Below are 230,686 nucleotides of genomic sequence, written 5' to 3' on the forward strand. Positions count from 1 at the left end.
GCTTTCAGACAGCTCCTAGCAAACTAGGTACAAGCAGACACAACAAGAAGCCTACAAAACAGTAGCCATCGACAACCACTGGTTTGACTCCGCGTACGCACCGGGTATACCGGCGCCCGCTCACTTAACGATCGGCGAAAAACTTAAGCAATTCAGTTACCAATTGCTCGGGTTGTTCCTCAGGGATATAGTGACCGCTACTAACCATAGTTCCGGTAACGTCCGAAGCAATCTTCTTGAGTTCACCCACGAGGTCAGGCATTGAGCCCTGATCAGCACGAACGGCCAAGACAGGCATCTTTAGCATGCCCTTCTTCGCCAACTGCCGATTCTGCTCAGCAGAAAGAGTCATTGCGCGATAATAGGCAAGCCCCCCTTTCCAACCATTGAGTTTGAACACCCGCAGGTACTCTTCAAAGTCTTCCTGAGAGAAGACCTGAGGATTCGCCGACTTGCGTTGCAGGTACCATTCTAGGTAGATGTGCTCACGGCCTTCCAGAAGCGCCTCTGGCAGATCCGGAATGTTGTGGAACCCACAGTGCCAGGTGCGCCAAGCTGCATCGGCGGCCCATGGCAGGTTGTCAGGCAGGCTGATACCGGGAATGCCACAGTCCAAAATCGCCCACCCCGTCACTGTGTCGCCGTAATTCGCACAATAGGGGTAGCTCACCCAGGCACCGAGATCATGCGAGATAAGGGAGTGTTTCTTCACACCCACCTGATCCAGCATCCCACGCAGCAAACGAGCAATATTGGAGGTATCGCAAGATGCTGGGCGTTCGGAATCGCCTTGGCCTGGGAGGTCGGGGGCGATGACGCGGAAGTGTTTACCCAACGCCGGTAGAACCTTACGCCAGGCGTACCAACTCTGCGGGAAACCGCAGATGAGCACCATCACCTCACCGTCTTCAACGCCACCACTGACGTAGTGCATACGCGTGCCATCGACGGTCACAAAAGCACGCTCGAATCCTTCTACACCGCAATCCGGCCATTCACGCTTGCTAAACATCATGTCCACCCGTGCAAAGATGCTAGTAGAGACTCAATTTGATTAGAATGGATCTCGGGCAGCGGCCAGCCAACCGCCATCCATCACGTACTCACTGCCATGAACGAAGTCCGCCTCATCCCCACCGAGGAACGCTGCGAGTTTCGCGATCTCGCTAGGCTGGCACCAACGCCGGGCAGGGAATTTCTCAAGTGCCGCCAGCATATCGGGCGAGTGAGCGGTCACCGGGTCAGCCATCGCAAGTGGAGTAGCAGTTGCACCAGGGCAGATCGTGTTCACGCGAATGCCACTAGCTCCGTACTCAAATGTCAACTGACGAGTAAGACCAATTACGCCGTGTTTAGAAGCTGTATAAGCAGTACCACCACCAGCAGCACTGAAGCCTGAGGTCGAGGAGGTATTGATAATTGCACCTTTCTTCTGCTTAAGCATTTGAGGAATGACGGCACGCGCCATCAAGAAAGGCCCTGTCAGGTTGACCGCAATGACCTTGTTCCACTCTTCAACGGACACTTCATGCGCCGTAGCGTGCCCATCAAGGATACCGGCATTATTGCAAAGTAGGTCGATACGCCCCCATTTGGCAATGACTGCCTCGACCGCTTCCTTGACACTGGCTGGGTCGCTGACGTCTACACGATAGGCGAAGCCAGATTCAGGATTGGAAATTTTGGAAATCGATTCTTCAGCGGCTTTAAGGTTGATATCGAGAGCGACAACAAGGGCCTGACGGGCAGCAAATTCTTCAACCATTGCCCTCCCCATGCCAGAACCTGCACCAGTAATGATGACTACGCGACCATTGTAATTATTCATAACACACTCTTCTTTAGAAATTGTAACTGTGCATTGATATCTAGCGCCGCCAGATGTCTTCGATAATCAGCCATCCATCTGAACGCGTCCAATCGCCATTCACGATGGTTTTAGATAGGCTTTCCTTATCAGTCACGACGTTGCTACGCCGCGGCCTTGACCATCTCCTCAATGACCTTTTTCGCGTCGCCGAACACCATCATGGTCTTGTCGAGGTAGAACAATTCGTTGTCCAAACCGGCGTAGCCGCTAGCCATTGAACGCTTGTTGACAATGATGGTTTTGGCCTTGAAGGCCTCCAGGATCGGCATGCCAGCAATCGGTGATTTCGGATCGTTCTTTGCCGCTGGATTGACTACATCGTTGGCGCCCAGGACTAGCACAACGTCGGCCTGGCCGAATTCGGAGTTGATGTCGTCCATCTCGAATACCTGGTCGTATGGCACTTCGGCCTCGGCGAGCAGCACATTCATATGCCCAGGCATGCGCCCCGCCACCGGGTGGATCGCGTATTTCACGGTCACACCGCTGTGGGTCAGCTTCTCGGTCAGTTCCTTCAATGCATGCTGGGCCCGTGCCACCGCAAGACCATAGCCAGGAACGATAATCACGCTGTCAGCGTTGCTCAGCAGGAAGGTGGCATCGTCTGCCGAGCCGGACTTCACAGGGCGCTGCTCTTTGGATCCTTGCGTCGCGCCGACATCGGCATCGCCGCCAAAACCGCCAAGAATGACGCTGAAGAACGAACGGTTCATTGCCTTGCACATGATGTACGACAGGATAGCGCCGGACGAACCTACCAAAGAGCCAGCGATGATCAGCATCGAATTGTTCAGTGAGAAGCCGATACCTGCCGCCGCCCAGCCGGAGTAGCTATTGAGCATCGACACGACTACTGGCATGTCCGCCCCTCCGATTGGGATGATCAGAAGCACGCCCAGTACGAAAGCGAGTACCAGCATCAAGATGAAGGCGTCGATCAACCCTGTAGCGCTGTAGATGATGCCTACACCGAAGGTCGTGAACAGAACCAACATGTTGGTTTTGAATTGCCCTTGAAATACAAACGGAGCGCCTTGAAACAGTCGAAATTTGTACTTGCCTGACAGCTTACCAAACGCAATGACCGAGCCCGAGAAGGTGATTGCGCCGATAGCTGCGCCAAGGAACAGCTCTAGCCGGTTACCACCAGGAATCGGATCACCCATGGAAGCAACGATACCCAATGACTGAGGTTCGATTACGCCAGTGATGGCGATGAAAACAGCGGCCAAACCGATCATGCTATGCATGAAGGCGACCAGTTCCGGCATCTTGGTCATCTCAACGCGCTTGGCCATGACCGAACCAGCGGTGCCACCGACTAATAGGCCAACGAGGACGTAACCGATTCCTGTGCTGGCGATCTCTGCGCCAAGCTTGTAGATGAGGCCCACCGTAGTCAGCATGGCTATTCCCATGCCGATCATGCCGAACAGGTTTCCGCGTCGCGACGTGATTGGGTGTGACAGGCCTTTGAGCGCCTGGATAAAGCAAACCGAGGCGACGAGGTAGAGGAGCGTTACCAGATTCATGCTCATGGTTACTTCTGCGCCTCGTTCTTGGTTTTCTTCTTGAACATTTCCAGCATGCGTCGAGTGACCAGGAAGCCACCAAAGACGTTGACCGCAGCCAGCGCCACTGCCAGCGTTCCCATGGTTTTGCCCAGCGGCGTGACGGTAAGTGCGGCGGCCAGCATGGCGCCGACGATGACGATCGCCGAGATGGCGTTCGTTACCGCCATCAAGGGGGTGTGCAGAGCCGGAGTAACGTTCCACACCACGTGGTAGCCGACATAAATGGCCAGCACGAAAATGATCAGGTTATAGATGCCATGGGAAATCAGCATATCTTCCATAGTCGTGCTCCTTAGCCGTTTTTGCGGACAATTTGGCCGTCGCGGCACATCAGGCAGGCCGCGACGATGTCGTCTTCGAGGTTGATCAGCAGCGCGCCGTCCTTGTCGAACAGCAACTTCATGAAGTCCAGCAGGTTGCGCGCATACAGGGCCGAAGCATCGGCGCCCACCTGGGCCGGCAGGTTGGTCGGGCCGACGATGGTCACGCCATTGGTCTGTACCACCTGGTCGGCTACCGTCAGCGGGCAGTTGCCGCCCTGGGCTGCAGCCAGATCGATGACCACCGACCCAGGCTTCATTTCCGCCACAGTACCCTTGTGCAATAGAATCGGCGCCCGACGGCCGGGGATCAATGCTGTAGTGATAACGATGTCGGCTTGCTTGGCTCGGTCATGCACGGCTTGTGCTTGTCGGGCCATCCAGCTGGCCGGCATAGGTCGGGCATAGCCACCGACGCCCTCAGCGCACTCGCGCTCCTCGTCGGTCTCGTAGGGCACGTCAATGAACTTGGCGCCCAGCGACTCAATCTGCTCTTTCACGGCCGGGCGTACGTCGGACGCCTCGATCACCGCCCCCATGCGTTTGGCCGTCGCAATCGCCTGAAGGCCGGCAACGCCTGCGCCTAGGATCAGCACGCGCGCGGCCTTCACTGTACCGGCGGCGGTCATCAGCATGGGCATGAAACGTGGGTAGTAATGAGCAGCTAGCAACACCGCCTTGTAACCAGCGATGTTGGCCTGTGACGACAGTACGTCCAGGCTTTGTGCCCGAGAGGTGCGTGGCGCGGCTTCCAAGGCGAAAGCGGTAATGCCGCGCTCGGCCATCTTGCCAATCAACTCGCTGTTGAAGGGATTGAGCATGCCCACCAATAGACTGCCACTGTTGATCAGGGCCAATTCCTGGTCATTAGGCGCAACCACCTTCAGTACAATTTCTGCACCAAATGCGTCGCTCGCTTTACCTACCGTCGCTCCTGCTGCTTCGAATGCGCTATCAGTGATACAGGAGTTCACGCCGCAGTCTCGCTGGACTACAACTTGATGACCTGCTGCAACCAGGCGCTTGACTGTGTCTGGTGTCACCGCTACACGTGTCTCGCCATGTGCGGTTTCCGACGGTACTCCGATATACAAGGAACTTCTCCGTTTATTATTTGCTCAAAAACTTCATGTAATGAAGAGTAAGGATTAAGCAATCAACTTCTTAATGGTTCGCAACGTTTCGGATGATGGTCGCGGGCGACTTTTCCTCTCCGCTAGGGTTTGCGGCAGCCCTGATGCAGCTGCTCGCTCTATAGCGAAAAGAATCTCCAGATCTACCAGCCCTTCTTCACCGCAGGGTTGAGGCGGTCTACCTTGCTCAATACAGTCTGAGAAGTAAGAAATCTGTCCCGCAAAATGGTCATAATGAGGGAAATTGACGTACTCGTTTTCGTCTCGACTTTTTAACGACATTGACATCGACTGCTCGAAACGGAAGCCCGGATCCATGTTCAAAACGCCTTCAGTACCCACGACACGATAAGTGTCGACTGGATAAGCTCCAAAGCTGCAGTAGAATTGCGCCAGTCGATTTCCAGGGAAGCGTAATGTGACAGCTATCGAGTCATCGATATTAGAGAATCGGAGGTCTTCAGCCCGTCGGCTGCTCATCGCAGAGACGGCGATGGGGTCGGCCGCGAAGATGTGACGGGCAGCGTTAATGCAATAAATGCCGATATCCTGTAGGGGGCCACCCCAATGTTCTATATTTAAGCGATGATTTCCGATGTCACTCTGAAAGCTGAACGTCGCAGACATGAATACCGGATCGCCAATACGGCCATCGCGGATGGCATCCAATGCAGCAATTGTGCCGACGTCATGATGTAACCTGTAACTTGTCATCAGATAGACACCAGATTCTTTCGCCGTAGCAATCATGGCGTCAGCATCCGGCAACGAAGTGGCAATCGGCTTCTCGACCAATGCGTGCTTTCCAGCCTTGGCAGCCTGGATGGCAAACGAGGCATGAAGAGGATTCGGCAACGCGATATACACAGCGTCGACAAGGTCGCTATTCAGAAGCTCATCAAAATCTTCGTAAGCGTATACATGGCTGATACCATGCTGGTCGGCCAATTTCCGGGCACGTTCAGGACTGCCAGAAACAATCGCTGTAATCTGGGAGTTCTCCAACAAAGAAACGGCAGGAATGAATGCGGTCTGAGATATCCAGCCAGCGCCCACTACGGCATATCGAATCACTTTTAGACCCTCGAATAAATGCATAATACCGAGCGGCCGAACCGTTTAGTATTGACGCAACCTAGGTAGTCATATTTATCGGTACAGCAAAGGGCGGGGAGGTATTGCTAGTTCAATAGTACTATCTGTGGATACGCGTGCTGCTAACTGCTCAGCAATCAACGTAGTGATATATCCATCCCACGCAGTAGCACCATGACTCGGAACGCCTGTTGCCACACTGTTAACCCAGCTACGAGTTTGGCCTTGATAAGCAGCGGCGAAACGCGGCACCCAATTTCGAGGAACGTGAGCGCCTCGATGGTACGACTTGTTTACAATCGGAGCTGAAAACTCGGGTAGCGATACAGTACCCTCGTCCCCCACCAACTCAGCGTGCACTTGATAGCCGAACTTGCAATTCATATACAACTCGGTTGACGACATCGCGCCATTTGCTAGGCGCGCAACGATCATCATCGGGTCGCCTTTTTCAGCAACGGTGATCCGTACAGCTTCAAGTTCAGTGCCCAATAGCCAGCGCATCACATCAATTTCATGAACAAAAGCGTTCGTGATGAGCATGTCACCAGTCATCCAGTCCGGGGCGACCGGATTACGATGGAAGTTATGCAGAATTTCAGGTTTGCCAATAGCGTTTGCTTCGAAGAGCCTTTTTAACTCCTCGTACCCTGGATCAAACCTGCGCATGTAACCAACCTGAACATGGGCGCGGCCTTTCAAGCATTCAGCTTCAACGATTTGGTTCGCCTGATCAGCCGTCATAGCTAATGGCTTTTCACACAAAACAGGCTTGCCGGCTTCGATGCATGCTAAGACGAGTTCAGCGTGAGTTGAATCTGGAGATGCAATCAAAACTGCATCAATCTCGTTCGAGTTAATCAAATCGAAAGGATCCGAGTACACGCTAGCGTTGCCAGCTATAGCACGCGCCTTTTCTGGTTCATAGTCACAGACCCCTGCCAAATGCGCATTAGGTGTATGCGTGGAAAGAATCCTTCCATGCTCCTTACCCATCACTCCTGCACCAATCAGTCCAACCGCGACACTCATTTTAGAGTCTCCAGCAGAGGTAAATTTAGCAGTGGCAAAAATGGGCGTGACGAAGGTCACGCCCATTTTGGACTTACTTACATAATCAAGCAGGTTGCTCGATTTCTTCCCACTCGCCGCTTACACCAGAAGTCAAGATGGCATCGGCGATACGCTCGATCTGCAGACCATCGTCAAAGTTAGGCGAAGCCTGACCCTTCTCGGCGATCGCCTTCAGGAAGTTGTACCACTCGATCGATTTGATATCGATATAGCCTTGGCCCATGCCGGCAACAGGCCAGAGCTTGTCACCGAATGGCTGATGAGGGCCCGAGTAAATGGTACGGAAACCGAAAGCATCCTTCGGATCATCTGCGAAAGCAACACGCAGCTCATTAAGACGCTGGTAATCGAAAGCGATAGAGCCTTTGGTGCCAAAGATTTCAAAACCGAGTTGGTTATGGTGGCCCCACGCATTTCGAGTTACCTCGATGGTGCCGTACACACCATTTGCAAACTTGATCATGGTCAGAGCGGCGTCATCCACATCCACCTTGCCACGTTCGCTAGACGCTTGACCTGCTGGGCCGAAGAAACGACCGGCCGGCAGTGGGCGTTCTGGGATGAAGGTTTTGACGATCGAGTTCACCGAGGCGAACTCGCCCACCAGAAGTCGAGCAGCATCGATTACGTGGGTACCGATATCACCCAGGGTGCCCGAGCCAGCCTTGGCCTTATTGAAACGCCAGGACAGCGGCAGCTCAGGATCAGCGCCCCAATCTTGCAGGTAGTAGCCACGGAAGTTCAGGATCTCGCCGATACGGCCTTCCTCGATCAGACGCTTGGCCATCTGCACGGCTGGGGTGTGACGATAGTTGTAAGAAACCATGGTAACAACACCGGTTTTCCGCGCTGCTTCCTGCATGCGCTGAGCTTCTTCAACAGTCATCGACATCGGTTTTTCGCACATCACATGCTTGCCTGCCAGGGCCGCAGCAATGGCGATTTCGGCGTGAGTATCGTTTGGGGTACAGATATCGATGATGTCGATATCTGGACGGTTAACAACATCACGCCAGTCGGTAGCGTATTCGGTGAAACCGTACTGCTTCGCCGCGTTTTGCGCTAGTTCTTCATCGATATCGACAATTACTTTACGCTCGATTTCGACTGGGGCACCGAACAGGATTGGAACAACTGCAGTGGCGATAGAATGGGCTTTGCCCATGAAGCCAGTGCCGATCAGTGCGACATTGTACTTTTTCACGATCCTTACTCCTTTAGGGCTGACCTTTTTGTCTCACCCTGCCTCTGTTAAACCAACCCCAGCTCTCAATCACTAGATGCTGGAAATTTCTTTCTCACCAATAAAACTGTCCTGCGTCCATCTACCCGACAGACGACTCCTAATTCGAATCGATTTTCGCAATCTCTTCACCCAGCGCTACAACAGATCCAACACCAACCAAAACCTTGAGCGTTCCATCCACCCTGGCAGTTACCTGAGTTTCCATCTTCATCGCTTCGACAAGAGCAATAACTTCACCTTTGCCAACAACAGCCCCATCTTCAACAAGCCATTGCTGTAAGGTTCCTGGGATCGGCGAGCTTACCGAACGAAGGTCATCCGACTTCACTACGACCGGAGCATCGTTACGAATATCACTAGTTGAAAACAGTGCAGACGGGACACCGAGACGATGAATTTTTCCGTCAATCTCGATAAGGCATCGAACGAGTTGATTCTCAGAGTAATTCACACGTTCTGCAGGAGGCAGCCCATGAAACTCTGTTTCAATCCAATTCGTGTAGACGCCGAATGGTTCGTGACCATTAAATTTTGGCTCGTCCATCACAGCACGATGGAAGGGAAGCACAGAAGCCACACCTTCGATTTGGAACTCTCCGAGAGCTCGTCGGGCGCGCTTAACTGCTTCTTCACGCGTTTCACCAAACACGATGAGTTTAGCCATCATGGAGTCATACAGGCCAGGAATGGTCGACCCACTCTCTACGCCAGTGTCAAGGCGAACACCTGGGCCAGATGGAGCACGGAATTTCTCAATATGTCCTGGCGTGGGCAAGAAGCCCCGCCCTGGATCCTCAGCATTGATACGAAACTCAAAAGCGTGCCCACGAGCAACCGGAGTCTCCAAGACTGACAACGGCAGCCCGTCAGCAATACGCAGCTGCTCAACCACGATATCGACGCCGGTGGTGACTTCAGTAACAGGGTGCTCAACTTGCAGTCGGGTGTTAACTTCCAGGAACGAGATCGTTCCGTTACGGGACAGCAGAAACTCCACTGTTCCGGCCCCAACATAACCGGCACGGCTGCAGATATCGCGGGCAGCTTTGTGAATGGCGGCGCGCTGCTCCTCAGTGATGAAAGGTGCCGGCGCCTCCTCTACCAATTTCTGATTACGACGTTGCAGAGAGCAGTCACGAGTACCCAGCACCACGGTGTTGCCATGAGTATCGGCAATAACCTGTGCTTCGATATGGCGAGGTTGCTCAAGGAACTGCTCGGCATAACACTCGCCGCGTCCGAAGGCCTCCGTCGCTTCACGTACCGCCGATTCAAACAACTGCCCCACTTCTTCTAGCTTATGGGCGACCTTCATACCACGACCGCCGCCACCGAAAGCCGCTTTGATAGCGAGTGGTAATCCCACCTCTTTGGCAAATGCGACCGCTTCTCGAGCATCTGCCAGCGGGCCAGGAGTGCCCTTCACCAATGGAGCGCCAACTGCTTGGGCAATGTATCGCGCTTCAACCTTGTCACCCAGTGCTCGGATGACCTCAGGAGACGGCCCTACCCAAGCCAGGCCGGCATCCAGCACCGCCTGTGCAAACTCTGCACGCTCAGACAAAAAGCCATAGCCTGGGTGAACTGCATCAGCGCCGGCACGCGTGGCTATATCAACGATCTTTTGGATGTTGAGATAGGTATCCGCTGGACGGCCAGGGCCAAGACCATAGGCTTCGTCTGCAAGTTCAACGTGAAGGGATGAAACATCGGCGTCCGAATAGATGGCAACGGAAGTCACACCATAATCCTTCGCTGCTCGAATAATTCGAATTGCGATTTCGCCTCGGTTGGCGATGAGTAACTTCTTCATCGATCGATTTCCTTTACTTGCGGATCAAAGCCAGCGATTGCGTTAAAGCGGATGCGTGCACCAATCGGGATCTGCGCCGCCAATGAGAGGTGATGCTCGGCTACTACGGCAATTACTGGGTAGCCGCCTGTGAGCGGATGATCAGCGAGGAATAGCACCGGCTGACCGTTGCGGGGAATTTGAATCGACCCGCGCGATGTACCTTCGGACGGGAGCTCGTCAGCACATTCACGGGACAGCGCACTGGCACCATTGAGTCGAACGCCCACGCGGTTAGACTCAGGAGTAACTGTCCAGGCCTGCTCTGTGAACGTACGAATTGCCTCAGGTGTAAACCAGTCAGTACGCGGGCCCATTACAACATCGAGCACGACGACATCGCCGCTTCCCGGCAGCCTGGGTTGCTCCGCTCCGTGCGCACAAACCGAGCCACGCGTGTCATTGGAGGGCAGCAGAACCATGCCTGCACTGATTGGATCCGGCCCTACTTTGGCAAGAGTGTCGGTCGAAGCCGATCCGAGGACTCTTGGTGCAGCGAATCCACCCCGAAGCGCTACATAGCTTCGTACGCCGTGCGCAGGCACGCCGAGTGTCAAGATGTCTCCTGCATCCAAAGCAATTGGAGCGATCGCCGAAGGTACGCTTGTACGGCCATCCGCAGTGGTAATAGTGAGTGGTGATGCAGCGCCAGTTACAGCTACAGTCAAAGGCATCTCGGCCTCGAAAACCGCACCACCATAGGTAACTTCAAGGGCAACAGCTGCGTCAGCATTCCCAAGCAAGTAGTTGGCATGACGCAGCGCCTGACGATCAGCCGCACCCGATTGTGAAACACCCTGGTGAGCATTACCTGCCCGGCCAAAATCCTGGAACAACAACGGTCTATCTGATCTAACAACCCTGAACCCTTTACCGCCTTGGTATGGATTCGAAGCAGGCTTCGTATCAACAGGCTGGATGGTTTTTATGCTATCAACGGCTTCGACGAAGCGAACCCGATCACCTGGCTTCAGCAACGCTGCCGGTTCACGGTTCACATCCCACATAGGAATCGAGGTTGTGCCGAGCAGTTGCCACCCGCCTGGAGTGTCAGATGGATAGACGCCACAGAAACGCCCAGCCAGCGAAACCGAACCTGCTGGGATACGTACGCGAGGGCTATCTCGACGAGGGACTTCCAAGTCAGGATCGTCGCATGTCATGTAGGCAAACCCAGGTGCAAAACCTGTGAATGCAACGGTGAAAGTTGCAGCGCGGTGTCGGCGAATCAGCTCATCTACAGACCATCCCAAGTACCCAGCGGCAAATGCTAGATCCTCACCGTCGTAGATCATGGGTATCTCAACCAGATCCCCAGAGCGGCCCTCACCTGCTTGAGGTCTTAAGGCCAAAATATGGGCATAGAGCTCTTGCGCAGTCGTCACGAATGGATCGAACGAAACATGAAGCGTGACAGCGCCTGGGACTACTTCAAGCACGCCTTCGATATGTGCCGCTTGAAGCGCATCACCAAGAGCGATCGTCGATTCCAAGTCATCCAGTTCTACTATGAAACGATTCGATCCTGCGGGAAGAAACTGCAGCGTCTTGGACATGCGGTCAATCCTCACTCACGGCTGCAAAACTACGCAGCAGCACATTATTTGCCTCGAACGCCTCTCGGAGTGCTTTAGCCGTAAGTACTGCAGCGGGGTTATCACCGTGAACGCAGATGGAATCAGCCTGCAAATGCACCGTGCGGCCATCTACTGCTTCAACGATACCCTCGCGCACTAAACGCAGCATTCGCTGAGTAATCACGTCTGGATCATGAAGCACCGCCCCAGGCAGGCGCCGGTTAACCAACGAGCCGTCACTGTTGTAGGCACGATCAGCGAACGCCTCGCAAACGACGCGCAACCCAGCTTCGCGAGCCTGCTCAACAATCGGCGCGCCTGCCAGCACAAGCAACATGAGCGCTGGGTTCACTGCCTTGATAGCCGCAATTACATCCGCCCCCTGGCGACGATCTTTGGCAATCGTGTTGTAAAGCGCGCCATGAGGTTTGACGTAACTGATGCTGGTACCAGCGGCTTTGGCCAAGCCCTCCAATGCACCGATTTGATAGATCACATCACCTATCAATTCAGAGCTAGAGGGTTCCATGACACGCCGACCAAAACCAACTAAATCACGGTAGCCAACGTGAGCTCCAATGGTGACCCCGCGAGCCACGGCTTCTTTGAGCACCGACAGAATCCCAGCGGGATCACCCGCATGAAAACCGCACGCGATATTCGCACTGGTGACGATGTTCAACATCGATGCATCGTCACCCATAGCCCATGGGCCGAAGCTTTCACCAAGATCACTGTTCAGGTCGATTCTAACCATTACCCTGCGCACTCACTGAAGATCACATTGACCAATTGAAGCAATTACGCCAAATCATACTTTCGAAGAGAAGTCGTCTTGATCAAATGACCATACTTCTCACCAAAGGCTTTCATATTAGCGGTATGCCCGTGCAGCTCTAGAGATTTTTCATCATCCCAGATCTCATAGAACAGGAACTCATCAGCGCTGTCCTGTGCAACATGAAGATCATATTTTACAAAGCCAGGCTCAGTTTTAGCGTACGCAACCAGCTCGAGCAGTGCTTCCTTAAGCTCGGCTCCTTTACCTGGCTGAGATTGAGTCACAGCAACAACATAGAGCTTGCCCATCTTCTTAACTCCTAGAGTTATTATTAAACGATCTCGACCTTAACAGCAGTTTTGATAGAGTTTGCGATGAAGCATCCCTTGTGAGCTCGATGATGCAGGCGCTCCAAGGTTTTATGATCAGGCTGCTTTTCCGAGCTGAACTCGACTCGAGGAGACAAAATAATTTCAGACACCCAGAACCCACCCTCTTCCCGCTTAGCAACTATACCTTTCGCATTGTCGCTGTAGCGAGAAACAACATACCCTTGACCCTCACAAATGGCCAAGAAATACAGCATATGGCAGCTTGCCAGAGCACTGACCAGCAATTGCTCAGGATCAGCCTTTTCTGCAGAGCCCAGGTAATCAGAGGCCGCGGAAGCTGCAACTTTTACCTGATCACTGAATACCACTTCCAGATCTCGACTGTAGGTACCTGGCTTTTCTTTATGATCAGCCGCAACCCAAAGAACTTTTGCAAAATGCTCCGACATCTCAAACACCCCGAAAATTGATACTAAGCGACAGAAAGATCTGGTGAATCTGCAGCGATATCAGTCAGAAGCATATAACCAGGGCGGCGGCAAAAACTGAGTGCAACACCTGACCTTTCCGGTAGGGTGTTGCCATGTCTTATCACGAACTCAGCGTTGAAGAACGCTCCGATATCCAGGTCAGTCTGCTGCGTGGCATGAGCCAGCGCGCCATTGCCCGAATGCTCAACCGCAGCCCCTCAACGATCAGTCGCGAGATCCGTCGCAATCGTGATGCCCGGGGTGAGTACACCACCCAGCATGCCCAACAAGCCATGCGCGATCGTCGATTGCCCTGCCGGCCCCGGCAAAAGCTGGTGCCCGGCAACGAATTGTTCGAGCTGGTCGCCCACCTGCTGCGACAGCGCTTTTCTCCCGAGCAGATTGCCGGCAAGCTGCGAACCATGAAATCCCCAAGCTTCGAAGACGCCTACGTCTGCCGCGAGACGATCTACAACGCGATCTATGCCCTGCCGGTCGGCGAACTGCGCAAGGAGCTGATCATCTGCCTGCGGCAAGGCAAAACCTCCCGCCGTCCGCGTTCTGGCGGCGTAGATCGCCGTGGCCAGATCCCGGACATGGTCAGCATCCATGTGCGTCCGCCGGAGATCGAGGATCGCGTGATGCCGGGACATTGGGAGGGCGACTTGATCAAGGGCAAAGCCAACGCATCGGCCGTGGGTACGCTAGTCGAACGCACCAGCGGCTACCTGATGCTGGTGAAGATGCAAGACGCGACGGCGACCTCGGCCGTGGAAGGCTTCAGTTCGGCGCTGAACCATATGCCGCTGGCGGCCCGCAAGAGCATGACCTACGACCAAGGGCGGGAGATGGCGCGTCACGCGGAAATCACCCAGAAGACCGGGGTGGCAATTTACTTCTGCGACCCGCACAGCCCCTGGCAGCGCGGCAGCAATGAGAACATCAACGGACTGATCCGCCAGTACCTGCCCAAGGGCACGGATCTGTCGGTGTGCAGCCAAGAGCAGTTGGATGCGATTGCCTACGAGTTGAACATCCGACCGCGTAAGCGCTTCGGTTTCAAGTGCCCCATCGAGGTCATGACCGAGCTGATGGCCAAGCATCACGAGGCTCCCGCCTCAATCCAGTAACTGTGTTGCACTCAGCTCCTGCAACCGCCCAGGCTCATGCGTGATGGCGATATCTACACCCGCTTGCTTAATCGCCATTTGTGGGGTCACCCCACACGCCCAGAAGCCCAGGATATCCCCTTCGCGATAAACGGGAGGATCACCAAAATCGGGATGGTCAATGTCCTTGATCCCGATTAGCGCAGGATCACCGATATGCACCGGTGCACCATGGGCAAGGGGGAAACGCTCAGACAGGACGATCGCCTTGATAGTGTCCTTCGGCCGGAAAGCGCGCATCGAAACCACCATCGATCCCTTGAAGGGCCCGTACTCTTCAGTCGGAAGGTTCGTGATGTACATAGGAACATTTCGATTCGCAGTGATGTGCCGAATCTCAATACCCGCGTTTAGGATGGCATTCTCGAAGGAGAACGAGCACCCCAAGGCGAACGTCACGAAGTCGTCCCGCCACAGCTCCGTCAGTGAGTCGACGGTTTCTGTATGAACGCCATTACGGTAAACACGGTATCGCGCAACATCAGTACGGATATCGATATCACCGGCCAATGGCAAGCTTGGGTCTCCCGGTTTTCCCATTGCAACCAAGGGGCAGCTCTTGGGGTTCAGATCGCAGAAAACTTTGAAGTCGTCCGCGAATCGCTTGGGCAGGATCATCAAGTTGGCTTGCATGTAGCCATCAGCGAAACCGCTCGTTGGCACCCGCAGGTTGCCAGCCCGGATCATCTGCCTTACTTCAGCAGCAGACTTCGCCTGCATTTCTTTTATTTGTTCCATTCTGGCACCTACGTGAACGAATCAATTCGCTTACTGAGCTTGCAGTACGTCGACCATCGCTTTTGCGATTTGAACGTCAGCATCTTCCGGCCCGCCTGAGACACCGACGCCGCCGACCACCTCGCCATTGATAGTGACCGGCAGGCCACCACCGAACACCACAAATGGACGTGCGCATGAGCGCTCAAGACCATACAGCTCTTGACCAGGCTGCGTGATCGCCATCCATGTGTCAGTCGACTTGCGCAATGCCGCAGCGGTGTATGCTTTGTTAGTTGCGACCTCAATCGTGCCGAATGCAGCGTCCTCGACTCGGATGAAGCCAACGAGATGGCCGCCAGCATCAACAATCGATAGGCACGAGCGCTGGTCAAGCTCTTTTGCTCGCTTAATGCCGGCTTCAAGTGCTGCCATTGCAAGTTCGTGTTTGATAAACATCCTAACTTCTCCTGTCGACTTAGCTGTAGACGCCACCACAAACATTAATTGCTTGCGCGGTTACGTAAGACGACTCATCAGAGGCCAGGAATACGAACAGCGGCGCCACTTCATCTGCGGTTGCTTGTCGACCGAGAGGGATAAGAGACTTAACAAGCTGCTCCTGCTTTTCTTTTCCGCCGATATAGTCGATCACCGGGCCATTGAACGGAGTATCTACCCAACCTGGACAAACCGCATTGACACGCACCCCATCTTTAGCAAGCTCGATCGCCATAGTCGTAGCCATACCGATGACCGCAGCCTTAGACGACGAATAGCAAGTCAAACCTGGCGCGCCACGCTTGCCAGCCAGAGAGGACATCATGACAACAGAAGACTTCTTCGCTTTCTGCAGGTGCGGCAGAGATTCTTGCACGAAGATAAAGTTTGCTCGGACATTGATATCAAAAACTTTATCCCACGCCTCAGTGGAAAAATGGGAAACATTGCCAGAAAGTTGAATACCAGCATTGAGGCACAATGTATTTATTCCCCCCAGCCAATCCGCAGCCTTGGCTACAACCGCACGAATGTCGGTTTCGCTACTTAGGTCAGCACGGAAAAACTTAACTGTTTTGGGAAACCGCTGTTCAACTTGAGCGCCGCGTTCCGAGTCAATATCCACGATGGCTACTTTTGCGCCTTCCTGAACGAAAGACTCCAAGATGGCGAGCCCAATATTAGCAACGCCACCTGAAAGCAGGACGAGCTTACCCGCCAAACGATCGGTCATATCAACCTCGTTTAATAATTTATTTAGTAAACGCCACCACCCTAAAGATGATGGCGCAAGGAATTACTTCGCCCGGGAAATATTTTCCAGCACAAGCGAATTAACTTCCGAGGCCGCTTCCATCTGAGGCATGTGGCCAACACCACGAATCACATTCAATTTTACTTGAGAAGGAACTTGCGATTCGCTCGGCAGCGGAACGATCTGATCATTCTCACCCCAAATCAGAGCAACGGGGCCTTTGAAATCGGCGACCGTGCCAGCGATCCAATGACGCTGCTGACCGCTCTCATCCACGATGGTGTCGCGAATCGCGGACAGTGCTTCTGGCACACCTTCCAGGCGCTTGAAACGCAGCGTCCCTTCGATCATGTCGTTGCTGATTTTGGAAGGGTCTGCCAGCAGGCGCTCCAAGACTTCCTTGAGAGGTCTACGGCGCTCAGCCGAAATGAAGTCATCAAGGAACGACTTGTTAATCTGCTTGCTAAGGCCAACAGGAGCAATTAGGGACAGCGATGCCACTCGACCTGACTGACGAGCCGCCAGCGCTGCGGCGACCGCACCACCGAATGAGTGGGCGACGATATGCATCCGACCTGGAGCAACAGACTCCAGTACGCGCTCAACTGCACCAACCAGATCGTCAAAGACGTTATTGCCTTGAATAGGCGTGGATGCACCGTGCCCTGGCAGATCGACCGCAACCACACGATGACCTTGCGCGAGCGTATCCTGGTTGAACAACCAAGTGGAAAGGTCACCGCCAAAGCCATGAACAAGCACTACGCTTTCATCGGTCTCGAGGCCCATTGTAAGCACATTCACTACACGACCATCGCCAATATCAACTGCCTTGACGCTTGGCGCGTTCAGGTCTTCTTCAGCCGCTGAATCATCGGCGCTAGCGAAGGAAGCGATAAATGCATCGATGTCAGCATCGCTCACCGAAGCATCAGCAATGACACCAACTAAGGCGCCAACCGGTGCAGTGTCACCAACTTGAACGACAATACGACGAAGGATACCGCTCGCAGCAGACTCTACCGAGTTGGTGGTTTTGGTCGACTCTACTTCAATGATTTCCTGACCACGGGAAACCTCGTCCCCCTCAGCGACCAGCCAATCTGCGACAACACCTTCAGTCATCGTCATCCCCCATTTGGGGATAGTTACAGCATCAATCGACATTGCTCTTACCTCTCGATGATCGACTTGACCGCCTTAACAACCGCATCAGCGTTTGGAACATAGGCGTCTTCCAGGTTTGGCGCATAAGGAACTGGCGTATGTGGCGCAGTGACCATTTTGATGGGCGCACGAAGGGAGTCGAAGCACTTGTCAACCAACATCGCAGAAATATCTGCTGCTATACCGCATCGAGGGTTAGCCTCATCAACGATAACAACTCGACCAATTTCTTCGGTGAACTCGATCAGCGTGTCCTCATCAAGAGGTGACGTTGTACGTGGATCGATTACACAAGCAGAAATGCCATCCGCTTGCAGCTTGCGTGCGGCGTCTTCCGCGACCTTTACCATCCGTCCGATAGCAACAATCATTACATCCTTGCCATCGCGAACGACCTTGGCTTCGCCAAATGGGACTGTATAAGAACCATCAGGTACTTCACCCATGGTGTCATACAACATCTTGTTTTCAAGGAAGATGACTGGATCATCATCTCTAATGGCTTCAAGCAACAGCCCCTTGGCATCATAGGGGTTGGACGGAACTACGACCTTCAAACCTGGGAAGTGAGTGAAAACCGGATAGAACGCTTGGGTGTGCTGCGCTGCAGAGCGAGTACCTGCACCATAGGTTGCGCGAATCACCACAGGGGTTTTGGCACGACCACCGAACATGTACCGGAATTTGGCGATCTGGTTCACGATCTGATCGAGACACACGCCAGAAAAGTCAACAAACATGAGTTCTGCAATTGGACGCATGCCAGTGAGTGCCGCACCCGCTGCAGCACCAATGAATGCAGTTTCACTGATCGGCGTATCGCGAACGCGTTCAGGGCCAAACTCACCAAGCAAGCCACGAGTGACACCAAAAGGGCCACCCCAAGCATCTTTTACGCCATTACCACCAGCACCACCGGTGAGGTCTTCGCCCATCATGATCACTCGTGGATCACGAGCCATCTCGAGATGGAGAGCATCATTCAATGCCTGACGGAAAGAAATTTTAGCCATTGAAGTGCTCCTTACAGATACTTAACGTAAACGTCAGTGGTGAGTGCAGATAGTGGCGGGAACTCCGATGCACGAGCGAACTTCACCGCCTCATCGACAGCAGCATTCACTTCGGCATCAACTACATCAAGCGCACCGGTCTCAACAAGCGACTCAGCAGTGACCTTATTACGGAACTTGATCAAGCAATCCTGTTCCTGGCGCATGCTTTTCTTTTCTTCAGGCGTGCGATAGGTATCTGGATCACCGCTGTAATGACCATAGTATCGAGGAACATGAACATGCAGTAGCGAGGGGCCGCCCCCAGCGCGAGCGCGCTGAATGGCTTCGCCGGCAGCGGTATAAACCTTGAAGACGTCCGTTCCATCTACTTCAACCGATGGAATATCGTAGCCTTCTGCACGACGCACGAAGCTACCAGCCGATACAAACTCATTGGCTGTAGCCTCACCAAATCCGTTGTCTTCAATAACGAAAATGATAGGAAGCATCCAGATCTTTGCCAGGTTAAGGCTCTCTGCCATGGCACCTTCGTTCATGGCACCATCACCTGCGAAAGCGATGGCGACGCGATCGGTCTTCAGTAGCTTTGCACTGAGCGCCGCTCCGCACGTAATTGGTGCACCTCCAGCAACAATCCCGTTAGCGCCCAACATACCTTTGCGAAGGTCTGCAATGTGCTGAGACCCACCCTTACCGCCGCAGGTGCCAGTCACTCGGCCAAAAATCTCAGCCATCATTGCGTCAATTTCACAACCCTTGGCAATGCAATGGCCATGACCGCGGTGGGTGGAGGAGATGTAGTCCTCATCCGAAAGATGCATGCAAACGCCTACAGCGCTAGCCTCTTGACCCGCATAGAGATGCGTATTACCGGGGATGTCCCCGGTGCCCATCTCGACCATAATGCGTTCTTCAAAAACACGAATGGTTTGCATCGTTCTGTATGCTTCGAGCAGTCGCTCGTGGGGCAAATGCAGCGAGAACATTCCACTTCTCCTCATTTGAAAACTGGTTGCTTATTATTTCTTTTGGTGTGGAAACTTTCCGAAAATATCCTTGAAAAGCTCCTGAACCCATCACGCATAGCCTGATTCGAGCGAGCTCCGGGTCACCTGCCTGGTGATATCAATCGTCTCTCGGTTGACTGATAACGTCCAATTGCAATTGCGGATTGTCACAGATAACGTCTTCTTATCGGTCGTGGCTCAGATCGGTTGCAAAAAACGCCTAGAGAAGCTCTCCTTTCCCTCGAATTCTGCTGTAACGTATTAGAGGGAGCAATCTGGAAACCTGTCTAGCACGGACGTTTTAACGCCTCCAACAAGCAAGAGAGATGCGGCATGATCGATCTACGAAGCCTTCAGACCTTCTACGCGGTTGCGCAGCTAGGTGGATTTCACAAAGCAGCGGATAAGCTTCACACCTCGCAGCCGGCAGTGTCGGCGCGCATTGCGCAGCTTGAGAGACAACTCAATGGCCGCTTGTTCGAAAGAGACAAACGCGGTTGTTTTCTGACTGCTCAGGGACGTGAACTACTCTCATACGCAGAGCGCATGATTGCGCTCGAAAGCGAAATGGTCGAAGCAGTAGCAGGTCGAAAAGGACTAAGCGGCAGCGTGAGCCTCGGAGCCTCCGATACCATCGTGCATACATGGCTATCAGACCTCCTAAAACAGCTCAACCTTGAATACCCCGAGATCACCCTAGATGTCGTGGTGGACAGCACAGCGAACATGATTACTGGCCTGGCAGACTGCACATTGGACGTCGCTCTTCTTATGGGCCCTGTGAACATCGGCAACGCTGAAAACCTGCCTCTGTGCAGCTACCCCATGAGCTGGATCAAATCACCCAAACTCGACCTCGGCAACAAGCCCGTGACGCTTGAAGAGATCGCTACTCACCCAGTTATCACTTACGCGCGAAATACCAGGCCGTACTGGCAGCTAAAAGACATGTTTGATCGTAAAGGCCTTCACAAGGTACGACTGTTCTCGAACTCATCGCTTTCGTCGATCGTCAGGATGACCATGGACGGCATAGGAATAGCTGCCATACCTGAACACGCAGTGTTTGATGAGCTCGCCAGCGGTAGGCTCCATACCATTGCCTCAACTCATGAAATGCCCGTCATGTCCTTTACGGCAAGCTTCATCGAACGCGCTGACATGCCCCTCAACAGGATGGTCGCTCAGTTAGCCCAAAAAGTGGCAGCAGAATATTGGCGGGTATAAAAAAACGGAGCCTTGGCTCCGTTTCTTTTGTCAGACTACAGGGTTCCGACCGAGTCGCTCATAGACTTCAGGACGCTTGATCTTGAAGTATCGAGCCAACCCCATGCCAGCAACAAGCACACCGATCAAGCAAAGCAGCATCCAGGTTCGCTCCCCAGGCTCACCGCCGGCTAGCAGGTTGAAATTGTAGGCGACTAATGTTACCAAACCGATAAAGAACACGCCCGAAATCGCCGGAGCCATGAAGGCTTTGACAAAGCTGACACCTTCATGGCGCCCCTTACGGAGATACCAGGTCAGAGCCGAGATGTTGACCACAGCCATAAGAATGATAACCCCTGAGGTTCCAACACCGGAGAGCTGACCATAGAGAAGTTCAGGCTTAGCGCCGATGACGATGAACGGCAGAAGCACACAAAGCACCATCGCAGACACAGCCATAGACGCTGCGAAAGGAGACGAATGCTTCACATGAATGTTGCTCAGGAACTTTGGCAGCGCACCATCGTTGCCCAGATTGAATAGGTATCGCGAAAGCACGTTATGAGTCGAAAGAGCAGAAGCAAAGGCCGACGTGAGCACCAACACAGTCACGATCATCTGGAGACGGACATCGATGTACTTACCAAACGCCAGTGAAAACATAGTGGCAGGCGAGTCGGTCGCCACCTGCTGAACATTGCTTCCGTAAGCGGTGACCAATGCGTAGGCACAGATGGTGTACATCGCACCGATGAAGATGATGGAGCCATAAGTGGCGCGACGGATGGTCTTGTCCGGGTCACGGACTTCATCTCGATACAGCGCGGTAGCTTCAAAACCCATGAAGAACGAAACGGCGAACAGCATCGAGAAAGGGATGTTCACGCCGTCTTTGGAGAGTTCACCAGTGCTGAAGGGAGCAGACGCAGCCATACCCGTGTCACCACCAATACTCAACACTCCGAAGGCAAAGCCTAAGCACACTACGATCTCAGCCAACATAACCCAAAGCAGCACCTTGGCCGAGAGTTCCACATGCAGGTACCCAAGAATACCCACCACCGCCCAGCAGCTCAGGGTGTAGAAATACCAAGGCAAAGCGCTACCGGTTAAGCTTCGATGAAACTCGGCGCAGGAAACGCCAAAGTAGGAAGTAACGCCGGCCAGAAGCACGAAATATGAAACTGCGGCGGTCAACCCCGCACCAAGCCCAGCTGACTTACCCAGGCCGTAAGTAATGAATGAATAGAAATCTCCCGACCTACGAACCACACTATTAAGCGTGACGTACCCTATACCGAACAAAAGCATTACAACAGATACAAGCACGAAGAGAAGCGGACTACCCACACCGCCAAACATTAACGACACAGGGATATAACCCGCCACTGTTGTCAGTGGAGCAGAGAATGCCAGCACCGTCATAGCCAGACTCAGAGCACCCATATTACCTGATAACTTTTTCTGACTGACTGTGGCGCCTGCGACGCTCTCTGAAGCCTCTATACTCATAGCCATTTTTCCTTTCTCCTCGACTCGTAAGCGCAACTTTTGTAAACGGCAGTAGTCATTACACAAGTAAAGCGCCACAATTTTTTGTTATGATGGATACTCGGCTTAGTGCACACAGATGCTGACGAACCACTCGATCAATTCAAGTGTGCCATCCAACATCCCAACATCGTGTTGAGCGTGCTCATCGCGCTGAGAGTTATCCTCGCCCTGCCCTTCGATAACGTCAAATTTTCATTACCTATTGTCTCTGATAAACGATGCTTATCAGCGTGAGCTGAACGTCCTATCAGAACCCTAAGCCCCTCTAGTCGAGCCATCTAACTCACTTTTCAAATAATCACTTTGTCGTTCCGATGCGACTATTGAGACCAGCTCGGCGACCTTGAGGGTGGCCGGGCCGGCATTAGTTAGATGCCACCGGTGGATGATCATGGGCGGTGGAGCTGTCACTGGAAGTATCATCAACTCACCATGAGCAAGGTGCTCCCTCACCAAAACGGCAGGCAGAACCCCAATACCAATACCGTTGCGAATCAATGTGATAAGAGCGGATATCGATGGCGAGCTCGACAGCTGAATAGTCGTCGGATTGATACCGTACTTGAAAGCGAGCTTCTGCACCGTTCGGGCTGCATCATCTGACGGCGTAGTATTGCTCATGGGAGTTAGGATCTGGTGAGCAAAAATGAACGACTCGTCATCAATGCTGATCGCCAAGCCGGACTTGCCTACCCAGCTGGTCGCCAGTGTAAGTAGCTTTTCCGACACTGAGTAAGGGTTTTGGGGCTGCTTGTCGAGCGACAGCACTAAATCAAGCTCACCTTTGTTGAGCTGTTCAAGGAGCTCAGCAGTAAGCCCTACAACCCAGGTCACGTTAACGTTCGGCAGTTCCGTTTTGGTGCGACGCACAAGCTCAGGCAATAGGGTGTAAACGGCAGCTTCGATAAGCCCAACTCGTACCACTCCCCCCATCCCGGACACTTGAGATGCCGCACTAAGGAATTCCTGTAGGGATGAAATTGCGGCTTCCGCATAAGGCAGCAATCGCCTCCCCTCTTCAGTAAGTGAAAGCGTTTTTTTATCAGTGCTGAAAAGCGCTACCCCTAACTGCTCCTCCAGGTTCTTCACTCTCATCGATAGCGCAGATGGCGTGGCATGAAGACGTTCGGCCAACTTTCGCAGGTGTGGTGTACGTGCCAGCTCGACAAATGTCTCAAGAAGCTTGGTATTCATAATCACCTCCAGCCATCTGTTCAGCTTCCCTTAACGCCCATGCACAATTTTTTTTAATTTACAGTCTTTGAATCACGTTCATACACTCTTTTCCAGCGTCAAGGCGAGCGCTGTTGCCACCAAATAAAAAGGTATTTATATGTCCAGTATTGAAAAAGGCGAACGACCGGTTCCTCCCACACTGAAAGACATTCAGGAGGCCGCAGCCCGAATTAAAGATTACGCGGCGCGAACGCCTCTGCTGGAAAACCCCGAGCTCAATGAGCTGTTAGGCGGGCGGTTGCTGTTTAAGCCGGAGGTATTGCAACGCACTGCATCCTTCAAGTTCCGTGGAGCGTGCAACCGCTTGCTTCAACTATCCGCAGAGCAACAGCGCGCAGGTGTGGTCGCGTTCTCGTCAGGCAACCACGCACTTGCAACATCGGCGGTCGGCCGAATCCTGAACATCCCCGCCACGATCATCATGCCGTCAGATGCACCTCAAGCCAAGATCAAAGGTGCACGAGCCAATGGCGCGACCGTCATCCTATACGATCGCCAGAAGGATGACCGTGAAGCCATCGGCGCTGAAATTGCGAACCGCACCGGCGCCACCATGGTTCCACCCTACAACGATCCATTCATCATCGCCGGCCAGGGCACCGTTGGCCTGGAGATCATGGAAGACCTTGAGCATCTGGGCATCAAGGCCGACAGCGTCCTCGCAGCATGCAGTGGCGGCGGCTTGATCGCAGGCGTTGCAACCGCCATACGCGCCAAAAGCGAAAGCACCCAGGTATTCGCCGTTGAACCTGCTGGATTCGATGAGCTCGCTCGGTCGCTGGCAAGCGGGAAACGTGAAAGCAATGCCCCTGGCGCCAAATCGATCTGCGACGCCCTGCAGGTCGTGACTCCAGGCGACCTCACCTTCGACATCAACCAACGGCTACTGGCAGGCAGCCTGGTAGTCACCGATGACGAAGTCCGCAAGGCCATGCGAGTGGCTTACGACAAGCTCAAGCTGATTCTCGAACCAGGTGGAGCTGTAGGCCTAGCCGCAGTGCTTGAAGGTCGTGTCGAAACCCGTGGCCGTACAACCGTGGTCGTGCTGAGCGGCGGCAACGTAGATCCCGCGCTCTACGCAGAAATCATTACTGCACAGTGAGCGTACACCTTCGAACTGAAAAGGGACTGATCATGCTCAAGCCTGATAGCGCTCAATTTCGACGAGTCGCGCAAACCATCGACGACTTCATGAAGATCGACTTCACCGGCGTCGGTCTGATTTCAAACCTGTATGCAGCCTTGCAGAAAAACCAACCAGGTTTCTGCTGCATGGGCGCCGCCGAGCGCCTCGTTGAAGCTGCTAAATCTCATCCTGATCGCCCGATTGCCATCCTGACCGGCTTCCCAGAAGGTGGCGGTGTTCCGGAAACTGACGGCCCCATCGGTGCAGCCCTTCTGGCCCGCGCCATCTTCCTGGGGCTCGGCGTCATGACAGTCATCGTGATTGACGAGGACTGGGTTGAGATGATGATGGCTACCTGCCGGGGTGCTGGCCTGGCCCCACGCCTGTTGCCAGAGTCGGGTAAAGCGGATGCGATTGAATACCTGCGTCCGGTTTACATCAAGCCTGTCTCCAAAGAAAAGGCAGCCTGCCATAAAGCCAGCGATGAGCTTTTGGAAATCACCCAGCCGTCCCTGCTGCTTTCAATTGAACGACCAGGCTGTAACGTCAATGGTCTTTATCACGGCCTGGGTGGTCGCCCACTCGACGGTATGGTCGGTGATCTGGATTACCTCTTCAACAAGGCGAAAAACCAAGGCCTCATGACCTTGGGTATCGGTGACGGCGGTAATGAGCTCGGAATGGGCGTCATTTCCAAAGAACTGCCGACCTTCTCCCCGAAAGCAGTGGACTGCGGAACTCCTGGCCGTGGAGGCGTGGGCGCAGTAACTGCTGCTGAGTGGCTCGTGATTTCGAACATCTCGAACTGGGGTGCCACCGGTATTGTCGCCGCCCTCTCAGCGTTGCTCGAGAACCCAGTGGTGTTCCATGAGCCCGAAATTGAAACCCGCAGCACTGAACTGTGTGTTGCTCACGGTGGTGTTGACGGCATGTTCATGGGCCCGGAGCCAGCTCATGACGGTATCGCGATGCGTGAATACGAAGGGATGGTCAGGGCGCTGCGCGGGAGCGTAATGCGTGCGCTGGGCCATTCGATCAACTGGCAAGGCCATCAAGGCGACTGGAGACAGCTTAAATGAGTTACCGCACTTTTACCGAAGCACTGAAAGAGTTGAACCTGGAACTGCCAGCTACCAACGCTCCTCGTGGCAGCTACGCTCCAGCCATCAAAGCTGGTGATCTGCTGTTCGTCGCCGGGCAGGCTCCACGAGTCAACGGTGAGCTGAAATTCTCTGGCCGTGTTGGGCACGAACTGACCATCGAGCAAGGCCGTGAAGCTGCTCAACTGTGCGCACTGAACGTATTGGGTCACCTCGCACATGCGACTGGCGACGATCCATCCAAGGTAGTGACCGCAGTAAGGCTGGCCGGCGTAGTAAATAGCGCCGAAGATTTCACTGCCCACTCCCAGGTTCTGGATGCTGCTTCGGATCTGATCGCCAAGGTACTGGGTACCGCAGGCCAGCATGCTCGAATCGCCACTGGCGCATCTTCGCTGCCGTCTGGAATGGCAGTTGAGATCGAAGCGATCTTCCAGCTGAAGTGACAAGGTGGGTGGTGGTCTGGGTCATGGCCAGCCCACCACCCTTCCGAGCTTAGTGGCTACAACCAGTAGTCCGGGCGTTGATAGACAGCCTTCAGGTAGTCAATGAAATGCCTCACCTTCGCCGGGAGAAATCTCTGCTGGGGGTAGACAGCCTGGATGTCATAGTCGGGCATAGCAAACTCATCCAGCACCGTGACGAGCTCTCCTGTCTCCAGCTCTTTGTGAATTTCCCATGTTGAGCGCCACCCGATACCCAGCCCTTGCCTCATCCAGGAGAAAAGCAGCTCACCGTCATTACAAGCCATGTTGCCACTGACTCGCATTGCAATCTGCTTCCCGTCTCGCTGGAACGTCCACCCTCGCGGTTGGCCACCCTGTGATGTGAAAGCCAAGCAGTTGTGATTTGACAGATCCTCCAAGCTCGTCGGACGGCCATGTTTGGCGAAGTAATCCGGCGTACCGCACACAACTCGCCGGTTAGAAAAAAGCTTCACGGCAACATAGTTCGGGTCGGTTACCCAGCCAATCCTGATGCTCAGATCGTATCCCTCCCCCACCAAGTCCACGAGGCTATCGGTGAGATTGAAAGACAGCTTGAGGTTCGGAAATTTCTCATGAAAACCAAGTGCGTGAGGAGCTACGTGCACCCGTCCAAAGGCAGCCGGTGCAGATACAAGCAGGTTTCCAGCGACGTGCCTCGCACTGTTGCTGATGCTCGCTTCCATATCATCGAATTCGCGCACCAGGTATTTCGCCCTCTCCAAAAGCTGCTCTCCAAGCTCAGTCAGATGGAGGCCTCGAGTCGAACGATGCATGAGTTTTACGCCCAACCGTTTCTCGAGCGAATCCAAACGGCGACCGAGCATTGCAGCCGTGACACCTTCGCTAACCGCAGCAGCGGCAAAGCTGCCTTTCTGGGCTATTTGAATGAAGCTTTGAAGCTCTGTAAGCCGCGCCATTCGATACCTTTTATATCGACAGAAACTAATTTATGGGGCTTCAAGCCCAATGTTCAGTGATCCAGACTGACGCCCAATACAAAAATATTGTTATTCCGGAGGAAATGCTATGCCTAAGATGAGAGCAATCGATGCAGCCGTTCAGGTCATGCGCCGTGAAGGTGTAGATACCGCATTCGGCATCCCAGGGGCTGCCATCAACCCGTTGTATTCAGCCCTGAGGAAAGTCGGTGGCATCGATCACGTCCTCGCTCGTCACGTCGAAGGCGCTTCGCACATGGCTGAGGGTTACACCCGCGCCAACCCTGGCAACATCGGCGTGTGCATCGGCACCTCCGGCCCTGCCGGCACCGACATGGTCACCGGCCTGTACAGTGCATCGGCCGACTCCATCCCAATTCTGTGCATCACCGGCCAGGCGCCGCGTGCCCGCCTGCACAAGGAAGACTTCCAGGCCGTCGACATCACCAGTATCGTCAAGCCGGTCACCAAGTGGGCCACCACCGTGCTGGAGCCGGGCCAGGTTCCCTACGCGTTCCAGAAGGCCTTCTATGAAATGCGCACCGGACGCCCAGGCCCGGTGCTAATCGACCTGCCGTTCGACGTGCAGATGGCTGAGATCGAATTCGACATCGACGCCTACGAGTCGATGCCGGTGCACAAGCCGTCCGCTACCCGCGTACAGGCCGAGAAAGCCCTGGCCCTGCTCAATGACGCCGAGCGCCCGCTGCTGGTGGCCGGTGGCGGTATCATCAATGCCGACGCCAGCGACAAACTGGTCGAGTTCGCCGAACTGACTGGCGTACCGGTCATCCCGACCCTGATGGGGTGGGGCACCATTCCCGACGACCACGCGCAGATGGTCGGCATGGTCGGTCTGCAGACCTCGCACCGCTACGGCAACGCTACCCTGCTTGAATCTGATTTGGTGTTTGGTATCGGCAATCGCTGGGCCAACCGCCACACCGGTTCTGTCGACGTCTACACAAAAGGCCGCAAGTTCGTGCACGTGGACATCGAGCCCACTCAGATTGGCCGTGTATTTACCCCGGATCTGGGTATCGTTTCCGACGCTGGTAAAGCGCTGGACGTGTTCCTCGAGGTGGCCCGGGAATGGAAAGCCGCTGGCAAGCTGAAATGCCGCCAAGCCTGGTTGGAGAGCTGCCAGCTTCGCAAGGCCACCCTGCAGCGCAAGACACACTTCGACAACGTGCCGGTCAAGCCGCAGCGCGTGTACGAAGAGATGAACCAGGTGTTCGGAAAGGACACCTGCTACATCAGCACCATCGGCCTGTCGCAGATTGCCGGCGCGCAATTCCTGCACGTGTACAAGCCACGCCATTGGATCAACTGTGGCCAGGCCGGCCCTCTTGGCTGGACGATTCCCGCCGCGCTGGGCGTTGTCAAAGCTGATCCAAGCCGGAATGTGGTCGCACTGTCGGGTGACTACGACTTCCAGTTCATGATCGAAGAACTGGCGGTGGGTGCACAGTTCAACCTGCCGTACGTCCACGTTTTGGTGAACAACGCCTACTTGGGCTTGATCCGCCAAGCCCAGCGCGGCTTCGACATGGACTACTGCGTGCAACTGGCGTTCGAGAACATCAACTCGAGCGAGGCCAGCAACTATGGCGTCGATCATGTCGCCGTTGTCGAGGGCTTGGGCTGCAAGGCCCTCCGCGTATCCGAGCCACATGAAATCGCTCCTGCTCTGCGTCAGGCACAACGAATGGCTCGCGAGTACCGCGTACCTGTAGTGGTTGAAGTGATTCTCGAGCGTGTGACCAACATTTCCATGGGCACCGAGATCGATGCAATCAACGAGTTCGAGGAGCTGGCAGTATTCGCTAGCGACGCCCCTACCTCGATTATCCCGCTGAGCAAATCCTGAGAATCTTGAGGGAATCAAAATGCCCCGTTTAGCAGCCAATCTTTCAATGTTGTTCACCGAGCATGATTTTCTTGCTCGCTTCGGTGCCGCCGCCAGTGCTGGCTTCAGCGGTGTTGAATATCTGTTCCCCTACGACTTCACTGCGGAACAGATTTGGCAGCAGCTCGAAAAGCATAACCTCTCTCAAGTGCTCTTCAACCTGCCAGCAGGTAATTGGGCCAATGGTGAGCGCGGCATTGCCTGCCTGCCAGATCGTGTCGAAGAGTTCCAATCAGGCGTAGAAAAGGCCATTGCTTACGCAAAGGTACTGGGCAATCGTCAGATCAATTGCCTGGCAGGAATTGCCCCTGCAGGTGTTGATGCGGAGCTTTTGGAAAAGACCTTCGTCAGCAATCTGAAGTACGCCGCAGACAAGCTGAAAGCTGCCGGAATCCGCCTGGTCATGGAGATGATCAACACCCGTGACATTCCGGGTTTCTATCTCAATACAACCAAGCAGGCCTTGGAGATCCAGGCAAAGGTTGGGAGCGACAACCTGTTCCTGCAGTACGACATCTACCACATGCAGATCATGGAGGGAGACCTGGCCCGCACCATGGAATCCAATCTCCAGCTGATCAATCACATCCAGCTCGCAGACAACCCGGGTCGACACGAACCGGGCACCGGCGAAATCAACTATCGCTTCCTGTTCGAGCACCTGGATCGAATCGGTTATCAAGGTTGGGTGGGGGCGGAGTACAAACCATTGACCACGACCGAAGCGGGTCTGGGCTGGCTCAAAACCCACAATGTGATCTAAGCACCTTAGTGCAAGTGCGATCTCTAAGGGATCGCACACCTAATTGCGGCAAAGCCGCAATCCGTAAGGAGTGAATCATGGCTAAAGTTGGCTTCATCGGCACAGGCATCATGGGTCGCCCCATGGCCTTGAACCTGCAGAAAGCAGGTCACCAAGTCTACGTTTCGACCCACCACAGCTCAGCACCAGATGACCTTGTCAACGCAGGTGCGATCAGCCTGGCTAACCCCAAAGAGGTTGCCCAGGAGACTGAAGTCATCATTGTGATGGTGCCAGACACCCCTCAAGTAGAGAGCGTTCTGTTTGGGGAAAATGGCGTTGCAGCAGGCATCGGCCCAAACAAGATCGTCATCGATATGAGCTCGATCTCGCCGACCGCCACCAAAGTGTTTGCAGAGAAGATTAATGCCACAGGTGCGAGCTACCTCGATGCACCGGTGTCTGGTGGTGAAGTGGGAGCCAAAGCCGGCACACTCAGCATCATGGTGGGCGGTTCTCAGGCAGCATTCGACCGTGCTTACCCTCTGTTCGAAGTGATGGGCAAAAACATCAATCGCGTGGGCGCCAATGGCGACGGCCAAACCGCCAAGGTGGCCAACCAGATCATCGTTGCTCTGAACATCCAGGCGGTCAGCGAAGCGCTGCTGTTCGCGTCCAAGAACGGAGCTGACCCAGCCAAGGTTCGCGAGGCGCTCATGGGTGGCTTCGCTTCCTCGAAGATTCTTGAGGTTCACGCAGAGCGCATGATAAAGGGAACCTTCGACCCAGGCTTCCGCATCAACCTGCACCAGAAAGATCTGAATCTAGCTCTGCTGGGCGCTAAGGAACTTGGGCTGAACCTGCCAAATACGTCGAACGCACAGCAGGTGTTTAGTACCTGTGTCGCCCTGGGGGGCGGTGAGTGGGATCATTCCGCGTTGATCAAAGGCTTGGAGCATATGGCGAATTTCTCGATTCGCGATAAGCGCTAAGGGACAGCTAGGCTGGGTAGTAGTCCGCGCTACTGCCTAGCCTAGCGACCTAATTTTCTTTCCATCTCCCCTTCTCCAAACCCTCCTCACTACATCGCCGACACTTCCAGTCGCCTTACGGCCCATCTGTCAGTGCCATCCCTCAAATCGCATCGTCGCTCGTACCAATCTTTGCTCTTCATCCTCGATATCTCGAAGACTGTCTCGAACACCATGAATGTGGTCGCGCGCAGCTCGCTGAGCCTGCTCGGGAAGCTGCTCCATCACCGCGTGATAAAGCCGTGAATGCTGCCTATCAATCTGACGCTTTTGCGCAGGACGACAGTAGAGATTGTTGACGGACGCGAAGACCGTACTCAGGGTTAGCTCGCTTAAGCCTTGCAGTGTGTGAACGAGGACGGGGTTGTGAGAGGCTTCACTGATGGATCTATGAAAAGCGTGATCTAGCCTAGCTTGTTCCTTCGCATCATGATGCTGAGGATCTGAATGCGCGGAGAGCATCTCTTCGTAACACTTACGAATCAGCAACCGATCGACATCCGTGGCCCTGAGCGCAGCAAGCCTTGCAGATTCACCTTCGAGCAAGGCTCTCACCTCGAGCAGATCGTAAAGGGTTCTTCGTTGAGAGCTAAAGAGATACATCATCGGCTGGGTGGCTTCGGTATTGGAAAGATCCGCCACGAACGAGCCACGGCCATGCTCGGTGTCGATAATCCCTCTACCACGAAGAATCCTGAGTCCTTCGCGAAGCGCTGAGCGTGAGCAGCCCATTTTGGCCATCAGACGTCGCTCAGAGGGTAGCGCCTGGCCAACCTTGATCACACCATCGACGATCAACCGCTCAATGCGTTCGGCTACCTGGTCAGCGACTTGGGTTTTTTCTTGTTTGCCCGAGTGCGAATTTTCCATCAAGACTCCTGAGGACTGGTACGACCAGCCGTAAATTGCAGGATGACGCGGCTTATTTTATCCCCCGCATGACCTGAGCCATAGGAACTTCGTTATCGAAGTCCTAAAAACTGGTCGTACCAGAGCGCGTGGTCGTCGACATGATGGAAACACCCGCTCAGTGTTGGATTCGCCCCTGGCTCCTGCCAGACGTAATCTATTTGAGACAGGGGCAAAGCACACAAGAATAAAAGCCTAACGCGAGAGCGCGATGAACATTCTCCATGATGAGCGTGTCGATGGTGCATTGCCCAACGTCGACAAAGACCACGTGTTAAATCAGCTATCAACCGCGATACCTGATCTTGAAATTCTGTCTTCCCCAGAAGAGCTCAGACCCTACGAATGCGATGGCCTGTCAGCCTATCGGGTCATGCCTCTGCTGGTCGTAATCCCGACCAGAATCGACCAAGTGCAAACCATCCTGAGAACCTGCTTTGAGCTCCGCGTCCCCGTGGTAGCTCGTGGCGCTGGGACAGGCCTGTCAGGTGGAGCTTTGCCTCACGAACGCGGCATTCTCCTCGTGATGGCAAGATTCAACCAGATCATTGAGGTGAATCCGCATGGTCGGTTTGCGAAGGTTCAGCCAGGCGTTCGCAACCTGGCTATCTCTCAAGCAGCAGCACCATTTGGCTTGTACTACGCGCCCGATCCGTCATCACAGATTGCGTGTTCCATCGGAGGGAACGTAGCTGAAAACGCAGGCGGTGTGCATTGCCTGAAATACGGACTGACTGTTAACAACATCCTGAAGGTCGACATCCTCACGATCGAGGGAGAGGCGATTACGCTGGGTAGCGATGCATTAGATTGCCCTGGTCTCGACCTGCTAGCCCTCTTCACAGGTTCTGAAGGAATGCTAGGCGTCATCACGGAAGTGACGGTTAAGCTTCTTCCGAAACCTCAGGTCGCGCGAGTACTACTTGCAAGCTTCGACTCAGTCAAAAAGGCAGGAGCAGCAGTCGCAGACATCATCGCCGCCGGCATCATCCCAGGTGGACTGGAGATGATGGACAACCTCTCTATTCGGGCAAGCGAGGACTTCATTCATGCAGGCTATCCCGTTGACGCCGCAGCCATGTTGCTTTGCGAGCTAGACGGCGTTGAAGAAGATGTGCAGGAAGATTGCGACCGAGTAAAAACACTACTGGAGCTAGCGGGAGCGACTGAAGTCCGAGTTGCACGCGATGAGGCAGAGCGCACGCGTTTTTGGGCCGGTAGGAAGAATGCCTTCCCTGCAGTGGGGCGTATCTCTCCCGACTACTACTGCATGGACGGCACTATTCCGCGTCGACAGCTCCCACGTGTACTCAACGGGATTGAGGAGCTGTCCAACGAGTACGGTCTACGAGTGGCCAACGTATTCCATGCGGGCGACGGAAACATGCATCCGCTGATCCTCTTCGATGCCAACCAGGAAGGCGAGCAGGAGCGAGCCGAAGCGCTCGGAGGAAAAATCCTTGAGCTCTGCGTTGAGGTGGGCGGGAGCATCACAGGCGAGCATGGCGTTGGACGAGAAAAAATCAACCAAATGTGCGCCCAGTTCAATGGTGACGAAATCACCCTGATGCACGCAGTGAAACATGCCTTCGATCAACACAATTTGCTCAATCCAGGAAAGAACATCCCAACACTCAATCGATGTGCTGAGTTCGGCTCAATGCACATCCACCACGGCAACCTGCCCTTTCCTGAGTTGGAGCGATTCTGATGCAATACGATCACGACAACAGCGCGGATCTGCTTGAGCAGGTCAACTACGCGCTAAACGAAGACATCCCCCTTCGCATCCAGGGCAGCAACAGCAAGCATATGCTGGGCGGCCATGTCTCAGGCGAAGTCTTGGACACACGCATTCATCGCGGCATCGTCAATTACGATCCGACCGAACTGGTCATCACAGCCCGCGCAGGCACGTCACTGTGGGAAATTGAAGCAGCACTGGATCACGCCGGTCAGATGCTTCCATTCGAGCCGCCACATTTCGGGCCTGAGGCGACAGTCGGCGGCATGGTGGCATCCGGGCTGTCGGGCCCACGTCGCCCTTGGGCCGGCGCAGTGAGAGATTACGTACTCGGTGTTCAAGTGATCATCGGCAACGGCAAACTCTTACGCTTCGGCGGTGAGGTCATGAAGAACGTCGCAGGGTATGACCTCTCCAGATTGATGGCAGGGAGCTTTGGCAGTCTTGGCGTCATCACCGAAGTCTCACTGAAAGTGCTGCCTAAACCTCGGGCATCTGCCAGTTTATCGCTGGAGATGGATCCCGCCCAAGCTCTGGCAAACCTGGCTCGATGGGGCCAGCAGCCTATCCCAATCAGCGCCGCATGCCATGATGGTACGCAGCTGCACCTACGTGTAGAAGGTGGAGACGGCTCTGTTAAATCGGCGCTAAGCATGCTCGGAGGTGAGCCCCTCGAAAATGACTTTTGGAGAGACCTACGCGAACACAACATTGATTTCTTTAAAAGCGAAGAACCGTTGTGGCGGGTATCTGTACCAAGCAATGTCTCCCCATACATGCTCCCCGGCAAGCAAATTCTTGATTGGGGAGGATGCCAACGCTGGCTCAAACTTTCTGAAAGCGCAGAGGAAATTCGTGAAGTTGTAGAGCACTTAGGTGGTCATGCAACTTGCTACTCCCAAAGCGAGTCATCCCTGCATCCGGTTTCCAAGGTACTGATGAAGTACCAGAAAATCCTGAAGAACCAGTTCGATCCTCAGAACATTTTCAACCCTGGCCGTATCAGTTCGGAGGCGTAAGGCATCATATGCAAACTTTACTTAGCCAAGATGCCAAGAACCTGCCAAGAGCTGAAGAGGCTGAAAAAATCCTGCGCTCCTGTGTGCATTGTGGTTTTTGCACAGCAACATGTCCGACCTATCAATTATTGGGTGATGAGCTTGACGGGCCGCGAGGTCGTATCTATCTCATCAAGCAAGTACTAGAAGGCAACGAGGTAACCGCTAAGACCCAAGCGCACCTGGATCGATGTTTGTCATGTCGAAACTGCGAAACGACCTGTCCCTCTGGTGTGCAATACCATAATCTGCTTGATATCGGTCGTAGCGTTGTGGAGGCCGAAGTACCACGACCTATCCTTGAGCAAGCTTTACGTGCGGGCATCCGTACAGTGATCCCCCGCCCAGCAATGTTCAAGGCCTTATGCTCGACAGGGATGGTGCTCAGACCATTGCTGCCCAAAGCATTGAAGCGCAAGATGCCTCTCTTACCCCCCCCCCCAAAACAACGACCTCGCGTACGTCACGAACGCAAGGTTTTGATATTGGAAGGCTGCGTTCAACCAACGCTATCACCGAACACAAATGCAGCCGCCGCCAGGGTGCTTGATAGACTGGATATCTCGGTTATTAACGCCACACAAGCAGGGTGCTGTGGTGCTGTTGACTATCACCTAAATGCTCAAGAAAAAGGTCTTGAACGGGCCAAAAGAAACATCGATGCATGGTGGCCCGCAATACAGAATGGGGTTGAAGCAATTGTTCAAACGGCGAGCGGATGCGGGGCATTCGTGCGTGACTACGGCCACTTGTTGGAGGGCGATGCCCTCTATGCAGAAAAAGCACGGATCGTAAGCTCTCTTGCCAAGGATCTTGCTGAGATCATTCGGGCGGAACCGATAGAAAGCTTGAAAATTAGCGCAAGCCAGCGCATCGCGTTCCACTGCCCTTGCACCCTTCAACATGCACAAAAATTGGGAGGCGCAGTGGAAGATATCCTCACCCGCGTGGGCTTCACAATGACAACTGTTCCAGATGGCCATCTATGCTGTGGGTCTGCGGGTACGTATTCGATCACACAACCCGAGATATCTATTCAGTTGCGCGATCAGAAACTCAAGGCATTGGAAAGTGGAAATCCCGACCAAATCGTCACAGCGAATATCGGCTGCCAAACCCACTTAAGTGGCGCCAGTAAAAAAACAGTAAAACATTGGATTGAGATCATCGAAGAAGGACTGAATCCAGAATCAATCACTCAAAAAATCAAGCCGGAGGAAATGTTCCCGCCTTTTAGCTAAACACACACAAGCAATGCAAGCCAAGAAAGCGGAATTAGTCACTGACGCCTTCAATCTTGGCTTGCACTAAGACTCGCAACAACAACCACTTGATAAAATTACATTATCAGCACTGAACAACAATGAAGTTCAATAGTAAATCCTGTACCTCTTTAAGACTGTGCACCCATGTGATAATTTTCGCCCGAGTCGAGGTCACAGGCACAAAACCCACAAAAGCCTTGAACACGCTTACCCAATCTTAGCCAGCTTTGAGCGCCTAAAACCAAACCGTACTCGTGGAGTTTTACCTCTGCAGTGCGGCTTTGTTCGTTACCTTGTGAGGTGTGTGCTTTGTCGATCTTCAGAAATCAAAAGGCCCTTGTAGAACTCGCCCTGATCCTTGGCGTGTTTTCGTTGTGTACGGGCGAATTCGCGGTAATGGGGTTGCTCTCTAACCTTTCCGCAGCTTTCACCATGCCCGAAACATCCGTCGCGCACCTGATCAGCGCTTACGCGCTGGGCGTGGTCATCGGTGCACCCATCATGGTATTTGTTGGCGTCTACCTAAAGAAACAGCATTTGATCCTGTTCCTGCTCGGGATCTACACCGTTTCAAACGCGCTCAGCCTGCTTGCACCGAACTACGAAACACTCTTGCTTTCACGCCTGATCGCGGGCTTCCCTCACGCTGCATACTTTGGCGTTGCCGCGACCATTGCTGCCTCGATGGCACCGTTTAACAAACGAGGAAAAGCGGTCAGTCGTATTTTGCTCGGCGTCACTGCAGCCATTTTGCTTGGAGCACCAGGGGCGACATACCTGGGCCAGGCGCTCGGCTGGCGCTGGGTATTTGGCAGCATCACTGTCTTGAGCGTTCTGAGCTTGGTCTTGCTCTACCGCCACGCCCCTAACGTGGAGAATGAAGCTCGGATGGATTTCAAGGCGGAGATCGCATCGTTCAAGAGCACCCAGGTATGGCTGGCTCTGGCTATTGGGGCCATCGGCTTCTCGGGCATGTTCGGGGTCTACAGCTACCTTGCACCAACCGTCCTGCATGTCACCGGACTCAGTGAAAACTGGATTGCGCCGATGCTTGCGGTCTTTGGCATCGGAACCATGATCGGCAACCTTGCCGGTGGCTGGCTATACGATAAATACAAATTCCTCGCTGTAAACCAAGTGATGATCTTCAGTGTTGTCGCACTGTTTGCATTCCCTTTGCTATCGAAGTCGATGACAGGGATCACGTTTGGCGCGCTAATGTTGGGCTGCATGGTGGCACTCACTCCCGCCCTTCAAATGAGACTCATGGATGTCAGCAAACACGGTCAATCGTTGGTTGCTGCTTCGAACCATGCCGCCCTCAATTTTGCAAACGCGCTTGGCCCATGGATCTGTGGGCTCGCCATCAACGCCGGCTGGGGTTGGACTTCGACAGGCTACGTTGGTGCAGCAATGGCACTTGCAGGATGTCTGATTTACGGGGTCGCCAGGATACTTGAGAAAAGGTCAACTGAAGCAGGGTAATAACCTGGGGATCACGAGTCATGATCTGAGGTGCAAGTCGACCAAGGCCGAGATCTCATCGGCCTTGCTGCATCCCAAATCATGATCACCTCCAGACAGGATATGCAGCTCTGACACAGGTATTAATGAGGCAAGCTTGCGTCCAACTGCCACCGGGCTGTATGGGTCTTGGTCACCCCAAAGCAGTAAGGTTCGAGCGCGAAGACGACTGATTTCCTCACTGAGATCAGATGAGAAACGTGTAAACCAGTCAGGAAAAAAATACTGCCCCGCGAAATCAGCTCGCCAGTCCCGAGCACCAAAAGCGCTCATGTCCAGCCCCCCGGATGTGACTGCTAGTACCAAGTGAGAGACCAGGCCTGGACGTGCATTGGCGGCTTGTACTGCAACCACACCACCCATGGATTGAGCGATCAGTGCGGTGGGTCTATCGATCAGTGATACAACTCTTTCGACGACATCAGAAAGCCCCTGAATTCCTGGGGCATCGGGCACGCCTCCAAATCCCGGATACCCCAAAAAAATCTGCTTTACTGGACACTCCAGTGCGTCAGCCAAGGGTTGCCAGAACTCAACTCGTCCCGATGCCCCTGGCAAAAAAATCAGCTGCTCAATTCCGGACATTTCTCACCTTTCCACTACTCCATGTGTTGGGCCGCCTGTCCACATCCTAGGCGCATATAACGAGCTGGCCGCAAATATTGAAGGCTCTATCGTAGCTTAAATTATCGGATCACATAAAAGAAACCAGGGATTGGAATGTCCGCACCCTGGCAAAATGTGAGTAAAGCGCAGTGTCTACTTCATGCATGGCCATAACATCCGTGATCCAGTGCATGAGGCGCACTGATGATAGTCGAATGAAGCGTGATAGAGTGTACCATTTTGACCCACCTACCGGGAAATTTTAACTAAGCCTGCTTAAGCTTCCAAGCACAACCTAACAGCCGAGAGCGCAATCCAAGAAAAATCTAAGCATTCACAAGGATCTTAATAAAAAAGCATAGCAATTCTCCGCCGACCAATTAACAGAGAGGTTGCTATGCAAAGAGGGTGAACATGCAAAAAAATAGCGAACAGACCAACACGCCATCAACCGCACTAGAACCATAGACGGGCGGCAACTAAACCCTGCCATCAGGATAGACGGCAGCACATCCCATTCACAATCAAAGACTAAGACCACAGAATACAAATCAACAAAATTCAATAACTTACTGCGCAGTCACACCACCATCAACAACCAGCTCGGCACCCGTCATGTATGAAGACTTGTCCGACAGAAGAAACGCTACAGCCTCAGATACTTCAGACGCTTGGCCAACACGCTTCAAAATACTTGCATTGACCAATAATTTTTCAGCCTCCGCATCCTCAAGATATTTCGCCACCATCGGTGTTTCGATTGTACCAGGATGAACCGAGTTCACTCGAATGCCGTAACCTGCATAATCCACGGCGACTGCCTTAGTAAAAAGCCGGACTGCCCCTTTTGTTGCACAATAGGCACTCAACCCAGGCAAATTAGCAACAACACCGGAAATGGAAGAAATATTTACAATGACTCCAGCTTTTGAAAGCTTGAGCGCTGGCAGCGCATGCTGGCATCCAAAAAAGGTACCTTTAATATTCACATCGATTATTAAATCGAGTTCTTGCGCAGTAATTTCTTCGACAGACTTAGACAGCACAACACCCGCGTTATTCACTAGACCATCAAGCCTGCCATAGTCAGCGATTACTTTTTCGATCAGCGACCGCCAGCTAGACGAGCAGGAAACATCCAGTTCATAAAATACAGCGCAACCGCCAGATACATTGATGATTTCTGCCACTTCATGTCCAGCTGGATCAAGGTCTGCCAGCACTACAACCGCACCATAAGCCGCACAGATACGTGCATGGGAAGCCCCCATACCCTTCGAAGCACCAGTAATAAGCACAATTTTATTATTTAACATTTGTATTGCCCCGGCATCCAATCAGGAGGGTGACGCTTGAAGGAGGCGCGCTGATCTACCAGCGCGCCTCCTTCAGAGGTCAGCTGACAACGTCAGGCAGTTGCTCACCAGTCAAGGCACGGCGTGCTCGATCAATCGCGCCATCCTGAAGCGCACCGATCGAGGTAGTGGATCGCCAGGCGATATGCGGAGTGATGATCAAGTTTGGTGCTCCACGCAGAGGGTTATCTTGCGGCAACGGCTCTTTTGCAAACACGTCCAGAGCCGCCCCTGCGATCTCGCCAGTGCGCAGTGCATGTGCCAATGCGGGTTCATCAATCAGGCCGCCACGCGAGACATTCACAATGACGGCGTTCTTTCGCATGCGCTTGAGAACGTCGGTCGAAATCATATCGCGCGTATCTGCATTGAGCGGCAGGTGCAACGAGACCACATCAGATTGCTCCAGGATGTCCTTCAGCGACGCCTGCTCGAAATCGTCAAACTTCGCGAACGGATCATACGCTTTCACCTTTACGCCCAAAGCAGCCCACCACTTGGCAGTCAGACGCCCGATACGCCCCATGCCAACGATACCAACCTCAAGGTTGGCGAACTTCGGTGTGTCGTAAGCAATAGTCCCTGCCCAACCGTTGTTCTCGATAGACGCTTGCCCATGGGGCAGACGACGAGACAGAGCGACCCCCATTGCTAGAGCATGGGCCGCAACTTCCTCCGAGGAAGCGTCTGGGACGATCGTGACCGGTACGCCGACCTTGGCAGCTGCTTTGACATCAATATTGTCATAACCGATGCCGTAGCGAACCACCGCCTTGCAACGCGTCATTTGAGCAAACTCGGTTTCGGTTACTTTGCCGTAGGGCGTAACCATGACGACTTCTGCATCCGCCATTCCAGCAGTAAATGCTTGTTGGTCAGCAGCAGCGACGAGTTTCATGCCAAACTCTTCGGCAAGTTTCTGCTCCCGTTCAAGATGTGGAAACTGGTGAGGAGCAATCAAAAGAGTGCCACGGCTAGACATAATCTACACCTATACTTAAACAATTAACCATTAGAAAGCTCCTCCCTGAGTCCATCTCAGGGAGGATGACAAGAAATTTCAGTCCACTCGACGCCCGATCCGCTCGTAGATTGCAGAACCACGCACCTGAAGAAAAATCGCAAGAATCACACCTACTCCAATTGACACATAGGTCATCGCAACCAGTGACCAGAGAACAGCAGGTGGCGCGTCAATCAAAAGTTCAATATTACGAGTAGCAGTAACAAGTACCGCTCCGATACCAATCGCAGCGATCAGGGGAGCCACAAAGGTTTTCCAGAAACAACTCGCTTGATCCTTTCTGCGGAAGAAAATCAATACCGCCACAGAGGTCAAGAACAACAACTGGAGCATTCCGTAGAACGCGATACCACCTGCTGCTCCATAAAGCGCAGTCTCCTTGGTTCCGGTCAGAACCAGAACAATAATTGCGACGAGAATTACACCACCCACAACTACCGCTGAAATATAAGGCGAGCCGTGTTTCGGATGCACTGCCGCCAGTGCTCGCGGGAAAATACCGTCCACACTCAAGGAGTGAGTGTATCGAGACAGAATATTTTGCAGTGACAGGGACGACGCAAACATACTGGTCAACAACAGCACGCCCACGATCTGGTTAGCCATGGCACCAAAATAACGCAGCAACGCATCTGGCATCATACCGGCGGGGTTAGCCTGAGCATTTGCTACCGCATTGGACGCACCAGCCGAAATGATCAGCGCGTACGACGAGATAGCGTAGAAGATCCCCAGGAACAGGATGGCGAGATAGGTTGCTCGCGGAATCGTATTAGAAGGATCACGCACTTCATCCCGGTAGATCGCTGTGGCTTCAAAGCCGTTGAACAGGCCGACACAGAACAGCAGAAGCAGACCAACCTTCGGCGCTATCAGGCTGGCTGGAGCCCAAGGCTCGAAAGTATGCCCCTCTGGGCCACCGTTAAAGAGAACAACAGTATCGAACACCACAATGGCAATGATTTCGAGCACCAGAAGCCGAGAAAGTAGCTTCGCCGAGAACTCTACGTTGAAATAACTCATGATCCAGACGACCGTTAGCATCACGATCGACCACACCCACCACGGTGTCACGCTAACTATGGAGAAGCTTGCAAGGAGGTTATTCACCGCCAAACCAGCCAACACAATTGCTGAAACGATGTTGAAACTGTAGGTAATTAGCGCAAGGAACGACGCGCCCAGTCCAATTTTTTTGCCCAGCCCTTCGGTGATGTAGGTATAGAACGCACCAGGACGCGGTACTCGGCGCGTCATATTGGTGAAGCCCAGTGCGAATAGAATCATAAGAACGGTGGCACCGAGGAATGCGATCGGGACACCAATACCGTAGCTGATGTTGTAGGACAGATAGCCGAATACCACCCCTAGCGGGGCGCTGAAGGCCAACACCGTGAATACGAGATCAAGGGTACCCATGTTGCCCTTGAGTTTGAAATCAGTTCGCGGTGCGTCCGTCACCTCAGAAGACAACTCCCCTGTCTGTTGTGGATGGTTCAGCACTGAGCTCATTTTCATTTACCTGTGAGAGTTTTTGTCACTTCGCCTTAAGACGGAGCGTTTTTATGGCAGGAAAACTGTTCAGGGAGGCCCATGTCGCACGCAGGCCTATGACTTATTTTTCTTCATCCTGAAGGCTTTACGAGAGCAGCATTCTCGCTAGCCTAGAAACTCTCTCGATCACTTGTTAGAGAGAGTGAGCTAGTTTCAGGCCAGGTGGAAGCCCTTCTTCCACCTGGTGTCAGGGTTACTCCCCGAGCAGCGATCCCAGCGCGGCTACGGTTTTTCGGCTTTGCTGACGAGCGAACTGCTGGACATACCACTTGCCCAGGGCCTGCTTGCCAGTGGAGCCGCTCGCTTTCCAGCCACCGAAGGCTTGTGCAACTGGCCACCAGCCGGTGGTTGCATGCCCAGGAACGTTCACGTTCACACAGCCTGCTTCAATCTCACGCAGGAAGGTGCGTGCTTCTTCGATGTCGCCGGTGTAGATACCAGCAGTGAGACCCATCGAGGTTGCGTTCGCAGCAGCCAATGCGGATTCAAAGTCTGGCACCACGCTGATCGATACCAGCGGCAGGAAGTACTCAGTGACCGCAAGCTCATGATCGACTGGAACGCCCGATATCACGGTAGCGTCAGCGAAATAGCCATCGAGATTCAGAACCTCACCGCCGTCAACGCGGAAACCACTTTTCTTCGCCTGCGCCACGACTTTCTCGAAGCGCTGCACGGCGCGACGCTCAACCAGGGGGCCACCGAAGCTGCCTTCTTCGATAGGGTCAGCAATCTTCAACTTCGCACGACGCTCTGCTACAAGCTCAACCAGTCGGTCGTAGGCTTTCGGAGTAGCAATCACGCGAGACAACGCACTGCACTTCTGACCGACCAAATCAAACGCCGAGAACACGATACCGTCGGCTGCCACTTCCAGGTCTGCAGTATCGGTAACGATGACGGGGTTCTTACCGCCCATCTCTGCAATGACTGGACGCGGGTAAGCACCGTTACTGAACTGACGGATTATTTCCTGGCCAACCGACACCGAACCGGTGAAGGACATGCCATCGACATTGCTGGCCACCAGAGCTCGCCCAGGCTCGTCTGCACCGTGAATGATGTTTACCAGACCAACCGGCAAGTCCATAGCCGCACACATTTCGTAGACCGCATGGCAAGACCATGGGCCATGGTGACTGGATTTGATCACCATGCCGTTACCGGCAATGATCGCAGCGATCGTTGGGCCGGCGGCTTGTACGATGGGGTAGTTGAACGGTGTGATGAAGCCGAACACACCATACGGGCGAAGCACCGAGGCGTTAGCAAGACCGGACAGATCATCCTCGCGCTCATCTTCGAATGCGCCTGGCTGGCTCGCGTACTGAACGTAGTACTTGAGCATTTCCAGGACTTCCAGAGGCTCTGCACGTGCACCGGATTGCGTTTTGCCGATTTCAACCGCTACTCGAACAGTCCAGTCATCTACCTTGCTTTGAACGTAGTCGTAGGCCTTGATCACACGAGCAAGACGCTCATGCAAAGGGACTTTCACCCACTCACGTTGTGCTTCACGACTCTTTTGAACAGCGAGGTTTACGAGATCAGCCGGCGCGTCGTAGCAACCAGAGACGATGACCGACGGATGGGCTGGATCTTCCCGCTGAATCAGATCGCCATGATAGTACTCTTTACCAGCAATCACGTGCGGAACGATCACAGGTCGGCGCTGACGTTGGGCCAATACGGCTTCAGCAAAATCTATATGGTTAGCAGTAGACATCTTATTCCTCGTACCAGTCAGGTGACACTCGGTCGAGTGCTCGCTTCGTGGACTAGGCTAACCTCGGACGCTTATTGCAACTGTGCCAACCTGATACACGCCCTCAAGTCATTGTTATTGCAAGTGCATTTGGGCTCCCCTATCCCTCACTTCTTCTGACTGAGCAGACAAACAAACGCTGCTAGTCGCTCCCACTGCCTTATTAAAAAGCAATGCCATTCCCTCTCCTCACTTGTCCCAAGTCGGCACAGTTTGACCTCCGATCTCGGGGATAGGCTAAGCCCACGATGACGACCCAATAGGTCATTCTTCCCGGAGACAGGCGCAACATGGCGATCGAAAACAAAAGCGACCAAGCTCGCAACGTGACTGAGGATCCACACATCCGTCGTGGCACGAAGGGTTTCCCTCTTCTCCCTGGCGGCTTTGGGCGATCCACTTACTACACTGGCGCACCTACTCCTTATGCCGTTCGCGGTGAAGGCTATAAGGTATGGGACGACCGGGGACGTGAGTTGATCGATGCCAACAACAACTTCACCACCTTGATCCACGGCAATGCGCACCCACAGCTGGTTGAAGCTGCCACCCGCGCAATCAAATCCGGCAGCTGCTGGGGCATTCCGAACACCCATGAATGGGATCACGCGGAACTGTTGCTTGCCCGCCTGCCTGGCCTTGACCAAGTGCGCTACAGCAACTCCGGTACCGAAGCTGTCATGACCGCTGTACGCGTTGCTCGTGGCGCTACTGGGCGCGACGGCGTGATCATGATGAAAAATGGTTACCACGGTTCGTCCGACCTGGCTCTTAGCACCGGTGGCCCGCAATACCGTCGCGGGATCCCTGAAGGCGTCACCAAAGATGTGACCCTGATCGACCTGAACGACCTGGCTGCGCTAGAGGAAGCAGTATCCTCGAAGCCGAGCTACTACGCAGCGATCATCATTGACGTGCTGCCAAACCGCGCAGGCCTGATCCCTGCTGAGCAGCAATTCGTTCGTGGTGCCCGTGATCTTGCCACGCGTTACGGCATTGCTCTGATCATTGACGAAGTCATCAGCTTCCGCCTTGGCTACAACGGCGCCTGTGCCGAATACGGCGTAACTCCAGACCTGCTGACCACCGGTAAATTGATTGGTGGCGGCTTCCCGGTCGGTGCTTTCGCGGGCCGCGAAGAGCTGATGCGCCACCTTGACCCACTGGGCCCGAACCCGCTGCCACAGGCAGGCACCTTCTCGGGCAACCCGGTCAGCATGGCTGCAGGTGCGGAATCTCTGCGACTGCTGACCCCGGAAGTCATCACCACGATGAACACCCTGGGCGACAACGCGCGCTTGTCGATCGCTCAGCGCGTAGCGTCCGTAGGCTGGGAAGTGCGTGGCAAAGGCTCGCTGCTTCGTCCATTCCCGAAAGCTGCCGGCGCATACACCACCGAGGTGCAACACAAACTTTGGTGGGCCGCCTATGAGCGTGGCGTCCTGCTCTCCCCGGCCAACCTGGTAGCACTTTCGTCGCCAATGACGATGCAAGTTGTAGCTGATATGGCCGAACGATTGACCGATGCAATTATCGCCGTAGCCAACGCCGATTAATCAATTTCGTCGAAAACCAGCCTTCTATTGGGCTGACTACGGTGGGTAGAACTTTCAATACGTCTTACACACGCATTGCTAATCACTGTTCTTAAATCACAAATACAACTTTGTTGGAGGTTCTCATGGATATCGGTATGTTTTTGGTGCCATTCCGTCTGCCACAAACTAGCCTGAAAGATGGTTATGACTGGGATATGCAAGTCATCCGCTGGGCTGATGAGTTTGGTCTGTCGGAAGTATGGGTTGCCGAACACAGCACTATGCGCTGGGAGCCTGTATGCAGCCCGGAACTTTACCTGGCAGCCGCACTGGCCCAAACCAAGCAGATCAAGCTGTGCACCGGCGCTAACGTCCCGGCGCACCACAACCCGGTCGCTCTGGCTCACCGCCTGATGCAGCTCGATCACATGTGCCAAGGCCGTCTGATCGTTGGCCTGGGTGCTGGCGCCTATCCGTCCGACCATAAAATTCACGGGAACTCCAATCCGCCTGAAAAGATGGCTGAAGCCGTGGACATCATGCGTAAGATCTGGGAAACAAAGGGCCCCTTCAAGTACGAAGGCAAGTACTGGCAGTTTGAAATCCCTGAGTACGACCCAGTACAACAGGGCCCATTCTTCGAACCGTTCCAACAGCCTGGCCCACCCCTGGCCATGGCGGGTCTCAGCCCAGCCTCCCGCACCCTCACTGAGGCCGGTCGCAACGGCTACCTGCCAATGAGCTTCAACGTGGGTCGTGAATACCTGGCCGGTCACTGGTACCGCTACATGCAGGGCGCCGAAGCCGCAGGCCATCAGGCCGACCGCAACCAATGGCGCGTAGCGCACAACATTCTGGTTGCCGACACCGATGAAGAAGCAATCGACCTGGCCGTCAATGGCGCCATGGGCCAAACCTACCGCGAGTGGCTGCTGCCAGGCTACGAGCGAGGCGGCTTCCTGCCAGTGATGGTGCCTGAGCTGGGCAAAGTCACCGCTGCTGATATCGACATCGAGTACCTTGCTCGTGAGAAGTGGCTGGTCGGCTCCCCTGACACCGTGATCAAGAAGCTGCAACGCGATCTCGACGCATCGGGCGGCTTCGGCACTCTGATCCACTTCGCGTTTGACTACCTGGATCAACGTGAACAGTACCGCCGTCACTTCGAACTGCTGGGTACTGAAGTCATCCCACGCATCAAAGGTCTTAAGCACAAGACCGAGACCTTGGCTGAGCTCAAGCGCCCTGCCGACGTTAAAGACTAAGCACTAAGGCTAACCGGATGATTGGGATCGATCATCCGGAAAGGCTTTATCCGTGGCTAAGCCATCTCGCGGGCGCTGCGTTGAAACCGATACCGATCCAGACCAGCACTCTCGAGAACGTGGACGTGTGATTTAGGCCACCACCGCAATCTATTCGATAGGCAGAACAATGAAACTCGTCAGCTACGAAAATCAAGGCAAGCTCCAGCCTGGTCTCCTCATCAACGATCAGGTATTTGATACCGCCAAACTGCTTTCTGCCATTGGCGAGAAAAACGTCACCGATCTGACCAACCGCAAGCTTCTGGAAAGCTGGCAGGGCAAACTTGCGAACCTTGAAGACTCGCTGATCAGCGCTGCGAAAGCTCGTCCTGATACCTCGGTTGGCACCCTTGCGCAGGTGCGCCTGGGCCCACCGCTGCATGATTCCCACAAAGTACTGTGCGTCGGCCTCAACTACCGTGATCACGTTGCAGAAACTGGTCGCAAACTGCCGACCGCACCCGACATTTTCTGCAAGTTCAATACCTCGCTCATTGGCCCAACAGACGATATCGCCTGCTCGAAACTGACCCCCAACCTCGACTTCGAAGGCGAACTGGCCATCGTCATCGGCAAGTCATGCCGCAACGTGCCAGCTGAGGATGCCCTGAACTACGTCGCGGGCCTGACCGTGTTCAACGACACCTCCGCTCGTGACCTGCAGCTGCGAGGCACTCAGTGGACGCCGGGTAAAGCCATCGATGGCTCAACCCCATGCGGCCCGGCTTTGGTGACTTTGAACGAAATCAGCAATCCGCAGAACCTGGACATTCAGACTCGCGTCAATGGCAACGTGATGCAGTCGTCGAACACCAGCTATCAGATCTTCACCATCGCTGATGTTGTAGCCTTCGTCTCGACATTCCTTGAGCTATCCCCTGGCGACATCATCGCCACCGGCACTCCAGAAGGCATCGGCAGCAAGCGCACGCCTCCGGTTTGGCTGCAACCTGGTGATGTGGTCGAGATCGAGATCAGTGAAGTTGGCAAACTGCGCAACGTCGTTCGCTAACTCGCTTACGCTCGATGAGAGCCCAAGCTTAAGCTTGGGCTTTTTGCTTTGAAACCGGAAAAGTTGACAGGTGTAGATGGCAAAAATTTGGGAGCATATGCCCCCAAATTTTTTCAACTCGCGCTGGCCATTGTTCACCCGTACAGCCACGCCCCTCATTTTTTGACGTAGTTATACACACTGCGCGCAATGTTGGAAAAGTGCGAACTTTTCTCTAACAACTCCATAAAGAACGTCTGATCGAAGGGTTCCTCAGGATAGAGTGCCACCCGTGGATCCTCGTACTCACGTACGTACCCTACACTGGCCCCACCCATTTCATACCCAATCAAACGCTGTAAGTCTGCAGGGAATGTCTTTGCCACTTCCAGCGGAATGGAGAGATATTGGTTTTCCTCCTGCCGCACCCAGCCCACACAATAATCGATATTGAGTGCACGACGACTGGCTCGCGACTTGTTCTCACCGCCACCATGAATCGTTTTGCCCGTATACACCAAAACAGATCCTTTTTTCATTTCTGCTGCAAGGGTGTCGGCCTGGGTGAAACCAAGAGGAAGCAAATTGTGTTTGTGACTACCAGGAATAACACGGGTGGCGCCGTTTTCTTCCGTGAAGTCATCCAAAGCCCAGATGGTGCTGACTTCAATATGAAAATTCACCGGAAAGTGATCGTACCAATCCCAAGCACCTTCGTCTCTATGAAGGAATTGGGCTTTTTGGCCAGGGTCAATGCAAATAACCTGCGTCAGATTCAACTGCACCGCTGAAGCGTTCCTACCTAGGAATTGCCTTGTCGCCCCGAGCACGGTTGGATGCATCACCATGGCGTGAGACGCCCAGGCACGGGCAGGCACAGCGCCGCAACGGCGAGTGAGCGTGCCAACCGCATTGTTCTCGCCTTCCGGGGTGCGCTCCAGATAGGGCTGAATTTGGTCATTTACAGCATCAATAACCTCATCACTGACTGCATTATCAATGATGCAGTATCCATCTGAGTCAAGGCAGGCAATGACCTCTTCGATGGAACAGTTGCTTGGGAGATGGATCAAGGACATATACCCTCCAAAAAAACCAAAAACACTGACTTTCACATTGAAAGCTCTCAGGCACGCTATCGAATTATGAAACCAGGCACATCAACCTTAAGGATGAGTACCTAACAATCGCTTCGAAAACGGTGGCATGCATTGTGCTAAAGGCTTGGAGAGCGCTTGACTGCTCACCCAGCAGCTTGATCTGCACCATGAAATGGCGAGAATAAAAACCACGCTATATTTTTGTGCACCGAAACACGAGGCGCTATTATGTATACCACAGAGTTAAGCAGCAAATGTCATGACTATGCGAGGAACACTACCGCCTTCCTGAAAAACACGACCGGTTGTTCAGCAGTGGTGTTCACCTGGTATCAAGGCGATTCAAGCCAGCCACCCCATTTCCAACTGGGTGCAGATGAACGCATGATTGCCGAGTATTATGATACCTACTACGAAGCCGACCCGCTCCGCGCCGACCGTCTTATTCAGAGCGAGACTTATTACGAGACGCTGTCTAATGCGAGAGAGAGACATGATCAGAACTTACTGGAGAGATACTACCCCTTCCTTCGAAAATACAAAATCCAGGAGGAGCTCGACTTGTTGTTTTGTGCGGGCGGAACTCCGGTTGCGTCAGCTGCATTACTTATGCAAAACAGAAAAACAGAAAGCCTACGAAATGGTGACCTACAGGAAGTGCACAGATACTTGCAGTATACTTTCTCAATACTGCCAGCGGTTAGGCTAATTGAGCTCAACACCGAATTGGAAAGCCGTTACAAACTTACCCCAAAAGAGCGTGCAGTCGCTGAACTCTTAGTCGCAGGCGAGTCGAACAAGTCCATAGCGGCGCTACTGGGTATGGAGCTACCAACGACCAAAACCCATGTGCTACACATTTTCGAAAAACTACAAGTAGAAAGCAGGGCAAAAATGATATCCCTTTTGGCGGGCATCCGCTAGACGCTACGCTGCCCAAACGCCCCTTGATGAGCCCTAGCAGGAGCCTTTACCCCAGATCCCTCTAATACCTTTGGTTGATGCGCACCGGTGACAGATCAGAGATAGTCGTGAAACGGCATGATGAGGCGCTAAAAAATATTACAAGTAAGCGACCCACTTCACATGCAGAAACTGCCGCCCGACGTCTATTACCTATGGTGATGCAATGAAAAACTTAGACGAGGCAGCAAAGCCTTCGCGCGCCTCCAGCAGTGATTGCTCTGAATTTGCTCCAGGCACACAGGCTCTGAAGGGAAAAATGAGCGGATGGGCGCTTCTTTTCTCAGTACTTGCATTTGCAGCCCCCGTCACCTCAGTAAGTAGCTTAATACCCTTCGTGATTCAAGGCGGGGGGATTGGAGCGCCACTGTTGATCTTGGCAGCCACCGGTTTGATGCTAGCCTTCAGTATCGGCTTCGTTACCATGTCAAAACACGTAACGAAACCCGGGGCATTTTATGCCTATGTCGCTGAAGCGTGCGGCATTAAGATTGGACAAGGAACAGCATTCGTTGCTGTCTTCGCTTATTTCACGCTTGGTTTTTGCACTATCGCATTAGTCGGCCCTGTTATTTCGAACTTCCTATCTGATGTTTTCAAGCTCACTAATGTACCTTGGTACGTAGGGAGCTTTATTGCTTTTGGCATAACCGGAACACTAGCCTACCTGCGCATCGATCTCTCCGCTAAAGTACTGACCCTGGTCATGTTTGCAGAGATAGGCGTCGTGCTTCTATTTAATTTGATAGTACCTATATCGACTGACAGCCAGCACCTATCCTTCGCGCCGCTTTCACCCACGCATTTTCTTGACGGCAACTTCACCGTAGCGTTCCTGTACAGCATCATAATATTCATCGGTTTCGAATCCACGGCTGTCTATCGAGACGAAGTAAAAAACCCCGAAAGATCGATACCTATCGTTACTTACTGCGCCGTGCTCTTCATTGGAATTTTCTACGCCTTCAGCGCCTGGATGACAATCACAGCTTACGGTATCGACTATGTCATGGCAGTTGCTGACAAGGACGCTGCCAGTCTATTCATGAACGCCATGGCTAACTACTTGGGCAAAACCAGCGTAGACATCACGCGAGGCATCCTGATTATTTCCGCCATCGCTTGCCTGCTTTCAGCGCACAATGCTCTCGCACGGTACATACATTCGCTCAGTCGCAACGGTGCGATTCCACCGACATTCTCTAAAATCCATCCAAAACATAAATCACCATACATTGCCAGCTTTACGTGCACCCTTGGGTGGGGCGTGGCCACTTTAGCCTTCATCAATTCAGATCCCAATGTACTCTATGCCAGAGTTGGCGGCGTGGGCACCTATGCAATGCTTATCTTAATGTCACTGACCGCCATTGCAGTATTGTATTTCTTTCTTCGACGAAAACAGTTTGGTTTCAAGATCACGGTTTGCCCTCTGGTCGCCGTGGCCGGAATTTTGAGCTTCACCGTGCTTACCACAATAGATTTCCACTACCTCACGGGTGGCGAACCCGGCTCTGGAGTATGGCTACAGCTGATTATCGTCGTCATGTTTGCCTATGGTTACCTTTCAGCATCGCTGAAGCCACAGCCAGCCCTGATGATGACATCTGACTAACAGACGAATTCATCTTACTCGTTTAATTGAGAACGAACGCCTCGACTGCCCATGACAAGCGCTTGAGGCGTTACTATTCAGCGTGATTACTCCACCCAATTACCCAACCACATCTCATCCATACTCCCCTTGGGAATAGACCGGGCGATTGATCTTGTGTTTAATCCGCCGAAAGCAGCCCAATAAAAAAGGCCACCCTACTGGGCAGCCTTATAGATACATGAGTCTACATTCAGCATTTTACGCCGATATCGAAGCCTCGGCTGGTATAAGAGTCAATCTTCCTATAGAGAGTCGATCGACCAATCCGAAGGATCTCAGCCGCCCGTAAACGGTTACCGCCGGCCTCGACTAAGGCTTCACGGATCTGATCCAGCTCAGCCTTCTGCAGTCGGCTCAGTCGGCTTCTCGCCAAGGCGCGACGGTGCAACTCGGTCAAGTCTTCGACTTTGACCTCACCGCCAGAAGCCTTGAGGGCCGCAGACTCCACCACCTCTTTCAATTGGCGGACATTTCCAGGCCACTCAGCTCCAACCAGGAGCTCCATCAGCCGTGCACCAGCGCGCCGTTTTTGCGGCAGCTGGCTAAGGAAATGCTCGACAAGCAGGGGGATATCCTCCCGACGAGTCCTCAACGGCGGCATTTGAATCTCAATGCCTTGCATACTTGAGATCAGTGGCAGCAGTTCATCTGTCACCTTTCTAGCTGTCATCACGATGCGTGGCTGGGCCTTGGAAGAGATCAAGTCGGCTAACTGGTCACGGAAGATTGCCGGCAAGCTCTCCACCTCATGCAGAATCAGCGCTGAGCCCTGATTCAGCTCATCGTCGATCTTCTGGAGATCCAATGGATTATCCAGACTTACTGCACTGCATTCGTAGGTCGAGATATCACTGGACAACTGGCCAGCTACTGCCTCCGCCAACAATCGCTTGCCGGTTCCGGCCTCTCCAACGATGTAGGCAGGGATTTCGCGGCTAGCAGCGGTAGCAGCACCTTCAACAGAACGCTTGAAAGTGGAGCTCTTACCAACGATATGCTCGAAGTATTCCTTGCTAGCGGAGGCCCTTGGCACTACTACCCGCGCGCGGGACTCAACCTTGCGTAGCCGGATTACCGAGCCCGCATCACTGTCGCCGGCGGATACAGGACGCACCTGGAGATGAAGGGTTCTGTCTGGGCCGCAGCAGATTTCACGCTCCATCGGACGGTCTGAAGCCTGAACCTCCTGAGCATACCCAGCCAAAACGGCATAGTCGCTCTGGTCAAGCAACTGCATGGCACCACGGCTGGCAATCGTCGTACGACCGTCCATCGCCACAACTGCTTCAGATCCACGCTTGCGCACCTCACGGAGGTACTCAGCAAGCAAGGACTGCTCCTTGGCTGCCAGGCGAGCAGCGAGCGCACTGGTAATCTCAGAAGCAGCGCCTTGTAGAATCAGCATGATCGAGCGGGGATCCATACCGACAACCAGGCGCTCTGGGAACGCAAGGCTCAGCACGCCTCTGATTGAACGTCGCAGCGGGTCTCGAATTGGCACCGAGGTGCAATACATGTCCTGGAGTGCATCATTAAAATGCTCAGCCCCCCAGACCTGTACAGCACCACCCTCCTCGATCGCAGTGCCTTCGGAGTTGGTGCCGACCTGATCTTCCGACATGCAGCCCCCCAAGATTGGGAAGCATTTTTCTGCACGCCGAACCATCTGGGGATCGCCACGAAAATCTGCGATCGTTCCCATTGAATCGGAAAGTGTAACAATGCCCTGAGAATCTATGCACAGACGCTCGAGCTCAGTAAGGATAGGGCTGGCGGAACGTAGAATTTGCTCGTCGATCTGAGGCTTGGCAATGAGATCCATCGCTTTCTGTGCCGGGCTCACCTGGCAGAGAACACTACGTTGCCATGAGCGGGCAATCACTGGCCTCAATGCGGACAGATCGGTATTGCGTGGGTCATCGAGAAACTGTTCTCGGAGTGAGATGATGGCAGATTTGCTGAGTGAACCTGCAGCAATTTCATGCTGTCTAGTTGTATTCGTTTGGTTCATGTCGATCCTCCACCCGGACAGGGTAGTAAGGCATAGCGGGCACATCGCACGCATGATCTGGCGCTGACAGCGAGCAAAGCTACGCAGCAGAGCGACAGTGACGGAATATCCGTTCTGCAACCTTACGTCAATTAGCAGAGCGTGCAGTCCGTCCGATGACCCTCCGCGCAGGGAGGCTCATCGAGGTTTGGAGCGTTAACCTTTAGCCGAGGCGAGCCCTGAAGGGCCCGCGCAACAAGCTGTTCGCAAATTACTGAGCGGTGTAACCACCATCGATGTAGAGCTCGGTACCAGTGACATAGCTGGACTCGTCACAGGCCAGGAACAGTACGCCGTAGCTGACTTCTTCAGAGCGAGCAGCACGCTTCATAGGCGTAGCGGCCACAAACGCTTTGACCGACTCTTCGCCTTCTTCTTCAGCCATAGGAGTGAGTACTTGGCCAGGGCAGACGGCGTTTACACGGATGTTGTCCACGACATACTCCATGGCTGCGGCCTTCGTCATCATGCGTACCGCCCCCTTGGAAGCCTGGTAGGAGAACGCGCCCGGGCCCGCGACGGCAGCATTGATAGAGCTGATGTTCACAATCGAGCCTCCGCCTGCACGGCGCATCGCTGGGACTGTGTGCTTGATGCCAAGGAAGACACCCTGCTGGTTGATAGAAATCAGCTTGTTCCAGGCACTCAAATCCTCTTGATCGGCGGGCTTCATGGTGCCGACGATGCCTGCGTTATTGACCAGAATATCGACTCGGCCCCAGCGACGCTCAGCTTCCGCAACTGCAGTGACCCAATCTGTTTCAGAGGTGACATCCATGTGTACGTAGTGAACATCATGGCCAGCATCACGCAGCTGTTGAGCTACCGCAGTACCAGCGGCATCAAGAACGTCAGTCATAAGGACTTTTGCACCTTCCGCTGCGAACAGACGGGTATGGGCTTCACCCTGACCACGTGCTGCACCAGTGATGATGGTGACTTTACCCAATACTCGATTCATTGCTTAACCTCGTCATTTTTGTTGGCTGGTGCCGTTTCTAAACCTACAGGGCCACATTAGCGTTGTGCAGCTCGCGTTACTGTGCCATTTAGGCACAGCACTGACCTGGTGCGAGACCACCATGCCGAGCACCAAAAAATGCCTCAAAAAGCATCCTTTTGGCCATACCCAACACTCCACAAATGAGTACTTTATTTATAGAAATCAGTTAGTTACGACTCCTATTACAGACATCAAACCCTGAAGTGATCCATGAGCCGCATCTGCTCCGCGGTGAGTGCGTTCAACTGTCCTGTCATTTGAGCCGATTGAGTAGCTTGGTTGGTCAGGGATTCAGTAACCGTCCTGATGTTGGCTACGTTGCGGTTCACCTCCTCCGCCACGGCACCCTGCTCCTCCGCTGCGCTCGCGATCTGCAAATTCATGCTCGTAATGACTGAAACCGCCTGTCCGATACGCTCCAACGCTGTGAGTGCTTCCTGAATGCTACGCGCATTGTCTTGAGCCTTTCCCTGACTGTTGTGCATCAGCGTAACAACGCTGCGCGTGTGACTTTGGATCTGCTCTACAACGTGACGTATCTCTTCGACGGAATCCTGAGTCCTGCGTGCCAGGGCCCTGACCTCATCTGCAACAACCGCAAATCCTCGGCCACTTTCTCCTGCCCTGGCAGCTTCGATAGCAGCATTCAAGGCCAAGAGATTGGTTTGCTCGGCAATTCCCCGTATCACATCGAGAACCGATCCGATCTGCTCGCTGCTGACGGCAAGTTCTTCGACCTGGATGACAGCCCGACTGACCTCCTCACAGAGATTGGCGATCTCTTCAGTGCTCTGCTGAATGATAGTCATGCCATCCTGAGCAGCCTCATCAGCGCCCTGCGCAGCGGTAGCAGCACTGGAAGCGTTACTGGCAACATCTTGGGCTGTTGCACTCATTTCATTTGAGGCAGTAGCGACCTGGTCGATCTCACGAAACTGGATTTGCATTCCCTCACTGGTGTCGCGCGCGATTGTCGATGACCGATCAGCCGTCTCTCGCGTCTCGATGATGCTCTGCTTGATTCGAGCAACGGTGGGCTGCAACTTATCCAGGAAGCGGTTGAACCAACCTGCCAGCTCACCTAGCTCATCGTGCTTTGAATATCCCAACCTACGCGTCAGATCACCATCCCCGGTAGCAATATCCTTGAGCATCTCCGCCACTGCATTGATCGGGCGAATCACGCCTGACGCAGTCAGCCATATCATCACCAAGCCAACGAGCGCAGCGGCAATTCCAACCAGAAGCGTGTCCCTCACGCCTTTTGATTGAGCTTCGTCTAATTGGCGCTGCATCGCCAGGGAGTCTTCCAGCAGGGCGTGGCGGGGCACGCCTAAAATGACATACCAAGGATCTGTCGACTCGGTCAGACGAACTGGGAAGACGGCTCGCACCTCGTCCTCGACCTCCTCTACACTTGGGGTGCTATGCGTAGATCTGCTATGCGCTTTACCTGCCTGCTCTAACCCAATGGCGGAAGGGTTCGCACTGTTCGCTGCCACAACCCCGTCATTGGAAGTAATGACGATATAACTTCGACCTTTGAAAAGCTCAGAAGCGCTTTTTTGAACGCCAGCCTGCAGCGCGGCCAAGGACAGATCCACCCCCACCACCGCAACGACAACACCATTAACCACGACCGGCATAGATAGCGATGTCAGCAACGCGGTCTCGCCATTCACGGTGTCCTTGAACGGAGGCTGGAGACATATGGATCGGGTTGTCTTGGGACACAGATACCAATTATTGTACGGAACACCACTGGCATTTAGGTCACCTCGCCCGAAGTCGGCCTCAGGAATTACCGAGTTGACCGAAGCTCCTCCGTACCTACTCCACTGAGAAGTGAAACGCCCTTTGTCGTTTCCGCTGTGTTTCTGATCGTTTCGGAAATTCGCATCTTGCCCATCCAGGCTATTGGGCTCAAAAACAATCCAGAGCCCCTGTAAACCTAGGGAAGCATTACGCTCATACAGTTTTTTCAAGGTCTGATTGAGAAGCTCACGTTGTGCTGCGGCGTCACCACCATGCTGCTCCCACCCCTCTCGCTGGGCCGTTACCTGGTCTGTGATAGAAGTGAGCAACATCAAGCTCTGTCCAAAGTGCCCGTCCAGAGACACAGCCTGCTCGCTGGCCTCAGACAGGAGCAAGCTCTTTGCATTCGCGATCATAATCTGCTCGCTTGACTGTGCGATCAGTAAGTTATTTCTCCCTGATATGTGGATATTCATGGATACCACAGCACCGACGATACCCAACAGGCAAAGACCCGCGAGGGCAACGATTTTAACGCGAATGGAAACAGTTTTGAGGGACATATCAGACCTAGTGACGGCAATCGAAAGGACGTTTTAATCACAGCCGCGCCGTCTTCAAACGGGCCAAAGCCTTGAAAGAACGTCTTTTAGCGCAAAAACTGAAGACTTCACCTTGAAAACTTCCAAGGCCGTACTGGCGGCCTCCATTCCTTTTAAAAATAACGCTTCAGCATCAAGGGGGCGATGATTGCTGTCAGTGCGAGCCGACGATTCGAAGATCAACGGCACTATCAACACGTCGGTATCTACACTTACTTTCGTCAGGCCTTCGAAAACACTTTTCACAAGGTGTTCCTGGTGCCAAGCCGCCTGTTCATTAACCAGCGCACAAGCAACAATGGCTTTGTAGCGACCTGTTTTGGCAAGCATCATTGCAACATATGGGATCGTAAATACATCCGAGATACCAAAGCAATCGACATGCTCTCTCTGAATCATCTCACAAAAGCCCTCATAGGACTCTTGCGTCAATTCCTTACTAGCTCCGGCCCTTAAAAAGGCATATCCGCCATTTCTCACGAGTCCAGCTCCTATTTATTCTTATGCGGGAATTCAAGTAGCCGGAAGCCCCAAAATGATTCGCTATACGGCAGTCCTGCTCGCTACTCGCATTCCCTAACCAAGGGTCTACGACAGGGCCAAGTCTTGCTCACACGTACAGCGCCGAACTGTCCCAGCTTGGGTCATTTTTTCCGCATGGCGGACACGCTGGGGCTGATGAGGACGTCGTACCTGGTTAACGAGCGTCTCCCCCTCCTCCCCAGTGCTCAAACCCGCTGATCACAGGCTTTTCCATGGGTTGGCTCAACTTGGGACAGTTCGCATGCACGCTAGTGAGAGAACCTGAGATCAGAGACAAGCCGCTCCCAAACGCAGCTATCTCAGATTGACGAATGCTTCGGCCGGGACATCGCTCCCTCCACCGAACCGGTTAACTGCCATAGGGCAGCAAGAAAACTCAAAGAAGAATGTGATTTCAGGCGGATTGATTGCGCTACGGCTGCGGAGCAAATCAAACCAGCCAAGTCTGCGGAGGTGAAAAATGTCTGTTGTAGAAAAGATTACCCAGGTGAGTGACGTGGTCGACAAGAATCTGTTCTTGCAAGCGATGTCGATCCTCCCCGGTGCCGTCTCCTTGGTCACCACGGGTCAAGGTGACAAGCGAATGGGGCTTACCGTTTCGGCACTCTGCAGCCTGTCTGCAGAACCGCCTTCGCTTATCGTATGCGTCAATAAAAACGCCAGCGCACACGACGAGCTACTCGCTCAAGGAACCTTTGGTGTAAATGTGCTCAAGCCACAGCAGACCGAATTCGCCACGTTATTCACCCAGCGAGGCGTTGACCGTTTCGCGAGTTCTGAGTGGGTGACGCGCGCCACCGGGGCTCCGCTTCTGAGCAGCGCTCTGATTGCCTTTGATTGCAAGCTAGAACGCGCTATTGATGGTTTTTCCCACACCATCCTCATCGGCACCATCTCCGACATCGTGATGACTCCAGATGAGCCGGCCGAGTGCTTGGTATGGCATCAACGCCGTTACCGCACCTCCGCTGAGATTGCTTGATAGATCAACATGCACCGGGCGCCCCCAGAGCGTCCGGTGATCAAAATCGTTCGGGATGTACAAGCGATAGGCAAACGTGTCCTGTTCCGTGATGGAAACGCTCGCGCCCAACAAAGGATTCCTCAACTCACCGCAGTCGGGGAATGCGTACAACAAGAGAGATGAGGTAAACAAAATGGTCGCCACTCGTTACGCTTTCATCAAAGCTGGCTGGCACAGCGACATCGTCGATCGTGCCTTGGAAGGTTTCTGTGAAGTCATCCCCGCCGATCAAATTGATGTGTTCGACGTTCCAGGGGCATTCGAAATGCCGCTGATGGCGCAGGAGCTCGCTTTGACTGGCCGTTATGCCGCCATCGCGGCAGCCGCGCTGGTGGTCGATGGCGGTATCTATCGTCATGACTTCGTTGCTCAGGCGGTGGTTGATGGGTTGATGCGCGTAGGTCTGGACACTCGGGTTCCAGTGCTTTCAGTCTCCCTCACGCCGCATCACTTCCAAGAAACCGATCATCACCGTGGCATTTTCAGCGCTCATTTCGTTGAGAAGGGCCGCGAGGCAGCTAATGCCGCACTCAAAATCACTGCTATCAGAAGTCAGGCGCTCGCCAAGCCACAACGCAAGTTGCAGTCGGCTAGCTAACGACCTACCTCGCTCAGAAGATCCATAGCCCTAAAAACTCCGCCTCTCCTGTGTACCTTGCCAATCTACGTAGAGGCCCTCAAAACCTCGGCAGCCAAAAGGAATAAAATGTCGATTCAGGTAGCCGTTCCTGCCACCCCCGATAAGCGCGCAGTTACCAAGATTCTTGGAGCTATGGCTCTGGGCGGCTTTGCCATAGGGACTGGTGAGTTTTCGGTCATGGGTCTCATGCCTAACATCGCAACTGACTTGGCATTGACTGAGCCGGAAGTTGGGTACGCTATCAGCGCCTATGCCGCAGGCGTAGTGGTTGGGGCTCCCGCGCTGGCAATTCTTGGCGCTAAGCTACGACGCAAAAACCTACTCATGCTACTGATGGCGCTTTATACGATCGGTAACGTGGCCAGCGCTCTGGCTCCAACCTTCGCAAGCATGGTGGCGTTCCGATTCATTAGTGGCATACCTCATGGCACCTACTTCGGCATCGCGGCGGTAGTCGCTTCGCAAGCCGTGCCGATTGACGAGCGGGCAAGCGCTGTATCGAAAATGATGCTGGGACTGACGCTAGCTATGCTCTTGGGCAATCCTCTAGCGACAGTCCTCGGGCAGTACTTTGGATGGCGCTCAGCATTCTTAGTAGTTGGACTGATAGCCTTGTGCACGATTGGAATGATTTGGAGGTTTATCGCTCACCCTCACCATGAAGTCGCGAGCAATCCTGCCAAAGAAATCAAAGCATTTTCCCAGTCCCAGGTTTGGTTTGCGCTGGCAATCGCGGCCATTGGATTTTCGGGCATGTTCTGCGTGTTCAGCTACCTAGCACCCACCATGCTCCAGATCACCATGGTTTCCCCTCAATGGATTCCTTTTGGCCTCGCAGCATTCGGGCTCGGTGGAATCATCGGCAATATCGTCGGCGGCAAGCTAGCGGATGCACTGCAATTCCGTGCAGTAGGATATGTGCTGGTTTGGTCTGTCGTGGTGATGCTGCTCTTTACTGTAGCTGCGAGCTCAATCTGGTCTGTGCTCCTCGGCTCTATGCTTGTGGGCACCATGATCGCCTTGACATCCCCACTCCAGATCAGATTGATGGATATTGCTCATGAAGCTCCTAGCCTGGCGGCAGCGTCGAACCATGCCGCATTGAATCTGGCCAATGCTCTGGGCCCTTGGCTCGGGGGGATGGCTATTACAGCCGGTATGGGTTGGACGATTACAGGCTACATCGGTGCAGCCACAGCCTTAGTGGGGCTGGGAATCTATTTGCTAGCTCGACGCTTGGAATTGAAGAGCTGAAAGCACAGTCTTCTACACGCCCTGTCTGCCCGAGCTGCTGTAAATATTACTGCAACAAGAGGCCAAACTCATGGAAAAGCATAGCGAAAACTGCAGTCGGCCAGCTGAACGCTACCGGCCCTGGCCATACAGAGTGTATCCCGTACGGCCCTATGGGAAATCCCGCTACACCAAGCACGCATCAAGTTATAATAATACGCTGAGCCAATTTTAAAGTGTATGCGACAGCTCCATCCAAGTCCGCCTCGCTCCCACTCCAAGACCACCAAGAATTAATAGAGTCAATTAGCTTACGCAAAGCTCTTGCCTCCAGCATTGATCCTTTCGCCCCCAAATCCTGGGCGATAGCAAAGTACATATAATCACAAAAGCTTTCCCAATCCTCGACTTCTCTCCGTAAGTCCTCAGGAAGGGTTTTCGCGATACGATCGGTTGCAACAAGTGCATCCCAGATGTCATTTTCGGGGCACTGCAGTTGCTGCCGAACGTGGAAGCCAATGAGAGACGACCAATAGGCGCCTGGTGTCCGACACTCAGCAAGCGCTCTTTTGAGTGCATGAGCGAAACTATTGTAATGCCAACGCATCGCAGCCGCGACAATTTGCTCACGCCCTTCAGGGAAGTGGAAATACATAGTCGGGGGCTTCACTCCAGCTGCTGCTGCCAGGCTGCGCATCGAAACATTTGCGATTCCCTCGCGAGTCGCTACAAGCAGGAACGATTCCAAAATCACCTGCTTGCCACGAGTCAACCCACTCCAGTCAAATGTGTCTAAATACTGCTCAAGGCGAACCAACATTGCCGTAGTGTTCTCGGATCCGGACATACTCTCGCAACCATCCATATAAAGCTCAAAATATGAATTACATAGCATATCACCCGCACAGCGTTGAACACTAAATTTTCTTGCAAAAAAATGGGTGGGAAATACCCACCCAAACGCCGAGCGATTAGCTCAGCTATGACTTCTACCAAGCTTCTCAAAAACATGTGGCTTGGCCACCCGATAGTAGCAGGCCAAACCCATACCCACTATTTGTACAACAGCAAGACTGTATAGCATCCAGGTTCTCTGCCCTGGTTCCCCACCCACAAGCAATTCAAAATTTTTGGCAACCAAAAAAACCAGGACAATAAAGAACACAGAAGAAACAGCTGGAGCCAATAGCGACTTAGTCCAACTCGCCCCCTCAAACCTCCCTTTGGTGAAAAACCAAGCCAAGGCGGAGAAATTGACAAAGGTCAGCAAAAATATGACGCCCGATGTGCCAACACCCGAGAGCTGACCATAGAGGATTTCCGGCTTAACTCCCAGCAAAATGAAAGGCATAAGTACAGCAAGAACCAAAAACGAGACGGTGATAGATGCTTTGTACGGAGACGCGTACCTCGGATGCACCTGTCTAAGAAACCCTGGCAACGCTCCATCAGTTCCCAAGTTATAGAGATAGCGAGAAAGCACATTATGAATTGAAAGAATACATGCGAATGCAGAAACGAGAATAAGACCTGAAACCAAAATTCGATATCGGCCACCTACAAACTTTTCGAAAGCAGATGAAAACATAGTTGCTGGAGAAGCAGATGCCACTTCCTGAGCACTCGAGCCGTAGGCCATGATCAATGCATAAGCGCAAACAGTGTAAATCAGCCCGATAAATACAATAGCTCCGTAGGTGGCCAATGGAATCGTTTGATCTGGCAGCCTAACTTCGTCGCGGAATAACGCCGTAGCTTCAAACCCCATGAAGAACGATACAACAAAGAGCATCGCAAATGGCAAATTCACATTCGACTTCGACAGTTCGCCAGGAGTGAACGGGACATCAGCCCCCAAAGAAGATACTCCTCCAGCGCCAAAAACACCAAACACAAAAAGCAGACAAACGACTATTTCAGCAACCATTACCCAAGTCAGAACTTTTGCTGACAGTTCGACATTCAAATAACCAAGAACACCTACCGCCAGCCAGCAGCCCAAAGAGTACCAGTACCATGGTAAAGCGTAACCAGAGATCTCCTTATGGAAATCAGCACATGAAACGCCAAAATAGGCCGCTACGCCAGTCAAGATAACGAAGTAGGACGCTGCCGCCATCAAGCCCGCCCCTAAACCAGCCTCCTTCCCTAGCCCGTAACTGATGAAGGAATAAAAATCACCCGGACGTTTGACAGCAGTATTTAGAGTCACGTAGCCAATCCCGAAAATCAGAATCATTGCTGTGACAAGTATAAAGGCCAAAGGACTAGCAACCCCACCAAAAGACAAGGCCACTGGAATGTAACCAGAGACCGTTGTAAGAGGTGCTGAGAATGCCAGCACAGTAAGAGCCAAACTGAATGCACCCATTTGACCTGTAAGCTTTGCATGCCCTGAGGAAGAAGTATGCTCTTCGACCTTGGCCTCCGCAGTACTCGCCATGCTTTAGTCTCCTGTGAGAACTGTCGTTAACATTTTCGGCAGAGGTGGGTTTCTAAGACTTTCTTATTTTCAATGTAGATTGGAGTAAATCTCAGCTACCAGGATCGACGCAGCCTGCTTAACGTATCGACCAACGTAGCTCTTACCCTTGCACGCATATATAAACAGATATTTCATAAGCCCCTCAAATACCCAATTAGACAGCTCAAGTCGACGCCTAACGCTACCATCTGTGCGCAAGGGTAAGAACCAACCTTTTAAAATGAGTTTTAATTATCTATTAAAAATCAACGGAAGCGTCAAGTAATTCCGAATGCGATCATCGTGCAAGGTGACCGGTTCCTCAGCCAACTCTATGCTGGAGTAATTTTCAGCAATCACATTCAGCGAGGCTTCAATTTCTGCCCTACTGATTACCTGACCAGCACAAGCGTGAACTCCAATACCGAAAGAGACATGCTGGCTCGCCTCTTGAGGGCGCGTGTGATCGAATTGGTTTGGTCGTTTGAACACTGCCTCGTCGCGATTAACTGCCGCAGTCATAAATCGAATACAAGAACCTGCAGGTATTTTCACACCTCGAATTTCTACTTCTTCAGTAGGGTAACGCGTGAATGACTGCTCCGGTGGATTCAATCGAATGAACTCGTTGATCATAGCCTGCCGAGACTCTGGCTCATTCCGATAAAGATCGAAAAGATGAGGTTCTCTGGCGAAATGCTCCAAAATCGACGCCAGAACATAAGCCGGATTTGGCGCACCTGAAAAATAGAAAAGCACCAGAGTCTGAATCACTTCCTCAGGACTCATGTCCCCGGACGCCTCCAGAGCCAACATCGCGTCCAGCAAACCATCACCTGGATTTTTTTTCTTCTCCTCAATCATGGCTTGACACTTGGAGAACAGCCAATCGAACCCTTCGCGTGCCCGATCCTTATCCGCCTGAGTTGCGGCTGGAGTCTGCATACCCACAATTTTAAGGGCATTGAGAGTAGCAATCTCGATGTCGTCTTCAGCAATACCTAGAACTCGGCACATCGTGATATGGGTCGGGACAACACAGATATGGTGATGTGCTTCAATGTATCCGTCAGCCTCAATTAGCTTCAGCGCTTCTCGAGTTACGTCCGTAGTATGTTTTACCCACTCTTTGACAAGCTTGGGTGTAAACCACTTATTTGTATGCCTACGAAGCGAGGTATGCTTGGGCGGATCGTAAAATAGTATGGTATCCAGAAACACGTGCCAATGGTGAGGCTTAACCCATTCGGGCTCTACCATACTCATAGCTGGGTGCCTCACAAACTCGATGTAATCATCGTATCGCGAGACGATATAAGTGCGCTCATTTTCTTTGTAGATTGGGTACTCTCGCTGCAAACGAGCGTACCAAGGATAAGGATTACGGCGAAAATCAGGATTTGCCCAAGGTAAAACTTCATGAGTAATGTTCACTTTTCTTTCCTACTCTTACTTATAGACCTTGTCAATCCAGGCTTGCGCCACGGACGTAACTGATTTTCCACTTGCCGCATCGTGCCGTCCCGTCTCACCCACCTGGCTTGCCCCCAGATCGATTAGCTTTGCAACCACAACATCAATCGCATTGTTAAACTTAGCGTAAGTGCTATCACCCAACCCAAAGGCGTAGAAGTCCACATTGCTCAAATCAGGTTGTGCCGCTACCAAGTCAGCAAAAAATGGCGCGGTGGTTTCGGGCAGCTCTCCCTCACCGTAGGTGGAGGTGACAACTAACAGTTCAGTTACGGCAGAGAGCTCATCTGCGGAAACATCTTCCATAGACTTCACCTCAGCCACCACACCACGCAAACTAAGCGATGATGCAATATCATCTGCCGCCATCTCGGCATTTCCACTTTCAGTACCAAAAACCACCAGAACATCAGACATTTTCTTACCTTTTAGGATCAAGAAACTTGGATAACAACTTCTTTAACCTTTGATGCACTATCAAAGGCATCGTCACCGCCCGCCACCCTGAGCATTCCACTAACATCAGTAATTTTTTTCCTGCATCGGCCTTGGCTCGCAGATCTCACTTCGTATTGATCAATCCGACGCCATCCTTGATGTTTAACAACACCGAGGGGTAACTCATGAGCAATTGAAGTAAGGCCAAGTTTCCTCGCCCCCAATAGCCCGGATTCGTAGTCCACTACAATCTGATCCGCAACTGCTTTAGCATCTTTTCTATTTTCAGCAACAGTGCCTTTAGGGCCTCGCTTGAGCCAGCCTACACGATAAATGTTCATGCCCGTCAAATCCTCAGGCGGAATCGTAGACTGATTTTTCTTCCCATTATTGAAACCGATGGCAGTCACCACAGTTTCAAATTCCATTTTACGCCCTACTCCTGTAAGCCGATCCACGATCGTCAATTTCGCCAAACCATTTTCTTCATCAACTTCCTTTGGAACCGAATTAAACATCAAGTTGACTAGCAAGCTAGATTTGCAGTCTGTACTTGCTGGCTCGGGGACAGACTGGAGTAGCTTTGCTACATAGCCTTGTTCGTGTGCCCCAACACCATGAACTCGAATACTCAGCCCTGGAAGACTTAGCAACTCAGCCATCATTGAAACATCACACTTTGCATCAGATGCACTTGATCTACTAATGAGGGTCAGAGACTCAACTCCCTGCGTATTCAGGGCTAGTCGAATCTCATCCGCGATATCTGAGCCAAGGAGATCGAAGTCCGTTTTTGCAACCATCCGAAGCACATCAACCGCAACATTCCCGCTGCCGATAACCGCGACATTTTTCCCGAGTTCCCTAACGGTGCCGTCCATAGCTTTAGGGAGATTAACTCTTGGATGCCCGTTCAACGCCTTAAGTACGCACCCAGCACCTACAACCGGCGCGAGAGGGTTAACAGGGATATCTAGAGAAGCATCATGATTCAGCCCAGTGGCCAGGACGACGATGTCGAAAGATTCGGTTAGTTTCGTATAGGCGATGTCTCGTCCAATGGTCACGTTCCCGCAGAACTCAACCCCACCTTTTTCGAACATACGCTCAAATTGCTGGATGACGGCCTTGCTGCCTTGATGATCTGCAGCAACCCCATAGCGTACCAAACCATAAGGTACGGGCAGGGCCTCAAAGATCGTGATCTGAGCCCCGTCCCATTTCTTCTGAAGGAACTGTGCAACGTAGCAGCCAGATGGGCCGCTTCCGACGATCGCTATGGTTGGAAACCTGGCTGACATGGTTGCTCCCCCTAAATTTCTGGCACCTCGGATGCCCGATTTATCAATCTACCTGGAAACCCGAAACCGCTCGAACATTCGTTCGGTTTTTAGAGATAAAGCAATACCTATGCCAACAAGGTCTATGCCGCCTTGTCTGCAAGCGTAGATGGTAGGCTGGGGTGATTTAGCCCCATATTCGGGCAAAATCACGTTTGGCAGTTCGGTTTTGGTGCAGGATTTTTCAGCGGTTCGCTGGGTGCTAGCGGGAGGTATGCAGGGTATGGAAGACCGGCACATATTGCTTTCTTTAGCGTGGTGGTTTTCCCAAGTCCTTGGCTTGAATAGCAGACAAGACTGACTGAACGAAGTGACCAGTCGATACATTCAGGACAGCGGCTATGACCCGCACACACTTGGCCACTTAACCTACAAGCGTTGGAGGCTTTGGGCGAGCGGGCATAGCAATTCCACGGAGATGGCTTAGCCCTCATGCTCCTGCGCGCCCAAACGCAGAGCCTGACTACAAACCTGGATTTTCTGGCTTTCGGCTACGAACGGCGACTGTATCCATTCAGTTTTAGTGGGCCGTGGAAGAGTTTTTTTATGCGCGCTTAGCTGCGCATACGCAGTCAATACAACCAAATAGAGACATCAAGTACGTCATGTCTTGGAGAAGACGCTACTGACTGTCCTTCATTTCAGCAGCTCACGTGGGTGAATGTACCATTTGTCTTAGCACCAGAATCCCACCCTTGACATATTCCCGAGCGGACTCATCGACCAAACGCCCATCGGATAGCTTGCTGTGGACAGTGCCGATCACTATTTGCGGATAGCGGGCCAAGTCAGCAGTAATGGCCCACAGAGTCTCATTCAACTGCTGCTGCGCTCGCACACCACCTGTAAACGCTGGCGAGGCAGTGAATGTCAGAACCGGCTTGGCTGCCAACACTGACTTGCCATGTGGTCTCGACAACCAATCCAGCGCATTCTTCAATACGCCTGAGATGCCATGGTTGTATTCAGGCGATCCGATGATTACGCCGTCCGCTGCGTTTACAACTTGCCTAAGCTCAAGCACAGCAGCTGGCGTCGCATCCCCATCCTGATCCTCGTTGTACGGCGGTATTTCATGCAACCTGAACAGCGCCAGGTGCGTATCTGACGGCAGAAGCTCTTGCGCCATGGTACGCAGTATCTGCTCATGCGCGGATTGCTTTCGGAGGCTCCCGCACAGCCCAACGAACTGGTAAAGCTTCATACTCACTCCTTGTTTCAACGCCTGTTGATCAAGCGTGTCTGGGCAAGACGACTAGCGTGCAGTAGCCGCTGCCCCCACCATGAAAAAGAGTGCCTTAGCTGGCTTCTCGGAGTGATTCCGCCAGGCGTGACGGGTACCTTGCTGGATAATCACATCACCCGCGCGCAGGAGGCGCTGCTCACCGTTGTCGAGCTCCAGCCACAACTCACCTTCAAGCAAGATGCCATAATCCAAAGTCGGCGAGCGGTGCATCGCAGGATCCTCTGCCTCGAAAACATCGATGAGCCCCGGCATGGACTCACGCATTTCGGCTAGTGCACGCTCGGGATTCCTCGGTGCCGCCATGACCGTGTCTGGAGGTAAGCTGACCATCAAAAGCGACGTGCCGCCAGGCCCTGGAATAAGCGAGCCGCCCGCAGTGGTCAGATCTGCGTCACGTTCACTTCCCGGTTGCGTCGCCCACAACTGGGCAATGCCGTAGCCCGGTAAGTCTTGGAAGTTTTTTGCACGGGGTGCATCAGCATCGGAGAGGAAAACTGAGCGACCGTGCTCATCGTGTCCCGTTACGACTCTTCGTACTTGCATTCAAAGCTCTCCAACATCCAGCGCAGGGAAGACTGGATGGTGCTAGGCCGCACACCACCCAGCGGGATGATTCAAGGACAGATGACGTAGTTGCCAAAGCCACCGTTGCGGTTTTCGATTCCGCTGATGGCATCATTTACTTGGTCAAGTGCGAAAACGCTGTGCTCGAAGAAGGACAAGTCAAGTGCGCCGGACTCCACCATATCCGCCATGGCCTGGCCTTGTCCTGTGGTGAACCAGGCAGACCCGCTAACCTGAATGTCGTTATCCATGAGCCAGTGCAAATCCAACGGGACAGGCCCCGCCACCGCACCAATGTTGACCAGGTGGCCGCCACGGTGAAGACCGTTAAGTGCGTCGATGAGGCTTTCTGCAGGAGCACCAGGGCCAAGGGCATCGATCACGACATCCAACCCTTCCCCCTGAGTCACCTCGTTTACCCACTGCGCAGTGCTGCCTTTACCTAATGTGTGAATCTGGATTCGCCCAGGTGCAGCGAGGTCTTTTACGCGCTGGAACAGCGATTCGTTCCTCGCGGTACCAAGAATACGCCGTACACCCATCGCCAACGCCAGCGCCACGGCACCGAGGCCAAGCGTGCCACTGATTCCGTTGATCAGAATGGTACTGCTCGGCCCCACATTGGCTTTGAGCAAGGCCCGATAGGCTGTCCCCAGATATCCAAGTCGCGCCGCAGTTTCGAACGCCATATTGTCGGGAATTTTGACCAGGCTGTATTGCGGTGCGGGCATGAACTCACACAACCCGCCATAGGGGTAGTCCTCGAACATCCTCGGACTACGCGCAGTGAAACCAAAGTAACCGTTGAAGGTGTACGCGGTGCACCCGGTGGAGTTGCCCGCGCGGCAGGCACGGCACGATCCACAATAGCGAGCTGGGTTCACATAGACACGATCACCAGGTTTGAAGTCATAGACCTGTTCACCCACCGTCTCAACGATGCCTGTCGGATCCAGACCAAAAATGGCCGGCAACTGTGGCAGGGGCAGATGAGGAAACCACGTTTTCCAGTTGGTCAGGATGTTATGCAAGTTCGGTACGATGCCGCAGGCTTTGACTCGAACCAGCACCTCTGTCGGACGGATTGAGGGAACCGGAACCTGCTCGATCTGCATAGGTTTGCCACCCTCATACATCCGTGCGGCACGCATCATCTTTGTCGTCATCATGTACTCCAGCTCTTGTTATTGTTTTTGCAGCTCGCCCTCACGGGTGTGTGGACGATGGATACTTGCGATCAGCGAAGCCCGTCTTCGCCTCTGACATCCGAAGCCGCCAGGCCACCCAGGCGGGCATGAATCCGCCCTCCCGTTGCCATTGCCAGGCTGAACGCAATTTCGTTTCGGCGCGGGCCGTCCCAAAGAGTTACCTCGGCGACACCAAAGTGACTACGCACATAAGCGGCATGAATATGACCTAGAGGCATCATGAGCCGGCATCCCGGGCCTCCTATGGTTTTTGCCGCAGGAACGATGGCTTTGGGTTCACCCAACAAAGCCCGCATAGCCCAACCGCCGGCCTCATGCCAGACCGCACCATGCTCAAGCTCCCCATCTTCTCCCACGATGGCGGCTTTGCCGTACGCCTGAACCTTGTCCGCGCCACCCAGTGCGTCGACCAGGCGTTGTGAAAGATCTGTTCCCAAACCACGCAGCTCGGCCATGAAAGGCAACAGATCTTCCTCATAGCGCCCAGCGTAAGGGTTCTCGATGACCGCCGTGGCCACAGCGACTCTCAAAGGTTCAACTGCCACAGGGCCTCGCTCATGGAGGACATCTTCGATATCCAGCTTGATCTTGCGGACTTTCACCAATGCCATTGCTAGCTCTCCTACTGGACGCCGGAAATAATTTTTGTTGGCGTGTTTGCATTATGCACCTTGCGCTTTATTGTGCAAGAAATTATGTTTTATGCACAAAACAACAGAGAGGTCACACCATGAAGCTCGTTTCCTTCCACCTCAACAACCGGCCCGGGTACGGTGCTGTCGTTGGCGATCGAGTCGTAGACCTGAGCAGTTACTTCAAGGACGTCCCGGATTTGGCGAGCCTGATCGCCGCCCCAGGCAAGCTTGAGCAGGCCAAAAAACTGGCCGCGGCCTCAGACGGCGAGCTTGTGCTTGCTGACCTGACACTGAGCCCAGTCATTCCATCCCCGGGCAAGATCATCTGCGTGGGCATCAATTACGTAGCCCATGCAGAAGAAGCGGGACGTAAAGTCGGACAGCACCCCGTAATCTTCCAACGCTTTGCCGAGACCCTGCAGGCACATGACGCTCCCCTGGTGCGCCCAAAAGTGTCGGATGAGTTCGACTTCGAAGCAGAACTGGCCGTAGTCATTGGCAAGGGGGGATCTCACATCGCACCGGAAAACGCGATGGAGCATGTCGCGGGATACACCTGCTTCAATGACGCCAGCGTGCGTGATTGGCAGTTCCACACCCACCAATACGGAATGGGCAAAACGTTCCGCTTTACTGGCGCCCTCGGCCCATGGCTGGTAACCGCCGACGAAATTGCCGATTACCGCGATATGCAGATTCGCGGCATCCTCAACGGGGAGCAGATGCAGGAGGGGAAGCTGTCCGAATTAGCTTTTGACATTCCGCATCTCATTTCCTATGTCTCCCAGGCCTTGGACTGGAACCCTGGCGACATTTTGGCTACTGGGACTCCGAGTGGTATTGGTTTCAAGCGAAACCCGCCGATTTTCCTCAAGCCAGGCGATATCTTTGAAGTGACTATCAGCCAGATCGGCACCTTGCGTAATCCAGTCATCGACGAAGCCTGAGCCCCCATCCTCAAACAATCACAACATCAGGAAAACGCCCATGGCCACCCTGCCCCGCATCAACTTCACCCACACCGGTACATTTTGCAGCGATCTGGACAATATGGTTGAGTTCTACTGCAGCAAGCTGGGCTTTGTCGTGAGTGACAAAGGCGTTGCTTCTACCGGCCATCGCTTGTTCTTCATGACACAGAATCCAGAGGTGCATCACCAATTGGTGCTCTTCGATGGCAAGCCAACCAACCTGCCATTCAACCCGATCAACCAACTGTCCTTCCTTCTGGATACGCTCGATGACCTCAAGGCGTTCTACGTATTCGCCAAGGAAAATGGCTTGGGTCCAATCGATCAGGTTGACCACGGCAATGCCTGGTCGATGTATTTCAAGGATCCGGAGGGCAACCCGATCGAGATGTATGTGGACGCCCCTTTCTACACCAATCAGCCCTGCCGCGAGCCTCTGGATCTGGAGCAAAGTACCGAGCAAATTCTCGCCACGACTGAAGCCATGTGCAGAAGGCGGCCAGGCTTCCAAACCCGTGAGCAATGGATGGAGTCGACCCGCCAACGTATCGCGCAGCAACGCGTGAGCTGGTGAGAGGCCATCGTGCGACCAGAAACGGTCGCACACCATTTCGGGTAGACGCCATTCAGAAACATCACGTTGACGGCGCCTGGTGCGAGAGTCCGTCAGCCGCTGGAAAACTATCCCTACTGAATGGGCAATCAGGGTGGTTTCTCACGCGCAAGGAAATACCCAGGATTGAAGCCACAGCTTGGTCACACAACAAGAAAGATGGAGAACATCTATGGAATATGACCTGATTATCGTCGGGTTAGGCCCGGTCGGCGTCACTGCTGCCAACCTTGCCGGTCAATGGGGATTGCGGACACTGGTTCTCGACAAGAGTGAATCCGTGTACCAAAACCCACGTGCGATGGGACTTGATCACGAGGCTATGCGCACCTTTGACAATATTGGTCTTGCTGATTCGGTTGCCGAGCATGTGATGCCTTATCGCGCCTCTCATTACCTGAATGCCGACGCGAAGTTGATCAAACACATCGACGCCTCCAAGCCCCCTTTTCTGTTGGGCTGGGCACCCAACTACGTATTTTCGCAGCCCCCATTGGAACGTGCTCTGCGCGCAAACCTTGACTCGCTGCCCCAGGTAGATGTGCTCTTGGGCCGAGAAGTCCTCAACGTCGAATCGACAGAAACAGGCGTATCGATCAGCTACCGCGATGCCACCGGATCAATAGGCCGAGCAAGCGCCAAGTACCTTCTGGCGTGCGATGGAGGCACCAGCCCGATTCGCACGAATCTTGGGCTTAACATGGAGGATCTGGCGTTCGACGAGCCTTGGCTGGTTGTCGACGTGATCCTGAGTGAAGGTGCTGGCAGCGCCCTTCCCGAGACCAATGTTCAATACTGTGAGACTGAACGCCCCAGCACCTTCGTAGTCGGGCCAGGTCGACACCGGCGCTGGGAGTTCATGATTAACGGAGACGAATCCCCGACCGAGATCATCCGTCCGGAATCCATTCAACGTTTGATCTCACGCTGGCTTCCTGCAGATGACTACCAGATCTGGCGAGCTTCTACCTACCGGTTCCATGCACTCATTCTTGAGCGCTGGAGGGTCGGCAATATCTTCTTCCTCGGTGACGCCGCTCACATGACGCCCCCCTTCCTCGCCCAAGGCATGTGCCAAGGTTTGCGTGATGCTATGAACCTGATCTGGAAACTGGCATTCGTACAACGTGGAATCGCATCGCCCCAGCTACTCGATAGCTACCAGACCGAACGCGCGCCGCATGTAAAACGAACGACTGAAGTCGCCAAGGAGTTCGGGCAGACGATCTGCGAGCGCGACCCGGTTCGTGCCGCCGAACGAGATAAACGATTGCTTGCCGCTGTGCAGGTATCCCCTGGGGGCACCATCCGCCAATCGCTGATACCGAGCCTTGAAAGTGGCTTCATCGGTTTGCACAAGGTCGCTGGGGTGCTCTTCCCGCAACCGAAGGTCACGACCGCTGAGCAGCAGGAAGACCTGCTGGATCGCTTTACCGGACAGAGCATTCGCCTGGTGATTGCCGACGGGTTTACTGCAACAGAGGCCTTGCTTGCAGCGTTTGACGATGCTTTACGCGGGGTTCAGTTGCCCACCAGCGTCGTGCAATTAAGTGCAACCCCGATGGCAAACTATCAGTATCGAGAACACAACGGCTTGCTAAAGGCCTGGTTACAAGAGCACGGATGCCAGGTGGTTCTGGTACGCCCTGATCACTACGTTTACGGGGGGGCCTCAACCCTGGATGAAGCCGTGCACCTTATTCAGGATTGTTTTGGCAGGTTGCGCAGCTGAGGCGGATCAAGCGGTTGGTCAGCCGACCGCTTTTTCGGCTTGAGTTGAGGCAAACCCGAGGACTCCCCCCCCGTGCATTTGAGGGAGCCCCTTGGGGTTACTGCAGTGTCGAATGCTGTTGACGAAGCACGTCCGTGACATGCTTGAGCGTTCCGCCAATGTGGTTACCGAGCAGCTCGACAGAAGCGTCTATATCGCGTGACAGCACCGCATCGACCAATTGCTGATGCTCATCACCCTTATGCCGCTCGACACTCCGATGCAGAGCCGAAAACCGACGATAACGTTCGGCCTGGTCGAACAGCGAATCAATCAGCCGCAACATCATGTCCGATGGGCAGGCCGAAAAGAGCGAAAAGTGAAATGCCTTGTGACGCTCTGACCAATCATCATCAAGGGCTACTGAAACGCTTCCAAGACGCTTTTCCACGACCTTGAGTCGATGGAAGGCACCGAGAACATCAGCTTCCCAAGCATCATCGCCATGACGAATAGCCTCGGCGAGCGCCTCACATTCCAGCAGACGCCGCAGTTGGGTGATCTGCTGGAAATCTTCGACGGACAGACGCGCAACACGAAATCCTTTGTTCTCGCTCGCTTCGACAATGCCTTCCTGAGCTAGCCGGTTCAGCGCCTCTCGAATCGGAGAGCTGCTCAATCCATAGCTCTGGGACAGTTCGGCCACCTTGAGCTTTTCGCCTGGTGCTAACTCACAACAGATGATCGATTTCTTCATCTGCTGCAGGGCGACCTCAATCAGGGATCCGCCTTGTTGATTTTGCATTTCACGGTTTCCATGGATGTTGCATGCTTTGTGATTTTATGCACAAAAAAATGTTTGTGCAAATTGCGCCGCTGACAAAAGCAAAACACCGCCCTTCACGTCCCCGCCGACTGAACCTGGCCTTCCGCTTGGGTCGCACGCTCTGGAAGCGCCTGATGTTTGTCGACGACCTACGCACCTCCAAACAGAAAGCGCTCGCCCCCCCTGGGCAATCCTGAAGCGATCACCAATCCAGCGTCCTTGCACAGTTGCCGGTCTGACGAGAAGACCGATTTCAGCAAGCTTCTTCTAGCCGAATCGTTCGCCGGATTGGCATTGCGGTGAAGGCCATCGCTTTTTTCCTTGACTTCCTCTTGGTCGCCAACCTATTTTTGTGCACAAAGCATCACATAACGCAAAATAACAACAACAATGCACAAACCGAGAGGCTAAAAATGCATAGCCGACAAACCCTCGATTTCAACGAAATCAGCACGTTGCTTGATGCAGCTATTGCTGAAGCGACCCGCCACGACTGGAAGGTTTCTGTAGCGGTCGTCGATGACGGCGGACACCTGGTGGCTTTTCGCAGGTTGGCCGGAGCAACGGCCTCGTCAGCTCAAATCGCCATTGATAAAGCCCGCAGCGCCGCGCTTACCCAGCGCCCTACCCGGTTCTTCGCCGAGATGTTGAACAGTGGCGTGGCCGGCACTGCCTCTTTGGCCGGAGTGATCCCAATGATCGGTGGCCTTCCGCTTCTACAGCGTGGTCAATGCCTCGGCGGCATAGCCGCCAGCGGCGTGAAGGCCCAGTTCGATGAACAGATTGCCGCTGCCGGCACGAAAGCGATTGGCTGTTTGGAGCACCCCAGCACCGGATCTAAGGAGAGCCAATAGCGCTGCCAAGCACAGCATCCGTCTCTACGGATGGAGCCCCCTGTAATAACAACAAGAATGCAGAAGAGGTATCCATGAACACCAAGCAACGCCGTCCTACTACACCGCTTCTTGCCCGCCATGGCGCCAAGGCCAGCACGCTCAGCATCGCCTTGGCATTGTGTTCGGCAGAGGTCATGGCTTTCCAGTTCGACACCGGAGTCGAGGGCCTCAAAACCAGCTGGGACAACACCATCAAGTACAGCAATGCCTGGCGCCTGAACGAGCGCGCCGACAACGTGATGGCGTCCTCACCGAACCCGAACAAGGATGACGGCGACCGCAACTTCAGCACCGGGTTGATCTCGAACCGCTTCGACCTGCTGTCCGAGCTTGATATCAAGTATGGCGATGTCGGTGCTCGGCTCAGCGGTGCTGCCTGGTACGACACGGTCTACAACGAAAACAACGACAACAACTCGCCCGCCACCGCCAACCCAGTGAGCGTTGACTACAACGAATTCACGGACAAGACCCGCGACCTGCATGGCCGGGATGCCGAGGTTCTTGACGCGTTCGTGTATGGCGCACGAGACATTGGCTCGACACGCCTGTCGGCACGGCTGGGGCAGTTCAACCAGATTTATGGTGAAAGCCTGTTCTTCGGCGCTAACGGCATCGCCAATGCACAGAGCACTGTTGACCTCGTCAAGCTGCAATCGGTGCCTGGCTCACAGTTCAAGGAAATCCTCCTTCCCACCGAGCAGTTCTCCTTCAACTGGCAGCTCACCGACACCGTCAGCGTCGGGGCTTACTATCAGTTCGAATGGAACAAAACGCGCCTGCCAGGTTCGGGGAGCTACTTCAGTGCAGGTGACTTTGTAGGGGAAGGCGCCGAGCGTGTGTTCTTTGCCGGTGGGCCTCTGCTACATGGCCACGACATTGATGCCAAAGACTCTGGCCAGTTCGGCGCCCAGATCCGCTTTGCCCTCGACGACTGGGAGTTCGGCCTGTACGCGGCGCGCTACCACGACAAGACGCCTATCTGGTATTTCCGTCCGACCTTCCTCGGCGGTGACGGCACCTTCGTCAATGTCTATCCCGAAGACATAAAGGTTTATGGCGCCAGTTTCAGTACCCTCGTAGGGGAAGCCAACGTCGCGGGTGAAATCTCCATGCGTGTCGACACCCCTCTTGCCCCGAATGGCGGAGTGGTGGTCACCGGCGACATGACCGCAGACAACAACAGCAATCCGCTCTACCCCATCGGCGACTCGCTCCATGCCCAATTGTCGATGGTCAACGTATACGGCGGCTCGGCGCTGTGGGACGGCGCGTCTCTGGTAGGCGAAGTTGCCTTTAACCGTCGTCTCAAGGTGAAGAAGAACGCTCAGAACCTCGATCCGAACACCACTCGCGACGCCTACTCCCTGCGCTTCACCTTTGAGCCCCAGTACTTCCAAGTGATACCTGGCGTCGATGTGCAAATGCCCATCACCGTTGGTTACACGCCGTATGGTCGCTCCTCGGTCACCCCCCAAGCGTTCTCTCCAGAACATGGCGGCGACATCACGCTCGCGCTCAAGGCCGACTACCAGAAGCAATGGTATGCGTCCCTCAGCTACACCAATTTCTTTGGCGATGGCGGCCCCATCATCGGCCCGGACAACAACTACTCCTTCGAGCAAACCCTGAAGGACAGGGACTTCATTGCCTTCTCGATCCAGCGCACCTTCTGATCTCCGGAGAACAATAAAATGAAAAGACACGCTCTGTTGATGACCGCCCTTGCTGCCAGCCTTGCAGTCAGCCACGTACTCGCCGCTGTCTCGCCCCAAGAGGCCGAAACACTGAAAAGCTCGCTCACTCCGCTGGGGGCAGAACGGGCGGGCAATGCCGATGGAAGCATCCCTGCCTGGAATGGCGGCCTCACCAAGGAAGTCTCGGGCGCGAAGTTCGGCGATGTAACAGCCGATCCGTTCCCGGGCGAGAAACCCGTACTGCGCATCACCGCAGCCAATGCCGGCCAATACGCCAATAAGCTCAGTGAAGGCACCCAGGCTTTGCTGAAGAAGTATCCGAATAGCTTCTTCCTGGATGTCTACCCGACGCACCGCACCGCCGCAGCCCCACAGTGGGTCTATGACAACACCCAGGCCAACGCCACGCGTTGCCAACTGACAGAGAACGGCCTGTCGGTGAAAGGCTGCTACGGCGGCATCCCGTTCCCGATTCCGAAATCCGGCAGCGAGCTGATCTGGAACTTCCTCCTGCGTGTCGAGGCCGAGTCCATCGAGATGGGCTACCGCAACACCATCGGCAATGCGGACGGTTCGCGCACGATGGCCAGTCGAGGCGTTGAGAACTGGCAATACCCCTACTACTACAAGGATGGCAACGCGGACAAATGGTCTGGGCAGTATGTGCTGCTGCGTTTTCTCACCAATGAACCACCATTCAAAGCCGGTGAATCACTGGTCACTCATGACAGCATCAACGCCGCCAGCCCACGGGACGCTTGGCAGTATCTGGTCGGCCAGCGCCGTGTTCGACGTGCGCCAACGGTAGGTTATGACACCCCGGACTTCGTGGCCTCTGGTGCCAACTACTTTGACGAGGTGCATGGCTTCATCGGCCACCCGGATCGTTACGAGTGGAAGCTGATTGGCAAGAAAGAAATGTACATCCCGTACAACCTCAACAATTTCCACTCGCTCAAGCCAGATGAAGTGAACACCAAGGACGTCCTCAACCCCGAAAAAATGCGTTGGGAGCTGCACCGCGTATGGGAGGTTGAAGCCACCGTCGCGCCTGGTAAGCGTCATGCCGTGCCGAAGCGTCGGTTCTTTATCGATGAGGACAGCTGGACGATCGCCTTGGCCGACGGCTACGACGCTCAAGGCAAGCTCTGGCGCGTCAATCAGGCACTGCCATTCGTGGTGCCATCCATCCCCGCCGTCGTGGTCAAACCGGTCGTGATCTACAACCTGCAGGCCGGCACCTACAGCGTGGTGCAAGGGCTCAATGGAGAGCGCTATTCGGTCGTGCCGCGCAAGGCCGAAAACTTCTTCACCGGCAACGCGGTTGCATCTGATTCCGCACGCTGATCCCAGGCCTTAAGGGCGGGCGAATCGAGCCCGCCTTTCTTCGAGGTATCCTTCGATGCAACGAATATTGATTGGCGGGCTTGCCCTGACCCTGAGCCTTGGCATGACGGGCGTCAGCGTGGCGGATGAATCGGTGCTGACCGAACCGTTACAACAGTCATCGCTGCACAGTGCATTAGCCCAACGCTCCTTGATGCTTGATGTCACTCATGCGGGCAATGCGTTGGTGGCTGTCGGCGAGCGTGGTTTCGTCCTTCGCTCCGAAGATGGAGGGCAGTCTTGGCAGCAGGTCGATACACCCGTCAGCGTCACTCTTACCCGTGTGGTTTTTCCGACTCCCGAGCAAGGTTGGGCCGTAGGTCACGCGGGCGTTGTGCTTCACACCGGTGATGGGGGGCGCAGCTGGAAGCTGCAACTGGAGGGGCGGCAGGCATCCCAATTGGTCGTAGAGGCCGCTCAAAAGCGGTTTGAGCTTGAGCCAAACGCGCTCAATGAAAAGCGCGCTTCCAGCGCACGCAGCCTGCTCGAAGACGGCCCTGACAAGCCCTTCCTGGATGTGCACTTTTTCGACGATGCGCACGGTATTGTCGTGGGTGCCTACGGCTTGGCATTCGCCACCGACAATGGCGGGAACAGCTGGCACCCCATCGACCAACGCCTCGAAAACCCTGGCGCTATGCACTTGTATGGCATCCAGCAGATCGATGACAAGCTGTTCATCGTCGGCGAACAAGGTTTGCTGCTGCGCTCGAGCGATCAAGGCGCCACGTTTGAAACGCTGACCTCTCCTGCCACCGGCACGTTGTTCGGCTTAGTCCCTACGGGCCAGCACGGCCTGCTCGCATTCGGCCTTCGCGGCAAGAGCTATTTTTCCAACGATGCCGGTGACAGCTGGCAACCCGTTGCCAACCCAAGCCCCATAACCATCACCGCCGGAACGCTCCTCAGCGATGGGAGCACGTTGCTGGTCGACGAGTCTGGTCGGCTCTTGACGAGCAAAGATCCGAAACACGGCTTTACCGCTATCACGCTTCCGGAGCCGAGCTATCTCACAGGATTAATTGAGCTAGGCGCTGGCAAACTCGTACTGAGCAGTGCACGTGGCGTGTCGCGCATTAACCTTGATGAGCTGAATCGGAGCGCCACTCGTGAACAGTAAAGTAACCGCCCCACAGTCCGGTGCAGAAAACGCGATTGCGCTTTTTGATCCTCGCTCAGGAAGCTTGCCCGAGCGATTGCTGTTCCGGTACCGCCGGATGATCGTCTTGCTCTGCCTGCTGGTAAGCGCCAGCCTTGCCTGGCAAGCGCAGCACCTGCGTTTAAGCGCTGCGTTCGAGAGCATGATCCCGATCGATCATCCCTATATTCAAAACTACTTCCAATTCCGCGGGCAGCTCGGTGAAGGCGGCAATACGCTACGAATCGCTGTGAAAAGCAACGACGGCTCCATCTACAACGCCGCTTACCTGGAATCACTGAAGCAGCTTAACGACGAGCTCTTCCTGCTGACGGGGGTAGATCGCCCCTACATGAAGTCGCTGTGGACGCCGGCCACTCGATGGATTGGGGTCACTGAAGAGGGGTTCGACGGCGGCCCCGTCATTCCGGAAAACTATGACGGGTCGGCGACAAGTATCGAGCAGGTGCGACAGAACGTTGAGCGCTCTGGTGAGATCGGCAGACTGGTAGCGCCGAACTTGCAATCGAGCGTCATTATCCTCCCACTTCAGGATGCGGCCACTGCAGGTTCCGATAGCGCCTTGGACTATCGAGCCCTCTCCCAGCAACTCGACAAGCTGCGCGAAAAATACAGCAACGAACACACCAGCATCGCCATCACCGGCTTTGCCAAAGTGGTGGGCGACCTCATGGATGGCCTGGCACTGATGCAGTTGTTCTTCGCCGGCACCCTGATCATCTGTGCCTTGGTGCTCTATTGGTATACCCGCTGCCTGCGCAGCACCCTGCTGGTACTGCTGTGCTCGGTGATTGCCGTCGTGTGGTTGCTCGGCCTGTTAGCCTCACTGGGCTACAACCTGGATCCCTACTCGATTCTGGTGCCATTCCTGATCTTTGCCATCGGTCTGTCCCATGGCGCGCAAAAAATGAACGGCATCATGCAGGACATCGGTCGTGGTGCAGACAAACTCACTGCGGCGCGCCTGACTTTCCGCAGGCTGTTCCTGACCGGTGCAATGGCGTTGCTGGCTGACGCGGTCGGCTTTGCCGTGTTGATGATCATCAATATCCCGGTCATCCAGGATCTGGCGGTTACCGCCACTATCGGTGTGCTTGTGCTGGTTCTGACCAACCTTGTATTGCTACCTGTGCTGCTCTCCTACACAGGTGTGAGCAAGACTGCTGCACGCCGCGAGGCAGAGTCGGAACAAAAGGCACACGATCAACGGGAAGCCCGGCATTCGCTGTGGAGTTTTTTGGATCGTTTCACCCGTCCAGGTCGTTGGAGTAATGGCGCACTGATCATCGCAAGTGCGCTGGCAGCCACGGGCTTTGCCGTCAGCCTGCACCTCAAGGTCGGTGATCTTGATCCAGGTGCGCCGGAGCTGCGTGCGGAGTCTCGCTACAACCAGGACAATGCCTTCATGGTCAGCAACTATGCGGCGAGCAGCGATAAGTACGTCGTCATGGTCAAGACACCACAGTACTACTGCGCCAACTACGAAACCCTGGTCAAAGTCGATGCGCTTGAGGCCCGATTGCAGCAGCTCCCTGGAGTCGTCTCGACATCTTCCCTGGCAGCACTGAGTAAACAGGCCGCAGCCGGGATGAACGAGGGCAGCCTCACCTGGTACGAAATCCCCCGCAACCAGGGCTTGCTTAACGCCATCATCACGCGGGCCCCACGAGAGCTGTTCAATCAGAACTGTGACCTTCTGACCATCAACGTGTTCCTCGCCGACCACAAAGCCGACACCCTCACCCGCGTAGTCAACACAGTCGAAGCATTCGCAGCGGCGAACAACAGTGAGAGCCTTCAGTTCATGTCGGCAGCCGGCAACGCGGGGATTGAAGCCGCAACCAACATCGTCGTGAAGAAAGCGAACTTGCAAATGCTGGTGATGGTTTACGCGGCGGTGACCATCCTCTGTTTCATCACCTTCCGCTCATGGCGCGCAGTGGTCTGCACCGTTCTCCCTCTGATGCTCACCTCTATCCTGTGTGAAGCGCTGATGGTTGGCCTAGGGATCGGCCTGAAGGTCGCAACCCTTCCTGTGATCGCCTTGGGCGTGGGGATTGGCGTCGACTATTCGCTATACATTCTTAGCGTAACGCTAGCCAATCTTCGGACAGGCCAGTCCTTGTCCCGGGCTTACTACCTGGCCTTGTTGTCTACCGGCAAAGTGGTGATCTTGACCGGTGTAACGCTCGGCATCGCAGTGGCCACCTGGGCGTTTTCTCCCATCAAATTCCAAGCGGACATGGGCATCCTGCTGGCCTTCATGTTCATCTGGAACATGCTTGGAGCGCTCATCCTTACCCCCGCGTTGGCCAGGCTTTTCCTTCCAAAACATCACATCCATCCACTGTCCGACCGCATACAGGCAGCACGCTGATCAGCAAGGACAAATGCACTCCGCCGACCCGCTTCAGAGCAGGTCGGTGTGATACAGCCGCATCCTAGCCGCCTCTCAAGAGTAGAAGACCCGATTGGCGTCCATTAATCAGGCCTTCGATCATGTTGACGACGAGGCCTGACCGACATAAGCACACCCTATGTTGTCGAACATGCGAAACAGGGCTTATGCGTCGAGAGAGTTAGAGGCACAGGCGGCGGCCTACCGCAAAGCAAGCGACCGCAAGTAACGTATTTTTGGGGAGCCTTCAGGCTCACTCCTCACCGTTGGCTAACAACATGCAGGTCTACCTATGACTAATCACTAAGACCCGTGAGCAGACCGTTAACGCGCTTCGCCTGCTGTATGACAACCTCACACAGTGGCTAACCATCCCTCGGGGTACGACGCGACACAGTAGCGGATGCCCCTGCCTTTGCCGAAGCCTGCAAGAACACAAAAAACTGTCTACAAAGCACACTCCAGCACTGCCATTGCTCTTGAGGCACGCAGGCAGGCCGACGATATTCAGCGAATCATCATCTTGTCATTTATATGAATGACATCGTACATCACGGATGAAAAATGATAGCAGGCTACCAAATTTGATACAAAATATTTTGTCGCGGCTTGTCAATGACACGATTGTCGCAGGGCGGCCTGAAGAGCAGACGCCGGCTTGCGCAGAACCAAGCCGACGCCTGACACGGCCCTAACCGCGGGTCAGTCCTGCCCTGCTCCACGCCCCGTCCACCAGGCGTTCGATACCCAGCGGGTTGGCGTCTTTGAGCGCATCCGGCAACCACGCATCCGGGTAGTTCTGGTAACACACCGGGCGCAGGAAACGGTCGATCGCCAAGCTCCCTACCGAGGTGCCGCGGGCGTCCGACGTGGCCGGGTAAGGCCCTCCGTGAACCATTGCATCGCACACTTCCACACCGGTCGGGTAACCGTTGAGCAACAAGCGGCCGGCCTTGCGTTCAAGCTCGGGAACCAGCATGGCGAATCGGCTCAGGTCGCCCGGCTCGGCAATCAAGGTGGCGGTCAGTTGCCCATGCAGCGCGCGCAGTACCTGAAGCAACGCGTGCTCATCCGCAACCTCGACCACAATGGTGCAAGGGCCGAACACCTCTTCCTGCAGCAGCTCGTTGCCGGCAAGCAACAACTCGGCATCGGCCTGGAACAGCTGCGGTTGTGCCTGCTGGCCCTGTTGCGGGCTGCCGGCCAGGTGGCGAATGCCCGCTTGGGCTTGCAGCGCCGCCACACCCTTGGCGTAGCTTTGCAGGGTGCCAGCATTGAGCATGGTTTGCGCCGGTTGGTCGGCCATACGCGCCGCGAACTGCTCGACAAAGTGCGAGAACACCGGCCCACGCAGACCAATGATCAGCCCTGGGTTGGTACAGAACTGCCCGCAGCCCTGCACCACCGATGCGGTCAATTCCGTCGCGATGGCATCACCCCGCTGCTCGAGCGCTGCAGGCAACAGCAGCACCGGGTTGATGCTGCTCATTTCGGCGAACACGGGAATTGGCTGCGCTCGCGCCGCCGCCATGTCGCACAGGGCGCGGCCACCTTTGAGCGACCCGGTGAAACCCACCGCCTGGATGGCGGGGTGTTTGACCAACTGCTCGCCCACGCCACCGCCATAGATCATGTTGAAGGTGCCATTGGGCATGCCCGTGCGCTGGGCGGCACGCACGATGGCATCGGCGACCATTTCGGCCGTGGCCATATGACCCGAGTGCGCCTTGAACACCACCGGGCAACCGGCCGCCAGTGCGGCTGCCGTGTCGCCACCGGCGGTCGAGAACGCCAGCGGGAAATTGCTGGCACCGAACACCGCCACCGGTCCTACGCCGATGCGGCATTGCCGCAGGTCAACGCGTGGCAGTGGCTGGCGCTCGGGCTGGGCGCGGTCGATACGCGCACCCAGCCAGTCGCCGCGGCGCAGCACCTGGGCGAACAGGCGCATCTGCCCGCTGGTACGTGCCCGCTCGCCTTTGATGCGCACTTCAGGCAGCGCGGTTTCACGGCAGACCAGGGCGACGAAGGTGTCATCCAGCAGATCGATTTCTTCGGCAATGGCATCCAGAAACGCGGCGCGGCGCTCGGGCGACAGGCTGCGGTAGGTAACGAACGCGGCCTCTGCCGCCTGCGCAGCCGCTTCCACTTCAGCAGGAGTGGCCTGGGTAAAACGGTACGGCAGCGCTTCGCCCGTGCGCGCATCGAAGCTTTGCAGCACCACGGAGCCCGCCGCGCTACGGGCGCCGGCAATGTAGTTGTAACCAAGCAAATTAGGCATGACGACCTCTTGAGCCTCAGAGAATGGCGACAGACCCCGGCACCAATGGTGCGTGCTGCGCGACGATGCCGTTGCGCAGGGGGGCTCCGAATTCAGTGACGGCGATCTCGAAGGTATCGCCCGGTGCGGCCTTGATGCCGTCGGCGAATGACAAGGTGGCAGTGCCGAAGTAATGCACATGGACATCGCCCGGGCGCAGGAACTGGCCGTACTTGAAGTGGTGGAACTCCAGGTTTTCCAGGCTGTGGCACATGTTCTGCTCACCCGACAGGAACTCACGCTCCCACAGCACTTCGCCATTGCGCAGGATGCGGCTGCGCCCTTCCAGATGGGCCGGCAGCTCGCCCACGCGCAGCTCTGGGCCATAGGCGCAGGCGCGCAACTTGGAATGAGCCAGGTACAGGTAATTGCGCCGCTCCATCACATGGTCGGAGTACTCGTTGCCCAGGGCATAGCCCAGGCGATAGGGCACACCGTCTTCGCCGATGACATACAGGCCCACCAGCTCCGGCTCTTCACCGGCATCTTCGGCGAAGGCCGGCAGCGGCAGGTCGGCACCGGGGCGCACGACGATGCTGCCGTCACCCTTGTAGAACCATTCCGGCTGCGCCCCGACCTCGCCGGCCTGCGGCTTGCCACCCTCAAGGCCCCACTTGAAGACGCGCATGGTGTCGGTCAAGGCCGCTTCGTCCTGATCGCCCTGCTGGTGCATCTTGTCGCGGGTCGCCGCACTGCCCAGGTGGGTCAGGCCTGTTCCGCTGACCAGGCAGTGGGCCGGGTCTTCGTGGTCCAGTGGCGGCAGCACCCTGCCCGCCTCCAGCAACCCGGCGTACTCCGGGCCGGCCTCGGTGCCGCGGGCCAGTACTTCCTGCACCAGGCCATGGCCGGCGCGAATTGCCGCCAGGGCCAGCTCACGGGTGCTGACAGTGCCAAGCACCGTGTGTACCTGAGCGCCTTCCACCACCCCGACCCGTCGCTGGCCAGCCACGTCTTCGAATTGAATCAACCGCATGTGTCGTTCTCCTTGCCAGGCCGGGCACCACCGCGCGGTGGTGCCCCGCGCACTCATTCGATGATGTTGAAGTCCTTGAGGTATTCCTCGGAGATCTCAAGGCCCAGGCCCGGCAGGTTGTCATCCAGCTGGATGTAGCCATTCACCGGTTGCGGCTCGCCCTTGAACACGTAGTAGAACAACTCGTTGCCGACCTCGACGTCGAACACCGGGAAGAACTCGGCCATCGGCGACGCGGTGCTGGCCATGGTCAGGTGATAGTTGTGCATCTGGCCGGCATGGGGGATGACCGGCACCGACCAGGCCTCGGCCATGGCGTTGATCTTGCGTGCGGCGGTGATGCCACCGACACGGTTGGTGTCGTACTGGATCACGTCCACCGCTCGGCGCTCCAGCAGGTCCTTGAAACCATGCCCGGTGAATTCGTGCTCGCCGCCGGAGATCGGCATGATGCCCATCTTCTTCAGCTCGATATAACCTTCGATGTCATCGGCAATCACCGGCTCTTCCAGCCAGCGCGGCTCGAACTCGGCGAGTTTTGGCAGCATCCGGCGGGCGTACTCCAGGGTCCAGCCCATGTAGCACTCGAGCATGATGTCGACATCCGGGCCAGCCAGCTCACGCAGTGCACGGACCTGCTCGATGTTGCGGCGCATGCCGGCCGGGCCGTCCTTGGGGCCATAGCCGAAGCGCATCTTCAGTGCGGTGAAACCTTGGTTGAGGTAGCCCTGGGCTTCTTCCAGGAACAGGTCGAGGTTGTCGTTGGCGTACAGCTTGGAGGCGTAGGTCCAGATCTTTTCCTTGGTGCGCCCGCCCAGCAGCTTGAACACCGGCTTGTTCACCGCCTTGCCCATGATGTCCCAGATCGCCAGGTCGACCGCCGAGATGGCCGCCATGCCGATGCCCTTGCGCCCCCAGGCATGGGTGCGGCGGTACATTTTCTGCCAGATGTACTCGTTGTCGAAGGGGTCTTCGCCAATGCAGATCGGCGCCAGGTACAGGTCGATGATTTCCTTGGCCACCCGCGGTGCCAGGGCGCAGTTGCCGATGCCGACGATGCCGGTGTCGGTCTCGATCTCGACCACCAGCCAGCCGTGGAAGCGGAACGAGCCCATGGCATCGCCACGTTCGAACAGGATGTCGCTGGCGTTGGTGCAAAAATGCGCCTGGGGCGGTACGACCTTGCCTTTCCATTCGAAGACGCGGGTACGGACAGATTTGATTTTCATGCTTGAAGTTCCTCTCACTGCAATGTGTTGATCAGCCAACCTGCGCAGGTTCCAGCGCGGTGGGCGTGGTTCGGGAAGACTTGAGTCGGGACAACAACCAGGCGCCCAGCACACCCACCACGGCCAGGGCGAACATGCCAGCGCGCGGGTCGGCGAACAGGGTTTCGGTGAGGGTCTTGAGGTTCGGCGCGACGAAGCCGCCGAGGTTGCCCAAGGAGTTGATCAGGGCGATGCCACTGGCTGCGGCGGCGCCGCTCAGGTAACCGGTGGGCAAGGTCCAGAACAGCGGCTGCACGGCGACGAAACCGGCAGCAGCGAAACAGAACGCCAGCACCACCAGGGCCAGGCTGCCAGCCAGTGCCGAGGCCGCGATGCCCAGCGCGGCCATCGCCAGCATGGCCACCGCCAGCTGACGGTGCAGCCCGGTGCGGTCGGCGTAGCGCGTCACCAGGCGGGTCACCACCAGGGCACAGGTCCAAGGGATGGCGGTATAGAGGCCGACATTCAGGCCCACCTGGCCATCGAGGAAGCTGGCGATGCGCGTCGGCAGGTAGAACACCACGCCGTACACACTCATCTGCACGGTGAAGTACACCAGGCAGAACTTCATCACCTGGCCGTTGCGCAGCGCACCGAGGAAGCCATGGGGGCCCTGGGCCTGCTTCTGCGCATCTTCCGCGGCGATCTGGCCTTCCAGCGCCTGTTTCTGCGCATCGCTCAGCCAACGGGCATGGCGTGGGCGGTCAACCAGGTAGAAGTAGGCGGCGATACCCACCAGCGAAGCCAGCAGCCCTTCGACGACGAACAGCCACTGCCAGTTGCGCAGGCCGAACACGTCATGGAACTCCAGCAACCAGCCCGACAACGGGCCACCCAACACCAGCGCCAGTGGCAGGCCGAAGTAGAACAGGCCCAGCGCCTGGGCGCGGCTGCGTGCCGGGAACCAGTAGGTGAGGTAGAGGATGATGCCGGGGAAGAAGCCCGCTTCGGCGATGCCCAGCAAGAAGCGCAGCACGTAGAAGGTGGTGGCGTTGTCGGCGAACATCATCGCCGAGCTGACCAGGCCCCAGGTAACCATGATCCGGCACAGCCAGACGCGGGCGCCCAGGCGGTGCAGCATGAGGTTGCTGGGTACTTCGAAGCAGGCGTAGCCAATGAAGAAGATGCTTGCGCCGAACGCGAAGGCGGCGTCGCTCAAGCCCGTGTCGGCCTGCAGGAAGGCACGGGCGTAACCGACGTTGGCGCGGTCGATGAAGGCCAGGACGTACATCAGAATCAGGAAGGGCAGTAGCCGCGCGCGGCTGGTGGAAATGGCCGAAGCCAAAGAGCTGGCGTGATCGCTCATGGAGGTTTCCCCGTTTTTGCCTTGATCGCCCGGTGAAGCGTTGGGGCGGGCTTTTTGTTGTTGGTGTAGGGGCGACTTTAGAGGGGGGCGGCTCGGGTGGATAATCACTTATGCGTATCCATCGATAGCCTGGGGTAATACCTTTTGCTGCTTCGTTGGCTCTGGAGTTATCGCCTGGGCATGGCATTCAAGGGGCCTGTACGGGCCCTATCGCCGGCAAGCCGGCTCCTACATGGACCGCGTCGGCCTTAAGATCACTGCAATACATGTGGGAGTCGGCTTGCCGGCGATGAGGCCATCGAATCGCTTACAACAACTTCAGCGTGTAAGTCAGGATCAGCCGGTTCTCATCCACATCGGCCACATGGTTGGAACGCACCGCCGCATTGCGCCAGCGCACGCCCAGATTCTTCAGCGGCCCATCCTGAATCACGTAGGTGATATCCAGGTCGCGCTCCCAGGCCTGGCCGTCGTTACCGCCAGCAACCTGAGCATGGTCGCCGCTGGCATAGCGGGCCATCAGCGCCAGGCCTGGAATGCCCAGAGCGACGAAATCGTAGTCGTAGCGCGCCTGCCAGGAGCGCTCCCCTGCCGTGGTGAAGTTGCGCACCTGGATGTCGTTGATCAAGGGCGTGCTGGTGCCAGCGATGTAGATCATGCCGTCGTCGCCATACATGCGCTGGTACCCCGCGCCAAAGGTATGTCCGCCGCGTTTGGCACTGACGAAGCTGGTGAAAGCACGGTTGTCCAGGTCGCCCAGGTCGGCGCTACCCTCCTCCTCGGTGGTAAACAACCCGACATTGGCGCCCAGGGTCCAGTCCCCCACCTTCTGCTTGTGGCTGACGCTGTAGTAGGTCTGCCGGTAGATGTCCTGCAGTCGGGCCTGCCACAGCCCTACCTGGGTACGCTCGGCATTGAAGCGATAGTCACCGCCCAGGTAGTCGAAGCGGTCGGCGAACACGCCGCCTCGGCCGTCCACCGACAGGTCCTCATGGTCGGTGGAGTTACGCTGGCTCAGCGAACGCATCTGCCCGGCCTGCAGGGTCAGGCCGACAATTTCTTTCGAGCTGAGCATGCCGCCCTGGAACGTCTGCGGCAGCAGGCGCCCGTCGTTGCGCAGCAGTATCGGCAACTCGGGCATCAGCTCGCCGACCTTGAGTTCGGTCTTCGAAAACCGCAGTTTGGGTGCCAGACCCACCCGCGAGAACTCATCCGCGGCCCGTCCATCGGCGTGCCGAGGCAGCAGCCCTGAGCCGCTGCGCTCCGGGCTGCTGTCGAGCTTCACGCCCAACTGGCCAAGCAGGTCGACCCCCACACCCAACGGCCCGGCGGTATAGCCCGAGTTGGCTTGCAGGAGAAAACCCTGGGCCCACTCTTCCTGCTTCGATTGCGCGGCACCGGGCTGGCGGAAATCGCGATTGAAGTACAGGTTGCGCAGGCCAAGGGTGACGCTGGCGTCGTCGACAAACCCCTCGGCATTGGCCATTTGCGGCAGGCAGGCCAGCAGCAGCGGCGTCATGGCGCTGGCGGTCAGCAGGTGGGAAAAGGCTTTTGTCATTGTTGTTTTTCCTTTTTGCAGGGTTATGCGAGCCATGGAGCCAATAGGCTCCAGGCGCGGTTGAAAGCAGGAAGAAGCGGCCCCGGACGAGGCCGCCAGGCACTCAGCGGGCGTTGCGCCCCATGCGGCAGGCAATCTCGAAGGCTTGCCGGGTTGCACCGACATTGGCCTTGCCCTGGCCCGCGATGTCGAACGCAGTGCCGTGGGCCGGGGTGGTAATCGGAATCGGCAAGCCGCCCTGTACGGTGACGCCACGGGAGAAGCCCATCAGCTTGATGGCGATCTGGCCCTGGTCGTGATACATGGTCACCACCGCATCGAAGGCCTGGGCATCGCCCTGCACTTTCAGGAAGATGGTGTCACCTGGGTAAGGGCCGTCGGCATCGATCCCACGCTCACGGGCCACCTGCACCGCCGGGCCGATGATGTCCAGTTCTTCGCGGCCAAAGCTGCCGTTGTCACCGTTGTGCGGGTTCAGGCCGCACACACCGATGCGTGGACGCTCAAGGCCGCTGCGCTTGAGCGCGGTGTCGATCAGGCCGATGGCTTCGAGCACCCGCGCCTGGCTGAGCATGCCCGGCACCTCGGCCAGGGCCACGTGGGAGGTGACCCGCGAGGTCCACAGGGCATCGAGCACGTTGAACTCGCAGAACGGGCCAGTGAAGTTCAAGCGTTCGGCAAACCAGTGCAGCTCGTCGCTGTGGCCCATGCCGGCCATGTGCAACGAGGTCTTGTTCAACGGGCCGAACAGGATGGCGTCGGTCTTGCCCGACTGGGTGAGTTCCAGTGCCACGGCCAGGGTGTCGAGGCTGTAGCGCCCGCCAATCACGCTGGCTTCGCTGCGAGGGAAGTCGCCCTCGGCGGCGCCGCGATAGGGGAACAGCAACGGCGTGTCGTCGGCAAAATCCAGCTCGTCGAGCGTGGCGATGCGCCGATAGGGGAATTCGCAGCCAGCAATCTGCATGCCGCGGCGCATTTCCTGTTCGTCGGCGATCAGCACCACCTGCGCCTTGCCCCGCACCTCGGGTTCGGCCAGCAGGCGGGCGATCAGCTCGGGGCCGATACCGGCCGGGTCACCGAGTACCATGGCCAGGCGTGGGAGGGGTTGCTTGCTCATGCGGGGGTCCTCATGTCGGGCGACACCTGGGCATGGCGCAGGGTGTCGGGCACGGTGCGGTAGATGCGCCGCGCGTTACGGTAGAAAAGCTGTTCCTGGGCCGCATGCGGCAGGTCGGCGACAATGCGTTTGAAGCCGCCATAGATGTCGTCGAAGCTGCCGCACAGGCCATCGACCGGGAAGTTGCTGGCAAACATCGCCCGCTCGCTGCCGAACAGGTCGATGACCTGGCGCACGATCCAGGCATTGTCCTCGGCACGCCACGGCCTGCCGGCCTGGCCGATGCCGGAGATTTTCACCACGGCGTTCTCGCACTGGGCGAATCGCGCCATCGCCGCCTGCCAGTCGGCCAGGCCCTGGGCACTACGGTCCGACGGCAGCCCGGCGTGGTTGAGAATCAGCAAGGTGCCCGGAAAGTCCTGCGCCAAGCGGGCCGCCTCATCGAGGTTCCACCAAGGTGTCTGCAAGTCGAAGTGCAGGCCATGGCGCCCCAATTCGGCATAACCCTGGCGCCACTGCACATCACTCATCAGGCTGTGTGAGCGCCCCACCTCGTCGGGCCGGGTCGGGCCGCCCGGTTTGTGGCGCACGCTGCGAACCCGCTGGAAGCCCGCTTGGGCCGCCAGTACCTCGGCGGCATCCGGGGCATCAAGCCAGGCCTGGGCCACCACGGCGTTGGGCGCACCGTAACGCGCCGCCAGCTCATGGATGAAACGGGTTTCGCCCACCGGGTCGCGCGGGTCCCATTCGGTCTCCACGTACACCGTCTCGACCACCTGATGCCGGCCGGCATCGGCGAAATAGTCCTCGGGGAAATAACGGCGCTTGATGGCGCTGTAGTCACCGTAGCGGAACGGGATGTTCTCACTGCCCGACAGCCACGGGTGGGGGTTGTTCACGGGGTCCCAGAAATGATGATGGGCATCGACGATTGGCCCGTCGTAGATCTCAGCCATGGTTTACCTCAGTCTTGTCCAGCGCGATCAACAATGTGCCGACGATGAACAGCGCCGAGCACAGGGCAAAGAAGCCAAGCACTGCCGGGTAGCCACCCAGGTGCTGCAGCAGCACACCGACCAGAATCGGCACGACAATGCCGCCCAGGCTGCCGGCCATGTTCATCACCCCGCCGATCAGCCCCACCCGCGACGGGGCGGCCAGCAGCGCGGGGAAGCTCCAGTACAGGCTGCCCCACATCAGGAAGAAGGCGGTCAGCGACAGCAACGCCACCGCCGCATAGGCATTAGCAAGGCCAGGCAACAGCAGGAATGCGCACAGCGCCACCAGCCCCGAGACCGTCAGCAGGCCCTTGGCCGCCAGACCACGGCGCACGCCCTTGCGGATCAAGGTGTCGCAAAGGAAGCCACCGACCAGCGACCCCACCGCGCCGCACAGGAAGATGATGAACGTGGCGGCGCCGATGCCCTTGATATCGAAGCCACGGGCATGGGCCAGGTAGCTCGGCCCCCAGGTCAACAGGCCGAAAAACACCATCGCCCAGCTGGCGCGGCCCAGCAGGATGCCGGTCAGCGAGCGTGGTGCGATGCCAAGGCCCTTGGCCGATTGCCGCGCGGCTTCGGCCACCGGCACGGCACGGCCGTCGTTGATTTTCTCAAGCTCGGCGGCGTTGACCGCGGCATGCTCGGCGGGGTTGTCACGCAGGTAATGCCAGGCCAGCCAGGCCATGGCCAGGGTGGCGAGGCCGGCAACGAAGAAGGCGATGCGCCAAGAGCCGAGCACCGCGATCAAATAGGCGATGATCAGCCCGCCCAGCGCCGCCCCCAGCGGCCCGCCGCAATCCATCAGCACGGCGCCACGGCTGCGTTCGCTGGCACCCAGCCACAACGAATTGAGCTTGCCGCCCGAGGGGAACAACGGCGCCTCCGCCGCACCCAGGGCAACCCGGGCGAACATCAGCGACAAGCCGCCGGTGGCGAAGGCCGCCAGGGTCTGGAAGGCCCCCCACAGGCCGGTCGACCAGCCAATCACCCGACGCGGGCCGAAGCGGTCGATCAGCCAGCCGCCGGGAATCTGCAACAAGGCGTAGGCCCAGAAGAAACTGCTGAGGATCAAACCCTGCATGCTGGGCGAAAGCTCGAACTCCGCGGCAATGGTGGGCATGGCGATGGACAACGAGACACGGTCGATCAGGTTGATCACCGTCAGGGCAAAGATGATGGCGAAGATGCGCCAGCGCACGTTGCTGGCCTTCAGCGCGACGGTATGGTCGGCTGAGTGCCCCGCGTGCAGCACAGGGGGATGTGCCTGAGCCATGGGAGGTACCTCTGCTTGTTATTGTTGTGATCCGGTGATGTCCGGTAGCGCCACTATGGCCACGGAAACGATAACCGTCTAATCAAAGCTGCTCATACAGCCATTGCCTGGGGTTATCGCTCAGGTATAACCCTGGGCTATCGATGTATGCGTAACTTTGAGTAGACGCTTATCGGTTCCCTTCGCACACTTCGGTGACCCATAACAAAGACAACAAAGAGGTCACCCATGCGAAACGCCTACGCGCGTCATCTTTCGTCGTTCCTGGCCGGCTGCAGCTTGCTCTGCGCCACCGCCCTGCCCGCCCTCGCCGACACCTGGAAACCCGAGAAGAACGTCGAGATCGTCGTCGCCGGTGGCCCGGGCGGCGGCACCGATCAGCTGGCTCGACTGATCCAGCAAGCGATCAGCCAGCATCACCTGCTGGACGTCAACACCGTGGTCCTCAACAAAGGTGGCGGCAACGGTGCCGAAGCCTTCCTCGACATGAAGCTGGCACAGGGCGATGCGCACAAGCTGGTGATCGGCACCAACAACGTGTACCTGCTGCCGCTGGTGGCGAAGCTGGGCTACCAATGGACCGACCTGACCCCGGTGGCCGCTGTCGCCGAGGACGATTTCATCCTCTGGACCTACCAGGATGCCCCATGGAACGACGCCGCCGCGTTCAAGGGCGCACTGGCCGGCAATGCCGGCAAGATGCGCTTCGGCGGCAGCCAGTCCAAGGACGTCGACCAGACCCTGGCCTTGCTGATTGGCCAGCAGGTCGGCAGCAAGCTCACCTACATTCCCTTCAAGAGCGGCAGCGAGGCCTCGATCCAGCTGGCCGGCAAACACATCGCCGCCAACCTCAACAACCCTGCCGAAAGCCTCAGCCAGTGGCGCGGTGGCCAGGTTCGGCCGCTGTGCGTGTTCAGCCGCGAGCGCATGATCTACCGCGAAAAGGTCGCCGCAGAACAGTCCTGGGCCGACATCCCCACCTGCCATGAACAGGGCCTGGCCATCGAGCAATACCGGTTCCCGCGCACCGTGTTCCTGCCTGGCGCAATCAGCGACGAGCAGCGCGCGTTCTATGTCGATCTGCTGCGCAAGGTCAGCCAGACCCCCGAGTTCAAGGCCTACATCGAGCGCTCGGCGCTGGCCCCGACCTTCCTCGAAGGCCAGGCGTTGGTGAGTTATATCGAGCAGGACCGTGAGCGGGTGATCCCGCTGTTCAAGGACGCCGGCTGGCTGCGCCAGTGACTGCCGCGAGGGAAAACACCATGTCCACCACTGCAGATACGCCGCTGGTTGCCACCCGCTGGGTGGAAATCGGCCTGGCCCTGTTCACCGCCGCACTGGGCGGCACGTTGATGTACGGCAGCCTGGCCATCGGCATCGGCTGGGGCGATGCCGGCCCGGAAGCGGGCTACTTCCCGTTCTATATCGGCCTGCTGCTCAGTGCCGCCAGCGTCGGCAACCTGCTGCTGGCCCTGGTGCGACGCCAGGCCATGGCCGAAGCCTTCGTCGGGCGCCAGGCGTTTCGCCAGGTGCTGGCCGTGTTCGTGCCGATTGCCCTGTACGTGGCCGCCATGCCCTTCACCGGCATCTACCTGGCCTCGGTGCTGTTCATCGCCTGGTTCATGTGGCGTGCGCGCAAGGCCGGCCAGGGCCACCGCTGGCTGACCATCGCGGTGGTCTCCTGTGGCGCGGCACTGGCCAGTTACCTGATCTTCGCCCTGTGGTTCAAGGTGCCGCTGCAGGCCGGCGTGCTGGGTGACCTGGCGAGCTACCTGGGAGGGCTGCGGCCATGAGTGAAATCGACTCGTTGATGCAGGGCATGAGCCTGATCCTCACCGCCCACCACCTGGGCTTGATGGTGGTTGGCGTGCTGCTGGGCATTCTGGTCGGCGTGCTGCCGGGGCTGGGTGCGCCCAATGGCGTTGCCCTGCTGTTGCCCCTGACTTTCACCATGGAGCCGGTGTCGGCGATCATCCTGCTGTCGTGCATGTACTGGGGGGCCTTGTTCGGCGGGTCGATCACCTCGATCCTGTTCAACATCCCCGGCGAGCCTTCATCGGTGGCGACCACCTTCGACGGCTACCCGATGGCCCGCAACGGCCAGGCCGGCGAGGCCCTGACAGCTGCCTTCACCTCGGCGCTGCTCGGTGCCCTGGTAGGCGTACTGCTGCTCACCTTCCTGTCCACCCACATCGCCAAGTTCGCCATGGAGTTCAGCTCGCCGGAGTTCTTCGCGGTCTACCTGCTGGCGTTCTGCACCTTCATCGGCCTGAGCAAGAACCCGCCGTTGAAGACAGTGGTGGCGATGATGATCGGTTTCGGCATGGCGGCGGTCGGCATGGACACCGTCTCCGGCGAGCTGCGCCTGACCTTCGAGCAACCCTGGCTGCTGTCGGGGCTGAGCTTCGAGGTTGCGGTGATCGGCCTGTTCGGCATCGGCGAAATCCTCTGCACCGTGGAGGAAGGCCTGGTGTTTCGCGGCGAACGGGCACGCATCACGCCGATGGTGATCCTGCGTACCTGGGCCAAGTTGCCGCGCTACTGGCTGACCTGGTTGCGCAGCGCGCTGGTCGGCTGCTGGATGGGCGTGACCCCTGGCGGGCCAACCGCTGCGTCGTTCATGAGCTACAGCCTGGCCCGGCGCTTCTCGAAGAACCGCGAGCGCTTCGGCAGTGGCGAAGTGGAAGGTGTGATCGCTCCGGAAACCGCCGACCACAGCGCCGGCACCAGCGCGCTGCTGCCGATGCTGACCCTGGGTATTCCCGGCTCGGCAACGGCGGCGGTGATGCTCGGTGGGCTGATGATCTGGGGCCTGCATCCTGGGCCAACCTTGTTCGTCGAGCAGCACGACTTCGTCTGGGGCCTGATCGCCAGCATGTACCTGGGCAACGTCGTCAGCCTGATCGTGGTGTTGGCCACGGTGCCGCTGTTCGCCTCGATCCTGCGCATTCCGTTCTCGATCATTGCGCCGATCATCATCATGGTCTGCGCCATCGGCGCCTACTCGGTGCACAACTCTATGACCGACGTCGGCCTGATGCTGGTGTTCGGCGCCCTGGGTTATCTGTTCAAGAAGCTCGGCTACCCGATTGCCCCGCTGGTGCTGGCTGCCGTGCTGGGTGACAAGGCCGAGGATGCGTTCCGCCAGTCGATGCTGTTCTCCGACGGGCAGTTGTCGATTTTCTGGTCCAACCCGCTGGTGGGCAGCCTGACCTGCGCGGCCCTGGTGATGCTGTTCTGGCCGCTGCTGGCCAAAGGTGTCGCGGGCCTGCGCAGCGTGCTCGGGCGCAAGCCGGCACGCCACATCGCCTGACCCCAACGCCGTGCGGAGGGTATCCCGCCGCACGGCTGGCGCCCTCCTCCGTTTCTTGTCAATCTTGGGTCCCCCCATGACCATGAGCCAGACCATGTCCCGCATCCCCGACGCCAACATCATCCACAGCCGCCTGCGCTTGCGGCAACTGCGCCTGATGCTGGCACTGGATGAATTGGGATCGTTGCGCCGCGCCGCCGAAGAGATCGGCATGACCCAACCCGCCGCCACCAAGATGCTGCACGAAGCCGAAGACCTGCTCGGGGTCGAGCTGTTCGAGCGCTTGGCCCGCGGCATGCGCCCCACGCCGTTCGGCGAGACGCTGATCTACTATGCGCGGATGATCTTCGCCGAGCTGTCGGGCATGCGTGAGGAAATGGTCGCCCTGGAGTCCGGCAACCTGGGCCGGGTCACCATCGGCGCCATTCCGGCGTTGGCCTCCGGGCTGCTGACCCGCACCATCGCCACCCTGAAGCAAAGCCACCCGCGCCTGTCGATGAGCCTGCAGGTCGACACCAGCGATGTGCTGGTGCAAGCCCTTCAACAAGACCAGCTGGATGTGGTGCTGGGGCGCATCCCCAGCAATGCGCGTACTGATGACTTGCAGTTCGACAGCCTGGGCGAAGAAGAACTGTGCGTGATCACCGGCGCCCAGCACCCGTTGGCCAAAGCGAAGAAACTCGTCTGGACCGAGTTGCAGGACATGACCTGGGTGCTGCAGCAGCACCCAAGCCCGATGCGCACCATCGTCAACCAGGCGTTCCATAATGCCCGAATCGACCTGCCCAGCAGCATCGTCGAGACCACCTCGATCATGACCTTGCTGTCTCTGTTGCAGCAGACCGACATGATCGGCATCACACCGCGTTCGGTGGTCGATGACTACCCGGGGCGTCACTTGCTGGCGGTATTACCCATTCAACTTGAGCCGCGGCTGCCGCCGTATGGCCTGATTACCCGACGCAACCGCGTGCATTCGTCGGCGATGCAGACGTTCATGGCAGCGGTGCATGCGGAGCAGGAACGGTCGGTGTGAGCGACGATACTGTTCACTCGGCCTTGGGCAATTGCCCCTTCAGGAAGGTCATCAAGGCCTGTGCCGCAGGCGACAGGCTCCGCCCTTTTCGTGCCAGCATCCCGATGCGCCGCTCCACCTTGGGTTCGGCCAGCGGCAGAAAGGCGAGTTTCTTGTTCTCCTGGGGAAACGCCAGGTAAGGCAAGGTACTGACCCCTACGCCCTGCTCCAACATCGCGATCAGCGAAATCATGTTGGAGACGAACAGCCGGCTGTGCTCCAGCAAGCCCTCTGCGTCAGTGCCTTCAAGCAGCCGTGAAGTACCATTGCGGATCATCGGCATACCCTGCAACTGCGGCCAGTGCAGCGCCGCGCCCTGCTGCACCAGCGGATGATCGACGCGGCACACCACGCCCACCTGGTCATTGAGCATTGGCCAGAACTCGACCTGCTCGTCGGCCACCCACAGGCTGCTGATGGCAAAGTCCACCTGCCCCTGCGCCAACAGTTGCTGGACGCTCTCTGCCGTGCCGTCCTGGATACTCACTTGCACGTTCGGGTGTTCGGCCACGAAACGCGCCAGCGGTTCAGGCAGCAACCGGCTGGCCACCGAAGGCACGGTGGCAATGCTGACCTGACCGATTTCATGCCGGGCCAGCATAGTGGTCTCGCGGGAAATACGGTCGTGATGCTCGACCAGGCCTCGGAACAACGGCAGGCAATGCTCGCCGAACGGCGTCAGCTCGACCCGCCCGCCGCCCTTCTCCACCAGCGCCTGGCCCAGTTTCTGTTCCAGCTCACGCACCGCCAGCGACACCGCCGGCTGGGTACGACAGGCCTGGCGGGCCGCAGCGTGGAAGCTCTTGAGTTCGGCAACCAGCACGAAGTAGCGCAGTTGGGTGATCTTCAACTCGGGCAACATGGTTAGCGTTCCTTATCAAAGCATTTTTTTTATTAATTTTATTTTGCACCATATTGCTAGCAAGATGACAGCCAGGCAATCAGAGGCTTCATCCATGTCACTCAATACCTACAAGAACTACATCGATGGCCAGTGGTGCGAAGGTCACGCCACGGTCGCCAACCACAGCCCCTCGGACACCCGCGACCTGATCGGCAACTACCACCAGGCCAGCGCCGAGCAGACCCGCCAGGCCATCCAGGCCGCCCGTGCCGCGCAACCGCGTTGGGCCAGCACTGGCCTTGAGGCGCGCCAGCAAGTGCTGATGGCCATCGGTGACGAGCTGATCGCCCGCAAGGAAGAACTCGGCCAGTTGCTCTCGCGTGAAGAAGGCAAACCCTTGGCCGAAGGCATCGGCGAAGTCGCCCGCAGCGGCCAGTTCTTCCACTACTACGCCGCCGAAGTGCTGCGCCAGATGGGCGAAACCGCTGCCTCCGTGCGCCCCGGCATCGACATCGAAGTGCATCGCGAACCGGTGGGTGTGGTGGGTATCGTCACACCTTGGAACTTCCCCATGGCCACTGCTGCGTGGAAGATCGCCCCGGCCCTGGCCTTCGGCAACGCCGTGGTGTTCAAACCGGCCAACCTGGTGCCGGCCAGCGCCTGGGCACTGACCGAAATCATCAGCCGCCAAGGCCTGCCCAACGGCACCTTCAACCTGGTAATGGGCAGCGGCGCCAGCGTCGGCGAAACCCTGGTGAACTCGGCCGAGATCGACGCCCTGACCTTTACCGGCTCACTGGCCACCGGCCGTCAGGTGGCGGTCGCCACCGCAGGCAATCTGGTGCGCTGCCAGCTGGAGATGGGCAGCAAGAATGCCCTGGTGGTGATGGACGACGCCGACCTCGACCTGGCCGTGGAGTGCGCACTCAATGGCGCTTTCTTCGGCACCGGCCAGAAGTGCACCGCGTCTTCTCGGCTGATCGTCTGCGACGCCATTCATGACCGCTTCGTCGAAGCCTTGCGCCTGCGCATGCGCCAGCTCAAGGTCGGCCATGCCCTGGAACCCGGCGTGCAGATCGGCCCGGTGGCCGAGGCCCGCCAGCTGGAGCAGAACCTCGAGTACCTGCGCCTGGCCCAGGCCGAAGGCGCCACCCTGGTCGAGGGCGGCGAACGCTTGCAGCTTGAAACCGACGGTTTCTACATGCGCCCGGCACTGTTCATCGACAGCCGCAACGACATGCGCATCAACCGCGAGGAAGTGTTCGGGCCAATCGCCTGCGTGATCCGCGTGAGCGACTTCGAAGAGGCACTGGCGACGCTCAACGACACTCAGTACGGCCTCACCGCCGGCATCATCACCCAGTCCCTGCGCCACGCCAGCGAGTTCAAGCGCCGTGCCCAGACCGGCTGCGTGATGGTCAACCTGCCCACCGCCGGCACCGATTACCACGTGCCGTTCGGCGGCCGCAAAGCCTCCAGCTTCGGCCCTCGGGAACAGGGGCAGTACGCCCGCGATTTCTACACCGTGGTCAAGACCACCTACGTGCGGCCTTGAAGGAGTGCGCGCCATGCAAGACTTACTGATGATCGATGGCTTGCAGTACTCCAACTGGAGCCCGGAAATCTTCCAGCAGATGCAGGCTGGGGGCCTGAGCGCGGTGCACGCCACCATCGCCTACCACGAGAACGCCCGCGAGACCCTCTCGCGTCTCGGCGAATGGAACCGCCGCTTCGAGACCTGGCCGCAGTTTATCCGTCCGGTGCGTTCGGCCAGCGATATCCGCCTGGCCCAGGAAGAAGGCCGGGTGGGGATTTTCTTCGGTTTCCAGAACTGCTCGCCGATCGAAGATGACATCGCCCTGGTGGAAGTGTTCCGCCAGCTGGGTGTGTTCGTCATGCAGCTCACCTATAACAACCAGAGCCTGCTGGCCAGCGGTTGCTACGAACAGGAAGACAATGGCATCAGCCGTTTCGGCCGTCAGGTGATTGCCGAGATGAACCGGGTGGGCATGCTCATCGACATGTCCCACAGCGCCGAGCGCAGCACCCTGGAAGCCATCGAGCTGTCCACACGGCCGGTGATCGTTTCGCACGCCAACCCGTCGAGTTTCCATGCCGCCAAGCGCAACAAGTCCGACGCGGTGCTGCGTGGCATCGCCGAGTCCGGCGGGCTGCTGGGTTTCAGCACCTACCCCTTCCACCTCAAAGGGGCCTCGGAGTGCAGCCTGGAGAGCTTCTGCGACATGGTCGCGCGCACTGCCGACCTGATGGGCGTCGAACACATCGGCATCGGCACCGACCTGTGCCAGGCGCAGCCGCTGTCGGTACTGGAGTGGATGCGCAACGGCCGCTGGAGCAAAGACAAAGACTATGGCGAAGGCAGCAAGGACAACGCCAACTGGCCGGCACCGCTGCAGTGGTTCCGCGACAGCCGCGACTTCCCCAACATCGCCCAGGGCCTGCGCGCTCGCGGCTTTGCCGAAGACGATGTACGCAAGATCATGGGACTGAACTGGTTGCGCCTGCTGGAGACCGCCACCCCGGCGCAGGCCTGACACTTTCCTGCACGGACAGCATGAACAATAACAACAATCGCAGGTTCCGGAGGCTTCATGAAAAACCCAACCACCCTGCAGGCTGAAGGCCAGGCCATGGGCCTGCCGCTGGCGCGGGACATCGACTGGCCGCTGTTCGTGATCAGCGGCGGTTTCCTCGGCGCGTTCCTGGTTGCCGCCCTGGTCGACATCGACGCGGTGTCGGCGCTGGTCAACACCCTGTTCGCCTGGTCAACCAAGGCCTTTGGCCTGTACTGGCAAGTCCTGATGCTGGCGACCTTCGTGGTGAGCCTGGCCATCGGTTTCTCGAAATGCGGCCGGGTGCGCCTCGGCGGCGTGACGCAGCGCCCGGACATCAGCACCTTCAACTGGATCGCGGTGATCATGTGCGCGCTGCTGGCCGGGGGTGGTGCCTTCTGGGCCGCCGCCGAGCCCTTGATGCACTTCGCCAGCCCACCGCCGTTCTTCGCCGGCGTGCAGCCACACAGCGAAGCCGCAGCCACCGCAGCCCTGGCGCAGTCCTTCGTGCACTGGGGGTTCCTGGCCTGGGCGGTGCTCGGCAGCCTGTTGGCCATCGTGCTGATGCACCTGCACTACGACAAGGGCCTGCCCCTGGCCCCGCGTACTCTGCTCTACCCGCTGTTCGGTGAACGCGCCCTCAAGGGGCCGATCGGCACCCTGGCCGACGCCACCTCGATCATCGCGGTGGTCGCCGGCACCATCGGCCCGATCGGTTTCCTCGGCCTGCAGATCAGCAGCGCCCTGCATGCGGTATGGGGCCTGCCCAACGACCTGGTCACCCAGTCGCTGACCATCGTCCTGGTCACCCTGATGTACACCGTCTCCTGCCTGGTGGGCCTCAAGGGCATCCGCTTCGTTAGCGAGATCAACGTCTGGCTGATGCTTGGCCTGGCACTGTTCATGGTGGTGTTCGGGCCGACCCTGTTCATTCTCGGCGGCTTCCCGTCGGCCTTCGCCCTGCATGTGGAGCACTTCATCCCGCTGGCGATGTTCCGCGCCGACCCCAAGTGGCTGGACTGGTGGACGGTGTTCTACTGGGGCTGGTTCATCGGCTATGCGCCCATGGTCGCGCTGTATGTCGCCCGCATCTCGCGTGGCCGCACCATTCGCGAGATCATCATGACGCTGTCGATCATCGCGCCGCTGGTGACCATGTTCTGGTTCACCGTGGTCGGTGGTACCGGAATCGGCCTTGAGCTGCAAACGCCCGGCATCGTCACCGCCCATGGCGCCCAGCCGGAAGACCTGCTGCTGGGTGTGACGCAGAACCTGCCGCTGGGCGGCCTGATCAGCGCGCTGTTCCTGTTCCTGAGTTTCATCTCGGTGGCCACCAACGGCGATGCCATGGCCTTCACCGTGGCGCTGGCGATGTCCAGCAGCGACAAACCGAAAAAATGGCTGTGCGGCTTCTGGGCCATCGGCATGGGCCTGGCGGCGGTGGTGCTGATCACCATCGGTGCGGGCGGTGTGACGGCCCTGCAGTCCTTCATTGTCATCACCGCGGTGCCGGTGTCGCTGGTGATACTGCCGGCGTTGTGGGATGCGGTGCGCATCGCCCGGCACATGGCCCGCGAACAAGGCGTCTGAACAACATGCATCCAGGTATAACAACAATGTCCGACACCGTGCCTGCAACGCCTGCGTTGCGCCCTGCCTGCCAGGTCATGGACCTGGCCCGGCTGGGCAGCCACTTCCAGAGCCCGCTGAGCTTCGTGCGCAGCAGCATGCGGCGGATGATGAACCAGCGCTGGCAGATCCAGCGCAGCCGCTTCGACCTCGATGGCGAGGGCTTCGGCACCGCCATCTACCGCATCGACACGCCGAATGCCCATTACCACTGCGTGATCTTCTCGGCCTACCTGCCGCCGGAAAAACGCAGTGACCGGGTCATCGCCGACCAGTGGGACGTGACGTTCGTGCTGGTCGCCGGTGATGTCGACGCGGCGCAGCTGGCCGACCTGCAGCGCAACGTGCCGCTGCAAGAGGCCGGCCGCTTCGATGCCCGCGTGCTGGTGCTGTCCCGGGCCAATCGCAGCCTGCGCAACTTCGACCGGTTTCTGGCCGCTTTGGCCGAAGGCAACCAGCCAGACCCGCACCAGCTGGCCGAGGTGGGCTACCTGTATCGCACCACCGCCGTCTATGGCAACGGCAAGTTTGGCATCGCCGATTTCGGCTGCCTGCAGGGCAACGATGATTTCAGCCAGCCGTTCAGCGCGCAGATGTTCACCGTGTACCTGCTGCGGCACTTCAGTATCGAGCAGATCGAGCACATGGCCCATGCCCTTGCCCCACAACGGGCAGTGAAGCTGGCCCCGGCGCTGCAACGCTACCTGGGGGTCGGCAACGCCACCGGGTTGGGCATGGCGCCGTTTCTGATCAATCACCCGCAACTGGTGGAGCGCTGGGTCAGCACCCGGGAAACCGCCCTGGCCCTGGCCTTGGCGCAACCGGCCGAACCCACGCGCCTGGCCCGCCTTCATACCTTGCTGGCACGCGCCCGCCAGCACCTGAGCCAAAGCCAGACCGAAGACCAACGTCAGCATGACCAGAACCAGCAGACGCTGGCTGAAATGGACGCCCTGGCGGCCTGGCTGGAAGGCCAGCCCTGCCGGGTTAACCTCTGGCAGACCCTGTTTGCCTGGAGCGAGACGCACGCTGGCGTGGGCTGCCAGGAATTACTGGCGAGCGTGCTGCTGGAGCTGTATCCCGAACACGTCACACCGCTGGCCGAGCAGATGGGGGTGGTCGAAAGCTGGCACCTGGACGCACAGATGCCGTTGACGCAATTGCGTGAACTGATCGAGCACCAGTATGACTGGGCGCTGGCCCATGACTTCAGCGATGTGCAGGCCGAGCACTTCTTCTGGTATCGCTCGGCCGAAAAGGAAGAACCCCGCCTGGGCATGCGTGCCGAGGAACCGGGCGCCGAAAAGGAGATGCAACTGGGTATCGCCCGCAACATTCAACGTTGCCATGCTGCCGTGCTTGCGCACCTGCGCCTGCAGCCACAGGCCTTGACCGCGCACTTCTTGATTGCGCAGCCGGCGCTCAAAGGCACGGTACGCCGCCTGCAAGGCATGGCGCTGTCCCACTACGGCGAGATCCGCGCCAACCTGCTGGCCCACGACATGCTGCCGATCCACCTGCTGCGCTGCAAACTGGCGTTCTTCGGCGCCGGCAAGTTCGACCCCAAATCCAGCCGCTGGGTACGCATCACGCTGTTCCAGGGGGCTCCACTGGTCAGCGACATAGGTCAGCCGTTCGCGGATGACTGGAACTTTGCGGTCATGCCGACGGGAGATCAATGACCATGCGCATCTCGCTCAACGAAATTCAGGTGATGTGTCGCAAGGCCTTCGAAGGCATGGGCTTTGCCGCTGGCGACTGCGAGGATGCCGCCGAGCTGGTGGGCTGGTTGCAACTGCAAGGGCTCGATGGCATCGGCACCCTGGAGAAGGCGCTGGACTACCTGCAGCGCGAAGCGGATCAGTCCTTCAGCCTGAGCTACGAGGATGACAGCCTGCTGGTGATCGACGCCAACGGCCAAAGCGTGTTGCGCTGCGCCGCCACCGCGGTGGAACTGGCGCTGGCCAAGGCCCTGCAAAGTGGGCAGGCGCTACTGCGGATCCGCCATTGCCACAACCGCGTGTTGTTGCTGGGCCAACTGAGCCGTGCCGCCGAGCTGGGCCTGGATGTCCAGGCCCACTGGGGCGATGCCCGCCTGCGCCACATCGCCACCTTCAACGCGGGTGCCAACCGCCCCACGCTGCATTGCGAAGAACAACCCTGCACTGACGACGCCGTCGAGCAAGGCATCAGCGTGTCGTTCAGCCGCCCGGCCCGGTGCGTCAGCACGACGTCGCCTGCCAATGCCCAGGCCACGCTGGCCGAGGGTTTCACCATCAGCGAGCAGACCTGGCAACGGCTCAAGCAGCTGGCCGACAACATCCTGGTCGAAAGCACCGATGCCTCCCGCCGCCATGGCGCCGGTGCCGGCAACGACGCCGACTGACCCGCCCCGCTTACTCAGGAACCCACTCATGAAGTACGCCATCAAGACCGAGCTGTTCGCCTCCAAGGCCCCGCTGGAATGGGCCGTCGTCGGCAACGGCACGCTCTACACCGCACAGATTCCCATCGACGCCCAGGGCCAGGTGGTGCCCGGTGGCATCGAGGCCCAGACACGCCAGACCCTGGACAACCTGTGCCATACCCTGCAAGCCGCAGGCAGTTCGCTGGATGCCGTGACCCAGGTGCTGATCTATGTAACCGACCGTAGCTACCTGGCGGCGGTCAATGCCGTCTATGCCGAGTATTTCCAGGCGCCCTACCCCAACCGCGCGGCCGTCGTGGTCGCCGGGCTGGCCCGGGAAGAGATGCTGGTGGAGCTGGTGGTCTACGCCTGCATTCCGTTGAGCGAACCCAGTTGATCAGCGCGACCTAGGTGCTCATGGCCGCCGTGCTGCAAAACTCAAAGGCATGTGCGGCACATGTGTGCTGAGCAGGCGTGGTGAATCAATCGACAGCGGACACATATGCCAATTGAGCATAAAGAACTAAATTAAAATTAATTATCGTGCTTATGCACAGTGTCAATTTAGGCACTCCGGTAAGGCTCGTTATGCTTTTCAGGCATATCCAAACGCCTGATTTTGAGCTGTAAGGAGTTCTCGAATGGTCCCTGTTCTACGCTTTTTCCAACCTGGCCGCCTGCTGGTTGCAGCCACCCTCGCCACCAGCGTGCTGTCGATGTCCGTCCACGCGGCGACGCTGACCCGCGACAGCGGTGCTCCGGTGGGTGACAACCAGAACTCGCAGACTGCAGGCCCCAACGGCGCGGTGCTGCTGCAAGACGCCAACCTGCTGCAAAAGCTCCAGCGCTTCGACCGCGAACGCATTCCAGAGCGCGTGGTACACGCCCGTGGCACCGGGGCACATGGTGAGTTCACCGCCAGCGCCGACATCAGCGACCTGAGCATCGCCAAAGTCTTCCGCCAGGGTGAAAAGACCCCCGTCTTCGTCCGATTCTCTTCCGTGGTTCACGGCACCCACTCGCCGGAAACCCTGCGCGACCCGCGTGGCTTTGCCACCAAGTTCTACACCGCAGAAGGCAACTGGGACCTGGTTGGCAACAACTTCCCGACCTTCTTCATTCGCGACGCCATCAAGTTCCCGGACATGGTCCACGCCTTCAAGCCGGACCCGCGCACCAACCTCGATGACGACTCCCGTCGCTTCGACTTCTTCTCCCATGTGCCAGAAGCCACCCGCACCCTGACCCTGCTGTACTCCAACGAGGGCACACCGGCCAGCTACCGCGAAATGGATGGCAACAGCGTGCATGCCTACAAGCTTGTCAACAGCCAGGGCGAAGTGCACTACGTGAAGTTCCACTGGAAGAGCCTGCAAGGTCAGAAGAACCTCGACCCGAAAGAAGTCGAAAAGATTCAGGGCCGCGACTACAGCCACATGACCAACGACCTGGTCAGCGCAATCAACAAAGGCCAGTTCCCCAAGTGGGACCTGTACATTCAGGTGCTCAAACCTGAAGACCTGGCCAAGTTCGACTTCGACCCGCTGGATGCCACCAAGATCTGGCCGAACGTACCCGAGCGCAAGATCGGTCAGATGGTGCTGAACCGCAATGTCGGCAACTTCTTCCAGGAAACCGAGCAGGTGGCGATGGCGCCGTCGAATCTGGTGCCTGGCATCGAGCCTTCCGAGGACCGCCTGCTGCAAGGCCGCCTGTTTGCCTATGCCGACACCCAGATGTACCGCATCGGCGTCAACGGCCTGAGCCTGCCGGTCAACCAGCCACGCATCCCGGTGAACAACATCAACCAGGACGGCCAAGCCAACGCCGGTCATGCAACCAGCGGTGTGAACTACCAGCCAAGCCGCCTGCAACCGCGTGAAGAGCAAGCCAGCGCCCGCTACGTTTCCACCCCGCTGGTCGGCAGCACCCAGCAGGTGAAGATCCAGCGTGAGCAGAACTTCAAGCAGACCGGCGAACTGTTCCGCTCCTACAGCAGGAAGGAACAGACCGACCTGATCAACAGCCTGGGTGAATCGCTGGCCGTTACTGATGAAGAGAGCCGCTACATCATGCTGTCTTTCTTCTACAAGGCCGATAGCGACTATGGCACCGGCTTGGCCAAAGTGGCCAAGGCAGACCTCAAACGCGTTCAACAGCTGGCAGCCAAGCTGCAGGACTGATCGCATCAATTGAGCGGGCTTGAGGGCTAATGCCTGTCAGTTAAGGTAATTGGGCTGCTCTGCAGCCCATCGCAGGCTTCGCCAGCTCCCACAGATGAGATGCATGTTTCAAGAAGCGCACTCAATCCGTGGGAGCTGGCGAAGCCTGCGATGGACCGCAAAGCGGTCCCACTGACTTAACTGACAAGCATTAGGTTTGGGGGCCCGCTTTTCATTCGAATTGAGGTAATCGCCATGTACAAATGGCTGTTCGCGGCCTTCATCGGCCTGCCAAGCCTAGCGGCCCTGGCAGTGGAACCGCAGCCGCTGCAAGTACAGCAAAGTGACGTCGAGCATCGCTTGCGCGACTATTTTTTCGACGCGTCGCGCCGGGGTGATCAGGCGATGCTCAACGAATTCATCCAGGCGGGCTACCCACTGGATACCCGCGATGAAAAGGGCTACACCGGCCTGATCCTGGCGGCCTATCACGGCCAGCGCGACGCGGTTGAACAATTGCTGGCAGCAGGCGCGGACGCTTGCGCCCAGGACCGTCGGGGCAACACCGCACTGATGGGGGCGATATTCAAAGGCGAGCTGCAGATTGCCCGGCGCCTGCTCGATGCCAAGTGCAACCCTGACCAGCGCAATGCCTCAGGGCAGACCGCCGCCATGTATGCGGCCCTGTTCCAGCGCACGGCATTGCTGGACACCCTGAAGGCACAGGGCGCAGACCTTGAGGCCAAAGACGCCATGGGCAACAGCGTGCAAAGCCTTCGCCAAGGTGAAGTCATCGGTACGGCGGCGCCCCACTGACAGGCGTATGTGGGGCGCCATGCCCTCGTTGCAAACTTGCTTATGGATTACCGCCCACAGAGACCAAGCCGCTCACCTGAGGCGCTTTCAACCTGTGCTTCAGACACCGTGAACTGACGCTGCTCGCCAAGGCCTTCGATACCCAGCCGCATGACCTGCCCCGGGCGCAGGAACACCGGCACCGGTTTGATCCCCATGCCGACACCCGGCGGAGTGCCGGTGGAAATCACATCGCCCGGTTGCAAGCTCATGCAGCGGCTCAGGTAGGCGATGATCTGTGGAATACGGAAGATCAAGGTTCGGGTGTTGCCTTGCTGATAGCGCTTGCCGTCCACCTCCAGCCATAGGTCGAGATTGTGCGGGTCGGCCACTTCATCACGGGTCACCAGCCAGGGCCCGATTGGCCCGAAGGTGTCGAACCCCTTGCCCTTGTCCCAAGTCCCGCCGCGCTCCAGTTGCCACTCACGTTCCGACACATCGTTGATCACGCAGTAACCGGCGACGTGCTCCAGGGCATTGGCTTCATCGATGTAGCGCCCGCCCTTGCCGATCACCACGCCCAACTCCACTTCCCAGTCGGTCTTGCTCGAGCCACGGGGAATCTCGACATCATCGTTCGGCCCGCACACCGCGCTGGTCCATTTGTTGAAAATGATCGGCTCGCTGGGCACCGCCATGCCCGCCTCGGCGGCATGGTCTGCGTAGTTCAGGCCAATGCAGATGAACTTGCCGATCTGCCCGACACAGGCGCCGATACGCGGGTTGCCCGGCACCAGCGGCAGGCTGGCAGGGTCGAGGCTGGCCAGGCGGGCAAGGCCCTCGGGCGTCAGCGCAGCACCGGCGATGTCCGTCACCTGCTCGCCAAGGTCGCGAATGCGCCCCTGGGTGTCCAGCATGCCGGGACGTTCATTGCCTTTTTCGCCGTATCGCAACAACTTCATGGGTAGCTCCAGTTTCAATTCAAAAGGGTCAAAGGCTCATGCCGCCATCGATCAGGTGCACGCCACCGGTGGTATAGGCCGAAGCATCACTTCCCAGGTACACCGCCAACTGGGCGATCTCCTCGGCGCTGCCAAGGCGCCCCATGGGTTGGCGAGCGATGAACTGTCCATAGACCTCGTCGGTGGTGCGGTCCTGGGCAAGTGCCTGGGCGGCGATGCGCTGGTGCAGCGAGGGCGAGTCGACCGTGCCGGGGCAGATTGCATTGCAGCGAATGCCCTGACCAATGTAGTCGGCCGCCACGGCTTTGGTCAGGCCAATGACCGCCGCCTTGCTGGCACCGTAGGCGAAGCGGTTGGGCACCGCCTTGACGCTGGAAACCACCGAGGACATGTTGATGATCGAGCCACCACCACGGCGCAACATGCCCGGCAGAAACGCGCGAATCGTGCGGTACATCGCCGTGACATTGATCGCCAGCGAACGCTCCCAGGCCGACTCGTCGCAATCGAGAATCGCGCCGCTGTGCACGAAGCCCGCGCAGTTGAACAACACATCGATATCACCCAGTTCGTCGCGCAGCCCCTCGATGGCCGACGTCGACGTCACGTCGAGCAGCCGGGCCTCGATGCCAGGCTGTTGCAACAGGTTGTCGATGGCGATGTCGCTGCCGACCACTTCGGCACCGGCGGCGGCGAAGGCCTGGGCGCTGGCAAGGCCAATGCCCTGCCCCGCTGCCGTAATGAGTACACGCTTGCCCGCAAGGTTCATGCGGCCTCCAGTTTCAGTTTCGGCTCGGCCGCATCTTGCTTGCGGCCGAGCATGGCGGCCGGAATGGCCATGATCAGCAAGGCGCTGGCGAACAGGCACAGGCCCAGCACGTAGGTGCCGTTGTTGATGTTGCCGGTGAGGTTCTCGGCCACTGCCGTGATCATCGAGCCGGTGAAGCCAGAGAGGTTACCGAACGCGTTGATCATGCCAATCCCGGCGGCGGCCGCCACGCCCGACAACACCGTGCCCGGCAAGGTCCAGAAGATCGGCATCAGGCTCAACACACCCGAAGCGGCCACCGTCAGGAACAGCACCGACAACACCAGGTTGCTGGAGAACCACGCACTGAGGATCAGCCCACAACCGCCGATCAAAGCCGGTATCGCAGCATGCAGGCGACGCTCGCCGGTGCGGTTGGAATGGCGCGCGTTGAGCAGCATGGCAATCACCGCCACACCATAGGGAATCGCGGTCAGCAGGCCGATCTCGAAGGTGCTGGTGATGCCTGCGCTCTTGATGATCGACGGCATCCAGAAGGCCAGGCCGTAGAACCCGGTATTGAAGGTCAGCAGGATGAACACCAGCAGCCACACCCGTGGGTTGAAGAACACCTCGCTCAGGCGCGATACCTTGCCCTCGCCGTCCTGTTGCAGGTTGGCCTTGAGCAGCTGTTTTTCCTCGGCCGACAGCCAGTGCGCCTTGTCGATGTTGTCGCACAGGCAGGTGAAGACGATCACCGCCATCACCACCGAAGGCAGGCCTTCGATCAACAGCATCCATTGCCAGCCGGCCAGGCCGTGCCAACCGTTGAAGCTGGTCATCAGCCAGCCTGACAGCACGCCACCGAGGGTCAGGCTGACCGGCATGGCCATCAGGAACCCGGACATCACCCGGCTTTGCCGGTGGGTGGGGAACCAGTAGTTGAGGTACAGGATCACCCCAGGGAAAAACCCGGCTTCACAGATGCCCAGCAGAAAACGCAGCGCGTAGAACATCGTGCTGGCTTCGACATGGAAGAAGGTGGCCAGGGGCACGGTGAAGGCCACAGCCATGGAAATGATGGCCCAGCTCAGCATGATGCGGGCAATCCAGAAGCGCGCACCGTAGCGATGCAGCAATAGGTTGCTCGGCACTTCGAACAGGAAATAGCCCCAGAAGAACACGCTGGCCCCCAGGGCGTAGACGGTATTGCTGAACTGCAGGTCGTTGAGCATGTCCAGCTTGGCGAAGCCGATGTTGACCCGGTCAAGGTAGGCCGCCATGTAACACAACAGCAGAATCGGCAGGATACGCAGGATCACCTTGCGGTAGGTACGGTCTTCGAAGTCCGGCGCGGCGGCCGGCGATGTGGATGGGTTGTGCATGGTTGTAGCCCCTCGGCATGTCGAGCATGCCTGATTGTTGTTATCGACAGGGCACCGGGCGCGCCACGCCCGGTGGTGGAGCAGTACGGCGGTTCAGCGAATCGGGTCGCGGCTTGGCTGGCCATCGACCAGGCGCAGCAGGCCCAGCGGGTTGCTGTCGCGCAGGGCTTCTGGCAAAAGCGCATCAGGGAAGTTCTGGTAGCACACAGGCCGCAGGAAGCGGTCGATGGCCAGGCTGCCGACCGAGGTGCCACGGCTGTCGGAAGTGGCCGGATAAGGCCCGCCGTGCACCATCGCGTCACACACCTCGACGCCAGTTGGGTAACCGTTGACCAGCAGGCGCCCCGCCTTGTGTTCGAGCAGCGCCACCAGGTCGGTCGCACAAGCCAGTTCGTGCGGCTCGGCGATCAGGGTGGCGGTAAGCTGCCCGCCCAATGCCGCAAGCGCTGCCAACAGTTGATCGTGATCTGCGAGTTCGACCACCACCGTGGCGGGCCCGAATACTTCCTCCTGCAACAGTGGCTCGCCGTTGAGCAGCAGGCTGGCATCGGCCTGGAACAGCTGTGGCCAGGCCTGCTCACCGGTTTGTTCGGTACCGGCCAGATGGCGGATGCCGGCATGCCCCTTGAGTGCGGCGACCCCCTTGGCATAGCTGCGCAGCGTGCCGGCATTGAGCATGGTTTGCGAAGGCTGGTCGGCCATGCGCGCCTGCAGCTGTTCGACGAATGCGCCAAACGCCTGCGAACGCACGCCAAGCACCAACCCCGGGTTGGTGCAGAACTGGCCGCAGCCGAGCACCACCGAGGCGGCCAGCTCGCCCGCAATCACCTCGCCACGGGCAGCCAGCGCCTGCGGCAGGACGATTACCGGGTTGATGCTGCTCATCTCGGCGAACACCGGAATCGGCTGCGGCCGCGCCGCCGCCATGTCGCATAGCGCCCGCCCGCCTTTGAGCGAACCGGTGAAGCCCACGGCCTGGATCGCAGGGTGCTTGACCAGCGCTTCGCCAACGCCCGCGCCAAAGATCATGTTGAACACACCCGCTGGCATCTGGCAGCGCTCGGCAGCCCGGACAATCGCCTCGGCGACCTTTTCGGCAGTGGCCATGTGGCCGCTGTGCGCCTTGAATACCACCGGGCAACCGGCCGCCAATGCGGCAGCGGTATCGCCGCCAGCGGTAGAGAATGCCAGGGGGAAGTTGCTGGCGCCGAATACCGCGACCGGCCCCAGGCCCATGCGGCACTGACGAATATCGAGACGCGGCTGAGGGGTGCGCTGGGGTTGTGCCCGGTCGATTCGTGCACCGTGGAAATCACCCCGACGCAACACCTGGGCAAATAGCCGCAGCTGGCCGCTGGTGCGTGCCCGCTCCCCCTGGATGCGCGCCGTTGGCAACGCTGTTTCGCGGCTGACCAGGGCAATGAAGTCCTCACCGAGCGTATCGAGTTCTTCGGCAATGGTTTCAAGAAACTCGGCCCGGCGCTGCCCCGACAGCGCCCGATAGGCGGGGTAGGCCTGGGCAGCGGCTTGCGCGGCGGCGTCGACCTCGCCCTCGCTGGCCTGGTAGAACGCGCCGGGCAGTGCTTGGCCGGTACGGGCGTCGACACTGTGCAAATTCGCTTGGCCAGCGCCGCTACGGGCGCCGCCGATAAATTGCTGACCTGCGTTTGAAGTCATGGACGTTCCTTGGCAATGCGGGAATAAACACTGGTCGCTAATCTAGGCCGGCAAGCGATTCTTTCCCAATGGCATTTGTGGATCATTCGATAACGGTTGGTTATCGAGATTCCCGTGCCTTACGCGCATCGGCTAGCAGAATCTGCGCGAACTCCAGGGTCGCGCCGGTGAGTTCCTCGCCTTTGCGGGTGAGGATGCCGTAGTCCTGTGGCTCCAGGTGCAGCGGGGTGTCCAGACTGCGCAGCCTGCCGCTGGCCAGGTGCGGCTCGACCATGGCCTGGGGCAGCATGCCGACCATCGGGCCGCCCTGGAGCACCTTGAGGAAGGTCTGCATCGAGATGGTGTCGATGGTGTTGCGCGGAACGGCAACGCCGGCTTCGGCGAAAGCTCGTTCCATCCTGGCGCGGATCGGCGTGCCTTTGGGGTAGAGAATCCACGGCCATTCCAACAGTTGCTGCAAGGTGACAGGCCCCTGGTCGCATAGCGGGTGCTGGTCATTGACCACAAAGCAGAACGGTTCAGGCGCCACCGGCTGGAAGTCGAAGCGCTGGCGCTGGGCATCGTCGGTGAACCGCGCCACCGCCAGGTGCAAGGTCTTCTCGTCGAGCATCTCCATCAGGTGGTCGCTGGTCTGCTCCACCACTTCGATCGACAGCAACGGCCAGCGCTGCTTGATCTGCACGATGGCATCCGGCAGCGCGACCGCCGTGGCGGCGAAGATGCCGCCCACCCGCAAGTGACCATGCCCGCCCTGGCGCAGGCTGTCGATCTGGTCGACGAAATTGCGCGCATCGTTGAGTGCGACCTGGGCATAGCGCAGCACCTGCTCACCCAGCGCAGTGGGCGGCATGCTGCGCGGTTGGCGCTCGAACAGGGCGAAGCCGAGCAGGCTCTCGATTTCCTTGAGCATCTTGCTGATGGCCGGCTGGCTCAGGTTCATCTGCTGCGCGGCCAGGTGCATGTTGCGGGTGCGGCCCAAGGTGTCGACCAGCAGCAGGTGGCGAAACTTGAGCCAGTTGCATACATGGGAGAACGACAGGTCGGACATGGTGGCTAGCCTTCTTCTGCGATAACCCACTGTTATCGATTAGTGAAAATATGCCATTGGAGTTTATCGCGGTGCGACCTTAGCGTGCAGCTTTCAGCACTCAAAGGATCCATTGCGATGCCACTGTCCCTGACGCCCGCCAATACCCTGCCCGACGATGGCCTGACCGGTACCCTGATCGGCCGCGCCTGGATCCCCGGTGACATAGCCGGCCCCTCTCCCATCGCGTTGCGCGCAGACGGCGTTTTCGACCTTTCCGAGCACTTCGCCACCCTGAGTGAACTGCTCGAAAGCGAACATCCGCTGCAGGCCGTACGGGCCGCCCCTGGCCGCTTCGTCGGCAGCCTCGAAGCATTGCTGGCCAACAGCACCGGGCAGCCGGACCCGACGCGTGCATACCTGCTGCCACCGCTCGACCTGCAAGTGATCAAGGCCGCCGGGGTGACCTTCGCCGCCAGCATGATCGAGCGGGTGATAGAAGAGCAGGCCGGTGGCGACGCCGCCCGTGCCGAAGCCGTGCGCGCCACCGTGTGCGCGGTCATCGGCGACAACCTGCGCGCGGTCAAGCCAGGTTCCGAGCAGGCCATGGCGCTCAAGGCCCTGCTGATCGAGCAAGGCCTGTGGTCGCAATACCTGGAGGTGGGCATCGGCCCGGACGCCGAGATCTTCACCAAGGCCCCGGTGCTGGCGGGCGTGGGCAGCGGCAGCCAGATCGGCGTGCACCCCGGCTCGCAATGGAACAACCCCGAACCTGAAATCGTTCTGGCGGTGGACAGCCGTGGGCGTATCCACGGTGCGACGTTGGGCAACGACGTCAACTTGCGCGACTTCGAAGGGCGTAGCGCGCTGTTGCTGAGCAAAGCCAAGGACAACAACGCGTCCTGCGCCATCGGCCCATTCATCCGCCTGTTCGATGAAGCCTTCGACCTGGACGCCGTGCGCAACTGCGTGGTGCGCCTCGAAGTGCATGGCACCGATGGCTTCGTGCTCAACGGCACCAGCTCGATGAACCAGATCAGCCGCGACCCCGAAGACCTGGTGCGCCAGACCCTCAACGGCAACCACCAATACCCCGACGGTTTCCTGCTGTTCCTCGGCACGCTGTTCGCGCCCACCGAGGACCGCGACCACCCTGGCGCAGGTTTCACCCACAAGGCAGGTGACCGGGTTAGTATCTCCAGCCCCCTGCTTGGCGCCTTGCACAATGAGGTGAGCCACAGCGACAAGGCCACGCCCTGGACCTTTGGGGTAGGTGCGCTGATGCGCAACCTCGCTGCCCGAGGTTTGCTGTAACGCTGTGCCCGGCAACACCAAGATGCGCCCTATAAAGACAAGAGAGAGCCAGACATGAGCCATATTCCCAAGCGCCACCTGCGCAGCCAGCAGTGGTTCGATGACCCGAGCCATGCGGACATGACCGCGCTTTATGTCGAGCGCTACATGAACTACGGCCTGACCCGTGAAGAACTGCAATCGGGCCGGCCGATCATCGGCATCGCCCAGACTGGCAGCGACCTGACCCCGTGCAACCGCCACCACATCGAGTTGGCTCAGCGGGTGAAGGCTGGCATTCGCGATGCCGGTGGCATCCCCATGGAATTCCCGGTGCACCCGATCGCCGAACAGAGCCGCCGCCCCACCGCTGCGCTGGACCGCAACCTGGCTTACCTGGGGCTGGTGGAGATTCTGCACGGCTACCCGCTCGATGGCGTGGTGCTGACCACCGGATGCGACAAGACCACCCCCGCCTGCCTGATGGCCGCGGCCACCACCGACCTGCCGGCCATCGTGCTGTCGGGTGGGCCGATGCTCGATGGCCACCACAAAGGCCAGCTGATCGGCTCGGGCACCGTGCTGTGGCATGCCCGTAACCTGCTGGCCGCCGGCGACATCGACTACGAAGGCTTCATGGAAATGACCACGGCCGCTTCGCCGTCGGTGGGCCACTGCAACACCATGGGTACGGCGCTGTCGATGAACGCGCTGGCCGAGGCGCTGGGCATGTCCTTGCCAGGCTGCGCGAGCATTCCTGCGCCGTATCGCGAGCGCGGGCAAATGGCCTATGCCACTGGCAAGCGCATCTGCGAACTGGTTCTGCAGGACATCCGGCCTTCATCGATCATGACCCGCCCTGCCTTCGAGAACGCCATTGCCGTGGCTTCCGCCCTCGGCGCCTCAAGCAACTGCCCGCCGCACCTGATCGCCATCGCCCGGCACATGGGTATCGAGCTGTCGCTGGACGACTGGCAGCGTGTGGGCGAAAGCGTGCCATTGCTGGTCAACTGCATGCCGGCCGGCAAATACCTAGGCGAAGGCTTCCACCGCGCAGGCGGCGTACCGGCGGTAATGCACGAGTTGCAGAAGGCTGGCCGCCTGCACGAAGACTGCGCCACGGTCAGCGGCAAAAGCATCGGCGAAATCGTCAGCGCCGCGCTCACCAGCAACCGTGACGTGATCCTGCCCTATGACGCCCCGCTCAAGCACGGCGCCGGCTTCATCGTGCTCAGCGGCAACTTCTTCGACAGTGCGATCATGAAAATGTCGGTGGTCGGGGAAGCGTTCCGCCAGACCTACCTGTCCGAACCCGGCAAGGAGAACAGCTTCGAAGCCAGGGCAATCGTCTTCGAGGGGCCTGAGGACTACCACGCCCGTATCGACGACCCGTCGCTGGATATCGACGAACGCTGCATCCTGGTGATCCGCGGCGCTGGCACGGTGGGCTACCCTGGCAGCGCCGAAGTGGTGAACATGGCCCCGCCAGCGGCCTTGATCAAGCGTGGCGTCGACTCGCTGCCCTGCCTGGGGGATGGCCGCCAGAGCGGTACTTCAGCCAGCCCGTCGATCCTCAACATGTCCCCGGAGGCAGCAGTGGGCGGTGGCCTGGCGCTGCTGCAGACCAACGACCTGCTGCGCGTCGACCTGAACAACCGGCGCGTCGACCTGCTGGTGGACGAGGCCGAGCTCGCGCGCCGCCGTGCGTTGTGGAAGCCGAATATCCCGGCCTCGCAAACGCCCTGGCAGGAGCTGTATCGGCAATTGGTGGGGCAACTGTCTACCGGTGGTTGCCTGGAGCCTGCGACGCTGCACATGAAAGTGATCGCCCGCGAAGGCGGCATGCCGCGTCATTCGCATTGATCCTTGCAGGCTCAGGTACCACAGGGGCTGCGCTGCAGCCCCCTTCCGAGCAAACCACAGGCCGGAAGCCGCCTATCTACCGGCTCAGTACCTGCTCCCCCGCATTACCGGGCAAACGTACCGCATCCAGCAGTGCAACCAACGCAATGACCGCTACACCGATCAATGCCCAGTGGAAGTCACCCACCGTCATCCCGCCCTCACCTCCCCGCGCCACCATCGCCACCCTCAACAACAGCGCCACCACCGCCACGCCCAACGCCATCGCCAGCTGGAAGAACATGCTGAACAGCGTCGACGCCTCGCCCATCTGCGACTTGGGCACCTCGGAAAACCCAACGGCGTTGTAGGTGGTGAACTGCATCGAGCGCGATAAGCCTCCTACGAAAAGCACCAGTGCCATCCAGTGCCAGGGCATGCCCTGGTGCAGGCCCAGGCACGCCAGGATGCTGCCAACGCCGATCAGGCCGTTGACCAGCAGCACCCGGCGAAAACCATGACGGCGCAGCAGGCCGGTGGTGAACGGTTTCATCAACAGGTTACCCGCGAAGATCGCCAGCACCAGCAGCCCCGCATCTACCGGCGACAGCCCGAAGCCGATCTGCAGCAATAGTGGAATCAGAAATGGCAAGGCGCTGATCGACAAACGGAACAACGTGCCGCCGACAATGCTGGCCCTGAACGTGGCGATGCCCAAGGTCGAAAGCGGCAACAAAGGTGCCGGGTGGCGCTGGCAGTGCCAGACCGAAAGCCAGGTCAGCAGCGCACCCGCGGCAACCAAGGCCGCCCCCCAACCCAGGCTGCCGCCTGCCAGCGAACCGAGCATCTCCAGGCCGACCAGCCATGCCGCACAGGCCGAAGCGAGGAAGACGAAACCCAGCAGGTCAAAACTGCGCGACTGGCTGGAACAGGTATTGGGAATCAGCCACCACGCTGCCGCCAGGGCCAATACGCCAAGCGGGATATTCAGATAGAAGATCCAGGGCCAGGACAAATGAGTGACGATCAGGCCACCTACAGGGGGGCCAAGCACGGGCGCCACCAGCCCGGGCCAGGTAATCACCGCGAGCATCTTCACCAGGTCTTTCTTCTCGGTGGTACGCAACACCACCAGCCGCCCGACCGGCACCATCAGCGCGCCGCCAATGCCCTGCAACACCCGCGCTGCAACGAAGCTTTCAAGGGTGGTGGCCAACCCGCAGAGCCAGGAGGCCAGGGTAAACAGGCCGATGGCGCCAGCGAACACATTGCGCGCGCCGAAACGGTCCGCCACCCAGCCGCTGAGTGGAATGAACACGGCCACCGCCAGCAGGTAGGCACTGATGCCGATGTTCAGACTGACGGGGTTTTCGGCGAAGTCGCTGGCCATCTGTGGCAGCGCTGTGGCGATTACCGTGGCGTCGAGGTTTTCCATGAAGAAGGTGATGGCGACCAGCAAGGCGATGCAGGTGGCCTGGCGCGAGGTGCTGGTAACGTCTGGAGTAGCCAAGGCTTGAGGTCCTTCTGATTGGGGGTGGATCACCTGTGGGAGATAGCGTCTTGTGCGGCCTGTACCGGCCCCATCGCCGGCAAGCCGGCTCCCACAGGGATCGCGCAGCTTGGTTAGAAACTGAGCAAGACAGTTGCTCCCACAGGTACTGCAGTGTTCTCAAGATCGTCGCGATAGATGTGGGAGCCGGCTTGCCGGCGATACAGGCAACGCGGTGCCTCGACAAGCCAGCCCCCACAGGTTCCCTTTGATTCAAGGCGTTGCGTGCATTTCCATGAGCACTGCCCTGTCAGATCATCTTCAGCGCAGCGCGTAGCGCCAGCAGGTAGGTCTCGACACCAAACCCGCAAATCTGCCCGCGCACTACTTCGGCAAACACCGAATGGTGCCTGAACGGTTCTCTAGCATGGATGTTCGACATATGCACTTCAACCACCGGCACCTCGACAATCGCCAGCGCATCGCGAATGCCATAGCTGTAGTGTGTCCAGGCGCCAGCGTTGATCAGCACAGCATCCACTCGCTCTTCCAAGGCCTGGTGGATACGCTCGCACATGGCCCCTTCGTAGTTGGTCTGGAAGCTTTCGACCCGCGCCCCCAGCTGCTCACCCAGCGCCTGCAACGCGCGATCAATGTCGGCCAGAGTCGCGGTGCCATACTGGCGCGGGTCGCGCTTGCCGAACATATTGTGGTTGATGCCGTGCAGCATCAGGACATTGGCAAGCATGGGCCTACTCCAGCGGGATGGTCAGTTGGGCGATCACGGCGCGTGTGTCCGGCCGCACCCCGCGCCACCAGGCGAACGCCTCCGCCGCCTGCTCGACCAGCATGCCGACACCATCGGCCAGGCGCGCCACGCCTTGCTCCCGGGCCAGGCGCAGGAAGGGCGTAAGGCCTTTGCCATAGGCCAGTTCGTAGGCCAGGCGCGTCTCGCCCAGCGCCCCGCCAGGCAACGGCGGCAATTCGCCGGTCAGGCTCGCGGACGTGGCATTGACCACGATGTCGAAAGCCTGCCCCTCCAGTTCCTCGTAACGGCTGATGCGCAACCGCGGATGGTCCAGCTCGTTGCGCAGTGTCACGGCCTTGGCCATGTCACGGTTGGCGACCACCAGCTCGCGGGGGCCCGCCTGCAGGAATGGCAGCAACGCCCCACGCACCGCGCCACCGGCGCCGAGCAACAGCACGCGGCGGTTGCGCAGTGGTTCGCCGAGATTGTCTTCGATATCCCGCAGCAGGCCGATGCCATCGAAGTTCTCGGCAACGATGCGGCCATCCTCGAACTTCAGCGCATTGGCCGCCCGCGCCAGTTGCGCCCGCTCGCTGCGCCGGTCGGCCAGCTCGAAAGCGCGCAGTTTGAACGGAGCGGTGATGTTCATGCCCAGCCCGCCGTCACTGCGAAACTGCAGCACCTGGGCCTCGAAGTCTTCCAGCGAGCCTTCGATGGCTCCATATTCCAAGGTCTGGCCGCTGGCCTGGGCGAACAGGCCATGAATCAGGGGTGACTTGGTATGGTTGATCGGCCGGCCGATCACTGCATAGCGGTCGTTCATCGTGCATCTCCGTGGGTGAAGAACACACCCTCTGTTTGCATGGCGGTGACTTCTTCAGGGCTGAAACCGAGCCCGGCGGCCACTTCGACGTTGTGCTGGCCGAGGTCAGGGGCCACCTGATGGATCGTGGTATCGCACTCAGAGAAGCGAAACGGCAGGTTGGGCAGGCGCAAGGTGCCGTAGCGCGGGTGCTGCTGCTCGATGAGCATGTTGCGCGCCTGGATCTGCGGGTCAGCCAGCACTTCGTCGATGCGCTGCACCTTGGCGCTGGGGATGTCGATGCCATCGAGCAGGTGCAGGATGTCGGCCACCTTGCGCCCGCCGACCCAGTCGCGGACCACGGCCAGAATCGCCTGGCGGTGGGCATTACGGCCATTGAGGCGGTGGTAACGACTGTCGCTGCCGAACCCGGGTGGGCCGCCATTGGCTTCGAGCATGACGGCAAAGCGTTGCCATGCATCGTCGACCTGGGCAGCGATCACCAGGTCACCGTCGGCAGCGCGGAACACGCCATAAAGGGTCGAGGTGGGCATGTCATGGCCGGTCTGCTCTGGCAGCACGGCGCCGTCGGACAGCGTGTAGCACTGCACGGCGTATTCATGCATCGACACCAGGGTGTCGTACAGCGCCATATCGATATGCTGGCCGCGGCCGCTGTTCACCCGGCCCAGGAGCGCCGCATTGATCGCCGCCACCGCATGGATGCCGGTGTACATATCACCCAGTGAGATACGCAGCAGCGGCGGCGCCTCGCCCGGCACGCCGACCATCTGCATGATTCCGCTCTTGGCCTCGGCGATCAGTCCGAAGCCGGCGCGGTGGGCGTCCGGCCCGGTGTGGCCATAGGCGGAAATCGAGCAGTACACCAGGCGCGGGTTACGTGCCGACAGTTCGGCATAGCCCAGGCCGAGCTTGTCCAGCGCGCCGGGGCGGTAGTTTTCGATGAACACGTCGGCCGAATCGGTCAGGCGCTGCATGAAAGCCTTGCCGCGTGGGTCCTTCATGTTCACGCTGACGCCCTGTTTGCCCATGTTCAATTGCAGGAAGTAACCGCTCTGCTGCTCATCCAGGGTGAACGCATGTTGGCGGCCGGCATCGCCGCTGCCTGGGCGTTCCACCTTGATCACCTCGGCGCCCAGCGCCGCCAGGCAGCGGCCCACATAGGGCCCGGCAAGGAAGTGGCTGTAATCGACCACGCGGATACCCGCAAGAGGCAATGCCTGGCTCATGCCTGCACCCTCCTGGGCACCATCAGCCGGTGCTCGCCACGTTGCACGACTTCGCCATGCTGGTTGATCAGTTCCGACGGCAGCACCACGATGCCCCAACCCGGACGGCTGTTGCTCGGGCGCATCGCCCCCACCCGCATGCGCACGTGCAATACATCGTTGACCTTGATCGGCAGCACGAAGTCCCAGGTCCAGCCCAGCGACATGCCCGGCAGGAAGCGGTAGTCGCACTGGGTCTTCAAACCGTCGGCAATCGACAACCCGAACAGGCCGTGGGCGACCAGGCAGCCGAAGTGGCTGGCGTTGGCATACGCCTCATCGACATGCACAGGGGTGTGGTCACCCGTGAGGTCGGCATAGGCCAGGATACGCTCGCGTGTCACGGTGTAGGTGGGGCTGATGCATTCATCGCCTTCTCGGGCATCGTCCCAGTATTTTTCCATTACGCTCATGCCAGCACCTGCGCGCGTGGGTCGATGGCCAGCACCTGGGCGACGCTGGCCGCCGGCAGTGCCTGGATGAACTCCACCGCCAGGCCATCCGGCAAGCGAAGCCAGTTGCGGCCCTGGGGCATTTCACTGACGGCAAAGCGCTGGGCCGCGGCCAAGGTGGCTTCGAGGTCTTCGCACATGATGCCCAGATGCGCCATGCGCCCTTCAGGCCCGGCGAAGTCCGGTTGGTGGATGAACTGCAGGCCACCCAAGGTCCAGTACTGCGCCGGCTGCTCGACACTGCCCTGCACTTCACGCATGGTCATGCCGCACACTTCGTTGAAGAAACGGATATGCCACTGGATGTCTTTGACCCAGAACGCCACGTGTTCGAGGTAGGCTTTCGGCTGGCTCATTTGTTGTCCCTTTTCTGGTAATCGGCCATGGCGCGTTCGATGCCCTTGATGCAGGCCACCAGGGTCGCGTTGACCGGCGTGGCCACACCATGGCGCTGACCCCAGCGCACGACGGAGCCGTTGATGAAGTCGATTTCGGTGATCGAGCCCTTTTCCAGGCTCTGCAGCATCGAGGTGCGAAAGCTCGCAGGCAGTCCTTCGGCAGCCAGCTGCCAGGCCGCGTCGGGGCTGGTCAGGCTCAGGCGGATACCTGCGCTCTCGGCCACGGCGATGGCCTCGGCCACTGCGGCCTTGGCGGTGGTTTCCAGCAGCGGCTCGCTGTACAGCTGGCCGTAACTGAGCATGGTGATGCCACTGAGTGCGCCGGTGGCGACGTTTACCAGCAGCTTGTCCCACATGGTGCCGAGGATGTTGTCGCTGACCGTGGTGGCCAGCCCCGCGTTGTTGAAGGCTTCGGCAATCGCCTGAATACGCGGCGTCAGCTGGCCGTCGAGCTCACCGATGAAGGTCTGCTTGCCCGCCACGCCTGCGCGGATCGAACCCGGCGCCAGCAGCACGCCGCCGACGTAGGTCTTGCCCGCCAGTACCCGATCCCGCCCCACCGCTTGCGCCAGCAGATCCTCATGGCCCAGGCCGTTCTGCAGTGACAGCACCAACGTGTGTGGTCCGATCAACGCGCCGGCTCCGGCGATGGCCTCGGCGGTGTGGAACGACTTGACCAGCACTATCACCAGGTCGGCCACGCCCACATCTTCGGCATCGATGGCCGCATTGACCCGCACCTGACGCTCGCCACGCTCGTCCTGCACCTGCAGCCCGTGCTGGTTGATCGCCTCCACATGCGTGCGGCCACGGTTCAACAGCCACGTTTCATGCCCTGCCTCGCTCAAGGCCGCGCCAATGGCGCAACCCAGCGCACCGGCACCCAGAATGCAGATTTTCACGTCGCAGACCTCCTGTGGTTTGCGACTACCTTATGCAGCGGGGTTTATTTGGGCTATACAATGACCTCAATAGAGCTATTGAGATTTACAATAATGAATGCACTGGAGGCTCTGCCTGAACCCAAGCTGCTGCAATTGTTCGATCTGCTGTACGACTGTCGCAGCGTCACCCGCGCCGCCGAGCAATTGGGGCAGAGCCAACCGACCATCAGTATCTGGCTGGCGCGGTTGCGTGAGCAGTTGAACGATCCGCTGTTCGTGCGCACGCCAAGCGGTATGGCCCCTACCCCGCGGGCCGACCAATTGATCGGACCTTGCCGTGAGGTACTGGAATCGCTGCGCCGGCTGACGGCCTTGGAGCCGCAGTTCATTCCGGCCACGGCTCAGCGGCGTTTTCGCCTGTGTGTCAGTGATGCCAGCCACATCACGCTGCTGCCCAGCATCCTCAACCACTTGCGCACGCATGCGCCGGGCATTCGCCTGGAAGCGGCGAGAATTGATGGAAACACCGAGCGCGCGCTGGAGTCGGGTGAGGCTGACCTGGCCATTGGTTTCGTGCCATGGCTGGGTGGGGGTATGTATCAGCAGATGTTGTTCGAGCAGGACTGGGTTTGCCTGAGTAACCTGCAGCATCCGCGGCTGACCAAGGGAATGAGCCTGGCGCACTATCGCGCCGAAGGCCACGTGCAGGTCAGTGCTGGAACTGGCCAGAAGTTGCTTGAGGCCGGTTTGGCTCGCGAGGGAATCGAGCGCAGGATCATGCTTGAGCTACCGGCGTTTCTCGGGCTGGGGACGATTGTCGGCTCGACCGACCTGGTGGCGACGTTGCCACGGCATATCGGCCAGACGCTTGCCGACATCCATGGCCTGAAAGTGCACGATTGCCCGTTTGCCGTGGAGGGGTTCACGGTCAAGCAACACTGGCATGCACGCTACCACCAGGACCAAGGCAATCGCTGGCTCAGGGAAGTGGTGAGGCAGTTGTTCGCAGAAGGCCAGTCGGCCAACCGATGACTCATCGCCAGCGCACTCGACCAGCAGCACTGGCAAAGGTGCCTTGGCCTACGGCGCTATGCGCTTGAGGTCGTTCAACAGCGCCAACAGTTGCTGAAGTTTTTCTTCACCGAACTGTGCCTGGATCTTCAGGTAGTTGGCCTCCATGCCTTCTCTCATCGATTCGAAGCACGCTTCACCGCTCGCAGTGAGTGAAACGAACACCCTTCGCTGGTCCTGTGCGGTCTTCTGGCGGCGCACCAGGCCATCTCGCTCAAGACGGCTCAGCACACCGGTCATGCTCGGTTTGAGAATACAGGCCTGATGGGCGAGCTGATGGCTCTCCAGCTCACCCTGCTGCTTGAGAATGCGGATGACCCGCCACTGCTGCTCGGTCAGGTCGTGTTCATTCAACAACGGCCTGAAAAATGCCATCGCCGCCTCTCTGGCCTGCAGCAGAGTCAGCGTGAGCGAGGGTTGCGTCTTGGTCATGAGGGGGCCTGCCTTGCTTTTACAGCGCCCAAGATTAGGGGCATTGGCTGAAACGGACAAGACGTGTGCAGGCAATCGCCTGGCGGGGCCGCCAGCCCGGCTGGATGAACGGCCTCACCTCCCGGCCTTTACGATGGAAAGTGCAATCTCTTCCATGGAAAACCCATTCAAGGCCAAGCCCCAAGCTGCGACCATCCGGATCAAACAAGTACAACGAACTCCGGGCGACTCGACGTGGCCACTTCACTGCAACTCCACCTGCCGCTGCCGATACTCACCAGGCGTGAGCTTGGCATAACGGTTGAAAAAACGGCTGAAATAGGCCGGGTCCTTGAAACCGAGCTGGTAGGAGATCTCGTTCGCCGTACCGCCGGAAAACAACAGCAAGCGCTTGGCCTCCTGCATCAACCGCTCAAGCACCAGGCGCTTGGAAGGCAAGTCGGCGATTCGCCGGCAGACATCGTTGAGCCGCGCCTCGGTCACGCCAATCTGCTGCGCGTAGCGGGCCAGCGGCCAGTGCTCAAGGTAGTGCGCTTCGATCAACGCATTGAAGCGGTGGAAAATCTTCAAGTCTTCGTGCCGCGCCGGGGTGGACTCCAGCGAGTTGGGGCACAAGCGCAACAAGCTGATCATGATCAACCGGGTCAGCGACTGCAGCGCCGCCTCGCGCCCCGGGTGCGGCGTGGCGAACTCTTCGCTGAGCGCTTCCAGCCAACGCTCCAGGCGCCCTGCTTCGGCCTTGTATTCAGCCGGCACATTGGCCAGCGCCACACAGGCTGGCCGCACCTGCACACCCGCCGGAAGCAGGCTGGCATCCGCTTCGATCAGTTGCCAGACCAGTTGCTGACGCACCGTCAGCACATGCCCGTCGCTGTCGGGCTCGGTGACGAAGGAGTGCGTGACCGTGGGTGGCGTGAGGAAGAACACCGGCCCGGACTCGATGTACTGCTGGTCGTCCAGATACACCCGCACCGTGCCCGACTTGACGTAGTGCACCTGAAAAAAACGGTCGTGCCGATGCACGGGCATGTTGCGCCCGAAGAACCCGGCCAGGTTGCCGAGGCGGTCGTAGTGCACCTCGCTGTCGCTGTAGCGCTGGTCGTAGACCTGACCGATGTTGATGTTCGGGATGGGATGCCGATTGCTCATGACTGCTTACCCGCAAATCGCTTGACCGTGTTGACCACGACACATGGTGCACCGGCTGCGCGCCGGATGCCACCAGGTGAAGTATTGACCTTCGTTAACATATTAATTATAACGTTAACACATTAACAATCTAGGCGGACGACCTCCGCCCTGCACTGCCTGGAGAAAAGCATGAGCCATGCCCTGCATGACGTTGCGACCGGCACCCTGTTCGGCGTTGCGCTGAACTATCAGGGTCTGCTGCAACAGCACCTGGCGGCGTTCCACGAAGCGCCCTACAAGCAACCACCCGTCAAGCCGGTGCTGTTCGTCAAGACCCCCAACACCCGCAACGTTCATGAGGGCAACGTGGTGTTCCCGGGCGGTGTCGAGCGCCTGCAGCCCGGCCCGGCCCTGGGCGTGGTCATCGGCAAGGATGCCAGCCGGGTCAGCGAGGAAAACGCGCTGGACTACGTGGCCGGCTACACCATCGTCAACGAGGTCAGCCTGCCCGAGGACAGCTACTACCGCCCCGCCGTCAAGGCCAAGTGCCGCGATGGCTTCTGCCCGGTCGGCCCCGCACTGGTGCCGGCCGCCCAAGTCGCCAACCCGGACGCACTGGGCCTGCGGCTGTGGGTAAACGGTGAGTTGCGCCAGCAGAACAACACCGCCAACTGCGTGCGCTCGGTCGCCCGGCTGATCGCCGAAATCAGCGAATTCATGACCCTACACGCCGGCGACATCCTGATTACCGGCACCCCCGAAGGCCGTGTCGATGTAAAGCCAGGTGATCGCGTCGACATCGAGATCGACGGCCTGGGCAAGCTGACCAACCACATCGTCGCCGAATGAGGAACGCTACTGTGAAACACGCCCGTATCCAGTTCGACGGCCAGACTCATCAGGTTACCGTCGAAGACGACCACCTGCGCCTGGCCGACGGCCGCCTGGTCCATGAAGACCAGGTGACCTGGCTGCCACCGGCCACCGGCAGCATGTTCGCCCTGGGCCTGAACTACGCCGACCACGCCGCCGAGCTGGCCTTCACGCCGCCCACCGAACCCCTGGCGTTCATCAAGTCGCCCGGCACCTACACCGGCCACAAGCAGGTCACCTGGCGCCCGGACAACGTCAAGTACATGCACTACGAGTGCGAACTGGTGGCGGTGATCGGCAAGCCCGCGCGCAACGTCAAGCGCGAAGACGCGCTGCAATACCTGGCCGGCTACACCGTGTGCAACGACTACGCCATCCGCGACTACCTGGAAAACTACTACCGCCCCAACCTGCGGGTGAAGAACCGCGACGCCACCACCCCGGTCGGCCCGTGGATCGTCGATGCCGCCGAGGTCCCCGACCCGTCCAACCTGAAGCTGCGCACCTGGATCAACGGTGAGCTGAAGCAGGAAGGCACCACCGCGGACATGATCTTCGACATCCCGTTCCTCATCGAATACTTCTCCAGCTTCATGACCCTGCAGCCGGGCGACATGATCGCCACCGGCACGCCTGAGGGCCTGGCCGATGTGGTGCCGGGCGATGAAGTGGTGGTGGAAGTGGAAGGCGTCGGTCGCCTGGTCAACCGTATCGTCAGCGAAGCTGACTTCTTCAAGAACAACAAGGCGTGAGCGAGATGATCAAGCACTGGATCAACGGCCGTGAGGTCGAAAGCAAAGACACCTTCGTCAACTACAACCCGGCCACCGGCGACGCCATTGGCGAAGTCGCCAGCGGCGGTGCCGAGGAAGTGGCCCAGGCCGTTGCCGCGGCCAAGGAAGCCTTCCCGAAATGGGCCAACACCCCGGCCAAGGAACGTGCCCGCCTGATGCGCAAGCTGGGTGAGCTGATCGACCAGAACGTGCCAAAGCTGGCCGAGCTGGAAACCCTCGACACCGGCCTGCCGATCCACCAGACCCGCAACGTGCTGATCCCGCGTGCTTCGCACAACTTCGAGTTCTTCGCCGAAGTCTGCACGCGCATGGACGGCCACACCTACCCGGTCGACGACCAGATGCTCAACTACACCCTGTACCAGCCGGTGGGTGTGTGTGGCCTGGTGTCGCCGTGGAACGTCCCGTTCATGACCGCTACCTGGAAGACCGCTCCGTGCCTGGCCCTGGGCAACACCGCGGTGCTGAAGATGAGCGAACTGTCGCCATTGACCGCCAACGAGCTGGGCCGCCTGGCCGTTGAGGCCGGCATTCCCAACGGCGTGCTCAACGTGATCCAGGGCTACGGCGCCACCGCCGGCGACGCACTGGTTCGTCACCCGGATGTGCGTGCGATCTCCTTTACCGGCGGCACCGCCACCGGCAAGAAAATCATGCAGACCGCGGGCCTGAAAAAGTACTCCATGGAGCTGGGCGGCAAGTCGCCGGTGCTGATCTTCGAAGACGCCGACCTGGAGCGCGCCCTGGATGCGGCGCTGTTCACCATCTTCTCGCTCAACGGCGAGCGCTGCACCGCCGGCAGCCGCATCTTCATCCAGGAAAGCGTGTACCCGCAGTTCGTCGCCGAATTCGCCGCCCGCGCCAAACGCCTGATCGTCGGTGACCCGACCGACCCGAAAACCCAGGTCGGCTCGATGATCACCCAGCAGCACTACGACAAGGTCACCGGCTACATCCGCATCGGCATCGAGGAAGGCGCACGCCTGGTGGCGGGCGGCCTGGAACGCCCGGCCAACCTGCCGGCGCATTTGTCCAAAGGCCAGTTCATCCAGCCGACCGTGTTCGCCGATGTGAACAACAGCATGCGCATCGCCCAGGAAGAAATCTTCGGCCCGGTGGTCTGCCTGATTCCGTTCAAGGACGAAGCCGAAGCGCTGCGCCTGGCCAACGATACCGAGTACGGCCTGGCCTCGTACATCTGGACCCAGGACATCGGCAAGGCTCATCGCCTGGCGCGCGGTATCGAAGCGGGCATGGTATTCATCAACAGTCAGAACGTGCGCGACCTGCGTCAACCGTTCGGTGGCGTGAAAGGCTCGGGCACCGGCCGCGAAGGCGGGCAGTACAGCTTCGAAGTGTTCGCCGAGATCAAGAACGTCTGTATCTCGATGGGCAGCCACCACATCCCTCGCTGGGGGGTGTAAACCTTCGTTCAGCGGGTCGGCGCCCCAGGCCTCTCTGACGGATAGCCTGGGCACCGGCCCGATGGCCTCACAACAATAAGGAGCTTCATCATGGGCAAGCTGGCACTTGCAGCCAAGATCACTCATGTTCCCTCCATGTACCTGTCCGAACTGCCCGGACCGCGCCAAGGCTTTCGCCAGGCGGCCATCGACGGCCACTACGAAATCAGCCGCCGTTGCCGTGAGCTGGGCGTGGACACCATCGTGGTGTTCGACACCCACTGGCTGGTCAACGCCAATTACCACGTGTTGTGCGCCCCCCACTTCGAGGGCGTCTACACCAGTAACGAGCTGCCGCATTTCATCAGCAACATGCCATACGCCTTCCCCGGCAACACCGAGCTTGGCCTGCTGCTGGCAGAGGAATGCAACCGCTTCAATGTCGAGACCATGGCGCACCACGCCACCACCCTCGGCCCTGAGTACGGCACCCTGGTGCCGATGCGCTACATGAACCAGGACCAGCACTTCAAGGTGGTCTCGGTCTCGGCGCTGTGCACCTCCCATTACCTGGCCGACAGCGCCCGCCTCGGCTGGGCCATGCGCAAGGCTATCGAGGACCATTACGACGGCACCGTGGCGTTCCTGGCCAGCGGCTCGCTGTCACACCGTTTTGCCCAGAACGGGCAGGCACCTGAGTTCGCCACCAAGGTCTGGAGCCCGTTCCTGGAAACGCTGGACAACCGTGTGGTGGCGATGTGGGAAAACGCCGAGTGGGAAGCCTTCTGCGGGATGCTTCCGGAGTACGCCGCCAAAGGCCACGGCGAGGGTTTCATGCACGACACCGCCATGCTGCTCGGTGCGCTGGGCTGGTCGAACTACGACGGCAAGGCCGAGGTGGTGACGCCTTACTTCGGCTCGTCGGGCACCGGCCAGATCAATGCGATCTTCCCGGTCACCCCGCAGGATGGCAGCGCCATTCCCCCGGCTCAGGCAGCCAACCCGGCAGCGGTCGCTTCCACCAGCCGCCTGTGACTTCCCTTGCGTCTGGTCGCACCGTGCGGGCGATCAGACCCCTTACCCGAGGATGCGCCAGATGCCCCACCTGGTTCTGCTCTACACACCCGACCTGGAAACCGACGCTGATATTCCAAGCCTGTGTCGCGCCCTGGCCGACACCATGCTCGAACAGCGCGATCAGGCCGGCAAAGCGGTCTTTCCCACCGGTGGCACCCGCGTGCTGGCCTACCCGGCGGCGCATTGCGCGGTGGCCGACGGCAAAGGCCCGTACGGTTTCCTGTACGCCAACCTGCGCATGGGCAGCGGCCGCTCCGAACAGGTGCACAAAGCCGTCGGCGACAGTCTTCTGCAGGTGCTGAAACGCCACCTGGACGCGCTGCTGCAGCAACGCCCGATCGGTATCACCGTGCAGATCGACGAAAGCCAGGCGCAGGTCTACGACGCCAAGCACAGCAGCTTGCACCCGCTGTTCAACCGGCCGGCCTGACGCCGGCAACGGCCCGTTCGCCTCATTCCACAACAAGTACAAGAATATGAGCACTCTAGAGCATGCCTCGCAAAACCCGGCGCACGCCGAGCTGATCGACAGCACCCACCGCACCGTCACCTGGCGGCTGATGCCGCTGTTGCTGGTGTGCTACCTGTTCGCCCACCTGGACCGCATCAACATCGGCTTCGCCAAGATGCAGATGAGCCAGGACCTGCACCTGTCCGACACGGTGTACGGATTGGGTGCCGGGCTGTTCTTCATTGCCTATGCCCTGTTCGGCGTGCCGAGCAACCTGATGCTCGACCGCCTGGGGCCACGGCGCTGGATCGCGACCCTGATGGTGGTGTGGGGCGCACTGTCGACCAGCATGCTGCTGGTGGAGAGCAGCAGCGCGTTCTATCTGCTGCGCTTTCTGCTGGGCGCTGCCGAAGCCGGTTTCTTCCCGGGCATTCTGGTCTACCTCAACCGTTGGTATCCGGCTGGCCGCCGTGCCCAGATCACCGCATTGTTCGCCATCGCCGTGCCGCTGGCCGGGGTGATTGGCGGCCCCGTGTCCGGCGCCATCCTGACCTTCATGCACGACGCGGCGGGGCTGCGGGGCTGGCAATGGATGTTCCTGCTCGAAGGCGCACCAGTGATGCTGCTTGGCCTGTTGGTGCTGGCCAGCCTGCCGGAACACTTCGAGCGTGTGCACTGGCTCGATGAACCCCAGAAGGCGGCCCTGCGCGCCCAGTTCGGGCAGGAGGAACAGCGCAAGTCGGTGACGTCCTTTTCCGCCATTCTCACCAGCCCTGCCGTGTGGTTGCTGGTGACGGTGTACTGCGCGGTCATGCTGGCAGTGAACACTTTGGCGTTCTGGATGCCCAGCCTGATTCACGCCGCTGGCATCGGCAGCGATGCCAGTGTCGGTCTGCTCAGTGCCCTGCCCTACCTGGCCGGCTGCGTGTTCATGCTGGCCTGCGGGCGCTCGTCCGACCGCCATCGCGAACGCCGCTGGCACCTCAGTGTTCCCCTGCTGATGGCGGCCGCCGGTATCGCGATCACCGGCCTTGCGCCGCAGCAACCACTGCCGGTACTGGCCGGCCTGGTGCTGGCCGGAATGGGCGCCAGCGCAGCCTTGCCGATGTTCTGGCAACTGCCACCGGCCTTTCTCAATGACCGCACCCAGGCGGCCGGCATCGCCCTGATCAGCTCGCTGGGCAGCATTGCTTCATTCGCCGCGCCGTACTTCATCGGCTGGGTGCGCGACACCACGCAAAGCGCCAGCCTCGCACTGTTCGTGCTGGCGGTCTTCATCACCCTCGGCGGCTTGCTGGTGCTGCGCACCCAGGCCGCCATCGTCAACCCATGAACTTCGAGATCATCCCCATGCTTGATAACGCTTTCATCCAGCAAGCGGCCGAACGCCTCGACCAGGCCGAGCGCTCCCGCGAGCAGGTGCGCCAGTTTTCACTGGACCACCCGTCGATCACCATTGACGACGCCTACGCCATCCAGCGTGCCTGGGTCGCGAAGAAAATCGCCTCCGGCCGCAAGCTGGTCGGCCACAAGATCGGCCTGACGTCCCGCGCCATGCAGGTGTCGTCGAACATCACCGAACCCGACTACGGCGCCCTGCTGGACGATATGCTGTTCGACGAGGGCACCGACATCCCCTTCGAGCGCTTCATCGTGCCGCGTGTCGAGGTCGAACTCGCGTTCATCCTTGGCAAGCCGTTGAAAGGCCCCAACGTCACCGTGTTCGACGTGCTGGAGGCCACCGAGTGGGTCATCCCTGCCTTGGAGATCATCGACGCACGTATTCAGCAGGTCGACCCGGTCACCCAGGCCACGCGCAAAGTGTTCGACACCATCTCCGACAACGCGGCCAATGCGGGTGTGGTCATGGGCGGCCGTGCCGTGCGCCCGACCGAAATCGACCTGCGCAAGGTGCCGGCGGTGCTGTACCGCAACGGTATGATCGAGGAGTCCGGTGTCAGCGCCGCGGTGCTCAACCACCCCGCCAAAGGTGTCGCCTGGCTGGCCAACAAACTGGCCCCGTACGACGTCACCCTCGAGCCAGGCCAGATCATCCTAGGCGGCTCCTTCACCCGCCCGGTGGCGGCCAAGCCAGGCGACACCTTCCATGTCGACTACGACATGCTCGGTTCGATCGCCTGCCGTTTCGTTTGAGGAGTTGCCCATGGACATGCCCATCAATAGCTTCAAGCAACGCCTGCGCAGTGGCCAGGCGCAAATTGGCCTGTGGCTTGGCCTGGCCGACGCCTATTGCGCAGAGCTGGCGGCCAACGCCGGCTTCGACTGGCTGCTGATCGACGGCGAACACGCCCCGAACGACCTGCGCGGCATGCTCGCGCAGTTGCAGGCCATTGCGCCGTACCCGAGCCAGCCAGTAATCCGCCCGGTCATCGGCGATACCGCGTTGATCAAGCAGGTGCTGGATATCGGCGCGCAGACCCTGTTGGTACCCATGGTGGAAAGCGCCGAACAGGCGCGCCAGCTGGTCAAGGCCGTGCACTACCCACCCAAGGGCGTGCGCGGCGTGGGCAGCGCACTGGCGCGGGCATCGCGCTGGAACAGCATTCCTGGCTACCTCGACCAGGCCGATGAGCAGATGTGCCTGCTGGTGCAGATCGAGAACAAGGAAGGCCTGGCCAACCTGGATGAGATCGTCGCCGTCGAGGGTGTCGATGGCGTGTTCATCGGCCCGGCGGACCTGAGCGCGGCAATGGGCCACCGAGGCAACCCAGGGCATCCTGAGGTGCAAGCGGCGATCGAAGATGCGATCGTGCGTATCGCCAAGGCGGGCAAGGCCGCAGGCATTTTGAGTGCGGACGAGAAGCTGGCACGCCGTTACATCGAGCTGGGCGCGGCGTTCGTGGCCGTTGGTGTCGATACCACCGTGCTGATGCGCGGGCTAAGGGATCTGGCAGGCAAATTCAAGGATACGCCAGCGTTCAGCAGTAGCGGTGGCGGGGTTTACTGAAGCAGATCTGTACTGGCCCAATCGCCGCGGTTCGTCGCCACGACAAGCCGGCTCCTATCAAACAAAGGCTATCTCATTGATTTGGTGAGATATCCGTGGGAGCTGGCGCCCCGACTGCGCCAGCTCCCACTGGGTAGCGGTGATTCCACAAATGTTTGCTGCGCGACAACGCAGCCCAAGGGCTGGGTAATCTCTCATCTTTCATGGGAACTACGTGGGAGCTGGCGTAGCCTGCGATCAAGGGCGCAGCCCTTGCCTGGTCGTATATTGGGGCTGCTACGCAGCCATCGCAGGCTTCGCCAGCTCCCACGGATATCTCACCAAATCAATGAGATAGCCTTTGTTTGATAGGAGCCGGCTTGCTGGCGATTAGGCCAGTGGTCACATCCCGATAATCGTCTTCAACACCGTCTTGAAGGTGTCCAGTTGCTCATCGCTGAACTGGCCAAACACCTTGTCCTGCTGCTCCTTGGCAATGGTCCACAACGCTTCGGTCTCGTCGATGCCTTTGACCGACAGGCGCACGCGGCCCTCGTCGTCGGCAATCAAACCCTTGCGCTTGAGGTTGGCCACCGCCTCTTCGATCTCTCGGGCCGGCATCGCCACCTCACGCTGCAGATCGTTGAGGCTCAGCCCCGCATCGCTCTCCAGCACCATCAGCATGCGCGCTTCGCTGGTGCGCAAACCCGTGCACAACTGGCGCGGCTGGTAGTCGGCCTGATAGGCACGCAGCGCCTGGGTCATCAGGTAGTACAGGTTGTGTTGTAGGCGGCCCTGGAAGTGGCTGCTCGGCGGCTGCCCTTCCGCACGCTGGGTCATGCGGGTGTGAGGCAGCACCATGGAGTAGGCCCCTTGGTGATACAGCAGCGGCGAACGACCGAAATCATCGAAGGCCACTACCTTACCGACCAGAATCCAGTGGTCGCCACCATCGAGCTGCTGGAATTTCTCGCACTGGAACCGCGCCGAGCAGTCCTCGAACAACGGCGCACCGCCCGCGCCCGTCTGGTACTCGATGCCGGCAAAGCGATCTTCCTTGGGCCTGGCGAAGTTGTTCGACAGGTCGATCTGGTCGGCCGCCAGGATGTTCACGGCGAAGTGGGAGGCTTCCTCGAACACCTCATGGCTGGTGGAACGTTTGTCGATGCTCCACAGAATCAAAGCGGGGTCGAGCGACACCGAGTTGAAGCTGTTGGCGGTAACGCCCACCTTGCGACCACTGGGCCCGGCAGCAGTGACCACGGTGACGCCAGTGGCGAAATTGCCCAGGGCACGGCGGAAGGCGCGGGTATCGAAGCCTGGGGCGGATAGGTTTTCGTTGGACATGCAAGACTCCCGGACAGGCCAAGGGCCTGCCCTGATTGTTGTTGTGGTTGTCGGGTGAGTCAGCCGGTCGGCTGCTCAGACCATCGCTGGGTCAGGCTCCAGGCCCATCAGCTCACGGCCAAGGATTTGCGCGCAAACATCGTAGTCGGTGTAGGCATGGGCACCGGTCATGTGCGAGTCGCGGAACAAGCGCTGCATCTCGTTGCTCTCGAACCAGGCGCCGCCGCCTGCCGCTTCCATCAGACGGTCCACGGCCTGGATGCACATCTTCACCGCATAGCCCTGGTTGGTACGCCAGAACGCCAGCGTCGCACGCGAGGGGTATTCGTGGCGTTCGCTGTACTCGGCGATCTCGTCCCAGCTTTTTTCCAGCAGCGCCCGTGCGGCGGCTACCTGGTGGGTGGACTCGGCCAGGCGCATGAGTGCTGGCGTGGCGGCACCGACCGCGGCACCGGTGTAGGCGCGGACGCGGTTGCGGGTCTTCTCGCGGAACACCTCGAGCATGCGCTCGGCCACGCCGAGGCTGACAGTGGAGAAGCCACTGGCGAAGTACGGGCGGTACGGCGCGAAGAAGATCTTGCTGTCCGGGTAGAGACCGAAGCCCGCCGACTTGCCTTCCATCATGTCCTTGGCTTTCTGGATGCGATGCTCGGGCACGAAGGCGTCTCGCACGATCAGGGTCTTGCTGCCACTGCCACGCATACCGACGGCGTACCAGTCGTCACGGATTTCATAATCGCTGCGCGGCAGGATCGCGAAGCAGTAGTCCTGGGTGCCTTCGGCGTTGTTGCGGCGAAAGCCGAGAATCGCCCACTCGGCGTGATCGCAGCCGGAGCTCCAACCCATCTCACCGCTGAAACTGACGCCCCCTTCGACCTCTTGGGTACGGCCGAACGGTGCAATGCTGCTGCTGGCCGTCGCATCCGGGTCATTGCCCCAGACATCGGCCTGCAGTTTGGCCGAGAACATCGCCATCTGATGGCTGTGGGTGCACAGCAGGCTCATCGCCCAGGCAGTGCTGGCACACGACCCCGCCAGCAGCGCGATGCACTGGGCGAATTCAGGAAGGGAAATCTCCATACCGCCGAACTGTTTGGGCAGGAAAGCACGGTGCATGCCGATGCTTTTCAACAGGGCGATATTTTCAGCGGGGACGCTGCGGTCCTGCTCGGCGCGAACGGCGTTGGCAGCAATGGTCGGCAGGATGGACTTCAAATCTTCCAGCAGCGGATTTGGCTTTTTCATGGACGGTCTCTTTATTTTTGGATATCCAGCGTCCGGCTGCCCCACTTGTCTCACGCCTGCGCATGACCCGTGATGGCGGCCGGAAAGTCTTGATGACCGGTCCAGTATGTGATGCGTGCCTGCTCGGCGAAATGCACGTTACAGGGGGAAAATTGTACTTTCCATGAGCTGTCGTTCGTGCGCTGAGCAGGCATTGCAGCCCCCGCGCTAGGGCTTGATCTTCTTCATTTCGTTGAGCAGTTGCATCAGTTGCTCGAGCTTGTCCTCGCCGAACTGGCTGAGGATCTTGTCGTAGTTGCGGCCCATTTCTTCACTCATCGCCTGGAACGCCTGCTGGCCCTTGTCCGTGAGGTCAATGAACACACGGCGCTGGTCCTCCGGCGATTTGCGCCTGGCAACCAGCCCATCGCGCTCCAGTCGCTTGAGCACACCACTCATGCTTGGCTTGAGAATGCAGGCCAGTTCCGCCAGTTGATGGCTTTCCAGTTCGCCCTGTTGGCGCAGGATGCGGATCACCCGCCATTGCTGCTCGGTCAGGTCATGGGCGTTCAATGCTGGCCGGAAGAACGCCATGGTGGCTTCGCGAGCCTGCAACAGGGTGAGCGTCAGAGAAGGTCTTGGTGTGGACATGCGTATCGGGAAGATCCAGGTCAAAAAACGATAGGGCAAGTATGCCAGCGCACAGTCATTAATACATTAATCAAATTTTGGGGTGTTGGCAGCCTGGTTAAACTCAAAGGCAGGCAAGGGCAAGACATCTACCGACCGTAAGGTGCTCAATAGCCATTTGTGCCAGCGGCGCTAAGAAACGGCCCCTCACACCTTCAATCCCTGCAGACTGCGTCATGATCACCCGCGAAACCCTGCCGGCAAGACCGCGCATCAGCTGTCCGGTTTCTTCAACGGCCGCCGTTGAACCTTTCCTCTACTCCACTGGAGCACTGCCATGACCCTCACCGCCGCCAAACAAGGCGTACAGCTGTCCGACCTCGACGCCTGGGGCTCCGTAGCCGACCTGGGCTCGGAAATTCTCGAAGGCGAAGTGAACGCGTTCGGCAGGATGACCCACGGCGCCCCGACCGACCCGGTCAACAGCGCCTACTTCGGCACCACACGCGGCAAATTCCGCATGGTCTACCCGTTCGACGAGCAGGCCGTGATCGTCACTGGCGAAATCCAGCTGACCGATGAGTCCACCGGCCTGGTCACCCGTTACAAAGCCGGCGATGCCTGGTTCGTCACCAAAGGCACGCCGGTGCTGTGGGAAGTGTTGAGCGAGTCGTTCGTAAAGCACTACCTGGCCGTCGCCTGAGGCGAGCCGGCCACCAAAACGCCGCCTGCGCCCAAGCGCCGGCGGCGTTTCCGTTGGTGCAGGTTTTTCCTCAGGCCATGGCCTGGGCGCGAAAGTCCTTGGGCGACTGCTCGTACTGCTTCTTGAACGAGCGGCTGAAATGCGCCGAATCGGTGAACCCCCACTTGTAGGCGATCGAGGTAATGGATTCGCGCTTGAAGAACGGGTTGGCCAGGTCGTCGGCGCTGCGCTTGAGGCGCGCCCGCTGGATGTAGCGGCAGACGCTGTCGCCCTCCTCTTCGAACAGCCGATACAGGTGCCGCACCGAAATGTTCAGCCGCCCCGCCAGGTTGGCCGGCGTGAGGCCAGGCTGAGACAACGACTCATCGATCACCTGTTGCACGTAACCGCGCAGGTTCGCACCACTCAGGCCACCGAAATTGCAGGGTGTTTCGCCACTGCGCTCGAAGCCCGGTTCGAGCAGCGCGACGAATGCGCTCTGCAAGGCATCGCCCTGGGCGCCATCGGCATTGCTGTTGTTCTCCTTGCACAGTTGGTCCATCAGCACATGGAGCATGCGTCCGCAGGCGTTGGTCGAGGAGATTTTGCCGAACATCACGCCATTGCCCTGCACATGCTTACGCACCTGCTCGCGCGAGAGCGCCAGCGAGACGTGCTCGATCAAGCCATTGGGGGTGATTTCACAACGCCCGACCGAGTCCATCAACAACAGTTCGCCCGGCGCCAGGCTTACGCTCACCCCAGCCTGCGCAATGCTCGCGGACCCCATGCGCTGGCTGACCAGAAAGCAATACTGGTCATCATCGAGCATGGGGTTTTCACCCAGGCGGCGGATGGTTCCGGCGTTGGTGCGCAGGTTGGCCAATGGCAGCCCCGCACGGGAGAAGCTGGATATCTCACCGATGAACAAGGAGTGATTGGACGCAAGCTCGGTCTCGAAACGGCCGCAGGCTTGCTGTATGGCCGTGGTCCAGCGTTCCAGCCCCTGATGGTTGGGATGTTGAGTATGCATGGATGCCCTCGACGCAGGATTTGTTGTTATGCGCTCATTGATAACATGTTAACAATGAGCGCACAACTGTCATGATTCGCCGATAACACCAGCAAGGCATATGCCAACCAGGGGTCAGAGTTGCGCGAGCAATTCGCTGAACAGGGCCAGGCTGGCCAACAGGTGATCACGCTGCTCTGGACTGATCTTGATGTAACGCCGAAACGCCGGCATGCGGTTGACCACCTCACTACCGCCCATGTGCTCAAGCGTCAGGTACCAGCGGCTGTCGCGCCATTCCAGGGTCAGGCGCTTGAAGTCCAGGGGCATCAGTGCGGCGAGCAAAGGCGCGTCGTTCAAAAGCTGCTCCCGTATCTGGGCAAAGCGCGCCTTGTCGCCACTGCGATGCACACACGCCAGACCGGTTCGGCGAATTGCACCCGTGTGGCGCATTTCGAGCTTCAGCTCGCCCTGTTGCCGGGCAGCGATGCACAGCTGGAACTCGCACGTCACCACATGCATCAGCAGGTGTGCCTCGACCCGCTCGCGAACCTCGGCACTCCAGCCTGGCGCCGGGCCGCCGATCACCCCGGCGGCGGGTTCGAGCAGGCGTATGCCGGCCTGCCCAAGGTTGCGCGACAGATGATCGAGGGTGACCCCAGGCCGGTAGCCGGCCGGGGCACGTGGCGCCAGCAGGCGCTCACGCAAACTTCTGATCATGGTGCAGGTGCTCCACGGTGTGGCCAGGTTCGGCAGCGAATTCCTTCTCCAGCACGTCCTCGACCCGCGCCGGCCTGAACGGGTTGACCTTCTGCACCACTAAAGTCCAGAACAGCGCATAGGCGGCCGTTGCGCCCAGCATGATGGCGAACGGCACGTAGATGTCGGACGGGTTCATTCCCGGCGGGGTGATGAACGACATGCCGATGACGATCCCGATGCTGGAGACGATCTGCGGCAAGGGGAACAGCGGCGAACGGTAGGCACGCGGCAGGTCGGGACGACGGATACGCAGGATCACCACCGACAGCGTCACCAGCAGGTACGCGGTGCTCCAGGCGCACACGGCCGCCAGCACCAGGTGCAGGATGTTGTCCGGGTTGCCACCCAGGTACCAGGCATGCAGGCATGGGATCAGGGCAACCACCAGGATGCACAGCAAAGGTGTCTTGAAGCGTGGGTGCAGATAGGTGAAGACTTTCGGTAGCGCGCCGTCGACCGCCATGCCGTAGAGAATGCGCGGCACCCCGGCCATCAGGGTGTTGATGGTGGCGGCGCCAGCGAACAGAAAACCGATACCCAGCCAGACCGGGCCGATATCGCCCATCACCTGCTCGGCGAAGCGCGGAATGGCCATGGGGGTGTCGAGCAGGTGCACGCCCGTAGCGGCATCGAGCACCACGTTCTCGACCTGGCGCTTCATCGCCGCGCCGTAGATGAACATGCAGCTGGCCACGCCGAACAGGCCCAGTGCCATCGCCTTCGGCAATACCCATGACGCGCGGCGCAGCTCTGGGGCCAACGGCGTGACGAACTCGCAGCCGACGAACATGAACATGGCCATGCCGATCAGCGACAGGATGGTCATCAGGTCGGTGCCCACCAAAGACGTGCCGAAGGGGCCGTCCAGCTCCACTGCCGGTGCGGCGATCAAGCCCAGCACGCCAAACACCATCAACGTGGTCCACATGCCGAAGGTGAGGATCACTTCCGCGCGGCTGAAGGCACTGACACCGAACGCATTGAGCACGGCGAACGACAGCACGAAGCACACGCCAAGCAGCCATGCCCCGCCAGCGGACTCGGCCAGGGTATTGAGGTGCTCGAAGTTCACCAGCGCCATGACCCCGGAGAGGATGGTCTCGGCGGTGCCGGCGAACACATGCACGATCAGGTAGGCCGACAGCGTGCCGGTGATGGCGAAGAAGCGGCCCATGCCACAGTTGATGTAGTCGTACACCGAACCCGTGGTCGGCAAGATCGAAGCGGCTTCGGCGAAAGTCGTCGACTGCGCGAGCATCATCAGTGCGGCGATGACCATGGCGACGGCGAACGCGCTGCCGCCGATGCCAAAGCCCATGGTCGCGGTGAGGATCACCGGGCTTGCCATGATCAGGCCGACGGTGCTGGCCAGCGCGGTGGGGAAACCGACAGTGCCCCGGTTGAGATGCTCGGTGAGCTTGTTGTTGAGTGACATTGTTATGCCCCGGCTTTTTTTGGCGTTGAGCGCGGCAGGCGAACCTGCACGCACGGCTGTTGTGTGCCTCCCTGCCCGATTACTGTGCGCTGCAGGTGGCATGCCGTCTTGCCCATGGCTGCCGCCGCCCTTGTAGCTGCCTGCCATCGTCACGATGGCAGTTACCGCCGTTGCTACGCCAGCCCATCCAGCATTGCCTGGATCTGCTGCGTTGCCTGCCGGGTGCTTTCGGCGAGTTTCTTCACCTCGTCGGCAACCACGGAAAACCCACGCCCCACCTCGCCCGCCCTCGCCGCCTCGATGGCCGCATTCAAGGCCAGCAGATTGGTCTGCTCGGCGATGGCCCGTATCACATTGACCATCCGTGCAATCTGTTCGTAGCTGGCCTGGTTCTGCTGACGCATTTGCGCATGGCTCTCTTGCACGCCGCGCTCGTCGCTGATGTCGCGCACTGCGCCAATCACCCGCACCAGCACCCCTTGCCCATCACGCACCGCCCGTCCACGCTCACGGCACCAGATGTAGCCCCGCTGCTTGTGGCGCATGCGGTACTCGAACACGTACTCCGCCTTGCCCGTGGGCGCGACAATCTCGGCATCGAAGATGCTCATGATGCCCGGCAGGTCATCCGGGTGCGTGATGTCGACCTGAGACTGCCAGCCGTCGGGCAATTCGCTTGGCGAGTACCCCATCAAGGCCCTGAACTGGTCGGAGAGCCGCATGCAACTGGCCGGATGAGCAACATCTCCCTGGGCAACGCTGATATCCCACGTACCCTCGGTGAGCGTGGTTTGCAACAGTGCCCAGACCTGCTGCTGACTGGACAGTGACTGCACGTGCTGCGCCATGGCAACCAGTCGCGAATCCAACTCGCGGTTGCGCTCGATCAGCTCCGTTTCACGGGCCTGTGCGGCCCGCAAACTGCCCTGCACGGCGTCCAGCTCATTATCCCGAGCCGCGCCGAGCGCCTGCAGCCGCTGCGTCTCGCCGGCTTCGCGCTGCTGCGCCAACACCAGTTCTCCCATGGCCTGCAGCAACTCGGGGAAGCGTTCGAGCGACGGATATCGAAGCGCCTGGGGAACCTGGCCGTCCTGCACCAGGGCCAATGCCTGGGTAACCTCCTGGGCCCAGTGGGCCTTGCTGAAAAACATGCGCCATCACCTGCTGTGCTGTTCGGCCCATGAGTTGACGCCAGCGGCGCAAGGTCGTCTTGCCTGGCCATGCCAGGCCGGTTGACGCTCGCTGCCAGATGCCCTGCCGCTGGCCAAGGCGTGCAAGCGCCTTGGCAGCCACGAACAAGACCCCGCCCCACCAGACACGCACTAATAGGCCGTCGCTGCCAACCGCGACGGCCTCTCCCGTTCACGAGAGCGCCCCCGTAAAACAAAGGCCGCCTTGCAAGGCGCCGAGAACGAACCGAGGGAAGTGCAATGGTCAAACCGCAAACGCTGTCCGCCCTGGCCCTGGCCACGCTGATGGCCAGCCAGGCCGCTGGGGCCTACGAGTTGTACGCCGACGACGACAGCCACCTGAATGCCGACATGCTCGCGGTCTGGGGAATGTTCAACAGCCGCAAGAACTACGACGGCACCACGGGCGGCTCGACCTGGCGCGAGGGTTTCATCAAATATGGCCTGAGCGGCGACCAGGGCCTGGCGGGCAACGGCAGCCTCTACGGCGCCCTGAACTGGGTAAGCTCCGCCACCTGGGGCGACGGTGATGCAGGCGGCTTCACCGATGGCTCCGAACGCACCACCAAGATCGAAGACGCCTACCTGGGCTGGCGCTCGGGCGACCTTTTCCCTGTACTGGGCAAGGATGGCGTGGACGTTTCCGCAGGCCGGCAGACCATTCGCCTGGGCAGCGGCTTCCTGATCAACGACGATGGCCCGAACCTGGGCAACGGCGTGGCCGACGGCGCCCTGGACCGCGGCGGCGCCTACTACCTGGCAGCCCGCCACGCCTTCGACCGCACCGCCATGCTGCGCCTGGGCGGCCAGGACGGCCTGCATGGCAGCCTGCTGTGGCTCAAATCCGACAACCGCGCCCAGGCCGAAACCGAGCTGGCAGCGGGCACCGTCGACTACACCCACGCCCTCGGTACCCTGGGGCTGACCTGGATCCACGGGATCGACGTCACCGACCAATGGGCCAGCGAGTTCCAGAAGGAACGTGAAGGCATGGACGTGTACAGCCTTCGCGGCGAAGGCAACGCCGGTATCGATAACGCCAGTTTCGCCTTCGAGTATGCCTGGCAGGACAAGCAAAGCGGGCCGGAAAAAGCCTGGTACGCGCAAGCCGGCTATACCTTCGCCGACCTGCCCTGGAAGCCCCAGGTCACCTACCGCTACACCCGCTACAGCGCAGGCTGGGACTCGCTCTTCAGTGGCCTCTCCAGTGGCTATGGCACCTGGTTCCAGGGCGAGGTCGCGGCGAACTACGCCGGCCCGTTCAACAGCAACACCGGCATCCATCATGTCGGCCTGAAAGCCAACCCACTGGATAACGTCACCGTCGGCGCCCTGTACTTCGATTTCGATACGGTGCGCACCCGCGACAGCCTGAACCTGGATGCCCGGGAACTCGACCTCTATGTGGAATGGGCCGTCAACGACCACCTGATCATCAGTCCGCTGGTGGGGCTGTATCAGCCACGCAAGGACGAGAGCAACGGGGGTAACCAAGTGGGGGGCAACGGCATCAACGTCTATAGCCAGCTGACCGTGGCCGTACCGTTCTGAAAAAAACCGCCGGCGCAAGGCCGGCGGTCAAAGGCTGCATCTATGAAGTATGAGGATCGCCTGGTGAGGCGGCTTCACTATCCACGTTTCCAGTTCTGATTGCTTGCCTGCGCCTGCCAAGTGATTGTCTCTGCGTGCTCATCGCACCCTGGCACGGGCGGTCAACGGGGCTGGCAGGCTGAAGCAAGACGACCTGCCGGTCGTTGGCGAAACTGGATGCCTGACGACAATAAAACCCAAAAGCGCCACCTTTGCAGGCATTGGCGGCGCGGTGAGACCCGCTATGACTTTCGATACCAGAATTGACTTCATCTACCTGTCCGAACAGGACATGATCCGCGCCGGCGTGACCGACATGCCGGCCTGCGTCGACACCATGGAAGAGATGTTCGGCCTGCTCTACCAGGGCGACTACCGCATGGCTGGCCCGAACAGCGACTCCCACGGCGCGATGATCACCTTCCCCGAAAGCTCGCCGTTCCCGACCATGCCCAAGCCCACCGCCGACCGTCGGATGATGGCCATGCCCGCCTACCTGGGTGGCAACTTCCAGACCGCAGGCGCGAAGTGGTACGGCTCGAACATCGCCAACCGCGAGAAAGGCCTGCCGCGCTCGATCCTGATGCTCACCCTGAACGACGCCGATACCGGCGCGCCACTGGCGCACATGTCGGCCAACCTGCTGTCGGCCTACCGCACCGGTGCCATTCCAGGTGTGGGCGCCCGCCATCTGGCCCGCAAAGACTCAAAAGTCATCGGCCTGGCTGGGCCGGGCGTGATGGGCAAGACCACGGTCGCCGCCTTCATGGCCGTGTGCCCGCAGGTCGACACGATCAAGATCAAGGGCCGTGGCCAGAAGAACCTCGACGACTTCGTCGCCTGGGTGAAAGCGACCTTCCCGCAGATCGTCAACATCCACGTGGTGCAGACCCTCGAAGAAGTGGTACGCGGCGCCGACCTGGTCAGCTACTGCAGCTCTGGCGAAGTCGGCGACCCGTCCAAGTACCCGCTGGTCCGGCGCGAATGGGTCAAGCCGGGCGCGTTCCTGGCCATGCCCGCCCCGTGCAGCATCGATGAGGGCATGGAGCAGTCCGATGTGCGCAAGGTGGTGGACAACACCGGCCTGTACGAAGCCTGGTTCGAAGAACTGCCAAAGCCTGCGCACAATCATGTGCCACTGGTGGGCGTGCGCTTCATGGACATGATCGCCGAAGGCACGCTCGACGCCGCGCAACTGGAAGACATCGGCAAGATCATCAGCGGTGAATCCCCGGGTCGTCTGAACGACGACGAAATCATCCTCATGTCGGTCGGTGGCATGCCGGTGGAGGACGTCGCCTGGGGCACCGTGGTGTACCGCAACGCCATCGAAAAAGGCATCGGCGTGAAGCTCAACCTCTGGGACAAACCCGTTCTCAGCTGACCCTCCCGCAACCGGACCACAAGGCTACCCCATGACCCAGATCACCAAACTCAAGACCGGCTCCAAATTCGAAGACATGGCCAGCTATTCCCGCCTGGTGGCGGTGGACAACTGGATTCACGTATCCAACACCGCTGGGCGCAACCCGCAGACCCAGGTGATTCCAGAAGACGTCATCGAACAGACCCATCAGGTGTTCGCCAATATCGAAGCGGCACTGGCCGCTGTCGACTCGTCGCTGGCCGATGTCATCTGCTCGCGCGTGTTCATCCAGGACCCGAGCGATGTGCCACGGGTGATGGATGTGATCGGCGCGAAGTTTCGCGGCATCGACCCGGCCATGACCGCCACCTGCCCGCCGTTGGGTTCGACCGTCTACAAAGTCGAACTGGAAGTCACCGCCTACCGCGGCGCTTCACAGGCCCAGGTGAAGATGATCCGCCTCGGCCAGTGATGGCCTCGATCGCCCTTGTGCAACCCCCTGTTCCAACAGCCGTTGAGTAAAGCCATGTCTCCCACGATCGACCCTGTGCACACCAGCCCCCGCCACCCCGAAGCGACCACCGTCGTGATCATCGGCGGCGGCATCATCGGCCTTACCGCCGCGTTGACGCTTGCCGAGCGCAACATCCCGGTGGTGGTGCTGGAAAAGGGCCGCATCGCGGGCGAGCAGTCCTCGCGCAACCTCGGCTGGGTGCGCAAGACCAACCGGCATGCCCACGACATCCCCCTGGCACTGGCGGCCGACCGGCTCTGGGCGCAGATGCCGGAACGCGTGGGCTGCGATGTGGGCTACCGGCAGGCCGGCATCATGTTCATCGGCCGCAACGACACCCAGATGGGCATGCACGAAGGCTGGCTCAAGAGCGTCGAGGCACTGGGCCTCGACTCGCGGCTGCTGAGTAACCGTGAGATCGCCCAGATGGTGCCCGGCGGCCGTGCGGATTGGGCTGGCGGCATCTACACCCCTTCGGACGCCCGCGCAGAACCTACCCTGGCCTCCAGTGCGATTGCCCGTGCGGCGATCGCCAAGGGTGCCGTGATCGTGGAAAACTGCGCGGTGCGCACCTTGGTGACAGCCGCCGGACGCGTCAGCGGCGTGGTCACCGAACAAAGCGAAATCCGCTGCGACCAGGTATTGCTGGCGGGTGGCCTGTGGTCACGCAAGTTCCTGGGTAACCTGGGTATCGACTTGCCCACCCTGCCCCTGACTTGTTCGGTGTTGCGTACAGAGCCGATGCAAGGCCCGACGGAGATCGCCGTGGGTGCGCCGGACTTTTCCTTCCGCAAGCACAAGGACGGCGGTTTCATCATCACCCAGCGCGGCGCGCTGGACGCGTTCCTGACCCTGGACCACCTGCTGCTGGGCACGCGCTACCTGCCCCAGCTACGGGCGCAGCGTGATTTCCTGCGCATCAGCTTCGGCAAGTACTTCTTCAAGGACCTGGCCTTGGCACGGCGCTGGAAGGCCACGCAAGTGTCGCCGTTCGAGCGCGTCAGAATCCAGAACCCGAACGCCAACCCGGCACTCAACGATGAGGCGATGCGAAACCTGAAAGCGGCCTGGCCCGTGTTCGAGCAGGCACGCATCGCCAGTGCCTGGGCAGGGACAATCGACGTGACCCCGGACTCCAACCCGGTGATCGGCCCCGTTCACCAGATTCCCGGGCTGACCTTGGCAACCGGCTTTTCCGGGCATGGTTTTGGCACCTCGCCAGCCGCGGGCCAATTGGCGGCGGACCTGGTTGCGCAGGCCCCGACGCTGATCGATCCGGCGCCTTACCGGTTTGACCGGTTCGCGTGATGTGAACGCCTGGCGCACCTTGTGCTTGGCCGATATGAACTACTGAGGGAGGTTGCGCAAACGGAGGGCAATTCATGCCCACCCAGCCGAACCAGCAACTTTCCGAAGTCACCCCCAACAACAGAGCAATCATCGAACCCGGATTATTAAGCAGACTGAAACAATGAGTTAGCTGACAGCACATTTACATAACACGCGAGAAACATAGAATTAGCCTTACCTAAGCCAAGCAGTTCCAGCAACTTCTGGGCCGGCAGGAAAATATGTTCCCCAGCGTGGAGATGTAAAGTGAAATACCTGTTTGCAATAATCGCCCTTACGGTTGCCAGCCATTCATTCGCCGCACAAACCAGCGATGAGGCCAGCCAACACGAATCAACTACTGTCGAGAGCTATCATTACGGAATGGCGATGGACATCGCCCATGTCATTTCGATGACCAACAACGATGAGCGTGGATGCGGTGTGGTGCCTGCCAGCATCACTTATGTTGACCACCAGGGTGTAACCCATACCATCGACTACCTCAAGGTTTCAAACCTGAGCCAGTGTGACAATGGTTAATCTAATGGCCTGGAGCGAGCCTGCCACTCGCTCCGGCTTGCAATGCCGCCTCATCACCCTCTAGCCGTGTTGGAAGTTGCCCCTTCAAGAATTCGACCCAGGTTCTGACCTTGGCATCCAGAAAGTGCCGTGAAGGATAAATCACCGAAATACTTCTCTGATTGGCCTTTACCGTGGGCAACACCCTGATCAAGTCACCTCTGGCGATTGAACTCGCAGCCACATAGCTGGGTATGAGGCAAACGCCCATGTTTTCCTTTGCCGCTTGAGCGATTGACCCAGCCACGTTGACCGTGAACGTTTGCCTGGGAGAAATCACTTCATCCATGTCATACCCATCAATTTCCCAACCCTTCGGAAAACTGGGGTCATGAAGCCTGAGGCAGGTATGGTCTTTCAATTGGTCAATTTCCTCCGGCAACCCATGTTCCTGGATATAAGCCGGGCCTGCGCAAAAAACGCTGTAGGTCTCTCCCAGTTCTCTGGCAATGAAACTGGAATCAGAAACCCGGCTGTCCGCCGAAATGACCAGATCATAACCTTCGGCAAGCAAGTCCGGTGAGGCTTGCGACAGGTTGAGTTCAAAGTCTACATTGGGCTGCAGCTGAGAATACTTGGCGATCAACGGAATAATATGATAATGGCCGATGCCGTTCGGCGAGTGCATGCGCAATTTGCCAAAGGCTTCCAGATGCGCCCCCGCCGCTTCGAGCTCCGCAAGTTTCAGGTCCTCCAGCAGCACTTTGCAGCGTTCGAGATAACGGTAGCCGGCTTCAGTCAACGCCACCTTTCGTGTCGTTCTGTTTATCAGTTTTGCCCGCAGATGAACTTCAAGATCTGAAATACTTCGCGAGACATGTGGGGTCGAATACCCCAACGACTCCGCGGCGGCGGTGAAGCTGTTGAACTCCGCTACCCGAACAAAAATATGCATGGCATGTACAATATCCATTTCCTGATCCTGATCAAGGTTCTACAAGCGCGAACGCCAACTAAAATCGACGTCAACTTTCCCGACGCATCACGCGAAGGCCTGCGCCAGATGCTCAATGACAAAGCGGATACGCGCAGTGTGTCTGAGGTCCTTGTGGGTGACCATCCAGACGTCATAAGGCTTGGCTCTTACCCGATCGGGCCACACTCTTTGAAGCCCGTCACGGATTCCCATTTCAATCGGAATTTCTCCGATGCCCAGGCCTTCTTTTATCGAACGCCGCACCATCATGCTGGTGTTGGCGGCCACCACTACCCGGCCTTGCTCAATGCTTTCATCGACCAGCCTGGGGTGGCCCCGGTCTCTCCAGTAAGGCTCATACATGACCAGGTCGTGCCCCTCAAACCCTGTGCCAGGCTCCGGCTCGCCATGTTTCTCTATGTATTGCGCAGATGCGAACAACCCCATCGGCCACTCGGCCAGCTTTCGCAGTATTAAATCAGGGTTCTCCGGACGCTGATTTCGCAGTGCGATATCAGTCTCTCGCTTTGACAAATTCACAATTTCCGATGTGCTGTTCAAGACAACACGTATGTCGGGGTGCGTAATGTGCAACTGCTTCAATGCCGGTATTACAAAGTCATAGGCCAGCGAGTCCGTTGTAGATAAGCGCACTTCCCCCGCTTGCTCCTGGTCGGCTCCGCGTGTTCGGCGAGCCAACTCCATGGCGGCGCTTTCCATTTTCTCCGCCATTTCGAATGCCACTTCTCCGATGGCGGTCAGTTGATAACCCGTGGGCGTGCGCAGAAACAGGGTAGATCCCAGATCTTCCTCCATCGCGGCAATCCGCCTTCCCACCGTCGCTTGGTCAATCCGAAGCACGCGCCCCGCGCGGCGCAACGTCAACTCTCGCCCAAGCGCCAGCAAGACCCGTGCATCATCCCAGTTCATAAGCTTTTTTCCTTGAAGAACAACTGCAACAGAGCGTCGCAAAAACGCCGCGCGCCCCAGGTTCAACACTTTCGTACCCTTGAGTTCACGCTAGCCGTGTTGGCTGGCTTTCACTCTTTTTCAGGAATATTCCATGAGCATAACCAACAGCAAGCCGTCCGCTGAGATGACGGCTATTGAAATTACCCGGCCTGGTGGCCCGGAGGTTTTGAAAGCGACCCGGCGAGCGGTCCCGACGCTGGGTCCTCGTGATGTCCTGATCGAAGTTCATGCAGCGGGCGTAAACGGACCAGACCTTCTTCAGCGCAAAGGGCTCTACGACCCGCCCGCCGGTGCCTCCGACATTCCTGGCCTGGAGATCTCAGGCGTGGTCGCGGTGGTAGGCAATGAAGTCACGCGCTTCTCTGCCGGCGACAAGGTCATGGCGCTGGTTCCAGGCGGTGGATATGCCGAGTACGCCGTGTCGGATGAGCGGACGGTTGTACATTTGCCAGCTGGGCTTTCCATGCAGGAAGCTGCGGCTGTTCCTGAAACCTTCATGACGGTATGGGTCAATCTCTTTCAACGCGGTCAGTTCAAAGCAGGCGATTCGGTACTCATCCACGGAGGCGCCTCCGGCATCGGCACCACCGCAACCATGCTGGCCAAGGCTTTTGGCGCCTCTAAAGTGTTCACAACCGTCGCAAATAAAGAGCAGCAGGTTGCAAGCCAGAACCTGGGGGCCGATGTGGCGATAAATTACAACGAACAGGACTTCGTCGATGAAGTCATGCAGGGCACTAACGGCCAGGGCGTTGACGTCATTGTCGATATCATTGCCGGCGACTATGTCTCGCGAAACTTCCAGGTCGCTGCCATGAACGGTCGAATCGTGCAAATTGGTGTCATCAAAGGCGCCGCAACCAACGTCGATCTTTTTCCAATGCTTGTCAAACGCCTGACTCATATCGGTTCGACCTTGCGCTCAAGAACCCATGACGACAAGGCCAGCATTCTGGCGGAGCTTGAGCAGCACGTCTGGCCACACCTCAAGAACAACACCATAAAGCCGCTGCTTTATAAAGAATTTCCACTTTCGGACGCTGACAAGGCCCATGCCCTCATGGAGTCTGGACAACACATCGGCAAGGTTGTCTTGAACGTGTCAATTAAAAGCTGACTCAAGCATGACGCTGCCTTCAAGGCAGCGTCATCTTTTTTAGCTGAGCCTCTACGCAACCACCACCTTGTTCAATAGATTGTCTACGACCACCGGGGTTTCGAACAACTCAACGCTCGGCGGTGTTCCGTATTTGCCCTCAACAAAAGCTTTCCACTCATCTGTGTATTGCGCCAGCGCCTGTTCTCGCGACTCCCACAAATAGACCCCACCCACAGAGCGGCCATCTTCAGACAATAAATAGTATTTCCTGACAAGCCCGGGCACAGCTTGGTATTGCACTGCTGTGCTTTTGAAAATGTCCTTGGCTGCCGCCAGCTCAAGCCCTTCAGGAAGGCGAATGCGCACTACTGCCGTAATCATCGTAGCAACCTCTTTTAAAGACCCGCGCAGGCGTGACCGCCATCGACAATGATCTCTGCGCCCGTCATGCCTCGCCCAGCTTCAGAGGCCAGGAGCAACAGGGCACCATCAAGATCACTGCTCGTGCAAAAACGACGGCTGGGTATACGCGCACGCAAGCGTTCGCCGGCGTCACTGGAAAGAAACGCGTCGTTGATTTCCGTAGCGATGTACCCAGGCGCAAGCGCGTTCACCCGTATTCCGTGACGTGCCAGCTCCAACGCGAGTGACCGGGTTAAATGGCTAAGCCCTGCCTTGGCCGCACAATAAGGCCCTACACCTCCTCCGGTGCGGCTTGCGAGGATCGAGGTGATATTGATCACACTCCCCCCCTGCCCGGCCTTGACCATCCGTTTGGCCGATTCTTGCGCCACGATCCACGCGCCTTTGAGGTTGGTATCCACAATGGCTTGCCAATCTTGGTCGTCGTAATCGAGCACGCGTTTGGTATCGCTTACGCCGGCATTGTTGACCACGATATCCAGCCCACCAAAATCCGCTTCGATGGCGTCGATGCACTCGATCACCGATTGGCGCGAAGTCACATCCAGTGCGTAGGCTCTTGCGTCGTGCCCCTCGAAACGCAAGCCGCTTACCAGGTCATGAAGGCGATCGACGCGCCGAGCCGCAACCGCAACACGAGCACCTGCAGAAGCCAAGGTCTTGGCAAAATGCAAACCCAGGCCACTGGATGCACCGGTCACGAGCACACGTTTACCGGTCAGGTCAAAGAGCTTGGAGACGAGAGCGCTCACTGTTCACCTCCAACGACACGATCCAGGATTTTTCGCGCAAGGCTCATGCGATGGACTTCGTTAGGGCCGTCATAGATGCGGAAACCGCGGGCGTCTCGGAAAATCCGATCGACGATCGCCTCGCTGGTAACCCCTTGCCCGCCCAGAACCTGCACGCTGCGGTCAATCACTCGCCAAATACCCTCCGAGCTCACCACCTTGGCAATGCTCGACTCGAAATTGCCACGTGCGCCCTGGTCCAGCACCCAGGCGCAGTTCCAGATGGTCAGGCGTGTGGTAAGCAGGTCCATTTCGTTGTCGGCGAGCATGAAGCCCACCCCCTGGTGGTCGCCCAGCCGCTTGCCAAAGGACTCGCGCCGCTTGGCGTAGGCGCAGGCCACATCATGAGCACGACGCGCTTGGCCCAGCCAACGCATGCAGTGGGTCAGGCGCGCTGGCGCCAGTCGCACCTGGGCATAACGGAAGCCCTTGCCGACTTCACCTAGAACGTGGGTAGCGGGCACGCGAAGGTTTTCAAAACGCAGCACCGCATGGCCACCGGTGAAACAGCTGTCCAGGGAGTCCATCATTCGCTCGAGAATGAAACCTGGCTGGTTCGTATCGGTGAGGAACATCGTGGCATTACCGTCTTCGGTTCGGGCCATGATGATGGCGAAGCCTGCCCCCTCAGCGCCGGTAATCAGCCACTTCTGGCCATTGATGATGTAATCATCACCGTCTCGGACGGCCGTGGTGGCAAGCATGGAAGGGTCAGAACCTGCCCCGGGCGCAGGTTCGGTCATGGCGAAGCAGGAGCGAATGTGCCCTTGCACAAGGGGCCTCAACCAGCGGTCTTTCTGCGCTTCGGTGGCGACAACTTCCATCAGGTGGATGTTACCTTCGTCGGGCGCATGGATGTTCATCGCCGTGGGGCCCAAGGGTGAGTAGGCGGCCTCCTCGAAGATCACGGCCTTTTCAACGTGACTCAGGCCCTGCCCACCCATCTCGCGGGAAGCGTGCAGGGTCAGCAGGCCCTTGGCACGAGCCTTTTCGACGAGCGCGTGGCGAAGTTCTTCCGACGGGCCATGGGGGCTTTGTCGAGGGTCAGTTTCCATGGGGATGATGTCGTTGAGGATGAATTCTCGGACACGCGACTGCAGCGCAACCAGATCATCGGGAAGTGCGAAGTTCATTGTTGTTTCCTCGGATAGTCCTGAGTCAGGCCAATGGCTTGCCCGGGCGAATGTGGCGATAAAGGTTCTCCAGGACGGTGTCGCGAATACCTGCCTTGCCTGGGTCGTAGGGCGTGACATTGAGCGCGCGGATGATCGCGGCGAATGAGCCATCGCCCTCCGTGTCGATGTCGATGACATTGAGACACGCGGTGTCCTGTTCGAAGGCCGCAATCCCTGGCAGGCCTGTACCCGCGGCCCATGCCAGGAGGATGCGGTTGACGGCGTCATGGGCAACGATCAGCAGCGACTCCCAGCCATCCTCGTTCAGCACTGCGTGAAACTTGCCCAGTACGCGTTGGCTGAAATCGCTCCAGCGTTCGCCGCCCAGGAACGTGGCATCAGGCTCGGCGGCATTGCGATAGGCGCCCACGATGGCGTCTTGCATGGATGGCTCAGGTATCTCACGCAAACGGCCGGCTCTGATCTCGCGTAACGCGGGCGTGGATTCACCCTCCAGCACTCGCCCCATCAGCACGAGGTCGAGTGTTTGCTGCGCCCGCGGATAATCGGAAACCAGTACGCGATCCAACGCAGTTGCGCGCATCACCTCGCCAAGCGCGCTTGCCTGCAAAGCACCTTGGTCGGAGAGACTCACCGAGCGCGGGTCCAGAGGACGGCCTTGTGCGTCGAAATAATCGACATGGCCATGACGCACCAGATAACAGCGTCGTCGTTTGACCCCGATGCTATTTGCCATGGCACGCAACCTTCGGATTACTGATGGCCAGTCGTGCATGGGTAATCTGTCTCAGGGCTTCAAGCATGCTGGACTGAGCAGAATCGGCATTATCGAAAACGCCTTTTCTGATGAAACCGACCAGCAAGTGGCGCGCATGGGCCGGTGTCAGCTTCAACAGCCCATGACGCCCCATGACTTCGCCCAGGACATTCGATTCAAGTGCGCTGACTTCTGCGCGCAACTCGATCTCTCGGGCAGCGATTGACATGGCCCGGGCAATCATTCTGCATTCGTAGTGGTTCGCCTCACCCAGCAAGGGCAAAAGGTCGTCGATCAGGACATGTCTGGCCGTGTTCAACAGGTCAATCGCGCTGACGTTGCTAGCGTTCATACGGTCTCTCCACTGAGGGCCAGGATTTCATGTTCGAGTTCGGGCAGCAGATGGCCAGTCAGCGCCAATTCAAGAGAGGGCTGCTGGCCGGAGATATGCCGCTGCACTTGCTGCAGCGCCACGACCGCCCAACGTAGATGAGCCATCAGTTGCCAGTACCGCAGCTCTTCATGACTCACCCAGTAACCGGATACAGACGCGTAGCCGGCCAGGAAGGCGTCGATGTCCCCTATACCGCCCGCCTCACGGTCTCGCCGGGCAAAGCGCCAACAACGGGCGGTGAACCAGCCAATATCCTCACGGGGGTCTCCCCAGCCAGTGAATTCCCAATCCAGGATGCCACTGAGCTGGCCTTGCTCGACCATGAAGTTGCCAGTGCGGTAATCACGATGGATCAGCCCGGCAGGCAACGGTGCGGGCTTGTTGAGTTCACACCATCGAAGCCCCCATTCGATGACCGGATGGTTGTCGGGCAATGCATCCAGAAACCGCCGGTACTGGTCGATGCTGGCCTGTATGGGGTCAGCGGCCGGTGGCGCCAGAAACGCCAGCATTGGGTGGTGCGGACGGATCTGATGCAGTTGGGCGAGATTCAGACCAAGCGATCTGCACAGTTCGTCGCGCTTCGGATCAAGGCCTGGATCTGATGTCAGCCGATGGCCGTTGGTAATGCCGTTCAACTTACGCATGATGAAGAACGGGCGGCCTATGACCGAGGCGTCTTCGCATAACCAAAGTGGCTCTGGTACGCGGACTCCAGCAGTGTGAACGGCGGCCAACACCGCAAACTCTTCCGCGCGGCTCATGCTGACGGCCACGGACGAAGCGGCATCGGTTCGCAGCACCCAGCTGTCGACGAATGTCTTTGTCCCAAACTGGACTGTGCCATTCAGTAGCCAATTTTCCTGAATGGCGCCACCTGAAAGGCGCTGGCCCTGATCTATGTTCACCAGATCGGCGCCGAGTTGTTGCTGCAAATATCGCGCAAGTGCCGGGTACGCATCTGGGATGCTGACCCGAACATCTGCGGGGCCTGGGTTGGGAATGCTGTTCATCGCAATATCGAACTCGCTCTAATGACTCAAAGCCACTGAGCAAGAGCTGGGCCAGATGACGATATCTTTTAATTTCTTCTTTTAAATCAATTAGTTATTGCGCTTATTGATTGAATCAGCAGTTGTCGAAGCATGTCCCTCGTTGCAGACCTGAAATTTCTGTTTCAACATGGAAAAAATTGTCGAGTGTTCAATCATGCGTGGTCGAGAGTACCTTCCCAAGGTGGTTGCCCTGATTACCCACCTTCGTCTGCCTGAGGGGCTCAGCCGCATGGCGCGAATAGTCGAACAGGTGATTCCCGACTATGCCGGCCGTGCGCGCGTCGAAATTGTCGAAACCACGGTCGGCGAACTGCGCAACACAGGCCTTGAGTTGGAGGCCAGAGGGGATGTGGACGTCATCATCTGCTCGGGCGCAACCTCCGAGTACCTGAGGCAGCACATCGCGACGGCCATCCTGTCGATTCGCATGGGCGAGTACGACCTGATCCGAGCCTTGGACCTCGCCCGCGCCCGAGCCACCCAGGTCGGCATCCTCAGTTTCCAGCACGCTCATCCAGAGCTTGAGGCGATGTCGTCGCTTTTTACCGTCGATATCCGCCAGGCTACCTACACCAGCTATGAAGAGGCCCGCCAGCAGGTACACCGCCTGGTCGATGATGGTTACCGTGTGGTTGTAGGGTCATCCACCGCCGTTGAACTTGCCGAGTCGGTGGGCGCACAGGGTGTACTGGCGCTGAACACCGACACCGTGCGGCGCGCCATGGAAGATGCATTGGCCATCTGCCGCAGTCGCCAGCAGAGCCTGGTTCAGCAACAGCGCCTCAATTCGATACTGCGCAACTTGTCCGATGGCGTAATCGCGGTGGACGCTGAAGGGCTCGTTCAGTCCCTGAACCCACGCATGGCCGCACTTCTCGGTATTTCCAGCGAGTGGGCACGCGCACGCCCGCTCGCCGAGGTCATCCCGGGCCTGGATATAACGGCGGTTCTTCGCAGTGGTGAAAGTGAGGAAAACCGGATTCTGAAAGCAGCGGGCCGGACACTGGCGGCGAACATCACGCCCATCATCGAAAACGACAAGCCCGACGGTGTCGTCATCACCTGTCAGGAAGCCAATGCAATCCAACGCGCGGACCGGCGTATCCGCAGTCAGGTGAAGCCCAAGCAGTTCACGGCTCGCTATCACTTTGAACAAATGCTTGGAGACACAGCCGGGTTCCAGGCCATGCTGGGGCTTGCCCGCCACTACGCGGGGGCCGACGCCACTGTGTTGATTCATGGAGAGAGCGGGACGGGCAAGGAGCTACTGGCACAAAGCATACATAACGCCAGCCAACGCCAGGCAGGCCCTTTCGTTGCAATCAACTGCGCAGCCTTCCCTGAAACATTGCTCGAAAGTGAGCTGTTCGGTTACGAGGAAGGTGCCTTCACCGGTTCGCGCAAGGGTGGCAAGGCTGGCTTGATAGAAAACGCCCACACCGGGACCCTGTTCCTCGATGAAATCGGTGATATGCCGGTCACCTTGCAGACGCGCTTGCTACGCGTACTTCAAGAACGTGAGGTGTTACGCCTGGGGGCGGCAGAACCGACACCGGTAGACATCCGGGTAATCGCTGCCACGCACCGGGACCTTCGCCAACGCATCACCGAAGGTTGTTTCCGCGAAGATCTCTACTATCGCCTCAACATCCTGCGCTTGACCATGCCACCCCTGCGCGAACGCTCCCGCGACATTCCAATGCTTGCCAGGTCGATTCTGGACAAACTGACGGCACACAGCTCGGCCAGTGAACCGTCCAGCAGCCTGCTCGAGAGGCTCATGCCTCAACTGGAGCGGCACAGTTGGCCAGGAAACATCCGAGAGCTGGAAAACATCGTCGAGCGTGCGGCGCTGTCGGCAAGTGCTCTGCAAGGCCAGGACAACCCTCGGTTGTTACAGGCCTTGTTCGACGAACTGTTCGAGCCGGCCCCGCATGCGACATTGCAAGGCATGACAGGCCAGGACCTGCGCAGCCACAGTCGCGCCGAAGAAGTAAGGCGAGTTCGGGAAGTGCTGGCTCATTGCGCGGGTGACATGGATGAAGCCGCCAAGCGACTTGGCATCAGCCGCACGACCCTGTGGCGGCGCCTCAAGGATGAAAAAAGTTAAGCGTCTGCGCCTTTGCAACCTTGAAATCCGATTCAATTCTGAAATCCGGTTACCAGGACCTGCCGAGCCCAGCAAAACCAACGAAAATCATAACTAAATGATTTTTATAGATTTTTTCTCAAACCTAGATTGATCTGAAAATTGGCACACCCCTTGCTCCTTGCTCATTCCAAGCTCGGCGCCCTCGCGCGCCCAGCCTAGAACCTCAAGAAGAACAAGGCTGGAGGTGCCTGTGCAAGGCATGATGATGAACTTCAACCTGAGTATCGCCGCGGTCATGCGGCAGGCACTCATGGTTGCTGCCGATACCGAGATTGTCTCTCTCTTCGCCGATGGCCGAGTACATCGATACACGTACTCCAACGCCTTTGCCAGAGCACGACGATTAGCCGATGGGCTGGACGCACTGGGTTGCCCTGACGATGCGAGGGTGGGCACCCTGGCCTGGAACGATCATCGACACTTCGAACTGCATTACGCGATTCCATGCTCGGGGCGAATCTGCCATACCATCAACCCCAAATTGTCCCCAGAACAGATCAGCTACATCATTCGCCACGCTGAAGATGATGTGTTGTTCGTCGATCCGCAGTTCATTCCTTTGCTGGAAAGCATTCAACCCGAGCTGGATCGCGTACGCTGGTACGTTGCCCTGTGCGCTTGGGACGAGATACCGGACAGCACCCTCCCTAACCTGCTCAGTTACGAAACGCTGATTGCAGACGCCAATGATGACTACAGCTGGCCAGAGCTGGATGAGAACCGCGCCAGCGGGCTTTGCTACACCTCCGGGACTACGGGAAACCCCAAAGGCGTGCTGGCAAGCCACCGCAGTACCGTCCTGCACGGCATGGCGCAAAACATGGCGGACAATGTTGGTTTGCGTGCCCTCGATGTTGTAATGCCGATGGTCCCCATGTTCCACGTCAATGCCTGGGGCATGCCATACAACGCCGCAATGGTGGGAGCGAAACTGGTACTGCCGGGGCCAAGAGTCGGCGATGCTGCAGCCATGGTCAGGCTGGTCAATCAGGAGCACGTGAGTTTCTCCCTGGCTGTACCCACTTTGTGGTCCAACATCTCGACGTATCTCGATGCCCAGGGCGAGCGTATTCCTACTTTGAAACGTGCCGTCAGCGGTGGCGCGGCGTGTCCACTTTCGCTGATTCATGCCATGGGGCGTCACGGTGTGGCCTTGGAAAATGGTTGGGGCATGACCGAGCTGAGCCCGATGGGCAGCTACAACCGCCATCAGCCATGGTACGACGCGTTGCCAGAAGAGCCCCGTAGCCAGCAAGTGCTCAAGTCAGGCCGGGCATTGTTCGGCGTCGAGATGCGCATCGTCGATGAGGCCGGCAATGCGCTGATCCACGACGGCCAGTCCTCCGGTTCATTGCAGGTACGTGGCCCTTGGGTATGCAGTGGCTACTTCGGCCAGCCTGCTTCGCACGTATGGTTCGATACCGGCGATGTGGCAACCATTGACCGCCGCGGGTACCTGCTGATCACCGACCGCATCAAGGACGTCATCAAGTCTGGCGGCGAGTGGATCTCCTCTGTCGAAATCGAGAACGCGATAACGGCCCATCCGTTGATCGCGGAGGCGGCCGTCATTGGTGTACCGCATGCGCGTTGGAGCGAACGTCCTTTGCTGATCGTTGTGCCGAAGCATCCCGAAAAAGTCCCTCGACACGATGAGCTCATCGCATTCCTGGAAGGGCGAATTCCCAAATGGTGGCTGCCCGATGCAAGCGAGTACCTGAACGAACTGCCCCATACCGCTACTGGCAAGGTGAGTAAAAAGACCTTGCGCGAGCAATTCGACCATTACGTCTGGCCTTGACCCGACACCCTGTTACGCACAGCGCTAATTGGCTCGCCTGCCGGTGAGCCAACAGGTAGCCCTACAACAAAAAAACGGAGGCGCCATGAACAAGGTCACTGTCTCACAGGCCGAGCACTACCAACGAATCCGGGAAAACCCTGGGTTCATCGCGTTGATCAATGCCCGCTCAAGACTCACATGGGGGCTGAGTGCGCTGGTGCTCTGTTCCTATTTCTCGTTCATGGCCATTGCCGCCTGCCGGCCGCAGCTACTGCAGATACCCCTGCATCAAAGCAGCCACCTGTCGTCAGGTATCCCCATTGCGATCTTGCTGATCGTGATGGCCTGGTTGCTGACCGGTTGGTACGTGCACCGTGCCAACACGCACTTCGACAAACTCAGTGCGAAGATCGTCGAGGAGTGCCAGTGATGAAGGCCATCCATGCCTTGCTTGCCGCCATTGCCTTGCCTTGGCAACCCGCGTACGCGTCCACCGTTGTCGCTACAGAACCCGGTGTGAACCTGAATGCGATCGGCATGTTCCTGCTGTTCGTATCCATTACGCTGGTCATCACGTGGTGGGCAGCCAGAAGAACCCAATCGACCCGCGACTTCTACACAGCAGGCGGAGGCATCAGCGGCCTGCAAAATGGCTTGGCAATTGCCGGTGACTACATGTCGGCATCGACCCTGCTGGGCTTATCCAGCATGGTGTTCAGCAAAGGCTACGACGGCATCATCTACATGACCGGCTTCTTCGTCGGTTGGCCAATCCTGACGTTCCTGATGGCTGAGCGCCTGCGCAACCTCGGCCGTTTCACCTTCGCGGACATCGTTTCATTCCGCCTGGATCAACGTCGAATACGTGTGCTTGCAGCCTGCGGCTCATTGACGGTGGTGTGTTGCTACCTGCTATTGCAGATGGTGGGCGCAGGTCAGCTGATCAAACTGCTGTTTGGCCTGGACTACTCCGTGGCGGTGGTCATCGTCGGGCTGCTGATGCTGGTGTATGTCATCTTCGGCGGCATGCTGGCAACGACATGGGTGCAGATCACCAAGGCGATCCTGCTGTTGGTGGGCGGGACCCTGCTCATGTTGCTGGCCTTGGCGCCCTTCGACTTCAGCCTGGAGCAACTGGCGCGCCGCGCAATAGAAAGCCACTCCGGCGGCTGGGCCATCATGGCGCCCGGCGGCATGTTGGCGAACCCCCTGAATGTCGCCTCCATGGCATTGGGCTTGGTGTTTGGCCTTGCGGGCCTGCCGCATATCCTGATGCGTTTCTTCACCGTGCCCGATGCCCGTGAAGCACGAAAATCGGTGTTCTACGCATCCGGTTTCATCGGCTACTTCTTCGTGGTGGTCTGTGTGCTGGGCTTCGCCGCCATCGTCATCGTCGGTACAGACCCTGCCTACTATGTCGACGGCAAGATTGGCGGAGCGATCCTGGGCGGAAACAACATGGTGGCCATGCACCTTGCCAAGGCTGTTGGCGGCAATCTGTTTTTTGGCTTCTTGTCCGCTGTTGCCTTCGCCACCATTCTGGCGGTGGTCGCAGGGCTGACATTGGCCGGGGCATCCGCCATTTCCCACGACCTCTATGCCATGGTCATCAAGCGCGGCGTCGCCGATGAAGCGCGGGAGATGCTGGTTTCACGGGCGGCGGTGGTCGCTCTGGGCGTGCTCGCGATCGCGCTCGGCATCCTGTTCGAGCAAGTGAACATCGCATTTCTGGTCGGCCTGACGTTCGGCATTGCCGCCTCGGCCAATTTCCCTGTGCTGCTCATGGCGATGTACTGGAAGGGGCTGACCACGCGAGGCGCCATCTGCGGCGGCGTGACAGGCCTGCTCAGCGCGCTGGGCCTGGTGATCTTGTCGCCGACAGTTTGGGTCACTGTTCTAGGGCACGAACACGCCATCTTCCCTTACGACCACCCTGCACTGTTCGCCATGCCATTGACGTTCCTGGTCATCGTGCTGGTTTCAAAGCTCGACCGCAGCGCCAGAGCAGCGCTCGATCATCAGGGCTTCGACGATCAAATGGTCCGCGCCCAGACTGGCGTGGGCATCGCTGGCGCCAGCGAACACTGACTCATCGGGTAAGCGTTGCCGCAAAGGCCCTACCCGCCACCGCAACAAGAGGTCCAATCAATGCCCGAATACAATGCCCCACTGCGCGACATGCGCTTTCTGCTCAACGAGGTATTTGACGCGCCCGCACTGTGGCAACGGCTACCCGCCTTGGCCGAACGCATCGACGCCGATATCGCCGACGCGGTTCTTGAAGAAGCGGCAAAGATCAGCCGTGAACTGGTTGCCCCACTCAACCGCAGTGGCGATGAGCAAGGTGTGCAGTGGAACAACGGCGAAGTCACTACCCCCAACGGCTTTCGCGATGCCTACGGCATCTATGGCGAGGGTGGTTGGGTCGGGTTGGCGGGCAATCCGCAGTATGGCGGCATGGGCATGCCGAAAATGCTCTCTGTGCAGTTCGAAGAAATGATGTACGGCGCGAATGCCAGCTTCGCCCTTTACTCCACGCTATCTGCAGGTGCCTGCCTGGCAATCGACGCGCATGCCAGCGAAGCACTGAAGGCAACCTATCTACCGGCCATGTACGAAGGACGCTGGGCCGGGTCGATGTGCCTCACCGAAGCTCACGCCGGCAGCGACCTCGGGCTGATTCGAACCCGGGCCGAACCGAACGCAGACGGCAGCTACGCCATCACCGGCACCAAGATCTTCATTACCGGTGGGGAGCAGGACCTTACCGAAAACATCATCCACCTGGTGTTGGCCAAACTGCCCGACGCTCCGGCCGGCTCCCGCGGCATCTCGCTATTTCTGGTGCCCAAGGTGCTGGTCAATGCGGACCAATCACTGGGTGAGCGCAACCAGGTCCATTGCGGCTCCATCGAACACAAAATGGGCATCAAGGCCTCGGCCACCTGTGTGATGAACTTCGACGGTGCGGTCGGCTGGCTGGTGGGCGAACCCAACAAAGGCCTTGCGGCAATGTTCACCATGATGAACTACGAACGGCTGTCCATAGGCGTTCAAGGCATAGGCTGCGCCGAGAACTCCTACCAGAATGCAGTGAGTTATGCCCGTGAGCGGCTGCAAAGTCGCGCACCTGGCGGGCCGCAACAACATGACCAGGCCGCCGACCCGATCATCGTCCACCCTGACGTGCGGCGCATGCTGCTGACCATGAAGGCGCTGACTGAAGGGGGGCGTGCATTCGCCACCTATCTTGGTCAACACCTGGACATTGCCAAATATTCCGAAGTGGCGACGGAGCGCGCCCGCTCGGAAGGATTGGTCGCTTTGCTCACCCCGATCGCAAAAGCGTTTTTTACCGACACCGGTTTGGAAAGCTGCGTACACGGCCAGCAAGTCTTCGGCGGGCATGGGTATATCCGCGAGTGGGGCCAGGAACAGCTTGTTCGGGATGTACGCATTGCGCAGATTTACGAGGGTACCAACGGCATCCAGGCCCTGGACTTGCTGGGGCGCAAAGTGCTGGCCAATGAAGGTGCGCTATTCAGGATATTCGCCGAGGAAGTACGCGCCTTCTTGAACACTGTCCCCGTTGACGAGTTCAGTGCCCCACTGGAACAAGCGCTGGATCAACTGGAGATGTTGACTGAAGAACTACGCGAGCGCACGAGCGTGGACCCGCTGGTAACCGGTGCCGTAGCAACCGATTACCTGCATCTGTTCGGTTACACCGCCTATGCCTACATGTGGGCTCGAATGGCGCACTGTGCCATTGCCCATAGCGATGAATTCCATCGCGGCAAATTGGCCACCGCCCAATTTTTCTATGCGCGCTTGCTACCGAGAAACCACTCTTTGATGAGTGCTGTGCGAGCGGGAAGCACGAGCCTCTACACGCTGGAGGCAGAACAGTTCTGAGTCTTTCCTGAGTAACAGAGCGTGGTGCATGCCCCTGTGAACCACGCTCTTTTTCCTCCAGCCCGCAGCCAATGGCGATGGTGAGCTGGCCTCAGATTCATGCAACTAGAGTTTCGTGCCATACAAGAAGCAGGCGTCCTCATCTCCGCGCGATGCATACCCTTCCAGCAGATTGTCAAAATCCAGCTCCCTGAAGCTTCCAGCCAGAAAATCCAACAGTTTCCTGACGGCCGGCATCAGCCCTCGTCGTGAAGGGAAAACGGCATGGACGACGCCCCCTTTTGGGTTCCACCCATCCAGTACCGAAACAAGACCACCGCTGTGCAGGTCCTTGAAAACCACAAGCCTCGGAAGTTGCACTAACCCCCCGCCTTCAAGTGCTACTCGACGTAGAGTGATTACATCGTCCGTCACCAGGCGTGGAGTATGCTCGACCGTCGCTTGCACACCCTCTGGCCCTTCCATGCTCCACAGATAATGACGGGTACAAGCCCCCATGTGCAGACTGGGAAACTTTTGCAGATCGGCCAACGTCTGGACCGGGCCTAAACGCTCAAAAAGCCGTGGACTCGCGACCAGGTGTTGTGGGCTTTGGGACAGCACCTTCATGGTCAGGCCGCTATCTTCGAACGGAGGAAACCCAACCCGCAAGGCAACATCAATGCCTTCCCTCAACGGGTCGACTACACGGTTGGTACTATCAATATGCACTTCAACTTCCGGATAGCGCTGCATGAATCGCGCAACCATTCCCGCCACGAGAAAGTTAAGAAGTGCTGTAGGACACGATATTCGGACAATACCTCGCGGCACGACGGTGTTTTGTTCAATGACCAATTGTGCCGTTTCTGCTGCTTCCAGCATTGCCTGACACTGCTGGTAATACTCCATACCGAGATCAGTCACGGCAAACTGCCGCGTCGATCTGTTGATCAGGCGAACGCCCAGGCGCTCCTCCAATTTTGAAAGATGCCTGCTCAACTTTGATTTCGGGATACCCAGCGCTGCACTGGCTGCACCAATGCCCTGATGTTCAACGATTTGGGCATAAAGGTGAAGTTCGTTCAAGTCGTACATCGAATACTGTTCCAAAAATGAAATTATCATTTCCGGGCGACGGTCTACCGTCAGCGGGAGCCCCGGATTAAGGTAAGTGCTCTCAAGACGCGGCAGCCCTGCTGCTCGATGGTGCGAGGTGAAATGTGAAAACAGCCGTAGAGGTCGCACAACAGTTTTTTGAAAGATACGGTGCACATGACCTGAATGGCATGATCGCATGCTTTTCTACCGAGGGGCAGATCGAATACCTCCCCATGCAGCTGTCGGGGCCTGCAAGCGCGGCGGGGGTTGGTGTGTGGTCCACTTTGATCGATGCTTTTCCTGACCTGAGTAACGAGATAACCAGCACTTACTTCGATGCGCACGCCAGCGCAGCGGTCATTGAAGTCACCATCAGCGGCACCCAGGCAAAGGATGCATTCGGAATTGCCAATCGGGGCCAGCACTTCAAGCTACCCCATGTCTTTATCGTGAAGACGTATGACAGCGGGCTCATTTATTCGATGAAGGCCTATTGGGACAACCAACAACTGATCGAGTCCCTCACTCGCAGCAGCACCGCCTGTAACGATAAGGCATAGCCCCACCGGATAAGGACATCCCTACCGAGTTGGCCCCGTCAGGGGCTGCAAGATTACCTGCAACCTGAAAAATAGGTGTCACATGAAAAAGAAAGTATTAGTGGTACTGACAAGTGTACCCAAATACCCAAACCTGGACCGTGCTACAGGTCTTTGGCTGGGCGAAGCCGTGCACTTCGTGAAGAAAATGGAAGCCGCAGGGTATCAAGTTGACTATGTCAGCCCGAAAGGCGGTTATACCCCGATTGATCCGCACAGTTTGGCAATGGCGGATGCAACCGATTGGCAATGGTATCAGGACGCTGCATTCATGGCGCGACTTGGCGCTACTTCCAAGCCTGAACAAATCAATCCGGATGACTACTCGGTTATTTATTATGCCGGCGGTCACGGAGTGGTCTGGGACTTCCCCGACAACGAGGCATTGCAGGGTATCAGTCGGCGCATCTATGAGAATGGCGGTATCGTTTCGTCGGTCTGCCATGGCGCGGTGGGTTTGCTGAACATCAAGCTTTCCGACGGTTCGTTGCTTATCAAAGGCAAGGAAGTCACTGGCTTCTCCAATGAAGAGGAACGCCTGGCGGAGCTGGACAAGTATGTCCCTTACCTGACCGAAGATGAGATGGTAAAGCGCGGAGCCATTTACAAAAAAGCCGCCGAACCCTGGCACGCCTTTGCTGTGACTGATCAACGGGTCGTCACCGGACAGAACCCTGCATCCGGTGGCCCCGTCGCCGAACAGGTTCTTCAGGTGCTGGCCAACTAGCTGGCGCCTGCCTGGCTGCTCATTTCACCTCCACGCAAGGTCGTGAGCAGCCATATCCACTTCAGGCTGGCAGTGTATGTGCCCATAAAACCTGAACATCATGACCTGTTCATCTGCACGCCAGGAGAAACGGCAATGAGCTGTCCTATCGATATTTCCCGTAGAAAAATGCTCTTGGCATCCGGTATTGGGCTTGCGGCACTCTCGACGTCATCCCTGGCCAGAACGCTCGGTGGTTCGCCGAATGCTAGCCTCAGCAGCGGAGGGCTCTATTTGCCAAACTCTCCCGCTGAAGGCGTGCTTACTTCTGATGCAGTCAGGCAGCGGGCATATGCGATGCCGCTGATTTCGCCAGCTTACGCGCAACCTCCCAGCTGGTTCCTGGATCGCCCTTCGCTGACCATCAGCTACCGGACCGACATCGAGGCGGCGCGCGCGATGGTGCCGGAACCGCTGGTGGTAAAAGACCCGATCGTCAGCTTGTCGTTTCTTTGGATGGTTGCGCCTGGAATCGGCGATTACTACGAATTCGCCCAGAGCATTTCCTGCTTTCTGGGTGATGAAGCCGTCAGTTACAGGCCACTGATGGTGGCCGAGAACATGACGGCAATCATGCTCGGGCGCGAGGTTTGGGGGCTACCGAAAAAGTTCGGCCACCCACATATTGGCGCCAACAATGAATCGTACGTCGGGACACTTGAATATGATGGCTCATTGGTTGCCCGGGCGAGCATGGCCTATAAATTCAAAGCAGTCGACTTGGCAGAAGCCACAAAGTCGATGCAGGTACCTGGCGTGGTGCTGAAGATCATTCCAGACGTGGATGGCAAGACGCCTCGTATCGCCGAACTGGTGAGATTCGAATATTCCACCGTTGAACTTAAAGAGGCTTGGACGGGTGCCGCCAGCCTTGAACTGTTCGATCATGAGGCAGTTCCCGTTTCCGCCTTGCCGGTACGAGAGATTGTTTCCGTACGGCATACATTGGGGAACTTCGAGCTGGCACCAGGCAAGGTGGTTCACGACTACCTGAACCCGAACAAACCCTGAGAAAAACTGCACTGTTGAAGCGGAGTAGACCTCTGCTTTGTTTCAGTCTGCAAATGGAGCGTCCACCGTGCAAGCCACACTGTACACCCTCGCCAAATTCAAGGTGAAAGACGACTCACTACCAGAGGTCATCGGCATATTGACAGCGCTCACACGTGAAACCAGAAGAGAACCAGGCTGTATAGAGTACGGTTATTTCCAGGACTTGGAAGACTCTTCGCAATTCACCTCTTTTGAAGCATGGGAAAGCGAAGAAGCGGAAGCCAGACACTGGGCGTCCGCACACCTGAAATCCGCCCTCTCAAACATTGAAAACTTGCTCGTGGAAAGCCCGATAGTTAACAAGTACCGCAAAACATGCTGAACGGCCCTTCAGGAGTGCTGCACTCCCCCTGCCCCCGAGAACAAGGCAAACAGCTGACTGCGAAAATTGATCCCAAGCCGCTCGAATGCCCGATTGCGGTAGGTCTTCACCGTACTTTCCTTGATGTTCAGGTCGGCGGCGATGCCGGCATGGGTCATCCCCCGCAGCAACCGACAGCAGATGTTCAATTCCTGGGTGGTGAGGTCTGGGCATCGTTGCAGCAACTGCTGGTAGTGATCATCGGTGCGGTTCAAACCGATCAGCGCCAGGTGACCACGCAATAGCTGCAGCAACGCAGGGCTCAGCGCCTCGCACATCTGCAATTCACGTTCGCTGAAAAAGCCCTGGTCGCGGTGCCGATAGAGGTTGAACAGCACCGGGCGTTGCTGCTCATCGAGGTACAGGCTCGATAACCGTTCGATCATGTCGTTGCGCTGGTAGATCGCCTCGCGGTACGGCATGAAGCGGATGTCCTGGGCCAGCAAGTGGCCAACCTGCCCTGGGGCGGCGCGCAAGGGTTCGAACAACGGGTCGTGTTGGTAGTAGCGCTCGATATAGGCCTGACCGCAGCGCAGCACCAGGCTGGCGTCCGGGTGGCGAGTGCCGGCCGCCAGCAGCTGTGGCCGCTCGCCGGCCATGCGCAACACAGAAAAGTGCTGACAATCCGCCCACTGCCCCAGGCAATCGAGCAAGGCGCCAGGAAAACCAGGCGTACCCAGGGTACAGGCCAGCTCGCTGAAGTGGCGGATGTCAGGCGGCAAGGCCGTGGTCTGCGGTGTACTGAGACGGATCATGGCGGTCATCGGCTGATTATTGTTGTTATGGGCTCGGGCGGCGTTTGCAGCACGCCCACATAGTTAACTTGTTAACAACCAGTCTGACTTCAATCCCTCGTCTTGTCCACCTCACGGAGGACAGCCCCAGCGCACGGCCGTCCGTAAGCTGGAGCCCACAACAACAAAGACCGGAAATGCCCATGGACCTCCACCCTCTGAACCTGCGCGTGACCCACTACGCCGCGCAAGCCAAGGACGTCGTGCTGATTGAACTGCGAGCAGTCGATGGTCGGTCGCTGCCACCATTCAGCGCTGGGGCGCACCTGGAAATCCTCGTTCCGGGCAACCTGCCCCGCCACTACTCGCTGCTCAATGCACCCGATGAGCGTGAGCGCTACGTGATCGCCGTGGGCCTGGCACCCGAGAGCCGCGGTGGCTCACGTTACCTGCATCAGCAGCTGCGCCTGGGCGACACCCTCGCCTGCAGCCTGCCACGCAACCATTTCCCGCTGAACGAGCAGCTGGAGCGGTACTGCCTGGTGGCTGGCGGCATCGGCATTACTCCGATCCTGGCGATGCTGCGCTGGTGCCAGGCCAACGGCAAGGACTGGCGCCTGGTGTACAGCGCCCGCAATCGCCAGCGCGCCGCGTTCTACGAGACCCTGTGCGAGCTGGACCCTGTGCGGGTGCGGATGCACTTCGACGACGAGGCTGGCGGGCATCTGGATACCGCTCAACTGCTCGACTCCCTGCGCGACGGCGAGCACCTGTATGCCTGTGGGCCGGCGCCGATGCTCGATGCCCTGCAAGGCGCCGCCGGGCCGCGTGCCGAGCGCCTGCATATCGAGCGCTTCGGCGCCGCCCCCGTCAGCACCGCCAGCGACACAGGCTTCACCGTGCACCTGCAACGCAGCGACCGCAGCCTCTGGGTGGCCCCTGACCAAAGCATCCTCGAAGCCCTCGAGGCCCACGATATCCAGCTGCCGTTCTCGTGCCGCTCCGGCATCTGCGGCAGTTGCGAAACCACCGTCTGCGCCGGGGTTCCAGACCACCGCGACTTGATCCTTTCGGATGCCGAGAAGGCCGACGGACGCAGCCTGATGATCTGCGTCTCGCGTGCCCTTGGCGACAGCCTGGTGCTGGACCTCTGAACCGCCACAACTTTTCATGAAGGAGCCTTCCGATGTCACTGCCAACCAGCCATCTCATCGCCCATGCCCGCAAGGCCAGCGAACCCATGGCCAACCGCGAGACACCGTTCATCTACAACGAGTGGTATGTCGCCGCCTTTGACGAAGAAGTGGGCCGCCACTTGCTGGCCCGCCGCCTGCTCGACCGTCGAGTGGTGATGTACCGCACCGAAGCGGGCGAACCGATAGCACTGGAGGATCGCTGCGCACACCGCTCGTTCCCGCTCTCGCGCAGCCACCTGGAAGGCGACACCATCGTCTGTGGCTACCATGGCTTTCGCTACGACCAGTCCGGCGACCTGACCGAGGTTCCCTCGCAGAAAAACTGCCCGCGAGGCATTGGCGTACGCCGTTATCCCCTGGTTCGCCAAGGGCCGCTGCTGTGGATCTGGCTGGGTGAGGAAGCCCTCGCCGATGCGACGCGGATTCCACATCAACCGTGGATCGAAGACCCGGCCTGGGCCTGCACCTCCGGCTATTTCCATCACCCAGGCAACTACGTCAGCCTGCATGAAAACCTCATGGACCTGACGCACCTGAGCTTTCTGCACGCCAACACCATCGGCACCCCGGACTATGCCAGCGCGCCGTACAAGCTCGACCTCAAGGAAGGCCACTACACCCTGATTCGCGAAGTGGTCCCCACGACGCTGTCTCCCGTATGGGGCAAGACCACCGGGCTCGACGGCTGCGCCAGCGCGGCACGCATCGCTACTTCGGAGTTTCTCTCGCCGGGCTTGCACCGGGTCAGCGTGACGTTCTACGACAGCGCGCAGCCGATCGAACAGCGCCAGCAGTTCCACATTCGCACCGCGCATATTCTGACGCCGGAAACCGCCAACAGCCTGCACTACTTCATCGTCCACGGCCGCGACTTCGCGCAACAGGACGAAGCCCTCGGCGAGTTCATGCATGAGCAGTTGTTCGCCGCCTTCAACGAGGATGTCGAGGGCCTTGGGGCGCTGGAGGATGCGCTCGACGACCGCGACGAACACCACTACGAAATTTCCGTGGCCAGTGACGCACCGGCTGTTGCCACGCGCATCTACCTGAAAAAACGCGCCGACGCAGAACGCCAGCAATACGAGCGCCAGGTCGGCTGACACCGCTGGCCCAACCGCCGTCCATAACAACAACAAAAGGGACATCACATGTTCAAGCCTGAACCGGGTATCACCTGCCTGCGCCTGGCGCTGGCGGCAGGGCTGGCCTTGCCCCTGCTGGCCCGCGCCGACTTCGTCGACGACAGCCAGGGCAGCCTGGAGTTGCGCAACTTCTACCAGAACCGGGATTTTCGCCAGACCGGCGCCGCCAAATCGCAAGTCGGCAACTGGTCGCAGGCCTTCATGCTGCGGATGCAGTCGGGCTTCACCGAAGGCCCCGTCGGTTTCGGCCTCGACTACCTGGGCCTGCTGGGGGTCAAGCTCGACTCCGGGCGCGGCCGCAGCGGGGACGGCACCCTGCCCTTCGGTGCGCAGTCGGGCAGGCCGGTGGACGACTTCAGCCACATGGGTGTCACCGGCAAAGTGCGGGTGTCGAAGACCCGCCTGGATGTCGGCATCCTGACCCCAACCCTGCCCGTGGTCTTTCGCGATGACATGCGGCTGATGCCGCAGACGTTCGACGGGGCGCTGGTCGAATCGCGGGAAATCGACCGACTGACCCTGACCGCCGGGCAACTCTGGCGCTCACGCACCCGCGAGTCCTCAGGCAGCGATCGCATGTACCTGGCCGGGCGCAGCGCCGACTTCGACAGCGGCGCCTTCGATGTGCTGGGCGCGAGCTACGACGTTGGCCATGGCCTGGTCGCCAGCGTCTTTCGCGGCGAACTGCACGACGTCTACCGGCAAGACTTCTACGGCCTGGTGCACACGCTGCCACTGGCGACGGGCATGTCGCTGCTCACCGACATGCGCTACTTCGACAGCAACAGCGCCGGCACCGCCAAAGCCGGGAGCGTCGACAACCGCAACTTCAACATGATGAGCACCCTGACCCTGGGCGCGCACAAGGTGGGGGTGGGCTACCAGCGCATGTACGGCAACGATGCCTTCCCCACCCTGAACGGCTACACCCCGCCCTACACCGTCAACCTGGTCACGATCGGCACCTTCACCAGCGCCGAAGAGGTCTCCTGGCAGGCCCGTTACGACTACAACTTCGCGGCACTGGGCCTCCCCGGCCTGAGCTTCATGACGCGCTACGTGCGTGGCGATGACATTCGCACCAGCACGGGTAGCGGCCATGAATGGGAGCGTGACACCGACCTCACCTATGTCATTCAGAGCGGTGCTTTACAGGGCCTGGCCGTGCGTTGGCGAAACGCCGCCTACCGCTCCAGCTACGCCAGCGACATGGACGAGAACCGCCTGATCCTCAGCTACACCCTGAAACTCTGGTGATCCCCTTCACGCCTGCCCTTCGAGGTATACCCATGAGCCAGACCTACGAATCCCTGCAACTCGCGCAGAACCACGCCAGCACCCATCGCCAGATCGCCTGGCGGATGATGCCACTGCTGCTGATCAGCTACGTCTTCGCCCACCTGGACCGCATCAACATCGGCTTCGCCAAACTGCAGATGAGTGCCGACCTGCAGTTCTCCGACACCGTTTATGGCCTGGGCGCCGGCCTGTTCTTCGTCGCCTATGCGATGTTCGGCGTGCCCGCCAACCTGATTCTCGACAAGCTCGGACCACGCCGCTGGATCGCCCTGATGATGGTGACCTGGGGGCTGTTGTCCAGCGGCATGCTGCTGATCGAAAGCGCCCACGGTTTCTACGCCCTGCGCTTTGGCCTGGGCGTGGCCGAAGCCGGCTTCTTCCCAGGCATTCTGGTCTACCTCTACCGCTGGTTCCCGGCCGGGCGCAGGGCGTCTATCACTGCGCTGTTCACCATTGCCGTGCCCATGGCCGGCGTGGTCGGTGGGCCGGTGTCGGGGTGGATTCTGGAACACATGCAAGGCACCGCCGGGCTGCGCGGCTGGCAGTGGATGTTCCTCATCGAAGGCCTGCCAGTGGTGGCGCTGGGCTTGGTGATACTGGCGCGGCTGGATGACCGGATCGAGGATGCTCGCTGGCTCAGCGACGAGCAGAAGCAGGCGCTGCGCGAAGCGCTGGCCGGCGAAGAGGCGCGCAAGCAGATCAATTCCTGGCGCGGCATCTTCGGCAATGGCCAGGTCTGGTTGCTGGTGGCGATCTATTTCGCCGTCATGCTGGCGGTCAATACCCTGGCGTTCTGGATGCCTGCGCTGATCCATGGTTCGGGCATTGCCCACGACAGCCAGGTCGGCTTGCTCAGTGCCCTGCCCTACCTGGCAGGCTGCTTCTTCATGATTGCCGTGGGCCGCTCCTCTGACCACCACAAGGAGCGCCGCTGGCACCTGAGCGTGCCGATCCTGATGTGCGCACTGGGCTTGACGCTGACGGGCCTGCAACCGCAGTCTCCAACGCTGGTCATGACCGGGCTGGCCATTGCTGGCATGGGCGCCAGCAGCGCGTTGCCGATGTTCTGGCAGCTGCCGCCGGCCTACCTGGCCGGCCCGATCCTGGCTCCAGGAATTGCCCTGGTCAGCTCGCTGGGCAGCGTCGCGGCCTTCGTCGCACCCTACTTGATCGGCTGGATGCGTGATAACACCAACAGCGCAAGCCTTGCCCTCTACCTGTTGTCGCTGGCGATCGCGCTGGGCGCACTGCTGGTGCTGCGTACCCCGGCGGCAGTGGTCAATCCCCGCTGACGAAGTCGATCCTGAGCGACTGAAGCTACAGGCCGCGCACCCGGTCACAGTGCGCGGCAACACAATCAACAGCGCACAGGACTGTCTGAACTACCGCGCGCTGTCCTCGATGATCAGGTCGGCGGCCCGCTCGGCCACCGCCATAACAGCCCCCTGAATGTTGCCCGAGACCATCGACGGCATGACCGAGGCATCCACCACCCTGAGCCCCTGCAAGCCATGCACCTTGAGCCGCGAATCGACCACAGCGGCTGGATCTTCGCCCATCCTGCAAGTGCCGATAGGGTGATAGATGGTCTGCCCGGTGCGGCGTGCGAACTCCAACCATTGCTCGTCGCTCTGCGCGCCCTGCCCGGGGCTGGTTTCCGCTTCGACATAGCGCGCCATCGCCGGCTGCATCACGATCCGACGGGCGATCTTCATGCCCTCGACGATGCACTGCTGGTCCTCTGGCTCGGCCAGCATGTTGGGGCGGATAGCCGGCATCGCATGGCGGTCGCTGCTTTCTATATGCACCGAACCCATCGACTTGGGCCGCAGCTGGCTGACGCCAATGGTCATGCCAGGATGGCGGTCGAGCACCCGGTTCGCCGCATTGGCGTAACTGGCGTGCACGAAGAAGTACTGCACGTCCGGTGTCGGCAGCTGCGGGTCGGTCTTGACGAAGCCGTGGACCAGGCCGGTGCCCAACGTCAGGATGCCCGTACGCCGGGTGTAGTACTCGGTCACCGCCAACCCCAGGCGCCAACCACGGGCAAGCTGGTTGAGCGTCACCACATCCTTCATGCGCCAGTTCATGCGGGTGGCGAAATGGTCGATGTAGTTCTCCCCGACCCCACGTAACTCATGCCGCACCGGCACCCCGGCAGCCCTCAGCACCGCGGCATTGCCGATGCCGGACAACTCCAGCAGCTGCGGTGACTGAATGGCACCCGCACACAGGATGACTTCGACGTTGGCCTTGACCGTGACTTCGCGAGGGCCTTGCTGATAAGTCACGCCAACACACCGCTTGCCCTGCATGTCGATACGCAGCACGTGCGCGTGGGTGACGACGCTAAGGTTCGCCCGGGCACGGGCGGGCTTGAGATAGCCATCCACTACGCTCCAGCGCCGCCCGTCCTTCTGCGCCACCTGGTAATAGCCAAAGCCAGCTTGGTCCTGCCCGTTGTAATCGTCGTTGTAAGGCTGGCCGTCCTGCGCGGCAGCCTCGAGAAAAGCACTGGACAACGCAAAGCGCTCGCTGACCTTGTGGATATGCATGGGGCCTTCATGCCCACGGCTGGCATCCCCCTGCGCATAGTTCTCGAAGCGGGTGAAGTACGGCTTTAGGGTTTCGAAGTTCCAGCCTTTGACGCCTGTCGCGGCCCAGGCATCGTAATCGCCGGGCTGGCCGCGCACGTAGATCATGCCGTTGATCAGCGTTGAGCCGCCCAAGCCGCGCCCGCGCGGCACAGCGATCTCACGGTCGTAGGTACCGGCCTCCGGCTTGGTCTTGAAGTTCCAGTTGAAGCGTTTGTCGACCATCAGCTTGCTGAACCCTGCCGGGATCGGGATCCAGCGCCCATTGGGTTCACCGCCGGCTTCCAGTACCAGCACGCTGTGCTTGCCCGAAGCGCTCAAGCGGTTGGCGAGAATGCAACCGGCCGTGCCACCGCCAACGATGACATAGTCATGGTTTTGCATGGGCTGCCTCCCCGACTTCGTTTGCCGCGCTCATGGCCGCAGCCATCAGCTCGACCTGGCACTGCAGCATGGGGCGGCCCTGGTGCACGCGGCAACCGCGTTCGGCAGCCGCTTTCAGCAAGGGGGTGTGCTCAGGCTGCATGATGATTTCCGCCACGATCTGCTCGCGGCTCAGGCGCGCCACATCACAGGGGTAGTCATCACCCTCACGCAACCCCATGGACGTGGCATTGACCACCAGCGCGTGGCCGGAGGGGTCGGGCGAGCCTACTTCGAATGTGACAGCAGGGAACAGGCCGGCAAGCCGGCTGACCAGATGCTCGGCCTTGTCCCGAGTGCGGTTGGCGATGGTGAGCCTGGCAACGCCGGCCTCGGCCAGGGCAAACGCGATGGCCTGCGCCGCCCCGCCAGCGCCCGCCAGGTACACCGTCATGCCAGCGGGTTCGATGGCGGCCCGACGCAAGCCGGCGACAAAGCCCACGCCATCGAGCATGTCGCCGTGCAGCCTGCCATCGGCCTGACGGCGCACTACGTTGACCGCGCCGACCTGCTGCGCAGCCGCAGACAAGCTGTCACACAGGTGCACGATGGCGCCCTTGTGCGGCACCGTCACGACAAAGCCATCCAGATTGCGCATGGCGCGCAGGCCCTGCACGGCATCGGCCAGCTGGTCAGGGCTGACATGCAGCGGCACCATCACCCGGTCATCACCGCGTGCGGCCATGAGGGCGTTGATTTCTTCCGGGGTCTTAACATGCTGGATCGGCTCGGCGACGATGGCGAACAGCCGCGTGTGCCCACTGATCGCATGGGGTTGTGCTGGTTTGTTCATGGGTTTTACGCCTGGGTGTAGGTGGTCTTGATCGCGGTGTAGAACTCGCGTGCGTACGGGCCTTGTTCGCGGGCGCCGTAGCTTGAGCCCTTGCGCCCGCCAAAGGGGGCGTTGTAGTCGACCCCGGCCGTGGGCACGTTGACCATGACCATGCCGGCCGTGGAGCGGGCCTTGAAATCGCTTGCGTGCTTGAGCGAAGTGGTGCAGATGCCGGATGACAGACCGAACTCGGTGTCGTTGGCCAGCTGCAGCGCATGCTCGTAATCCGTGGCACGCAGCACGCTGGCGACCGGGCCGAACACCTCCTCGCGATTGATACGCATGTGGATGTCGGTATCGACGATCAGCGCCGGGGTCAGGTAATGCCCCGGTGTGGCGCGTTCGACGCGCTCGCCCCCGGCCAGCAGCCGCCCGCCTTCGCGTTGGGCAATGTCGATGTAGTCGCAGTCCTGCTGCAGCTGGCTGGCGGACACCACCGGGCCGATGTCGGTACCCGCCTTGAGCGCGTGATCGACCTTCAGCGCGGCCAGCCGCTCGACCACCGCCGCGACAAAGCGGTCGTGCATGGCGTCCTCCACGATAAGCCGGCTGGATGCCGTGCAGCGTTGGCCGGTAGAGAAGAACGCCCCCTGCACCGCCACCTCGACAGCCTGTTCGAGGTTGGCATCATTGAGCACCACCAGCGGGTTCTTGCCGCCCATTTCCAACTGCACCTTGGCGCCGCGGCTCATGCAGGCGATACCCACCGCACGTCCGGTTTGCGTTGAACCGGTAAACGAAACGGCACGGACCTTGGGGTGGCGGGCGAACACTTCACCCACCTGCGAGCCCGGCCCCATCACCAGGTTGAACACCCCAGCCGGCAACTGCCCGGCGCGGACGATGATCTCGGCCAAGGCCCAGGCACTGCCGGGCACCAGGTCGGCCGGCTTGAACACCACCGCATTACCGTAGGCCAGCGCCGGTGCGATTTTCCAGGCGGGAATGGCGATGGGGAAGTTCCACGGGGTGATGATGCCGACCACACCCTCGGGCTCGCGCCGCACCTCTGCCTCCACACCAGGGCGGATGCTGGCCAGGCGCTCACCCGACAGGCGCAGTGCCTCACCTGCGAAAAACTTGAACACCCGCCCGGCCCGCGTGGCCTCGCCAACACCTTCGGCCAGGGTCTTGCCCTCCTCACGCGCCAGCAGGTAGCCCAGCTCACCCTTGCGAGCGAGAATTTCAGTACCGATCCGGTCCAGCGCATCGGCACGCTGCTCCGCCGTCATCCGCGCCCAGCCGGCCTGGGCGTCGTGGGCCGCGTCCACGGCCTGCTCGGCCTGTTGCGCACTGGCCCTGGCGTACTCACCCACAACGTCGTTCGTATCCGAAGGGTTGATATTGCGGTTGATGCTGCTTCCTTGGACCCATTCGCCAGCGATGTAATTGTTGTTCATGGCTTTTTCCGAAAACAGAGTGTCGAGACTGATACGGCGGCGGCTCACGCTGTCACGTGTTCCGCGTCCGTCCGTGCAGACACCATAATCGGGCAAGGCCAAGCGAAGGTATGACCTCCAGGCAAAGCAGGCTTGCCTGGAAATCAACGCGAGGTTTCACAGACCCCAGGGGTGCTTGGCGATGTGCTGTTCGATGGCGCGAATGAACGCCTTGATGCGCGGGCTGAGGTTCTTGCGGTTGGGGTACACCAGGTAGATGGGCTGGGCGATGCCGGGGCGGTAGTCCTCCAGCACCGGCACCAGCCTGCCAGCCTTGAGGTCGTCGCCGATGTGAAAGTCCGCCAGGCGCACGATACCGCCGCCGTTCAGGGCAATGGAGCGCAGCAGGTCGCCCTGGGTGAAGGTCGAACGGGGTTGCACCGGCACAGTGGTGGTCTCCCCCAGGTGCTCGTAGCCCCAGGTGTTCCAGGGGCTGTCGAAGGCGAAATGGTAGCAGTCGTGCCCGAGCAGGTCCGACGGCTGTTGTGGATACCCGCGCTGCGCCAGGTATTCAGGTGCCGCGCAGGTGATCCAGTGGGCTTCACCGATACGCCGTGCCACGCGCGACGAATCGGGCAGCACACCGCTGTGGATGGCGATGTCCAGGCCCTGGTCGAACTGGTCGACGTACTGCGCGCCCACTTCGATCTGCACCGACAAACCGGGGTTGGCCGCCAGAAACTGCGGCAGCCAGGGGATGATCTGGTGCTTGGCGAAGGTGGCCATGGTGTGGATCCGCAACGTGCCGCTAAGCCGCGCCGGGAAGGCCTCGGCCAGCGAATCGGCCTCGGCCATCGCGTCCATCACGGCACGCGCACTGCGCAGGTAGACCTTGCCCTCCTCGGTCAGGGTCAGGTTGCGGGTGCCGCGCTGGAACAGCCGCACCGCCAGACGGTCCTCAAGCCGGGTGACCAGCTTGCTTACGGCCGAGGGCGTAAGGTCGTTGGCGCGGGCGGCCGCCGAGAAGCTGCCGTGTTCCGTGGCCCAGAGAAAGGCCAGCATCTGCGCATAGTTTTCTTTGTTCACAGTCAGTCATCCAGGCGCTTGCTCGGCGCGAGCCTGGCGCTGCTTTGCCGGGCAACCAAGGCGATGTCCAGTTCGGTGACGCGTGCCACCTCGGCGCCCTCGATCTGCGCGATCAGGGTGTCGGCGCTGATACGGCCGATCTCGAAAATCGGGATACTCACCGAGGTCAGGCTGGGCGAGGCGATGGCGCTGAAGCTGATGTCGTCGAAGCCGGTGATGGAGATGTCCGCCGGCACCTCGATGCCACAGCGCTTGGCCTGCTCACTGGCGCCCAGCGCCAGCAGGTCGGTGGTGCAGATCAGCGCTGTCGGCCGGGGCGACATCTGCAACAGCTGCTCGAAGCCCGCCCGGCCACCGTCGATGCTGAACGGCTGCTCGATGACGCGGCTTTCCGGTACGTCCAGGCCGTGTTCGGCAAAGCGCTGACGCACGCCCTGGATACGATAGCGGGCACGCTCGTTGTACTGGCGATGACCGGTGAGGATGGCGACATCCCGATGGCCCAGGGCAAGCAGGTGATCGGCCACCAGTTCGCCCCCTCTGACGTTGCAGAACCCAACCGCGCAGTGCTCGTGGCAGTCGTCCACCGACCACATCAGCACGTACGGCCGTTGCGAGACTTGCAGCAGCTCGAAAACGGCCGGGTCATGGTCGGTTCCAACCAGGAAGATGCCCTCCACGCCGCGCTCGATGAGGTTGCGCACGCTGGATATTTCACGTTCGCGATCGTATTCGTGGGAAGCGATGATCAGTTGGTAGCCGAAGGCGTTCAGGCGCTGCTGCAGTGCCTGGATCGAATCGGCGTAGATGGGGTTGTTGAGCGTGGGGAAGATCGCCGCGACGCTGAAGGTGCGGCGCAGGGCCAAGGCCCTGGCGGCGCCGTCCATCACGTATTGCAACTGGCGTACAGCGTCATCGACTTTGGCCAACGTGGCCGGTTTCACCTGGTCGGGGTTGGACAGTGCACGGGACGCACTGCCCAGCGAAACGCCGGCCAGGCGAGCAACATCGCGCAACGTCGGTTTGTGGTTTTTTGTCATAGGTGTTGAGGCTCCTGCTTGACAGCAGTATATCACCGTGCTTAAAAATGAACCGGTTCATATTTTGAACCCGGTCATGCCTAAACCAACAAGAAAGCGACCGTCAGGCCCAATACACCCACCGAGGTGTTTTTTTTGAACGCAAACTTGAACCGGTTCATTTTTGCCTGACGCCGCACGACATACCAGGAGGCAACACAATGAAAACAATGCCTTGGACCCTCAGTAGCCTCGCTGCGCTGACCCTCTGCGCCTCGCTGACTGCCCATGCCGATGTAACAATCGGCGCGCTCTACCCACTCAGTGGAGCCCTTGCCCTGCTCGGAGACGAGAGTTACCGCGGTGTAGAACTGGCGGTGGCCGAGCGCAACGCCGCCGGTGGCCTCAAGGGTGAGCCGGTCAAGCTGGTCAAGGCCGATGCAGTGGACGCGGCCCAGGCAGTCAGCGCCGCGCGCCGACTGACCTCCAGCGACAACGTCTCGGCAGTGTTTGGCAGCTATTCTTCCGCCCTTTCCTTCGCCGCCACCCAGGTCACCGAACTGGCCGGCATCCCCTACTTCGAACTGGGCGCCGTCGCCGACAACATCACCGACCGCGGCCTGCAGAACGTGTACCGCAGCAACCCCACCGCCAGGAACTTCGCCGAGGGCACCATCACTGCGATCACCCAGCTGGTGGCCCCCCAGCTGAAGGTGGACGCGAAAAGCCTGAAGATCGCGATCATCCACGAGGACGCCCTGTACGGCACCACCATCGCCAACTTCCAGAAGGAACTCGCCGCCAGCCAGGGCCTCAATGTGGTCGAGGTACTGCCCTACTCGGCCAAGGCGGTCGACCTGTCATCGCTGATCCTGCGCCTCAAAGGCGCTGGCGCCGATGTGGTGCTGCAAACCTCCTACCAGAACGACACCACCCTGTTCTTCCGGCAAATCCGCGAGGCCGGCTTTGCGCCCAAGGCCATCATCGGCGCCGGCGGCGGCTATTCGATGCAGGACACCATGAAAGTGGTGGGCGCGCAGAACATCGAGGGCGTGCTGGACGTGGACTTCCCACAGTTCCAGACCAACGAGGCCGGCGCCCCCGGCATCGCCGCCTTCGCCGACGCCTACCGTGCCCGATACGGCAGCGAGCCACGCTCCGGGCACAGCCTGATCAACTACGTGGGGGCCAAGGTGTTCCTCGACGCCATGGCCAATGCCAAGTCGTACGATGCCGACGACATCCGCAAGGCGGTGCAGGCCATCGACATCCCGGTCGGCCAGACCGCTGCGAACATCGGTGCCAAGTTCGGCGAGAACGGGCAGAACCAGCGGGCGCAGACCACCATCATGCAGTGGCAGCAAGGCGTGCTGAAGACCGTCTACCCGCAAGAAGCCGCCGTGGCCCAGGCCAGCCTGGCCAGCCAGCCCTGACCCTACCGCCAACACCCAGGCAGCGCGCCCCTCAGGGGGCGTGCGGCCTGTGCACGAGGACCTTTCATGGACATCTTCCTGCAACTTCTGCTTAACGGCGTGTTGCTCGGCGGCACGTTGGCCATTATCAGCATCGGCCTGACGCTGATCTTCGGCATCGTCAGGGTGGTCAACTTCGCCCACGGCGAGTTCCTGATGATCGGCATGTATGCCGTGTACCTGATGAACCAGCATTTCGGCTTGCACCCCTACGCCACAATCATTCCGGCGGTCGCCCTGCTGTTCGTGCTGGGTGCCGGCATGCAGCGCTTCATCATCCAACCGCTGCTGGCCGCCGAAGGGCACATTCAGATTTTCGCCACGGTCGGGGTATCCATTGCCTTGATGAACGCCGCACTGCTGGTGTTCGGCGCCGACATGCTCACCGTGAGCAACCCCAGCGGCCTGGGCACCGGCAGCGTGGCGGTCGGCCCACTGCGCGCCAACAGCGGCCAATTGATGACCTTTGCGGTCTCACTGGCACTGGTCGGCGGCCTGCACTGGTTCCTGCACAACACGTTCCTCGGCCGTGCAGTACGGGCCACGGCGCAGCATCGCAATGCCGCCCTGTTGATGGGGGTGAACGTCAACCGCATCTACATCTTCGCCTTTGGCCTGGGCTGCGCCTGCCTGGGCCTGGCGGCGGGCATGATCGCACCACAGTACCCAGTGTTCCCCACCTTCGGCACGTTCTTCGTGCTGACCGCCTTCGTCATCGTGGTGCTCGGTGGCCTTGGCAGCCTGTCGGGGGCGCTGGTGGGTTCGATCCTGATCGGTGTGGTGGACAGCCTGGCGGGCTACTACATCGCCCCCGACCTCAAGGAGGTGGTGTATTTCCTGATCTTCCTGGCGATCCTCATTTTCCGCCCCACCGGCCTGTTCGGTGCCGGGCGCGGCTCAGAGTAGGAGCTTAGCGATGAACCTTCTTCACCCCCGCGTCTACCTGAGCCTGGCGGCGCTGTCGCTGCTGTTGATCATTCCGTTCGCGGCAGGCTCCAACTTCGTCTTTCACCTGTTCATCCTGATCTGCAGCTATGCGGCGCTGGCCAGCGCCTGGAACATCGTCGGCGGCTTTGCCGGCCAGTTGTCGCTGGGCCATGCCGTGTTCTATGGCACAGGCGCCTACGTCAGCACCCTGCTGTTGCTTCACCTCAACCTCAGCCCCTGGCTGGGCATGCTGATCGGCGCGGCAGCCAGCACAGTGCTGGCCGTGCTCATCAGCTGGCCGTGCTTCCGCTTGCGCGGGCCGTTCTTCGCCCTGGCGACCATCGCCGTGCTCGAAGTCGTGCGCCTGTTGGTGATCAACCAACATGACCTGACCGGCGGCGCCACCGGCCTTGCCGTGCCGCTGAAGCTCGGCGCCGAATGGATGCTGTTCCGCGCCCGCTGGCCGTACCTGTTGATCGCCTTCGGCTTCCTGGCAATCACCTTGCTGGTGTCGTGGAAGCTCAAGCATTCGCGCCTGGGCTACTACCTGATCGCGGTGCGCGAGCGCGAGGACGCCGCCCAGGCCGTTGGCGTCAATGCGGTCAAGGTGAAGCTGATTGCGGTGGTGCTGTCGGCGGCCCTGACCAGCCTGGTCGGCAGCTTCCACGCCATGTACCTGACCTTCATCGAGCCAGGGGCGATGTTCTCGCTGGAGCTGTCGATCCAGATCGCCATGTTCGCTTTGATCGGTGGGCTTGGCACCTTGTCCGGCCCGCTGATCGGCACGGTCATCGTGCTGCCCCTGGCCGAGCTGGCGCGGGGTTGGTTGGGCGATGCCGGCAGCGGCGTGCACGGCCTGGTCTATGGCCTGGTGCTGGTGGCTTTCGTGCTGACCATTCCGCAAGGCCTGGTCGGACGCTTCGGGCCGCGTGTCAGCGCCTGGGTCGACCGGCTGCCCGGCGGCAAGCCCGCAGCGGCCAGCCCCACAGCACCGGCACCGGCAGACAAGCCATTGTCCAAAGTGGGCGAGCCGATTCTGGTCGCCGAGCATCTGCACAAGTATTTCGGCGGCCTGCACGCCACCAACGACGTGTCACTGACCTTGAACGAAGGCGAGATCGTCGGCGTGATCGGCCCCAACGGTGCGGGCAAGACGACCGTGTTCAACCAGCTGTCCGGGTTCATCCAGCCGTCATCCGGCAGCGTCAAGGTGCGCAGTGCCACGGGCCAGTGGATCAGCCCCGCCACCCCGGCGCAATTCGCCGTGGCCGGCATTGGCCGCACCTTCCAGATCGTGCAGCCGTTCGCCGACCTCAGCGTGTGCGAAAACATCATGCTCGGTGCTTTCATGCACACCCGCGACCCGGCCGAAGCACGGCAGATCGCCACGCAGGTGGCCGCTCTCACCGACCTTGGACCACTGCTCGACACCCGCGCCCGCAACCTCACGGTCGGTGGCATGAAGCGCCTGGAAATGGCCCGCGCACTGGCCACCCGGCCACGTGTGTTGCTGCTGGACGAAGTCATGGCCGGGCTCAACCCCACCGACGTGGCCAAGGCCATCGAAATCATCCGCCGCGTGCGCGACACCGGGGTCAGCGTGCTGATGATCGAACACATCATGCAGGCGACCATGACCCTGTCCGACCGCATCGTGGTGATCAGCACCGGCTCGGTGCTGATGGATGGCGACCCACAGGCGGTGGTCAGCAACCCGCAGGTCATCGAAGCTTACCTGGGCAAGGAGTACGACCATGCTGCAGCTTGACAACATCCATGCAGGCTACGGCAACACCGAAGTGCTGCGCGGCGTATCGCTTGAGGTCAAGGCCGGCGAGGTGGTGACCCTGGTGGGTGCCAACGGCGCTGGCAAGACCACCACCCTGCGCAGTCTGTGCGGCCTGATCAAGCCCAGCCAGGGCAGCATCAGCTTCGATGGGCGGCGCCTGGACGGCAGCCGGCCGGACGAAATCGTCGATGCTGGCATCACCCTGGTACCCGAAGGCCGCCAACTGTTCCCGTTCATCAGCGTGCGCGACAACCTGCTGATGGGCGCCTACAAAAAGGCCGCACGAGCGGCCGTGAAACAACGCCTGGAGCAGGTACTTGAGCTGTTCCCGCGGGTGCGCGAACGGTTGGAGCAACATGCCGGCTCGCTGTCGGGCGGGGAGCAACAGATGGTGGCGATTGCCCGTGGGCTGATGGCCGACCCCAAGTTGCTGATCTTCGACGAACCATCGCTGGGGTTGTCGCCCCTGTTGGTGTCGCAGGTGTTCGGGATCATCGACAAGATCCTGGCCCTGGGCACCACGGTACTGATCGTCGAGCAGAACATCGTCCACACCCTGCGCGTCGCGCACCGCGGCTACGTGCTGGAGAACGGCGCCATAACCCTCACCGGCAGTGGCCAGGAACTGTTGGACAACCCGCATGTGAAGCGGGCTTACCTCGGCCTGTAAGGAGCGTTTAATACCATGGCCAACACCATGCATCTGATTGACCACCGCCCGGGCGGCAGCGCCGACTGCCTGCGACTGACCCAGGCCGCCATCCCCACGCCAGCCGACGATGAAGTACTGATCAAGGTGGCGTACGCCGGCGTCAACCGCCCGGACGTGTTGCAACGCTCAGGCAATTACCCACCGCCAGCGGGGGCATCGCCCTTCCTTGGGCTAGAGGTGTCCGGCGAGGTGGTTGCCGTGGGCAGCGCCGTTCGCGACCTCAAGCCGGGCAGCCAGGTCTGCGCGCTCACACCCGGCGGCGGCTACGCAGAATTCTGCTGCGTACCCGCCGCGCACTGCCTGCCCGTGCCGCACGGCCTGTCGCTGCTACAGGCTGCCGCCCTGCCGGAAAACTACTTCACCGTGTGGACCAACCTGTTCGAGCGCGGCCGCCTGACCCGCGGTGAAACCCTGCTGGTCCACGGCGGCTCCAGCGGCATCGGCCTGACTGCGATCCAGCTCGCCAGCCAGTTCGGCGCCACGGTAATGGCCACCGCCGGCAACGCCGAAAAGCTCGACGCCTGCCGCCAGGCCGGCGCCAGCCTGGCGATCAACTACCGCGAAGAGGACTTCGTCGAAGTGCTCAAGGCACACACCGACGGGCGTGGCGTTGACCTGATCCTCGACATGGTCGGCGGCAGCTACATGCAACGCAACATCGACGCGCTCGCCCTTGAAGGCCGGCTGGTGCAGATCGCCTTCCTCGAGGGCAGCCAGGCCGAACTGAACGTGATGCCGATCATGCTCAAACGCCTGACCTTCACCGGCTCCACCCTGCGCGCCCGGCCCAAGGCAGAAAAGGCGGCCATCGCAGCCGCGCTGCAGCAGCACGTCTGGCCGCTGCTGAGCGCCGGGGCCTGCCTGCCGGTGATCCATGCCACCTTCCCTTTGGCGCAAGCCGCCCAAGCCCACGCACTGATGGAAAGCAGCCGTCATATCGGCAAGATAATGTTGGAGATCAACCCATGATTGAAGGTCGTCACAACGGCAGGAACGTTCTGGTTTCAGGGGCTGCCAGCGGCATCGGCGCGGCGATCGCACTGCGCTACTGCGAAGAGGGGGCGACGGTTGCGCTACTCGACCTCAACCCGCAGGCGCTGCACGAACAAGGCGAGGCCCTGCGCGCCAAGGGCTACAAAGTGGCCTGGCAGGCGGCGGACGTCGGCGACTTCAGCCAGTGCCAGCAAGCCTGCTCGCGGCTGGCCGATGAGCTTGGCACCATCGACACGCTGATCAACAACGCCGGCATCTCCCCCAAGCATGACGGCCAGCCGGCGCCGATCTGGCAGATGAGTGCCGAAGAATGGCAACGGGTGGTGGCAGTCAACCTCAACGGCGCCTTCAACCTCACCCGCTTGCTTTCGCCATCGATGGTCGAGCAACGCTTTGGGCGTATCATCAGCATGTCGTCGGTGGCCGGCAGCGCCTACCTGCCCCTGGTCGCCGCCCATTACAGCGCCACCAAGGCTGCGATCATCGGCTTCACGCGACACCTGGCCGGCGAACTAGGCGAATATGGCATCACCGCCAACGCACTGGCGCCGGGGCGCATCGAGACCCCACTGCTGAAAACCGTGGCGTCGGCAGCCAACGAGGCGGTCATCGCGCAGACCCCCTTGCTCAGGTTGGGGCAGCCTTGGGAGGTGGCAGATGCCGCGTGCTATTTGAGTTCTCCGGAAAGTGCGTTCATCACCGGCCAGGTGCTGGATGTGGCAGGTGGATGGTTGATGCGCTGATCCCGCCATGCACGGGCCAGGCTGGCAGCTCTGCCGCCGGCCCGTGGTTCCCATCGCTGAGGCGAGCATCAGCCTATTGCCGAGAGAAGCGGCCACGAGTAGGTTTCGACACCCAAGCGCGGCGATCATCACAGCAAACGTAAAGGCAGCACCAAGATCTCCAACCGTCAGCGGGAAACCTGAACATGCAGACCCTCCTCAACGCAGACCTTCAGGCGATAGCCCTGATGCATGCAGATGAACAACCCTGGATCAAGAGCCCGCAAGCAGGCGTGGAGCGATGCCAGTTGTTTCGCGTGGGTGCAGAACAGGCCAGGGCTACCTCCCTGGTCCGCTACAGCGCAGGAAGTGCATTCACCCCGCATGTGCATTCAGGGGGCGAAGAGTTTCTGGTGCTGTCCGGGGTTTTCGAGGATGAATGGGGAAGCTACCCGGCCGGCAGCTATGTCAGAAACCCGCCTGGCAGCCAACACACTCCAGGCTCACCTGCTGGCTGCATCATCTTCGTCAAGCTACGCCAGTTCCACCCCGAGGATGATCAACGTGTAGTCGCACAGCTGCCAGCGCAAGGCAGCACGCTGCTTTTCAAAAACGCTCACGAGCATGTCCATCTACATGACATATCGCCAGCGATGGCTCTGGATCTGCACAACGACCAAGGGCTGGAGCTGTTCGTCCTCGACGGCACTCTGCGCGGCGACGATTTCGAGCTACGCCCATGGAGCTGGATGCGGCTGCCACCCGCTACGCCACTGCATGTTGTTGCAGGGGAAGCAGGGGCGAAAGTCTGGGTGAAGGCCGCACCGCTGGACCTGGGTTTCTGAGGGTTGGCAACTGGATCAGACTGGATTCGACTGCCTGTCGCGCAGCATTTTCTCTATTGAGCGGGGCGACAAGGTGCGACTACCTTGCGTCCTCGCAAAAGCGGTGAATGGCCTGGCAAGCCGCACGCAGCGACTCGTCATCCAGAGCATAGGCAATGCGCAGGTAGCCTGGAAGACCGAAAGCGCTGCCCTGTACGACCGCGACGTTGGCTTCCTCTAGCAACGCCAAAGCCACCGCCTCATCATTGAGCAACTCACGACCACGTGGAGAGCGCTTGCCAATCAGGCCAGAACAGTCGGCAAAAGCGTAAAAGGCACCACCTGGGACTACGCAACTGATACCCGGCACCTCGTTGAGCAACTCGACCATGAAATCGCGGCGCCGCTGGAATACTTCGCGGCTGTGGGCGATGAAGTCTTTCGGTCCGTCCAGAGCAGCGATTGCAGCGTGCTGCGAGATGGAACAGGCGCCTGAGGTCTGTTGCCCCTGCAGCTTCTCCATCGCGTCGAGCAGCCAGCGAGGACCTGTGGCGAACCCGATTCGCCAGCCCGTCATGGCATAGGCCTTGGACACGCCGTTCATGGTCAAGGTCCGTGCAGCCAGCCGTGGTTCAACCTGGGCGAGCGTAAGGAAATCACGACCGTCGAAGATCAGGTGCTCATAGATATCGTCCGCCAGAATCAGCACCTGTGGGTGGGCAAGCAACACCTCGGCCAAAGCTTGTAGCTCGTTGCGCTCGTACACCGCGCCCGTGGGGTTGGAAGGCGAATTGAGGATCAGCCAGCGAGTCTTCGGCCCGATGACCTCAGCCAGCGCGTTCGGGGTCAACTTGAAGTTCGACTCGGCGCCACAAGCGACAATCCGTGACTCGCCACCACACAGCTCAACCATTTCTGGATAGCTGACCCAGTACGGGGCGGGGATCACAACCTCGTCGCCTTCGTTCAGGGTCGCGGCCAGGGCATTGAAGATGACCTGCTTGCCGCCGCTGCACACCAGCGTGTCCTGCCAGCTGACGTCGAGACCGTTCTCGCGCTGGTATTTGCGTGCGATGGCTTCACGCAGCGCGCGAAGGCCGGCCACCTGGGTGTAACGGGTGTGACCATTGTTGATCGCACTGATGGCTGCGGCACGGATGTGCTCAGGCGTGTCGAAGTCCGGCTCACCCGCACAGAGCGAAATGATCTTCGCGCCTTCTGCGCGGCGCGCAGCAACACGGTCGATGATCTTGTAGGTCGCCGAAGGTTTGGCAGCTTCCAGGCGACGGTTCAGCGTTTCAAGGCTCACGCGCACTCCTCCGGGTAAGAAAGGCCCATCAGTTCCAGGGTGCTTTTGCCTTCGCGCAGCTTGCCCATGAACACGGCTTCTTTGTCGGCGCGCTTCTGCCCCTCACGCAGCGTATGTTCAGCCGCGTCGGCCGGGATGATGATCACACCATCCTCATCCGCGACGACCAGGTCGCCAGCGCTGACCTGGGCGCCGCTAAAGTCGAACGGCTTGCCTACCGAAGGCGTGGTCGCCTTGACGGTCCCTTTGACGCAGATGCCCCGCGCAAACACCGGGAAGCCATGCGCTTCAAGCGCGGCGATGTCGCGCACGCCGCCATTGATCACAAGGCCAACGATGCCCGCGGTTTCAGCGGCCACGGTAAGCACTTCCCCCCAGTAACCGGCGACGAAATCGGCGGTATCACAAACCAGGACGCTACCACGCGGTGCTTTGGCCACGGCCAGATGCAAGCCCAGGTTGTCACCTGGCGAGCACTGCAACGGGTAAGCTGGCGCGGCGATGAATGCACCTTTCCAGACAGCACGAATCTCACGGTCGACCGCGCAAGGCAGGCCGGATGCCTCATATAGGGTGGAGGTGCCGAGGACCTTTGCAATGTTCTGATAGTCGTGAGGAAGGCTCATGGTCGTTTGCTCTGCAGGGAGTGGTAACCGAGGGCGGCACGGGCTTCTTTGAGGCTCTTGCCAGTGGTGATTTGTTCGCGGATCTGCGCTTCAACGTGTTCGATGCGTCGCGCGGTTTCTGCCACATCCCGAGCACGGTCGCGCGGCACGATGACCACGCCATTGGCATCAGCGACGACGATGTCGCGAGCACAAACCCGGGCATGGCCAACCGACACCGGCTGATTGACGGCCACGACTTCCACGCGGTCCTTGCCGGTACGCATGAAGCGGCCTTTGCTGAACAGCGGGTAGCCTTCGCCCAGCGCCTTGTTCACATCACGGCAGACACCGTCAATGACCGTGCCAGCGATGCCACGCGCCAAGGCATACTGGGTCATGATGTCGCCCCACACTGTGCAATCGGTGCGGCCTTCGTTGGCGATAACCACAACGTCGCCGGGTGCAACGTCATCAATGAAGTCGCCGACAGTGCCAGGCGGGGTGCTGGCGCTGACGTACTGCACAGTGAAGGCCGGGCCGACCACGACCTGGCCGTAGTTGGCCAGTGGGACAATACCGAACGCTTGGCCTGGCAGGCCGAGTTTGTCCATCGCGTCGGATACACCGGGGGTATCCAGGCCTTCAAACAAGGCGACAAGGTCTTTATCGAAAAGGCTCATGTCAGTGCTCCACCTTGATGGCTTCGAATTGGCTGTCGTGCATGACCTCTTCGACCGAACGACCGGCGCGGACGGCGTCAACCATGCCGGCTTGACGGCGGTCGATGCGCTCGGCCAGGTCCAGCACCTGCTCGATGGCTTGGGCCTGAACGAAAACGGTGCCGCATTCGTCGGCGATTACGTAGTCGCCCTCTTCCACCTCCACGCCAGCCATGCTCACTCTGACGGCGGCATCGACCTGGATGAGCCGGTTGCGCGCACTGATCATGGTCACGCCGCGGCCATAGACCGGATAACCGATATCGGCACTGCCGCGGATGTCGCGACTGAATCCGTCGATGATCGAACCACGAATGCCTTTGCGTCGAGCCGCATTGGCCAGGATGTCGCCCCAGCTGGAGATTCCATCGACGCCACCGGCGATCACCAGCACGCGATCATCGGTGCCGATCTTTTCCACCACCGGGGTAATCAGGTGAACGGTGGGCGCCATGTCCTGCTTGGGGGCCAACTGCACGGTGCTGGCTCGACCGACAATTTTTGGGCAGTTCCAGAGCGGCATGAGGCCATTGGTGGCGCCTGGGAGTTGGAGGAAGTCCAGCGCGTCCGACACCGTATTGGTGTCGAGCGCGGCCAGGCGCTCAAGCGGGGCTTTCAAGCTCATCGGTTGCAGACCTCTTGTAGGTGAGGCTTGAGTATCTGCGCCGAGGTTTGATACGTATATTACGAAGAAGCTAAGCTTGTCATATCCCAAACCTATGGAAGAGCGCCGTGATCAACTTTCGCTTGATACGCCACCTCTGGCTGTTCCTGGCTGTTGCCGAGGACCAGAACTTCAGCCGCGCGGCCAAGCGCCTGGGCATGTCGCAGCCGCCGTTGACCGAGCAGATCCAGGCCCTCGAGCAATCCCTGCGGGTTCAACTGTTCACGCGTTCTCGCCGTGGTGCACAACTGACGGCTGCCGGGGCGGCCATCCTTCCCGCAGTCCGCAAGTTTGCCGATCAACTGGAGCGACTTGAGTTGGCGGTACACGAAGCGGTCGCAGGCCACGCAGGCGTGGTGACCATTGGTGCGATTACATCGGCCATGATCGATGTGCTGCCGCCGCTGATCGAGCGGTTCAAGCAGGATCACCCGTTGATCACGGTTTCGGTTCGGGAAATTGATAGCGCAGAGGCGATTCCCGCGCTTGAGGCAGGTGATATCGATATCGCGTTCGCACGCCTGGAAGGCAATCTCGGCCGGCATATTCAATCCCTGCCGTTGTCCGAGGATCGACTGGCAGTAGCGCTGCCCAACGACCATCCTTTGGCCGCCAGCGAGTCGATTTCCCTCAAGGCGCTCGCCGATGAGACCTTGGTCATGGCATCGAGGGATGTAAGCCCGGTGTATTTCGATTACCTGGTCGGACAGTGCAAAGCCAGCGGCTTCGCACCGCGCATCGTGCATCAGGTCCGTTCGGTCTCCTCACAAGTTGCCTTTGTCAGCTGCGGCCAGGGCATCGCTCTGGTACCAACGTCGATGGACAGACTCGCCCCCGAAAACGTCCTCATTCGCCCCCTGCAACCCGAGGTGAAAGTGGTCACCACGGCCATGGCTTGGCATGGCGAGCACAAAAACCCGCTGGTAGAGGCAATGATCGATCAGGCAAAGCAAAAACTCGCTGTCATAGGCTAGGCATATAACAGGGTTCGTGGCTTCGTATTTTACAAATCATCGGGTGGGCTCGACATTGGGGAATTGTAATAGGAGCCCCCATCCGTGTCCCACCCAGCTCGCTTCACCCACGAGAACATCCCGCTGAACATCGACGGTGTGCAACTCGACCTGGCGGTGCTACACCGCACCGGGCCGAAAGCGCCCATCCTGTTCCTCCACGGCTTCGGTTCCACCAAAGAAGACTACGCCGATATCACGCTGCAACACGCTTTCGATGGGCATACCTTCATTGCCTACGATGCGCCAGGTTGCGGTGAAACCGCGTGCACCGACCTCTCGCGCATCAACATCCCTTTGCTGGTAAAAACAGCGCAGGCCGTGCTCAAGCATTTCGAGATCGACAAGTTCCATCTTGTGGGCCATTCGATGGGGGGACTTACCGGTCTGATGCTGGCTCATGGGGAGCCACAGCGGGTGCTGAGCTTCGTCGATATCGAGGGCAACATTGCCCCGGAAGACTGCTTCCTCAGTCGCCAAATTCATGATCATCGTCGCGAAGATGACGAACGCTTCTTTCACGACTTTATCGAGCGCACTCGATTAGCCTCGGACCCCGCGAGCGCCCTGTATGCCGCGAGCCTCGTGCACAAAGTACGTACTGGCGCAGTGCGCGGCATTTTCGAGTCGATGGTGGAGTTCTCCGACAACGGCGAGCTCATGGACAAGTTCCTGGCACTGCCATTCCCGCGCCAATACATGTACGGGGTGACCAACTCACACCTGTCCTACCTCGGGCACATCGCAGCCCAGGGCGTGCAACTGGCGTGCATCCCGGACTGCGGCCATTTCCCGATGTACTCCAACCCCGTCCTGATGTGGCAACACATCAAGGCTCTGCAAGACCGCGCCTAAGCGAATCGAACTACCGAAGCGCGGCTGCGCTGGCCGCGTGAGGCTCGAACTACCCCAGTAAAAATAACAATGAGGTTGCGCCATGCTCGAAGCCATCAATGGTTTTCTCTCGGGAAAGCTGCTCATCGTCCTGGTCGTCGGACTGGGCGCCTATTTCACAATCAAGACACGCTTTGTGCAGCTTCGCTACTTCCTGCACATGTTCAAGGTCTTCAAAGACAGCCTCACCAGCAGTTCTACCCAGATCAGCTCGTTTCAGGCGCTCATGCTCAGCCTTGCAGGCCGGGTAGGTGCGGGCAACATCGCGGGCGTTGGCGTGGCGGTAACGCTGGGCGGCCCAGGCGCTGTCTTCTGGATGTGGGTCACCGCGTTGGTGGGGATGGCGACAACGCTGATGGAGTGTAGCCTGGCCCAACTGTACAAACGCAGAGATGCCAGTGGCCAGTTCCATGGTGGCCCCTCCTTCTACATCGAGCACGGTCTGAAAATGCGCTGGCTTGGTGTGGTCATGGCCGTTCTGCTTGTCGTCACCTTCGGCTTCTCGTTCAACGGCCTGCAATCGCATGCCGTGACCCATTCCCTGCAGAATGCCTTCGGTATCAACCCTACCTATTCAGGCATTGTTCTGGCCGGGGTGCTGGGGCTGGTCTTCGTCGGAGGTATCAAGCGAATCGCCAAAGTGGCAGACCTTTTGGTACCGGTCAAAACACTGGCCTACATCGGCGTGACCCTGTACGTGATCGTCCTTCAGTTCGATCATGTGCCGATGATGCTTTTGACCATCATAAAAAGTGCGTTTGGGCTGGATCAGGCCTTCGGTGGCCTCATAGGCAGCGCCATAGTGATGGGGGTCAAACGTGGGGTGTTCGCCAATGAAGCAGGTCTGGGCAGTGCACCCAACGTGGCCGCAGTGGCCGAGGTCAAGCACCCGATCTCTCAAGGTGTGGTGCAGGCGTTCAGTGTGTTCTTCGATACGTTCGTGATTTGTACCTGCACAGCGCTGCTAATCCTGCTTTCTGGCTTTTACACCGCCGGGTTTGCCGGTGACGGCCTGGTACTGACCCAGAACTCGCTGGCTGCGGTGGTGGGCGACTGGGGACGCGTGTTCATCAGCGTCGCGCTTGCGTTGTTCGTGTTCACCTCGATTCTTTACAACTACTACCTCGGCGAGAACAACCTCAAGTTCATCCTCGGTGAAAGCCGCAAGGTGCTGCTGGGCTACCGCACGCTCGTGCTGGCCTTGATCCTTTGGGGATCGGTACAAGACCTCTCGACGGTATTTGCCTTCGCCGACATCACCATGACGCTTTGCGCGCTGGTGAACCTGATCGCCCTGACACTGCTGTACAAGGTTGGCCTCAGGTTACTCGCGGACTACGACAAACAGCGCAAGGCAGGCATTGCCGAGCCCGTCCTGACTGCCACTGCGTTTGAGGACGTGAACATCGACAAGGGTATCTGGTCGACACCGAACCCAGAGACCGTAGACAACCCAGCGATAGTGGTTGGCCATCGCTGAAACGCGTGGTGTTGATGGGGCCGGTTGCGTGGCCCCATTCAGTTGCATTGCCTTGAAACGCCCGGCCACTAGCAGTTTTCGGTTGTTTCAGCCGAAACGAAAAAAGGGCCCGAAGGCCCTTTTTCACGACTTGCCTCGATTCACTCTCCCATCTGCAGCTCGGGCAATTTGACTCGGAATGCCCGAGTCATCAAAAGCAGACACAGGACCCCAGCACCCATCCAGCACAAACCGATGGTGAAGGACATTGACGATAGGCTGGTCCATAGCCAGATAGTGGTGAGGAAGCCAAGCCCAGGCAGTACTCCGTACAGCACCAGGTTATGTAAACCACGCAATTGCTGGTCGAGCAGGTAATGCTTGACCACCGCCAGGTTCACCGCCGAGAAAGCGAACAGTGCTCCAAAACTGATCATGTTGGCGACCGTGTCCAGCGTGATGAACAGGGCGATCAGCGAGAGCACACTGACCAACATAATGGCGGTAGCCGGCACTCGTTTGGTGGACACCAGCTTGCCAAACACCCTCGGCAGCGCACCATCACGCCCCATCGCAAAGAGTACCCGGGACACACTAGCTTGAGACACCATCGCCGAAGCGAAGCATCCGGCCACGTAGGTTGCGGTAAAGGCACTCACGAGCAGCTCGCCCCCAACCCTTCGCATCACGTCCACCGAAGCCGAATCCGGATCGTTGAAGGTACTCCATTCCGGAAAAACCATCTGCGCGCACCAGGACACCAACAGGAACAACAGGCCGCCGACCAGCGTTACCGCCATGATCGCCTGAGGGATACGGCGTTTCGGTTCAGGGGTTTCCTCGGCCATGGTCGATACCGCGTCGAAACCCAGGAACGACAGGCACAGCACCGCTGCGCCTGTCATGATCAGCGGCATGTTGAAGCCTTGGTGGTGAAATGGCGCCAGTAGCGAGAGCGGCTGGGCTTGCTGCCCCACGTGCTTGATGGACAGGGCCACAAACACCACGATGAACACCAACTGCCCGACGACCAGTATCCAGTTCATTCTGGTGATCGATTCAATGCCGATCAGGTTGAGGAACGTGACAAGGGCGATGGAACCAAACACCCAGACCCATGCGTGAACTTCGGGGAAGTACTCGGACATGTAGATGCCGATCAGCAGGTAACTCAGCAGCGGCAGGAAGATGTAGTCCAATAGCAGAGTCCAGCCGGCGATAAAACCGAAGTAACTGCCAAAGGCTTTGCGCGTGTAGGTATAGACCGAGCCCGAAAATGGATGAGCCTGGACCATGCGACCGTAGCTGTAGGCGGTGAAGAGCATGGCGACCAGGGTGATGATATAGGCGATGGGCAGGTGCCCTTTGGTCATTTGAGTGACCAGCCCGTAAGTGGTGAATACCGCCAGCGGCACCATGTAGGCCAGGCCGAACAGCACTAGCGCGGTGAGGCTCATGGACTGGCGGAAGCGCCGGGGTGTACCGCTTTGTGACGGTGAATGGTGAGCGGGAGTATCGGCTGCGTTTATTGTTGTATTCATTGCGGACTCCAGGAAACTTGCCTGCAAGGTGCCGCAGCATCAAGGATGCCTGATGCTGTTGATGGCGCTTCTTCGGAGGGGTTGCTGCCCACCCGCGGATAGGATGGGCAGCAGGTACATCACAGCTTGCCGACAAGCCGTGCAGTACGATCAACAGCGATTCGAGTTTTCTCGACCAGTTCGTCGAGTTCACCGCGAGTGGCCACCAAGGCAGGCGCCATGATCATACGGCCCAAGGTGGAGCGGATGATGACGCCCTCCTCGAAACCGAAGGTACGGCACTGCCAGGCCAGGTCGTTCTCGTTGGCAAAACGCTTGCGGCTGGGCTTGTGTTCGGCGAACTGCAGCGCCGCCACCAACCCGGTACCCTGCACCTGGCCGATCAGTGGGTGGTCGGAGAACACCTCGCGCAGGATACGCTGCAGATAAGGACCGGTCTCTTCCTTGACCTGGCGCACGATACCTTCATCACGCAGCGCCTTGAGGTTGGCGATCGCCACCGCCGCCGCCACTGGATGCCCGGAATAGGTCAGACCGTGGGCGAACACCCCGCCACGCTCGACCAGTGCCTCGGCGATGCGCTTGCTCAGCACCAAGCCACCCATCGGTACATAGCCCGAGGTCAGGCCCTTGGCGATCGACAAGGTGTCGGGTTCGAAACCGAAGTACTCGTGGGCGAACCATTCGCCGGTGCGGCCAAAGCCACCGATCACTTCGTCGGCGCACAGCAGCACGTCGTACTGACGGCAGATACGCTGGATTTCCGGCCAGTAGCTTTCCGGTGGGAAGATCATCCCGCCGGCGCCCTGGAACGGCTCGGCGATGAAGCCGGCGACATTCTCGGCGCCCAGTTCGAGAATCTTCTCTTCCAGTTGCAGGGCGCAGCGGCGGCCGAACTCGGCCGGCGACAGCTCGCCGCCAGCGGCGTACCAATATGGCTCGTCGATGTGGGCCACGTCCGGGATCATCCCGCCCATCTCATGCATGAATTTCATGCCGCCCAGCGCGGTGGCTGCCAGAGTCGAGCCGTGGTAACCGTTCCAACGACCGATCATGATCTTCTTGCTCGGCTGGCCAACCACCTGCCAGTAACGGCGCACGGTGCGGATCAGCACCTCGTTGGCCTCGGAACCGGAGTTGGTGTAGATGGCGTGGCTGTAGTGGCCCGGCAGCAGGCTGAACAGCAGCTCGGACAGTTCGATCACAGCCGGGTGGGTGGTGTGGAAGAACATGTTGTAATAGGCCAGCTGGTCCATCTGCGTGGCAGCGGCGGCAGTCAGGTCCTTACGGCCGTAGCCGAGCTGGGTGCACCACAGGCCCGACATGCCGTCCAGGTAGCGCTTGCCGTCGCTGTCCCACAGGTGCAGCCGCTCGCCACCGACGATCACCCGCGGGCCTTCGGCGTTCAGCGCTTTCTGGTCGAGGAAGGCGTGAATGTGGTGCGCGGCGTCGCTGCTTTGATAATCGCGGGTTGCACGCTGCGAAGTATTGAGAGGCGCGTTCATACTGATTTATTCCTGTATTTATTATTTCAGGGACGACAGTGCCCGCGGCAGCAAACTTTGCCACCCGGACCAACAAAAAGACCAGTTGAAAGAGATTATTGTCGGCGAAGGTAACTTTCCAAGGGATCCTTGGTCAGCCCCTCTTGAGCTTGCGCAACCGAATCAATGAATAATGTAAACAGTTCCGACTGCTTTGAAATATCGAGTTTGGCGTAAAGATGCTTTCGATGTGTTTTTACCGTGTCCTCGCTAATTCCAAGACGCTCCGCCAACGAGCGAATGGAATGACCGCGAAGCATGTACTGGGCAATCAAACACTCCCGTTCCGTCAACAAGGATGAACCAAAATTTGTAAGCGCGGCACTGATCTGGCGCCCGAAAGCGCTCTCAAAACGCCGCCCGGGCGATTCGACATCCAAGTTCCCCCAATGACGGCGAACGACGGCCAATACCCATGGCGCGATGCACTTGAGATTCTCAACCTGAACTTTGGTAAGCCGAGCAGTGCTGGCCACTGCGACCGCGATGGTAAGTTTTGGCCCCAACGGAACGATGTAGTTCAACTCATCCTCCAGCCGCGCATGCTGGTAGAACGACAGGTAATACTCACTTCGTCTGAAATGATCAGGGGCCACATCGCTGAGCCGATAACACCCCGGCTCGATACCTTCTAAACTGGCGCGATAGAATGGGCACAGCAAGTAAAAGCCTTCAAGATACTTTTTGATATTCCCTTCGGGCATCCATGGCCCCTCCTCGTCTCGCTCAAATAGCGCCGAGGGCAAACCTTCATGAGGAAATAGAAATACGGTTAGCGCCTGAGAGGGAGCCAGATGATTCAAAGCAGCAAACAACGCCTCGACGAATGCTGACGATCCTATGCCATCGACAACGTGGGCCATCTGTTGGTACCACGCTTCGGATGTCAGGCGGTCTCTTTCCATCGCTTTCGTCTCGTTTAAGACATTGGAAGTGCCTCGGCTCAATGGCTTGGGCGTTAAGGGATTGTTTCACGAGCGCCGCTCGGCCACCATCACCCTTTTGGGTGAGCGGGCGGCCTATCCAAGCGGGCCGCCTTCCGACAGTGATTCAGCTTCAGGCCTGAATTTCATGCGCTCAACGACGGCTCGGATGCTTCCCTGAAGCCGAGCCATCACCTGGTGAATTTCACTTATGCAGTCCTGAGCATGCTTGGCCAAGTGTCTTACTTCATCGGCCACAACGGCGACGCGTAGATTTCAGCTTGCACGCCAAGTAGGCTCAACGAGCCGCCCAAGCATTGAAGCGTTCTTCCAACTCTTCACCGTGATCAACCCAAAACTCCGCATTGACTAGCTGCGCCTCTGCCAGATTTGATGGAGCCGTCGGTAATTGCTGTTGGACATCGGCCGGTAATTGGCCCAATGCGTCCTGGCGAATAGGGCCATAAGGGATCTGGCTGGAGAAAGTTCTTTGAGGTTCCGGCTGGCTGGCAAAGGCGATGAACTGTTCCGCCAATGCCTTGTTTTTTGACCCTTTCACGATCGCCCAGTGGTCAGGATCATACAAACTCCCTTGCCAAACGATCCCGAGCTTCGCCCCTTCCTTCTGAGCGGCGGCTACCCGGCCGTTATAGGCAGCGGACATCACGACATCTCCGGCGACGAGCCATTGCGGCGGTTGAGCGCCTGCCTCCCACCACTGGATCGAAGGCTTGATCTGGTCAAGCTTCTTGAAGGCGCGGCTCACCCCTTCCGGTGTGCCGAGTACCTTGTAAAGTTCCTCCCGTGAAACACCGTCCGCAAGCAGCGCTACCTCGAGCGTGTACTTGGCACCTTTACGAAGGCCTCGCTTACCAGGAAAACGCTTCGTATCCCAGAAATCGGCCCACGAGGTCGGGCCCTGGGTGAGCTTGGCCGCGTTGAACGCAAGCACCATCGACCAGACGTAACTGGCCACACCGCACTCACTGAGGGTTCCCGGCAAATAGTTCGACTGCTCACCGATTATGGCCGGATCAATTTTCTCGAAAAGCCCATCCTCGCAACCCCGAATGAGCTCTGGGCTTTCGACTTCGACAACATCCCAGGACACATGACCAACCTCGACCATGGCTTTGATCTTCGAAAGTTCACCGTTATATTCACCGGCAATAACTTTTCCGACGCCACGCTGATCGAATGGCTGAAAATAAGCCGTTTGCTGGGCTGCCTTGGTGGCGCCACCGAAAGAAATCACGGTAAGTTGAGATTCTTCGGCGACTGCAGAAAAGCTCATGACACTGAACAACGCAACGCTAAGTGACGCAGAGACGATACGCATTGAAACGCCCTCACTGTTGTATTTGTCGTGGTGTTGAGGCAGTTGTGGGAAAGGCCAAAAGGCCAAAGTCGAAAGCACTCAGACCCTTTGAAAGTTATTATTATCAAAGGCCGTGCATTGCGTGGATGCACGGCCGGATGGGAGCCAATCTTTAGCGCAGTTGGAACCAGGTAGTTTTCAACTGGGTATATTTATCGAAGGCGTGCATTGACAGGTCGCGACCAAAGCCGGATTGCTTGCCACCACCGAAAGGAACTGTCACATCCAGTGCGTCCATGGTATTCACCGAGACAGTGCCAGCATTCAAAGCACGGGCCACTCGGTGCGCGCGGTTCAAATCATCACTCCAAACAGAAGCAGCCAATCCATAGATGCTGTCGTTGGCCAACTGCACGGCCTCTTCTTCGGAATCGAAAGCACTGATGGCCAAGACCGGACCAAAAACTTCTTCACGTGCAATGCTGCTGGCATTGGTGACGTTGCCGAAGATGGTCGGCTGAATGAAGTTCGACGAGCCATTGATCGACATCTGCTCACCGCCGCTCAGCAGCTTGGCGCCTTCGCCTTGAGCCTGATCGATGGCACTCATGATGCGACGGGTCTGTTCACTGTCAACGATTGCGCCTGCAGCGCTGCGAGGGTTCAGCGGGTCACCAGGCAGCCAATTATGCGATTTGGCGATGACCCGCTCCACGAACTCCTCGTGAATAGAACGCTGCACGTACAGACGAGAATTCGCGGAGCACACTTCACCTTGGTTGAAGAAGATACCAAAGGCGGCTTTCTCTGCAGCCAGGTCGAGATCCTGGCAATCATCGAATACCAGGTTGGGGCTCTTGCCGCCGCACTCCAGCCATACCTGCTTGAGGTTCGACTGAGCGGAGTACTGCATGAAGAATTTTCCGACCTGAGTAGAACCCGTGAACACCAGGCAGTCGACATCGGGGTGCAGACCCAGCGCTTTGCCCGCATGCTCGCCGAGGCCTGGCACTACGTTCAGTACCCCTTCTGGTATTCCGGCTTCAAGCGCAAGTTGGCCCAGGCGCAAGGCAGAGAACGGAGACTGCTCAGCGGGTTTCAACACAACGCTATTACCCGCCGCCAGTGCTGGCGCCAGCTTCCAGGCAGCCATATCAAGCGGGAAGTTCCAGGGCACCACCGCAGCGACTACACCCAAGGCCTCTCGCGTAATCGTCGCCAACGCATTAGGGGCGGTTGGAGCCACTTGGTCGTAGACCTTGTCCAGCGCCTCGCCGTACCAGGCAAATACACCTGCAGCCCCAGGAACATCGATGTTATAGGCATCCATCACGGGTTTGCCCATATTCAACGAGTCCAGAAGCGCCAGCTCTTCACGGTGAGCCAACAGCAACTCGGACAGTTTGATGAGGATCTTCTTGCGCTCAGCAGGTGCCATGCGCGCCCACGGGCCGTCATTGAAGGCACGGCGAGCACTGCTCACCGCCAAGTCGACCTCCTCGGCACCACACGCAGCTACACGAGCGAGCAGTTGGTTGGTAGCCGGGTTCATGGCATCGAAGGTGGCCCCGGAACAGGCTGCCAATTGCTTGCCGCCAATCAGCGCCTTATCAATGAAATTTTGGCGGGCTGCGCGCTGCTGCCAGTAGTTAAGGTCGAACACACTGTACTCCCACATCGACCGCTGCTACGGTCAGTTTGTTATTCAGGTGAGAGGATGGTGCGCCACTATTGCGGCGAGGAAAATTAGTAAAAATATGCTCCAGTCATATGAAAAAGCTCTGCAAGACCAGGGGCAAGCGCTGTCATTCCTGAGGTAATGTGCTACTGAACCCCTAGGGTCTGTATGAAAAGTCTTGAGACGAAGGTCAGGCAAGGCGAAAACAGCCGAGGAAGCGGAGTTTACGGGTTGTAAATGAGCATTCCGAGGCTGTTTTCAACGCAGCATCACCGAGTATCAAGGCTTTTCGTACAGAGCCTAAATGTGTGACGGCGCCGGTGGGCAATAGCTTGTCGGCCAAGCAACCGAGGTAACCGTGGCGTCCTATACCTTGCGGCAACTGAAATACTTCGTGACGACCGTCGAGGCCGGCAGCGTCGCCGAAGCTTCGCGTCAGCTGTACATCGCGCAGCCATCGATCTCGACCGCGATCAAGAGCCTGGAAGAAAATTTTGGCGTCCAACTCTTCATTCGCCACCACGCCCAAGGGGTGTCACTGACCCCTAGCGGAAAGAGGTTCTATCACAAGGCTCAGGAGCTGCTCCGGCTATCCCATGAATTCGAGCAGAACGCCCTCGCTGACAATGACGTAGTGGCCGGGCAGATCGATATCGGCTGTTTCGAAACAGTCGCTCCGCTCTACCTGCCGCAGCTCATTGCCGAGTTCTGTCAGATCTATCCGGGCGTGAACATACGGCTACGTGACGGCGACCAGCAGGAGCTCGTTCAGGGGCTCACTGCCGGGACATTCGATGTCGCATTCCTGTACGAGCATGAGCTGGATAGCACGATCGTCACCGAGCCATTGATGCCACCGCAAAAACCGTATGTGCTGCTTGCGGCCAACCATCGCTACGCGGGGCAATCGCAGGTATCACTCCGTGATTTGGCCAGAGAGCCGATGATTCTGCTCGACGTTCTCCCCAGCCGCACCTACTTCGTGAGCTTGTTCCACGAGCTTGGGCTTACACCCAATATTGTGTTCGGCTCACCCTCAATCGAAATGGTCCGCGGCATGGTAGGACAGGGATTCGGTTTCTCTTTGTTGGTCACACGGCCGCACTCGACCTGCACCTATGATGGGAAGCAAGTCGTGACGCTCGAAGTGGCAGAGCCGGTGACGACTTCGGGATTGGTGAGCGCGCGATTGCGCAAAGGGCAACTCACCAAACCGGCGCAATTGTTCGTCGACTTCTGCCGTGAACGCCTGACAGCAATGAGCCAATAGCCTGCACGAAGCAACCGGCTCCTGTGGGAGCCGGGCTTGCAACATTGCAGGTTCGATATCAAAGGCTGAGGTAATCGCCCAAGCGAACCATCATCGCATCACAGCTTTCGAGCTGCTCAAGGGTGACGAATTCGTCGGGCTTGTGGCCTTGGTCCATGCTACCGGGCCCGCACACCACTGTCGGGATGCCCGCCGCATCAAAAAGGCCACCCTCAGTACCGAAGGCGACAGTCCCAAAGTCAGTGGACCCGCAAAGATGTGACAACACCCGTGCAGCTTCACTGTTCGGTGAAGTGGCCAAACCCGGGTAGGCACTCAGTGGCTTGAGCTGGATCCCACTTTCCGCCTTCACCGCCTGCATGCGCGGAACCAACTCGGTCGACGCATAGGCTTCCAACTGCACCGCAACCTGGTTGGCATCAAAACCTGGCAACGCACGCACCTCGAAATCAAACTCACACTCGGCCGGAACTATGTTGAGCGCTCGGCCGCCGCGGATAACTCCGGTCTGGATCGTAGAGAAAGGTGGGTCGAAGCGCTCGTCGTGGTTTTCAGGCTTGGCGAGTTCCTCGCCAAGCTCGCCCAGCCGACCAATGAGTTTTGCCGCATATTCGATCGCATTCACACCATAGGGCGCGTATGCAGAGTGGCACGCGGCGCCTTTGACCTGGCAGCGCATGGCGAGCTTTCCCTTGTGCCCCAGCACGGGTTTGAGCTCGGTTGGCTCACCAATCAGACAGAGCCTGGGTTTGTTTGGGCGTTTTTCCAGCTCAGCCAACATCGAACGCACACCGAGGCAGCCGACTTCTTCATCATATGAGAAAGCCAGATGGACAGGCACGCGCAGCGAACGCAACAGGAACACCGGCACTGCGGCTAACGTGCAGGCGATGAAGCCCTTCATGTCGGCAGCGCCGCGACCGTAAAGGCGGCCGTCAGACTCAGACATCCTGAAGGGTTCCACCGTCCACGCCTGCCCCTCTACCGGAACCACATCGGTGTGCCCGGAAAGTACGACTCCACCTTCGACATCAGGGCCGATAGTGGCAAACAAGTTGGCCTTCGTTCGCTCCTCATTGAGGAACAGCTCGCTGGAAACGCCGTAACTTTCCAGATAATCGCGGATGAAGTAGATCAGTTCCAGATTGGAGTCGCGACTTACCGTAGGAAAACCTATCAGCCGCTCCAGCAGATCGCGGCTGGACTGATTATTCATCGCCTGGCACTCCGTAGCTTGGAGCGGCAGTGGGGTCAAGAGCACGGGTCAGGTAATCCTGCATTTGTGGCTTGTAGGCCTGCCACAAGGCGTCCAAATGACCAATCGGATTTGTATCAGCCCAGTCTACCCGCAGATCGACGATCGGCCAGATGAGGTCTCCGACAATCTTGATAGCAGCAGAATGCACAGGCCCGGCTTCCCCACCAGCAGCCATCGCAGCATGCATGGCAGCGAGCAAGCGATCAGCAAGCTGACCCGGTGCGTCTTCAAAGGCCTGAACCATTGCCGGGATGACGTCGACACTGGACAACAGGTTTCCAGCCGCAGCGCATTGATCACCGGCGACCGCGTTATAGACGCCCAATGACTCCTTGCCGCTGAACAACGCGATACGACCGCTGCCATCGATGACGGTCACCTGCCGGTACTGGCTCCATCCATTGGCATTCAGTGCCCTGTCAAGCGCAGCGGCGGGATCCAGATTGTCGCTCTCCAACAAGTCCAGAATGTGTGGCCCCAGGGCAGGCAGCGTGACGTTCTGGGTGGCAACGGCGCCGACGCCCGCACGTACCCAAGGGCAGCGAGCACCGACGGCGATGCTGGAGGAACTGATGGCAATGCCGAGCTGACCTGTCTCAGCGCAGCGGCCAATGATGGAAAAGGTCATGTACTGCTCCCTGGTTTTTGCCTTGAGGATTGAAAGTAGCAATGCGATTACTGCGTCTGCCAGTCGTCCGGAATGACCGCGATCACATCAATCTCCATCAGCCACTGCGGCTGCGCGAGGCCAGAGACGACGAGTCCGGTGGAGATAGGGAACACACCTTTGAGCCACTTGCCAACGACTTGGTAAACCGGCTCACGGTAGCGCGGATCAATGATGTAGGTCGTGGTTTTGACGATGTGGGACAGGTCGCTGCCGGCCTCTTCCAGGAGCTGCTTGACGTTCTTCATCGCCTGCTCGGTCTGGGCGGCAGGATCGCCCAAGCCAACCAGACGCCCCTCGAAGTCGGTACCTACCTGGCCACGAACATAGACGGTATTGCCGGCACGAACGGCTTGGCACAGGTCATTGTCCAGTGTCTGGTTCGGGTAGGTGGCTTTGGTATTGAACATCCGGATGCGGGTATGAGTCGCCATCTTCTTCGGTCCTGTGATTATCTTGAGTTTTGCGATCTGAAAATCGTCAACACGCTTGTATGCGAAGACTTATTGGTCGCGCTTGCGCTGATCCGCATCGCGGTAGGACAGATAGGTGCGCTGGGTGGCGATGTGGCCGGCCACATGTTTGGCGTCATGCCATACACCCCAAATGAAGCTGGAGCCGCGGCGGGAGAGCCAAGGCAAACCCAGGAAGTACACGCCCGGCTCGCTCGATACGCCGCGCTGGTGTTTCGGCTTACCGTTTTCATTGAAGGCGTTGACCTTCAGCCAGCTGTAGTCGACGGAGTAGCCAGTAGCCCAGATGATCGTGTTGATGCCTGCTTCGGCCAGGTTCAACTCGAGAATCGGGTCGGTGACGCATTCAGGGTCCGGATACTTCGCGCGCGCTTCCGGCTCCTCCGGCAGGTCCAGGCCATTGCTTTCGATGTAGGCATCGGCAGCATCCAGGAGCCACAGGTAATTCTCGTCACCAGCCGCCAAGTTGGCGCAAAGGTCGCTATGGAACGACACCACACCGTTCTCAACGGATTTGGTCAGGCCGACCAGCGTCATGCCTTGGTGCGCCAAGCCGCGGAAGTCGATGGTGTTACCACCACGTGCACCGCTCACCGCGATGGTGACATGCTCCCGCCCCTTCTTGACGGTTTCAGCATCCCACTCGCCCAGAACGCCTAACCACCAGCAGAAGTCGCGTTTACGATAAGCGCGCGGTGGACGGTCATGCGGACCTACGGACAAATAGACCTTACGGCCAGCACGCTGAAGCTCGTCGGCGATCTGAACGCCCGAAGAGCCGGCCCCGACAACGAGCACTGCACCCTCAGGCAGTTGCTCTGGGTTGTAATAAGCCGCGGAGTGGATCTGGTGAATGCTGCCGTCTTCAGGCGCGATTGGGGGGATCACAGGTTTCTGGAAAGGGCCCGTGGCAACCACTACCCGGTTCGCCTCGATCACACCCTCAGACGTTTCGACGGTGAAACCTGGGCGACCAGCGTTGCGCACGACGCTCTTGACCTCAACACCCGTGCGAATTGGCGCGTTGAATTTCTTGGCATAGGCCTCAAAGTAGTCGGCAACACGGTCTTTCGATGCGAAATCATCTGGACCGACATCATCGAATTCCAGCCCAGGGAAGCGGTCATGCCACGCCGGACCGTTCGCAACCAGTGAGTCCCAGCGGCCAGTGCGCCACGCTTGCGCAATGCGGTTACGCTCCAGCACGAGGTGAGGAACGCCGAGACTGCTCAAGTGCTCGCTCGCGGCAACGCCAGCTTGGCCGGCGCCAACAACGAGCGTATCGATTTCTATTTTTTGTTCTGGCATTTCTGGGTCCTTCGAGAGGCAGATGTGAATCAGGTCGGCCTGAGCCTTGCTGTCCGGGCACATCCCTTACCTGTTTGAGATAGGCACTGCCGCAGACAGCGCAGCGCACCACAAGGTGGGATGGGTCACATTCTGTTCAGGAGCTGAGAAATGCGAAATTATGATTTTTGTGGTCGTTAGCTAGGAAAAAGCTTGGTCCTGTGAAGCGCGCTTGCCGGTGCAGGCAATTCGGACAAGGCACGGAAAGGTCTGCCATCGGCTGACCTTTAATGGGTTGTGCTCCATAGGCGGCTTGGGCACCGCCACCACATCGAGATCTGCGACAGCGTGCTCTACCGGCCCGCTTTCAGACTCAACCTGCGAAAGGCGATGCATTGATTGAACTCAGCATCGAATGTCTGATCTCGGGCATGCCGGATCGCCATTTCCGCAAGAGACATGGTGACCTCTTGAACCTGCCGCAAGCCAAATGTTCATCTCGCCCACGGTCCTGCCTCATCGAAAAACCGAATTGGGGTCTATCCCAGTCTGGACTCAAATCTGGCCTTGAAATGCCCGGCCACTAGCGATCTACGATGGCAACTATGCTGGCGACCCGGCCGAGATGATTGCCAGCCTGAGCGTGAAATTTCGACCGCGCCGAGCCCCCCACCCGAACATGAAACGCTTTACCGCGCCTGGCGCGGCATGCAGCGATGGCGCCTGTAGATCTGCGCCCAGGGGGCAGCGCCGCATTCGCCCTGCTCGAAGTGCTGCGAGCCCCATGGCCTGGCTTACTCGGGCGGGAAGGCGATGGGGGAATATGGACGTATGGTGTGATACCGCTGAATTACTACAAATTCGCTCTCTCACATGTTTCTGCGAAAGGACACACGCACCACTTTGTTTCTGTGCGCAACACCTCTGGGCTTTTTTGGTGCAGATCGTAGGGCGAAGTAAGTTTACATGCCGCAAATTAAAACATTGGCATAAATATTGTTATCACCACTTGCATCGATTGTTGAACAATCATCAGTGGAGCGTCCCCCCTATGTCTCGCGCAGCAGCCCTCACCCTCCCCCTAATTCTTGCAGCTACAGCGCACGCCGCCGACGGCACCTTGCAGCCCGAGCACCTGAGTATCGGCTCGGACTTGACCTACCCACCTTACACGTACCTTGCCCAGGGTAAGCCAGCCGGCTTCGACCCTGAGTTCATGACCCTGCTCGGCCAGCAACTCAAGCTCACGCCGCAGTTCCATGACACTCGCTTCGCCAACCTTGTAATGGGTGTGAATGCACGCCGTTTCGATGTGGTCGCCTCGGCCCTGTACGTCACCCCCGAGCGCGCCGCCCAAGTTGACTTCGTGCCCTACCTGAAAAGTGGCGCCTCGCTGATGGTGCGTACCGACGATAACTTCCGCCCGCAAAGCCCCGAAGACCTTTGCGGCAAACGCGTCGGCTCGATCAAGGGCGGCTCGTGGATTCCCAAGCTCATGGCCCTGTCCAAAAGCTACTGCCAAGCCAACGGCCAGGCACCGATCGACTCCCGCGAGTTCCCGACCTCCCCTGAAGCCGCTCAGGCCCTGCTAGCCAACGCCGTGGACGTGCAGTTCGAAGACGCTGCCGTGGCCGCCATCACCGCTGACAAACTCAAGGGCCGTGTCACCCTCAGCTCAAAGACGCTGATCTACCCAGTGGTCATCGGCCTGGCCGTACGCAAGGGCAACGACGCGCTACTCAAGCAAATCGATCAAGGCCTGGCCGCCATGAAAGCAAGCGGCGACTACCAGACGCTGCTCAACCGGTACAACCTGGGCGAACCCACCCCAACCGACGTTGCCCAGGCCCTGGGCAAAGCGCCTCAAGCGGTTTCGCAATAATCCGGAGTACACAGCATGCAATTTGATTGGCATTACACCGCAAGCCTGCTGGTCAACGGTGACTTCTGGAAAGCGGTCGGCACGGTCGTCGAACTGAGCGTCGAAACCTGGCTGGCAGGCATTGTGCTTGGCTTTATCCTGGCCCTGGCCCGACAGTCGCGTCACCGCACCGTCAACCGCGCCGCAGCGCTGTACATCTGGTTCTTCCGCAGCCTTCCGCTGCTGGTGCTGTTGATCTTCGTCTACAACCTGCCCCAGGTTTTCCCAGCGACCAGCGTGCTGCTCTCCAATCCCTATGCGGCAGGCCTTATCGCCTTGGTGCTGAGCGAAGCGGCGTATATCGCGGAAATTCATCGGGGCGGGCTGCTGGCCGTGGCCAAAGGCCAACTCGAGGCTGGAAAGGCACTGGGTATCGGCTACACCGGCACTCAGCGATTGATCGTGATCCCTCAGGCGCTGCGGGTGGCACTGCCGACCCTGGCCAATGAATACATCACCATCGTCAAGCTGACGTCACTGGTATCGGTGATCTCGCTGTCGGAGATTCTGCTGGTGGGCCAACAGCTCTATACCCAGAATTTTCTGGTAATGGAAACCATGCTGGCGGTCGCGTTCTACTACGTGCTGATCGTTACGGTGTTCAGCTACCTGCTCAAACGCCTGGAACGCCACTTGGACGTCAGCCAGCGCACCCCGCGCCCCGTCCCGGACAGCCACGCCCTCCTGCCGACCGCCCCTCTGGCCCCGTGCCGGGGCAATTTCGCGCTGCGCGTATTGGGAGCACGCAAGCACTATGGCGAGCTCGAGGTGCTCAAGGGTATCGACCTGGACATCCGCTTCGGCGAGGTAGTTTCTATCATCGGCCCGTCAGGCTCCGGCAAGACCACCCTCATCCGCACCCTCAATGGCTTGGAAGGCCTCGACCGCGGCCAGGTCGAACTGTGCGGCACGCCGTTCCTGCGCGGCCGCCTGGAAGACGGCGGCAGCTTGTCCAGCCGCTTGCACCTGGAAGGAATCGTCCAGGTCGGCATGGTGTTCCAGGGGTTCAACCTGTTCCCGCACAAGACGGTACTTGAGAACGTCGTGCTCGCGCCCCGCCATCACGGCCACGCCAATGAAGCCGAACTGCGCACCCTGGGCCTCTCGCTGCTGGCCAAGGTGGGATTGCGGGATCACGCCGGCAAATACCCACACCAACTCTCCGGCGGCCAGCAACAGCGCGTGGCCATTGCCCGGGCGCTGGCCATGCGCCCGCGGGTGATGCTGTTCGACGAGCCCACCTCGGCCCTCGATCCGGAACTGGTAGGCGACGTGCTCAAGGTGATCGAAGAGCTGGCCCGCGAAGGCATGACCATGGTTATCGTCACTCACGAAATGAAGTTTGCCTTCCAAGTCTCCGACCGCGTGGTGTTCATGGAGCGCGGGCAAATCGTCCAGGCCGGCGCCCCGCGCGACCTGCTCGACAACCGCAGCGAACGCATGGGTCGCTTCTTGAAGGACGTACAGCTGGCATGAACAACAAACTCCCCACAGAGCAAGTGCTGTCGTTGGCGGACCAGGTGGCCTGCGAACTGCGCGAGGACATCATCGGTGGACGCTTGCTGCCCGGCATGGCCCTGATCGAGGCCGATCTGACTAGCCGTTACAACGCTTCACGTAACACCGTGCGAGAGGCCCTGCACCAACTCGGCAGAGAGGGACTGACCAGCTACGTGCGCAACAAGGGCGTGATGGTCCGCCGCATAGGTCTGGCTGAAGTGCGCGACCTGTTCCTGGTGCGCCGCACTCTGGAGATCCAGGCCATCCTGGGCAGCAAGCCGCTGCGGGAGTACCAGTCCGACTCGATGCTCGACGCTATCGAGGCAGCCGAGCTGGCCCGCGACCGCGAAGATTGGCAGGCTTTTGGCACCCACAGCCTGCGCTTTCACCAGCACATCGTCGGGCTGTTACGCAGCCCGCTGCTGGACGCTTTCTTCACCAACATCGCCGCGCAGATGCGCCTGGTATTCGCCGTGGCCCCTGACGAAGAAAATTTCCAGCGCCCATGGCTGGAACGAGACTGCGAGATCCACGACCTGCTTGCTGCTGGCCGTCGCCATGAGGCAGCCGAAGCCATGACTCGTTACTTGGACGATTCCGAGCATGCCCTGCTCGACCTACTGAGCCACCCTGCCCGCGGGTAACCCGCAGACATGGCCACGCACACCCCAAAGGAGAAACGCATGAAGCCCACCCCTCTATCCAAAGCCCCGAATGACGCTGCACAGCGCAAGTCAATCAAGCCGGTACTCTGCTACCCGGTCGAGACATTACCCCGTCCGGACATTGGTACTTACCGCGCGTTGCGCGACGGACTCAAGCATGTCAGAACCGTAATAGTGCCGGCCCGCGATGCAGCAACTTTCACCGTTCCAGCTGGATGTTTTTTTCGCATTGTCTCGACCGAGGGGCCGCAGGTCGGCGATCTGAACCTCTTTAACCAACATGACCTCACAGAGCGGTTTTATACAGGCAAGACCCGAGCATTGAATGGCACACACTTGGGCGTCGGCGATCAATTGTTCTCCAGCTTTCCCTATCTGCGCCCCATGGCGACAATCACCCATGACACGCTCGACTGGTATGGGTTTGATGAATACGGCGGTTCAGTCCACGACGTGATCGGTACACGCTGCGATCCTTACACCCACAATCTGCTCAGTCATGGCGGCCAGTATCACCACTGCTGCCATTCCAACCTGACCCGCGCACTGTCTGCATCAACAGGACTGGCGCCGCATGACGCCGAGCCACATGTGCATGATGTTCTGAACGTGTTCATGTGCACCGGCTTCACCCGAGACACGGGCCAATACTTCATGAAGGCCAGCCCAGTGCAACCTGGCGATTATCTCGAGTTTTTTGCAGAAATCGACCTGCTCGGCTGCCTCTCGGCCTGCCCAGGCGGTGACTGCTCAGCCGAGCACTCGTCAGACACCGCGAAATGCTATCCACTACTGGTGGAAATCTACGAAGCAGAGCAGCGGCCTGAAGGGTGGATCGCGCCAGGAGTCAGTGGGTACGATCGAACTCATGGGATCGGTCAATAGCTATATCAAGTTATCGTCCACGAGGGCAGCTACGGGCCGAAAGAAGAAATCCAGAAGGACGTGGCATATTCCGCGCAACTGCCAATCAGTGAGTTGTTCCGCCGCCACGTCCAAAGGCTCTGTTTTGATAGTCAGTTACAGCTTGGTACAGAGCTTCGTGGCACCGGCGCATTGCGTCAATAGAAACGACAAAGCCCGTCTAGGACGGGCTTTGTCTGGAAAAATATGGCGGAATTCAAACTTTCTCGATTACAACGCATGATCTGTCCCTGGTGAGTGTTCGCTATCGACCCATAGCGGCAATTGCGAAAGCAATGGTCTTGCTCATTTTCCAAGGCTGTCGCGAACTCTGTGGGAGCGGGTTTATCGAGGCGTCGAACCGCCGCGAAGCAGGCAGCGCGGAGGATGGCACGGGCTACGCCCGTGTTCGCGGGTGAACCCGCTCCCACAAAGATCACCTCTGACACGACTGGCAGCTTCACGCCCTGTGGAAGTCAGTCCACCCAAATCGATGGTCCTGAGCAGCCCTACTTACGGATTCTGATGTGCTAACCAGCACGCGACATTCAATCGACATCCCGGCGGGGCAAAAAGCGGGGCAAAATTGCTAACCAGTTAAAATCGATCAGGCATAAAAAAATCCAGCCACCGCTAAGTGACTGGATGCTTTGGAGTTATTTGGTCGGGACGGAGTAATTCGAACACTCGCCCCCCTTGCACCCCATGCAGGGAGAGAATGGACAAGTGGCCAGCTACGCCGTCCTTGCCGGTGACTCGGACATGCCGAATCGCCATTTCCGAAAGAGCCATGGTGACCTCCTGAACCTGCCGGAAGCCAAATGCTCATCTCGTCACCGATCGTGCTCCATCGAAAAACCGAATTGGGGTCTATCCCATTCTGGCCTCAAATCTGGCCTTAAAATGGCCGGCTACCACCGGTTTTCAGTGGTTTTCGCTGGAACGAAAAAAGGGCCTTTCGGCCCTTTTTTCAACGACTTACAGACTTCCGTGGAACTCTGTAGATCTATAACTGGAGCGGGAAACGAGACTCGAACTCGCGACCCCGACCTTGGCAAGGTCGTGCTCTACCAACTGAGCTATTCCCGCGTCGTGATGGGTGCCATTCTAGCGATATCTAAAACGGCGTCAACCCCTTGATTCAAAAAAACTTTTATTTCTGTTCCGAGCCTTCGCGCAGATGCGGCCAGGCAGCCAGCAGGTAATGCGCCATCGACCACAGGGTCAAGGCGGCAGCCACCAGCAGCAGAGCGTAGCCCAGAATCACCCAGAAGGTCATTGCCGGTGGGTTGGCCAGCAGGATCACCAGCGCCAGCATCTGCGCAGCCGTCTTCCATTTGCCCAGGTTCGACACCGCCACATGCGCCCTCGCCCCCAGCTCGGCCATCCACTCACGCAGGGCCGACACCACGATTTCACGGCCGATGATCACCGCCGCCGGCAGGGTCAGCCAGAAGTTGGCGTGCACTTGCACCAGCAGCACCAGGGCCACGGCCACCATCAGCTTGTCGGCCACGGGGTCGAGGAAGGCGCCAAACGGCGTGCTCTGCTGCAGTCGACGGGCCAGGTAGCCGTCCAGCCAGTCGGTGGCGGCGGCGATGGCGAACACACTGCTGGCGGCTGCATAGCTCCAGTGATAGGGCATGTAGAACAGCAGAATGAAGATCGGAATGAGCAGGACGCGTAGAACGGTGAGCAGGTTTGGAATATTCATCGGTACGACTGGCTGCGGGTTGAGCCCGGCATTCTACTCGCTATGCAGGCTGGCATAAATCGACTCGGCAAGCTTTTTACTGATGCCGGGCGCTTTGGCGATTTCATCGATACTGGCGCGGTTGAGCTCCTGCAGCCCGCCGAAATGCTTCAGCAGGTCGCGGCGCCGCTTTGGCCCTACCCCGGCCACGTCTTCCAGGCTCGACACGCGACGGGCCTTGCCGCGGCGGGCGCGATGGCCAGTGATCGCGAAACGGTGGGCTTCGTCGCGAATCTGCTGAATCAGATGCAGCGCCGGGTTGTCGCCCTTGAGGGTGAATTCGTGGGCCACGTCGTTCAGGTACAGGGTCTCGAAACCGGCCTTGCGGGTCACGCCCTTGGCCACGCCAAGCAGGGTCAGGTCGGTGAAGGCCAGTTCCTGCATCACTTCGCGGGCCATGTTCAACTGGCCTTTGCCGCCGTCCACCAGCAACACGTCGGGCAGTTTGCCTTCACCGTCCTTGATGCGGCCATAGCGACGGGTCAGGGCCTGGTGCATGGCGGCATAGTCGTCGCCTGCGGTGACGCCTTCGATGTTGAAGCGGCGGTAGTCGGATTTGAGCGGGCCTTCCGGGCCGAACACCACGCAGCTGGCCACGGTGGCCTCACCGCTGGAGTGGCTGATGTCGTAGCATTCCAGGCGCTGCGGTACTTCATCGAGGCCCAGCACCTGGGCCAGGGCCTCGAAGCGCGCAGCCATGTGCTGGCGGTTGGCCAGGCGGGCATTGAGCGCCTGTTCGGCGTTGGTCACCGCCAACTGCTGCCAGCGGGCGCGGGTTCCGCGCACGCGGTGGCTGATGGTCAGCTCGCGGCCACGCAAGGTGTGCAGCGCTTCAGTGATGGCCTCGAAGTCTTCATGCACGACGTTGACGATCAGTTCACCCGGCAGTTCGCGTTCGGCGTTGCCCAGGTAGTACTGGGACAGGAAGGCGGCCATGACTTCGGCCACCTCTTCCTCGATGCCCACCTGCGGGAAGAAGTTCTTGCTACCCAGCACCCGCCCGCCGCGCACGCTGATCAGGTGCACACAGGCACCGCCCGGGTTGACGAAGGCGGCGACCACATCGACATCACCGGTACCGCCTTCCATGTATTGCTGGTCCTGGACCCGACGCAACAGGGCAATCTGATCACGCAACTCGGCGGCCTTTTCGAAATTCAGGGCCATGGCGGCCTTTTCCATCTCGGCACTGAGCTCATTACCCAGTTGCTGGCTGCGGCCTTCGAGGAACATCACCGAGTGGCGTACATCCTCGGCATATTCCTGCGCATCGACCAGGCCGACGCACGGCCCTTTGCAGCGTTTGATCTGGTACTGCAGGCATGGCCGGGTACGGTTGGCGTAGTAACTGTCTTCGCACTGGCGTACCGAAAAGGCCTTCTGCAGCAGGCTCAGGCTTTCACGAATGGCGCCCGCACTGGGGTATGGGCCGAAATAGCGCCCTTTGGCCTTTTTCGCCCCCCGGTGTATTCCTAAACGTGGGAATTCGCCGTCAGATAGAAACACGTAGGGGTAGGATTTGTCGTCGCGCAACAGAATGTTGTAAGGCGGCCGCCACTCCTTGATCAGGGTCTGCTCCAGCAACAGCGCCTCGGTTTCGTTGGCGGTGATGGTGGTTTCGACCTGGGCGATGCGGCCCACCAGGGCGGCGGTCTTCGGCGCCAGCCCGGTCTTGCGGAAGTAGCTGGCAAGGCGCTTCTTGAGGTTCTTGGCCTTGCCTACATAAAGCAGGCGTGCTTCGGCATCGAACATCCGGTACACGCCCGGACGGCCGCTGCAGGTTGCCAGGAACGCGCTGGCATCAAATTCTTGGGACATGAGGTTTTACAGGCTTGCGTCGACCATACCGTGGCGAACGGCCAGCAAGGTCAACTCGACATCGCTGGTGACCGAGAGTTTTTCAAAGATCCGATAACGGTAAGTATTGACGGTCTTGGGCGACAGGCACAACTTGTCGGAGATGATCTGCACCTTCTGGCAACCAACGATCATCAGGGCGATCTGGATTTCCCGCTCCGACAGGGCGTCGAAAGGCGAACCCTGTGGCTGGAACGACTTGAGCGCCAACTGCTGGGCAATCTGCGGGCTGATGTAACGCTGCCCGGCGAACGTCAGCCGAATGGCCTGGACCATCTCGTCCAGCCCTGCCCCTTTGGTCAGGTAACCGGCGGCGCCGGCCTGCATCAGGCGGGTGGGGAACGGGTCTTCCTCGCACACGGTCACTGCCACAACCTTGATGTCCGGGTGGCTGCGCAGCAGTTTGCGGGTGGCCTCCAGGCCACCGATTCCGGGCATTTTCACGTCCATCAGGACGACATCCGGCTTGAGTTCGCGGACCAGCTTGAGCGCCGACTCGCCCGAATCCGCTTCGCCCACCACCTGCAGGCCATCGATGTCGGCCAGCATGCGGGTAATACCGGTTCGTACCAGATCGTGATCGTCGACCACTAGGACCCTAATCAAGCACACACCTCGTCAACAGGGCGATTGGATCCCGCCACCTTAACAAAATTTTTCGTGGCGGACCTAGCGTAAAACTTCTGTCAGAAACGTCTGGCGATGCTCCGGGGATGACCCTGCTGTTTTCTGTTCACAGTCCTCACCCAGCAAACGCCTCAGCAAGTGTCCGAAGGCCGTCCGGTCTGCCTCTGGCAGTCGCCGAAACGCACTGAGCAGTGTGTGTTCCTCGGTGCTCAGACTGTGAGCCCATAACGGCATGCGGGTGCCATTGAGCACATAAAGAGCATCCACGCCCCTCGATGCCAGCGCGGCCAGGTAATCAACCCGCGGCGCACGCTCGCCACTTTCGTATTTGCCCTGAGCGTTGGGCTCGACCCCACCGATGTCGCCAAATACCCGCTGAGTCATTCCCAAGCGCTCGCGCTCTTCCCTCAAGCGCGGACCGAATCCATTCATTGACTGCCTCTCCATTCTTTCTTGTCGCGAGCAAGTAGATATCTAAAGGCCACTATGCCGCTGACCTCTCATTGCCGCAACCTGGGTTTTATCCATCGCCGGCGCCTTGAAACAGCAGGCGTGGCGGCAGCAACCCCCGGAAAAACAACTGAAAAAATGGAAAAACATAAACCCACCAGTCAAACCAAAGATACTGACAGAGTAGACGACAATGCCGAAAAAACCCGAAAAGACATAGAATTGACGCCATTTTGCCGTCAATCAAGGCAAATCATTTTTTTGACGCCCAACTAATATCAAACTTTAACCTATTGATTTATAAGTGTTTTTTAACTTTAACAAGCACTTTTAAAGTTATTTTCAACTTTAAGAAGATCAACGCTTGCGACAAAAATAAAAACACCCTTAGGATGTAAATAGACAACTAAGAAACAGCCTGTTACGCCACTTCTGAGCGCGGCTTACTTCTGCGCGTCTGCCTATTTAAAAACTAACCAAACTGAGTTTCTCGGCCGGCTTTGCCGCGCCCGAGGGAGAGGGATCTATGAACATCAGTATCTTTGGACTTGGCTATGTGGGCGCGGTCTGCGCAGCTTGCCTGTCGGCCCGCGGCCACACGGTGTTGGGGGTGGACATCTCGCCGGCAAAAATCGACCTGATCAACCAGGGCAAATCGCCCATCGTCGAGCCGGGCCTGGAAGAGCTGCTGCTCGACGGCGTGCGCAAAGGCCGCCTGCGGGGCACCACCGATGTGCAGGCGGCGATTCTCGCCACTGACCTGTCGCTGCTGTGCGTCGGCACACCGAGCAAGAAAAACGGCGACCTGGACCTGGTGTACATGGAAGCGGTCTGCCGCGAAATCGGCACGGCCCTGCGCGACAAGGGTAGCCGTCACACCGTGGTGGTGCGCAGCACCGTGCTGCCCGGCACCGTGAAGAACGTGGTGATCCCGCTGCTGGAAGCCGCCTCGGGCAAAAAGGCCGGTGAAGACTTCGGTGTCGCGGTCAACCCCGAGTTCCTGCGCGAAAGCACCGCCATCAAGGACTACGACTTCCCTGCCATGACCGTGATCGGCGAGCTGGACAGCCAGTCAGGCGACCTGCTTGCATCGCTGTACGAGGGCCTGGACGCCCCGGTGATTCGCAAGTCGGTGGAAGTCGCCGAGATGATCAAGTACACCTGCAACGTCTGGCACGCCACCAAGGTCAGTTTCGCCAACGAGATCGGCAACATCGCCAAGGCTTCGGGCGTCGATGGCCGCGAGGTGATGGACGTGGTCTGCCAGGACTACAAGCTCAACCTGTCGCGCTACTACCTGCGCCCGGGCTTCGCCTTCGGCGGCTCGTGCCTGCCCAAGGACGTGCGCGCCCTCACCTACCGCGCCAGCCAGCTGGACGTGGAGCATCCGCTGCTGGCGTCGATCATGGCCAGCAACCGCAACCAGGTACAAACCGCCTTCGACCTCATCGAGCGCCAGGACAAACGCAAGATCGCCCTGCTCGGCCTGGCCTTCAAGGCCGGTAGCGACGACCTGCGCGAAAGCCCGCTGGTGGAGCTGGCCGAGCGCCTGATCGGCAAAGGGTACGACCTGCGCATCTACGACGCCAACGTCGAGTACGCCCGCGTGTTCGGGGCCAACCGCGAGTACATCGAGTCGAAGATTCCACATGTGTCCTCGTTGCTGCACAGCAACCTGGATCAGGTGATCGACGAGGCTGACGTGATCGTGCTGGGCAACAACGACGAGCGTTTTGCCCAGGCCCTCGAGGCCGGTAGCGGCAAGCGGGTGATCGACCTGGTCGGCTTCATGGCGGACACCAGCGACACCCAGCGCCAGGGTATCTGCTGGTAACCGACAGCGTCCCTACCCCCCGCCGCTCCGTGGAAGCTGGCGAGGTCTGCGATCGATGTCATCGCAGGCTTCGCCAGCTCCCACGGCGTCCGGCCGAACCGATGAAACAGCGTTTCGTCGGTTCGACGCGGCACCCGAATACAGGAGTTGAAGCTACATGGATCGACAGCAACAGCGCCCCTTCGAGGCACCAGGCTATTTGCGCGCAGGCGCCAGCTTCTTTGCCTGGGCGTGCCTGGCCGGCCTGATCGCGCTGGCGTCGGAGATGGTCGCGCCGCAGTACCTGGACCCGAACCATCACCTGTTCATCTTCATCATCGGCACGTTGGGCATGTGGCGCTACGGCAATGCCATCGTGCACTACGTGCGCGGCATGTACTTCCTGCACCTGAAGTTCCCGCGCCTGCGCCGCCAGGTCGAGCGCATGGGCGATGCCGCCCTGCCCTCGCACATGTTCATGGTGGTGACCAGCTTTCGCATCCCGACCCTGACCACCTTCAAGGTCTACCAGTCGGTGTTCCAGGAGGTGCAACGGCTCAAGGTGCCTTGCACGGTGATCGCTTCGATCGTCGAGAAAGGCGACGAGACGTTCATCAAGGACATCATGCGCAACGAGGTCAAAGGCCGCGACGACATCAAGCTGGTGATCGTCCGCGCCCGTGGCACCGGCAAGCGTGATGGCCTGGCCCACGCCTTCCGTGCGCTTTCGCGGCAGATGCCCATGGAAGATGCCGTGGTCGGCGTGGTCGATGGCGACACCATGATGCTGCCTGGCTGCGTGGAGCGGGCGGTCAAGCTGTTCGCCGTGTTGCCGAATGTCGGCGGCCTCACCACCAACGAGTTCTGCGAAGTCGAAGGCAGCCGCTGGATGCGCCAATGGCACTCGATGCGTTTCGTGCAGCGGCACATCAACATGTGCTCCATGGCCCTGTCGCACCGGGTACTGACCCTCACCGGGCGGCTGTCGTTCTTCCGCGCCAGCGTCATGACCGACCCCGAGTTCATCCGCGACGTCGAGGCCGACTTCCTCGAACACTGGCGCCTGGGCCGCTTCCAGTTCCTCACCGGTGACGACAAGTCGAGCTGGCTGAGCCTGATGCGTGCGGGCTGGGACACCTTCTACGTGCCCGACAGCCACACCCTCACCGTCGAGCACCCACCCAGCGACAGCTTCTGGGTCGCTACCCGCCAGCTGATGTTCCGCTGGTATGGCAACTCGCTGCGCCAGAACTTCCGCGCCACCGCCCTGCTCGGCCGCGCCCGCCTGGGGCTGTTCACCCTGTATGTGCTGCTGGACCAGCGGGTGTCGATGTGGACCTGCCTGATGGGCCTGACCGCCTCGGTGATGGCCGGCCTGATCTTCGGTATCCAGTACCTGCTGGTGTACCTGTTTTGGGTGCTGATTTCGCGCAGCCTGGTGACGGTGATGTTCGTCTTCGCCGGCCACCCGGTCAGCCCGATGTACCCCTTCGTTCTTTATTACAACCAGATCGTCGGTTCGCTGATGAAGGTCTACGCGATGTTCCACATGGACCAGCAAAGCTGGACGCGGCAGAAGACCACCCTGACCACCGGCAGCGTCGACTTCGACGCCACCCTCAACCGCTGGTCCTCGAAGGCGATGCTGTGCTCCTCGATCGCCATCTTCTTCGGGGTCATCACCGTTCTTCTCGAACTCTCCAGATAACTCAACGCAACGTTAAGGAAAGGCGCCTGCACATGAGTAGCTCGAACATTCCCGTGGCCCCGGGCAAGACAGCGGCCAACATCGTTCACGAGGCGATCGACGAACGCCAACACGTACGCACCCGCATGAACGCCCGCGTGCGCTTGTCCGCCAGCGGCCAGGCGCCGTTCGAGACGGCTCTGCAGGATATCTCCCTGGGCGGCCTGGGCCTGCGCCATGAAGCGCCGCTGAAGATCGGCGCGCTGTATGACGCCTCGATCCGCCTGCGCCTGAACCAGGTCGACCTGAGCATCGACAGCAAGATCCGCATCGTTTCGCAGCGCGGCAGCGAAGTGGGTGCGCAGTTCGTTGAACTCGACGCGCAGAAGCGCGACATCCTGCGTTACCTGATCAGCGCCTACATGTCGGGTGAAATTGCCGACATCAACGGCCTGTTCAACGTCATGCAACGGGAAAACTACATCAAGGAACGCAAGCAGAAGTACGCCACCGCGCGCACGCCGGGCGCCCGCCTCAAGGCATTCACCGGAACCCTTTTGTACACCGCAGCAGGCCTGGCAGCCCTGGCTTTCGTTGGCTACAAGGGCTACCTGCTGTTCTTCCGCGTACCGGCGGTACAGGCGCAGGTGGCCACCAACGCCCAGGTCATCAGCATGCCCGACAATGGCTATGTGAAGTATCTGCTGCCTGCCGGTGCCACCGAGGTGCAGGCTGGCCAGCCGTTGGCCAGTGTGTCCACGCAACTGGCCACCAGCTTCACCAGCCCGGCCGACATGAAGGCGGTGGCCGACCTCTCCCCCGGCGACCTGCAGACCTTGCTTGGCCGAGCCACCATCGAAACGGTGATCAACAGCCCGTGCGACTGCCAGGTCTACTACCCGACCCAACGTCTGGATGGCTACGGCTACAAGGACGCGCCGCTACTACACCTGCTGCCCAAGGACCAAGGCCTGTTCGTGCGTGCCAACGTGCCGTTCGACAAGCTCGCCGATGTCGACCGCGTGCGCTCGGTGGACATGCAGGTGTTCGGCCTCGACCAGCACTACAGCGGCAAGGTAGTCGATGCCCGCGTCGATGAACTCAACCACAACCTGGCCCTGACCATCCAGCCGGACAGCCCGCTGCCGGCCTCGGCCTACCAGAAGGCGGTGGCGGTCGACCTGTACCTGGGCCTGCCATTCGGCCGCGCCAACTGAGCCCGTCGAGGACAATGCCATGACCTTGATGACACCCACGCGCTTGCTGCTGGCCAGCCTGACCCTGGCCTGTGCGGGCAGCGCAACTGCCGGCCAGAGCCTGGAGCAGGTTCGCTATGCCCTGTTCAAGGACCCCAGTGCCGATGTGAGCGCCGACCTGCGCGAACTGGCCCGGCGCGGCGACCTGGCCAGCACGCTGCTGCTGGGTGATGTGCTGGCCAGCCGCGACGATGTCAGCCGCCAGGAGGTGGTTGCGCTGTACCACACCGCTTTCGCCGATGGCCAAGGCATGATCCCGGCACTGGCGTCTCTGGCCCGCCTGATCGACCGCACACCGAGCCTGCGCGAAGCACAGCGCCCTTGGCTCGAACAGGCGCTGACCCGTTACCCGAGCACGCTCGACCCGCGTAACGCCAGCACTACCCTGGAGGTGTTCCTCACCTACCCGGAGCTGGTCAGTGCCGATCAGGCCTCGGAGCTGCTGGGCCTGTACGAGCGCTCCTGCCTGCTCAACTGCCGCCCGCAGTTGTACCGCGCGGTGCTTGCCGAACGCCAGGGTGATCGCGCTGCAGCCGAGCGCTGGTACCGCGAGGCAGCACGTTTCGACGTGCGCGCCATCGACCGCTATTACGCCTTCCTCGGCGAACGGCAAGACCAACTGTTCCCGACCTTCGCCACCACGCTTGAACCGCAGCGCGCCCAGTTGCCGGTCGAGATCGTGCACCGTATCGCCTCACTGCTGGACAACATTGCCAGCGTGCAGCGCGCCGAGCAGGAAGCGGACCGCTTCGAGCAACAAAGCCGCGCGCCCGGCACCGTGCCCGCGCCCCCCACGCCGGAGCAGCAAGCCCGCGAAAAGGCCCAGGCCGACGCCCTGGCGGCCGCCACCGCGCAGGTTCAGCGCTGGCGTGACGATGCCGTGGCCCGTGGCTTTGTGCCGGCCATGGTGTCCAAGGCCAACTTCATGATCTCCAACCCCACCGAGCACAACGCCGAAGAAACCCAGGCGCTGATCGACCAGGTCCGCCAGCGCGAGCCGATGCGCGCCAAGGCGCTGCAGGCCTCGTTCTACATGGTCAACAACTGGCTGACCCTGGACCCGGACAAGGCCCGCGGCCTGATCGAAGAACTGCGCACCAGCCAGTACCCAGGTGCCGGCCTGCTGCTGGCCGAGTACTACAGCAAGGGCGTGGAAGACCAGCCCGATCAGGAAAAGGCCCTGGCGCTGTTCCAGGAAGAAGCGACCAAGGGCTCCACCGCCGCCTGGTACCGCATGGCCACGCTGCATGCCTATGGCCGCGCCATCTGCCATGACCCGGTCAAGGCCTACACCTACGCCCGGGTCGCATTGGACCTTGGCGAGCGCGGTGCGCGCAGCCTGGTCCGCCGCCTGGAAAAGACACTACCCAAGGATGACATCGAGCGTGCCCTGGCCGCACGCAACGATCTGTTGAAGGAGGCAACGCTGTGAAAGCACACCATTCCTTGTTCGGCGCCCTGCTGGCCCTGGCCCCTTTGCCAGTGGCCCTGGCCGCCGAAGAAATCACCGGCCCCGAAGCCGACAGCAATGAGCCGGTCCGTGTGGCCGCAGCCGATGGCAGCGAGCCGGTGATCACCTCGGAGTTTTTCAACAAGCTCACCGTGCAGACCGGCTACGGCCCTGAAGACTCGCAGGTCGGCAGCGACCGCGAAATGTTCTACAGCCTGCGCTACGAGCCATCGTTTGCCTGGTACTCGCCTGAAAAGCGCTGGGCCAAGTGGATGGTCTACGGCCGCCTGTGGCTCAACTACGACACCAGCCAGTCGAGCAACCTGACCAACGAGTCGACCAACAGCAGCGAGCGCGAGCAGCCCGAGGGCTGGTACGCCGAGCTGCGCGAGCTGTACGTCAAACGCAACCTGATCGGCGACGACCCGCGTTTTTCCGCCTCCCTTGGCCGCCAGCGCTTTTACGACGACTACGGCATCTGGTGGGACGACAGCCTCGAATCGCTGCGCTTCAACTACCAGGACACCTTCTCCGACGCGTTCATCGCCGTTGGCCAGAAGTTCCACAACTACAACACCGACGTGAACAGCCTGGCCGATAGCGAATCGCGCACCACCTACGTGATGGGCCAGTACGCCTACCGCTGGAGCCAGAACAACCAGGCCGGTGTGCGCCTGATGCACGAGAACGACCACAGCGGCCATGACGCGGACGACCGCTACGACTTCAAGGGCCTGCGCTACGGGCTGTTCTTCAAGGGCGACAACCTGGGCCTGCCGGTGCTCAGCGACTACCACCTGGAGCTGGCCGCACTGGACGGCAAGATGGACAACACCGATGGCAACGGGGTGACCACCACCGGCCACGACAGCAAGGGCTGGGCTGCCCTTGGCGAGCTGGGCAAGCGTTTCGACACGCTGCCCTGGACCCCGCGCCTTGCGCTGCGTGGCGGCCTCACCGACAAACCGAGCGACGAAAACGACGGCTTCCGCCTCAACGCCATCCAGTCCGACCGCATCACCCGCAGCGGCTCCTACAGCACACGCCTGACCAGCTCGTTCGTCGCCCTCGACCTGCGCAACCTCAGCTACTACGGCATCGCCGTGGAGACCCGGCCCACCCCACGCAGCGCCCTGGACCTGCGCGTGACCCAACTGAACCTGCGCGACGAGGACGGCACCCTGCCGATTCGCATGAACGGCGACCAGCGCGCCGAACGCAACCGGGCGATCACCCAGGGCAGCAATGGCAACGGTCGCAATGTCGGGCAGATGGTCGACCTCAATTACTACTGGAAGATGTTTCCGCTGGCACTCGACGGCAAGCACCTGGATGTCAACGCGCTGGTCAGCGCCAGTTACCTCAATGCCGGCAGCGCATTGGCAACCGGCGACGACTACCAGCTGAGCGTCGGCGTGGTCATCAGTTACTAAGGACGGGCAGCGCCATGATCTTCGCCTCCAACGTGTTCCTGTTTCTCTACCTGCCGCTGTTTTTGGCCGTGTACTTCCTGGCCAAGGCGCAGTGGCGCTCGACGGTGATCGTCGCCGCCAGCTACATCTTCTACGCCTGGTGGCGCCCGGACTTCCTGTTGTTGTTCGTGGGCATCACCTACTGGAACTACTGGTTCGGCCTGCGCATCAAGGCCCGCCTTGACGCTGGCGACAAACGTTGGGCGCTGCGCCTGCTGTGGATCGGGGTGGCGGGCAACCTGTCGACCCTGGGCTACTTCAAGTACGCCAACTTCGGTGCCGAAGTACTGGCCATGCTGTTGGCGCCGCTGGGCATCAACACCTGGACCCTGGAGAACATCTTCCTGCCCCTGGGCATTTCGTTCTACGTGTTCCACGCCTTGAGCTACATCGTCGACATCTACCGCAAGGACGCCACGCCGACACGCAACTTCATCGACTTCGCCGCCTTCGTCGCACTGTTCCCGCATCTGGTGGCCGGGCCGATTTTGCGCTACAGCCAGCTGGCGCCGCAGCTGCGCGAACGCACCCATTCGTTGGAGCTGTTCTCGCTGGGCGTGTGCCGCTTCATGCTCGGCTTCGTCATGAAGGTGCTGATCGCCGACCGCCTGGCGCCGATCAACGTGCTGTTCGTCAGCGAGGGCACCCTGCAGTTCAGCGACGCCTGGTTCGGCCTGGTGGTCTCGACCCTGCAGCTGTATTTCGACTTCGCCGGCTACAGCCACATGGCCTTGGGCCTGGCATTGATGATGGGCTTCCGCTTCCCGGAAAACTTCAACCAGCCTTATGTGTCGCAGAGCATCACCGAATTCTGGTCGCGCTGGCACATGACCTTGGCGCACTTCCTGCGCGACTACGTGTACATGCCGCTGGTGCGCAAGCGCGTGGCCGGTGCCCTGCCCGCGCTGGTCTGGACCATGCTGCTGTCGGGCCTGTGGCACGGCGCAAGCTTCGCCTTCATCTGCTGGGGGCTGTTCTTCGGCGTGGGCATGGTGCTGGAGCGCAAGTTCAACCTGGCGACCAAGGTCACCACCCCCTACCACCTGGGCCGCAACCTGCGCACCGGCTTGCTGATCGTGTTGAGCATGCCGCTGTTCTTCACCATGGACCTGCGCCACAGCATCGACATCTACCAGGCGCTGTTCGGCTTCAACGGTTTCGGCTCACTGGAGCTGTACGTGCTCGGCGCCTCGAAAATGGCCATGGCTTTCGCTCTGGTGGCCATCGCTTGGCTGGTGCTGGCCGGCATCAACAATGTGCGTTTCTACGCCGGCAACAAAGAGGGCTACTTCATGCGCCATGTCGGCGTGCTGCACAGCGTGCTGCTGTGGGGCGGCTTCCTGCTGGCGCTGAGCAGCCTGGCGGCCAACTCGTTCTCGCCCTTCTTGTATTTCCAGTTCTAGGAGACGGCCATGTACCCGGTGATGAATTCGGCCAGCAAGGCCAATGGCATTCTGTTTGCGCTGGTGTTGGGGGCGATGTTCGTCTATTCGTTGCCACCGGTGTTCAGCTTTGCCCGCACCCAGAGCGATGTGTGGAACCTGTTCGTCGACGGCAAGCTGCTGCGCAAGTTCGAGCAGGTGTACGACAAGCGTTTCTTCCTGCGTGACCCGTCGGTGGAGCTGTGGGCCGACGCCCAGTTCCACCTGTTCGGCGAAGGCACCAAGGGCGTGGTGCTGGGCAAGGATGGCTGGCTCTACACCAACCAGGAATACCGCGTGCCCAATGACCTGGACGCCAACCTGGCCAGCCAGGTCGAGCAGATCGCCCAGGTGCAGGCGAAGCTGGCCGAGCACGGCAAACAATTGGTGGTGCTGCCACTGCCGATGAAGCTGGACGTCTATGCCGCCCACGCCGCGCATGCCTTCGACCCCAGGGTGGCCAGCCTGTATGACCGCTTCGTGGGCGAACTGCAAAGCCGCCAGCTGGACGTGGTCCCGCTGCGCAGCGCGTTTCTCGCCAACCTCAACGGCCCGCAGTTGTTCTTGAAATCCGACACCCACTGGAGCCCGGAAGGCGCACGCTTATCGGCTTACGAACTTGCCCGGCAACGGCCGCAGCTGTTGGGCGACCAGGTGTACCAATCACACAAGGCGGGCGAGAAAAGCATCAAGGGCGACCTAATGAACTACATCCAGTTCGACCACGCCCGGCTGGCGCCGCAGTTCGGTCCGAACCCGATCGCCTTGTATGAAACCCTCAAGGCCCAGCAGAGCAGCGATGACCTGTTCGCCGAGCAAGACCAGAGCCTGCTGTTGGTGGGTACCAGCTACAGCAAGATCGACGACTGGAACTTCATCGGCTTTCTCAAGGAAGCCCTGAACCGCGACTTGCTGAGCATTGCCGTGGAAGCCCGCGGCCCGTTCGAAGCCATGAACCAGTTCCTGGCCAGCGACCAGTTGACCAGCCCGCAGATCGAGACGGTGGTGTGGGAGTTTCCCCTGCGCACCGTGCTTGCCCACCGCCCCGGCTCGCTTAGCCGCAGCGCGCAGCCCCAGCATTTCTGAAGAATCAAGGAGAACCTGATGAAACTTGCCCACCTGTTTACCGCCATGGCCCTGGCCGCCGCCAGCCACGCCAGCTTCGCCGCCGAAGGCAACGCCGACCTGTACGACGCTGTGGCGCCGGCCGACTCCGCATTCGTGCGGGTGCTGAACCTGTCCGACAGCAGCATCGACGTCACCCTTAGCGGCAAGGTCAACCCGCAGAAGGTCGCCGCCGGCCAGCTCAGTGGTTACCGCTTCACCCCGGCTGGGGCACACAAGATCGCCGTCGGCGGCAAGGCCATCGAACCCCAGCTCAAGGCCAACGCCGCCAGCACCGTGGTCTACGACGGCAAGCAACTGACGCTGATCGCCGACAAGTACGTGAACGAACCGAAAAAGGCGCAGATCGCCTTCTACAACCTCACCCCGGCCCAGGCGGCGCTGAAGACCGAAGACGGCAAGCACGTGGTGGTCGACCCGTTGGCCAACGGCCAGACCGGCAGCCGCATGGTCAACGAAATCAAGATCGGTTTCGCCGCTTACGTGGCCGAGCAGAAAGTGGCCGAGTTCGACGACCAGTTCCTCAAGAAAGGCCGCTCGTACAGCTACGTGCTGCTGCCCCAGGGCACCGGTTACCGCAGCATGACCCTGGCCAACAGCATCGACCCGACCGAGTGACAGCCACGCTGCAAGGATGATTGGCACATGAAGACCTTAGTAAGCGTGTCCCTGAGCGCAGCCCTGGCCCTGTTGAGCCTGCCAGGCCAGGCTGCCCAGCAGGCCGCTGAGCAAAACGCCAAGGCTGGCTGTGAAAACCTGCAGTGCATGGTCTGCCCAGCACTCAGCGACCCGCAGCGTTATACCGAGGGGCGCATGAAGTTGATGCGCGAAATCGTGCCCGGCAAGGACCGCTGGCTGTTCCGCTCGGCCGTGGACCTGACCAACGACTTCGGCATCCCCGCCCCCATGCGCCCGGAGTTCGCCCGGCTGATGCAGGCGTTCAAGCGCCAGGGCATCCATGTGGCCATGGCGATCCAGCCGACCCGGGGCCTGATGCACCGGGACAAACTGCAGGCCGACCAATTGCACGGCTTCGACTACGCCCGCGCCAGCAACAACCTCAGCGCCTACCTCGGCCAGTTGCGCCAGGGCGGCGCGGTGGTGGCGCCGATGATGCAGCTGGTACAGCAACCGCCCCAGGGCGAGTACTTCTTCCGCCGCGACCACCACTGGACCCCGGCAGGCGCAGAAGCCACCGCCAAACTGATGGCCGAAGAAATCCGCCGCCAGCCGTTCTATGCCGAACTGACCAAAAAGCAGTACCGCACCGAGCCAGGTGTGATGGTGCCCAAGGACGGCACCTTGAACCTGGCCCTGAGCTACATCTGCGGCAACAACTATGGTTTCCAGTACGTGCGTGGTTTCCAGACCATCCCGGCGGACAACGGCGCCGATGCACTGTTCGACGAAGCGCCGGACCCGGAGGTGATCCTGGTGGGCGACAGTAACGCCGCCGCCCGTGAAGACGAGAGCAAGCAGTTCAACTTCGACGGCTACCTCAAGCAGTACCTGGACGTCGACGTGCTGAACTACGCCCTGCCCGGTGTCGGCGAGGACGGCTCGTTGCTGGAGTACCTGCTGTCGACTGACTACAAGCCCAAGGCGCCGCCCAAGCTGATCGTCTGGGAATTGCCGGCCAACTACCGGCTCGATTCACCGTTGATGTATCGCCAGCTGGTGCCGGCGGTTCAGGGCGGCTGCTCGGCGTCGAAGGAGGTGTTGGGCTCGAAGCTGCAACGCCCGGCGCTGAAGGTTGGCGAGCGTATCGAGCTGTTGAGTAATGCCGGCAGTGCGCGCCAGTCGTTGAGCGGGTCGAACGGGTTTCTCGACATTCGCCTGAGCGACAAGAACATCAAGGACTTCTACATCATCGTCTATTACGACAACGGCGCCCGCGACAAGGTGTGGTTCCGCCGCGAGGCGGCCGTGAGCGGTGGGCAGTATTACCTGGAGCTGAGCAAGGCCAAGGAGTTTGCCGGTGCCAACCTGCTGTCGGTGTTCATGGAGCCGACCAAGGCGGGTACTGCAACCACTGATGTGGAGACGCGCCTGTGCCTGTGACGACGCTGATCGGCCCCGCTCTGCTCACCCTTGCCCTGCTCGCCCCGGCAGCACAGGCCGCCCAATCGATCTGGCCGGCCCACGCCACACCCCAGGCCGCGATGATCGCCGACTACCACACCCTGGCCTGCAGTAAGGAACCACCACCGCCCTACACCGGCTCCCTGCAGTTGCAAAGCAAGTACGACCAGCGCGACGCCAGCAAGTCGACCCTGCGCAGCAGCCCCGACGCGGACAGCGAACGCATCGGCAAGCAGGTCAAGCAGTTCGTCGGCGGGTTGATCTACGCCAGCAAGCGCTTCCAGCGTGCCAAGAAGCCGCAGGACGCCAACATGGCCCTGGCCTGCCAGGACCAGTGGCTGCAGCACTGGGCGCAAGCCGGAGCCCTGCTCAACCCCGATGCCAGCAGCACCGGCATGGCCGCCCGCAAGTGGGCACTGGCTGCCATGGCCGGCGCCGTGCTGCTGACCCAATCGGCCAGCGACGGCAAGCTGCTGCTCAACGACACCCAGAAAGCCTGGTTCACTCGGCTCGGCGAACTGGTGATGCGCGAGTACGACCCTCGTCGCGACGCCCCCGGCGTGTACTTCAACAACCACGACTACTGGGCCGCCTGGGCCGTGGCCGCCACCGGCATGCTGGTGGGGCGCGACGACTTCATCCGGTGGGCCGACGGCAACCTGCGCCGTGGCCTGGCCCAGGCGGTGCGCAGCAGCGACGGCAGCTATGCCTACCTGCCGCTGGAAGTGGCGCGCGCCAAACTGGCCGCCAGCTACAGCCAGTACGCTCTGGTGCCGCTGGTGCTGCTGGCCGAGTCGGCGCGGGCCAATGGCCTGCCATGGAGCGACGGCGACCAGCAGACCCTCGACCTGCTGGCCAATTTCGCCGCCCGCAGCGTACTCGACCCGGACGCCCTGCCAGAGCTCAAAGGCCAGTCGCAACAAGACGTGGCGCCTTACAAGCTGGCCTGGCTGATCCCCTTCCTGCAGCGCAACCCAGGCCACGTCCTGGCGCGCAAGCTGTACGACAGCGAAGACGGCGAGGTCGACAACTACAGCCAGCTTGGCGGCCCACTCAAACCGTTCTACCCCCCACTGCCCGGATCAAGGACCTGACCATGGCTCGCCTCAAACGCTTTTCCCTGACTTGCCTGGCGGCACTGTGCCTGGCGGGTAACGCCCAGGCGGCCAGCCAGTCGCTGCCCACCAACCAGGCGGTGGATACGCTTTCGCAGCAAGAGCACCAGCACAAGGTCGACCAGCTGCGCCAGCAGGTGCGCCAGGCGGTAGCTTTCAACCAGACCGAGCGGCAACGCCCCGGTGGCCGCGCAAGTGTGAGCCTGCAACCGATGTTCTCGTCCCAGGCCGGCAGTTGGCCGTTCGAGCCCTTCGTAAACAATGGCCTGTTCCGCGCCATCGCCGGTTATCAGTCACGCCACCCGCAGGTGGTGACGCTGCGCAGCGGCAGCATCACCCTCGCGCAGCTGCACGATGCGCTCAACGACCCCCGCGTGCTCAAGCGTTACAAAGACGGCTACCTGCTCAGCTATCCCCTGCTGATCGGCCCGGATGCAGGCCTGGTGCTGGAGGGCACCAGCCTGTACCTGTCCAGTTTCTCGGGCACGGCATTGATCAACCAGGGCTGGCTGGGGCTGAACCAGTCGAACCTGGAGAGCATGGCCGGCGACCAGCCGGGCAACACCGACCGCGCCTGGCGGCCGTTCGTGGTGGCCTGGGCCGGCAGCCACACCCAGGTGCTGCATTCCACCCTCAAGCGCCTGGGCTACAACGCCAACCTGTCCCGCGGGCTGACCACCGCCCTCAGCCCGCAACAAGCTGCCTCGACCCGGCGGGCCACTGTAGTGATCAAGGACAGTCAGTTCAGCGATATGTCCAGCGCGGTGGAGCTGCAGCACAGCCAGGCGACCATCACCGGCAGCCAGTTCGAGCAGTCCCAGCAATACGCCATCGACGTGCGCGACAGCCAGCTGAACCTGCAAGGCAACCAGGTGCGCGGCGTCGACAACAACAGTGGCCTGCGCCTGCGTGGTCAAACCCAGGCCCGGGTCGAGGGCAACCTGATTCTCGGTACGGCAAAAGCGGCCATCGAAGTCAGTGAACAACAAGGCCCGGTGCTGCTGGCCGGCAACCGCATGGGCGACAGCCGCGGCAATGGCATCCAACTGCGTAACCTCGCCCCCACCGCCACCGCACCGCTGGTGATCGACGACAACCTGCTCGCCAGCAGCCAGGGCACTGCCGTGGATGCCAGCGAAGTCAGTGGTGTGGCACTGCTCGACAACCGTATCGGCAACACGCCGGAATATGCCATCAGCCTGCGCAATGCAACGCCACTGCCCGGGCCGTTGCTGGTCAGCGGCAATCGCCTGGGCCAGGTCGGCAAGGCACTGGTGCGGGTCGAGGGGGTGCGGGATGTGGTGTTGGGGGGCAATACCTATGATGGCAAGCCACTGCTGCAGAACTTGCTGATTGGTGACTTGCTGCCGTTGCAGGGACAATTGCTGGAGGCGACGGTTCGCCAGGGCGGGACGGTTCGGGTGCGGCAGTGATTGGGAATGGCGTCGGGGCTGTTGGATGCTTGGCGCGAGCAGTGCAGCGCCTGTCAGATCGAGCGCCGCCCGCGCGGCGCATCGCGAGCAAGGCTCGCTCCTACGTTTGTTTCGGGCCAATGATTCCTGCGGGAAATGCGCGCGAACGCTTTGGCGCACGACTCCATATCGCGTCGTGAAAACAAGGCGGTCGCGCGCGTCTGCCACAGGCGATATTGGCCGTAAACAAACGTAGGAGCGAGCCTTGCTCGCGATGCGCCGCGCGGGCGGCGCTCGATTTACGCATCACCTCAATACTCAAGTCAGGCCCTCTGTTCCGAATTCCAGGAAGGCCTTTCTAGGTGACCTTACCGGCCTCACCCCACTTCACGCTGCATCCGCACAAAACACTCATCCTCCCCCATCTCGACAAACCCATGGCGCAAATACAACTGCCGCGCCGGGTTGCTCTTGAACACCATCAACCGCAACAACGGCAGTCGCCGCCGCGCCGCCCATTCGGCCAATTCCTCCAGCACTTCACCGCCGACACCCCGCCCCCGGTACTCGGGCAACAGGTGCAGCTCACGAATGAACAGCGCCTGACGGTCCTGGCTCAGGCTGCAGAAACCCAGCACCTGTTCCCCTTCGACCACCAGCCATTGCTCGCGCCAGCCCCAGGCTTCGTCGAAGGCTTCTTCAATCCACAGCAGGTCGAATTCGCGGTAATAGGGGAGCATGGCCCGACGGGTCAGGTCGCGGGCGAAGGTGCAGTGTGCATCGGTAGCGGGTACGAGTTTCATGGCTTTTATTCTGCGCGTTTCAAGGGGCATAGCACACGGGGGAACTGCCCGGCCCACGTCGTTCAAGCTCATCCTCAAGCCATTGAGCCAACACCTGGGCATTGTTCTGCGCCGTGTTCTTGCCGGCGTACAGCAACGTGAGGTTGCCTTTGGCCGCCAGGTCCAGCAGCGGGTACCAATGTTCAGGATGCGCCGCCAACTCCTGCTGGTAGCGCTGGGTGAAACCGGCAAAATCCAGCTCGCCCTGGTGGAATGCCTTGCGCAGTTCATCCGAGGGTGCCACCTCACGCAACCAGCTGGCCTGGAGGTCATCCTTGCGTTTGTTGCGCGGCCACAGGCGGTCGACCAACACGCGCTGGCCATCTTGCGCCTCAACCTCGTCGTAGACGCGCTTGCAGCGAATCATGGGGTTCTCCTGCATTGACCGTTCGTCTTGAGCCTAGTGAATTCATTGACCGAGGTCACGGTGTGGTCACGGATTGTTTCTATCCTCAGTGGCCACGGCAACTTCGCCCGAAGCCATTCGGAGCCATCATGGCAACCCCGTCACTGGCCAGCCAGCAGCGGCTGGCCCAACCTGACTCACGCCCGCAACTGTCGCACAAACCCGGGCGCGCCACCCTTACCCTGTTTTTCGGCCTGCTGCTGGCCGGTATCGCCTACACCGCCTGGAGCCTCAAGCAAGACGTCAGCGCCAGCGGCACGGTCATCACCACGGTTACCCCCTTTCTGTTGTTGGGCCTGGCGTTGTTGATCGCCCTGGGCTTCGAATTCGTCAACGGTTTCCACGACACCGCCAATGCCGTGGCGACAGTGATCTACACCCACTCGTTGCCAGCGCCCGTAGCGGTGGTCTGGTCCGGGCTGTGCAACTTCCTCGGCGTGCTGCTTTCCAGCGGCGCGGTGGCATTCGGCATCATCGCGTTGTTACCGGTGGAGCTGATTCTGCAGGTGGGCTCGTCGGCGGGCTTCGCCATGGTGTTCGCTTTGTTGCTCGCGGCGATCATCTGGAACCTCGGCACCTGGTGGCTGGGTTTGCCCGCGTCGTCCTCACACACCTTGATTGGCTCGATCATCGGCGTGGGCGTGGCCAATGCGCTGATGCACGGGCGTGACGGCACCAGCGGAGTGGACTGGTCCCAGGCCAGCAAGGTCGGCTACGCCCTGCTCTTCTCCCCTCTGATCGGCTTCGCCTGCGCAGCGCTGTTGTTGCTCGCCTTGCGGGCACTGGTCAAACGACGTGAGCTCTACCAGGCACCCGAGGGCAAGACACCACCGCCATGGTGGATTCGCGGGGTGCTGATCCTGACCTGCACTGGGGTGTCCTTCGCCCACGGCTCCAACGACGGCCAGAAAGGCATGGGGCTGATCATGCTGATTCTGGTCGGCACACTGCCTATGGCCTATGCCCTGAACAAGACCATGCCCAGCGAACAGGCCCTGCAGTTTTCCGCCATTGCAGAGGTGACCCGTCAGGCATTGGTGAGCAGCGACCCGCGACCTGCACCCGCCGACCCGCGCCAGGTACTGACCGCCTTCATCGCCGAACCCAAGGCCAACCCACAACTCGTGCCGGCCCTGGCCGAACTGACCGGGATGATCGGTGCAGAGGTCAAAGGTTACGGCTCGCTCAAGCGCGTCCCGGCCGAGGCCATGGCCAACGTGCGCAACGACATGTACCTGACCAGCGAAGCCATTCGCCTGCTCGACAAACACCAGCTGGCAGCGTTCGATGACGACACCCGCAGCCATGTGCAGCTGTTCAAGACCCAACTGGACGATGCCACCCGCTACATCCCGCTGTGGGTCAAGGTGGCCGTCGCCATCGCTCTGGGTTTGGGCACCATGGTGGGCTGGCGGCGAATCGTGGTGACGGTGGGCGAGAAGATCGGCAAGACCCACCTGAGCTATGCCCAGGGCGCCTCGGCGGAAGTGGTTGCGATGTGCACGATAGGCGCGGCGGACATGTTCGGGCTGCCGGTTTCGACCACCCATGTGCTGAGTTCGGGTGTGGCCGGCACCATGGTCGCCAATGGCTCAGGCATCCAGAAACGCACCCTGATAAACCTGCTGATGGCCTGGGTGCTGACCCTGCCGGCAGCCATGGTGCTGGCAGGGTCGCTGTACTGGTTGCTGAACCAGGTCTTCTAGGTCGCTCAGGCCGGAATCTTCAAACCACGCTGCACGGCTGGCCGTTCCAGGAAGACGGCCAGCACGCGCTGCACTTCCTTGAAGTCATCGAAACCAATCAACTCGCGTGCGTTGTAACGCTCCACCAGGTTGCGTACCCAAGGGAAAATGGCGATATCGGCGATGCTGTAATCGTCCACCATCCACTGCCGCCCTTTCAGGTGCCGATCCAGCACGCCCAGCAGGCGCTTCGACTCGTTGACGTAACGGTCGCGCGGGCGCTTGTCTTCGTATTCCTTGCCGGCAAAGAAATGGAAGAACCCCACCTGGCCGAACATCGGGCCGATGCCGCCCATCTGGAACATCAACCATTGCAAGGTCTGGTAGCGGGTGGCCGGGTCGTGGCTGAGCAGTTGGCCGCTCTTTTCCGCCAGGTATTGCAGGATCGCCCCCGATTCGAACAACGGCAGCGGCTGGCCGCCGGGGCCGTTCGGGTCGAGAATCGCAGGAATCTTGTTGTTGGCGCTCAGGGAGATGAACGCCGGGGTG

General features: G+C 59.1%; 206 protein-coding genes, 1 tRNA gene and 3 pseudogenes (1 of these 210 only partly in view). 99 read left to right on the forward strand and 111 right to left on the reverse strand.

From position 1 onward, the window contains the following. Positions 1–124: 124 nt before the first annotated feature. The 13 genes from PspTeo4_RS11275 to PspTeo4_RS11335 all read right to left on the reverse strand — a co-directional run bounded on the left by PspTeo4_RS11275 (position 125) and on the right by PspTeo4_RS11335 (position 13,303). Positions 125–1,015 (reverse strand): alpha/beta hydrolase, encoded by an 891-nt coding sequence (locus tag PspTeo4_RS11275; RefSeq protein WP_322363827.1) that lies wholly within the window; start codon positions 1,013–1,015, stop codon positions 125–127. 39 nt (positions 1,016–1,054) lie between these two features. Then, positions 1,055–1,828: an SDR family oxidoreductase gene (locus PspTeo4_RS11280; protein WP_322363828.1), complete on the reverse strand. Its 774-nt coding sequence runs from the start codon at positions 1,826–1,828 to the stop codon at positions 1,055–1,057. Positions 1,829–1,971: 143 nt separating this feature from the next. After that, on the reverse strand, positions 1,972–3,408 hold the full coding sequence (locus PspTeo4_RS11285) for an NAD(P)(+) transhydrogenase (Re/Si-specific) subunit beta (RefSeq protein WP_322363830.1): 1,437 nt from the start codon (positions 3,406–3,408) through the stop codon (positions 1,972–1,974). 2 nt (positions 3,409–3,410) lie between these two features. Next, a complete protein-coding gene (locus PspTeo4_RS11290) occupies positions 3,411–3,725 on the reverse strand; it encodes an NAD(P) transhydrogenase subunit alpha (RefSeq protein ID WP_322363831.1) in 315 nt (104 codons plus the stop codon). 11 nt (positions 3,726–3,736) lie between these two features. Next, positions 3,737–4,858, reverse strand: a complete 1,122-nt coding sequence (locus PspTeo4_RS11295) for a Re/Si-specific NAD(P)(+) transhydrogenase subunit alpha (RefSeq protein ID WP_322363832.1) — start codon at positions 4,856–4,858, stop codon at positions 3,737–3,739. 54 nt (positions 4,859–4,912) lie between these two features. Continuing rightward, a complete protein-coding gene (locus tag PspTeo4_RS11300) occupies positions 4,913–5,995 on the reverse strand; it encodes a Gfo/Idh/MocA family oxidoreductase (RefSeq protein ID WP_322363833.1) in 1,083 nt (360 codons plus the stop codon). Positions 5,996–6,046: 51 nt separating this feature from the next. Next, complete coding sequence (locus PspTeo4_RS11305) at positions 6,047–7,090, reverse strand: Gfo/Idh/MocA family oxidoreductase (protein WP_322363835.1); 1,044 nt, start codon at positions 7,088–7,090, stop codon at positions 6,047–6,049. Positions 7,091–7,109: 19 nt separating this feature from the next. Continuing rightward, complete coding sequence (locus tag PspTeo4_RS11310) at positions 7,110–8,270, reverse strand: Gfo/Idh/MocA family oxidoreductase (RefSeq protein WP_322363836.1); 1,161 nt, start codon at positions 8,268–8,270, stop codon at positions 7,110–7,112. A gap of 139 nt (positions 8,271–8,409) precedes the next feature. Next, the gene (locus PspTeo4_RS11315) at positions 8,410–10,125 is read right to left on the reverse strand and encodes an acetyl/propionyl/methylcrotonyl-CoA carboxylase subunit alpha (RefSeq protein ID WP_322363837.1); all 1,716 of its coding nucleotides are present in this window, start codon (positions 10,123–10,125) and stop codon (positions 8,410–8,412) included. Beyond that, positions 10,122–11,720 (reverse strand): 5-oxoprolinase/urea amidolyase family protein, encoded by a 1,599-nt coding sequence (locus PspTeo4_RS11320; protein ID WP_416196919.1) that lies wholly within the window; start codon positions 11,718–11,720, stop codon positions 10,122–10,124. Before PspTeo4_RS11320 ends, PspTeo4_RS11315 begins: the two co-directional genes overlap by 4 nt. A gap of 4 nt (positions 11,721–11,724) precedes the next feature. Further along, a complete protein-coding gene (locus PspTeo4_RS11325; RefSeq protein WP_322363838.1) occupies positions 11,725–12,498 on the reverse strand; it encodes a 5-oxoprolinase subunit PxpA in 774 nt (257 codons plus the stop codon). 44 nt (positions 12,499–12,542) lie between these two features. Next, positions 12,543–12,830: an antibiotic biosynthesis monooxygenase family protein gene (locus tag PspTeo4_RS11330; protein ID WP_322363839.1), complete on the reverse strand. Its 288-nt coding sequence runs from the start codon at positions 12,828–12,830 to the stop codon at positions 12,543–12,545. Between the two features lie 23 nt (positions 12,831–12,853). After that, positions 12,854–13,303, reverse strand: coding sequence for an OsmC family protein (locus PspTeo4_RS11335; RefSeq protein WP_322363840.1), 450 nt, complete (start codon positions 13,301–13,303; stop codon positions 12,854–12,856). 134 nt (positions 13,304–13,437) lie between these two features. Between PspTeo4_RS11335 and PspTeo4_RS11340 the strand changes: the two genes are divergently transcribed. Further along, positions 13,438–14,454, forward strand: a complete 1,017-nt coding sequence (locus PspTeo4_RS11340) for an IS30 family transposase (RefSeq protein WP_008435491.1) — start codon at positions 13,438–13,440, stop codon at positions 14,452–14,454. On the opposite strand, the gene PspTeo4_RS11345 is transcribed toward PspTeo4_RS11340, so the two are convergent. The 6 genes from PspTeo4_RS11345 to PspTeo4_RS11370 form a co-directional block, all read right to left on the reverse strand. Further along, positions 14,443–15,231, reverse strand: a complete 789-nt coding sequence (locus tag PspTeo4_RS11345) for a putative hydro-lyase (protein WP_322363841.1) — start codon at positions 15,229–15,231, stop codon at positions 14,443–14,445. The genes PspTeo4_RS11340 and PspTeo4_RS11345 overlap by 12 nt on opposite strands. Before the next feature lie 30 nt (positions 15,232–15,261). After that, the gene (locus PspTeo4_RS11350) at positions 15,262–15,669 is read right to left on the reverse strand and encodes a GlcG/HbpS family heme-binding protein (protein ID WP_322363842.1); all 408 of its coding nucleotides are present in this window, start codon (positions 15,667–15,669) and stop codon (positions 15,262–15,264) included. Positions 15,670–15,688: 19 nt separating this feature from the next. Continuing rightward, a complete protein-coding gene (locus PspTeo4_RS11355) occupies positions 15,689–16,444 on the reverse strand; it encodes an SDR family NAD(P)-dependent oxidoreductase (RefSeq protein WP_322363843.1) in 756 nt (251 codons plus the stop codon). Positions 16,445–16,507: 63 nt separating this feature from the next. Next, positions 16,508–17,632, reverse strand: coding sequence for an acetoin dehydrogenase dihydrolipoyllysine-residue acetyltransferase subunit (locus tag PspTeo4_RS11360; RefSeq protein ID WP_322363844.1), 1,125 nt, complete (start codon positions 17,630–17,632; stop codon positions 16,508–16,510). Positions 17,633–17,637: 5 nt separating this feature from the next. Continuing rightward, positions 17,638–18,645, reverse strand: a complete 1,008-nt coding sequence (locus PspTeo4_RS11365) for an alpha-ketoacid dehydrogenase subunit beta (RefSeq protein ID WP_322363845.1) — start codon at positions 18,643–18,645, stop codon at positions 17,638–17,640. Between the two features lie 11 nt (positions 18,646–18,656). Continuing rightward, positions 18,657–19,634, reverse strand: a complete 978-nt coding sequence (locus PspTeo4_RS11370) for a thiamine pyrophosphate-dependent dehydrogenase E1 component subunit alpha (RefSeq protein ID WP_322363846.1) — start codon at positions 19,632–19,634, stop codon at positions 18,657–18,659. 354 nt (positions 19,635–19,988) lie between these two features. Between PspTeo4_RS11370 and PspTeo4_RS11375 the strand changes: the two genes are divergently transcribed. Next, a complete protein-coding gene (locus PspTeo4_RS11375; RefSeq protein WP_322363847.1) occupies positions 19,989–20,882 on the forward strand; it encodes a LysR family transcriptional regulator in 894 nt (297 codons plus the stop codon). A gap of 30 nt (positions 20,883–20,912) precedes the next feature. Here PspTeo4_RS11375 and PspTeo4_RS11380 read toward each other — a convergent pair whose 3' ends face one another. Together PspTeo4_RS11380 and PspTeo4_RS11385 are read right to left on the reverse strand one after the other, a co-directional pair. After that, positions 20,913–22,376: an APC family permease gene (locus PspTeo4_RS11380; protein WP_322363848.1), complete on the reverse strand. Its 1,464-nt coding sequence runs from the start codon at positions 22,374–22,376 to the stop codon at positions 20,913–20,915. A gap of 297 nt (positions 22,377–22,673) precedes the next feature. Then, complete coding sequence (locus PspTeo4_RS11385) at positions 22,674–23,612, reverse strand: LysR family transcriptional regulator (protein WP_322363849.1); 939 nt, start codon at positions 23,610–23,612, stop codon at positions 22,674–22,676. 139 nt (positions 23,613–23,751) lie between these two features. Between PspTeo4_RS11385 and PspTeo4_RS11390 the strand changes: the two genes are divergently transcribed. From PspTeo4_RS11390 to PspTeo4_RS11400, 3 genes are read left to right on the forward strand one after another with little or no spacing between them, the layout of a single operon-like run. Continuing rightward, positions 23,752–24,756, forward strand: coding sequence for a threonine/serine dehydratase (locus PspTeo4_RS11390; protein ID WP_322363850.1), 1,005 nt, complete (start codon positions 23,752–23,754; stop codon positions 24,754–24,756). 32 nt (positions 24,757–24,788) lie between these two features. Further along, the gene (locus PspTeo4_RS11395; protein WP_322363851.1) at positions 24,789–25,859 is read left to right on the forward strand and encodes a glutamate cyclase domain-containing protein; all 1,071 of its coding nucleotides are present in this window, start codon (positions 24,789–24,791) and stop codon (positions 25,857–25,859) included. After that, positions 25,856–26,326 carry a RidA family protein gene (locus tag PspTeo4_RS11400; protein WP_322363852.1) on the forward strand — a complete coding sequence of 157 codons (471 nt, stop codon included), beginning with the start codon at positions 25,856–25,858 and terminating at the stop codon, positions 26,324–26,326. The genes PspTeo4_RS11395 and PspTeo4_RS11400 overlap by 4 nt, the downstream gene beginning before the upstream one ends. A gap of 56 nt (positions 26,327–26,382) precedes the next feature. On the opposite strand, the gene PspTeo4_RS11405 is transcribed toward PspTeo4_RS11400, so the two are convergent. Next, positions 26,383–27,285 (reverse strand): LysR family transcriptional regulator, encoded by a 903-nt coding sequence (locus PspTeo4_RS11405; protein WP_322363853.1) that lies wholly within the window; start codon positions 27,283–27,285, stop codon positions 26,383–26,385. 109 nt (positions 27,286–27,394) lie between these two features. Between PspTeo4_RS11405 and gcl the strand changes: the two genes are divergently transcribed. The 3 genes from gcl (at position 27,395) to PspTeo4_RS11420 (ending at position 30,949) form a co-directional block, all read left to right on the forward strand. Then, entirely contained in the window at positions 27,395–29,176 is a 1,782-nt protein-coding gene (gene gcl, locus PspTeo4_RS11410; RefSeq protein ID WP_322363855.1) for a glyoxylate carboligase, read from the forward strand. Positions 29,177–29,195: 19 nt separating this feature from the next. After that, complete coding sequence (gene hyi / locus PspTeo4_RS11415; RefSeq protein ID WP_322363856.1) at positions 29,196–29,978, forward strand: hydroxypyruvate isomerase; 783 nt, start codon at positions 29,196–29,198, stop codon at positions 29,976–29,978. Between the two features lie 77 nt (positions 29,979–30,055). Beyond that, positions 30,056–30,949: a 2-hydroxy-3-oxopropionate reductase gene (locus PspTeo4_RS11420; RefSeq protein WP_322363857.1), complete on the forward strand. Its 894-nt coding sequence runs from the start codon at positions 30,056–30,058 to the stop codon at positions 30,947–30,949. A 129-nt stretch (positions 30,950–31,078) separates the two neighbouring features. On the opposite strand, the gene glcC is transcribed toward PspTeo4_RS11420, so the two are convergent. After that, positions 31,079–31,858: a transcriptional regulator GlcC gene (glcC, locus tag PspTeo4_RS11425; protein WP_322363858.1), complete on the reverse strand. Its 780-nt coding sequence runs from the start codon at positions 31,856–31,858 to the stop codon at positions 31,079–31,081. Positions 31,859–32,108: 250 nt separating this feature from the next. On the opposite strand from glcC, the gene glcD reads away from it, so the two are divergent. From glcD to PspTeo4_RS11445, 4 genes are all read left to right on the forward strand, one after another. Further along, complete coding sequence (glcD, locus tag PspTeo4_RS11430) at positions 32,109–33,608, forward strand: glycolate oxidase subunit GlcD (protein ID WP_322363859.1); 1,500 nt, start codon at positions 32,109–32,111, stop codon at positions 33,606–33,608. Further along, positions 33,608–34,660 carry a glycolate oxidase subunit GlcE gene (glcE, locus tag PspTeo4_RS11435; RefSeq protein WP_322363860.1) on the forward strand — a complete coding sequence of 351 codons (1,053 nt, stop codon included), beginning with the start codon at positions 33,608–33,610 and terminating at the stop codon, positions 34,658–34,660. The genes glcD and glcE overlap by 1 nt, the downstream gene beginning before the upstream one ends. 8 nt (positions 34,661–34,668) lie before the next feature. Next, complete coding sequence (gene glcF / locus PspTeo4_RS11440; protein WP_322363862.1) at positions 34,669–35,940, forward strand: glycolate oxidase subunit GlcF; 1,272 nt, start codon at positions 34,669–34,671, stop codon at positions 35,938–35,940. A gap of 333 nt (positions 35,941–36,273) precedes the next feature. Continuing rightward, positions 36,274–37,449 carry an MFS transporter gene (locus tag PspTeo4_RS11445; RefSeq protein WP_322363863.1) on the forward strand — a complete coding sequence of 392 codons (1,176 nt, stop codon included), beginning with the start codon at positions 36,274–36,276 and terminating at the stop codon, positions 37,447–37,449. An 18-nt stretch (positions 37,450–37,467) separates the two neighbouring features. Here the strand turns inward: PspTeo4_RS11445 and PspTeo4_RS11450 are convergent, their stop codons facing one another. The 5 genes from PspTeo4_RS11450 to PspTeo4_RS11470 form a co-directional block, all read right to left on the reverse strand. After that, positions 37,468–38,073, reverse strand: coding sequence for an alpha/beta hydrolase (locus tag PspTeo4_RS11450; protein ID WP_322363864.1), 606 nt, complete (start codon positions 38,071–38,073; stop codon positions 37,468–37,470). Positions 38,074–38,663: 590 nt separating this feature from the next. Next, positions 38,664–39,410 carry a glucose 1-dehydrogenase gene (locus PspTeo4_RS11455; protein WP_322363865.1) on the reverse strand — a complete coding sequence of 249 codons (747 nt, stop codon included), beginning with the start codon at positions 39,408–39,410 and terminating at the stop codon, positions 38,664–38,666. A gap of 79 nt (positions 39,411–39,489) precedes the next feature. Further along, the gene (locus PspTeo4_RS11460; protein ID WP_322363866.1) at positions 39,490–40,431 is read right to left on the reverse strand and encodes a C-terminal binding protein; all 942 of its coding nucleotides are present in this window, start codon (positions 40,429–40,431) and stop codon (positions 39,490–39,492) included. A gap of 78 nt (positions 40,432–40,509) precedes the next feature. Further along, positions 40,510–41,985: an APC family permease gene (locus PspTeo4_RS11465; RefSeq protein ID WP_322363867.1), complete on the reverse strand. Its 1,476-nt coding sequence runs from the start codon at positions 41,983–41,985 to the stop codon at positions 40,510–40,512. 235 nt (positions 41,986–42,220) lie between these two features. Continuing rightward, positions 42,221–43,753: an aldehyde dehydrogenase family protein gene (locus tag PspTeo4_RS11470; RefSeq protein WP_322363868.1), complete on the reverse strand. Its 1,533-nt coding sequence runs from the start codon at positions 43,751–43,753 to the stop codon at positions 42,221–42,223. 329 nt (positions 43,754–44,082) lie between these two features. On the opposite strand from PspTeo4_RS11470, the gene PspTeo4_RS11475 reads away from it, so the two are divergent. From PspTeo4_RS11475 to PspTeo4_RS11485, 3 genes are all read left to right on the forward strand, one after another. Further along, positions 44,083–45,348 (forward strand): aspartate aminotransferase family protein, encoded by a 1,266-nt coding sequence (locus tag PspTeo4_RS11475; protein WP_322363869.1) that lies wholly within the window; start codon positions 44,083–44,085, stop codon positions 45,346–45,348. A 125-nt stretch (positions 45,349–45,473) separates the two neighbouring features. After that, positions 45,474–46,595, forward strand: a complete 1,122-nt coding sequence (locus PspTeo4_RS11480; protein WP_119688848.1) for an LLM class flavin-dependent oxidoreductase — start codon at positions 45,474–45,476, stop codon at positions 46,593–46,595. 169 nt (positions 46,596–46,764) lie between these two features. After that, a complete protein-coding gene (locus PspTeo4_RS11485; RefSeq protein ID WP_322363870.1) occupies positions 46,765–47,649 on the forward strand; it encodes a fumarylacetoacetate hydrolase family protein in 885 nt (294 codons plus the stop codon). Positions 47,650–47,804: 155 nt separating this feature from the next. Here PspTeo4_RS11485 and PspTeo4_RS11490 read toward each other — a convergent pair whose 3' ends face one another. Next, positions 47,805–48,707, reverse strand: a complete 903-nt coding sequence (locus PspTeo4_RS11490; protein WP_322363871.1) for a phytanoyl-CoA dioxygenase family protein — start codon at positions 48,705–48,707, stop codon at positions 47,805–47,807. Positions 48,708–48,956: 249 nt separating this feature from the next. On the opposite strand from PspTeo4_RS11490, the gene PspTeo4_RS11495 reads away from it, so the two are divergent. Both PspTeo4_RS11495 and PspTeo4_RS11500 read left to right on the forward strand, forming a co-directional pair. Next, a complete protein-coding gene (locus tag PspTeo4_RS11495; RefSeq protein ID WP_322363872.1) occupies positions 48,957–49,652 on the forward strand; it encodes a helix-turn-helix transcriptional regulator in 696 nt (231 codons plus the stop codon). 205 nt (positions 49,653–49,857) lie between these two features. Further along, positions 49,858–51,306 (forward strand): APC family permease, encoded by a 1,449-nt coding sequence (locus tag PspTeo4_RS11500; RefSeq protein WP_322363873.1) that lies wholly within the window; start codon positions 49,858–49,860, stop codon positions 51,304–51,306. A gap of 232 nt (positions 51,307–51,538) precedes the next feature. On the opposite strand, the gene PspTeo4_RS11505 is transcribed toward PspTeo4_RS11500, so the two are convergent. The 5 genes and pseudogenes from PspTeo4_RS11505 to PspTeo4_RS11520 all read right to left on the reverse strand — a co-directional run bounded on the left by PspTeo4_RS11505 (position 51,539) and on the right by PspTeo4_RS11520 (position 57,238). Next, complete coding sequence (locus PspTeo4_RS11505) at positions 51,539–53,359, reverse strand: sigma-54-dependent Fis family transcriptional regulator (RefSeq protein ID WP_322363874.1); 1,821 nt, start codon at positions 53,357–53,359, stop codon at positions 51,539–51,541. A gap of 250 nt (positions 53,360–53,609) precedes the next feature. Further along, positions 53,610–54,359, reverse strand: a complete 750-nt coding sequence (locus PspTeo4_RS11510) for a glucose 1-dehydrogenase (RefSeq protein WP_322363875.1) — start codon at positions 54,357–54,359, stop codon at positions 53,610–53,612. Positions 54,360–54,592: 233 nt separating this feature from the next. Further along, positions 54,593–55,348, reverse strand: a complete 756-nt coding sequence (locus PspTeo4_RS29890) for a methyl-accepting chemotaxis protein (protein ID WP_416196951.1) — start codon at positions 55,346–55,348, stop codon at positions 54,593–54,595. Positions 55,349–55,450: 102 nt separating this feature from the next. Then, a pseudogene (locus PspTeo4_RS29895) lies at positions 55,451–56,719 on the reverse strand (HAMP domain-containing protein); the annotation flags it as partial. A 54-nt stretch (positions 56,720–56,773) separates the two neighbouring features. Then, entirely contained in the window at positions 56,774–57,238 is a 465-nt protein-coding gene (locus PspTeo4_RS11520) for a 6,7-dimethyl-8-ribityllumazine synthase (protein ID WP_322363877.1), read from the reverse strand. A 523-nt stretch (positions 57,239–57,761) separates the two neighbouring features. Between PspTeo4_RS11520 and PspTeo4_RS11525 the strand changes: the two genes are divergently transcribed. The 3 genes from PspTeo4_RS11525 (at position 57,762) to PspTeo4_RS11535 (ending at position 60,219) form a co-directional block, all read left to right on the forward strand. Beyond that, on the forward strand, positions 57,762–58,283 hold the full coding sequence (locus tag PspTeo4_RS11525; RefSeq protein WP_322363879.1) for a flavin reductase family protein: 522 nt from the start codon (positions 57,762–57,764) through the stop codon (positions 58,281–58,283). 88 nt (positions 58,284–58,371) lie between these two features. Next, positions 58,372–58,923 carry a 6,7-dimethyl-8-ribityllumazine synthase gene (locus PspTeo4_RS11530; RefSeq protein ID WP_322363880.1) on the forward strand — a complete coding sequence of 184 codons (552 nt, stop codon included), beginning with the start codon at positions 58,372–58,374 and terminating at the stop codon, positions 58,921–58,923. 174 nt (positions 58,924–59,097) lie between these two features. Next, positions 59,098–60,219 (forward strand): MFS transporter, encoded by a 1,122-nt coding sequence (locus PspTeo4_RS11535; protein ID WP_322364846.1) that lies wholly within the window; start codon positions 59,098–59,100, stop codon positions 60,217–60,219. 181 nt (positions 60,220–60,400) lie between these two features. Here the strand turns inward: PspTeo4_RS11535 and PspTeo4_RS11540 are convergent, their stop codons facing one another. The 9 genes from PspTeo4_RS11540 to PspTeo4_RS11580 all read right to left on the reverse strand — a co-directional run bounded on the left by PspTeo4_RS11540 (position 60,401) and on the right by PspTeo4_RS11580 (position 69,542). Further along, on the reverse strand, positions 60,401–61,018 hold the full coding sequence (locus PspTeo4_RS11540) for a TetR/AcrR family transcriptional regulator (protein WP_322363881.1): 618 nt from the start codon (positions 61,016–61,018) through the stop codon (positions 60,401–60,403). Between the two features lie 156 nt (positions 61,019–61,174). Next, on the reverse strand, positions 61,175–62,641 hold the full coding sequence (locus PspTeo4_RS11545) for an APC family permease (RefSeq protein WP_322363882.1): 1,467 nt from the start codon (positions 62,639–62,641) through the stop codon (positions 61,175–61,177). Between the two features lie 273 nt (positions 62,642–62,914). After that, complete coding sequence (locus PspTeo4_RS11550; RefSeq protein WP_322363883.1) at positions 62,915–64,096, reverse strand: cytochrome P450; 1,182 nt, start codon at positions 64,094–64,096, stop codon at positions 62,915–62,917. 15 nt (positions 64,097–64,111) lie between these two features. After that, a complete protein-coding gene (locus PspTeo4_RS11555) occupies positions 64,112–64,552 on the reverse strand; it encodes a flavodoxin domain-containing protein (protein WP_322363885.1) in 441 nt (146 codons plus the stop codon). A 17-nt stretch (positions 64,553–64,569) separates the two neighbouring features. Then, complete coding sequence (locus PspTeo4_RS11560; RefSeq protein WP_322363886.1) at positions 64,570–65,874, reverse strand: FAD-dependent oxidoreductase; 1,305 nt, start codon at positions 65,872–65,874, stop codon at positions 64,570–64,572. A 688-nt stretch (positions 65,875–66,562) separates the two neighbouring features. Beyond that, on the reverse strand, positions 66,563–67,117 hold the full coding sequence (locus PspTeo4_RS11565; protein WP_322363887.1) for an NAD(P)H-dependent oxidoreductase: 555 nt from the start codon (positions 67,115–67,117) through the stop codon (positions 66,563–66,565). A gap of 51 nt (positions 67,118–67,168) precedes the next feature. Continuing rightward, entirely contained in the window at positions 67,169–67,702 is a 534-nt protein-coding gene (locus PspTeo4_RS11570) for a cupin domain-containing protein (protein WP_322363888.1), read from the reverse strand. A gap of 71 nt (positions 67,703–67,773) precedes the next feature. Further along, entirely contained in the window at positions 67,774–68,889 is a 1,116-nt protein-coding gene (locus tag PspTeo4_RS11575; RefSeq protein WP_322364847.1) for an alcohol dehydrogenase catalytic domain-containing protein, read from the reverse strand. 71 nt (positions 68,890–68,960) lie between these two features. Beyond that, positions 68,961–69,542: an amino acid synthesis family protein gene (locus tag PspTeo4_RS11580; RefSeq protein ID WP_322363889.1), complete on the reverse strand. Its 582-nt coding sequence runs from the start codon at positions 69,540–69,542 to the stop codon at positions 68,961–68,963. A gap of 119 nt (positions 69,543–69,661) precedes the next feature. On the opposite strand from PspTeo4_RS11580, the gene PspTeo4_RS11585 reads away from it, so the two are divergent. The 3 genes from PspTeo4_RS11585 to PspTeo4_RS11595 all read left to right on the forward strand — a co-directional run bounded on the left by PspTeo4_RS11585 (position 69,662) and on the right by PspTeo4_RS11595 (position 72,882). Continuing rightward, positions 69,662–70,513: a fumarylacetoacetate hydrolase family protein gene (locus tag PspTeo4_RS11585; RefSeq protein WP_322363890.1), complete on the forward strand. Its 852-nt coding sequence runs from the start codon at positions 69,662–69,664 to the stop codon at positions 70,511–70,513. 40 nt (positions 70,514–70,553) lie between these two features. Next, positions 70,554–71,111 carry a VOC family protein gene (locus PspTeo4_RS11590; protein ID WP_322363891.1) on the forward strand — a complete coding sequence of 186 codons (558 nt, stop codon included), beginning with the start codon at positions 70,554–70,556 and terminating at the stop codon, positions 71,109–71,111. Positions 71,112–71,322: 211 nt separating this feature from the next. Then, the gene (locus PspTeo4_RS11595) at positions 71,323–72,882 is read left to right on the forward strand and encodes a bifunctional 3-(3-hydroxy-phenyl)propionate/3-hydroxycinnamic acid hydroxylase (RefSeq protein WP_322363892.1); all 1,560 of its coding nucleotides are present in this window, start codon (positions 71,323–71,325) and stop codon (positions 72,880–72,882) included. 97 nt (positions 72,883–72,979) lie between these two features. Here the strand turns inward: PspTeo4_RS11595 and PspTeo4_RS11600 are convergent, their stop codons facing one another. After that, positions 72,980–73,666, reverse strand: a complete 687-nt coding sequence (locus PspTeo4_RS11600; protein WP_322363893.1) for a GntR family transcriptional regulator — start codon at positions 73,664–73,666, stop codon at positions 72,980–72,982. 320 nt (positions 73,667–73,986) lie between these two features. On the opposite strand from PspTeo4_RS11600, the gene PspTeo4_RS11605 reads away from it, so the two are divergent. The 5 genes from PspTeo4_RS11605 to PspTeo4_RS11625 all read left to right on the forward strand — a co-directional run bounded on the left by PspTeo4_RS11605 (position 73,987) and on the right by PspTeo4_RS11625 (position 81,202). Then, complete coding sequence (locus tag PspTeo4_RS11605) at positions 73,987–74,541, forward strand: heme-binding protein (RefSeq protein WP_322363894.1); 555 nt, start codon at positions 73,987–73,989, stop codon at positions 74,539–74,541. Positions 74,542–74,615: 74 nt separating this feature from the next. Further along, the gene (locus PspTeo4_RS11610; protein WP_322363895.1) at positions 74,616–76,259 is read left to right on the forward strand and encodes a DUF1302 domain-containing protein; all 1,644 of its coding nucleotides are present in this window, start codon (positions 74,616–74,618) and stop codon (positions 76,257–76,259) included. Between the two features lie 18 nt (positions 76,260–76,277). Beyond that, positions 76,278–77,627 (forward strand): DUF1329 domain-containing protein, encoded by a 1,350-nt coding sequence (locus PspTeo4_RS11615; protein ID WP_322363896.1) that lies wholly within the window; start codon positions 76,278–76,280, stop codon positions 77,625–77,627. Positions 77,628–77,682: 55 nt separating this feature from the next. Further along, positions 77,683–78,786 carry a WD40/YVTN/BNR-like repeat-containing protein gene (locus PspTeo4_RS11620; RefSeq protein WP_322363897.1) on the forward strand — a complete coding sequence of 368 codons (1,104 nt, stop codon included), beginning with the start codon at positions 77,683–77,685 and terminating at the stop codon, positions 78,784–78,786. Continuing rightward, positions 78,776–81,202, forward strand: coding sequence for an efflux RND transporter permease subunit (locus PspTeo4_RS11625; protein WP_322363898.1), 2,427 nt, complete (start codon positions 78,776–78,778; stop codon positions 81,200–81,202). Before PspTeo4_RS11620 ends, PspTeo4_RS11625 begins: the two co-directional genes overlap by 11 nt. A gap of 712 nt (positions 81,203–81,914) precedes the next feature. On the opposite strand, the gene PspTeo4_RS11630 is transcribed toward PspTeo4_RS11625, so the two are convergent. The 8 genes from PspTeo4_RS11630 to PspTeo4_RS11665 all read right to left on the reverse strand — a co-directional run bounded on the left by PspTeo4_RS11630 (position 81,915) and on the right by PspTeo4_RS11665 (position 92,039). Further along, a complete protein-coding gene (locus PspTeo4_RS11630; RefSeq protein WP_322363900.1) occupies positions 81,915–83,504 on the reverse strand; it encodes an aldehyde dehydrogenase (NADP(+)) in 1,590 nt (529 codons plus the stop codon). A gap of 16 nt (positions 83,505–83,520) precedes the next feature. Next, the gene (araD1, locus tag PspTeo4_RS11635; protein ID WP_322363901.1) at positions 83,521–84,516 is read right to left on the reverse strand and encodes an AraD1 family protein; all 996 of its coding nucleotides are present in this window, start codon (positions 84,514–84,516) and stop codon (positions 83,521–83,523) included. Between the two features lie 53 nt (positions 84,517–84,569). Then, positions 84,570–85,745 carry an L-lyxonate dehydratase gene (locus PspTeo4_RS11640; RefSeq protein ID WP_322363902.1) on the reverse strand — a complete coding sequence of 392 codons (1,176 nt, stop codon included), beginning with the start codon at positions 85,743–85,745 and terminating at the stop codon, positions 84,570–84,572. A gap of 31 nt (positions 85,746–85,776) precedes the next feature. Continuing rightward, complete coding sequence (locus PspTeo4_RS11645) at positions 85,777–87,090, reverse strand: MFS transporter (RefSeq protein ID WP_322363903.1); 1,314 nt, start codon at positions 87,088–87,090, stop codon at positions 85,777–85,779. 307 nt (positions 87,091–87,397) lie between these two features. Next, complete coding sequence (locus tag PspTeo4_RS11650) at positions 87,398–88,648, reverse strand: OprD family porin (RefSeq protein ID WP_322363904.1); 1,251 nt, start codon at positions 88,646–88,648, stop codon at positions 87,398–87,400. Between the two features lie 103 nt (positions 88,649–88,751). Then, positions 88,752–89,765 (reverse strand): 4-hydroxythreonine-4-phosphate dehydrogenase PdxA, encoded by a 1,014-nt coding sequence (locus PspTeo4_RS11655; protein WP_322363905.1) that lies wholly within the window; start codon positions 89,763–89,765, stop codon positions 88,752–88,754. Further along, positions 89,762–90,721 carry an amidohydrolase gene (locus tag PspTeo4_RS11660; protein ID WP_322363906.1) on the reverse strand — a complete coding sequence of 320 codons (960 nt, stop codon included), beginning with the start codon at positions 90,719–90,721 and terminating at the stop codon, positions 89,762–89,764. The genes PspTeo4_RS11655 and PspTeo4_RS11660 overlap by 4 nt, the downstream gene beginning before the upstream one ends. Next, a complete protein-coding gene (locus PspTeo4_RS11665) occupies positions 90,714–92,039 on the reverse strand; it encodes an MFS transporter (protein WP_322363907.1) in 1,326 nt (441 codons plus the stop codon). Before PspTeo4_RS11665 ends, PspTeo4_RS11660 begins: the two co-directional genes overlap by 8 nt. 228 nt (positions 92,040–92,267) lie before the next feature. Here PspTeo4_RS11665 and PspTeo4_RS11670 point away from each other — a divergent pair, with 228 nt between their 5' ends. The 4 genes from PspTeo4_RS11670 to PspTeo4_RS11685 all read left to right on the forward strand — a co-directional run bounded on the left by PspTeo4_RS11670 (position 92,268) and on the right by PspTeo4_RS11685 (position 96,388). Further along, positions 92,268–93,281, forward strand: coding sequence for a tripartite tricarboxylate transporter substrate binding protein (locus PspTeo4_RS11670; protein WP_322363908.1), 1,014 nt, complete (start codon positions 92,268–92,270; stop codon positions 93,279–93,281). A gap of 20 nt (positions 93,282–93,301) precedes the next feature. After that, positions 93,302–93,832 (forward strand): tripartite tricarboxylate transporter TctB family protein, encoded by a 531-nt coding sequence (locus tag PspTeo4_RS11675; protein WP_322363909.1) that lies wholly within the window; start codon positions 93,302–93,304, stop codon positions 93,830–93,832. Next, positions 93,829–95,352 carry a tripartite tricarboxylate transporter permease gene (locus PspTeo4_RS11680; protein WP_322363910.1) on the forward strand — a complete coding sequence of 508 codons (1,524 nt, stop codon included), beginning with the start codon at positions 93,829–93,831 and terminating at the stop codon, positions 95,350–95,352. The genes PspTeo4_RS11675 and PspTeo4_RS11680 overlap by 4 nt, the downstream gene beginning before the upstream one ends. A gap of 94 nt (positions 95,353–95,446) precedes the next feature. Further along, positions 95,447–96,388 (forward strand): LysR family transcriptional regulator, encoded by a 942-nt coding sequence (locus tag PspTeo4_RS11685; protein ID WP_322363911.1) that lies wholly within the window; start codon positions 95,447–95,449, stop codon positions 96,386–96,388. Between the two features lie 13 nt (positions 96,389–96,401). Here PspTeo4_RS11685 and PspTeo4_RS11690 read toward each other — a convergent pair whose 3' ends face one another. Continuing rightward, positions 96,402–97,289: a LysR family transcriptional regulator gene (locus PspTeo4_RS11690; protein WP_322363912.1), complete on the reverse strand. Its 888-nt coding sequence runs from the start codon at positions 97,287–97,289 to the stop codon at positions 96,402–96,404. 94 nt (positions 97,290–97,383) lie between these two features. Between PspTeo4_RS11690 and PspTeo4_RS11695 the strand changes: the two genes are divergently transcribed. The 8 genes from PspTeo4_RS11695 (at position 97,384) to PspTeo4_RS11730 (ending at position 106,858) form a co-directional block, all read left to right on the forward strand. Then, positions 97,384–98,826: an aldehyde dehydrogenase family protein gene (locus tag PspTeo4_RS11695; protein ID WP_322363913.1), complete on the forward strand. Its 1,443-nt coding sequence runs from the start codon at positions 97,384–97,386 to the stop codon at positions 98,824–98,826. A gap of 13 nt (positions 98,827–98,839) precedes the next feature. Further along, positions 98,840–99,826, forward strand: coding sequence for a dipeptidase (locus PspTeo4_RS11700; RefSeq protein WP_322363914.1), 987 nt, complete (start codon positions 98,840–98,842; stop codon positions 99,824–99,826). Between the two features lie 57 nt (positions 99,827–99,883). Then, on the forward strand, positions 99,884–101,434 hold the full coding sequence (locus PspTeo4_RS11705; RefSeq protein WP_322363915.1) for a BCCT family transporter: 1,551 nt from the start codon (positions 99,884–99,886) through the stop codon (positions 101,432–101,434). 26 nt (positions 101,435–101,460) lie between these two features. Further along, the gene (locus tag PspTeo4_RS11710; protein WP_322363916.1) at positions 101,461–103,155 is read left to right on the forward strand and encodes a hypothetical protein; all 1,695 of its coding nucleotides are present in this window, start codon (positions 101,461–101,463) and stop codon (positions 103,153–103,155) included. A gap of 2 nt (positions 103,156–103,157) precedes the next feature. Next, positions 103,158–103,859 (forward strand): DUF3726 domain-containing protein, encoded by a 702-nt coding sequence (locus PspTeo4_RS11715; RefSeq protein WP_322364848.1) that lies wholly within the window; start codon positions 103,158–103,160, stop codon positions 103,857–103,859. A gap of 28 nt (positions 103,860–103,887) precedes the next feature. Continuing rightward, positions 103,888–104,277 (forward strand): RidA family protein, encoded by a 390-nt coding sequence (locus PspTeo4_RS11720; RefSeq protein ID WP_322363917.1) that lies wholly within the window; start codon positions 103,888–103,890, stop codon positions 104,275–104,277. 244 nt (positions 104,278–104,521) lie between these two features. Beyond that, positions 104,522–106,063, forward strand: a complete 1,542-nt coding sequence (gene katB / locus PspTeo4_RS11725) for a catalase KatB (protein WP_322363918.1) — start codon at positions 104,522–104,524, stop codon at positions 106,061–106,063. A gap of 234 nt (positions 106,064–106,297) precedes the next feature. Beyond that, on the forward strand, positions 106,298–106,858 hold the full coding sequence (locus PspTeo4_RS11730) for an ankyrin repeat domain-containing protein (protein WP_322363919.1): 561 nt from the start codon (positions 106,298–106,300) through the stop codon (positions 106,856–106,858). A 47-nt stretch (positions 106,859–106,905) separates the two neighbouring features. Here the strand turns inward: PspTeo4_RS11730 and PspTeo4_RS11735 are convergent, their stop codons facing one another. The 5 genes from PspTeo4_RS11735 to PspTeo4_RS11755 all read right to left on the reverse strand — a co-directional run bounded on the left by PspTeo4_RS11735 (position 106,906) and on the right by PspTeo4_RS11755 (position 112,657). Beyond that, positions 106,906–107,799 (reverse strand): ureidoglycolate lyase, encoded by an 894-nt coding sequence (locus tag PspTeo4_RS11735; protein WP_322363921.1) that lies wholly within the window; start codon positions 107,797–107,799, stop codon positions 106,906–106,908. A gap of 28 nt (positions 107,800–107,827) precedes the next feature. Next, positions 107,828–108,568 (reverse strand): SDR family oxidoreductase, encoded by a 741-nt coding sequence (locus PspTeo4_RS11740; protein WP_322363922.1) that lies wholly within the window; start codon positions 108,566–108,568, stop codon positions 107,828–107,830. Continuing rightward, positions 108,565–109,932, reverse strand: coding sequence for an MFS transporter (locus tag PspTeo4_RS11745; RefSeq protein ID WP_322363923.1), 1,368 nt, complete (start codon positions 109,930–109,932; stop codon positions 108,565–108,567). The genes PspTeo4_RS11740 and PspTeo4_RS11745 overlap by 4 nt, the downstream gene beginning before the upstream one ends. Before the next feature lie 93 nt (positions 109,933–110,025). Continuing rightward, positions 110,026–111,609, reverse strand: a complete 1,584-nt coding sequence (locus PspTeo4_RS11750; protein ID WP_322363925.1) for an aldehyde dehydrogenase (NADP(+)) — start codon at positions 111,607–111,609, stop codon at positions 110,026–110,028. A gap of 100 nt (positions 111,610–111,709) precedes the next feature. After that, entirely contained in the window at positions 111,710–112,657 is a 948-nt protein-coding gene (locus PspTeo4_RS11755) for a LysR family transcriptional regulator (protein ID WP_322363926.1), read from the reverse strand. A 117-nt stretch (positions 112,658–112,774) separates the two neighbouring features. On the opposite strand from PspTeo4_RS11755, the gene PspTeo4_RS11760 reads away from it, so the two are divergent. Both PspTeo4_RS11760 and PspTeo4_RS11765 read left to right on the forward strand, forming a co-directional pair. Beyond that, positions 112,775–113,950 carry a fumarylacetoacetate hydrolase family protein gene (locus tag PspTeo4_RS11760; protein WP_322363927.1) on the forward strand — a complete coding sequence of 392 codons (1,176 nt, stop codon included), beginning with the start codon at positions 112,775–112,777 and terminating at the stop codon, positions 113,948–113,950. A 54-nt stretch (positions 113,951–114,004) separates the two neighbouring features. Continuing rightward, positions 114,005–115,792 (forward strand): IlvD/Edd family dehydratase, encoded by a 1,788-nt coding sequence (locus tag PspTeo4_RS11765; protein WP_322363928.1) that lies wholly within the window; start codon positions 114,005–114,007, stop codon positions 115,790–115,792. 76 nt (positions 115,793–115,868) lie between these two features. On the opposite strand, the gene PspTeo4_RS11770 is transcribed toward PspTeo4_RS11765, so the two are convergent. From PspTeo4_RS11770 to PspTeo4_RS11800, 7 genes are all read right to left on the reverse strand, one after another. Further along, positions 115,869–117,281, reverse strand: a complete 1,413-nt coding sequence (locus PspTeo4_RS11770) for an MFS transporter (protein ID WP_322363929.1) — start codon at positions 117,279–117,281, stop codon at positions 115,869–115,871. Between the two features lie 289 nt (positions 117,282–117,570). Further along, positions 117,571–118,008 carry a type II 3-dehydroquinate dehydratase gene (aroQ, locus tag PspTeo4_RS11775; RefSeq protein WP_322363930.1) on the reverse strand — a complete coding sequence of 146 codons (438 nt, stop codon included), beginning with the start codon at positions 118,006–118,008 and terminating at the stop codon, positions 117,571–117,573. Between the two features lie 4 nt (positions 118,009–118,012). Then, positions 118,013–118,831 (reverse strand): shikimate dehydrogenase, encoded by an 819-nt coding sequence (gene aroE / locus PspTeo4_RS11780; RefSeq protein WP_322363931.1) that lies wholly within the window; start codon positions 118,829–118,831, stop codon positions 118,013–118,015. Then, complete coding sequence (locus tag PspTeo4_RS11785) at positions 118,828–120,060, reverse strand: CoA transferase (RefSeq protein WP_322363932.1); 1,233 nt, start codon at positions 120,058–120,060, stop codon at positions 118,828–118,830. Before PspTeo4_RS11785 ends, aroE begins: the two co-directional genes overlap by 4 nt. Next, positions 120,057–120,512 carry a MaoC family dehydratase gene (locus tag PspTeo4_RS11790; protein ID WP_322363933.1) on the reverse strand — a complete coding sequence of 152 codons (456 nt, stop codon included), beginning with the start codon at positions 120,510–120,512 and terminating at the stop codon, positions 120,057–120,059. The genes PspTeo4_RS11785 and PspTeo4_RS11790 overlap by 4 nt, the downstream gene beginning before the upstream one ends. Further along, positions 120,509–120,907, reverse strand: a complete 399-nt coding sequence (locus tag PspTeo4_RS11795) for a VOC family protein (protein ID WP_322363934.1) — start codon at positions 120,905–120,907, stop codon at positions 120,509–120,511. The genes PspTeo4_RS11790 and PspTeo4_RS11795 overlap by 4 nt, the downstream gene beginning before the upstream one ends. After that, positions 120,904–121,851, reverse strand: a complete 948-nt coding sequence (locus PspTeo4_RS11800) for a ketopantoate reductase family protein (RefSeq protein WP_322363935.1) — start codon at positions 121,849–121,851, stop codon at positions 120,904–120,906. Before PspTeo4_RS11800 ends, PspTeo4_RS11795 begins: the two co-directional genes overlap by 4 nt. A 93-nt stretch (positions 121,852–121,944) precedes the next feature. Between PspTeo4_RS11800 and PspTeo4_RS11805 the strand changes: the two genes are divergently transcribed. Next, positions 121,945–122,865 carry a LysR family transcriptional regulator gene (locus tag PspTeo4_RS11805; protein WP_322363937.1) on the forward strand — a complete coding sequence of 307 codons (921 nt, stop codon included), beginning with the start codon at positions 121,945–121,947 and terminating at the stop codon, positions 122,863–122,865. 48 nt (positions 122,866–122,913) lie between these two features. Here the strand turns inward: PspTeo4_RS11805 and hpaR (PspTeo4_RS11810) are convergent, their stop codons facing one another. Next, a complete protein-coding gene (gene hpaR / locus PspTeo4_RS11810) occupies positions 122,914–123,336 on the reverse strand; it encodes a homoprotocatechuate degradation operon regulator HpaR (protein ID WP_322363938.1) in 423 nt (140 codons plus the stop codon). 243 nt (positions 123,337–123,579) lie between these two features. Further along, on the reverse strand, positions 123,580–124,485 hold the full coding sequence (hpaA, locus tag PspTeo4_RS11815; RefSeq protein WP_322363939.1) for a 4-hydroxyphenylacetate catabolism regulatory protein HpaA: 906 nt from the start codon (positions 124,483–124,485) through the stop codon (positions 123,580–123,582). 171 nt (positions 124,486–124,656) lie between these two features. Between hpaA and PspTeo4_RS11820 the strand changes: the two genes are divergently transcribed. The 8 genes from PspTeo4_RS11820 to hpaI all read left to right on the forward strand — a co-directional run bounded on the left by PspTeo4_RS11820 (position 124,657) and on the right by hpaI (position 132,033). Beyond that, on the forward strand, positions 124,657–125,316 hold the full coding sequence (locus PspTeo4_RS11820) for a fumarylacetoacetate hydrolase family protein (RefSeq protein WP_322363940.1): 660 nt from the start codon (positions 124,657–124,659) through the stop codon (positions 125,314–125,316). An 11-nt stretch (positions 125,317–125,327) separates the two neighbouring features. Next, positions 125,328–126,092 (forward strand): fumarylacetoacetate hydrolase family protein, encoded by a 765-nt coding sequence (locus PspTeo4_RS11825; protein WP_322363941.1) that lies wholly within the window; start codon positions 125,328–125,330, stop codon positions 126,090–126,092. 5 nt (positions 126,093–126,097) lie between these two features. Beyond that, positions 126,098–127,558 carry a 5-carboxymethyl-2-hydroxymuconate semialdehyde dehydrogenase gene (gene hpaE / locus PspTeo4_RS11830; protein WP_322364849.1) on the forward strand — a complete coding sequence of 487 codons (1,461 nt, stop codon included), beginning with the start codon at positions 126,098–126,100 and terminating at the stop codon, positions 127,556–127,558. A 90-nt stretch (positions 127,559–127,648) separates the two neighbouring features. Next, the gene (gene hpaD, locus PspTeo4_RS11835; protein ID WP_322363942.1) at positions 127,649–128,572 is read left to right on the forward strand and encodes a 3,4-dihydroxyphenylacetate 2,3-dioxygenase; all 924 of its coding nucleotides are present in this window, start codon (positions 127,649–127,651) and stop codon (positions 128,570–128,572) included. Positions 128,573–128,633: 61 nt separating this feature from the next. Next, positions 128,634–129,044 (forward strand): 5-carboxymethyl-2-hydroxymuconate isomerase, encoded by a 411-nt coding sequence (locus PspTeo4_RS11840; RefSeq protein ID WP_322363943.1) that lies wholly within the window; start codon positions 128,634–128,636, stop codon positions 129,042–129,044. A 46-nt stretch (positions 129,045–129,090) separates the two neighbouring features. Further along, entirely contained in the window at positions 129,091–130,398 is a 1,308-nt protein-coding gene (locus PspTeo4_RS11845) for an MFS transporter (protein ID WP_322363945.1), read from the forward strand. A gap of 17 nt (positions 130,399–130,415) precedes the next feature. Next, the gene (hpaH, locus tag PspTeo4_RS11850) at positions 130,416–131,219 is read left to right on the forward strand and encodes a 2-oxo-hept-4-ene-1,7-dioate hydratase (protein ID WP_322363946.1); all 804 of its coding nucleotides are present in this window, start codon (positions 130,416–130,418) and stop codon (positions 131,217–131,219) included. A 10-nt stretch (positions 131,220–131,229) separates the two neighbouring features. After that, complete coding sequence (gene hpaI, locus PspTeo4_RS11855; RefSeq protein ID WP_322363947.1) at positions 131,230–132,033, forward strand: 4-hydroxy-2-oxoheptanedioate aldolase; 804 nt, start codon at positions 131,230–131,232, stop codon at positions 132,031–132,033. Between the two features lie 381 nt (positions 132,034–132,414). Here the strand turns inward: hpaI and PspTeo4_RS11860 are convergent, their stop codons facing one another. From PspTeo4_RS11860 to hpaR (PspTeo4_RS11870), 3 genes are all read right to left on the reverse strand, one after another. Next, a complete protein-coding gene (locus PspTeo4_RS11860) occupies positions 132,415–133,359 on the reverse strand; it encodes a p-hydroxyphenylacetate 3-hydroxylase reductase component (protein WP_322363948.1) in 945 nt (314 codons plus the stop codon). 75 nt (positions 133,360–133,434) lie between these two features. Then, the gene (locus tag PspTeo4_RS11865; RefSeq protein WP_322363949.1) at positions 133,435–134,604 is read right to left on the reverse strand and encodes a p-hydroxyphenylacetate 3-hydroxylase oxygenase component; all 1,170 of its coding nucleotides are present in this window, start codon (positions 134,602–134,604) and stop codon (positions 133,435–133,437) included. A 207-nt stretch (positions 134,605–134,811) separates the two neighbouring features. Beyond that, a complete protein-coding gene (hpaR, locus tag PspTeo4_RS11870) occupies positions 134,812–135,234 on the reverse strand; it encodes a homoprotocatechuate degradation operon regulator HpaR (protein WP_322363950.1) in 423 nt (140 codons plus the stop codon). A gap of 316 nt (positions 135,235–135,550) precedes the next feature. Between hpaR (PspTeo4_RS11870) and PspTeo4_RS11875 the strand changes: the two genes are divergently transcribed. After that, positions 135,551–135,916 carry a cupin domain-containing protein gene (locus PspTeo4_RS11875; protein WP_322363952.1) on the forward strand — a complete coding sequence of 122 codons (366 nt, stop codon included), beginning with the start codon at positions 135,551–135,553 and terminating at the stop codon, positions 135,914–135,916. 70 nt (positions 135,917–135,986) lie between these two features. Here PspTeo4_RS11875 and feaR read toward each other — a convergent pair whose 3' ends face one another. The 5 genes and pseudogenes from feaR to PspTeo4_RS11895 all read right to left on the reverse strand — a co-directional run. After that, positions 135,987–136,928 (reverse strand): transcriptional regulator FeaR, encoded by a 942-nt coding sequence (gene feaR, locus PspTeo4_RS11880; protein ID WP_322363953.1) that lies wholly within the window; start codon positions 136,926–136,928, stop codon positions 135,987–135,989. Positions 136,929–137,042: 114 nt separating this feature from the next. Further along, positions 137,043–137,627 carry a DUF3156 family protein gene (locus PspTeo4_RS11885; RefSeq protein WP_322363954.1) on the reverse strand — a complete coding sequence of 195 codons (585 nt, stop codon included), beginning with the start codon at positions 137,625–137,627 and terminating at the stop codon, positions 137,043–137,045. After that, entirely contained in the window at positions 137,608–139,104 is a 1,497-nt protein-coding gene (locus PspTeo4_RS11890) for an APC family permease (RefSeq protein WP_322363955.1), read from the reverse strand. The genes PspTeo4_RS11885 and PspTeo4_RS11890 overlap by 20 nt, the downstream gene beginning before the upstream one ends. A gap of 179 nt (positions 139,105–139,283) precedes the next feature. Next, positions 139,284–139,481, reverse strand: a pseudogene (locus tag PspTeo4_RS29900) (methyl-accepting chemotaxis protein); the annotation flags it as partial. A 99-nt stretch (positions 139,482–139,580) separates the two neighbouring features. After that, positions 139,581–140,255, reverse strand: a pseudogene (locus PspTeo4_RS11895) (PAS domain-containing protein); the annotation flags it as partial. A gap of 279 nt (positions 140,256–140,534) precedes the next feature. On the opposite strand from PspTeo4_RS11895, the gene PspTeo4_RS11900 reads away from it, so the two are divergent. The 5 genes from PspTeo4_RS11900 to PspTeo4_RS11920 all read left to right on the forward strand — a co-directional run bounded on the left by PspTeo4_RS11900 (position 140,535) and on the right by PspTeo4_RS11920 (position 145,636). Next, on the forward strand, positions 140,535–141,845 hold the full coding sequence (locus tag PspTeo4_RS11900; protein WP_416196920.1) for an alginate export family protein: 1,311 nt from the start codon (positions 140,535–140,537) through the stop codon (positions 141,843–141,845). A 283-nt stretch (positions 141,846–142,128) separates the two neighbouring features. Then, a complete protein-coding gene (locus PspTeo4_RS11905) occupies positions 142,129–143,268 on the forward strand; it encodes a tyramine oxidase subunit B (protein ID WP_322363958.1) in 1,140 nt (379 codons plus the stop codon). 31 nt (positions 143,269–143,299) lie between these two features. After that, positions 143,300–143,722, forward strand: a complete 423-nt coding sequence (locus tag PspTeo4_RS11910) for a RidA family protein (protein ID WP_322363959.1) — start codon at positions 143,300–143,302, stop codon at positions 143,720–143,722. Between the two features lie 54 nt (positions 143,723–143,776). Further along, a complete protein-coding gene (locus PspTeo4_RS11915; RefSeq protein ID WP_322363960.1) occupies positions 143,777–145,072 on the forward strand; it encodes an FAD-binding oxidoreductase in 1,296 nt (431 codons plus the stop codon). Between the two features lie 288 nt (positions 145,073–145,360). Further along, positions 145,361–145,636, forward strand: coding sequence for a DUF2790 domain-containing protein (locus tag PspTeo4_RS11920; protein ID WP_322363961.1), 276 nt, complete (start codon positions 145,361–145,363; stop codon positions 145,634–145,636). A 1-nt stretch (position 145,637) separates the two neighbouring features. Here the strand turns inward: PspTeo4_RS11920 and PspTeo4_RS11925 are convergent, their stop codons facing one another. Then, positions 145,638–146,588, reverse strand: coding sequence for a LysR family transcriptional regulator (locus PspTeo4_RS11925; protein ID WP_322363962.1), 951 nt, complete (start codon positions 146,586–146,588; stop codon positions 145,638–145,640). 69 nt (positions 146,589–146,657) lie between these two features. Next, positions 146,658–147,521 carry a LysR family transcriptional regulator gene (locus tag PspTeo4_RS11930; RefSeq protein ID WP_322363963.1) on the reverse strand — a complete coding sequence of 288 codons (864 nt, stop codon included), beginning with the start codon at positions 147,519–147,521 and terminating at the stop codon, positions 146,658–146,660. A gap of 166 nt (positions 147,522–147,687) precedes the next feature. Between PspTeo4_RS11930 and PspTeo4_RS11935 the strand changes: the two genes are divergently transcribed. Then, positions 147,688–148,680 (forward strand): NAD(P)H-quinone oxidoreductase, encoded by a 993-nt coding sequence (locus PspTeo4_RS11935; RefSeq protein ID WP_322364851.1) that lies wholly within the window; start codon positions 147,688–147,690, stop codon positions 148,678–148,680. 51 nt (positions 148,681–148,731) lie between these two features. Here the strand turns inward: PspTeo4_RS11935 and PspTeo4_RS11940 are convergent, their stop codons facing one another. The 6 genes from PspTeo4_RS11940 to PspTeo4_RS11965 are packed head-to-tail and all read right to left on the reverse strand — an operon-like array spanning position 148,732 to position 153,176. Continuing rightward, positions 148,732–149,043 (reverse strand): hypothetical protein, encoded by a 312-nt coding sequence (locus PspTeo4_RS11940; protein WP_322363964.1) that lies wholly within the window; start codon positions 149,041–149,043, stop codon positions 148,732–148,734. Positions 149,044–149,057: 14 nt separating this feature from the next. Further along, on the reverse strand, positions 149,058–149,837 hold the full coding sequence (locus tag PspTeo4_RS11945; RefSeq protein ID WP_322363965.1) for an SDR family NAD(P)-dependent oxidoreductase: 780 nt from the start codon (positions 149,835–149,837) through the stop codon (positions 149,058–149,060). After that, the gene (locus PspTeo4_RS11950; RefSeq protein ID WP_322363966.1) at positions 149,834–151,009 is read right to left on the reverse strand and encodes an acyl-CoA dehydrogenase family protein; all 1,176 of its coding nucleotides are present in this window, start codon (positions 151,007–151,009) and stop codon (positions 149,834–149,836) included. Before PspTeo4_RS11950 ends, PspTeo4_RS11945 begins: the two co-directional genes overlap by 4 nt. A gap of 25 nt (positions 151,010–151,034) precedes the next feature. After that, entirely contained in the window at positions 151,035–151,748 is a 714-nt protein-coding gene (locus PspTeo4_RS11955; RefSeq protein ID WP_322363967.1) for a histidine phosphatase family protein, read from the reverse strand. Further along, entirely contained in the window at positions 151,738–152,121 is a 384-nt protein-coding gene (locus tag PspTeo4_RS11960) for a DUF6285 domain-containing protein (protein WP_322363968.1), read from the reverse strand. Before PspTeo4_RS11960 ends, PspTeo4_RS11955 begins: the two co-directional genes overlap by 11 nt. Next, entirely contained in the window at positions 152,118–153,176 is a 1,059-nt protein-coding gene (locus PspTeo4_RS11965; protein WP_322363969.1) for a phosphotransferase family protein, read from the reverse strand. Before PspTeo4_RS11965 ends, PspTeo4_RS11960 begins: the two co-directional genes overlap by 4 nt. Positions 153,177–153,372: 196 nt before the next feature. On the opposite strand from PspTeo4_RS11965, the gene prpR reads away from it, so the two are divergent. The 5 genes from prpR to PspTeo4_RS11990 all read left to right on the forward strand — a co-directional run bounded on the left by prpR (position 153,373) and on the right by PspTeo4_RS11990 (position 161,068). Continuing rightward, a complete protein-coding gene (gene prpR / locus PspTeo4_RS11970; protein WP_322363970.1) occupies positions 153,373–155,328 on the forward strand; it encodes a propionate catabolism operon regulatory protein PrpR in 1,956 nt (651 codons plus the stop codon). Positions 155,329–155,575: 247 nt separating this feature from the next. Then, positions 155,576–157,171 carry a long-chain fatty acid--CoA ligase gene (locus tag PspTeo4_RS11975; RefSeq protein ID WP_322363971.1) on the forward strand — a complete coding sequence of 532 codons (1,596 nt, stop codon included), beginning with the start codon at positions 155,576–155,578 and terminating at the stop codon, positions 157,169–157,171. Between the two features lie 85 nt (positions 157,172–157,256). After that, positions 157,257–157,583 carry a DUF485 domain-containing protein gene (locus tag PspTeo4_RS11980; RefSeq protein WP_322363972.1) on the forward strand — a complete coding sequence of 109 codons (327 nt, stop codon included), beginning with the start codon at positions 157,257–157,259 and terminating at the stop codon, positions 157,581–157,583. Continuing rightward, the gene (locus PspTeo4_RS11985) at positions 157,583–159,241 is read left to right on the forward strand and encodes a cation acetate symporter (protein WP_322363973.1); all 1,659 of its coding nucleotides are present in this window, start codon (positions 157,583–157,585) and stop codon (positions 159,239–159,241) included. Before PspTeo4_RS11980 ends, PspTeo4_RS11985 begins: the two co-directional genes overlap by 1 nt. A 60-nt stretch (positions 159,242–159,301) precedes the next feature. Beyond that, entirely contained in the window at positions 159,302–161,068 is a 1,767-nt protein-coding gene (locus tag PspTeo4_RS11990; protein WP_322363974.1) for an acyl-CoA dehydrogenase C-terminal domain-containing protein, read from the forward strand. A gap of 105 nt (positions 161,069–161,173) precedes the next feature. Here PspTeo4_RS11990 and PspTeo4_RS11995 read toward each other — a convergent pair whose 3' ends face one another. Next, a complete protein-coding gene (locus PspTeo4_RS11995; RefSeq protein ID WP_322363975.1) occupies positions 161,174–162,145 on the reverse strand; it encodes a LysR substrate-binding domain-containing protein in 972 nt (323 codons plus the stop codon). 125 nt (positions 162,146–162,270) lie between these two features. Here PspTeo4_RS11995 and PspTeo4_RS12000 point away from each other — a divergent pair, with 125 nt between their 5' ends. From PspTeo4_RS12000 to PspTeo4_RS12015, 4 genes are all read left to right on the forward strand, one after another. Further along, on the forward strand, positions 162,271–162,708 hold the full coding sequence (locus PspTeo4_RS12000) for a nuclear transport factor 2 family protein (protein WP_322363976.1): 438 nt from the start codon (positions 162,271–162,273) through the stop codon (positions 162,706–162,708). Positions 162,709–162,790: 82 nt separating this feature from the next. Continuing rightward, on the forward strand, positions 162,791–163,474 hold the full coding sequence (locus PspTeo4_RS12005; protein WP_322363977.1) for a type 1 glutamine amidotransferase domain-containing protein: 684 nt from the start codon (positions 162,791–162,793) through the stop codon (positions 163,472–163,474). Between the two features lie 42 nt (positions 163,475–163,516). Continuing rightward, the gene (locus tag PspTeo4_RS12010; protein WP_322363978.1) at positions 163,517–164,524 is read left to right on the forward strand and encodes an acetoacetate decarboxylase; all 1,008 of its coding nucleotides are present in this window, start codon (positions 163,517–163,519) and stop codon (positions 164,522–164,524) included. Between the two features lie 67 nt (positions 164,525–164,591). After that, on the forward strand, positions 164,592–164,888 hold the full coding sequence (locus PspTeo4_RS12015; RefSeq protein WP_322363979.1) for a putative quinol monooxygenase: 297 nt from the start codon (positions 164,592–164,594) through the stop codon (positions 164,886–164,888). An 8-nt stretch (positions 164,889–164,896) separates the two neighbouring features. On the opposite strand, the gene PspTeo4_RS12020 is transcribed toward PspTeo4_RS12015, so the two are convergent. Continuing rightward, positions 164,897–165,682 (reverse strand): helix-turn-helix transcriptional regulator, encoded by a 786-nt coding sequence (locus PspTeo4_RS12020; protein WP_322363980.1) that lies wholly within the window; start codon positions 165,680–165,682, stop codon positions 164,897–164,899. A 182-nt stretch (positions 165,683–165,864) separates the two neighbouring features. On the opposite strand from PspTeo4_RS12020, the gene PspTeo4_RS12025 reads away from it, so the two are divergent. Genes PspTeo4_RS12025 through PspTeo4_RS12040 form a run of 4 tightly spaced genes read left to right on the forward strand, consistent with a single transcriptional unit; the run spans position 165,865 to position 170,590 of the window. After that, complete coding sequence (locus PspTeo4_RS12025; protein ID WP_322363981.1) at positions 165,865–166,815, forward strand: PDR/VanB family oxidoreductase; 951 nt, start codon at positions 165,865–165,867, stop codon at positions 166,813–166,815. Between the two features lie 32 nt (positions 166,816–166,847). Beyond that, complete coding sequence (locus tag PspTeo4_RS12030; protein ID WP_322363982.1) at positions 166,848–167,957, forward strand: aromatic ring-hydroxylating dioxygenase subunit alpha; 1,110 nt, start codon at positions 166,848–166,850, stop codon at positions 167,955–167,957. Between the two features lie 48 nt (positions 167,958–168,005). After that, complete coding sequence (locus PspTeo4_RS12035) at positions 168,006–169,256, forward strand: OprD family porin (protein ID WP_322363983.1); 1,251 nt, start codon at positions 168,006–168,008, stop codon at positions 169,254–169,256. A 32-nt stretch (positions 169,257–169,288) separates the two neighbouring features. After that, complete coding sequence (locus PspTeo4_RS12040; protein WP_322363984.1) at positions 169,289–170,590, forward strand: MFS transporter; 1,302 nt, start codon at positions 169,289–169,291, stop codon at positions 170,588–170,590. 90 nt (positions 170,591–170,680) lie between these two features. On the opposite strand, the gene PspTeo4_RS12045 is transcribed toward PspTeo4_RS12040, so the two are convergent. The 5 genes from PspTeo4_RS12045 to PspTeo4_RS12065 form a co-directional block, all read right to left on the reverse strand. Continuing rightward, the gene (locus PspTeo4_RS12045) at positions 170,681–172,276 is read right to left on the reverse strand and encodes a GMC family oxidoreductase (protein WP_322363985.1); all 1,596 of its coding nucleotides are present in this window, start codon (positions 172,274–172,276) and stop codon (positions 170,681–170,683) included. Beyond that, a complete protein-coding gene (locus PspTeo4_RS12050) occupies positions 172,263–173,108 on the reverse strand; it encodes a shikimate dehydrogenase (RefSeq protein ID WP_322363986.1) in 846 nt (281 codons plus the stop codon). Before PspTeo4_RS12050 ends, PspTeo4_RS12045 begins: the two co-directional genes overlap by 14 nt. Before the next feature lie 5 nt (positions 173,109–173,113). After that, entirely contained in the window at positions 173,114–174,547 is a 1,434-nt protein-coding gene (locus PspTeo4_RS12055; protein WP_322363987.1) for an aldehyde dehydrogenase family protein, read from the reverse strand. A 156-nt stretch (positions 174,548–174,703) separates the two neighbouring features. Then, a complete protein-coding gene (locus PspTeo4_RS12060; protein ID WP_322364852.1) occupies positions 174,704–175,588 on the reverse strand; it encodes a LysR family transcriptional regulator in 885 nt (294 codons plus the stop codon). A 26-nt stretch (positions 175,589–175,614) separates the two neighbouring features. Beyond that, positions 175,615–176,652 (reverse strand): substrate-binding domain-containing protein, encoded by a 1,038-nt coding sequence (locus tag PspTeo4_RS12065; RefSeq protein ID WP_322363988.1) that lies wholly within the window; start codon positions 176,650–176,652, stop codon positions 175,615–175,617. 200 nt (positions 176,653–176,852) lie between these two features. Here PspTeo4_RS12065 and PspTeo4_RS12070 point away from each other — a divergent pair, with 200 nt between their 5' ends. The 7 genes from PspTeo4_RS12070 (at position 176,853) to PspTeo4_RS12100 (ending at position 184,091) form a co-directional block, all read left to right on the forward strand. Further along, a complete protein-coding gene (locus PspTeo4_RS12070) occupies positions 176,853–178,064 on the forward strand; it encodes an ABC transporter substrate-binding protein (protein ID WP_322363989.1) in 1,212 nt (403 codons plus the stop codon). 66 nt (positions 178,065–178,130) lie between these two features. Continuing rightward, entirely contained in the window at positions 178,131–179,009 is an 879-nt protein-coding gene (locus tag PspTeo4_RS12075; protein ID WP_322363990.1) for a branched-chain amino acid ABC transporter permease, read from the forward strand. Between the two features lie 10 nt (positions 179,010–179,019). Next, entirely contained in the window at positions 179,020–180,798 is a 1,779-nt protein-coding gene (locus PspTeo4_RS12080; RefSeq protein ID WP_322363991.1) for a branched-chain amino acid ABC transporter ATP-binding protein/permease, read from the forward strand. Then, positions 180,785–181,489: an ABC transporter ATP-binding protein gene (locus PspTeo4_RS12085; RefSeq protein WP_322363992.1), complete on the forward strand. Its 705-nt coding sequence runs from the start codon at positions 180,785–180,787 to the stop codon at positions 181,487–181,489. Before PspTeo4_RS12080 ends, PspTeo4_RS12085 begins: the two co-directional genes overlap by 14 nt. A gap of 15 nt (positions 181,490–181,504) precedes the next feature. After that, on the forward strand, positions 181,505–182,500 hold the full coding sequence (locus tag PspTeo4_RS12090; protein WP_322363994.1) for an NAD(P)H-quinone oxidoreductase: 996 nt from the start codon (positions 181,505–181,507) through the stop codon (positions 182,498–182,500). After that, a complete protein-coding gene (locus PspTeo4_RS12095) occupies positions 182,497–183,267 on the forward strand; it encodes an SDR family NAD(P)-dependent oxidoreductase (RefSeq protein ID WP_322363995.1) in 771 nt (256 codons plus the stop codon). Before PspTeo4_RS12090 ends, PspTeo4_RS12095 begins: the two co-directional genes overlap by 4 nt. Before the next feature lie 185 nt (positions 183,268–183,452). Further along, positions 183,453–184,091: a cupin domain-containing protein gene (locus PspTeo4_RS12100; protein ID WP_322363996.1), complete on the forward strand. Its 639-nt coding sequence runs from the start codon at positions 183,453–183,455 to the stop codon at positions 184,089–184,091. 79 nt (positions 184,092–184,170) lie between these two features. On the opposite strand, the gene PspTeo4_RS12105 is transcribed toward PspTeo4_RS12100, so the two are convergent. From PspTeo4_RS12105 to PspTeo4_RS12120, 4 genes are read right to left on the reverse strand one after another with little or no spacing between them, the layout of a single operon-like run. Next, positions 184,171–185,379 (reverse strand): pyridoxal phosphate-dependent aminotransferase, encoded by a 1,209-nt coding sequence (locus tag PspTeo4_RS12105; RefSeq protein ID WP_416196921.1) that lies wholly within the window; start codon positions 185,377–185,379, stop codon positions 184,171–184,173. After that, positions 185,376–186,005 (reverse strand): dimethylmenaquinone methyltransferase, encoded by a 630-nt coding sequence (locus PspTeo4_RS12110; protein ID WP_322363998.1) that lies wholly within the window; start codon positions 186,003–186,005, stop codon positions 185,376–185,378. Before PspTeo4_RS12110 ends, PspTeo4_RS12105 begins: the two co-directional genes overlap by 4 nt. Next, positions 186,002–186,667 (reverse strand): RraA family protein, encoded by a 666-nt coding sequence (locus tag PspTeo4_RS12115; protein ID WP_322363999.1) that lies wholly within the window; start codon positions 186,665–186,667, stop codon positions 186,002–186,004. The genes PspTeo4_RS12110 and PspTeo4_RS12115 overlap by 4 nt, the downstream gene beginning before the upstream one ends. A 1-nt stretch (position 186,668) precedes the next feature. After that, positions 186,669–187,331, reverse strand: coding sequence for an RraA family protein (locus tag PspTeo4_RS12120; protein WP_322364000.1), 663 nt, complete (start codon positions 187,329–187,331; stop codon positions 186,669–186,671). A 107-nt stretch (positions 187,332–187,438) separates the two neighbouring features. Between PspTeo4_RS12120 and PspTeo4_RS12125 the strand changes: the two genes are divergently transcribed. The 3 genes from PspTeo4_RS12125 to PspTeo4_RS12135 all read left to right on the forward strand — a co-directional run bounded on the left by PspTeo4_RS12125 (position 187,439) and on the right by PspTeo4_RS12135 (position 190,757). Further along, positions 187,439–188,344, forward strand: coding sequence for a LysR substrate-binding domain-containing protein (locus PspTeo4_RS12125; protein ID WP_322364002.1), 906 nt, complete (start codon positions 187,439–187,441; stop codon positions 188,342–188,344). Between the two features lie 84 nt (positions 188,345–188,428). Continuing rightward, the gene (locus PspTeo4_RS12130) at positions 188,429–189,238 is read left to right on the forward strand and encodes an alpha/beta hydrolase (protein ID WP_322364003.1); all 810 of its coding nucleotides are present in this window, start codon (positions 188,429–188,431) and stop codon (positions 189,236–189,238) included. 82 nt (positions 189,239–189,320) lie between these two features. Further along, positions 189,321–190,757, forward strand: a complete 1,437-nt coding sequence (locus PspTeo4_RS12135; protein WP_322364004.1) for an alanine/glycine:cation symporter family protein — start codon at positions 189,321–189,323, stop codon at positions 190,755–190,757. A 140-nt stretch (positions 190,758–190,897) separates the two neighbouring features. On the opposite strand, the gene PspTeo4_RS12140 is transcribed toward PspTeo4_RS12135, so the two are convergent. The 5 genes from PspTeo4_RS12140 to PspTeo4_RS12160 all read right to left on the reverse strand — a co-directional run bounded on the left by PspTeo4_RS12140 (position 190,898) and on the right by PspTeo4_RS12160 (position 197,725). Next, the gene (locus tag PspTeo4_RS12140) at positions 190,898–192,277 is read right to left on the reverse strand and encodes an APC family permease (protein WP_322364853.1); all 1,380 of its coding nucleotides are present in this window, start codon (positions 192,275–192,277) and stop codon (positions 190,898–190,900) included. Positions 192,278–192,396: 119 nt separating this feature from the next. Next, complete coding sequence (locus PspTeo4_RS12145) at positions 192,397–193,782, reverse strand: aspartate aminotransferase family protein (protein WP_322364005.1); 1,386 nt, start codon at positions 193,780–193,782, stop codon at positions 192,397–192,399. A gap of 95 nt (positions 193,783–193,877) precedes the next feature. Further along, positions 193,878–194,726, reverse strand: coding sequence for a helix-turn-helix transcriptional regulator (locus PspTeo4_RS12150; RefSeq protein ID WP_322364006.1), 849 nt, complete (start codon positions 194,724–194,726; stop codon positions 193,878–193,880). 316 nt (positions 194,727–195,042) lie between these two features. Further along, complete coding sequence (locus PspTeo4_RS12155; protein WP_322364854.1) at positions 195,043–196,038, reverse strand: ABC transporter substrate-binding protein; 996 nt, start codon at positions 196,036–196,038, stop codon at positions 195,043–195,045. A 196-nt stretch (positions 196,039–196,234) separates the two neighbouring features. Then, positions 196,235–197,725: an aldehyde dehydrogenase gene (locus PspTeo4_RS12160; protein ID WP_322364008.1), complete on the reverse strand. Its 1,491-nt coding sequence runs from the start codon at positions 197,723–197,725 to the stop codon at positions 196,235–196,237. Between the two features lie 373 nt (positions 197,726–198,098). On the opposite strand from PspTeo4_RS12160, the gene PspTeo4_RS12165 reads away from it, so the two are divergent. Beyond that, positions 198,099–199,010 carry a LysR family transcriptional regulator gene (locus tag PspTeo4_RS12165; protein ID WP_322364009.1) on the forward strand — a complete coding sequence of 304 codons (912 nt, stop codon included), beginning with the start codon at positions 198,099–198,101 and terminating at the stop codon, positions 199,008–199,010. 58 nt (positions 199,011–199,068) lie between these two features. Here the strand turns inward: PspTeo4_RS12165 and argE are convergent, their stop codons facing one another. The 4 genes from argE to PspTeo4_RS12185 all read right to left on the reverse strand — a co-directional run bounded on the left by argE (position 199,069) and on the right by PspTeo4_RS12185 (position 202,716). Then, complete coding sequence (argE, locus tag PspTeo4_RS12170) at positions 199,069–200,226, reverse strand: acetylornithine deacetylase (protein WP_322364011.1); 1,158 nt, start codon at positions 200,224–200,226, stop codon at positions 199,069–199,071. Then, positions 200,219–200,896 (reverse strand): DUF1028 domain-containing protein, encoded by a 678-nt coding sequence (locus PspTeo4_RS12175; protein ID WP_322364012.1) that lies wholly within the window; start codon positions 200,894–200,896, stop codon positions 200,219–200,221. The genes argE and PspTeo4_RS12175 overlap by 8 nt, the downstream gene beginning before the upstream one ends. A 47-nt stretch (positions 200,897–200,943) precedes the next feature. Then, entirely contained in the window at positions 200,944–201,369 is a 426-nt protein-coding gene (locus PspTeo4_RS12180) for a RidA family protein (RefSeq protein ID WP_322364013.1), read from the reverse strand. A 69-nt stretch (positions 201,370–201,438) separates the two neighbouring features. Then, positions 201,439–202,716, reverse strand: coding sequence for an NAD(P)/FAD-dependent oxidoreductase (locus PspTeo4_RS12185; RefSeq protein ID WP_322364014.1), 1,278 nt, complete (start codon positions 202,714–202,716; stop codon positions 201,439–201,441). Between the two features lie 1,030 nt (positions 202,717–203,746). Here PspTeo4_RS12185 and PspTeo4_RS12190 point away from each other — a divergent pair. From PspTeo4_RS12190 to PspTeo4_RS12205, 4 genes are read left to right on the forward strand one after another with little or no spacing between them, the layout of a single operon-like run. Beyond that, on the forward strand, positions 203,747–204,577 hold the full coding sequence (locus tag PspTeo4_RS12190; RefSeq protein ID WP_322364015.1) for a transporter substrate-binding domain-containing protein: 831 nt from the start codon (positions 203,747–203,749) through the stop codon (positions 204,575–204,577). A gap of 15 nt (positions 204,578–204,592) precedes the next feature. Beyond that, complete coding sequence (locus PspTeo4_RS12195; RefSeq protein WP_322364016.1) at positions 204,593–206,092, forward strand: amino acid ABC transporter permease/ATP-binding protein; 1,500 nt, start codon at positions 204,593–204,595, stop codon at positions 206,090–206,092. Further along, complete coding sequence (locus tag PspTeo4_RS12200; RefSeq protein ID WP_322364018.1) at positions 206,089–206,760, forward strand: GntR family transcriptional regulator; 672 nt, start codon at positions 206,089–206,091, stop codon at positions 206,758–206,760. Before PspTeo4_RS12195 ends, PspTeo4_RS12200 begins: the two co-directional genes overlap by 4 nt. A 39-nt stretch (positions 206,761–206,799) precedes the next feature. Further along, on the forward strand, positions 206,800–207,666 hold the full coding sequence (locus PspTeo4_RS12205; RefSeq protein WP_322364019.1) for an urea carboxylase-associated family protein: 867 nt from the start codon (positions 206,800–206,802) through the stop codon (positions 207,664–207,666). 1,031 nt (positions 207,667–208,697) lie between these two features. On the opposite strand, the gene PspTeo4_RS12210 is transcribed toward PspTeo4_RS12205, so the two are convergent. The 5 genes from PspTeo4_RS12210 to PspTeo4_RS12230 all read right to left on the reverse strand — a co-directional run bounded on the left by PspTeo4_RS12210 (position 208,698) and on the right by PspTeo4_RS12230 (position 212,353). Continuing rightward, a tRNA-Gly gene (locus tag PspTeo4_RS12210) sits at positions 208,698–208,773 on the reverse strand. 64 nt (positions 208,774–208,837) lie between these two features. Beyond that, the gene (pgsA, locus tag PspTeo4_RS12215) at positions 208,838–209,398 is read right to left on the reverse strand and encodes a CDP-diacylglycerol--glycerol-3-phosphate 3-phosphatidyltransferase (RefSeq protein WP_322364021.1); all 561 of its coding nucleotides are present in this window, start codon (positions 209,396–209,398) and stop codon (positions 208,838–208,840) included. A gap of 33 nt (positions 209,399–209,431) precedes the next feature. Then, the gene (gene uvrC / locus PspTeo4_RS12220) at positions 209,432–211,255 is read right to left on the reverse strand and encodes an excinuclease ABC subunit UvrC (RefSeq protein ID WP_322364022.1); all 1,824 of its coding nucleotides are present in this window, start codon (positions 211,253–211,255) and stop codon (positions 209,432–209,434) included. Between the two features lie 6 nt (positions 211,256–211,261). Beyond that, positions 211,262–211,900, reverse strand: a complete 639-nt coding sequence (gene uvrY, locus PspTeo4_RS12225; protein WP_322364023.1) for a UvrY/SirA/GacA family response regulator transcription factor — start codon at positions 211,898–211,900, stop codon at positions 211,262–211,264. Positions 211,901–211,963: 63 nt separating this feature from the next. After that, positions 211,964–212,353 carry a helix-turn-helix domain-containing protein gene (locus PspTeo4_RS12230; RefSeq protein ID WP_322364024.1) on the reverse strand — a complete coding sequence of 130 codons (390 nt, stop codon included), beginning with the start codon at positions 212,351–212,353 and terminating at the stop codon, positions 211,964–211,966. 54 nt (positions 212,354–212,407) lie between these two features. Here PspTeo4_RS12230 and PspTeo4_RS12235 point away from each other — a divergent pair, with 54 nt between their 5' ends. From PspTeo4_RS12235 to PspTeo4_RS12290, 12 genes are all read left to right on the forward strand, one after another. Further along, positions 212,408–212,647 carry a hypothetical protein gene (locus PspTeo4_RS12235; RefSeq protein ID WP_322364025.1) on the forward strand — a complete coding sequence of 80 codons (240 nt, stop codon included), beginning with the start codon at positions 212,408–212,410 and terminating at the stop codon, positions 212,645–212,647. Between the two features lie 250 nt (positions 212,648–212,897). Continuing rightward, a complete protein-coding gene (locus PspTeo4_RS12240; RefSeq protein WP_322364026.1) occupies positions 212,898–214,205 on the forward strand; it encodes a UDP-glucose/GDP-mannose dehydrogenase family protein in 1,308 nt (435 codons plus the stop codon). A gap of 157 nt (positions 214,206–214,362) precedes the next feature. After that, the gene (locus tag PspTeo4_RS12245) at positions 214,363–215,892 is read left to right on the forward strand and encodes a glycosyltransferase (protein WP_322364027.1); all 1,530 of its coding nucleotides are present in this window, start codon (positions 214,363–214,365) and stop codon (positions 215,890–215,892) included. Positions 215,893–215,924: 32 nt separating this feature from the next. Beyond that, on the forward strand, positions 215,925–217,088 hold the full coding sequence (locus PspTeo4_RS12250) for a PilZ domain-containing protein (protein ID WP_322364028.1): 1,164 nt from the start codon (positions 215,925–215,927) through the stop codon (positions 217,086–217,088). 19 nt (positions 217,089–217,107) lie between these two features. Next, positions 217,108–218,559, forward strand: a complete 1,452-nt coding sequence (locus PspTeo4_RS12255) for a sel1 repeat family protein (RefSeq protein ID WP_322364029.1) — start codon at positions 217,108–217,110, stop codon at positions 218,557–218,559. Then, positions 218,556–220,010, forward strand: a complete 1,455-nt coding sequence (locus PspTeo4_RS12260) for an alginate export family protein (protein WP_322364030.1) — start codon at positions 218,556–218,558, stop codon at positions 220,008–220,010. Before PspTeo4_RS12255 ends, PspTeo4_RS12260 begins: the two co-directional genes overlap by 4 nt. Positions 220,011–220,024: 14 nt before the next feature. After that, positions 220,025–221,452 carry an MBOAT family O-acyltransferase gene (locus PspTeo4_RS12265; RefSeq protein WP_322364031.1) on the forward strand — a complete coding sequence of 476 codons (1,428 nt, stop codon included), beginning with the start codon at positions 220,025–220,027 and terminating at the stop codon, positions 221,450–221,452. 9 nt (positions 221,453–221,461) lie between these two features. Further along, complete coding sequence (locus PspTeo4_RS12270; RefSeq protein WP_322364032.1) at positions 221,462–222,556, forward strand: alginate O-acetyltransferase; 1,095 nt, start codon at positions 221,462–221,464, stop codon at positions 222,554–222,556. Between the two features lie 18 nt (positions 222,557–222,574). Then, a complete protein-coding gene (locus PspTeo4_RS12275) occupies positions 222,575–223,213 on the forward strand; it encodes an alginate O-acetyltransferase AlgF (protein WP_322364033.1) in 639 nt (212 codons plus the stop codon). A 27-nt stretch (positions 223,214–223,240) separates the two neighbouring features. After that, the gene (locus PspTeo4_RS12280; protein WP_322364034.1) at positions 223,241–224,656 is read left to right on the forward strand and encodes an alginate O-acetyltransferase AlgX-related protein; all 1,416 of its coding nucleotides are present in this window, start codon (positions 223,241–223,243) and stop codon (positions 224,654–224,656) included. Beyond that, positions 224,647–225,771 (forward strand): polysaccharide lyase, encoded by a 1,125-nt coding sequence (locus tag PspTeo4_RS12285; protein WP_322364035.1) that lies wholly within the window; start codon positions 224,647–224,649, stop codon positions 225,769–225,771. The genes PspTeo4_RS12280 and PspTeo4_RS12285 overlap by 10 nt, the downstream gene beginning before the upstream one ends. Before the next feature lie 2 nt (positions 225,772–225,773). Then, complete coding sequence (locus PspTeo4_RS12290) at positions 225,774–227,225, forward strand: right-handed parallel beta-helix repeat-containing protein (RefSeq protein ID WP_322364036.1); 1,452 nt, start codon at positions 225,774–225,776, stop codon at positions 227,223–227,225. Between the two features lie 356 nt (positions 227,226–227,581). Here the strand turns inward: PspTeo4_RS12290 and PspTeo4_RS12295 are convergent, their stop codons facing one another. Further along, positions 227,582–228,007 (reverse strand): GNAT family N-acetyltransferase, encoded by a 426-nt coding sequence (locus tag PspTeo4_RS12295; RefSeq protein ID WP_322364037.1) that lies wholly within the window; start codon positions 228,005–228,007, stop codon positions 227,582–227,584. Between the two features lie 19 nt (positions 228,008–228,026). Continuing rightward, positions 228,027–228,413 (reverse strand): DUF488 domain-containing protein, encoded by a 387-nt coding sequence (locus PspTeo4_RS12300; protein WP_322364038.1) that lies wholly within the window; start codon positions 228,411–228,413, stop codon positions 228,027–228,029. Between the two features lie 128 nt (positions 228,414–228,541). Here PspTeo4_RS12300 and PspTeo4_RS12305 point away from each other — a divergent pair, with 128 nt between their 5' ends. Continuing rightward, positions 228,542–230,158, forward strand: coding sequence for an inorganic phosphate transporter (locus tag PspTeo4_RS12305; protein ID WP_322364039.1), 1,617 nt, complete (start codon positions 228,542–228,544; stop codon positions 230,156–230,158). Between the two features lie 5 nt (positions 230,159–230,163). Here PspTeo4_RS12305 and PspTeo4_RS12310 read toward each other — a convergent pair whose 3' ends face one another. Continuing rightward, positions 230,164–230,686, reverse strand: the 3' portion of a protein-coding gene (locus tag PspTeo4_RS12310; protein ID WP_322364040.1) for a glutathione S-transferase N-terminal domain-containing protein. 173 nt of this gene lie beyond the right edge of the window; the window shows 523 of its 696 coding nt (coding positions 174–696); the start codon falls outside the window, past its right edge — the gene reads right to left on this strand; its stop codon occupies positions 230,164–230,166.

The sequence above is a fragment of the Pseudomonas sp. Teo4 genome (assembly GCF_034387475.1).
Classification (GTDB): domain Bacteria; phylum Pseudomonadota; class Gammaproteobacteria; order Pseudomonadales; family Pseudomonadaceae; genus Aquipseudomonas.

Coding starts and splice junctions, on each gene's coding strand:
- PspTeo4_RS11275 (WP_322363827.1), bottom strand. CDS start 1,015: ATGATGTTTAGCAAGCGTGAATGGCCGGATTGCGGTGTAGAAGGATTC.
- PspTeo4_RS11280 (WP_322363828.1), bottom strand. CDS start 1,828: ATGAATAATTACAATGGTCGCGTAGTCATCATTACTGGTGCAGGTTCT.
- PspTeo4_RS11285 (WP_322363830.1), bottom strand. CDS start 3,408: ATGAGCATGAATCTGGTAACGCTCCTCTACCTCGTCGCCTCGGTTTGC.
- PspTeo4_RS11290 (WP_322363831.1), bottom strand. CDS start 3,725: ATGGAAGATATGCTGATTTCCCATGGCATCTATAACCTGATCATTTTC.
- PspTeo4_RS11300 (WP_322363833.1), bottom strand. CDS start 5,995: ATGCATTTATTCGAGGGTCTAAAAGTGATTCGATATGCCGTAGTGGGC.
- PspTeo4_RS11305 (WP_322363835.1), bottom strand. CDS start 7,090: ATGGGCGTGACCTTCGTCACGCCCATTTTTGCCACTGCTAAATTTACC.
- PspTeo4_RS11315 (WP_322363837.1), bottom strand. CDS start 10,125: ATGAAGAAGTTACTCATCGCCAACCGAGGCGAAATCGCAATTCGAATT.
- PspTeo4_RS11320 (WP_416196919.1), bottom strand. CDS start 11,720: ATGTCCAAGACGCTGCAGTTTCTTCCCGCAGGATCGAATCGTTTCATA.
- PspTeo4_RS11325 (WP_322363838.1), bottom strand. CDS start 12,498: ATGGTTAGAATCGACCTGAACAGTGATCTTGGTGAAAGCTTCGGCCCA.
- PspTeo4_RS11330 (WP_322363839.1), bottom strand. CDS start 12,830: ATGGGCAAGCTCTATGTTGTTGCTGTGACTCAATCTCAGCCAGGTAAA.
- PspTeo4_RS11335 (WP_322363840.1), bottom strand. CDS start 13,303: ATGTCGGAGCATTTTGCAAAAGTTCTTTGGGTTGCGGCTGATCATAAA.
- PspTeo4_RS11340 (WP_008435491.1), top strand. CDS start 13,438: ATGTCTTATCACGAACTCAGCGTTGAAGAACGCTCCGATATCCAGGTC.
- PspTeo4_RS11345 (WP_322363841.1), bottom strand. CDS start 15,231: ATGGAACAAATAAAAGAAATGCAGGCGAAGTCTGCTGCTGAAGTAAGG.
- PspTeo4_RS11350 (WP_322363842.1), bottom strand. CDS start 15,669: ATGTTTATCAAACACGAACTTGCAATGGCAGCACTTGAAGCCGGCATT.
- PspTeo4_RS11355 (WP_322363843.1), bottom strand. CDS start 16,444: ATGACCGATCGTTTGGCGGGTAAGCTCGTCCTGCTTTCAGGTGGCGTT.
- PspTeo4_RS11360 (WP_322363844.1), bottom strand. CDS start 17,632: ATGTCGATTGATGCTGTAACTATCCCCAAATGGGGGATGACGATGACT.
- PspTeo4_RS11365 (WP_322363845.1), bottom strand. CDS start 18,645: ATGGCTAAAATTTCTTTCCGTCAGGCATTGAATGATGCTCTCCATCTC.
- PspTeo4_RS11370 (WP_322363846.1), bottom strand. CDS start 19,634: ATGTTCTCGCTGCATTTGCCCCACGAGCGACTGCTCGAAGCATACAGA.
- PspTeo4_RS11375 (WP_322363847.1), top strand. CDS start 19,989: ATGATCGATCTACGAAGCCTTCAGACCTTCTACGCGGTTGCGCAGCTA.
- PspTeo4_RS11380 (WP_322363848.1), bottom strand. CDS start 22,376: ATGAGTATAGAGGCTTCAGAGAGCGTCGCAGGCGCCACAGTCAGTCAG.
- PspTeo4_RS11385 (WP_322363849.1), bottom strand. CDS start 23,612: ATGAATACCAAGCTTCTTGAGACATTTGTCGAGCTGGCACGTACACCA.
- PspTeo4_RS11390 (WP_322363850.1), top strand. CDS start 23,752: ATGTCCAGTATTGAAAAAGGCGAACGACCGGTTCCTCCCACACTGAAA.
- PspTeo4_RS11395 (WP_322363851.1), top strand. CDS start 24,789: ATGCTCAAGCCTGATAGCGCTCAATTTCGACGAGTCGCGCAAACCATC.
- PspTeo4_RS11400 (WP_322363852.1), top strand. CDS start 25,856: ATGAGTTACCGCACTTTTACCGAAGCACTGAAAGAGTTGAACCTGGAA.
- PspTeo4_RS11405 (WP_322363853.1), bottom strand. CDS start 27,285: ATGGCGCGGCTTACAGAGCTTCAAAGCTTCATTCAAATAGCCCAGAAA.
- gcl (WP_322363855.1), top strand. CDS start 27,395: ATGCCTAAGATGAGAGCAATCGATGCAGCCGTTCAGGTCATGCGCCGT.
- hyi (WP_322363856.1), top strand. CDS start 29,196: ATGCCCCGTTTAGCAGCCAATCTTTCAATGTTGTTCACCGAGCATGAT.
- PspTeo4_RS11420 (WP_322363857.1), top strand. CDS start 30,056: ATGGCTAAAGTTGGCTTCATCGGCACAGGCATCATGGGTCGCCCCATG.
- glcC (WP_322363858.1), bottom strand. CDS start 31,858: ATGGAAAATTCGCACTCGGGCAAACAAGAAAAAACCCAAGTCGCTGAC.
- glcD (WP_322363859.1), top strand. CDS start 32,109: ATGAACATTCTCCATGATGAGCGTGTCGATGGTGCATTGCCCAACGTC.
- glcE (WP_322363860.1), top strand. CDS start 33,608: ATGCAATACGATCACGACAACAGCGCGGATCTGCTTGAGCAGGTCAAC.
- glcF (WP_322363862.1), top strand. CDS start 34,669: ATGCAAACTTTACTTAGCCAAGATGCCAAGAACCTGCCAAGAGCTGAA.
- PspTeo4_RS11450 (WP_322363864.1), bottom strand. CDS start 38,073: ATGTCCGGAATTGAGCAGCTGATTTTTTTGCCAGGGGCATCGGGACGA.
- PspTeo4_RS11455 (WP_322363865.1), bottom strand. CDS start 39,410: ATGTTAAATAATAAAATTGTGCTTATTACTGGTGCTTCGAAGGGTATG.
- PspTeo4_RS11460 (WP_322363866.1), bottom strand. CDS start 40,431: ATGTCTAGCCGTGGCACTCTTTTGATTGCTCCTCACCAGTTTCCACAT.
- PspTeo4_RS11465 (WP_322363867.1), bottom strand. CDS start 41,985: ATGAGCTCAGTGCTGAACCATCCACAACAGACAGGGGAGTTGTCTTCT.
- PspTeo4_RS11470 (WP_322363868.1), bottom strand. CDS start 43,753: ATGTCTACTGCTAACCATATAGATTTTGCTGAAGCCGTATTGGCCCAA.
- PspTeo4_RS11475 (WP_322363869.1), top strand. CDS start 44,083: ATGGCGATCGAAAACAAAAGCGACCAAGCTCGCAACGTGACTGAGGAT.
- PspTeo4_RS11480 (WP_119688848.1), top strand. CDS start 45,474: ATGGATATCGGTATGTTTTTGGTGCCATTCCGTCTGCCACAAACTAGC.
- PspTeo4_RS11485 (WP_322363870.1), top strand. CDS start 46,765: ATGAAACTCGTCAGCTACGAAAATCAAGGCAAGCTCCAGCCTGGTCTC.
- PspTeo4_RS11490 (WP_322363871.1), bottom strand. CDS start 48,707: ATGTCCTTGATCCATCTCCCAAGCAACTGTTCCATCGAAGAGGTCATT.
- PspTeo4_RS11495 (WP_322363872.1), top strand. CDS start 48,957: ATGTATACCACAGAGTTAAGCAGCAAATGTCATGACTATGCGAGGAAC.
- PspTeo4_RS11500 (WP_322363873.1), top strand. CDS start 49,858: ATGAAAAACTTAGACGAGGCAGCAAAGCCTTCGCGCGCCTCCAGCAGT.
- PspTeo4_RS11505 (WP_322363874.1), bottom strand. CDS start 53,359: ATGAACCAAACGAATACAACTAGACAGCATGAAATTGCTGCAGGTTCA.
- PspTeo4_RS11510 (WP_322363875.1), bottom strand. CDS start 54,359: ATGAATCGAGTATTGGGTAAAGTCACCATCATCACTGGTGCAGCACGT.
- PspTeo4_RS29890 (WP_416196951.1), bottom strand. CDS start 55,348: ATGCAAATCCAGTTTCGTGAGATCGACCAGGTCGCTACTGCCTCAAAT.
- PspTeo4_RS11525 (WP_322363879.1), top strand. CDS start 57,762: ATGTCTGTTGTAGAAAAGATTACCCAGGTGAGTGACGTGGTCGACAAG.
- PspTeo4_RS11535 (WP_322364846.1), top strand. CDS start 59,098: ATGGCTCTGGGCGGCTTTGCCATAGGGACTGGTGAGTTTTCGGTCATG.
- PspTeo4_RS11540 (WP_322363881.1), bottom strand. CDS start 61,018: ATGTTGGTTCGCCTTGAGCAGTATTTAGACACATTTGACTGGAGTGGG.
- PspTeo4_RS11545 (WP_322363882.1), bottom strand. CDS start 62,641: ATGGCGAGTACTGCGGAGGCCAAGGTCGAAGAGCATACTTCTTCCTCA.
- PspTeo4_RS11555 (WP_322363885.1), bottom strand. CDS start 64,552: ATGTCTGATGTTCTGGTGGTTTTTGGTACTGAAAGTGGAAATGCCGAG.
- PspTeo4_RS11560 (WP_322363886.1), bottom strand. CDS start 65,874: ATGTCAGCCAGGTTTCCAACCATAGCGATCGTCGGAAGCGGCCCATCT.
- PspTeo4_RS11565 (WP_322363887.1), bottom strand. CDS start 67,117: ATGAAGCTTTACCAGTTCGTTGGGCTGTGCGGGAGCCTCCGAAAGCAA.
- PspTeo4_RS11570 (WP_322363888.1), bottom strand. CDS start 67,702: ATGCAAGTACGAAGAGTCGTAACGGGACACGATGAGCACGGTCGCTCA.
- PspTeo4_RS11575 (WP_322364847.1), bottom strand. CDS start 68,889: ATGACGACAAAGATGATGCGTGCCGCACGGATGTATGAGGGTGGCAAA.
- PspTeo4_RS11580 (WP_322363889.1), bottom strand. CDS start 69,542: ATGGCATTGGTGAAAGTCCGCAAGATCAAGCTGGATATCGAAGATGTC.
- PspTeo4_RS11585 (WP_322363890.1), top strand. CDS start 69,662: ATGAAGCTCGTTTCCTTCCACCTCAACAACCGGCCCGGGTACGGTGCT.
- PspTeo4_RS11590 (WP_322363891.1), top strand. CDS start 70,554: ATGGCCACCCTGCCCCGCATCAACTTCACCCACACCGGTACATTTTGC.
- PspTeo4_RS11595 (WP_322363892.1), top strand. CDS start 71,323: ATGGAATATGACCTGATTATCGTCGGGTTAGGCCCGGTCGGCGTCACT.
- PspTeo4_RS11600 (WP_322363893.1), bottom strand. CDS start 73,666: ATGCAAAATCAACAAGGCGGATCCCTGATTGAGGTCGCCCTGCAGCAG.
- PspTeo4_RS11610 (WP_322363895.1), top strand. CDS start 74,616: ATGAACACCAAGCAACGCCGTCCTACTACACCGCTTCTTGCCCGCCAT.
- PspTeo4_RS11615 (WP_322363896.1), top strand. CDS start 76,278: ATGAAAAGACACGCTCTGTTGATGACCGCCCTTGCTGCCAGCCTTGCA.
- PspTeo4_RS11620 (WP_322363897.1), top strand. CDS start 77,683: ATGCAACGAATATTGATTGGCGGGCTTGCCCTGACCCTGAGCCTTGGC.
- PspTeo4_RS11630 (WP_322363900.1), bottom strand. CDS start 83,504: ATGCCTAATTTGCTTGGTTACAACTACATTGCCGGCGCCCGTAGCGCG.
- araD1 (WP_322363901.1), bottom strand. CDS start 84,516: ATGCGGTTGATTCAATTCGAAGACGTGGCTGGCCAGCGACGGGTCGGG.
- PspTeo4_RS11640 (WP_322363902.1), bottom strand. CDS start 85,745: ATGAAAATCAAATCTGTCCGTACCCGCGTCTTCGAATGGAAAGGCAAG.
- PspTeo4_RS11645 (WP_322363903.1), bottom strand. CDS start 87,090: ATGAGCGATCACGCCAGCTCTTTGGCTTCGGCCATTTCCACCAGCCGC.
- PspTeo4_RS11650 (WP_322363904.1), bottom strand. CDS start 88,648: ATGACAAAAGCCTTTTCCCACCTGCTGACCGCCAGCGCCATGACGCCG.
- PspTeo4_RS11655 (WP_322363905.1), bottom strand. CDS start 89,765: ATGAGCAAGCAACCCCTCCCACGCCTGGCCATGGTACTCGGTGACCCG.
- PspTeo4_RS11660 (WP_322363906.1), bottom strand. CDS start 90,721: ATGGCTGAGATCTACGACGGGCCAATCGTCGATGCCCATCATCATTTC.
- PspTeo4_RS11665 (WP_322363907.1), bottom strand. CDS start 92,039: ATGGCTCAGGCACATCCCCCTGTGCTGCACGCGGGGCACTCAGCCGAC.
- PspTeo4_RS11670 (WP_322363908.1), top strand. CDS start 92,268: ATGCGAAACGCCTACGCGCGTCATCTTTCGTCGTTCCTGGCCGGCTGC.
- PspTeo4_RS11675 (WP_322363909.1), top strand. CDS start 93,302: ATGTCCACCACTGCAGATACGCCGCTGGTTGCCACCCGCTGGGTGGAA.
- PspTeo4_RS11680 (WP_322363910.1), top strand. CDS start 93,829: ATGAGTGAAATCGACTCGTTGATGCAGGGCATGAGCCTGATCCTCACC.
- PspTeo4_RS11685 (WP_322363911.1), top strand. CDS start 95,447: ATGTCCCGCATCCCCGACGCCAACATCATCCACAGCCGCCTGCGCTTG.
- PspTeo4_RS11690 (WP_322363912.1), bottom strand. CDS start 97,289: ATGTTGCCCGAGTTGAAGATCACCCAACTGCGCTACTTCGTGCTGGTT.
- PspTeo4_RS11695 (WP_322363913.1), top strand. CDS start 97,384: ATGTCACTCAATACCTACAAGAACTACATCGATGGCCAGTGGTGCGAA.
- PspTeo4_RS11700 (WP_322363914.1), top strand. CDS start 98,840: ATGCAAGACTTACTGATGATCGATGGCTTGCAGTACTCCAACTGGAGC.
- PspTeo4_RS11705 (WP_322363915.1), top strand. CDS start 99,884: ATGAAAAACCCAACCACCCTGCAGGCTGAAGGCCAGGCCATGGGCCTG.
- PspTeo4_RS11710 (WP_322363916.1), top strand. CDS start 101,461: ATGTCCGACACCGTGCCTGCAACGCCTGCGTTGCGCCCTGCCTGCCAG.
- PspTeo4_RS11715 (WP_322364848.1), top strand. CDS start 103,158: ATGCGCATCTCGCTCAACGAAATTCAGGTGATGTGTCGCAAGGCCTTC.
- PspTeo4_RS11720 (WP_322363917.1), top strand. CDS start 103,888: ATGAAGTACGCCATCAAGACCGAGCTGTTCGCCTCCAAGGCCCCGCTG.
- katB (WP_322363918.1), top strand. CDS start 104,522: ATGGTCCCTGTTCTACGCTTTTTCCAACCTGGCCGCCTGCTGGTTGCA.
- PspTeo4_RS11730 (WP_322363919.1), top strand. CDS start 106,298: ATGTACAAATGGCTGTTCGCGGCCTTCATCGGCCTGCCAAGCCTAGCG.
- PspTeo4_RS11735 (WP_322363921.1), bottom strand. CDS start 107,799: ATGAAGTTGTTGCGATACGGCGAAAAAGGCAATGAACGTCCCGGCATG.
- PspTeo4_RS11740 (WP_322363922.1), bottom strand. CDS start 108,568: ATGAACCTTGCGGGCAAGCGTGTACTCATTACGGCAGCGGGGCAGGGC.
- PspTeo4_RS11745 (WP_322363923.1), bottom strand. CDS start 109,932: ATGCACAACCCATCCACATCGCCGGCCGCCGCGCCGGACTTCGAAGAC.
- PspTeo4_RS11750 (WP_322363925.1), bottom strand. CDS start 111,609: ATGACTTCAAACGCAGGTCAGCAATTTATCGGCGGCGCCCGTAGCGGC.
- PspTeo4_RS11755 (WP_322363926.1), bottom strand. CDS start 112,657: ATGTCCGACCTGTCGTTCTCCCATGTATGCAACTGGCTCAAGTTTCGC.
- PspTeo4_RS11760 (WP_322363927.1), top strand. CDS start 112,775: ATGCCACTGTCCCTGACGCCCGCCAATACCCTGCCCGACGATGGCCTG.
- PspTeo4_RS11765 (WP_322363928.1), top strand. CDS start 114,005: ATGAGCCATATTCCCAAGCGCCACCTGCGCAGCCAGCAGTGGTTCGAT.
- aroQ (WP_322363930.1), bottom strand. CDS start 118,008: ATGCTTGCCAATGTCCTGATGCTGCACGGCATCAACCACAATATGTTC.
- aroE (WP_322363931.1), bottom strand. CDS start 118,831: ATGAACGACCGCTATGCAGTGATCGGCCGGCCGATCAACCATACCAAG.
- PspTeo4_RS11785 (WP_322363932.1), bottom strand. CDS start 120,060: ATGAGCCAGGCATTGCCTCTTGCGGGTATCCGCGTGGTCGATTACAGC.
- PspTeo4_RS11790 (WP_322363933.1), bottom strand. CDS start 120,512: ATGAGCGTAATGGAAAAATACTGGGACGATGCCCGAGAAGGCGATGAA.
- PspTeo4_RS11795 (WP_322363934.1), bottom strand. CDS start 120,907: ATGAGCCAGCCGAAAGCCTACCTCGAACACGTGGCGTTCTGGGTCAAA.
- PspTeo4_RS11805 (WP_322363937.1), top strand. CDS start 121,945: ATGAATGCACTGGAGGCTCTGCCTGAACCCAAGCTGCTGCAATTGTTC.
- hpaR (WP_322363938.1), bottom strand. CDS start 123,336: ATGACCAAGACGCAACCCTCGCTCACGCTGACTCTGCTGCAGGCCAGA.
- hpaA (WP_322363939.1), bottom strand. CDS start 124,485: ATGAGCAATCGGCATCCCATCCCGAACATCAACATCGGTCAGGTCTAC.
- PspTeo4_RS11820 (WP_322363940.1), top strand. CDS start 124,657: ATGAGCCATGCCCTGCATGACGTTGCGACCGGCACCCTGTTCGGCGTT.
- hpaE (WP_322364849.1), top strand. CDS start 126,098: ATGATCAAGCACTGGATCAACGGCCGTGAGGTCGAAAGCAAAGACACC.
- hpaD (WP_322363942.1), top strand. CDS start 127,649: ATGGGCAAGCTGGCACTTGCAGCCAAGATCACTCATGTTCCCTCCATG.
- PspTeo4_RS11840 (WP_322363943.1), top strand. CDS start 128,634: ATGCCCCACCTGGTTCTGCTCTACACACCCGACCTGGAAACCGACGCT.
- PspTeo4_RS11845 (WP_322363945.1), top strand. CDS start 129,091: ATGAGCACTCTAGAGCATGCCTCGCAAAACCCGGCGCACGCCGAGCTG.
- hpaH (WP_322363946.1), top strand. CDS start 130,416: ATGCTTGATAACGCTTTCATCCAGCAAGCGGCCGAACGCCTCGACCAG.
- hpaI (WP_322363947.1), top strand. CDS start 131,230: ATGGACATGCCCATCAATAGCTTCAAGCAACGCCTGCGCAGTGGCCAG.
- PspTeo4_RS11860 (WP_322363948.1), bottom strand. CDS start 133,359: ATGTCCAACGAAAACCTATCCGCCCCAGGCTTCGATACCCGCGCCTTC.
- PspTeo4_RS11865 (WP_322363949.1), bottom strand. CDS start 134,604: ATGAAAAAGCCAAATCCGCTGCTGGAAGATTTGAAGTCCATCCTGCCG.
- hpaR (WP_322363950.1), bottom strand. CDS start 135,234: ATGTCCACACCAAGACCTTCTCTGACGCTCACCCTGTTGCAGGCTCGC.
- PspTeo4_RS11875 (WP_322363952.1), top strand. CDS start 135,551: ATGACCCTCACCGCCGCCAAACAAGGCGTACAGCTGTCCGACCTCGAC.
- feaR (WP_322363953.1), bottom strand. CDS start 136,928: ATGCATACTCAACATCCCAACCATCAGGGGCTGGAACGCTGGACCACG.
- PspTeo4_RS11885 (WP_322363954.1), bottom strand. CDS start 137,627: ATGATCAGAAGTTTGCGTGAGCGCCTGCTGGCGCCACGTGCCCCGGCC.
- PspTeo4_RS11890 (WP_322363955.1), bottom strand. CDS start 139,104: ATGTCACTCAACAACAAGCTCACCGAGCATCTCAACCGGGGCACTGTC.
- PspTeo4_RS11900 (WP_416196920.1), top strand. CDS start 140,535: ATGGTCAAACCGCAAACGCTGTCCGCCCTGGCCCTGGCCACGCTGATG.
- PspTeo4_RS11905 (WP_322363958.1), top strand. CDS start 142,129: ATGACTTTCGATACCAGAATTGACTTCATCTACCTGTCCGAACAGGAC.
- PspTeo4_RS11910 (WP_322363959.1), top strand. CDS start 143,300: ATGACCCAGATCACCAAACTCAAGACCGGCTCCAAATTCGAAGACATG.
- PspTeo4_RS11915 (WP_322363960.1), top strand. CDS start 143,777: ATGTCTCCCACGATCGACCCTGTGCACACCAGCCCCCGCCACCCCGAA.
- PspTeo4_RS11925 (WP_322363962.1), bottom strand. CDS start 146,588: ATGGATATTGTACATGCCATGCATATTTTTGTTCGGGTAGCGGAGTTC.
- PspTeo4_RS11930 (WP_322363963.1), bottom strand. CDS start 147,521: ATGAACTGGGATGATGCACGGGTCTTGCTGGCGCTTGGGCGAGAGTTG.
- PspTeo4_RS11935 (WP_322364851.1), top strand. CDS start 147,688: ATGACGGCTATTGAAATTACCCGGCCTGGTGGCCCGGAGGTTTTGAAA.
- PspTeo4_RS11940 (WP_322363964.1), bottom strand. CDS start 149,043: ATGATTACGGCAGTAGTGCGCATTCGCCTTCCTGAAGGGCTTGAGCTG.
- PspTeo4_RS11950 (WP_322363966.1), bottom strand. CDS start 151,009: ATGAACTTCGCACTTCCCGATGATCTGGTTGCGCTGCAGTCGCGTGTC.
- PspTeo4_RS11955 (WP_322363967.1), bottom strand. CDS start 151,748: ATGGCAAATAGCATCGGGGTCAAACGACGACGCTGTTATCTGGTGCGT.
- PspTeo4_RS11960 (WP_322363968.1), bottom strand. CDS start 152,121: ATGAACGCTAGCAACGTCAGCGCGATTGACCTGTTGAACACGGCCAGA.
- PspTeo4_RS11965 (WP_322363969.1), bottom strand. CDS start 153,176: ATGAACAGCATTCCCAACCCAGGCCCCGCAGATGTTCGGGTCAGCATC.
- prpR (WP_322363970.1), top strand. CDS start 153,373: ATGCGTGGTCGAGAGTACCTTCCCAAGGTGGTTGCCCTGATTACCCAC.
- PspTeo4_RS11975 (WP_322363971.1), top strand. CDS start 155,576: ATGAACTTCAACCTGAGTATCGCCGCGGTCATGCGGCAGGCACTCATG.
- PspTeo4_RS11980 (WP_322363972.1), top strand. CDS start 157,257: ATGAACAAGGTCACTGTCTCACAGGCCGAGCACTACCAACGAATCCGG.
- PspTeo4_RS11985 (WP_322363973.1), top strand. CDS start 157,583: ATGAAGGCCATCCATGCCTTGCTTGCCGCCATTGCCTTGCCTTGGCAA.
- PspTeo4_RS11990 (WP_322363974.1), top strand. CDS start 159,302: ATGCCCGAATACAATGCCCCACTGCGCGACATGCGCTTTCTGCTCAAC.
- PspTeo4_RS11995 (WP_322363975.1), bottom strand. CDS start 162,145: ATGTACGACTTGAACGAACTTCACCTTTATGCCCAAATCGTTGAACAT.
- PspTeo4_RS12005 (WP_322363977.1), top strand. CDS start 162,791: ATGAAAAAGAAAGTATTAGTGGTACTGACAAGTGTACCCAAATACCCA.
- PspTeo4_RS12020 (WP_322363980.1), bottom strand. CDS start 165,682: ATGATCCGTCTCAGTACACCGCAGACCACGGCCTTGCCGCCTGACATC.
- PspTeo4_RS12025 (WP_322363981.1), top strand. CDS start 165,865: ATGGACCTCCACCCTCTGAACCTGCGCGTGACCCACTACGCCGCGCAA.
- PspTeo4_RS12030 (WP_322363982.1), top strand. CDS start 166,848: ATGTCACTGCCAACCAGCCATCTCATCGCCCATGCCCGCAAGGCCAGC.
- PspTeo4_RS12035 (WP_322363983.1), top strand. CDS start 168,006: ATGTTCAAGCCTGAACCGGGTATCACCTGCCTGCGCCTGGCGCTGGCG.
- PspTeo4_RS12040 (WP_322363984.1), top strand. CDS start 169,289: ATGAGCCAGACCTACGAATCCCTGCAACTCGCGCAGAACCACGCCAGC.
- PspTeo4_RS12045 (WP_322363985.1), bottom strand. CDS start 172,276: ATGCAAAACCATGACTATGTCATCGTTGGCGGTGGCACGGCCGGTTGC.
- PspTeo4_RS12050 (WP_322363986.1), bottom strand. CDS start 173,108: ATGAACAAACCAGCACAACCCCATGCGATCAGTGGGCACACGCGGCTG.
- PspTeo4_RS12055 (WP_322363987.1), bottom strand. CDS start 174,547: ATGAACAACAATTACATCGCTGGCGAATGGGTCCAAGGAAGCAGCATC.
- PspTeo4_RS12060 (WP_322364852.1), bottom strand. CDS start 175,588: ATGCTGGCCTTTCTCTGGGCCACGGAACACGGCAGCTTCTCGGCGGCC.
- PspTeo4_RS12065 (WP_322363988.1), bottom strand. CDS start 176,652: ATGACAAAAAACCACAAACCGACGTTGCGCGATGTTGCTCGCCTGGCC.
- PspTeo4_RS12070 (WP_322363989.1), top strand. CDS start 176,853: ATGAAAACAATGCCTTGGACCCTCAGTAGCCTCGCTGCGCTGACCCTC.
- PspTeo4_RS12075 (WP_322363990.1), top strand. CDS start 178,131: ATGGACATCTTCCTGCAACTTCTGCTTAACGGCGTGTTGCTCGGCGGC.
- PspTeo4_RS12080 (WP_322363991.1), top strand. CDS start 179,020: ATGAACCTTCTTCACCCCCGCGTCTACCTGAGCCTGGCGGCGCTGTCG.
- PspTeo4_RS12085 (WP_322363992.1), top strand. CDS start 180,785: ATGCTGCAGCTTGACAACATCCATGCAGGCTACGGCAACACCGAAGTG.
- PspTeo4_RS12090 (WP_322363994.1), top strand. CDS start 181,505: ATGGCCAACACCATGCATCTGATTGACCACCGCCCGGGCGGCAGCGCC.
- PspTeo4_RS12095 (WP_322363995.1), top strand. CDS start 182,497: ATGATTGAAGGTCGTCACAACGGCAGGAACGTTCTGGTTTCAGGGGCT.
- PspTeo4_RS12100 (WP_322363996.1), top strand. CDS start 183,453: ATGCAGACCCTCCTCAACGCAGACCTTCAGGCGATAGCCCTGATGCAT.
- PspTeo4_RS12110 (WP_322363998.1), bottom strand. CDS start 186,005: ATGAGCCTTCCTCACGACTATCAGAACATTGCAAAGGTCCTCGGCACC.
- PspTeo4_RS12115 (WP_322363999.1), bottom strand. CDS start 186,667: ATGAGCCTTTTCGATAAAGACCTTGTCGCCTTGTTTGAAGGCCTGGAT.
- PspTeo4_RS12120 (WP_322364000.1), bottom strand. CDS start 187,331: ATGAGCTTGAAAGCCCCGCTTGAGCGCCTGGCCGCGCTCGACACCAAT.
- PspTeo4_RS12135 (WP_322364004.1), top strand. CDS start 189,321: ATGCTCGAAGCCATCAATGGTTTTCTCTCGGGAAAGCTGCTCATCGTC.
- PspTeo4_RS12140 (WP_322364853.1), bottom strand. CDS start 192,277: ATGAATACAACAATAAACGCAGCCGATACTCCCGCTCACCATTCACCG.
- PspTeo4_RS12145 (WP_322364005.1), bottom strand. CDS start 193,782: ATGAACGCGCCTCTCAATACTTCGCAGCGTGCAACCCGCGATTATCAA.
- PspTeo4_RS12150 (WP_322364006.1), bottom strand. CDS start 194,726: ATGGAAAGAGACCGCCTGACATCCGAAGCGTGGTACCAACAGATGGCC.
- PspTeo4_RS12155 (WP_322364854.1), bottom strand. CDS start 196,038: ATGAGCTTTTCTGCAGTCGCCGAAGAATCTCAACTTACCGTGATTTCT.
- argE (WP_322364011.1), bottom strand. CDS start 200,226: ATGAATAATCAGTCCAGCCGCGATCTGCTGGAGCGGCTGATAGGTTTT.
- PspTeo4_RS12175 (WP_322364012.1), bottom strand. CDS start 200,896: ATGACCTTTTCCATCATTGGCCGCTGCGCTGAGACAGGTCAGCTCGGC.
- PspTeo4_RS12180 (WP_322364013.1), bottom strand. CDS start 201,369: ATGGCGACTCATACCCGCATCCGGATGTTCAATACCAAAGCCACCTAC.
- PspTeo4_RS12185 (WP_322364014.1), bottom strand. CDS start 202,716: ATGCCAGAACAAAAAATAGAAATCGATACGCTCGTTGTTGGCGCCGGC.
- PspTeo4_RS12190 (WP_322364015.1), top strand. CDS start 203,747: ATGTCTCGCGCAGCAGCCCTCACCCTCCCCCTAATTCTTGCAGCTACA.
- PspTeo4_RS12195 (WP_322364016.1), top strand. CDS start 204,593: ATGCAATTTGATTGGCATTACACCGCAAGCCTGCTGGTCAACGGTGAC.
- PspTeo4_RS12200 (WP_322364018.1), top strand. CDS start 206,089: ATGAACAACAAACTCCCCACAGAGCAAGTGCTGTCGTTGGCGGACCAG.
- PspTeo4_RS12205 (WP_322364019.1), top strand. CDS start 206,800: ATGAAGCCCACCCCTCTATCCAAAGCCCCGAATGACGCTGCACAGCGC.
- pgsA (WP_322364021.1), bottom strand. CDS start 209,398: ATGAATATTCCAAACCTGCTCACCGTTCTACGCGTCCTGCTCATTCCG.
- uvrC (WP_322364022.1), bottom strand. CDS start 211,255: ATGTCCCAAGAATTTGATGCCAGCGCGTTCCTGGCAACCTGCAGCGGC.
- PspTeo4_RS12230 (WP_322364024.1), bottom strand. CDS start 212,353: ATGAATGGATTCGGTCCGCGCTTGAGGGAAGAGCGCGAGCGCTTGGGA.
- PspTeo4_RS12235 (WP_322364025.1), top strand. CDS start 212,408: ATGCCGCTGACCTCTCATTGCCGCAACCTGGGTTTTATCCATCGCCGG.
- PspTeo4_RS12240 (WP_322364026.1), top strand. CDS start 212,898: ATGAACATCAGTATCTTTGGACTTGGCTATGTGGGCGCGGTCTGCGCA.
- PspTeo4_RS12245 (WP_322364027.1), top strand. CDS start 214,363: ATGGATCGACAGCAACAGCGCCCCTTCGAGGCACCAGGCTATTTGCGC.
- PspTeo4_RS12250 (WP_322364028.1), top strand. CDS start 215,925: ATGAGTAGCTCGAACATTCCCGTGGCCCCGGGCAAGACAGCGGCCAAC.
- PspTeo4_RS12255 (WP_322364029.1), top strand. CDS start 217,108: ATGACCTTGATGACACCCACGCGCTTGCTGCTGGCCAGCCTGACCCTG.
- PspTeo4_RS12265 (WP_322364031.1), top strand. CDS start 220,025: ATGATCTTCGCCTCCAACGTGTTCCTGTTTCTCTACCTGCCGCTGTTT.
- PspTeo4_RS12270 (WP_322364032.1), top strand. CDS start 221,462: ATGTACCCGGTGATGAATTCGGCCAGCAAGGCCAATGGCATTCTGTTT.
- PspTeo4_RS12275 (WP_322364033.1), top strand. CDS start 222,575: ATGAAACTTGCCCACCTGTTTACCGCCATGGCCCTGGCCGCCGCCAGC.
- PspTeo4_RS12280 (WP_322364034.1), top strand. CDS start 223,241: ATGAAGACCTTAGTAAGCGTGTCCCTGAGCGCAGCCCTGGCCCTGTTG.
- PspTeo4_RS12290 (WP_322364036.1), top strand. CDS start 225,774: ATGGCTCGCCTCAAACGCTTTTCCCTGACTTGCCTGGCGGCACTGTGC.
- PspTeo4_RS12295 (WP_322364037.1), bottom strand. CDS start 228,007: ATGAAACTCGTACCCGCTACCGATGCACACTGCACCTTCGCCCGCGAC.
- PspTeo4_RS12300 (WP_322364038.1), bottom strand. CDS start 228,413: ATGATTCGCTGCAAGCGCGTCTACGACGAGGTTGAGGCGCAAGATGGC.
- PspTeo4_RS12305 (WP_322364039.1), top strand. CDS start 228,542: ATGGCAACCCCGTCACTGGCCAGCCAGCAGCGGCTGGCCCAACCTGAC.